Raw genomic sequence first — 226,146 nt, 5'->3', positions numbered from 1 at the left:
TCTCAAATGTCCGCTCGACTTGCATGTATTAGGCACGCCGCCAGCGTTCGTCCTGAGCCAGGATCAAACTCTCCAATAAGATTGTTTGACTAGCTCTACTTTCGCACACGAATGTGCATAAAAACTTTGTTGCTTTGTTGATTAAATCAACGTTGGCACGCTTGGTTTTGTTTAGTTTTCAAAGATCATCTTCGCCCTGAAGCGACTTTATTAATATAACATTTTCTGTTTTCACTGTCAACATCTTTTGTTATTTTTCTAAGCCGTTTAGTCGTTTACATTGCTTCACATCAGCAGCGACAAATAATAATATACCACAAAGGCTTTATAGTATACAAGCCCTTTTTTCACAAAATAATATTTAATTGTGAATTTCTATTCTAGTTTATGAAAAATACACTCCCTACCTAGTGTTACCTATAAAAAAAAGCGCAAGCCCCGTTTAGCGACGTATGGAGATAGGAAGTACATTTGCACTGTGCGTTGAGCTTAATTCCGAAACGCATACTAATTCTTAAATTTGTATAAATTCTTGCAGAACTAAAAAGACGCCTCAATAATATAATTGAAACGTCTTTCTTCTATATAAGAAATATTCTTTGATGCAGATTCTCTAATAGTTCTTTTTTTTAGTAAAGAGAAGGTATGACTCGTTAGGAATTCACTTTTACGTGTCTGTGGTTGGTTCACTTTTTCTTACGAGGTTATGCAGTTTAATAAGTTGATGATAAATTCGATTTTTGATAAGTAGTTGTTTTGCTCTTTTTATTGCTTCAATTAATAATCTTTCAGCTAAATGATAGTGCATCGCTTCACATGGCAAGGATGCATTGGAGAGTATGAAGGCACAATCAGTTCGCTTTGTACGCACTTGACTCTGCAGTCCATCAAGTTCACCTTGCTTTAGTCTTCCGAATCCAAATGACCAATTTGCTCAGTTGTTAATGATGGTTTGTTCATGTTCACTAGGGAGAACTCCCAAGCTCTTCTAATTTCAATGCTCAATCAAACCACCGTACTGTTTTGAATCAGAATGTAGTTGCTGTTTTAATAATGATTGTGGTCTTTGTTGGAGAAATTTTCTAATACCCATTTTCTCTCACCTCTTGGACAATCTAAGGAAGTATATGAAAAGAATTTCAATTAAATGAAGAATACCTATTGTCGAACTTTGTATTATCATGTATAGTAATCACTAATTAAATAATTACATTTAACCACAAGGGGAGCCATTTGGCTGAGACTGAACATAATGTTCTAACCCTCTGAACCTGTTAGTTAGTACTAGCGTAGGAATGTGGATGGACTCATACTAAACACCTTAACCAAAGCAGTGCGTGGAAACCATCTAGCATTCCCCGCATTGCTTTTTTATTTTGTCTAAAAACTTGGCTCCTTTGGTTAAATGCACAAAAAGGGGTATTTACTATGAAGAACAATCAACGACTTTTATTTTTAGTAGAAGTTAGCATGCTAGCTTCTTTGGCATTTTTGCTCGATTTAGTATCAGGGGTTGTCGGTCGTTTCTGGCCACAAGGCGGATCGATTTCACTAGCAATGATTCCTATATTTATTCTTTCTTTTCGATGGGGGTTAAAAGGTGGACTGTTGGCCGGTTTCCTATTAGGATTGCTGCAAGTTGTTCTCGGTACAGCCTTTATTGCTCATCCAGTTCAAGCCTTTATTGATTACTTCTTTGCGTTTACAGTCGTAGGGTTAAGTGGAATTCTATTTAAACAAGTACAACACGCTTTAGTAAATCGTAAAAAAGGTACCGTTATTGCTTATGTTGTTCTCGGAACATTCATCGGGAGTGCTTTGCGTTATCTCGCTCATGTAATAGCCGGCGTATACTTTTTTGCCGAATACACACCAGAAGGTACACCAATCTGGACTTACTCAATTGTTTATAACGGTTCCTATATGTTGCCTACATTTATCGTTTCAGCTATTGTGACGGCATTGATTCTGATTACTGCACCGCGTCTTGTAACTCGTAATAAAACTACTTAAGTTTTTTAAACCTGGACTCAATTGTCCAGGTTTTTTTATTTCTTACTTTGGTTATCCACAGCAACAAAAACCTCGCTAAAAATACTTATCCACATTCATAGTAAAAATCCACTGTCACTTAAAGAAACCGTGAGTAACTCTATCAATTGTGGATTAATTGTGCATAACATTAAAACTATTCACAACTTTATAAACAAAAACTAATAGAACGTGGGAAAATTGCGAGGTTATGTGTACAACTATCTTTCTATTATTAAAAATAGTAATCATAAAGATAGATCTTTTTGCATTTATTAGTAGTAATAGAACAGAAAGAATTCGGAGGAATAGGGAATGAGTCTAGCTTATGCAGTTATGTTACTAACATTCTTTCTATCATTGTTTCATTTCTCGTACGGGTACAGGGAAGCGATACGAATTAGTGATGAGGATGGTTTAGTTAACGGTTGGTCGATTATAGTCTGCTTGCCACTTGGGTTTGTTTTTGCTCATCTTGCTTCTATATTTTATCAGCAGATTTAATAGAAAGCCTCGGGATCACAGCTACCTAAGGCTCTCTCATATAGGAGTCTACTGATTATAACGTTTCAATAAGTTCGTTAAGAAAGGTTCTAAAGGTGGAAAAGAAAAACCTTCTTTTTCTGCGCGTTCAACATCAACAGTCCATGAACCGTCCATATTATAAGGAGAGACAACAGCGTTTGTAATTTTTTAACGAGCTTTTTTCCGAAAATTTGTGTCCCTCCTAATACTAGTGCACGTTTCATGTCGTTTCCTCCTTAGTTACATCCCATTCGGATCTTAAGATTGTATAAAAATCCAAATCTACATAGTTGCCCCACTTTTTCACATGTTCTCGCGCTGTACCTTCATAGGTCATGTCTACTTTCTTCATTACTCTAGAAGATGCAGGATTATGACTCATTGTAGCAGCGAATATTTTATTCAATTGCAGGTGTTGAAAACCGTAACAAATGATTCTCCTCGCTGCCTCTGTTGTGTAACCTTTCCCCCAGTATTCAACGCCCATCCAATACCCAAGTTCAGCACGGTCATGCGCTTTACTAACTCCAATATCAATCGCCTATAACCGTATTACCTTCTTTCAGAACTATTGCGAAGACATGGTGCCCTCTTTCACTTAAAGTTGGATGCGTTGCGATCCAACTTTGCGCGCCATCCTCAGGATAAGGATGAGGAATATGTAGCGTTGTTTCTGCGATTTTTTTTCTGCTGGCTAAAACATTAACGGCTTCTGAGTCATTTAGAGTAAATGGTCTTAAAATTAAATGATCTGTTTCTAAAGTTGGAATCATGTTCTTTGACCTCCTGTTATTCGTTCCTTCAATTTAGTTAAATTAGTCCATCCATAGGCAATTTCTACATGCTCACGGTTATGAATCGAAAATGTTTCTTCTCCCACCTTTTCAGGGGAATACCTTTCGTAAAATGCACGTGAAGGGTTTTCCTCAAGGACCCAAACAAGCAAGTTTGATAGTTGTTGTTGTTGAAGCTCATCTATTGCAGCTAAAACTAATTGCTTTCCAATGCCTTTGCCTTGATATTCTTCTAAAATATAAATAGCGTACAATTCACTCTTAAAGTGATAGTTTTCAGATCTCTCTTTACCAAAGCTTACAAAGCCAACAATATGTTCTTCTATTGCTTCTGCCACATATAAACGATCAAAGTTTGCTTGTGACCATTGCTCTTCCTTTTGTTTGTACGTTAGCGAGTCAAGGTAAGCCTGGACAACGATCCCTTTGTAGGTTGACTTCCAACTGTCTACATGAACTTTCGCGATTCCTTTTGCATCTTTTTTTGTTGCTTTTCTGATGGTAAACATGTTGACAGCACTCCCCAATAAAAGTTCCTAACTATTTCGACATAACTTAGCTAACTCCTACTTTATTCTTAAAAAGGAATTTTGTAGTGAGTTGTAGAAGTTAAATAAGGGGTAAACGATCTTTTTTTTAATAATTCATTTACTATATTCATATTTTATAAGGAAGATAATTTACTTTTTGCATTGGAGGACGATTTTGAAAACAACTTTAATAATCTGTTGGAACTTATTAAACTCAATCCTGATGTTCGCTATTCTTTCTACTTTGTTTGTATTTGTTTTTTTATTTGTTGATAACTCCAGTGGATTCGTTGCAGGAGCTATGTTGTTCCTAGTGGTTGGAGGTTTATTTTGCGTAAGCATTTATGGCTTGGTGCAGTGGGGTAAGAAATTTAAGTTTTTGTTTTTCAGGAGTATTAGTGGTGCCGTTATGCTTATGCTTACAAGTGTTTCACTATTTTTATCACTGACTGTCATCTTTTTTATAAACTATATGCTTCTAAACGAGTTTGGCCACAGTATGACCTTTCAAGATAAGATTGATCTTTATTCATCTCCTTTTAAAAACACTACCCATTCTCCCAAGAATTACCAATCTCTGAAGAGTGATCGAGATACTCTAGAATTATTGCAGCATGTAACGGTTTATCACTTAGATGAGGAGAAGGGAATAATACCTATTATTGAGGATGCACTTAAGGAAGCTATTTTGTTAAACAATCGAGTGTTTGGTGAAGTTGAAAATCCGCAAGTTGATCTGCTGCTGCATTCCACAAGCGCTGAATTAACTACCTATACATCAATGGTGGATACAATGGGGTACTATGACGAGTCAAGAGATATGATGGGTGTCGCAATTAATAATTATGATGGCGTGCTATCAAAAAATGAAGCAGCCTACTATTATTTTTATAACACAATTATGCACGAATACACCCACTACAGAATGCAAACATTTATTAAAGAAAATGGCCTATATCTTTACAGAGTTCCCATTTGGTTTCATGAAGGAGTCGCAGAATATATCGGCATGAACGGTGTCAGAAGTGGGTACTATCCTTTTGAAGAAGTGAACCTAACAGGGCTTTCAACACATGAACAGTGGGATTCTTATCGCTCAGAAGAATTTGATGTTTACACACAGGGCCACTTTGCAGTTTTATATCTCGTAGACACATATGGTGAGGATATCGTTTCTATGATCATCACTGAAACTGCTAAATTGAATGACTTTGAAAAAGGATTTAAAAAAGCCACTGGAATTTCCGTTAATGAATTGAATGAGGTGTATTTAATAGAGGAAAAGAAGATGTATGAGGAGATGTGATGATGAATTGGAGGTATGGATGAGCGGTCCAGGCAAAAAGTTGGGCGGTTCGCATGAAAAGTTAGGCGCTGACCTTTCAAAGTTGGGCACTCTAGCTGCTGCTGAACATCAAACGCTCAACGGGTTTTTGAGTACCTGCCCACAACAATAGGGGGCATGCACAGTTAGCTAACTTTAATTTTCTGGGAGAGCCCAAACAGATACACTTCCTCCATTTACACGGAAGGTTGTGAATCCATCTTCTTCAATTGTAATCGTTTCTTTTCTAGTTTGAGTTAAATCAACCCATGTTTCTCCGGCTCTATCTTGTCCTACAAACATTCTTTTTTCACCCTCATCTCCGTTGGAAATGATTACAGCACAGCCAGACCTCTTAATCTCCTTTGTACCAAGGCGTACCCAACCAATTGTATTAGGATGATCAAAATAATCTTCTTGATCTCCATAGGCTTTATGATATCGAGCATAAGGAGCGGATCAATGGCTTCCTTTTTGCCTTGAATTGGTTCTTCTCCTCCAATTCCAAAATAATCTCCATAAAAAACACATGGGTAACCATCTTTACGAAGTAAGATAAGGGCATAAGCACTTTGCTTAAACCAATCATAGGATTCAAGTGATTCGTTGGGCTGTGAATCATGATTATCAACGAATGTTACAGCATTAAGTGGATGCGTTTTAACGAGAGTATCATCAAAAATCTTCGATAGATCGAAGCTACTACCAGCCTTTGATGCTGAATGCAATTTATTATGTAGAGAAACATCAAATAAATCGATGTTATAATCAATATTATCCAGAAATTCCTGGCAAGCCTTGAGATCAGGATTCCAAAACTCACCTACGAAATAAAAATCTTTACCACGATGTTGCAGTACATCTTTTACAAAATGATTAATGAAATGATGATTAATATGTTTAATGGCATCTAAACGATATCCGTTACAATTTATTGTATCTGCTAGCCACTTCCCCCAATGAATCATTTCTTCTTTCACTTCAGGATGATCGTAGTCTATATTTGCAAACATTAAGTAATCGTAGTTTCCAAATTCATTATCCACGTTTTCATTCCACGATTTGTCTACCATTCTAAAGATTCCAGTTTTCTTATTTTTTTCATCATAATCGGTGCCATTAAAATGTTCATGACTCCACTTAAAAGGTGAATATTTATCATTTCGATTTGGAAATGTGAATTTTGTCCACCCTTCAATCTCAATTGGCTCGGAAATTTCTTCAGTTCTATTATGCTGATCAACTTCGATTACTTGAAATCCTTCTGTTTCGTCAGCTCCTGCTTTATGATTCATAACTATATCGACGTAGACGTTTATGCCATAATTATGACATGCAGCCATTGCGTCTAGCAGTTTTTGTTTTGTTCCATATTTTGTGCGGACGGTTCCTTTTTGGTCAAACTCACCTAAGTCATATAAATCATAAACACCATATCCGTTATCTTCTTCTGACTGTCCCTTTGTAACTGGTGGTATCCACAACGAATCTATCCAGCTCTCCTTCAGTTGCGGAGCTAGATCCTTAAGTCGATTCCAATGTGTTCCATCTGATTCTACATGCCATTCGAAAAATTGCATCATTGTATGATTTCGTTTCATTAGTGCTCTCCCCTGTCTAGGCATGCAAAATCAATTATATAAACCTAATTTTATTTAGATTGCCTAATTTTTTGAAATAGTTATTTAGTTTATAACCTAAAACATTGAGAACAAAACGTTACATTAGGCATATTTAATAAATGTTTGTAAAATAGGGATTTATTTAGAAGTAAAAAAAGCGCAAGTGCCTTGGTCAGCCCCGACAAGCATAAGGCGATTCTAATAGAAGGTGTTCTTTGCCTTCAATTTAGAATTGACTTATGACCTCGAGGCAGTTACAACCGCGACGTCCTGTCGCTGTAACTCCTGTGCGTCGGGGCTAGGCGCTGGAGCTGGATTCAAAAACGCTTACTGTGTCTTAGAATTATATAAATTCTGGTGTATAAACAAAGCCATCACCATGTACTAGATTAGGCAATGGCTTAAATTTTTATTTTTTATTTAGTGTACCTTCGTTCACTTTCGATTCAACAGTTTTTGTTTCCTTTAACTCATGAGCTAATGAATCTATGCTTTGGCGAACATTCCCTTTGCCTGAGAAGTTTTCAATTAGTTCTTTTACGTCAATTCCAGATGATGCTTTTAGTGATTCTTGGAGAGTTGACATTAGGTTTGTTGCATAGCCTGTTACTTTGTTTGCTCCACTGTTTTCACCACTACCCCCTGTATCTACAACAGTAATTTTATCGATATTTGATAGTGGAGTTGCAACTTGTTTTGCGTATTCAGGAAGCATTTTTAGGATCATGTCGAGCATTGCTGCTTGACCGTATTGCTCGAAGGCTTCAGCAATTTTTTGTTTTGCTTCTGCTTCTGCAAGACCTTTTAAGCGGATAACTTCCGCTTCTGTTTCCCCTTGTGCTTTTTGGGCATCGGCTTTTGCGAGACCATCAATACGGACTCGTTCTGCTTCCGCTTTTGCCATGGCTTCAATTCGATACTTATTTGCATCGGCCTCAGCCATTTGTTTTCTTTTATCCGCCTCGGCCGATTGTTCAACTGCGTAACGATCAGCATCCGCTTTTTTCTTTACTTCAGAGTCATATTGACGCTCACGTCGTAAAATCTCTTTTTCTTCAAGCTCAATTTGTTTTTGACGCTCAATGATTTTGACTTGCATTTCTTGTTCGGTTACTTCTTGCTTAGACCTTGCTGTTTCTAGATCATACGCTTGGTCAGCGCGTGCCTTTGCACTGTCCTGCTCTCTTCTAAATTCTGCAATTTTTAATTGATTGATTTTTTCAGCTTCTGCGACCTCTGTTGCACGTTCAATCTCTGATTTTTGCGCGTCTTTATCAGCTTGAGCGCGTTTGATACGGGTTTCTTTGTCTGCTTCAGCTGTTGCAATATCTGCATCACGTTTAACTTGAGCAATTCTTGGTTTACCTAAAGAGTCTAAGTATCCGTTTTTGTCGCGAACATCTTTAATCGTGAATGAAACAATCACAAGTCCCATTTTAGCTAAGTCCTGTGATGCAACGCGCTGTACTTCTTGAGAGAACTTTTCACGGTTTTTATAGATTTCTTCAACTGTCATCGAGCCTAATATTGAACGAAGATGACCTTCTAATACTTCACGTGCCTCTGTTTCGCGATCTGCTTTTGTTTTTCCTAAAAACTGCTCTGCAGCAGTAGCAATTTCACCGATAGATCCACCAATTTTAATGATTGCAGTTCCATCTGCCATAACGGGTACACCCTGTTCCGTGTAGACTTCAGGAGTTGAAACATCTAGTTTACTAGATAGTAAACTAAGTGGCTCTGCTTGTTGAAAAACAGGTAACACGAATGTACCGCCACCACGAACGATTTTTATCTTGTTGCCCGATTCATCAACATGCACATTTTTACTTCCAAGATAGCTACCTGTCACGATTAGAGCTTCATCAGGTCCAGCTGTACGATATTTTGCAACAAACACTCCGATAAGTGAAATTAGAATAAATGCGGTGACACCTATGACAATCCATATAATAGTAGACATGAAATTCCCCCTAATCTAAATTTTCGAACAACTCAACATATAGTACACCATTTTTTATATCTAGAACTAAAACCCTTTCATCATACCCGATCGGTTGATTTCCAAGGCTCGCTGCAGGCTTGGCGATTGCACCGCTATTGCTATCAATTAATACCTCTCCAAAACCGTCGACAGGGATTGAAGTAATGACCCGTCCAATTCTTCCAATTAAATCGCTTTCTGTGTAGGCAAGTGACTCTTCAGCTGATAATAAAGGAATCAGCACAAAAACGTTGAGCAATGTGACCAAAACCAGAGATCCAACAACAGCAATTAAGATAATTAAAAGGCTGTTAAATGAAGTAATAAATTCTAAGAGATAGGCACTTGCTGAGAAAATTGTTAAAAATGAGAGAGCGAGCGTAGGATTGACAAACTCGCTCCCTCCAAATATCCCCTCAAAAATGTCACCAAACAAAATATAGAGGAAGGTTAAGCTCCCTGAGATAATCAGGGTATATAAATAAATGGTCTCTAACGGCAGCCCGAATAGCTCCATGATATCAGAACCTTTTAACTAGATTTTTTTTTCATTATTCAGTTGATCTTTTAATCGTTGCATCTCTAAATCCAATTCACTTTCACGATTCAATTCACTTAACTCTTGATCAAGTGATTTTCCTCCTGTGAATAAATCTTCACTTGTTTCAGCTTCTGCTTCGTATTGAAGAACTTTTTCTTCCATTCGCTGAAACCCTTTACTTGCGCTGTCACTGTTTGAACTCGACATCGCAGCATTCACACTCTTCCTTGCTTTTGCCGACATCGCACGTGCTTTCAATGTGTCACGCTTCATTTCCATATTGCGGTATTCAGATTTCATTACCGTTAATTTCTCTTTAAGATCAACTACACTTTGTAGCGCTTGTGTATGAAGAACATCGAGGTGAACTAGCTCTTTTTGCAAACGAGCTTTGTCTTCTAATGCACGTTTAGCCAAATCCTCACGATCTAATTTCAAAGCTTCCATTGCTTGATTTTCTCTCTTTGAAATTAACTCCTTCAGATCCGCTACTTTTTTGCCGACCAGCTTTTCTTCAGCCATCATTTTAGCTGTCGCCTTTTCCATGTCTTGAACTTCTTTGCTCATATCTCGTAAGTATTGATCCACCAATAGCACCGGATCCTCTGCTTTATCAATCAACGCGTTCATTTCAGAGCTCACGATCGTTTTCATTCGCTTAAACATTTCAAACATTTTACTACCTCCTGATAGTCTTACGAAGGTGGTTTTTCCCTCGGTTACCTTATATACGACTAATTTCACAAAAAGTTTCAGATTTTTTGTGAATTATTGAAGTAAGTCTTTTTTCCTTAAACGAGCTGTTTGGCTTAGTTTTTTTTCAAACATAAACAGGGTGATACCGAGGACAATCACAACTCCCCCGACAATTTGAGACAGAATCATTCTTTCATTTAAAATAAAATAGGCTAGAATAATTGCACCGATTGGCTCGAATAAAATTGCGATCGAAATTGTATTCGTGCTCACCCACTTCAAAGCCCAATTAAATAAGGAATGACCAAGTAAAGTAGGAATAATCGCCAAAAGAAGAAAGTAAATCCAGTCACTGCTTGGGTAAGGCATTAGTGGGTATCTCAACAGAAGACAATACAGAAGTAGGGTTAGCGCACTAATTCCGTAAACGATAAATGTGTATAGTAGTAACGAATGACGTTTTCTGATTCCTTGCCCGACTAGCAAATACGCAGTGACCATTGCACAGGCAGCAAGGGCTAATAGATCACCAATTAACGCAAGTCCACTGATCTTAAAATCTCCCCAGCTAATAATCACACTCCCCAAAATTGCGATACTTCCGCTGAAAATGGTAATTGTAGAAACTCTTTCTTTAAAAAATAAAAACGTTCCCACAAACGCAAATAGCGGTTGAAGTGTAACTAATACAACCGAGCTCGCTACTGATGTGTAGTTCAGTGATTCGAACCACAAAATAAAATGAAGCGCTAGAAACACACCTGCTATAATTGAAAAAATCCAATCTCTTCTCGTAAGCAACTTTATCTCTGGAAGACTTTTTATTAAGAAAAATGGCAATACCAGGAGTGTTGAAAAAAACAGTCGGTAAAACGCAATTACAGGTGCAGGCGCTGATGTCAGTTTAACAAGAATCGCAGAAGTTGAAACTGCAACCACCCCAACCGCAAGCGCCAAATAGGGATACAATCTTGATGAATTCACTAAAAAATCTCCTTTTAGATGCTATGCACCAGATACGAATTTTGTTGGAAACTATTTTTTATACTATTCAAAATATATAGTATACTAGTAAGCGTTAACAATTTAGTTTCTAAGGGGGCTCCTATGGAAAATCTAAAACAAGTAACAATCGGGCAACTGCTTAAGGATGCTGTCACCAACTTCGGACATCAAGAGGCAGTTGTATACTCAAAAGAAAACATTCGCTATACATATGAGCAATTTTATAATGAAACGACAAAACTAGCAAAAGGTCTTCTCGGACTTGGTGTAAAAAAAGGTGAACATGTTGCAGTTTGGGCGACAAATGTACCAGAATGGCTCCTTCTTCAATTTGCTACAGCCAGAATCGGAGCAGTCTTAGTGACCGTAAACACAAGCTATCAAGCAAGTGAGCTTCACTATCTATTAAAACAATCAGACTCTACTACTCTTTTTCTTATCGACGGATTTAAAGGAACATCCTATCTCGACCTTATTAATTCAATCACGAACAATGAAACCTCTTCTACGATACTTCCATCATTGAAAAACATCCTCTACATGGGATCAAATACAACACCTACGAGTATGTCTAGTTGGCAACAGCTCTTACAACATGGTGCAACGATCTCAGATGAAGAATTATGTGCACGCGAAAACGAGCTCTCCCCTGATGAAGTCATCAATATGCAATACACTTCCGGCACAACTGGTTTTCCAAAGGGCGTTATGCTTACTCACAATAATATTGTCAACAATGGTCACCTTGTCGCTCAAGCGATGAAATTAACAAACGAAGATCGGTTATGTATCCCAGTTCCATTTTTCCACTGCTTTGGTTGCGTTCTCAGTACACTTGCCGCTGTATCAGTTGGTGCAACAATGCTCCCAATCGTTGAATTCGATCCTGACATTGTCCTGCAGACCGTTGAAAAGGAAAAATGCACCGCATTACACGGCGTTCCAACAATGTTTATTGCTGAATTGAACTCTCCTAGCTTTCAGTCTTATAATCTGTCAACACTACGAACTGGAATCATGGCTGGCTCCACCTGTCCGATTGAAGTCATGAAAAAAGTAATGAATGAAATGGGAATGATGGAGATCACCATTGCTTATGGTCAAACCGAAGCCTCACCTGTTATCACTCAAACCACTGTTAGCGACTCGGTTGAAAGAAAAGTCGAAACAGTCGGAAAGGCCCATCCTCACGTTGAAGTAAAAATTTTAAATCCACTTACTGGTGAAGAGGCTGCAACCAATGAGCAAGGAGAATTGTGTACTAGAGGTTATCTTGTCATGAAAGGCTATTACAACATGCCCGAGGCAACAAAAGAAGCAATTGATGAGGAAGGCTGGCTTCATACAGGCGACTTAGCAACAATGGATGAAGCAGGATATGTAAAAATTACCGGACGTTTAAAGGATATGATTATTCGCGGTGGAGAAAATATTTACCCCCGTGAAGTTGAAGAATTTTTATATAGCCATGAGAGCGTATTAGATGTTCAAGTTATCGGAATTCCAGATGAAAAATACGGTGAAAAAGTCGCTGCCTGTATTAAAGTGAAAGAAGGAACATCAATAACTGCAGAAACGATTCGAGCTCATTGCAAAGGACAATTAGCGTTTTATAAAACTCCTGAGTACATTTTCTTCGTTGATGAGTTCCCAATGACAGCATCAGGAAAAATACAAAAATATAAATTACGAGAACAAGCGCAAAATTTAGTAAGCGAGATTACTAGATAGTAACTGTTCCGTTCTGAAAAGACAACTATGATCTTTTTTTGCTAACAAGGATGTAGAGGAGGAATGAATTATGATTGCTGCACTACAGAGCATACGTGAAGAAGTATTAAATGAAATCAGCGACATTCCACAGGAGAGTATTAATGAAAGAGAAAATGAAGAAAAATGGAGCATCGGTCAGGTGCTCGACCACCTTCAGCGCACAGAAAGAGTTGTTACCCAATCTGTTAAATACATACTTACAAAGGGAAAAGAATGCGAAGTAACTGATAAACCACTAGAGATCATCGTCGATCGCTCTAGAAAGGTTACAGCTCCTGAAAACATTGCACCGACAAATGAACCTGTAGACAAGCTAAAAGCAATTACTCTTTTAGAAGAGTCGAGACGTGATTTGCTTAACTTCTTGGAGACACTGCCGGAAGATACGAACCTAAAAAACAAAGCAATGAAACACCCTTTTGTAGGCGATTTATCTACACAGCAATGGATTGAATTTATTGGCTATCACGAAAGACGTCATTTATATCAGTTAAGAGAAATTAAAGAAGCAATTTTGTAAAGAGAGGGTTCTTTCCCTCTCTTTTGCTTCATGAAATATTGCAACCAGGTGAGGAAGTGGTGACATGGAGATAAATAATGTAAACATGGGCGATATTATTTTTCAATTATTGGCTATTTATTCTTGATAGGGTTTATTGGAGCCATTGTTTGGATTATTGTTACTGTGGTTGGTAGGAAGAAGCAGTTAGATCGGCTAGAGGAAAAGATCGATAAGCTATTAGAGGCACATGTTAAAGGAAAAAATAAATTTTAAGCAATTCTCATTGATTTCACTCCAATAATGTATTGACTTAAGTGTGAGAGCGATTTATAATTTAGTTGTCCGAGAATGGGGGCTTAGCTCAGCTGGGAGAGCGTTTGGCTGGCAGCCAAAAGGTCAGGAGTTCGATCCTCCTAGTCTCCATACCTTGAAATCCTTATTTACCAAGGGTTTTGTAACGTGTTTCAATAATTAAATATCTTTAAATTTTGGATTTGTTGACGAATTGTTGACGAATTCTTTTTTTTTGCTCTAAACTGCACCTCCAACCTCTTTTAGAACATTTAACAGCAGTGGCATAATTTGAATAAGTACATATCCTAGGCCAGCATTCTGAATTGTACTCCAAGCTCTCTCAGATTTTCCAAGCATAAAGAAGAAACAACCACCTATGATTATCACAGAAGCTATAGGAAAACTTAATGCAACCATAAGATCAACAAGTGGGTCCATGGCATGTGCCAGCGTTTCGAGTGCCTTCTCACTCATCCATTCTGTTGCACCTGCCGGAATTGCTTCTGGTGCTCCTGATACAGGGATTACATTTTCATGTGCAGAAGCTAATGAAGGAAACAACGCAAAGGGCAATACAGATGTAGCAGCTGCCTTCAATAGTCTTCTATCCTTCTTCTTTTTCACCTTATACTCACCAGACATAAACTCACTGATTGACATACTTTGTACTTTCGCCATGTTGACCCCTCCTATTTGATGTCATCCCAAAGGTAAACTTGAACATTTAGATCTTCGCAAAGACTTTGCAGCCTCACCTTTCTGAAATGCGTAGTTGTGACCCAAATTAACATAAAATTAGGATTATATTCATGTAGTTGTCTATATCTTTTAATTTTTGAATCATTCTTGTGCATGGATTGCTTGTAATCCACTTCAATAAAATAGTCATGTTCCTTATCTATATTGAATATTGCATCAGCTACAATTGAAACCTTAGTTTTTGGGATCTTTATCTTAACTTCATTTTTCCAAGAAAACGGTTTTCCAAGAAAAATGTATAAATCGTTTCTCATTAAAAAATGGGTAATCATTAGTGATTTTTTTCTTACCTTGGTTGCACCAATCCTTTCACGACCTTCTTTGTTTAGATAGTAAATGTTTTTTCTTTCGTTAATAAATGAAGATACACATTCACCCATTCGTTGTAACACCTTTTGAACATTGCGAACTTGCCCCAGGTCGTGCATCTTTTTTATTTGTTCACTTGTTAGATAGTCACACTTCTTCAAACTCAAAAGTATTGCTTCCTCCCTTTTCTCCCTGTCTAGGTTCAACTTTGTCACCCTCCTCTTCTTTTCTAGGTCTAATGACAATGTGAGGTTCAATGCGCTTTTTTATCTCTTTATTGTTGATGTAAGGTGTTTGAACGACCTGACTTTTAACGTTTTTATAAATCCCTCTACCTGGTATTAATGGAAGTTCCTCTGCTCCTGTTTGACCTAATGCAGTATTGGAAGCTGTGGCATCATCTAAAACAAAGCATAAACGTGAAGGGATATTTCTCTTAGTCTGTTGTGGGATCGATTGACTAGAAGGATATTGTGTTGCGTAGATCAGGTAAAAACCAGCACCCCTTCCCCTTCTGGCTATATCTGTAACAACATCCATACATGAAGAATCTCCTGCAATGTCTGCTGCTTCATCAATAATGATGAAATGACGTTCTTTTCTTCCTGATTCTTTTATGTCCTCAAAACCTTGATCAACTATGTCTGTATAAGCCTTGTTCATATCCTTTTGAATAGCTTCCAGAATGTCTTTTGCTTCTGATGGATCTCGAGTAAAATTCTTTATTTGCTTTAAATCTTTAAATCTTTGAAAAGCAGATCCCCCCTTTAAATCAATTAAATGTAGATTAACGTTATCTAATTGTTGTAATACAAGAGAAACAACAATCAGTTTTAAAATAGCACTTTTACCATATCCTGTAGCACCAGCAATGATTAAGTGTTTATGTTCGTCAAAGTCATGCCTGACAACCCCTTGACGAGTTTGCCCAATAGAAACGGACCATGTACCTTTCTTTAAATAACTTTCATCCCAGTCATGTTGATCCTGCATACACTCGTTATAAACTTTAATTCTCAGCATCCCATCAAAATCAAGTTCGATTTCTTTTCTCTTAATCTTTTTGTTTGTAAGTATCTTTTTTATTTGTTTTAATACCGTTTTGTCAAACTTAATCTTTAGTAGGTCATAGAGATCAACCTCTAAATGCTTATGCCGAATATTTAAACCGTCCTCTAATATGTGTTTATCTGCTTCAATCTTTTTGCGGTCAAAACCTAAAGGGATCTGGTACACATATTCAACACCACCCTTAAATTTATCCTTTCTCTGAAGTCGGATTGTCTCACCGTTCCTTCCATTCCATCCTGAGTTAGCGAAAATCTTTTGTATTTTGCCTGCATCATTTGAAGGTGATCCATTCGTTTTTAAGTAAGCATAACCAGCAACACCGCTCATGATGATTGTTGATCCAATTTCAAACAACATTCACGCCACCTCATTTCTTGATATTACGTAGTAATAGTTGCACCGAAAACGAATTTTAATAATGATAGTTGAACCATTGATACTATTGGAATTGATCAGTTCGCTTTCACGTTCGTCGCACGAACTTTTAAACGCCCTGCTAAAACGCACACTTTCACGTCCTTGTCTTGGTAGCTTTCTGCGTCGATGATAATGTATATGATTACGTATATAGTTTTCTTGCCTGTCCAAGATAAATTATTTTTCTAGGACATGCAGGAAATTTGATCTGTATGATGAAAACATTCATTAGGTGATAAAAATGACAAAGGTTGGTCGAGTTATTGAAGAAGAAGGTTACCGAAAGGGTTGGGTTGCAAAAAAAGCGAAGATTGCACCCGGGACATTATCTAAGATTATTTCTGGAGAAAGTGAGCCTTCATTACGTGTGGCATTAAAGCTTTCAAGGGTATTAAACAAAACAGTTGAGGAATTGTGGGGGCATTTAATTGATGAGGACATAAAAAAACCCTCAGAATGAGGGTTTTTAACTACAATTAACCAAGTTTTTTTTTCGATTAATTTCAAATTTAAAACGATTTTTAATCATTTCGTTAATCTGTCTATTTGTATTAGTAAACTTTAAATTTTGCTTGATTTTATCAAAATCAAAATCTTCCAACAATTCAATAAGAGCAGTATTCACAAATGACGAAGTTACACCGTCAATGCCTTCAAATGAAAGAATTACAAGTTTATTTGAATTCAGATGCTTTAATAAAATCATTTTGACTATCAGGCCATCTTGATTGGAGTAACATCGTCCAACGTGATCAACAATTTTGATTACCAATCGAACTCCTCCTCATCATCATCAATATTTGGAATATTATCAGTTCTAAGAACAAATTCTATAAAAGTTCCAGGATAAAAACTATTTTTCATTGCGGATTCTGTCTTAATCCCATTGTTACCATATGTACAATTTAATATACCATAGTTCGAATGAATATGAACAGACCCTCTTATATCACCAACAACATTTTTAATCAAAGTATGCAAACCTGCACCTAAGTTTCTTGGTGATGTTCTAGAGGTGATTCCCTCTTGTATTGCTCTCTCAAGAGCCGAGTCATCTTTCAAAAACGGATCAATCTTCCTAATATTATTTGGAATACCAATTCCAAAATCAGATACTGCAATTTTCACTTCACATGACTTTGGATAGTGTTGCGCAAAAATACAACCAATATTTTCTTGGGCGTGATCTTCTGTATTATTGAAAATTTCACCAAAACACATCTTAATATCAGCAAGAGATTGTTTTGTTACATTTAACTGCCTTGACAACCAAGGTATGAAGTCTCGATCTAACCATTGATAACTATCACTGTAAGCAATTAATTCAAGGGGAATTGTTGTTTCTCTGATCTCTGCAGAGTCAGTTAATGTCCTTTTCATGTATCTCATGAAAAACATTGAATCGTCCAAGTATTTAAGAGGGTTCTTCTTATCATTACTTACCTCTCTAGGGTAGTTCAAAATAACTTTTACTCCCCTCTTCCTTAGCCATTCAAAGATATTGCTTAATATGGTAACTCCTGCGGGTTCAATAAAATTCAATCCACGAAATTTGAATTTTATCTCATTATCCTTTGGATGTAGATCTCTATCAATAACTGCCTCTAATAATAAATACATTGTTTCCCTTGTAAACACCGAAGGTATACGAACTTCCAACAAGCAACATCACTCCAAAATTAAACTACAATGATAATATATTACCATAAACAAACCATATTATATCCATTTTTTGTTTTTAAAAGGTAAAAATTAATTGTCTCTATTCGGAAAAATGATATTTTAGTCCTTCATTTGGAGTAGTTATTTATTACTCTTATAATGCTGTTTTATAACCTATTCTTACTCTTGCAGCAGACAAAATGTTAGATCGCTTAAATAACCTTGTTTGACGTCTGGTCAAACAATATCCACGAATGGTATCTTCTTGAATGCCTTTTACTATGACCTTACGATGTGAAATCTCACCTTTATTTGACATGTACATAATTTCAATTGGCATTTGTTCTTCTTTTGATGTAAGTAATAAACCGTTCATTTTATCAGCTCCTTAATATCATTATACACGAACGTATATTCTTTTTATACTGTAAAACAGAACATATTTTCGTATAATAAGGATATGATAATTAAAAAGGATGATTTATATGCTTAGAGACAGAGGAACAAAGAAGTGGACAGCGATTATGTTGCCAGAGCATGTTAAGATGCTTCGGAATGAGTTTATTGAATTTGACAAGGTAGATAAACCAACACTTGATGAGCAGCAATTAGAGGATATCAATACCACCATTCTGGAAGCGATGGAATATAACAATGAGCTTGTTTTCACTTATTTCGAGAACGGTGATATGAAGCTTTATGTTGGCCGTGTTCATTACATTGATGATCTGAAAAAGGAACTTCGACTAGTCGATCTACATGGAGATAAATTCTATATTAAATTCAATGATTTACTTAAAGTAGATATAAACGAATAAAAGTTAAAAAAATAGTTAAAATCGTATTTTAAAGCTGAAAAGTGACTGATAACCACCTTAACTATCCTAAATAACACCCTTATTAGAGCTTTTTATGAGTTAAAATTCATTTTTGTCAATTTTACCAAATTTGTTATTTGTTCTATCCTTTAGTTGAATTTAATACTGAGGAGGAGCTTAAAAATGAGAACAATTAGATGTCCTGAATGTGGTAAACGGTTTGTAGGATCCGATAACATTGTTATGAGTTTAATGAACACTTTGAATCACAAGGAATGTTCAAATTTTCACCCAAAAGTTATTCTAGACGAGGGCACTTATAAAGGAATTACTGATAAATATAGCTTTTTTAAAGACTATAGGATTGTTAACTAATAAAAAATAGCCCCTCTCGCAATGAGAAGGGCTCTAAATTTGTGAATAAAGCATACTAGAGAGTTGAATTTTAAGGTACTTTAAAACATCTTTGACCAGGTAGCTTTACCGACTAATCCATCGATATTTAGGTGCTTATCATCTTGAAGATCTCTTACAGCCTCATAGCTTCCATTACCAAATTCTCCATCAAAACCTTTTGGATCATAGCCTAGGCAATACAACATACCTTGGATAATTCGTGTGATGTTCCCTGTTGCACCTTTTCTGACTGTATGGATAGCAGATTGTGTTTTTGGCCCCCATTTACCATCCACGACTAATTTAGAGTTAAATTGTTTATTCGACTCAGTCTGCAAAGCTTTAATTGCAGCTGTCTTGGTTTTTGGACCATTAACACCATCGACAACAAGATCGGTCCTATAATTTGTATTCAACCATGTTTGAAAAGCTTTAATGTTACTGTTTCCACTTTGATTAATTGAAGATGATTGGGGTTTACTAACTGGTTTAGGAGTACTTATTTTTCCAAAAATAATCTTCTGTCCAATTTTCAATTCAGTAGGATCAACACCAGGATTAGATTTTATTAAATCGTCTACTGTTACTCCACCTGCGCCATCTTTATGAGCAATACTCCAGAACGTATCCCCTTCTTGGATGATGTATGTGTCAGGAATACTAGTTGGTTCAACTGGCCTTGTTGATCCCTTCCAATCAACTAATTTTCTATAATCATACTCACAACATGCTTTCCAACTATAACCCGGCATTTCGTTGTGAGATGTATCATATTTACCAATATTATCTTTTACAAGGGAAGCATGCAGATCAGCAATTGAAGCTATAGTTGCATCATCCATTGTGTCATATCGATAATCACCAGCTACACAAATACCTAGTGAGAATTGATTGCTGTTTCCTACGTGATACGTACGACGATCAATGTCATTAGCGTATACAATTCGTGCTCGAGGTCCTTTAGAAGTTTGGATAATGCTTTTAGGCTCGATAATAAATGTATAACCTACCCGCGGCCAACCAAGAGTATTTACATGATAATCTGCAAAACTAACAGCATTAGACCCGCCTAACTTTTTCTTGGTTAATGAATGATGCCATACACGATGGGTGACTTTTTTTGTACGCTTTGAGTAATTTCCCTTACTAGCCAATTCTCCTCGCATATCAACTAATTGAGGTAATGATTGAAAATATGCCAATTAAAACCTCTCCTTTTGGATAAAATAAAAAGCCACCTCGAATGGCAGCTATTTCTTGATTAATCCTTGAGCTTTTAATGCGTTTTTTTGTAGTTGTCCCGTCTGAGTAACATAGTTATTTCGGAACCAAGCCATTACAGCAGTGACAATTGAAAACAGAATAGAACTGACTAAGTAAATAGCATCTATCAGAGACAATATCTGTTCCTCTCCAATAGGTATTCCCGTTCTCCCCGTCATAATTAATGTTTGGTTGATTAATGCAGCTAAAAGAAGCACTGTGCGTATGACAGTGCCTCTGTCGAAGTTTTTCATTTAATTTCCTCCCCTATTTTGTAATACAGCATAAAAAATAGCGATTGCTCCTCCGATAAACCCGGTGCAAATCGCTGTTATAATTGCGCCTGTGATTGCGCGTTTTATCCATTTCGTATTATCTTCAATACTATCGAGTGTTTTGTTGATGGAATTAATCTGTTCATCATGTCGAATACTCTGAGACTTCACTTCGACCATTTCTTTTTGGAGGGTTTTGATGTCAGCCTTCATCTCCACAATTTCTTTTTCAGTTGGGTTCATAGGTAGTGCAACCTCCGCGGTGTTTGACATCGTATCCCCCCTTTTATTTTTGTCACAGCTTTGATCACCTCCTTAAAGGCAAAATAAAAAGAGAACCCATTAGGATTCCCTTAACTGTTTCGCTTGTTCTATTAAATTCGGTACAGCTTCAAAGTTCTTTTCTCTAATAGCTGCACTAACTTCTTTCATTTTTACAAAATATTCATTTTCGTCAGGATAGTATTCTTCTAATTGAACCGCGAAAACATCTACATAAGCAGAATATTTTTGATTTATTTCGCCGGATTGATAAAAAGAAACAATTTCATTCTCTAGAGCTTCTGCATCGGAAAAAAGAAAATATTGTTCCTCTTCCCTATGATCAATCATATCTATTGCACTATAAACATCCCAAGGTTTTTGATCTTCAATATTTTTAGTTCTTTCAGTAGGCGGTTCAACCACTTTTTTCTCCTTTACCTCAACATCTGCTTTGGTTTCTTCTGCTTGTTCAATAGATGCTTCCTGAACAGGATCTTCCTTCAAAACTTCAGTTTTAACTTTATCTTCGTCATTTGATTGAGTATAAAGATACGTTCCACCTAAACCTAGTACAGCCGCAACTGAGACACTCGCGATGAGTTTTTTCATATTAGTCTCCTTTTATCTAAATATTACCACACCCCTTCTACGTTCTGAAACCTATAAAGTTTCAGTTATTTGCGCTGGACCTACATACTTAATATCAATTCGAGAAAATATCTCATTTCCTATTAAAATGGTATTGATTTCATTGTTATTTATTTGATCATTTAAAATTACTGGATCGTACTCTACAACTTCAATTAATTTATCTTGTCCACTATGGGTTATGACTTGCAAGTTCATTAATGAAGTCCTCCTATTCTTGACTGGATAAAAAGCCGTGAAATGATATTTGCGTTTACTCTACCTAAACCATTTGGCTTAATTGTTACTTCATGCCATTGTCCCCTATTGATACGACCTCCGCTATCCACAGAAAGAAAAGGAATAATATCAATATCTTGACCACTTGTAGTTGTTATAGGTACTGAATTGCCATCAACAAGAATTTCTACTGATGCAGGAGTTGTTGATAGTTTGTAAATCCCATGCTTTATGTCATGAACATGATCCGGTAATGTTATATCGTGTGTGTGGTTAGGTATGTTTATGCTATGAGTATGTGCTGGAATATCAACGCTGTGCGTATGTGCTGGAATTGTAACACTATGAGAATGATTAGGGACACTTACATCATGACTATGATTAGGGATTGTAACTGAATGAGCGTGATTTAATTGATCTGTGATCTCAGTTGAATGATAGTGATTTTCAAAAGTTACATCTGTCAGTGGTAAAGGTGTTGAAGAATACACGAAAAAGTCAGGACTAGCAAAACCACTTGTGAGAGAAGTCCCCCCGCCACTGTTTGAAGTAACTGTACCTCCACCGCCTGAAGTGGAAGTTTGAGTAGAATTACCGCCACTAGAACTAGTTTGTGTGGAAGCCCCGCCGCTTGATGTGGAATCAACCACTGCACCACCACTTGATGTGGATTGGACTGTTGCTCCCCCACCCTCGGTAGCCTGACTGTATGCTCTAAATTCCTCAACTTCATACGTTAATGTCATTGTATTAACATTTACTAAATCATCGGGCAAATAAAAACGAATAACTGCAGGGTTTAATGAGTCGCAGTTATCAGAATAGTCGTGTGAATCGATATTTGTAGATCCCTGGCTATAAGTTTCATTGACCAGCTGCTTCTTTTGTAAATCAGTAATGGTTGTGTTGAGATCTTCACGAACATTACCAAGATCAAACTTAATATCACTTGGATTGCCGTATATATCAGACTTTGAGATTTTCATAATGCGTAAATCAATGTCTGTGTCGGTGTCCTCGTCTTTTACACCTACAATTTTACTGATCTCGTATTTTACTAGCTTGTATGGGTCGATTAACTCGTAATCAATGCAATCTACAGAAACAGTCACTTTTGGCTCTTTGTTTTCATCCAAAATAGCTTGTCCAGATGCTTTTAAAGAAGTAGCATCCTCGAATCGTCTGTCTACCCACACTCGTTTATGGATTCCGTATTTTGCAATAGATTCAGCATCTTCTAAATAGGGAACACCGCTGTTGACCTTTTCAATCCCTAACTGATTGATCCCTTCACCATATCCCAAAGGGTATATACGATTTACGATATTGTAAGGATCAACCTCTTTATCTATCCCTTTTAAATTCTTTCTATATCGAATATCGTCCACTTTTTCATCATCAGGAACAACTAGATTCAAGATGAAAGGGTAAACGGTATCGTCCCAATCCCACAAATACGACTCGTTAAACGGCTTTGGAACGCTTATTATCCCATTTAAAAGAGAGTCTTCATTTTCCCAAGCGTAATGAAAAAAGCGCTCAAATTCGACTATTCCAAGATTCCAATGCTTCACTTCTTGCATGTCAATGAGTGCTTGCAATACTTGCCTTGTTGTAAAGTTTGTGAATTGATGATAACGAAAAAGCACCTCACTATGTAAGGTGCCTAAAACGTGTTCACATGTATAAGTAATGCTTCTGTCATTGTCATTTTTAACTGTCTTAGTAGGCTGGATGATGAACTTTCCAATGTACTTTTCGTGATCCCACAACTCAATAAAACGTTTGACAGTAACTTCATGACGTTTGGTATCGTTTAACGGAAGTGTGAAATGACAAGTCCAAATGTTGTTATTTTCGAGTGCATACCCTATCTTATATGCTTTATCCAAGATTGCAACAAGGTTCATGTTTATGTCATACACATGTATATGTTTCAAGGTCTCACCTCACTAAAAAAGCCACCCTTTTGGTGACTTCTAGAATTAATGTTATGTCGGAATCTTCTCCGATTGTCTAATAACTATTTCATATTACACCTTTTGTTAAGGTTTTAATTACTTCAAGGTCATCTTCAAGGACCCATTGTCCGTCTTGTAGAAATCCCCAACCCGAAGTCCCTTTTGTATAGTACCGATTATTAATATTCTCTTTTCTTATTACTTTAGACGGTTGCGCAACTACTACCGAATTATCGGGAATATCTTGAAAGACAACGCAGTTTGCTCCAACCCTTACATTGTTTCCGACCGTCACATCACCAATTATTTTTGCCCCAGCTCCAATATAACAATTATTTCCTATACTAGGAGCACCCAAACCTTTGGAATCTACCAAAGTATTAGACCCAATAGTTACTTGATGAAAAATAACGCAATTTTTTCCGATTGAGGACGCCCCGGATATAAAAATGCCGTTTAATCCATGAGGTAAGATAAGTGAACCGTCTAGTTTTGCTGTATATCCAATAAAGCAACCTCTATTTTCTAAAAGAATATTATATAACTTTATTAGAAAACGGCTATTACTTTTTAAACACCTCTTTTTGAGCGTCCAAACACCACCAAACAATTTTAATAAAATGAGATCAAGCATACAATCATCCTTTCTGGATAATTATAGCTTTTATTCATAAAATTTTCTAATGTTTTATTTTGAATTATAGAGTGCCTTCTGATACCCAAACTCCTGGACTTCCAGAAGTCACACAAACCCATCCTTTAGGTTGACCTTGATATGGTTCCGAATTGATTATTCTATCACCATTTTGATAAGTTCCTGCTATTGGGACAGAATTCCTATAAAAGGTACGTTTAGTACTATTGATGCCTAACGCAGCAATATCCGCCGTCAGAAAGAAAAAAGCCGTTTCATTGACTACGTTGTGCCCACCTTGATCTTTTACTTTTGTGGTATTAGCTGTACCATAAAGGATATTTCGGTTCGTCGAGGTGTTCCCTGTAAAATCAGCAGAGACGTTTGATAAGTTTACCTCTTTTGAGTCACTCCTAATTAATTGCAAGGATGATGCTGTAACGGTCATATTTTTGGCTCTTATTTCATTTATATTTAGTATTTGATTTGGCAGCCCGTTCAAAAATACCGCGTAAGTTACATTACCACTTAGCCCATCCACTACTAATCTATTCACTTCTACTTTAGTATTACCTTTCGGAAAAATCAAATAAGAGTTAGGTGCCGCCATTATTGTATTAATGAATTTAACAGACCCTATTGATACATCTAATCCATCAGAGAATATTAACGAATCCCTTACATCATCAACGACGGTACAGTTAATAAATTCAAGGTCGTCGATATCCATCATAGGAGCAGTTTTACTACCATCTGAATATGCGGTTATTGGATAATACAAACATGACCCTTTGCAATTAATAAATTTTATCCCTCTAATAGTTGCAAGAGATCGAACCATCATAATTGCCCCGCCTGTTGCATTAATATTCCAAAACCTTATATTTCTAATATCGTGATTTCCAATACGATCCCCACTAGCTCCTTGCGCACTATCTGCTAACGTGCCAAACACATCCATGACATTACCTGCTATCGGCAAATCATCGGTAGCAATAAAATCAATATCATGTATTTTCCATCCATTTGTGTACTGTCCTAGTCGTAAAGCAGTAGTTGCAAAGCCTCCAGAAGGAATATAAATTTTAGCGTGAGATACCTCTACTCCTCTCACTTTTTCGTGATTAGTCACATTGACGGCAGATCCACTTTCTAATGTATCCCCAGAATTAATTCCGTAGTCTTTTACGCCTTTAATGGTTATGTTAGTGATTTTTATATCACTAAAAATTTCTCCGTTATAACCGTGTTTGATGATATAAGCACGATTACCAATGCCATCCCCATCTATGAGTCCAGAGATTTTTCCTGCTCTGCACATATAAGCAAATACGCCATATTGTGAGTGTCGTTCCACCATTCCATCAAACTCTATATTATTACATTGTTCGAAGTTTACTCCGTTACCATTTGAACCGTATACTATACCGTTAAATTTAGCGTTTTTAACATAACGAAACTTTACTGCTTTTTCTACACCTGTTCCACCACTATTTGTTCCAAAATCAAAATTTACTCCGTTAAATTCTGCATAGTCATTTAAAGCGTGATAATGGGTTGTAGCCATATAGTCTGTTTCAGATGTATAACTCCCTGCATCCCCTAGAATCCAAAACACTTCAAAGTTAGAACCATCTGGTAGTAATACTTTTGCATTATCACCCGATACTTTTACTGATTTACTCGTTAAAATAAAACCTGCTGTTGTAGGGAATTTAGCATCATTTACGGGTTTGTTTACTTTATAGGTATTTCTGCCTAAATTGATATGGACACGCTCAAACCCGTTACAATACTGAACCATATTGTAAAAGGCTTGAGTATCATCTGTGACACCATCGCCAACCGCATCAAATGCTTTAGGAGTTGTCGCTATCTCAGCCAATTCCGACGTAAGCTTTTGATGATCGGAACGTAATCGAGCGTCTGGACTAGGATGTGCAAATCCTGTGTCGTCTACCTTCATTTGCTCAACAGCTGGATCAATCGTGCTTGCGCCAGTTACCTGATCTAGTTGAGTTTGGGTAAAATCTGCTTTGTTATTTGCTTCGCTCGCTGTCTCAGTTGCGTTATTCGCAGTATTTATTGCAGTAAGAGAATCAACCTCAGCCTTATTGGCCTGATCAATCGCACTATTTAACTTATCAGTGCCATCTTTTAAAACATCCGTATAACTAATACGTTCCGTTGGCATTTCCTCACCACCTACATGTATTTATCTCTGAATCTGATTTCAAATGTTAGATTCAAACCGGTGCCTGAAATTGTGATATTGTTGTCGCCATTTATTAATTCGATCCAATCACCACTTAGATAGTTTTTGTTGTAATCGGAAAGACCGTTGGATCCATTTTTCAAAACAGCCCAGTTAGCTCCATCTACAACCCAGTTCACGTTGCTAAATGTACCAAGTGAAAAGGATTTCCCATTTGCTGATACAATTACATTTGTTCCAGATCCGTTAATATTAAAAATAGGTTTCAATGTATCACCGTTGACCGTTTCTGTTATCGTTTTAGGTGCTGTGATTGTATGTGTGTCACCACCAACAGTACCGAACAAATAATCAGATTCAAAAGTGATCACTTCACTACCCCAAGTAATTTCGTCATTAGCAGCAATCGAATAAGCAAACGGATCAAATGCAGTTACAGGCAAAACAAAACGCCCTCTATTAACCAACCTATCTAAAGGCATTGATCCACTATAACGGGCGTTGTAGTATTTATTAGGTTCATAATCAAACGAGAGTTTAAAGTATTTGGGATTTCCATAACCGTCCAAGATAGCTTTCTTGAACTTTCTGACAACCATCGATATATCAAGGTTAGATTGAATGTTTATGATCTTCATAGGCAAACCAAATGGTTTTGGTCCCATATCCGCACCGTAATCATAAGCGCCATGCATACCTGGAATATCGGTCGTATAATCTCTCGTACCAGGAAGGGCAGGATGATCATGAATTAATTCACATTTGAGGTTATATTCTAATATCGGAATGTCATCTAATTTTATGCTCATCCTACACCCTCCTGTTGCTTCCTATTTGTCTTTGTCCTAGGAGTTGACTCATAGTCTCAACGGTTTCTTCTGCGATGATACGTCCGTTTAAAATTGATTGAACAATGATAGATTGCGAGTTTCCGTTGTTCGGCATTTCATTAGCAATTAAGTTGGCAATTTTTTTCGCATGTGGTCCTGCAAACGGAATAATACCTTCCTCAACATCACCAAAGCCTGCATTTCCTGCGACAACAGGTCTAGTAAACACACCACCTGTTTTGTGCCAAGTGATATTAGGTACCGGGATAGAAGCACCCATAAACTCTTTGTGACTCATACCAACGCTAATTTTAGGCAATCTCGGTAAAGTAATTTCTGGTATTTTAAGTTTCATGTTGTCAAAGAATCCCTTTATTTCATCAATAAAACCGCTAATGTCATCCTTTGCCTCTTTAATAGGATTGATTATATTGTCTTTTGCAGCATTGAACTTCTCAGAAGCCGATTTCTTGAAATCTTCAAACTTTTGTATTCCGTTATTAACCATGTCGGTAATCTTAGAAACAGTTTTATCTCTTAATTCTTGAAACTTATCAACTTGCTCGTTAACAAAATCACCAATTTTCTCTTTTGCATCTTCTTTAAATTCAGTAATCTTTGCACTCATTTTAAAAAACCAAACACCAATGTCAAAAAGTGTCTTATCTCTTAATTCTTCCAGCTTTACCTTAAAAAACTCAAAAGCAATTATCCCAAGTGTGATTAACGCTGGTATTCCTCCAAAAAGTCTAGATAACCAAACTAATCCATTTATTATTGGAATCAATATTGGTGAAAGTGCAGCAAATGCACCGGCTAGAATTACAATTTCCCCTGAGAACTCTTTTAGATTCTCGTTATTTTCCAAAGCTTCAGCAAAATCCCCGCTTAATGCAGTAGCAATTTTAAGAATGTCCTCGCCTATCGGCGCAACAGCCTCAGCTAGTTCTATAAAAATATCAACTAAGTTCCCCAGTAGCTCCAAAAGTAATGGCCCATTCTCTCGGATATAATCAGTAAACTTTTGGAATTCATCTGAATCACCTAGTGTAGATGTCCAATTAGCGAACTTTTCAGTTAACCCAACAAGACCATCTTGCATGTCATTAGAAAGAGGGCTAAAGGCTTCCATCAGGTTCATGATTCCTAATGTGATGTTTCCGAATATGGTACCGAAATTTTCAATACTCGACTGTGCATCACTTGCGAGGTATTCGAAGAAGTCTTTTACACCGTCAGTTCCTAATGAACGGTTTAGAGCATCCATGACATTATTCAAGCCTTCAGCTGCTTCATGAATTACTGGTTCGGATAGTTCTAATAGGTTCTTGAGAGTCTCAAGTCCAGTCGTAAACATTTCAAGAACAGGCTCTTGAAACTTCTTTGCGTATTCATCCCAAAATGAACCGAACTCTCGATATGCTGTTAGAGCTTCCTTCTGAGAATCGGTTAATCCTTCAGTTGCTGCCTTTAGTTCTTTTAAAGCCTCTGCTCGTTCCTCTGCAGAATCTGCTTCAGCAAGCTTTTTTTCAGCTTCGATAAGATCTGTGTTTGCTTCAAAAATGTCTTTTAGAGTAGGGATTGCTACTGCTCCGAATCCAATTGCTCCTACTCCTGCTGCACCAAAGGCAGAAGAAAGAGCCAAAACCCCACCTGTCAATGCAGCAACAGCAGGAACAGCAGCAGGTGCAATTGCTATAGCAGCACCTAACTCCTGCATATTATCTAAACGTCCATTTATTCGCTTAATTGCATCATCTAGCTTATTCATATCCTTGGAAGCAATACGATCTAACTCTTTCCTGAATGACTTCAGCTTATTTTTGATAGCTTTAAGACCTTTTTCCATACCATCATCTTTAATCTTGGCGTCTATGACTACACTGCCATCAGCCATTATCAATCACCACCTTTGCGTTTGCCTTGAAGGTGTGAGCAAGCGCATCAAACGCATCATCAATACTTTGTAGCTCATCTTCTAATGCATAGGTTTGTTTCATTTTAATAATGTGATTTCTATATTCATCTGATGTATCTTTAGCCGATGGTAATTTCATAACCCTGTAACCGATAGCTTTTTTAAAGGCTGTTTTATCACTTAAATTTGTAAGAAGCTCTCTGAATTTACTCCAATGAAGCTTACCGTGTTGTTCGTATAAGTCCATATCGTATTCAGACAAAAAAGACGCATAGATTAACCCTGCATCTTTTTGGAAATCCATTATTTTTTGTTGTTCACCATCTGACTTTTCTGCAACACCAATAAAATCGTTTAAGATAAACTCGTATAATGCACATAATTCTTGAATTTCTTTATTTCCTAAATCATTGTAGTTACTGACCATCATTTCAAAGAAGATGAAAAACTTTTCTTCTTCAGAGAAATTATCATCATCAAACAGCTCAAAAACCTTTAGTACATTATCAAAAGCCATATTGAGATGAAAAGCCGTTCCATCATACTCAAAACAATCTTCAAATGCTGATGTTAAGCGAGAGGTCATTTTTTCTTCACGTAGTAGTTGCGTTTTTCCTCGCGATCTTTTTGTAATCGTTCAGAAACAACCTCTGAAATGTAAAAGACTAGATCCATCACATTCATGATTGAATGCCCAGCAGATTCATAGAGTTTTCCAAAGTTACCTTCACCTAAAAATTCCTCAATAACCTTTTTAACAATTCCTTTTATATCATCAAAATGCTTTAACTTTTGATCATCAGATAATTTAGATTCATCTACATTTTGAAGTTCAGAAATTTCTTTTTGAAATTCATTTAACTTTTTGACATATTGGTTTGTTTTTTCGTCATTAAAGTCAATACGAAAAACTTCCCCTCCTATCTCAATCTCTTCATATGACTTTTTAAATTCAAATTTACGCATCATTTAGCCTCCTAAAAGAGTCGTAACTTATAGCGACTCTTTTACAATTTTATCGATTAAGGTGTTACTACAGGTGGTGTGTACGTAGGTTTTCCGTTGAAGTGAATTTCAAACGAGATTTCACCTTTAGCACCTGCTGCACCAGATGGTCCTGAAATATTCGCTATTGTACAAGGGCCTGCAAACTTTCCACCACCGGGTTCAGTCCATTCGAAATTCGTTCTACGTGAAGCACCTAGTTCAAGCATTTTACTGAATATAAAATCTTGCGCTACATCTCCATACTTACGGTGACCTGTAAATGCAAGAACAATCTGAGCACCGATAACGTCAGTCTCACCATATCCATCCCCATCGAGATACTTATCTTGAGAAAGTTCCTCGTTCGGACTAGGTTCAACGTTTGTAATGCCTGCAGCTATAGCAGCAAGTGTGCCCGGTGTCGTTCCAGGTACTGTATTAATCTTAAAATCATGCGCGTTCATTAGCTCAAATCCTGGCATTCTATAAACCTCCTAATTCTAATTCAGCCACAAACATAGCTGTGTATGTGTGCTCGTTCTTTTCGTTTGTCTCAACCCAATTTGGTGTGGTTGTACATTCACATTTGGTAAAAGAAAAACTGCCATCAGCGCTTGTAATGGCTCCTGAAGGCAGTCCGTCTAGTTTCTTGAATATGTCGTTAATTGTATTTCTCGCCTTAATAATACTTGGGTATTTAACAAGGATCTGAAATTGAAAGTTGATTGTCTTATCAGTGTTCATGTAACGATTTGAAACGGAAGAAGGTGTCTCACGGATAGCTACTGAACTTGGATCACTTTTCAAAGTAGGTGAAGTGATCGTTGCGTTAAGGGTTACACTACTCGTGAGATAGCTTGATATTTGTGTAATAATATCCATTCATTCACCTACTTTTCTTTGAAAATCTTACTGTATGGTACTCCTGCAGTTTCAGCCCACTCTTTACCATGAAGCGCTTTTGCAGCCTCAAACCATAAACCTTGGGCATTCGGGTTCTTATCCTTTGAGAAATTGTACTGTGGATTGTAATAGAGCCTACGCGCATAGGGTGTATTCCACTCAATATGACCTTGACCAATAAGGCTATGAAAAATACCACTTTTCGCTAGATAGTTTTCACGAAAAGGAATGTAGTTATTTGAGTCTTTCAATACCTGAAAGTCCAACATTGCTTGTGCAGCCTCTTTTGCATCCTTCGCCTTTTTCAATACAGATTGCATTTTTAATTCAACTTTTACATTTATGCGAACTAAACCAATCCTTTGATAGGCCATGTAATCACCTACTTCAATCCGATCTCATGATGATGGAGTTTAAAAGCTTCAACAGGATTAACTTTCTCAACAAACATTGCCTTACCGTTAAACGTAACCTTGGATTTCTCAGTAAACACAAAAGCACCACTGGAAGATGAATTCACAACGTCATAGAAAAGCATTGCATCGTACAATAGAGATTCCGAGTTTGTATTTTTACGAATGTTAGACAGTAATTGAACACGGACATTTGAAAGTGTAACAGCTGCTTTAAATCCACTTTCGGTATTGATACCATCGCCTTCTTGCCACTCTTCATATGTGACTGTGTGAGGTAAAACTGATAAAGGGATAGGCTTAACATTCACGGACGCTCACGCCCTTGTACAACAATCCTGTTGGTCTTAAATAATTAATAACAATGGGAGATATAACTTGCTGTCCTTCTCCTGAATCTTGGTAGTTGAAATTACCAATGCTAACAGAAGAAGGAGAACCACCATGTATGGTGAGCTCTCCCCCTAGACTATCCATGTATTCAATTTGTGCAGCAGTTGCTTTCTTCACGTTATCCTGAATCAATTGAGCTAACTGTGTAAATTCAACACCATGCAGGACATATGAGGTAATCATATCTACAAGATCAGAAGCACGGACAACTAACCGATCAAATTGTTCTTGGGTAAGTGATGTACCCTTGAAAGTGTTTGTGTAATATGTGTAATCGATGTATGGCATGATTACTCACCTTTTTCTGTTACTTCTTTTAACTTCTCAATCAATACATCTTTGTTGTCATCTGACTTAAATTCAACATTTAACTCATTAAGTTTGGCTTTGATTTCATCTTTTGTTAGCTTAGAAATATCTGTTTCAATAGATGGATCTGTAGGTGGATTTTCTGGCAATTGTTCTTCCTCGATAACCTCATACCCTTTATTCTTAAACCATTCAACTAACCATGGATCTTCTGTTTTTGCTTCCCCATTCACAAATTGAAGGGAAGCGCTAACCCCAGTATATCTAGAGTTAGGGCTTTTAATTTTTGCCATCTATAGGACTCCCTTCATTATTGAACTTTAATATTACGCAATACGCCTGCTTTACGAGTTGCTTTAAGAGCAACAGCTGCAACCATTTCAACCTCACCTGTTTTAACAGCACCTGGTGCATTGAAATCAGGAAGGAACGTACGAATTACGCTATTTCCAGTAGGAGAAACTCCATGGAATCCATCCATTCCAAGTCCAACAGCAAATAAGTCTGTAAGCCCTGTTTGTGCTGTACCAACAGTACGCGATTCAATAGGAACAACAGGAACAGTTGTAGTTCCTCCACTAACAAAGTAACCAAGATCAACTAAAGGAATTCCATCGTAACCACTGACAGTACGTCCAAATCCATCTTCTGAAGATGTTAAATATCCGGCACGACGAGCAACAGATTTAATCTTTGTGATTAATTTGCTATTACCCATTAGCATTGCAGGACGACCGTCTAGTTCAGCTAGGAACGCGTCTAATTCATCAAGAAACTTGAATTTATTGCTGTCTAATCCTGCTTCATTCGATAAATCAATAACAGCAGCTGCATTAAGTTCTGTAGTAGAACCAGTAAGAGCTTTGTCTAATCCATCAAATGCATTCGTATCGACAGCAGAATCACCGTTAATTACAGTGTGATGGAAAAGGTTAGATGCACCAATAATTTTCTGTTGTAATTGGAAGTTCATTTCGTTAATTTGACCAGAGGTATCTTGGATAACTCGGTCGATCTTGAATGTTCCTCCAAAGATTTTAAGATCAACCGTTTTATTTTCGCGATCTGCTTCATTTGCTGTATATTCACTATTAATAGCACGGAATCCAGCAGTAGAAGGTGTTTTTAAACGTGTGTAACCGTAAGTTAAAGTTGATCCACCTGTACCTGGTGAAACAGCATTATCAAACGTTAACGCATCTAAAAGTAAAGAACTACGACGAAACTCATCAATAACCATCTGATCTACGTGGTCAGCCATTCCGACCTTTGCTTGTGCTAATGTAATCGGCATATAAAATCATCTCCTAATTATTGTTGTTTTGAAAATCTTTGTGCTAATGCATCTGCAAGGCTAGTTGGTGCATCACCTGTTTGCTTCTGGTGTTGGCCAGTAGTGAATTTAACATTATTTTGTTGCTGTTGTTGCTGGTCGGCATCAAACAAATAAGCATCACTTTCACGGATGTTCTTCAATTGCTCGTCTAAACCTAGTAGCTTGTCCCCATCAAGTTTGATAGCTTCTTTGTTTAATAGAGCTTCAACTGCTTTTGGGTTCTTTGCCTTCGCACCAGTTAAGGCTTCTTTAAGAGCAAAGTTAAAAGATTGTTGATCAAGCTTAGTTTGATAATCCTTCGCTGTATTTTTGTTCTGTTCAGTAAGATCATTGATTTGCTTAGTAAGCTCTTCATTACCAGTAGCTTTTGTCTTTAAATCAGTTAATTGAGTATCACGATCCTTCAGCTGCGTCTTTAATTCTTTGTTGTCGTTGTTCACAGTATCGAATTTTTCTTTTGGAAACCAATTACCGTCTGAAACAATAGCAATCTTCTTTTCTCCTGCTTTTTCAATGACTTGTTTATACAACTCTTCACCTAATAATTCTTTTAACGGCATCTATAATCGCTCCTTAATTAGTTGTTTTTAGTCATAACCCACTGACCATAGGAATACGCCTCTTTAGGGTCTAGCCTTTAAAAAGACCAAAATAAAAAGCCTTAACCGAAATAACTTTCCGACTTAGGCTTCTTCAGTTCATTGATTTCCTGTGCTAACTGGTTAACATGATAAATCATTTCATGCAGTAATTTATCCTGCTGATCGACTTTGTTCTTCAACTTTTCGATTTCCTTTTTACTATTGAACAAAAGAGCACCTCCTAATACAATTGTTCTCGTGGTCTATTACGTGTTCTTTCAGTAGCTTCAATGAACTCCCTCATCTCAGCTTGACGATCCCTAACTCTTTGCTTGGCTATTTTAAGACCAACGTCATCGCCCATAGCTTGCATCATGTGAAGCTCACGTTTAGCAGCACGAATATTTCTTTCTAGCAATCTCTGTTGTTGGCTTTCCTCGTATTCTTTACGGTTCTTTTCTTCGTCATATGGCTTGTACGTCTTTCTGGAAACACCTTCAATATAAGGGTACTTAACATGCCTGCAATTGATTCCAAACAATCCACTGGCTTGTCTATACGTTGTTGAACTAAGCGGAGGATATTTAGGATGGGTACCGCTTTTCGAATAGATACGCCCTTGATATGGTGCACAACCAGGTCTAGCACCCATATGTGAAGAAACCTCGGTTAGATCAACTCCGTAATCATCCATCCTTGCATCTTGCATTTCATTAGCAACATTATTTACAGTAGATCGCATGACCGCATTCAAATAAGCTTCAGTGGACCATCGTTTCCCTGCTTTATCGATAAGAGCAGGAACACCTTTATGAGCCCACTTCTCAACAGACTCTCTAAGTGCCTGCTGTGGTGTTTGGGTGCCAGCTAATACTTTACCTACCGTTTGATTAACAATGTCTAAATACACTTGCTGTGATTGCTGTAGCATGGTCGTATTTATCAGGTTGAATGAATCAATAGCTTGTTCTTGGAAGGCAGAAATAACTTCTTGCAATGCCTGGCTAGATTCAATGCTAGGTGGAGCAATGAGCAAACCTAAAGCAACAGCTGCTTGTAAGTCTTCCTCACCTTCTTCCACAGTGCTATATCCTGCTTGTTCAAGAGCCTTTGTGACTTCATCAACAGCCATACCAGAGTGTTTTGCAATAGCGATAATGTTCTGCTGGGTAAGTTGACCAAGCATTGAAAGTTGTTCAGTCTGCCACGAAACAATATCATCCTCTGTTAGCAATGATTTATGTTTACTTAACTGCTTCGCTATATTGATAAGCAGCTGCTCTTCGATTGATAGAAAAACCTCAACAGTTGGCATTGCTAATTGTTGTTGTTTAAGAGGATCCATCACTCATCATCTGCCTGTTTTTTCTCAGGTGGCTTTTTATTCATCCCGAACAAGTCAATGCTTTCAGTCAACGCAGTGGCTTGTTCTCCTTGAATAATCTTCAATAGTTCCTCTGCTTCTGGTTCAGTTAGTCCATGAATCTTCATGATCGCTCTAACCTTACTATTCAATCCACTCGAAACAAGTTGAATCTGCTTGGCTATCTCTGCACTCTGATCTTCTGCAATCGAATCATCAAAAGCAACAGATACTTCATATTCAGCAGGACGAGGGAATACGCTGAATGCATCTGCAATTTCAATAATCGCATCAACTAATTCTTGAATGGCTGCTTCAACATTTGTTTCATGATCCTGTTTCGTCCGGAATGTTTCACTGTTCTCTGAAACGACTTCAGTAGCAGTTTTCACACCAATACCATCGAAAGTGAAGGTCCCGGCATTGAATCCAATTTGCATAGCATAGATGTTTAGCAGTGCGTTGATAGCTGAAACATGTTCGGTAACACGTAATTCAACAGATATGTCTTTTATATCTGCATTATCCATACCGAGATTCATAGCCTCGTATACTTCATCATCAGCATCAAAGTAACGGGTTAATTGTCCAGTAGCAGGATCAACGACTGTTTTAACAGCTGAATCAGGAACAATAATTCGTTTCTTACCGAGTGCAAACTCACGTTGGAAGCTGTCAAAGGCAATATCTAGAGATTTAAGTGTATCTAAAGCATTTGCAAAGATGGAAATACCCATAGGTGAATTTGTGTCAAAGTTGTTTGCTATGTTGGGCTTGAAGTACACAAATATTGTCTTCTGGATAGCGTTGAATGTAATTTCTTCTTCCAATCCATCGAAATGTGTTTCTAGTGGCACCTTAATACCTATCTCGTTATCGTTTTGGCTTTCATACAGCTCATTTCTGACAATGTAATTGCTATCTTCCCATATATGCCATTCGAGATGTGTATAACGCTTATCGCCTTTTCTGAACGTGCTGACGAATACTCCTTCTGTGATTCTAAAATTATCCCACGCTAAAGGAATGAAACAATCTGCAGTGGTGTAGGATACTTTGATCTTTTCATCTTCGTAATATGCTTTCATGACCATACCACCAAGAGCAAAACCATATTCAAGGTATCTCCTAAACTCTCGATTAAACTTATTTTCTTTAAGAACCTCTTTAATGGTTTTTTCCAGTGTTTCATCTGAAATATTAATCTCACATTTCTCATTGAAAATTAGAGTAGCCATCTTCTGAGAAGCAACCTTTGCCATTCTCATGGAAGCTCTTTTGCGTTGTTTCTTGCCGTTAACTGTCATATATGATGTGTCATGCCAGTCCTTATAGTACCCTGCATAGATTGACTTCCACATTTCAATAAGCTCATACATCTCGTCATTAACGGGAATATCACGCTTATCTGAGAGCTTCTGAATCCCCTTAACTAATCCCATTTTGTACATCACCTGCCTTATCTTGGCGATTAGGTTTTTGAACATGTTGTCACCGCCTTAATATTTCAATCCTAATTTCCTTAAATTATCTTGGACGTAATACTGGAAAGCATCACATGTGTGGTCATCGATCTTAATAATCTTAGGATCATCAGTTTGCAATGTATCAACATCCCACTGATATTTCCTGTGTTCAGTAATGAATATCTGGTTTGCAGGAGTATCCAACACGAAAAAACGCCCCTGAGCTAATAAGTCTTGGACGTTGTCAATCATATCTATTTTCTTTTTCTTGGCTACTGGATGAAGGCGAATACCAAAATCTTTAAAGAACTGGTTTCTTATAGCTCCTTCTGCAGAGTCGATCGTTTGTTGATCAAAGAACCGGTTGTACTTTGCAGTTTGTTTGTCCATCCATTCTTTTAACTCAACAGACAATTCACTTGGTGCCTTCTTTACGACTTTGTTTTCAGGACTGTAATAATACGTATCTAATAAAATAACATTCTGTTTCTTAGTGAATGCAAGGGCTAGATAAGTTGTCGCCGATACCTGGTGCCCTGTATCAATCGCAATATCGATCAGGATAATGTCGTCATCTTTAGGTAACTCGTTGATTAGTTTAAAGTGAGCCATGTTATAAACCATATCACCTAGACCGATAACCTCACCGTTATACATCCACCGCCAATAGTCCTCGTCGTTCTCTTTGTACTTCACGATCTTCCGTATCATCTGCTCGGATAGGAAGCCCTTCTTGTCATCCAAGTACGTTGAATGATGGATAAAGTAGTCATCATCCCCTGCTTTTCCATCAAGCCACTCATTGATCCAACTATATGGATTTCGTGGAGGATTGTAAGAGAAATAGACTTTAACTTCTTTTCCCTCGATCTCTTGACGGATGAATGTATCCTCAACGATATCAATATCCTCTACACCAGCAAATTCAGCAGCTTCTTCATACCACAGAGCCATTACATATCCTTTTGCAATCTTAGCTGATTTGAGCTTCATAGGATCATCACATCCATAGAAGTAAAAAGCTGTATTAGTAGCTTTATGACGTATTAGCAAAGGCGATTTACCAAAGTAGAACTCATCTTCAACTTTAAGTAAATATATGGCCCATTTGATTTGTTCATAGATGGAAGTTGAGAGATACTTACCGACTTTCCTTAGACAAACAACATTGCCTTGCTCATCCTCTAAAAAGTCTGTAACAAGCTTTAAAGAGATAACGGACGACTTCATGGAAGAACGTCCACCTTTTGCCACAACATGAGAAGGTTCGGCCAGCCATAAAGAGTAAAAGTTAGTATTCATCAGGTCCATGACATCAACTGTTTTTGTTGTCATTTTCCATCGCCTTCCTCATTGCTTCTTTGTTATTAACGATAATGACACGACTACCAGTGTATACTTCATCTTTAATCTCAGCTTTCGTCTTATCGATATTCAAGCGCATCTGTTCAAGTTTAAGACGTCTTTCGTCCTCGTCATGTGCTAATCCATCAAACTGTTTTATCAAGCTCTGTAATGTAGAAATGGCTCGAGATTGGGCATTCATGAAAGTAGCGTGACGATCCCAAGCGAATTGGAATTCATACTCACGTTCAACAAAAGTAGGAATCGATTCGATGTTCCCATCCCTATCTTTACTGTTCTCCATTTCCGTTTTCTCTTTTTTTAGCTCTTTAATCATTTCATTCTTGTCAGTAACAAACATGATTTGCTGAGCACGGATAATAGCAGCATATTGAATCTGAATCTGATCGTAAATCAAATCAGCTGCCGATCTCTCTTGCATTGACTCCATTATTTCTAAAGTTTCAGCAGGAAGGAATTTAGAGAAGAATCCGTGAGTGCTTGCGTTTTGGTTGCCAGGAGGGGCAGAGCCGCCTTTGTTACCTATAGCGTTCTTATTGCCTGGTTGTCCACCCTTTTTTGTGTGCATACTTTTTTCATAGGGTGCACCCTTATTTCTTATCCAGCCATGACGTTGTTTCCAAGACTTTACCGTGTTAATTGAGACACCATGCTTTTCAGCAATTTCTTTATATTTCATTCCTTTAAGATAATCTTTCTCCGCTTTCTTGTGATCTGCAGTCACTACACCACCACCAACCCCCATCGAAATCGTGTTTGTTTTGGACAAGAAAAAAAGCACCTTAGAGAAGGCGCTTTTTCACTTAACCATTATACCCTTTTAGTTGCTGATACCAATATCCAGCATAGTCACTTATGTTGTACAAAGAATGTTGTAACTTATCAATATTTCCCTTTGAAACATGGTTTACTGGAAGTAAATTAGAATTATGTAACATGTCCTGTAAAGCAGGTAATACAAAGGCTCTGAATTCTTTTAATGTTTCATAACTTTTCAATCTTTTTTCTTCTTCTTTAAGGAAATCCTTTAACTGCTTGTACCCTTCTTTGACCTCAGATAATTCATGATTCGATATTCCTTTTGTAGTTCTTTCAAAAAGCTCATCTGCTTTATTCTTATATGTTGTTAATAGCTCAAGTGACATTTCTTTATAGTTAAAATTTTCTTTCAACAACATCAACTCCTTTTGCTAATATTTATTCCTTCAATTAAAAAGCACCCCGAAGGATGCCTCTTAACTTAATCAAATATTATCTCGACAGAAACTAGGTCTTTTCCTGTTTTGTGAATATCTTCAGAACCTGATGAAGATTCCACTAAATCAATAGGACCATCATTCTCTTTTATTAATTTAAGATTTTCCAAGAAATCCCCTTCTTGTATCAAAGGCATATCTCCAAAATCTTCAATAGTTGCTACTATACCATCATTGAATTTCATTGCTAATTTCATTCATATCACCTCACTTCTGCCTACTCATTTCGACAAAAGGAGAAGTATTCCTCTATATATACATCATTTGTACGACAAAAAAAGCCTTCTTCACGAAACTAAGAATAGGCTCTCATCTTTTCTTCTATGAATCTTCTTTTCTGCTCTATCTAAATAAGTCTGAACCGAGCTTTTTGTTACCCCTAACAGTTCTGCTGTGTTTTCAAATGAAAGTCCTTCTGCTCTAATTAAAGTAAACACATCTCTTTCTCTTCTGGTAAGCATACATAGTGCATCCTCAATCAATTCATTTTGATAATCAGATGTTAGATCCTCAGATGGAGCGACAACCACACGCTGTACCTCAAGCTTATCTAACATTTGGGCATCGGTTACATACACATCGACTTTATCTGCTCCACGCATTGCTCCAGGTCTTCTTCCTGTTTCGAGCCACTCAATACTAAATTCTAGGTCGCTGATCATGCTATTAATCAATGAATTATCTAGTTGATCTTGTTCTGTTTGATTATCGATCTTTTCAATATTTCTTTTCATTCTTCTGGCCAAACGTAAGGATTGTTTATATTCATAAATTAATTTTCTCACATGATCAGCTCCCTTTATCTATTTATTTCAAAGCTCCACCACGACCACGATGTAATGTTTGTCTGTTCGTACCCATCAAATAGCGCAGATCACTGTCAGACAGCTTGTCCTTTTTCTTTGTAGGTGGTTTCTTTTTCTGCTGCTGTTTCACTTCTATATGGTCCTGCTCCCATTGTTTCAATTGATCTTGTAAACTAGGATTCATGTACAACCTCTCCTTTTTGACAAATAAAAAGAGGACACCAATCAACACACAGATGTACTGTGTAAAGATCAGTGTCCTCCAGATGGCTGGTAGAACTAGAATTTATTTAAATAAACATTTAATTCTTCATAACGTTCACAAATTTTGTCATTTAAAATCTTTCTTTTGCTAAATTCCGAATGCAAAAAATTGTAGGTTTCGTCCAAGAAGTCATCTAAAATAATAGTGATTAGGGTAATACTTCCGATATCATTACTGCTAAGAAATTGTTTTTCTGATACTAGAAGTTGCTTGATATCCATTTTTACATCAATAATTTGTTTATTATATGCGTCATACTTACGTACATCTTCATAGTCTTTAAAATTATTATCAACTAAAATCATTATCTGTGTAATCAAATCTTTGCATTTATAAGTACTGCCAGTAAATAAGGATTTAGATTTTTCCTCTGATTCTTTTTGTCTTAAAAGCTCTTTTTTGTCTTGTCTTTTAATCTGATAACGTGCTATTAAAAAGGCAATTATTCCTCCAAAAAGCGCACCTATAGCTGAACTAATAGAACTTAATCCAATCTGTTGCCAATCCACTAAAAATCTTCCCCCTCATCAAACTTAACGCGTTTCACCTTGCCTTGATGTGTAATGATCTTGGTCTCCCCATGGTTAGGTAACTCTGTAATTCGAGCTTGTCCATCACAAACGACGATAGCAAAGCTTCCTTTATGTTCCATTATATCAATCTCCGGTTTCATTGTACTAGGATTTATTTTTAGTTCTTTTAGTCTCACCATGATCCCTCCCTGTGGTATTATTTTTGGAGAAATCTATATTATTATGAATCTTTTTAATAGCTTGTCCGTATATACTGTTAAGAAGTTAATATTGGAGGTATACACAGTGAATTTTACTGGTCGTTTCGTTTCTGTAGCAGTATACGTAACTTTGTTAGGTATACTTGGTGCTATAATAAGTATGCTTTTTTAAAGTCAGGGTGCCTCCTGGCTTTTTTTATTTCGTATTTTACTCGAAATCCGCATTAACTGAACGTTACTGTTTCTTGGTTAATAACCTTGTAATTTACACTATGTTTATGTTCTAGTTGCCCAATAACACAACCATCTTCAAAACGTTCTTTAGCTGATTCTATGGCTTCTTCCTTTGTATCGTAAGTATCATTTACCCATTCAATATCCAAACTCGAATACGTCCATTGTCCTTCCATCTTTCCATTCCTCCTATGTCACAATTTTCGTCGATGCCGAAACACAATGCTTATTTTGTTTGTATAGTTTGTAGGATTTTCCACTTCTTTGTCGAATTATTAAATTCATGAAGGAGGTGGAATACATGGCAGAAAACATTACAGTTTCCCCAACACCAATTCAAAGAAATGCATTTGATGTAGCAATGGAACTTTTAACAATGCATCAACAGAAATCAGTGGTTGAAGCAGAGGATATAAGTGAAATTTTTGCAAAGTATTATACTTTAGCAAATACATTACAAAAAAAATCTGCATCTGATCTAAAGGCTTTCCTTCCAGAAGAAATTAGAAGTAAGCTATAATTCTTTCTAAAAATTAATGCCAGCCTTTTAGGGGGCATTAATTTTCTTTATTTTTTTGTTTTACTGGAAACCTCCAATCTGGGAAACCTAATACAAACTGTGATTACTCCTTCCGATTCCTCCACTGGCACTCAGCTAATAAGATCGTCCCTGCTATGCTAAAAGCCCACATAACTAACAACATTGGATGGTCCATTAGCAGTCCCTCTCTTTAATACCAGTTGATCCATGACCGTTTTCTCCACGTTCGGTTTCATTCAGTTCGTTCGTTTCTTCGAATGTCGCTTGGATCACTGGAGCTATAACACCTTGAGCAATTCGATCACCTTTATTAACTTTCGGAAAATGTGTTAAAGTTGGTTTAACAACGTTAAAATCATTGTCCCCGGCAAAAATCCCTTGCATTATTCGAGGTTGAGATGAGTATCTAACGTGTTCGATGTTATCAACTGTTACACTTACTTCTCCACGGTATCCACTATCTACAGTCCCAAATTGAACACGTAATTTAGTTTCAGAAGTAATCCCTGATCTTGGCCTGATCTGCAACTCATATCCTTCTGGAATCTCAAAAGCTAGTCCAACAGGAATTTTCTTTGTTTCACCAGGTTCGATAATTACATCTTTTATGGCAACTAGATCAAAGCCTGAATCACCTTGTTTCGCATATTTAGGAATCACTGCATGTTCTGATAATCGTTTAATTTTGACGTTCATCACAGATCACCATCGTTAGTCCACAATTGAGGATTTTTCAATTTTCCGTTTTCCTCTTTCAGTTGTTTAAGTTCTTTTTCTAATTTTTGCACCTTATCGTCTTTATCTAGATATTGTGTTACGAAGAAACTTGTTAATTCTTTATCTTCCATCATTTAACCCTCCAACTCCTTAATAAAGACCTCAACTCTCGGATAATCGCTATAAAACTTGCTAACTAGCAAAGTAACAATTTGAGAATCATCGTTGTAAATGATCTTGTTCATAGCATCCAGAACACCTTTTGCATGGTTATCAAGATCGGGCTTTGTCACAGGTCTTAAAATGCCTTCTTTTGCTTCTAATTTCTTCTTGTTAGAGAAACTTTGAAGGATAGGCTTGTACACTCTTAGTTCGACAGCTAACGGACCGGTAAGAAGTTTAGATGGACGATGCTGTGAGGCAAGTAACTTCACATAGCTTTTGAAATCCTTAGACTTCTCAGGATCACGCATTTGGACTTTACCTCTTTGGACTGAAGCTCTCGGCCGTCCTTGTGCTACGGCTTCACCAGGTATTGTGAATTCAATCATTACTTAATCACCAAGACAGTCTCTTCAACGAAGGATAACTGCCCCTTAGGCGGCTCATTTTCGAGTTTCTTGACCTTTACCTCACAAACAGGACCAATACCTCTCTCAATGCTTTTCTTGCTCTTTAACGGACGATTGCAGACTGGACAGTTCATGCTGTTTCCTCCCTTGCCATCTTCACCATGTAAAGTGTGTGATCAACAGTGCCTTTGAAATCTCGTCTATACGCTTGATAGTTTGATTTTCTATAATTCCAGAGCTTCGATGACTTAGTATCTTCACTGATTGGAAACAAACAGACATAACCGCGCTTTTCCATATCTTGAATTCGTTTAACTAGCTCTATCTTATCCCAGCCTTTTAAAACAATATGGTTGCCTCTCATGCGCCTTCCTCTTTGGATAATTCTTTACCAAACTGACATTTTACATTTATATGAATCTGCTCTAATTCGCTAGGTGTCAGCTCATACAGCTGCTTTTTATCAGGTGTTTTGGTATAACCGTATTTGATAAGCTCGTTTATCAAATATTTCTTTCGATCTTCGACTCTTTTTCTGAGTTGGTTTGCTTGTGCGTTCATTTCATCACCCACTTTTAAATTTGTTTATACGTTCAGCAAGCTTTCTTTTTTCTTCCTCGAATGCTGCCAGTTCCTCAGGAGTTTGTTTATGTTGTGTATCGGTTTCCTTTAGCCACTTAGGCTCCTTTTCAGTTCGAACAGCTTTTCCGAATCTAGTTTGGGTATTACCTTTTGGCTTATTTTCAAAGTTAGTAGCATCTGTAACGGACTTAATCCCTTGCTTGCGCCAAAGATCTAGTTTGTTAAATACAAACCGCCAGGTTCTACCGTTTCCTCTTGCAGAGAATTTAATAGCTTCTAAGATTACTTGTTCTGGTTCAGTGAATCTAAAGTTTTCAAAGATGTCGTTTAGATCATCTGAAAGTTGTTTATTTAATCCACCTGGTTGAACGATTTGATTATCAATTAATGACTGGATAATATCGGATGTGTCGTCATCCTTTAATCTTTTATCTTTAATTTCTTTTACTTTACTTTCCTTTACTTTCCTTTCCTTTATAGCATTGCGTTCGCTATGCGTTTGCATTGCATTTGCATTGCTAGGTTTTGTTTTTGCATCATCATTAGTAGAACCCTTGTCTTTATTGGATTTATTCCACCTTGCTTCAGCAGCCTTTCTTGCCTTTTCTGATTTATCACTCTTCAATTCCATTCGTCTGTTAAGCGAATCAGACCAGAAAAACTCGCCATCAGAATTCAATAATTTGAACTCTTTTATGCAATCTTCTACATAGCTTTGCATTGCATCTGCGTTGCATTGCGTTTGCATTGCAAGTGCATTCCATACGTATTTTGTTATCTCTATTTTGTGGTTCTCTTGTTCTCTTAACATTTCAATAATGATCCAATACCAACCATATCCTTCAGATCCGTATACACTTCTCATAGATAAGATTTTAGGATCATGCCTTGCGTTACTATCGTGTGAAAAATAGTAAGCTTCTTTTGACATATCACCTCGCCTCCCTTTCGCATACAACAATGGTGTGGTTGTCCTTTGTCTTTATTGGCTTTAAATCAGGATAATAGATAGCTATATAACCCTTTACGTATTCAATAAATAGCTTTTCATTGCCATTGGCCAGACTTCTATAAAAACAAGGTATATCAATTTCAAATCTATCCTGGGACATATACAACCTTCCCTGTCAGTTCCATAATTTCTTTCTTAAATAGATCAGCATTACTGTTTGAATCACTAAGATGCAGGAGCCATATCTCTTGTACGTTTGATAGATCGTTCTCTTTTAGGAATTCTTTGACGTTCTCTAAGCTAAAGTGTGATTTCATTAAACGTTTTTTCATAACAGCTGGGATGGATCCACTAATGATGTTTTCATTTAAGATTTCCATTGAGTAGTTACACTCCACTAAGACGTGTGTAAGACCTTTGAATTTGTATCGAATGTAATAGGTATCTGTAGCGAATAAGAGCTTCTCTCCTGCTTCATTTGCGAGTAAGAACCCTAAAGGCTCTGATACATCATGTTGTACATCAAACGGTAATATGGTCCATGTCCCGACCTTAAACTGCTTCTTGGATTCAACTGTTTTTATTCTGTGATGCTGTATGTTAATAGCTCCTGCAGTTCCAGCGGACATATAGCAATCGATACCGGCTTTAAGTACGTCCTTGATTGATTTACAATGATCACCATGCTCATGCGTTACTAGGCAAGCAGCAACCTCAGACATTTGAAAATTTAAGCCCTTTTGAATTTCTCGGTAGTTTATACCGCATTCAAGTAGAAGGGGGGTATGACCGTCTGTAACCCGGTAGCAGTTCCCCTTACTACTTGAAGCAAGTGCGGTAATCTTAATCAAAAGTCTGGACCACTAGAGAATGCTGATTGTTTTTCTTGCTGTTTTGGTGGCTCAGGATTTTTTTGTTGAGGCTTGTTGTCAGATACTTCTTCAAATTCGACATCAATAATTTCAGAGTTGGCATTCTCTTTTACTTCTTTCCTTACTGCTTCTTCTGGTGAAGCATTGCCTACTTGCGCTGTTTCTTCTTCTGTATACAAGTTCCCTAAATTACCAGGAAAGGCTTCACGCATTGCATTAACAATTGCTGTTTTCCGAATCATATTGAGAGGCATCTGCTTCCAAGTTGCCTGATTTTTATTGAATTCTTCATAGCTGAGTCGAACAGTGATTGGAGATTTTCTATCTGATCGGTATACCTTAGCCCAACCACCGATTAAAGTATCAGTTGGGAGCTTTATAGCACCTTCAACATCTTTCATTTCTCCTGCTCGCTCTACAATAATGCCAGCTTCTAGACCATCAAACTTTTCGTTGGTTTCAGCTCTTTTCATAAAGGCTTCTTTACCAACAATGATTTGAGCTGGATTGGAACCAAATTTCACTAGGTATGCTTCATTTAGGAATGGATTCAATTTCTGATACTTACAGAGGTTTATGAACATGACTATTTCTTGCTCTGTTACTTCTGCATTTCCTCGTACAAGGTAGTTCTTCACTGTCGAACCAGATAACTTTACTGCCTCACCATTGACTTCAAACTCAACACTCTTGGTCATTAAATCATTACTCATTAAATTGCCTCCTTATGGTTTCCATACTCGACTCTGAGCTTTTTATCAGCTTCTGAAACTACTAAGCTTATGATCTGAGAGTTAACATCAATTAATTGAGTGACGGCTTCGCTATTGTCTACAAAGATTGGAGCGATAACTCCATAGTGTTCAGAAAGAGTATTGATAATATCAAGACCTACATTGATACGTGCTGCATTGTTAAGACCACTTGAGTAAGGGACTCCATCGAATGTAGTTTCACAGATCTCTTCTAAACCACCGTTGATGTTTGTTTTAAATAAATTGAAGCGTGCATAACGGAATTTTGAATTGATCTTATCTTCCAGAAGATTCACTTTAGTACGGATAAATTCTTCTGTTAAGAAAAGCTGTTGTTCTAAATCCTCAAATTGACGAGCAAGATCCTTTTCTTGATCCTGTAACTCTGTAATACGGACCTCAGCTTGCTTTACCTGAATGAATTTAGATCGATCTTGCTCTAGAGCACTAATCTCATTCTTTAACTTAGATAGCTCATCTCGTGCATTTGATAAGGATTGAATAACAGACGTTTTCAGCTCTAATATCTCTGCATTTACTATCTCTTGTTGCTTAAGTTTGGTTTTATAGACAGGATCTAGTTGGATGTCTTTAACATCTTTTTGAAGATCGTTTATTTCAGTTTCCAGAATATTTATGGATGCCTGTTTTTCAGTGATCGAGACAGAAAGTATTTGTAATTCTTGTTCTAATGCTTTATTTTGTTCTTGGTAATCCTGAATCTTTGCAGCAGTTGCTTTTCCTCTGCTTGTTATTGACTCAAGTTCATGAGCCTTTTTTAGATTGAATGAAGATAAAGCTTTATCATGTGCCGCCTGTACTTCTTCAACTGGAAGAGCTTGTCCACATGTTGGACAGTTAGAATCATGATGATCCTCGAAAACTCGACTATTAACTGAGTGCCATTCTTTTGTTAGAAGGTCCTTATCTCTCAAAAGACTAGAAACTGTATCTTGGTTGGAGAAGATATGTCTTTCTTTTCTCTTTAAGTCATGCTGCATTGAATCAAGATCCCCTTGAAGATTAAAGAGCTCTCTTCGTTTTCCATTTACTTTTTCGTGTGATGCTATTTGGTGCTCGTTTTTTAATTGAATAAGTTCTCCTTCAATTACACGAAGTTGTTTTTCTTTATTTGATATTTCACCGCCTGATTGAATCCGGCTGATTTCTTGTTCCTTTTCAACAATTGCGTTTTTCAAGTAAGTAATTTCATCATTAAGGCTTTGTTCATCTAACCCTGAAAGATCAGGTGTTGATCTTTGAACCTCATCGATTCTAATAGGGATCCGATCTAGTTCTTTATTAATCTCTGTCCGCTTTGCACCAATCACTTTTCGATGATCTTCGATGCTACGACCTTTCAATATTCCTGGTAGTTTAGACAACGCGTTATTACCATTGATAACTTCTTCGTTTGTAATGTCACCGCAAATTTCTAATAAGGTTGTTCTACGATCTTGCCACTTTAATTGATCATTAAAATAAGATGGTGAAGTTAGGAGTTTGAATATATCCTCTGATACGATCTCGGATACTTTGTCGGTAAATTCCTTTTTCTTAGCAGGAACTCCATCAATGAAGTAATCTGTTGTATGGCCACTAAATTCTGATTGAGCTGCACCACGTTTCTTAGTCCACTTTTCAGTAAATACTTTACGCAAGGTGAATTCTTTTCCGTTTATTAAAAAGATTCCTTCAACTTCATGTTCTAACCCATGAAGATTAGTTCCGACTTTATTTAGAGTCTTAATAGAAAAGTCTTTTTTGTTTTGGCTGTCTTTATCAAACAAGAGCCAAATGAAACCATCGAATAATGTAGTCTTACCAGTAGCGTTATCACCGTACACTTTTACGTTTTCACCTTGTAGATCCAAAGTGAAATTGTTAACACCTTTGAAATTCTTAAGGTTAAGCTGAAGTAGTTTAATTTGCTGCATGTTTAGGGCCTCCACTATTCAATTTGTTTTTTAAGGCAACGTACTTGTTAAATTGCTCCTTACTAGAGAATTGAAAGACTGGCATACCGCTAGCTTTAATCGTGATCTGTCCGCCAGCTAGAACTAAGCGACGTTGATCAGTTTCATTGAAAGGAATTTCAATCATGTTTTTACCTCCATTTGATTTTTTGAAGGGAATCCACTAGAATGATAGTTAAGTAATTTAATCAGTGAATTCCTAAAGCTCACCTCGCCTGGTGGGCTTTTTATTTTGTTCTAATTTCATAGCACCGGATGCTACATCTTTGAGTGACTCATCACTTTTACAAATAGGACAAACCACTTCTGCATGATCCTCAAAAGCTTGTTCAACAGCAAAAGTCAAAATACAACTCTCACACTCGTAAACATGAAACAAATGCGATTCCAAACTAACTCACCTCTTTCCGATGCTCATTCACACCATTCAGCCTTAGCAAGAAGGAAAACAGGGGAGGATCAACCCTCTCGCTAAGACTCAATGGAAAGAACAAGAGTTCTTGCCACCACTCCAATAGAGTGATAAAATGAAGTTACGCTATATTCACCTGCAGCAGTGAGCTTACGAGAGCTTACTGCTTATTTTTTTCTTCTCTTTCCACGATTTCGTAACCTAATTTGATAAGAGCCATCTCGTAACCGAATCTATAATCCTCTATTTCTTTTTCACTCTTTAACGACACAGGTGGATTTTCAAAACCTCTAACAATATTTTCTTCATGGTCCACGGATAAGTTATTTATTCCATATCGATAAGGTTTAATTCTCATTCCTTCACCCTCCTACTCGTTTCCGACTGCCAACCACACAACTCCAAGCGATAAAACTAACAGAGCAAACAAGTAAATGATTAAAATATTCATGCTCTACTCCTTTGAATAATTGCTACATCCATGCCCGTCAGTGATAACTCCCTAGCTACATTTACTAATTTGTCATGATTTACTTTACGAGATTGTAGTTTCTCTATTTCTTTGATCGTATTCAGGAAATCTACAGCTGATAGTTTTGCTTCTTTCAAATCTTCGTAATATAAGGCAGCTGCCATTCGTGTGAGTAGATCATAAGCGCAAATGTGTTCTCTCTCTGCTTGATCCAAGTCATGGATTAAGTACTTTTCTTTGTTCATACAAGCACCGTCTGTCTTTCTTCGTACCTTGGCATTGCTACTTTTGTAGAAAATGACTTCACTGTCCATGAATCAGCTAGTGATTTCAAATCGACTCCAAACTCACGATTCAATGCATATAATGTAGTTTTGTTTGCTGGAACTAAGTCATAAATTTGTTGAAAATCTTTTATCGGAACATCTGTAATAGTTCCAGGTCTTAAATTGGACATCCACCATTCGATGTTTTCTACAGCAACTCTTGCCTGGTCAATTTGCTTTCTAAGATTTATTAAAGCTCTACCTAGATTTTCATTAAGACGAGGATCAATTGGTGCTGTTGCCAATGGATGTAGACCAAATATGTAATGAACCATGTCAGCGTGCTCGTATGCTCCTAACGCTGTAAACCACCTTATTGCTAATTCCGGTGTTGGATTAACGTATCCATTTTCAATTTCACTCATCTGCTTTTGAGTACGGTTGATGATATTCCCTAGTGCTGATTGACTAAAGCCTGTTTCTATTCGAATGTCTCTCATCTCTACATTCAAGTTGTGTAACGCGTATGGTGTGTTCGCCATAATTTCTCCTCCTGATATATTCAGTTTTTAGTAGTATTATTTTATATATGAAGGAACCCGGTAAGATTTAGGAAACCTTACGCGGAATCCAACTTTCTATATAACGTAATGCGGATTGTAATTCTTTTCGTTTTACATCTTTGTAACTTGCAACACCGAATCGATCTTTTATTTCACGATAGATTTCACGGAAGTATTTTGGTCTTACATCTGGATCATTGCAGATTTCATAAACTTTGGTTGCCACACCTGTTTGAAGTCTGCGTTGTTCACCATAATCAAGAGTTATTTGTTCTTCTACCTTGTGCTCTAGTTCGAGAATTTTACGGTCATGATGACCAATCGTTTTTTGCAATTCATCTTGTCTCTCAGCAGTTTCGATTGTTAATCTCATTGCTTCAATTCGCATTTGTCTTTCATCTAGGACCTTTACTTTGTTCTGTTCGATATGGTCACGCATTTTCTTAAACTCTTGAATAAATTTCACTTTCATTCTCATTGCTTCAGGAGTTACATAAGACATAACTACAATTGCAAATGCATCTTCTGTCATGTTGTACTTCCGATATTGACGACCTCGTTCATTCGAGTAAGTTGACTCCTCAAAGTTGTGGAGTGAAAATTCTTGTTCACCAGACTGATTTAATTTATCTATTTGGTTTTCTATATCTCGTAAAACACTATCGTGACGCTTTTCGAATACTTCTGAGATTGTAAGACTGTCGGTAACAGGTTTGTTATTTTCAATAAAAACTAATTGGCTCATTAAATCGCCTCCTGGCATGTAATAGATTCTTGATCACGTATCCAAGCATCAATTGTTTCAACACTGAACAAAATGCGACGACGTACCCTGAAATGTGGAATTTCTTTTTCTCTTACCATTGTGTAGACAGTGTCAGGGTGAACTCCGAGGTATTCAGCAACACCTTGGACGGTAAGTTTTTTGTTACCCATGATGTACCTCCTTTTAGGCAGTATTCGAATTTCCGCACGTTTTGTGCGTATTGTGGTTAAAAAAAATTTCTTGCACACTTTTTTTGTAGTAATTAGCTAATTTAATCTTAATTTCATCACGAGGTATTCTTTGGCCGTTTTCATACATTTGGAGGGCGCTAATACTTATTCCGACTTTATTTGCTACCAACTCGCGTGATTTCTCAGCCCGAAGGTTTAAAAGTTTTTTACCAATTAAAACTCTATCCAAAATTCCCTCCTCCTTTCTGCACAATTCGTGTTGCTATAGTTACATATTACACCGCACATTTCGTGTTGTCAACACTAATCGTGCGAAAATATTCCAATTAGCACAAATCGTGTTATTATTGATGATAGGTGATGCAAAGTGTCCAATTATGGAGATAGATTAAGAAAACTTAGGAAAAATAAAAAAATAGAATCGCAAAAAAAGTTTGGTGAAATCTTCGGCCTTAGTGAAAGTACAATTAGTATGTATGAACGAGCAGAACGAAGACCTGATTACGAAACACTCCAAAAGTTTTCTGATTTTTTCAATGTGTCAATTGACTACATAATCACAGGAAAAGAAATAGCGAATTCCAGTGACGAGATGTGGAAAGAATTATTAGATCCCAAAGCTCAAATCTTCTTTAAAGATCTACAAGAAGCACCTGAGGAAAAAATTGAAGAGTTAATTCGCTTTTGGGAATTTATTAAGGAAAGAGATAAAGATAAATAAAGGAGATCGACAAATAACAAGGTCATGTGGCCTTTTCTTTTTAGCATTAAACAGAACATACATTCTCATTGGGGGCAATTATGAATTATCAAACAACATTGTTAGAGGATTGGATCAAAGAATTTTACAAAAATATTGGGATTTTCCATCCTCATCAACTTGATTTTATGGAGATTGCTGCACGTATAGGATTATCTGTTGAGTTTCAAGAGTTTTCTAGCCGCACATATAGAGGAGAGATAATACTTGATAAGAGGTTATCACCAGAAGATCAATGGGATGACTTTGCACATGAAATATGTCATATCCTTCGCCATTATGGAAACCAACTGAACATGCCTGAGTTATTTTTTAAACATCAAGAGGGGCAGGCGGATAATTTTTCATTACACTTTTGTATTCCAACTTTCATGCTACTAAAATACGAAGTAACTAATTTTTCAAACGTTATTGATGGCATTCCGTTTGTAGCAAAAACATTTAAAGTAACTGAACAGTTTGCTAAGAAGCGACTTATTCAATATAGAAACCAAATTCAACGGTCCAAGTCAGATCAAGAGTTCAGAATTTATATGAACGCTAAGCATCCTAAATTAAACCCCGAGAATTATTCAGATGAAACCAAATCCATTTTGGACAAGCTTCATAGACAGCTAGATAAGAAGAATACAAAAGAAGGGATGTTGGTCTAGTGCCAAGACAGCGAGTATACCACGACTATGTAAATGGAGAATTAGCACCCTACTGGTACGTTTTAACCTTTAGAAAAGGAGATATTGACTGGGGTGAAAGTAAACTATTTTTCGAAGTAATAGCACCATTTGAATTCTTTGATCGAGATCAATTTGACGACTCTATGCCTGCTATCTCGATTTACATGGAAGATTTGATAATCAATAGAGTAAATCCTACAAGACTAGGCATCAGGCTAGAAACCGTAAAAGCAAGGATATTAGAACATGGTGTTGATCCTTGGTTCATGCAGCAGTTTATTATTCAGATGCCTGACATTGAGGAAGTCTTAGGTTTACTACCCAACGAAAGAAAGAAAACATTTTTACTTATTTAGGAAAGGGTGAGATGTTTGGCAAGTATACAAAAACGTGGAGATAGTGCATTTCTTTTAGTAGTTGAAGCTGGATATAAAGCAAATGGAAAACGTGATAAACGTACAAAAACAATTCGAATCGAAGATCAGGCACTGCTGAAAACAACAAAGAAGTTGCGTGATTTTTTAGATAAAGAATTGCACACATTCAAAATAGAAGTGGAAGCCGGACAATATATTTCACCGGAAAAAATGACCCTACAAAGCTTTGTAATCGAATGGGAAAATAAGTACGCTGTAAAAGAACTTTCTGAAACAACCTTAGTAGGATATCTTTCACATTTACACAATCATATTTTACCTACCATGGGACATATGAGGATAGATCAAATTAAGCCTATTCATATTATAAATATGTTAGATCAGATCAAAAGAGTTGATGGAAGGGACAAACCTCTTACCAGCAGGACAGCTCAAAACGCGTATTTGACCATCCGTAATATATTGAAGCGAGCAGTGGAATGGAAGGTTATCAAGGAAAATCCGGTTGAAAGCGTCAAAAAACCTAAAGATAATTCCTTAAATAAAGATGAAGTGAACGTCTATGATGAAACTGAGGTAGAGTCTTTATTTGAACTGGTACAAAATGAGCCTTTTCACTGGAGAGTATATACATCTTTAGCGCTTGCAGCTGGACTAAGAAGAAGTGAAGTGTTGGGGTTGGAATGGTCCAGAGTAGACTTTGAAAAAGGGACTATTTTTATTAACCAAGTAATCGTCAAAGGAAAAAACGGACCTATTTTAAAAGGACCTAAATCAAGAAAATCTAAAAGGTTGGTCTCTTTACCTAAATACGTGCTTAAGGAACTTAAGGAATATCATCTTCATTGGAAAAAGGAAAAAATGAAAATGGGTGAAGATTGGATAGAAAATAATCACGAATGGTTATTTTGTAAAGAGGATGGAACGCACTTTTACCCTACAACACCAACAACATGGTGGGGACGTTTTACAAAACGAACCGGAGTCCGTTATATCCGACTCCACGATCTAAGACATACATCTGCCACCCTCTTAATTAATCAAGGTGTTCATGCGAAAATTATCTCCGAAAGACTCGGGCATGCGGACATACGTGTCACAATGGACACGTATGGTCATGCTCTTCAAAAGGCAGATCAAGAAGCAGCAAACAAACTCGATGACTTATTTTCAAAGAAACAACTAATAGAAAAATAATTCAGTTGTTGACGATTTGTTGACCAAATTCGTCAACAGCCTTCCAAAACTATCATACTTCTACCTATATCAAACAGATTAAAGCATTGATACAACTTGTTTTAATTCCAAACATCCGTTCCCTTCCTAGTGGGTCATTTACACTGGCAGCCAAAAGGTCAGGAGTTCGATCCTCCTAGTCTCCATAAAAAAGCAAAAGACAAAGCCTCACTTCAAATTGAAGTGAGGCTTTGTCTTTTTTAAATTTGATTCGCAGTGGTCGTTTGTTATCACATTCTACTTTCAATCTTCATATTCAAATAGGTAAACTTCAAAAAATTAGAATTCAATATAATTTTCACAGTGTATCCTACTCCAAGTTATCTACATGACGATCGTTTATACACTCTTTACACACACCGTATACATCATGTTTTTCTTCAGTGATTTCTTCCATTCTTCCACATACTTCACATATTTTCAGTACCATATTATCACCTCATTATTGTCTATTGCTTAATAGGCCCTTCTTCATTAATTACTTCATAGTGCCCACTGTCTGTAATAGCTTGCTGAAAGTCTTGAATGGAGGCAGCATCTTCGTCATAGGAAACGGTAGCTTTACCTGTGTCTAATTGAATTTCAACGTTTCGAATTCCCCAAACGTCATGTAGAATTTCGCTTATTCGTTTTGCATCTTCTTCAGTGTTCATTTTTTTCAGTAGTAAAGTTTTCTTCGTCTCCACTTAGAAGCACCCCCTAAACCGTATCAATGTTTTTGTTCATTTAATTCTTTACCCATTCCTTGTAAGAAACCCACCATAACCGATAGCGAGGAAAGAACACTCGGATCGTTCATCGATTTAAGTAGGCCCCACTTACTTACCCTTTCGGTTGATTCAGATGCCTGCTCTAATCCGCGATTGGCCGCTTTAAGTAATGTATTTAGTTTTACTGGATCTAATTCTCCAAGGAGTTGAGCCGTTTGAATCCCATTTTTTATCGTATTATGCATAGTAAGTTGGTTCATTTGTTGAACGGCAATCACACCAACTTTCTCCCTTGTTTTTAATAAGCCGTTCATGATATCCAGAACTCCCGCGTTTTGAAGTTCATTCATAATATCCAATGTGTTTTTAATTGTTTCTTTGTTTTTTGCAATCAATGAAAGGATTTCTGACAAAGACTCAGTCTGTTCTTCTTCTGGGCTCATTGTTTTCTTTTCGATGTGTCTAATTGCTTTAGCCATCAATATCCCTCCCTTTCAACGACTTCATCAACTGGAGTAAAATCTCGACGGTTCCATTTCTTTTCCACTTCAACCCCAATATGTGGTTGTCTGTTTCCGAAGCGGTAATTTTCCTTTGGAAGTGGTGATTCACCTTCAGATTTAATTATTTCCATTTTTACATGCATTTCCTTGTAGTTTGGTGTATGAGTATGTTTATCGTAATAGCTACTTGTTAACTTGTTAACCGCTGATTCATCTTCTTGCGAGTGCATTGGAAAGTAAAGCTGATTGCCTTTAACATGACCGGTCACCCAAACTCTAACTTTAGCTTCACCATATGGGGAGGTAAGCTTGACAAGAGCTCCGGTCTTTATTCCTCTTTCCTTCGCTAGTTCTGGTGAAACCTCTAACCAAGGGTTAGGCACCTTTTTCTTAATACTTTCAACTCGGTAGGTCATATTTCCCTCATGAAAGTGTTCCAATATCCGTCCGTTATTTAGATGCAAATCATACTCATCACCTACTTCAAGAGGTGGAGTCCACTCAACCTGGAACAAACGAGCTTTTCCATCCGGAAACGCAAATTCTTTTTCATATAAAAGCGGTGAATCTGTTCCATCCGCCTGAACTGGCCAGATTTGGCTTTTCCAACCATCAAGTCGCTCATAGCTTACACCTGCAAAAAGCGGGGCAAGACTTGCTGCTTCCTTCATAATATCCCCAGGGTGTTCGTACTTCCAATTCGCTCCAAGAGCATTTGCGATTTCTTGAAAAATAACCCAGTCTGGCTTGCTTTCACCTAGTGGTTCTAAGACTTGATACAACCGTTGAATACGTCTTTCCGTATTCGTGAACGTACCTTCTTTTTCAAGGCTTGGTGAAGCTGGTAAAACTACATCAGCATACCGAGCTGTTTTCGATAAAAAGATATCTTGAACGACGAAGAAGTCTAATTTTTCAAATGCCGCTTCAACATGGTTAATATTCGAATCGACAAGACCCATTTCTTCACCAAAGAGATACATCGCTTTGACTTTTCCATCATGGATTGCTTCGACAATTTGGTGGTTATTTAAACCTGGCTTTTTCGGAAGCTCAGTTCCCCAAGCTTTTTCATAGCGAGAGCGTACTTTTTCATTTTCAATTGGCTCATAACCAGGAAGCCATGCAGGCATTGTTCCAAAGTCACATGCCCCTTGCACATTGTTGTGTCCGCGCAATGGATAGGCGCCAGTACCAGGCTTACCATAGTTACCTGTTACTAAAAGGAGATTAGAAATCGCTGTGCTTGTATCAGAACCACCTAGATGCTGGGTAACACCCATTGCCCAGAGGATACATACACTTTTAGCTTCATGGATCATTGTTGCTAATTCAATAAGCTGTTTTTTACTAATTCCCGTTTTTTCTTCTGCATATTCAATTGTGTATGGCTCTAAAGATGAGACGTAATCCTCGTATCCTTTCACACGATTTTCTAAAAATTCTTTCGCTTCCCAGCCTTGATCGATAATGTATTTCGTTATTGCTGACAACCACACTAAATCTGAGCCCGGATTTGGATGGATCTTAAAATCAGCCATTTCTGCAAGCTCATGCTCGCGAATATCAGCGATAACTAGCTTTTGACCATGTAGTTTATGAGCACGCTTAATTCTTGTCGCTAAAACCGGGTGAGATTCAGCTGGGTTAGCTCCTACGACAAAGACTAAGTCTGAACTCGCAATATCCTTAATCGTACCCGAATCACCACCATAGCCAACTGTTCTCAGCAGTCCAGCAGTAGCGGGTGATTGGCAGTAGCGAGAACAGTTGTCAATGTTATTTGTTTTAAAAATAGATCGTGCTAGTTTTTGAAACAGATAGTTCTCTTCATTGGTACATTTGGATGAAGCAATAAAGCCGAGTGAATTAGGGCCATGTTCTTCCATTGTATTCGTCAGCTTCGAGGCAATTAGATTAATTGCTTCTTCCCATGTCGATTCAACAAACATGTCACCTTGACGAATAAGCGGTTTCTTTAATCTATCCTCACTGTTAACAAAGTCCCAGCCCCATTTGCCCTTCACACAAGTAGAGATTCCATTGGCAGGAGCGTGTTCCCTGGGCTGTACCTTTAAAATCTCTCTACCTTTTGTCCAAATTTCAAAGCTACATCCAACTCCACAATATGTACAAACAGTTTTCGTTTTCTTAATTCTAGCTTCTCTCATTGTTGCTTCTATGTTAGAAATTGCAAAAATTCCATTATAACCTGGCTCAACTTCCTTGGTTATATCAATCATTGGCTCAAGAACATCCTTAGGTATTCCTGTCATATATCCCGCTTTTCCGAGCATTGATTTTTCCATCAATGCGTTACAAGGACAAACTGTTACACAATGTCCACACGATACGCATGACGACTCATTAATCGGTACATCTTGATCCCAAATAACTCTAGGTTTTTCCCGTTCCCAATCAATACTTAACACTTCACTTACTTGCACATCTTGACATGCTTCCACACACAACCCGCATAAAATACATTGATCAGGTTCATAGCGGTACATCGGATGTGAATTGTCAGGTGGATATGGTTTTGCCTCAAAGCGGTATTTCTGATGTTCAATGCCTAAATGTTCTGCAGTATTATGCACTTCACAGTTTCCGTTATTATTGTCACAAACAGTACAGTAAAGCTCATGATTTTTTAAAATTCGTGACATCGCCTCTAACTGTGCTGCTTTGGTTTTATCAGACAATGTTTCAATTTTCATTCCCGGTTCAGCTTTTGTCGCACAAGCTCTTTTTAGGTCACCATTAATCTCAACCATACATGTATCACATGTTTGGATAACCCCAATTCCTACCTGTGGCTGATACGAGCAAATTCCCGGGATATAAAGATCACTATGTTCTTTTGCGACTTCAAATACAGACGCACCAGGATGAGCCTCTACCACTTGTCCATTAATATGTATTGCAAAAGATTGTTGGTTCAACAAAGATAACCTCCTAACTTGAAGTTGCTGGTGTAAGTTTGTTATTCCCTTCTGCCCGCTGCCTCTTTATACCAGTTCGCATGATGTAGGAAACAATTAATGCAGATGCAAGTAGGGCTGCAAAAATATAGAACGTCGTATTATAGCTTTGTGTTGTTTCCCGAATATAAGCAACAACCATCGGACCAACAATACCTGCTGTTGACCAGGCAGTAAGTAAATACCCATGGATTGCTCCTAGTTGTTTTGTTCCAAATAAATCGCCAATAAAAGCTGGAAGTAAGGCAAATCCACCACCATACATTGTTAAGATTGCAAAAATAATAAACTGAAATATAAATACATTTGTAATATAAGGAAGCAATAAGAAGAAAAGAAGCTGGGTTGCAAAAAAGACCAGATAAACAGTAGACCGACCCAAATAATCGGAAAGTGTAGCCCATCCAATCCTTCCCCCTCCATTGAATAGCCCCATTAGACCGACCATTGAAGCAGCTGCGATTGTTGTCATTCCTACCTTTTCCTGTGCCATAGGAGAGGCAACGGATATCAGCATAATTCCAGCAGAGATATTTACTAACATCATCCACCACAGCATCCAAAAACGTCCTGTTTTAACCGCTTCATTTGCAGTCAATTGTGAAAGATCTTGTTTTACCGATTCTTTTCCAACAACTTGATTTTCCTTTATAGATGCTGGCTTCCATCCCTCTTGAGGTCTAACAATATAAGACGCACCTAACGACATAAGAACAAGATAGCTTGCTCCTAATATAAAAAAGGTAGTTGGTATTCCAACTATGTTCATTAGTTTTGCCGCAAGTGGCCCAGCAATAAGAGCACCGGCTCCAAACCCAAAAACAGCCATCCCTGTCGCAAGTCCTCGACGATCAGGAAACCATTTAACAAGTGTGGATACTGGGGCAATGTAACCAATTCCCAAGCCAATTCCACCGATTGCTCCATAGGTTAGATAAAATCCATATAAAGACCCAAAGTTTAGAGCAACTCCAGCTCCAATCATTCCAACGCTAAAGAAAATGGCTGCAACAAAAGCTGAAATCCTAGGACCTCGCTTTTCTACAAACTTTCCAAATATCGCAGTTGATAACCCTAAGAAAAAGATCGCAATTGTAAAAGAAAAGGCTACCTCAGTACTTCCCCAGCCATACGTATCTGAAAATGGTTTTTTAAATACGCTATAAGCATAAATTGAACCAATTGATAAATGAATGGCAATTGCACTTAACGCGATTAACCAACGATTCTTTTCTTTCATAACTCCCCCTCACTTCCATTATTTGTTTTAGTTCTCTTATATATCTCCTTTTAGTAAGAGGTTTATACAGTAACTCTCTCTTTCTAACTTACTATCTTTAAAAATGGTCAGATGGTATCCTCATAGGCGAGGAGCCGCATTTATACTTTTCAATGGAAGGTATATGGTATGAAGAGTATTGATCATCAACATTAACTCTTACTTACTATATAAAAAAAACGCAAGCGCCTTGTTCAGCCTTAGGCATAGCATAAGACGATTCTAGGTTATAGAAGGCGTTCTTTGCCTTCAATTTAGAATTGACTTATGACCTCGATGGGCTAGGCGCTGGCAGTCAAAAACGCGACGTCAATCGCCATGACTGCACTAGCACGTCCTGTGCGTCGGGGCTGGATTCAGAAACGCAAACTGAATCCTAGAATTATATAAATTCTGGTATTTAGATAAAGGACGATAAAAACGAGGAAGTTTCGTGAAGAGGAAAAACTTAAAAGACATTGAACACTTTTCGTTCAATGCCTTTCTTTATAATCTTGAATTTAATGGATCCGTTTCCATCGCAGATATTCTGAGATATCGTATTGATTCTCCGTTTGCAAATTTCAGATACCTATATTGATGTCTACTTTCCTTTCTTTACCTCATGTAGCCTGTCTGGAAAATTAGTAAACATCCCTGTTACTCCCCAGTCAATCAATTTGTTCATCGTTTCCTTGTCATTTACAGTATATGGGTGTATTTCAAGCCCACTGTTGACCACCTTTTGCACATATTCCTGGTTTAAATATGTATGGTTTGGCCCAACTCCAATGGCATATTCTTTAATGGCTGAAATTTCGACATCGGTAATTGCAGCATTGGCTTTATAGGAAAGCAATTGAACAAGCTTAACCGATGGATCGAGTTCGTTCATTGTTAACAAGCTAAGCGGACTAAAAGATTGAACAAGTAGCGACTTTTTGTTAATATCGTACTCATTTACTAGACGCAAAAGTTCTTTTTCCATACCAGGATAAACCTCTGGTGATTTAGTTTCGATATAATAGCTTGCGTTCTTGCCGAATTTTTGAAAAACCTCTTCGAGAGTAGGCACTTTTAATCCTAGATAGTCAGGATTAGCGTATTGTGGGTATTTTTCATTAAACCAGTTACCTGCATCCAGCTGCTTGATTTGATCGAGTGTAAAGTCTTTAACAAGGCCTGTCCCGTTTGTCGTCCGATCTAAGGCCTCATCGTGCATAGCAATTAACGTGCCGTCCTTTGTCATCTGCAAATCTATTTCAATATAGTCACCGTGCATTTTCTTGCCCATTTGGTAGGATGAAATTGTATGTTCTGGAGCATAACCAGAAGCACCGCGATGTGAAACATTTAGGATTTCCTTATGTTTTTCCTTTGCCATTGCTGTTCCCCCGCCTGCAGCAAAACCTATTCCAATTACAAGAGCACCAAGTGCTGACATCCATTTTTTATTCAATCTACTCATCTCCCATCTCTTAATTAACCACTCTTTAAAGATAGCAGTAGATTATTAATTTCCTTTTACACAAAGGTTAAGGTTGGGAACTACTAGATTACAAGAAAGTAAAAGTGTTACAGTTAAAAGTCAGATGAAAATCATTTACTAGTCAGCACGCATATAAAAATACTTACCATTTTCTCAATAAGATAAAAAAAATCATCCCCATTATACAGGAGGATGATTATAGTTTAGTAGGCTTTGTTAGGGTATGTTATATTCTTTGCAACTAATTGCACCAAAATCTTTATCGGCAATCGCAACAACTTAAGGTTAAAATTTTGATTAACTAGAATGAACCTTTAGTAACACATCTTCGTCGTCATTTTCGTCTAGTGCTTCTTGCTCTGCCTTTAATTTAGCAACTTTAGCTTGCTTATTTTTCGCAATTAATAAAACACCTGCAACGACTAATATCTCAAATCCATATTTGACAAAGCCGTTGGCAAAATAGGCTTCTAAGAATGGCTCTCCTACTATCATCTTCGAAGCAGTCCAAGCTAAGATAGCAGCACCTATTGTAACAATTACAGGGAAACGCTCGATCCATTTTAATATTAATGTACTACCCCACATCACAATTGGTATAGAAATTAACAGACCTAGCATGACTAGTGTAAAGTTCCCATGAGAAGCTCCGGCAACTGCTAAAACATTATCTAGACCCATTAATGCATCGGCTATAATAACGGTTCGAATAGCAGCCCAAAAGTTATCTCCAGCTTTAACATTTCCATGATCATTTTCATCGACAAGCAATTTGTACGCAATAATTACTAATAAAAGACCTCCAACTAAATGTAGACCTGGGATGTTTAGTAACCAAACAACTGCGAAGGTAGCTACCATTCGAATTGCAATGGCTCCTATAGCACCCCAAAAGATGACTTTCTTCTGCTGATGTGCTGGTAAGTTCCTTGCCGCAAGCCCGATTAGGATTGCATTATCACCTGCTAGCACTAAGTCAATAACAATGATAGTTAAAAGTGCTGTTAAAAATTCCGTTTCCATTAAAGTTCCTCCCTTTCTACTACTCTTAAAGAATCGAAAACCGTTGACCAAAAACAAAAAAAAGCGAGACCTTTGCCATAAATGGCAAAGGTCTCGCTAAGCACAGTACATGCCAACAAAGCCGATGGGTAGAAACCCATGTAATGACGACTTTGTTTCAGGATAAACCTGACGCTACTCCCCTTCACAGTGGAAGATTTTAAATTAAGTTTTTGGTACGAACGATGTTATGGCTTAATTGTACCCCGGATCAGGTTTTCTGTCTACCTATAAAATTCCTAAACTTTACTTTTTATCTAATATATGAGCATTTAATGATTCGTTCAAGTGGACCCGTTAGTTTCTAGGATCTACATAATCTGGATAATCCGTTATAATAGCGTCAACTCCCATTTCTAGCAGAAAGTCAGCAGACTCTTGACTTCGCACAGTCCATGATCCAATTTTCATATCAAGTGAATGTACTTGATTGACTAATTCTTTGGTTACAATACCATAGTTCGGGTTAAAGTAATCCGCATAAGCAGAAAAGTCTTGTAAGGCTTGCTTAGTTGTGTGTGCTCTAGAAGATGTTAGAACTCCAATTGGAGTTTTAGGGAGCAGATCATTCATTTTTTTCATAGATTCAAAGTTAAATGATTGAATAATGATTTTTTCATTTTGTGGCTTCTCAAGATGTTTTTCTTTTAATTCCTGGGCTACACTTTCTTCTATCCCCGGATAAAGCTCTGGTGCCTTTAATTCAATCAAAATACCAACTTTTCCATGATATCTATTTAATACCTCTTCAAACGTTGGGATTTTTTCTCCGCTAAATTGCTCTCCCTTCCAACTTCCTGCATCTAGGTTTTCGAGCTCTTCAAACGTTAAGTCGTTTACTTTCCCTGTACCGTCGGTTGTTCGGTCGACAGTCGTATCGTGAATGATGACTAATTCTCCATCTTTACTTCTTTGAACGTCAATTTCAATGTAGTCAGCTTTCATTTCTACGGCTTTATCAAATGCAGCAATCGTGTTTTCCGGTGCATATCCAGATGCACCGCGATGAGCTACATTATCAACCTTTCTTAGCTCACCTGTAGAATCTGTAGCAAATGTCTGATGAATTGGACTAAATAGGAATGTTAAAGCAATTCCAGCGCCAACTAATGCTTTCTTTTTCATTTTCATCATCTCTTCTTCATCTCCTACCCAAAATTTAAATACAAGTTCATTTTAGATAAGATATGTGTTCACAATATGTAGGTACGATTACAATTAAGTTAGGAATGGGTAAAGGAAGTTAGGAATATTTTCTTAATTGTCTTTACAACCTGATAAGTCAAAATTAAATAATAAAAAAATCTACTATTTCCGACAAAGATCTTCGCTAGATTGATTCTTCCTACCTTCTCTTGCTTAAGTTTTGTGAAGTAATTTAAGAAAATTCACCGATTATTATTACTGGCTACAACTCCTATAACCAATTTTATAAATAGTAGTAATTATGCATTTTATATTTAGATGTAGGTCTGATCGCCCGTAAAAGTGATTTGAATTTAATGTATACTTAATCCATATTATTTAGTGTGATAAACAAAACGAATGAAAGATAGGATTATTATCCTTTAAAAAATAGTTAATATTATGAACCTTATTTATTTTATGCAATTTATAACCGTTAACTTTCCTCCTTAATTTTATAAAGCTATGATTCATCTTAAGAAGTCTAATTATTCAAAACAGGGGATTTACATTGAAAAAAGCAAAGAACTGGTCTTCATTTATTTTAGGAAGCGTTTTAGCCTTAAGCTTAACTGCTTGTGGTTCTACTCAAACGTCAGAAAATGAAAGCGGTACCAAAGAGTCAAATTCAGCTTATCCTGAAAAACCTATCAAAATAACGGCTCCTTCTGGTGCTGGCAGTGGCCTCGATACAACAGCTCGTGCTCTAACGAAAGTCCTTTTAGGAGAGGAATTAGTATCTCAAACAATAACCGTTGAAAATAAACCTGGTGGGGGTCAAGCTGTTGGGGTAGCAGAATTTGTTTCTCAGGACTCAAAAGATCCCTATCAACTTTATCTCCCGTCTGTTCCACTTATCATTAATAATTTAAAGAAAGAGGGAAATAGTCCTTATTCGTACAATGATTTAACACCTCTTGCACAGTTAACTAAGGATTATGGAGCAATTGTTGTCCCAATTGATTCGAAATATAATGATTTAAAAACTCTTTTTGATGATTTAAAAGCAAACCCTGAGGAGATTACTCTTGCAGGTGGTTCAGCTCCAGGTTCACAGGATCATCTTGTTGCCATGTTACCTGCTGTAAAAGCAGGTGTCGATCCGAGCAAAATTAAATTTGTCTCTTATGATGGTGGCGGTGAGGCAATGACTGCGATATTAGGCGGAAATGCGGATGTACTCGCAACAGATATTTCCGGTACTGGTGAGTACCTTAAGGCAGGAAAAATTAAAGTTTTAGGCGTATCTTCACCTACTAGACTTTCAGGGGATTATAAAGATATTCCAACCTATGCTGAAGAAGGAATTGACGCGGAGTTTACAATTTGGCGTGGATTATTTGGACCAAAGGATATGCCCGATTATGCCGTTAAATACTGGGAAGAAAAATTAAAAGAACTTTCAGAAAGTCCTGAATGGCAAGAAGCCTTAAAGACAAACGGCTGGGAAAATGGCTATAAAAATGGAGAAGATTTTAAAGTATTCCTTAAAGAACAGGAAATCCTTATAGGTGAAATTCTTAGCTCTTTAGGCATGGAAAAATAATCCTGATTGGGGAGGTCACTTCTTCCCCAATTTTCATAGGTAGATGTGATTCATCATAATATAAGAAATAGTCTATACCTAAAATACTTAACATATAGGAGGTTATTTACTTGGATGATCATCAAATAAAAAAGGACGTTCAAAGACAATTTTCACAAAATGCTGAAAAATATGTCGCTAGTGAGTCACATGCAAAAGGTGATGATCTGTCTCTGATGGTTGATTGGCTTGACCCAAATCCAGATTGGATGGCCATAGATATTGCAACAGGTGGCGGTCATGTTACAAAGGCATTATCATCACATGTTAGTACGATTTTTGCTACTGATTTAACAAATCAAATGTTGGCAACAGCTAAGAAACACTTAGACTCCACTTGTAATAATGTATGGTATGTCCAAGCCGACGCTGAATCACTCCCTTTTTTAGATAGCACGTTTGACCTTGCAGTATGTCGTATTGCAGCACATCATTTTCCGAATCCTGAACTGTTTGTTCAAGAGGTTCATAGAGTTTTAAAGCCTGGTGGAAAGTTTTTATTGATCGATAATGTAGCACCAGATGATAAGGGTTTGGATCAATTTGTTAATACACTCGAAAAATTAAGAGATCCAAGCCACGGCCGAAGCTACACGATTAATGAATGGAAAAAATTGTTTCGTTCTTCAAGTTTTATAGAAGTACGGTCATCCAATCGAAAGAAAACGTATTCATTCCCTGTGTGGGTCAGCCGGACTGCAACAACTGAGGAACAAGTACAAGAAGTTCAAAATCATCTTTGCCTAGCTAATGATACAGTAAAGAACTATTTTGCTATTACAATTGAAGACGGTCAAATACTGTCTTTACATGTTGACGAGTTAATGATTCTATTGGAAAAATAAAAAACCACTCTGGGTGGTTTTTTATCTTTTTGGTCGATATCTTCTTTCAGGTCTCCCCACTGTTCCATAGATGACTTCCACATCGAACTCATTAGTTGCTACTAAGTATTCCATGTATCTTCTAACAGTTGAATGACTAGCACCAATCAATTGAGCCAATTCTTCATTATTTATGCTTTCTTCTCTTCCAGCCAATAAGGCTCGGACTTTTTTTAATGTATGCTTATCTATTCCTTTTGGTAAGGACTCACCCTCTACCAAAACACTTTTTTCAGTGGACTTGTTTCCGAGTCGAAAAAATTGATCGATTTCACCTTTATCGATAAATTTAATCGTTTTTAACTTTTGTTGTGATTGCTTATATTGTCTTAAAGTATCAAATAATTTATCAATGATAATAGGCTTGATTAAATAGCTAAATGCTCCTCCTCTCATTGCTTCACTCACTGTTTCAACATCATTAGCAGCAGTAATAAGAATCACATCCACTGAATGATTCTCCTTACGAATTTCACGTAATACCTCTAATCCATTCATATCAGGTAAAAATACATCAAGAAGGATAAGATCTGGTGTAATCACTCTCAATATCTCTAAAGCTTGTTTACCTGAAGTGGTAGACGCTACTACTTGAAAGCCGTCAAGCTTTTTCGTGAACTCTTCATATAGTTTGAGTGCAACCTCATCATCCTCTATAAGCATGACTGATATTGATTGTGTCATCTTTAAAGCTCCTTTCTACTTTCATACTTTCGGAATTACAATTGTAAATTTTGCTCCACCTAGTTCACTTTTTGACATATATATATGCCCGTTTAAAACATCTATTGAATCTTTAACAATGGCTAATCCAATGCCATGATTTTCTCCACTTTTTGTCGTATAGCCATCTGTAAAAACAATCTGTTGCAACTCGATATCAATACCGTATCCAGAATCCTCTATTTCAAAAATAAGGTCTTTACCAATATCGGTAAAAGAAATCTTGACCTTCCCGTTTATTCGATCCCTATCTCTAACTGCTTCCATTGCATTATCAATAATATTCCCTAATATTGTAACAAGTGATTTTGAGATTTCGGTCGAAGGAATGTCGATTAAATTACTTTCTTCATCAATTACTAATGAAACTCTTAACTCTTTTGAACGATTGATTTTTCCTAATAAGCAAGCAGCAATAAGAGGATCTTTTACAGAGGACATTAAAAAGTTAATAATATCCTGCCGTTCTCTTACTTCCCCGGAGATCATCTCGATCGCTCGGTCATATTGTTTAAGATTTAACAATCCATAGATTGTGTTTAACTTATTTAGGTACTCATGATTTTGGGCACGCATATTCTCAGATATTGTCTTGATTTTTGAAACTTCATTATTTATTTGTTCAATTTCAGAGATTGGACGAATCGTTAACACGACACCCTTTACCTTGTCTTCTTCAATGATTGGAGATGAATCCACAATATAAAGCTGATGTCCAAGGATAATATTCTGATTCACTAGCGTCATTTTGAAGCTAATGACTTCGTCTATTATCTTCCTCATACGAGAGTTCTCTATTGTGACCTCTTTCTCTCGGTAATGATTCTTTAACAGTTCTCTCGCCCTTTTATTCATCGAAGTAATTTGATAATAACTGTCTACAGTCACAATTGCATCACGTATTGCTTCTAATGTGGCTTCTTTTTCCTTAAACATAAATGAAATTTCTTCAGGTTCTAGGTTGAATATAAGGTTTTTCACCCGCCTTGCGATAAGAAAAGCACCCGCAACGCCTAGTAACAGGATAACCAAGGTGAGCTTCAAGACTGACGCTTTATTCTTTGCCACACTCTCTTTTACATCTTTGGTTAAAAAGCCAACAGAAGAAACACCAATTACATCACCTTTGCTATTAATAATGGGTGTCTTTGCCTTTATCGCATTTCCAGATATCCCTGTTCCCTCATAAATAATAGACTTACCTTCCTTAAGAACAGGTTCATTACTGGTACCCATCGTTTTACCAATGTTAATCGGGTTGTGATGTGAATATCTGATACCATCCCTATTCCCTATAACGACATATCCCGCCCCAGCTAATTCTCTTGTCATTTCTGCTATAGGTTGAATGGTTTTTGAAGGGTTTTGATCCTCAAATGCATGAATGATCTCTTCATTTTCAGCAATCAGTTTGGCAACAGTCATTGCTTGGTTTCCTAATGATTTTTCGGTTAGATCGTCAACCATACCTGTAAATAAAACGCTAACAAAAAATACACTACTAAAGATCATAATTGTTATAAGAAGGACAATCTGACTTAACAATTTCATTTTAATCTTTCTTTTAAAAAGGTACATAGTTGTCACCTCTACTTAATCGGATTCTACTATTTAAAAGAATTATACTTTTATATCAACCTATCCATACAAAACTCCCGCCAAATAAACAACCCCCGTCACCGTCACACTACTAAACAATGTCGAAAGGATGACAGCCTGTGCAGCGTACTCTGGATGATTATTATATTCTAATGCAAAAAGAGCACTATTCCTAGACGATGGAAACGAACTAGCAATTAATAACGCCTGTGCAGTTGTACCGTCCAATTTAAGTAGAGTAATAATAGTAAATGCTAGAATAGGAGATAGAATTAAACGACCGAATAAACTGAGGGTGAGTGGTAGTGAAAATTTCGTTATTTTTATAATAGCACTTTGTGCACCAAGTGTGATGAGTGCGATTGCTAGAAAGGAGTTTGAAATTGTTTCAATGGGTGTCCAGATAAAAAAAGGAATGGGAACTTCAAAGCGGTTTAGTAACAGCCCAATAATTAGTGCGTAAAGAATCGGTATCTTTAAAAACTCCTTAACCGCTTGCCATCCATTTGTTTTCACCGCAACAGAATTTATGAGTCCGTATGTATAGGTAAGAAGATTTTGAAAAATTAGCACGATCACTTGGATGGATAAACCGAGCGGATTGTCTTGAAAAACAAGTTGGCTAACTGGTAACCCAAAATTACCAGAGTTTTTCAGTACAACACTGTTTTTAAAGGTTGCTGAAATACCAGGCTCAAATCCGAATGCTTTTGAAGTCCCTGAACAAATAATCATCAAACAAAGGTTTTGCAGGAGCAGAAAGCCAATAACTGTTAAAAGTACATCTCCACTTATACTGCTTTGATAAATGTTTACAAAGCTAACGGCAGGAAGTAATAAAAACGTGCTTAATTTTGATAAGGTGTTCAAATCAAATAAGAATCTCCGATGAAGGAATGCACCTACTCCTATGAGCGCGAACACAGGAAAAATGACATTTAATAATATGAGATATAAAACTTCCATCTGCATGCTACTCCTCTTGTTTTATTCTAGAAAATGAAGAAGACTGCTACTCTAGCAGTCATCAGTCTCCTTCTCTCCTTAAGCTTCTTCATTAATAATGACATCTTTTCCTCTCATCGTTAAAATAATCGGGATAAGCATCCATAGTAATGCCGCCACTAAGAAAATAAGGGAAATTGGGTTTTGTAAGAAGATTAAAAAGTCTCCATTCGAAGTTGTTAATGCTCTTCTCATATTGTTTTCAATCATTGGACCTAATACTAGACCTAGAACAAGTGGTGCAACAGGATAATCGTTTTTAACTAATAAATAACCGACAACACCACAACCAATTAACAACATTAAATCAAATACGGTAAATTGCACGGCGTACACTCCAAAAATTGAAATAGCCACAATGATCGGAAGTAAGTATTTCTGAGGCGTTTCAATAATCTTCGCAAAGATTTTTACTAATGGTAAGTTTAAAATTAAAAGCATCAGATTGCCGATAAACATACTTGCAATTAGACCCCAGGCTACCTTAGGATGATCTGTAAATAAAAGTGGACCTGGCTGGACATTGTACATAATTAACGCACCCATTAAGATTGCCGTTGTCCCTGATCCTGGAATTCCAAGCGTTAATAATGGAATCATTGCGCCACCTGATGCTGCATTGTTTGCTGATTCAGGTGCAGCAACACCTTCGATGGCCCCTTTACCAAACTTACTTGGGTTTTTACTTATTTTTTTCTCCATAATATAAGAGAAAAAGGATGCCAATGTTGCGCCAGCCCCTGGAAGTACTCCAATGAAAAACCCTAGTAAAGATCCCCTAACAATCGGACCTGAGCTGGCTTTTAAGTCCTTCTTTGTTGGCAGGATTCTTCCTACTTTTGCAATCGTGCCGTCTGTCTGATCTTTCTCAAGTATCGTTTTAAATACTTCACCTAGAGCAAAAAGACCAACAGCGACAGTTAAAAACTCAATTCCAGAATACAGGACAGGTATTTCATACGTAAAACGTGCAACTCCTGAAACATTGTCCATCCCGATGGTTGCAACTAATAGCCCAACAACCGTCATAATCAATGCTTTTGTTCTCGACTTCCCTGCTAATCCACTTACTGCGCAAAGACCAAGTAACATCAATGAAAAATATTCTGCTGGACCGAATGATAAGGCCAAATTTGATAAAGGTTCTGCTAGTACTGCTAATCCTATTAAGGCGACAATTCCAGCAAAAAAAGAGCCGATTGCTGCAATCGAAAGGGCTGCACCAGCTCTTCCCTGTTTAGCCATTTGATAGCCATCTAACGCAGTTACAACAGAGGAGGATTCACCAGGAGTATTTAGTAGAATGGATGTTGTCGACCCTCCGTACATAGCACCGTAATAAACCCCAGCAAGTAATATGATTGAGCTAGCTGCAGCTGATTCAGGATCAAGCCCCGAAGTTAAACTTGCGGTAACAGGAATAAGTAAAGCAACACCACTCATTGGTCCAATCCCTGGCAAAACGCCTACTGCTGTTCCAATTATTACACCAACAAAGACGAACAATATATTATGCCATTGAAGTGCTGTAGCAAATCCTTGTAATAAAAACTGTAATGTATCCATATATCCGCCCCCTCGTTAAAACCAAATAGGTAATCCTGGTAGAGATCCTTCCAAAACGACAACAAACAAATAGTAAACCCCTAATGAAAAACTAGCCGAAATGATAAGGGACTTCCACAGTCCACCCTTTTCCATCACTTGAAAGCTTACGACTAAAAAGAAAAAGGTTGTTAAGATAAATCCTACTGTTTCAATGAAAAATGCATATAAAATAGCCGATATCAAGATAATGCTAAATTTCTTGTAATCTAATACCACTTTCCCTTTCTTATGGTCCATGTATTTAAACGTTTCATAGAAAAGCCTGAGGCTTAAAAGAATTAAAATTATCCCCAACATTAATGGGAAAATATTAGGTCCTACATTGCTTCCATAGGCACTTTCAGAAATTTTTCTGCTTTCTAAAACAAAAAATAGGCCAAGTAGTAAATAAAGAATGCTAGAATAGCGGTCAAATGTCTTGCTCATCCTCTTTAGTCCACCCCCGTTAATAGAATAGGAGAAGAATAAACAACTTCTCCTACAACAAATTAATCATTACTTCGACATGTCTAGTGCAGTTAGTAAATCTTTTATCACGTTATTTTGCTCTTCAAGAAACACCTTAAAATCTTCTGAGTTTTTATAATCACTTTCCCAGCCATTTGTTTTCAATTCTTCTTGCCATACTTCGTTTTCAGACATTTCTTTTAACGTTTTTTCCCAGTAAGCTAACTCATCTTCCTTCATTTCCTTTGGACCAAAAACACCACGCCAGATTGTAAATTCAGCATCAATTCCACTTTCTTTAAACGTAGGAACCTCCGCCAACTCTCCTTCTAAACGTTCAGTAGAACTAACTGCTAGCACTCGAACTTTACCCGACTTTACATACTCTCCAATTGTAGATGCATCTGTTGCGATCAAGTCAGCATTTCCTCCGAGTAACGCCGCAATTGCTTCACCGCCACCGTCATAAGAAACATATTTAACAGCTTTAGGATCGACACCGTATTTATAAGCTGGTAAAACCGCTACTAAATGATCCATCGAACCAGGTGCAGATCCTCCTGCTACCGTTACTTTTGTAGGGTCTGCTTTTATCGCGTCTAAAGCAGCCTTTAAATCTTTAAAAGGCGAATCCGCTTTTACGACAATCGCTCCGTAGTCACGAGTTAATTGTGCAAGAGGTGTTGTGTCTTTATATCCATAAGGACTGTTTCCTTCTTTTTTCTCATGGTTAATCAAGATTGGTGGTGAGTTTATGAGTAGTTTATATGGATTGTTTTTCTCTTGAGTTGCGTATTCAGCCATATAAACGGTTCCACCGCCACCCGGTTTATTTTCAACGGTCATTGTAGCATCAACTAATTTCGTTTCAGAAAGAACTTTCGCCAACGAACGAGCTGTTAAATCCCATCCTCCACCAGCACCTGAAGGAGCTACTAGACTAATAGGTTTCTCTGGATAATCGGAAGCGCTTTCATTTTCACCTGCAGTTTCTTCGTTTCCCCCACATGCCGCTAAAACTAAAATCAATACACCTATCAACATACCCATTAGTTGCTTTTTCATTTTGGTTCCCCCTTGAGATAATTTTCTTTTCACGTTACTAACTGTCAGTAATCCCTTTGGTCAACTGACACTAAGAACCTGATTAAGTTCTACTAAACATCAGAAGTTCGCTGATGGAAGTTGAACTATAAAAAAAGACAGCCTCGTAAGCGCTGTCTTAAAGTTAACAGAATATTTTATCTCTTGGAATCTTTCAGTCATAAGTTCAATAAACGTTAAAGAATTCATTTTGTTCATTAAATTTACAGATCAGTTCGGAAATATCTTCTCTCTGGTCGACCCACATTTCCATAGACTAAATCAGCGTAGACTTTTTTTTGTGAGATTAGATATTCCAAGTAACGTCTTGCTGTTGAACGGCTTACTCCAGACTCCTTACTCAATGTTTCTGCTGTTATCCCTAATTCATTAATTGTCGCTAAGTATTTAACAATTTTATTTAGTGTTAATGGATCAATACCCTTTGGTGAAGGATCTTCACTCACACTTTCTTCAGCTTTAACATTGGACCATAAGCTTTGAATATCAACTGCTGAAAGTGTATCGTTTATCTTGAATTTTTCTAGTTTTGTTCGGTAGTTTTCTAGACTGCTTTTAAATCGCTCAAAGGTAACGGGCTTTACAATATAGTCGGAAACCCCATTTCTGAGAGATTGGCTAACAATGTCTACCTCTGAAGACGCAGTAATCATAATAATATCAATATCCGGATGATGCTGGCGAATATATTTTACAAGCTCTGTCCCCAATATATCTGGTAAATAAACGTCGAGTAACACAAGTTGAGGTTGAATAAACTCAAGGAGCTCTTTCGCTTGTTCACCTGTAGTTGCGATTGCTAGTACTTCAAATCCTTCGACTTTTTTTGTAAATCTACTGTTTATTTCAGCGATTCGCGTATCGTCCTCAATAATGATTACCTCTATTTTGCTCACAGTTTAGCACCCCTTGTTTCCTTCGGTATGGCCACGATGAATAATGCACCATTAGATTCCCCTTTTTCAATGGCAATGCTACCTTCTAGCTCGGTTACTAATTCTTTTACACGCGATAATCCTAAGCCTCGATTCCCCCCCTCTTTTGTTGAAAAACCTCTTTCAAAAATGACAGCCAGCAACCCATCTTCTATTCCATCTCCCGAATCTTCTACTTCAATGAGAACGTCATTTCCTAGGTCTGTTATAAATAATCGAACCCACTTAATAGTACTCACTTGCTTTTCCGTTGATTCAAATGCATTAGTAATTAAGTTACCTAAAATGGATACGAAATAACTACGGTCAACATGCTGTGGCAACTCTTCTAAACTACTCTCTCGATCAAAAATAAATTCTATTTTTAATTCCTTAGCACGGTTATAAAAACCTATTAAAATGCCACCTAGCCACGGATCTTTTATTTTTTTCATAATAAACTGTACAAAGTCTTGATGATTTACCGTTTCCTCATGAATTAAGCTGAGTGCCTCCTCATTGGAACCTAATTGAATTAAACCCGATATTGTATAAAGTAGATTGTTAAATTCATGGGTTTGCGCTCTAAGGGCGTCCGTATATCGTTTTACTTGTGATAGCTCTTCTGTTAACTGTTCGATATCTGATTTTAATCGAAAGCTTGAAACAACTCCAATGACCTGTTCACCGTTTTTGACTGGTAAGCGGTTTGCGATAATTCGTTTGTTTCTAAGCACCATTTGTCGATCTAATTGTTTTTCACCTGTTTGAAGAACTTCTAGCATAGTCGTGGTCGGAATGATTTCAAGAACATGCTTACCAATCACTTCTTTCTCTGCACCCAGCGTAAGAATATCGTAGGCTGCTTGGTTCGCAATCACTATTTTCCCTTGATTGTTTACGACGAGTATTCCTTCTCGAACAGATTCAATCACAGCATTTCTCTCTGTATATAAGGTGATAATCTCTTCTGGTTCAAGTCCGAAAAGAATTCTTTTAATATTTTTCGCAAGTAAAATAGAGCCAAAAGAGCCTAACAAAAAGGCAAACAATGCAATCCAGATCAAGGGTTTTGTATATTCTGCAACTCTATGGTTAATATCGTCAATCGAAAACCCAACACTCACAACGCCGATAATTTCTCCACCAGGTGCTTTAATTGGCACCTTGCCACGCATAGATGGGCCAAGCGATCCAGTTGCTTTTGAAACATATGACTCTCCATATTCGAGTGCCCTGTTATTATCCCCACCCATCATTTTCTGACCGAGTCTCTCAGGCACAGGATGAGAATAACGAATCCCTTCTATATTACCAACGACAATGTATTTTGCGTCAATTTCCTTCCGCATTTTTTCAACAATTGGCTGAATGATTAGTGAAGGTTCCTCAGCTGAAAAAGCCTCCTGAATTTCTGGGATTAAAGACACCGTTGTTGCAACATGCAATGCTCTTTTCCCTAACTGCTGTTCAACTGTATTTGATAGAGTATGGTAATAAAAGAGACTACTCAATAAAACGATAAATAAGATCAGACTCACTGTGAAAATTGCAATTCGGTCTTGCAGCCTAAGTTTTTTAAATTTCCACATTGTTTTCCCTCTTAACCTGAAGTAGTGTTTAATTCTATGAATAGATACTATTTTAACAGAAAATTTTGTTAGCCATGATGAAATTTCCAATATTTAAGTTACCAAGCTAGATTCAAGAAGTAGGAGCTACAATAGCAGCAATTGGTCAAACAAATGAGGCATAGATAGAGAGGAAATTAAAAATACGTGCTGACATGCACAAAAAAACCATCAAGTAGCGACTTAATGCTTCTTTTGATGGGATTGTGCCATTACCCCCAAAAGCAAATTAAATTAGCAGTTTGTTTGTAGATGGTTATAAATGAAGGCCTTTACATAATCAATAAAAAAATAAAAAAATTTCGCATTTTTCCCCATATTTACTCAATTGGTAAAATAAAAGTAAAAACAGTCTTCCCATTAGAACTTTGCTTTAGAAATAGATTACCATGCTGAGCTTTTGCTAAAAGCAAACTATAAGGCAGTCCTAGACCAAGACCTCTTTCAACATGTTTTTTGTTGTCGCCGCGATAAAATCGTTCAAAAATAAATGTCTGCTCTTCTACAGCTATTCCATATCCATTATCTTTTACTTCAATTGTTACAAAGCGAGTCTCTTGGGAGAGTTCAATTGTAATTTCGCCTTTCTCCTTTTCTTTCACAGCATGTAAACTATTGTTTAAAAGGTTTATGATTATTTGCTGAATTCTTACCGCATCTCCAACTGCAAAAAGATCGTTTGCCATCGTACTCACCTGCAAGTTGATGTTTGATAACTGTGATAGATGGACAATTTCCCATTGATAGACAATCTCTTTTAGCATTCTAGCAACATTTATCTGTTCATTATTTACTTTAATTGAGCCTGCACTAAAACTATTAAAATCTAGTAAATCTTCTACCATGCTTTGTAGTCTCTTTGATTCTTTCAAAGACATTAGCAGAAACTCCTTTTTCCTTTCTTCAGAAACAACATCATCTTTAACAGCCTGAATCAAGGCGCTAACCGATGTTATTGGCGTTTTTAACTCATGAGTTACACCCGCTAATAACTGAGTTCTTAATGTCTCTAACTTTTTTAATCGTTGTGTCATTTCTTTAAACGAAACAATAAGTTGGTGTAGTTCCTTCTCTTGTACATTATCATTCAATTCAACATCGTAATTTCCCTTCATAAGTTCCTGTGCTGCACTAGCTACTTGTTCGATAGGCTTTGCTAATTCTTTTGAAAGCGAGTAGATGACAAGCCACCCTAGTATAGCCAAGCTAATCAGTAACAAGGCTAACAATTGATATTCTTCTTGATTGATATTTGTCAATTCATTAATAGGCTGAAAAATAACAACAGCTCCAATAACATCTTTTTCAAACTTTATTGGTGACATAACCGCGTATGCTGTTCGAGAATTTGTTAATTCTACCTTTTTCACTGTTAATTGCTCAGTGAGATCAAGAGACTTTAACAGCTGAACTTCGTCATCTTCTATATTTGGTCCGGGTCTTCGAGGATGCGGTGTTAATATGTCTCCATTACTGTTTTTTATATAGATGTGAAGAGGCTCACGAATATTAAGAAACTTTTCCCGTTCCTCTAAAATAAACGGTAATCTTGGGCCCATCATGATCTGACCAGTTTCCCCTACCGCTCGATCAGAGAGTTCTTGTGCAAGCAATTTTGTTAAATCTAGTTTTGTCTCGATCGTGCTGTGTCGAATCCATAAAAATGACGCTACACCAATAATAATGAGTCCTATCACCAACGTTATTAAATAGCGTTTTGTCCAATGGTATAATAATGGCGTTTTTACATGTTTTCTAGTGAATGAAAAACTGGTAACCCAAGCCCAGAAACGTTTTAATCTCGCCATCTGAAGTATCCCACCCACTTAATATTTTGCGAATTCTTTTAATCGCGAGGTCAACTGCACGGTCACTTCCATCATAATCATAGCCCCATACATTCTCGATGAGCTGTTCTCTTGTAAAGGTTCGATTAGGGTGCTCTACTAAGAAAAGAAAAAGAGAGAGATCCCTTGGTGTAAAATAGATCTCAATACCATTTAAAAATACTTGAAGAGATAAGAAGTTGATTTTTAGAGAGCCAAAGAATTTCACCTTTTCATTTTCTTGCAATTGTGGAGACCGCCTTAAGACAGCATTAACTCTAGCGACAACTTCCTCTGCTACAAACGGCTTTGTAATAAAATCATCTGCGCCACCACCAAAACCTTTTAATTTATGATCCGTATCTGACAGGGCAGTTAGCATGATTACAGGGCACGAGCTTTTGTCCCGAATTTGTTGCAATACATCCCATCCATTAAGTTTTGGCATCATAATATCCAATAAAATAAGGGAGGGTCGAACCTCTTCAACTTTTCGCAACGCTTCAAGCCCATCATAGGCATATGTGACATCATGTCCCTCTTTTTGTAAATAAGCTCCTAAAACCATTGAAATCGCTAGTTCATCTTCAACAATTAATATCTGTTTCATGTGATCGCCCTTTTGTTTTCATTATTTAATTATACATAAGAAAAGCGCAAGGCGCCCGCTTATCGGCGACAAGCATAAGACGTGCCGGCTGGAAGGTTGTTCTTTAACCTTCTGGACGGATTGGCTTATGACCTCGAGCCGATGGCGCCTGGAGCTAGACACAAAAACTAAGTACAAAAAACTTATACTTTCTTATCTTTGAACAAAAGCGCAAGCGCCTGAAACAGCCCCGACAAGCATAAGGCGATTCTAAATAGAAGGCGTTCTTTGCCTTCAATTTAGAATTGACTTATGACCTCGAGGCAGTCGAGAACGCGACGTCCTGTCGCTTCGACTGCACTAGCACGTCCTGTGCGTCGGGGCTAGGCGCTGGAGCTTGATTCAGAAACGCATACTGAGTCCTAGATTTATATAAATTCTGTTGTATGAAAAAAAGGACTAACTAGTCAGCCCTCCTATCATTAATATCTTAATGCATCTAATGGACGAAGATTTGCTGCTTTATTTGCTGGGAAAATGCCAAACACAACGCCAATCAATATGGAAAAACTAACAGCAATGGCTACTACCCACCATGATATAACGATGGCCATATCTAATACGATTGATAAGGCTTCAGCACTTCCAACTCCAATTAAAACACCAACTATTCCGCCAAGACCACTTAATACAGCCGCTTCTATTAAAAATTGTGTTAAAATATCTTTCTTTTTTGCACCAATTGCTTTTCTAATTCCAATTTCTCTTGTTCTTTCTGTTACAGAAACTAACATAATATTCATTATTCCAATTCCACCAACGAGTAGTGAGATACTAGCAATACCTGCTAGAAGAAGAGTCATTGTACTTGTAACCGAGGATAAGGCTTCAGCGATACTGGACTGATTACGTACAAAATAGTTGGATTCCTCACCACTGAATGCATTGTAAAGTTCTCGCTCGATTTTAGCCATTCCCAACTCAACTGTATCTTCAGAAGTCATCTTTATATCAGCAGATGAGATAATCGTTTGTTCAAAAAAACGTTGTGCTGTAGATAATGGGATAAGGGCCATATCGTCTACAGAGCCTTGTAACTCCTCTCCCTGTTCTGCAAGTACCCCAACTACCTTAAAAGATGTTCCATCCATTTTCACTTCATTCCCAACTGGACTTGTAAATCCAAATAACTCAGTCGCTAAATTAGATCCTAGTAAAATCACTTTATTTCGATTTGCTTCATCAATTTCCAAAATAAATCGACCCGCTTCTACTGTCGTATCTTTAACGTTCTCATAAGGAGCGGTCACACCTGTTATTGAAACACTATCAGAGCTAACAGTTCCGTAGTTAAGTGAGCCACTTCCTATAACGGTTGGAGAAACAGCTTCCACTTCTTCTAAATCTTCAAATGCGATGAGATCATCATAGTCAATGATTTCCTCACTAGCCGTGTTACCTGGTAGTGAAACAGAGACCATAGTTGTCCCTAAACCGGATACTTCTTTTGACACTGATTGTGACGCTCCTTGTCCTAGTGACACTAGGGCTATCACAGCTGATACACCTATAATAATACCAAGCATCGTTAGAAGGGAACGCAGTTTGTTACTTGTAATATTTTTCAATGCAATTTTTGTTGCTTGACCTATGTTCAATGGATTACAGCCTCCTTCCGCTCCGATATTTTACCATCTTGAATGGTAATCACACGTTTTGCTTGACCTGCAATCATTTTGTCATGAGTTATTAAAATAATCGTATGTCCCTGCTTATTTAAATTTTTTATTAAGTTCATCACTTCTAATCCAGTTTTACTATCTAACGCTCCCGTAGGTTCATCTGCAAGGAGAATCGGTGGATTTCCTGCAAGCGCACGAGCAATTGCCACACGCTGTTGCTGACCACCAGATAGTTCAGTAGGTCTGTGGCTTGCTCTGTCAGCTAGACCTACTTTCTTTAATGCACTGATAACAATTTCTTTTCGCTTACTCCCATTGTAACCACGATATATTAGCGGTAATTCTACATTTTCAAAGGCAGTATGCTTTGAAAGAAGATTAAAAGACTGAAAGATAAATCCAACCTTTGTATTTCTTACATCTGCTAGTTGACTATTCTTTAAAGTAAACACATTCTTACCATCTAGAAAATAGTCTCCAGAGTCTGGTACATCAAGACAGCCAATCATGTTCATAAGAGTTGACTTTCCAGACCCCGATGGCCCAATGATTGCGATAAAGTCTCCTCTATTTACTACGAAACTAACTTCATCAAGTGCTTTTACTGTTTCTCCACCCATCGTATATGATTTGCTCAAGTTCTTTATCTCAACAATTTTTTTATCTTCAATCATTGCCCATCTTCTCCTCCATTCCCACCTTGTCTCATTCCACCTTGTCTCATGTTTTCACCACCCGGCATACCTCCACCTGGGAAGCCACTATTTTGGAACATATTTCGCATATTTTCAGCATCATCACTGGAAGGAAGAGTTGGTAGAATGACTTCTTCTCCCTCCGTTAAACCGTTTGTAACTTCTGCTACATCTTCATTTTGAAGTCCCACTTCCACCGTTTTTTGCGTCATTTGAGGTTCATCGTTCTCTTCATCTGCTTTCGTTTCATCTTCTAGAGCTGCATTCTCTTCAACCGGAACTTGTACAAAATATTGATTTCCTTCCTTTTGAACAGCTTCAATTGGAACGGTCACAATGTTTTCTTTACTCTCCGTTGTTATTGTAGCCTCAGCTGTCATCCCTACTTTAATCCCTTTAGGATTCTCAATTTTGACATTAACAGCATATTTCGAAACACTGCTTTCTGACTCTTCATTGGCTTCTTTGGCTACACCTGTTACTGTCCCAGTGAATTCCTGATCGGGAAGAGCTGTTACCTCAATCTTTGCAGCTTGTCCTACTGCCACTTTAGAGATATCAAGTTCATCCACATTGACGATCATTTCTAAATTATTATAATTTGTTACCTCTACCATCTCGGTTCCCATCGCTACTGATTTATCTTCTTCAACACTTAGGGTTGTAACTTCACCAGAAAATGGTGCTTCAATTGAATCTATATCCTCTTCAAACGTTATTAATTCATCGCCTTCTTCAACCGTATCACCCTCTTCAATCAAAACCTCTTCAACTGTTGCATTGTCATTTGAACTAATGATTTCCTTATTAATAGAAGAAATACTTCCCGTTCCATTAACTGTAATAGCAATATTTCCAATCTCCGCAACTGCTGTCTGAGTTTCAATGACAGGTGTACTTGCGACCTCTCTTTTGTTTTTAATTAAACCGAATGCTGTAGCTGTAATCCCGACTACAAATACAAAAACAATTAAACCAATCGTCCATTTTTTCATTAATTTCTTCCTCTCCTGTTATCGTTATCTTTTTAGAAGTATCATTCACAAGGACTAGATTAAACTAGGAATATGTCAGGGAAATGTCAAAGAAAAAATTCTCGAAGAAATTAATGTAGGTTGTGATGAATTGTTTGGAGGGAAGTCATACTTTATTGACATAACACTAGATAAAAAACACGCTTCGCTAAAAGAATATTTTTAGCAAAGCGTGTTTTTCCTGTTAGATATTAAGATTATTCGTTCACTTGTATATTATTATTAAAGTGTTCACATCTTACCAAGCATCTGCTTAACCTCATCCATCAACTCACAAATCAGCTGTTTAGCCGAAATATTCCCTTTTTGCAGTCGAGTCGCTTGTCCCGCCCATAGTGACATGTAGTCAGGATTATTTTGCTTTGCCGCTGCTTTGCGAATGTCAGTTGTAAGTGTATTCTGACTAGGGAAAGGGAGAGGCTCAATTCCTAAATTCTCAAATTCCGAAATGAATTTATTTTTTATTCCCCTAGCTGGTCTACCTGAGAAGCTTTTGGTTATGACCGTGCTTTCTTCATTGCTTTGTAAGAGTGCATCTTTGTAAGCAGGGTGAATTCCCGATTCTTTACATGTAAGAAATTGCGTTCCCATTTGGACACCTTGTGCGCCAAGAGCCAGGCTTGCGACTATTCCTCTTGCATCCATAATTCCTCCGGCTGCGACGACTGGGACATTCACGTGGTCTACGACTTGAGGGACTAAAGAAAACGTACCGATATTTGCACCATTCGGGAATGTATTTATATCAAATGTACTTCTATGTCCTCCAGCATCACTACCTTGGGCGACAATTACGTCAGAGCCGGCTTGTTCTGCAAGGATCGCTTCGTTTACAGTAGTCACCATTGTTATCACTTTTATTCCTCTTTCTTTTGCTAGCTGCATTTTTTCAGTCGATAGATGGCCGAATGCAGTACTAATGATTGGAATTTTCTCATCTAGTAGTACTTGGAATTGTTCATCAAATAAACTTTCTGTTTTTATATTGGAGTTGCCATAGGTTATGTTAAGGTCTTGACGAAAAGAGTTAAGAGCGCTTTGAACTTCTCTTAAATTTGTTAAGTTATCATCCATAGTTGTGCAAAATAAGTTAACAGCAAACGGTTTATTTACACGTGATTTCACTTCTTTAATCGTTTTGCGTATATCTTCCGGTTTCATATAGGCAGCACCTAATGTCGCCAAACCCCCTGCCTCTGAAACACCTACTAGTAAATCAACAGTTGTAGCACCACCAGCCATACCAGCTTGGATAATTGGGTTTTCTATCTGTAATAAATGACATAGCTTTGATTCTAATATTCTAAGCATCCTATTCCCCTCCAAATTAAAACAGTGTGTTAATACTTTTAATTATGTTTAACACGTCTATTTTCCTTTATAAAAATCCCTGAAATTATAAAAGCAGCATTTCAAAATTGAAATGCTGCTTTTTCATATGAAGTTACACTGCCAATTTAGATGATTTTTCAACTTCAAGCTCAGCTGGTGGATGGAATTCATTTTCCATCTTCGAAACAACGACTGTTGCAACACCGTTTCCTATCAGGTTCGTGATGGCACGAGCTTCTGACATAAATCGGTCAACCCCTAATAATAAAGCCATACCTTCGACAGGAATCATTGGAAATGCTGCAAGAGTGGCTGCTAATGTAATAAAGCCTGAACCTGTTACACCTGCTGCTCCTTTAGAGGTTAACATTAAGACTGCTAACAGCGTTACCAGCTGCATAATTGTTAACTCAACGCCATACGCCTGGGCGATAAAGACGGCAGCCATCGACAGGTAGATAGAAGTTCCGTCTAAGTTAAATGAATAACCTGTTGGTACAACTAATCCTACGACCGATTTTGAACACCCGTAATTCTCTAGCTTTTGCATCAGCTTTGGAAGCGCTGATTCTGAAGATGAGGTACCTAACACTAAAAGTATTTCTTCTTTAATATAAGCGATAAACTTTGTGATGCTGAATCCGTAGTATTTTGCAATTGCACCTAATACTAAGAAGATAAAAAGAAACATTGTGATATAAACGGATCCCATTAATTTCCCTAGAGAAACTAATGACCCAATTCCAAAGTTACCGATTGTATAAGCCATTGCCCCGAAAGCTGCAATTGGTGAAACCTTCATAATCATGTTAACGATTGCAAAGAAAATATCGGTTAATTTCTGAAAGAGAGAAATAACGGGTGTTGCCTTTTCCCCTAATGAGGCAGTTGCAAGACCAAATAAAACCGCAAAGAATAAGATCGGCAGTAAATCCCCGCCTGCCATTGCCGCAACAGCATTTTCAGGAACAATACTCATAACAAACTCCATTAATCCATGCTCTGAATCTGCTGCCTGTTCAGTAAATTGTGAAACAGCTCCGCCATCAGCTGCACTTGTATTAAAACCAACACCAGGTTGAATTAGGGTAACTACGAGTATTCCAATTGCTAAAGCAAAGGTGGTGACAACCTCGAAGTATAGCAATGCTTTACCACCAATACGACCGACCTTTTTCAAATCTCCCATACTACCAATCCCGATGACAACCGTAAAGAATATAATTGGTGCGATGACCATTTTTATAAGCTTAATAAAGATGTCTGCTAATACTTTAAGCTGGGCACCAAACTCTGGAAAAACAAACCCTACTGCAATACCTAATATAATCGCCAAAACAACTTGAACAGTTAAGTTTTTAAAGTTAATTTTCATTTTACCAATCCCCTCTAACAACTTTATTGATACCGCTTTCATAAATGTTGTTAAATGTATATTAACTGATAATTAAGAACCTTTATATTTATGGTGATAATGGTCTTTTTGGTCTTTTTGGTCTTTTTGGTCAGTCCTTAGTAGCTTATCTCTTCAGGTCGGCTAGGTGATACCTTTTTGTTTTGCAGCCAGGCATGTTCTGTGCTCAGATTTTGATGTCCAAACGTTTCCACAGTTTAAAAAAGTTATAATCTCCTAAAAAGCGAAAAGTGAGACAGAATTATTCTGCCTCACTTTCTTTTAAGAGATTAGTCAGATGTTTATTAAACTTTGGACTAACCCAACTTTTATATGTTTCATATGCAGGTTGGAGTTTTTTTGACCACTCCACCTTCTCTTGATCTGAAAGATAATGGATCTTAATCGTTGATTTTTCTTTAATCTCGTTAAGCTGACCTTGATTTAATTGCTCGGACTCTTTTAATATCCACTGTGTTGTTTCATTCATCGCATCTTCTAAATCGGTTTGGACGTCGCTCGGTAGCTTATTCCAAAAATCCTTGTTCATTAATACAGTATATCCTAGAAAGCCATGATTACTAACTGTCATATAGTCCTGTCGTTCATATAAACGCTTTGAATAAATATTAGAAATTGTGTTTTCTTGTCCATCGAATTTATTTTCCTCGAGTGATTTATATACTTCATTAAATGGAACAACAATAGATTCCGCATTCAGTAGTTTAAATTGCTCCTCAATAATTCCACTTGGCATAATTCTAAACCTTTGCCCTTTAAAATCCTCGGGCTTTATCAATGGTTTTTGATTGCTTGTCATCTGTTTGAACCCGTTGCTCCAAAGTGCAAGTCCTTTTATTCCAGCTTGCTCATGAAGTGCTAAAAACTCAGCCCCGATAACCCCTGTAAATACATGGTTCACATCATTATAATCTTTAAATAGAAAAGGTAAATCAAAAAGTGCCCATTCTGGAGATTTCTTTGTCATTTTAGAAAAAGATGGTGCAATCATTTGAACATCATTTCTAGCTAAAGCTTCCATTTCTTCATCATCTGAGTATAGTGCACCATTAGGCCTAACTTCTACGGTCACACGCCCATCCGTTTTTTCATTTGCTAATTCAGCAAATTTTTGTGCGGCTAAACCTTTTGGAGTATTCTCAGCTACAACATGGCTGAACCTGATGACAATTTGATCCTTTAAACCAACTTGTTCATCATCATAATCCATTTTATTATTTCCCATAAAATCTTTAGCAATGAAGAATGTAAAGAATACTATTACGGCAACAGTTATGCTTGTTATAAAGAAAATTTTCATAGGGTTCACTTCTTTTTTTAATTTTTCTATTAGCTTTAGTGTAACACGGTGAGTTTTCACATGGTAAAATAAAAGTCATAATCGCTTAGGTCATGAGAGGAAGCAACATGTTGATTCGTTTTTCGATCCAAACTAAAATTACAGGGTTAATCTTTTTTATTGTTGGATTTTCACTCTTGCTAGCAGGAATGGTAATCATCGGAAACTTTATTAAGTCTCACGAAGATGACTTGAGGCAGCAATCACTTCTAACCGCTCGTACTGTAGCAGAGCTCCCTGAAGTTCAAAACAGTATGGAAGGAACTTCACAAGATCGTAAGGCAATTAATCAATTAGTCGAACCGATTCGAGTTATTCATAAAGCGGATTATATTGTGGTTTTAGATATGCATAAAGTGCGCCTGTCTCATCCAATTCCAAGTCTAATCGGTGAAATCTCTAGTGGGATTGATGAAAGCCCTGCTTTTGCCGAACATACGTATACTACAAGGGCAAAAGGTGAAGCTGGTACAGTTATTCGGACTTTTGTTCCAATTATAAATCAGGATCATCAACAAAACGGAGTTGTAATCGCTGGTTTTTTACTTCCTACCTTTTTTGAAATTCTCTCCGAATTAGGAACAGAAATAATACTAACAGCAGGTCTTTCCTTATTTTTCGGAGGTTGGGGAGCATGGATACTTGCTTCTCATATAAAAAAGGAAATGTTTGAACTTGAACCGCATGAGATTGCGAGACTACTCGTTGAGCGAACTGAAACGTTCAACGCCATGCATGAAGGTGTCATAGCTATTGATAAGGATGAGAGAATCACGATCTTTAATCAAAAGGCGAAAGAAATGATGGGTATTTCGGGTGATGTGATTGGAAAGAAAATTACAGCCATTATTCCTGATACTAGGTTACCTGAAATTTTATACTTAAAAAGTCCTATTTATAATAAAGAGCTTAAGGTACTCAATTTAGATATTCTAAGTAATCGGATTCCAATTAAAATAAAGCAGCAAACTGTAGGTGCTGTCGCTATTTTCCAGGACCGAACAGAAGTAAAGAAGCTTGCTGAAGAATTAACTGGAGTAAGGGCATTTGTAAGTGCGCTGCGCATTCAAAACCATGAGCATATGAATAAACTCCATACAATTGCAGGTCTTATCCAGTTAGGAAACAAAGACATGGCGCTTGACTATGTTTTTCAAATTGCAGATGAGCAGGAGGAGTTAACCCGATTTCTAGGCAAGAATATAAAAAGTGATAGTCTGTCAGGGTTGTTACTCAGCAAGGTAAGTCGGGGTAAAGAATTAGGGATCACTGTATCTATTGACCGTAATAGTAATCTAACATCTTTCCCCGCTCCTCTAGACCACCATGATTTTGTTATCATTATTGGGAATTTAATTGAAAATGCATTTGATTCTCTAAAAGACCTTGATTTTTCTGAAAAAGAAGTATATATCAGTATGGAGCAAAACTCAGAAGTTCTCTCCCTCCTTGTTGAGGATAATGGGTCCGGAATTACAAGTGAGCATATTCCAGCTATTTTTGAAGTGGGATTTTCTACAAAAGCAAACGATGTTCGGGGAATTGGGTTACATCTGGTTAAACAGATTGTTGAAAAAGCGAATGGAAGTATTGACATTCAAACTGAGCCTGGCAAAGGCACAAGCTTTATCATAACCTTTGATATGGATGAAAAAAGGGAATAAGTCAGATATCGTTCAGTAAGGGGTAAATAGATGAAAAATCAAAAGGTGAACGTTTTTCTTATTGAAGATGATCCAATGGTTCAACAGATCAACAAGCAATTTATTGAAAAAATTGAAGGATTTAAAATCATTGGATGTGCTTCAAATGGGAAGGAAGGTATCGAGTTTATTAAGAAACATCAACCGGATCTTGCTTTTATTGATATTTTCATGCCAGGGCAAGATGGAATTACGACAATGCAACAAATTCGTTCATTAGAATTAACAACTGATATTATCGCCATTACTGCAGCAAGCGATATTGAAACTGTTCGAACGGTTTTACAGTTAGGTGCCGTCGATTACATCATGAAGCCCTTTAAGTTCGAGCGAATAAAACAAGCACTTGAAAATTATCAAAACTATCATTCACATCTTCATAATAAGGAATCCATTTCTCAAAAAGAATTGGATCGTCTTTTTTCTCATAAAGGTGGTGCAGACACCGAAAACATTCCAAAAGGGTTAAATGCGTTAACTCTCAAGAAAATCAAACAATTCTTACAGGAACAGGAATCTGCGATATCTGCAGAAAAAGTAGCAAAAGGAGTAGGACTTGCAAGAGTCACAGCGAGGCGTTACTTAGAATATATGGAACAAGGTGGAATCGTAACGATTCAAATTGAATATGGTGCTATAGGTAGACCCGTTAATCGATATATCATTTCATAGGACCATCACTGCAGGGAGTTTGAATGCATACTATTTTTATTATTCCCTTACACTCTTATCTAGTCTATTTTTTTAGATTAATTAAGAGTTAAAAAATTAAGCTAGGAGCCTCTTTTAAGAAAACTCCTAGCTTGTTCGGACACATTAAATTCTATTCACAAACCACAATTTCTCTCAAAAACAGACTTTTCCTAGCGACACAACGATCAACAATCGCAAATCCAGCTTCTTCAATCATCTCATCAATCGTATCGATCGTAACGACAACTAGTTTATTCGTAATACGGCGTGCATGCTTCAGAATAGAAAGTTGCTCTTCTGGAGTAGCATGAGTATACAGATTATACGGCATATCAATAATGGCTACATCATACTTTTCCGTAACATCTGATATTGGACCCGTTGTTACGTCACCTTCTAATCCAAAATGAGCAATATTTTCTCTCGATCCGTCTGTGACGAGTGGATTTATATCACGTCCGACGATGTGAATCCCCATCGAGAGTGCTTCTACAAGAACAGTGCCAATTCCACAACAAGGATCGATTGCTTGAACTCCTTCTGGATTTGGGACAGCAATGTTGGAAACGGCTCTTGCAACACGTGTGCTAAGTGCAGTCGAATATTCGCGTGGTTTTTTTAGGTGGTGCAGCCAAATTGCTTCGCTTTTGCGGTATTTTCCGAAATACCATCGTCCTCCTAAGGTAACGATGCCGAACACAATGTCTGGATGATGTACATCAGCTTCTGCTTGGACACGCCAACCAATATCTCTCTCAATCTGACGTTGCTCTTGATAACCTATTTTTTCTGATTTTTCTAAGTCATTAATTTTAACGAAAATTACTTTAAACGTGGATTCATCCATCTCTATCTGATCTACTTGCTCGATAATATCTGTCAGGTTATCTCCTTCATAAATCACTTCAATCCGCTCTTTCATAAACGGACTCCTACTAGGGTCTATCTCAATTGAACTTTTTAGAATGTTTATGTGCGAGTCTTTTCCGAAAAACGAGCGCATCTCTAAGTGGCATAACGATCGTTCCTCCTCGCTACTTGCATAAGTATATATATATGCCGGCATCCGGCTATCTTTTTCCAAATGTATTCCCACCCTTTACAGCAACAAATTATTCTTCTTTTAGTACCTTATCTGGAATAGGAGAGAAAAGCAATTGGTTAGTAAGATAAATAAAGTCTAAGGAACGAACTTTTAGAAAAAAAAGCAAAAAAACAGTGCGATCCCGTTTAAGAATTGCACTGCAACGATAGGTGATTCTAAATAGAAGGTGTTTTTTGCCTTCAATTTAGAATCACCTTATGACCTCGAGGCAGTCAGAACGCGACGTCAATCGCCATGACTGCACTAGCACGTCCTGTGCGTCGGGGCTAGGCGCAGGACGTGCGAAACGCTTACTGTGTCTTAGAATTATATAGATTCTGATAGTATTACTAAAAGGCCCATTCTTTTGAATGGGCCTTCTTACTATGAATGAAATTTATGACCCGACTTTTCGGAGTTCTTGATGTTGCTCGGTTTCATTTGCAGCTTTTGATGCTTTTAGTCTTGCTATCAAAATGACGCCAGCGACCACAATAATTTCGAAGCCATATTTAACAAAATCATTTGCAAAGTAAGGTTTTAAAAATGGTTCTCCTACAATCATTTTAGAAGCAGTCCATGCTAATACTCCTGCACCAATCGTGATAATAATTGGAAAACGTTCAATCCATTTTAAAATTAATGTACTTCCCCACATGACGATTGGAATTGATATTAATAAGCCTAACACAACGAGAACAAAGCTTCCGTGTGCTGCACCAGCAACTGCTAGTACATTATCTAAGCCCATTAACGCATCAGCAATGATAATGGTTCGTATTGCTGCCCATAGGCTTTCACTCGGTTTTAAATCATGTTCATTTTCATCGGTAAGTAGCTTGTACGCAATCCAAACCAATAATACTCCACCAACTAATAGCAATCCAGGAACATTTAATAACCATACAACTGCTAAAGTGGCAATAATTCTTATAATAATGGCTCCTAGCGTACCCCAAAGGATAACCTTTTTCTGTTGAGCCTTTGGTAAGTTTCTAGCAGCTAGTCCAATTAAAATTGCATTATCACCTGCAAGCACCAAATCAATGACAACGATTGCCATGAGGGCAGATAAAAATTCGGTAGTCAGTATTTCCAAGTTTTTTCCTCCTTCATAGATCCACTAAAAGTAGAGGAACTATATTATAGATGCAAAATTAAATCGATCGATCATAGTAAAAGTTATGCCCTTTCTATTATAATTCTTTATTTAATAATATCTAGTATTCTAGATAAATTTTTATTTCCAGTGCCCTGAATAAAAAAGCATCTACGAATATTTTTCTCCAACTCTATAATGCAAAACACTTTTAACCTATTATATAAACTTCCTACGATTCAACCAGCAAAGCAGCATCCCAAGGTGGAATACTGCTTTGCTGGTTGAAATTTAATTAAAAAAGAATACTATATTCAAATTCCAATCCTCATCGATATCTCCTCTTTACGTTTCTCTAGAATCTTCAGGTGTTCCATCTCCATACTCACTGATCCAATTGTTGTTTGAGAATCTCCGTAAAAACCGTGAAAATCAGAACCACCTGTTTGGACAAGGTTATATGTCTCTGCAATCTCTCTTGCCTGGGCCTCATCTTGTTCGCTATGCAACGGATGCTTTACTTCAATTCCTTCTAGACCGATTTCTGCCCATTCCTTAGCAGCTTCAAAATTATTGAACTGTCCTGGGTGGGCTAAAACTGGAATACCACCTGCTACTCGAATGGCTCTAATTGCATCGATTGCATTAATATACTTAATGGGAACAAAGCCTATCCCTGGTTTTTGTGTCTCATTTCCGCGGAAAAATATTTTTTTATAAAGTTCACCATAAATTCGATCTGTATAACCTTTTTCAAGAAGTGCGTGCATAATATGCTGTTTATATACCCCTGTACCACCTTCTGCAAAGCTCTGCACTTTCTTCCATGTGATGTCATAGCCAGCAGCGATTAACTTTTTTACCATTTGATAAGATGCTTCATTTCTTTTTTCGACTAGTGGCTGACAAAGAACTTCAATCGCTTCATGCCCCGGTTTTATATAGAGCCCCAAAATATGGGCACGGGTATCATGTTTAAAATCGTATGCTGAAATTTCAATTCCAGGAATAACTGTAATTCCAAGTTCGTTCCCTAATTTAATTGCAGACTCTAACCCTAGTGTTGTGTCGTGATCTGTGATCGCAAGGTGACTCACTCTATTTTTTTTGGCGAGTAAAAGAACATCTTGGATCGTGTAAGAATTATCCGAAATTTTTGTATGACAGTGTAAATCTATTTTCATGTTATCAACTCCGTCATGAAGCTAACACCATGCCTTTTAAAATCTAATGAATCATAAAAAGCATGTGCCTCTTGTCTATTTTCATTACTCGAAAGCATTAACTTATAACATTTATTGTTAATCGCTAAGTTCATTGCCTCTTTCAGCATTTTCTTGCCAATTCCCATGTCTTTATATTCTGGGTGAACAACTACATTTTCTACTATGGCGAACTTTAATCCTCCATGACCGAAGTTATCGCAAATAATAAGTGAAAACGTCCCAATGATTACTTCATCATTAGCTGCACAATAGATTTTATAAAAAGGATAGTTACTGACTTTGTTATGCATTAGTTGTGCTTCTTCTATGGACAGGACGTTATCTTTGTCTAGTTCCTGCAAAAGTTTTAGATAGGTATCTAGTTCTCCAAACTTCAATTCGCTAATTTGCACTTTATCTAACTCCCAACCTTATCCATCAATAAACCTTGTGAAAGATTGTACTGCCGATCAACAACTGTTTCCATAAAATCAAGGTCATGAAAAATGCCGATCATGCTAGTGCCATTTGATTTCAATTGAAGAATCATTTCTTTTACGGATTGCTTTGAAGCATTGTCAAGTGATGCAGTGGGTTCGTCTAGCAAAAGTAATTTTGGCTTTTTTACCATCGCTTGTGCTAAGTTTAAACGAAGTTTTTCGCCTCCGCTAAATGTGCGAGGGAAGGAATCCCATAGAGAAGCCGGTAATCTAAAGTGAGCAAGAATTTGTCTAGCCTCTACACTCGCTTCTTCCGCTTTTCCACCCATTTCAATAATTGCATCCATAACCACTTCAAGTGCGGTTACTCGGGGCATCACGTTTAAAAATTGTGAAACATAGCCAATTTCTTTTTTTCGGACCGCTAGTATTTGACGGTCTGTTGCTGTTACTAAGTCAATCGGACCAAATTGTTCAGAACGATAGATAATTTTACCGCCTGAAGGAGTATAAGTGTGATAAATACTTTTTAAAATGGTCGATTTTCCAGCTCCACTTTTACCAGTTATACCAATGAATTCACCATCATGAAGATCAAAACTAATTCCATTGCAACCAACAATCTGTTTTTCTTGATCATGGTGCATGGTAAATGTTTTCTGTAAGTCTTCAACTCTTACTAACTCTTTCATCGTTTCCCACCTCTCTTAAGCTTTAGAATGCTTCTCTATAAAATTTTCTAGATTGTTAAGGTCATGGAAGTTTTCTTCTAATTTTTTTTTGTCCCAATTCCACCATTCAATCTGTAGAAGCTTTTCAGCAATCTCCTTTGGAAATCTCGGGCGAAGTGGCGCCGCAGGTACGCCTACAGCAATCATATAAGGAGGTACGTCTTTTGTTACAACTGCACCGGCACCAATTACAGCACCTGTCCCAATTGTTACACCCGGCATCACGATAGCCCCGTGCCCGATCCAAACATCATGACCAATTTTTACCTTGTGTTCTTTCCTCCAATTTAAAAATTCACTCTCATCCGCTTCACCAAACCCGTACTGAGCACTTCGATAAGTTGCATGATGCTGGGTGACTCTCCACATTGGATGGTTTCCTGGATTAATTCGAACATGTGAAGCAATCGAGCAGAATTTCCCAATTTCAGCATAAATAATTTGTGCATCACCAGCAGTGTAGCTATAATCGCCAAAACTAGTCTCTTCCATCAATGTGTTCGCACCAAGTTCAGTCCAAGCACCTAGGGAACAATTGTTTACAATCGATCGATCACGAATGGTAGCTTCTTCACTTAATTTTTTATTTTTCATGGATCTTTCTTACCTTAATGAAGTACAGATGCTGCAACTGGTGATTGATAATTCATTTGGCAAACAATATTACCATTCATGAAAACAGTGTGCAGCACAGGACGCATTTGATCCTCACTCACGATCAATAAGTCTGCTTTTTTTCCAACTTCAATTGAACCTACCTCATGATCAATTCTTAACGCTTTTGCTGGATTTAATGACACCATATTAATTGCTTCATAGATTGAATGACCGTGATGGTAGAGTTTAAATGCTGCATGTAACATGGAAGATGGGTAATAATCAGAACAAAAAATATCAACTGCTCCATTTTCAATTGCTTCCATAGCTGAGAGATTATTACTATGGGATTTGCCTAGCAATACGTTCGGTGCACCCATAACGACATATAAGCCCATTTCCTTTGCTTTTTTTGCTACAACAAGCTCAATCGGAAATTCACTAATTGAAGCGTTCAACTCTTTGACTAGTAAAAGCTTTTCAATTGTGTCATCATCATGTGAGGCAATTGGAATGTCGTGTAATGTCGCAAGCTCAGCTAAATTTTTCAAAACACTTGGTTCTAACTTTTGTTGTTTTAAGCTTTCTTCAATAATCTCAAGCGCTTCTTCTTCTGAGTAATGGCGATGCTCAATGAGAAGTTTTTTTTGAATTTCGATATCACGGAACTGCCCTTGTCCTGGAGTGTGATCCATGAAAGACAATTGATCTATTTTATTGGTCTCGATTAATCTTCGCACTTCAGGAACCGCACTCGTATTGGTAATTTCATAGCGAAGATGTGTTTTATGACGAATTAAATGTTGATGTTGAGATAAACGCTTAATATCTTCTATGACATTAATAACCGTTTGATTTTGTCTAATCCACTTTTTTGCATTCTCTTCCATTAACGACAACGAGTGATAAATAGTCGTGATTCCTTCGCCAACAAGTTTCTTTTCTAGCTCAAAAAAGGAAACCTCAATCGGAAACTTGCTGCTCGGCCTAGGTTCTAATTCAATTTCAATTGCATCACTGTGTGAGTCAACTAGACCAGGAAGAACCCATTTTCCTTCTGCATCAATATCGTCAAGTTCTATAGAAGTTGGTAGTCCCTCTTCGATCCCTACAATACGGTCATCTTCAATAATGATCGTTCCGTTATTGATAATTCGATCAGGGGTTACAATGTTCGCGTGATAGATTTTTTTTTGAAAGTTCATAGGAAAACACCTCTCATTTTGTAATGATTTTTCATACTAGACGCTATAATAATGAATGAACGAGCAATTGTGTATAAGGATGCTGCGGATCTTCTAAAATTTGATCGGTTAAACCTTGTTCAACCACTTTCCCCTGTCTCATCACCATCGTTCGGTCTGCTAACATCCGAATGACTCCTAAATCGTGTGAAACGACAATCATTGCAACATCCAGCTCACGTTGAATTTTTCTAATTAAATCTAACACTCTTGCTTGAACTGATAAATCCAGCCCTGTTGTCACTTCATCTAGTAATAGAATCGGCGGATTATTTGCCAGTGCTTTAGAAATTTGGACACGCTGCTGCATGCCTCCGCTGAAATTCTTCGGCAATTCATCCATACGTGAAAGAGGAATTTCTACATGCTCCAAAAGCTCTGAGGCACGGTTACGAATTTTACCAACATGATAGGTTCCTGATGCAATCAGCTTTTCAGCTACATTGCCACCACTAGAAAAATTCATTTTGAGACCCATCCATGGATTCTGGTAAACCATTCCCATTAAATGATTCCGGATGTATCTTTTTTGCTGTGCTGATTCTAAAAAGATATTGTTTTCACCGTTTTGATAGGTCGATATTGTTGCTGATCCAGTCGTAATCTCATCATCAAAATATAAACTTTTGACAAGAGAACTTTTACCAGAACCGCTTTCTCCTACAATTCCAAGTATTTCACCTTTATATAAATCTAGTTCAACATCGATACATGCCCAGACACTTCCACATTGTGGACAACGATTATCTTTGCCCTCTAACATGTCAGGTGTCTCGCAGCTAGAACACCCTTTACCGTACCGTTTGTTTAGATTTCTCACTTCAAGTAGGGGAAGTTCTTCTAATAATTGATTTGTAGCACTTATCATTAAGACAACTTCCTTTCCTCTTGCTTTGATGAACAATAACCTGTGTCAGAACATTGATAGAGCTTTTCACTTGTTTGTCCATCATAAATTTCATCAAGAAATGTATCTGAGCTATTACATAAGCGACATGACAAACCATCAAAGCTTTCCACTTCGAAGGGATGATCCTCGAATTCTAATGGTTTTACATTTGTATAAGGTGGGATGGCATAAATTTTCTTTTCACGGCCGGCCCCAAAGAGGTAAAGCCCATCTGCTTGATGAAGCTTTAATAAGTCATACCTAGGTATCGGGCTTGGGTTAAAAATATACCGTCCATTTGCCAAGCTCGGATAATCGGCTCCAATTGTGATTTTTCCGTATTTTACAATGTCCTCATATAATCGTAGCCACATGCTGCTGTAATCCATTTCAGCATGTAATCGTTTTGTTTCTTTTTCTTTTGCTTCCACTCTTCGTAAAGGCTCTGGCATCGGCACTTGAAGCACTAAAATTTGATCCTCTCTAAGTGGTTTTTCCGGGACGCGATGGCGTGTTTGAATGACCGATGCAGCTTCTGTATCCTCTGTTGACGGGACATTTGAGCAGTTTTCTACAAGCTTTTTAATACTCACTGCATTAACGCTGTCATCGTGACCCTGATCGATCACCTTCAAACAATCCTCTTCTCCTATTAAAGAGAGTGTTAATTGAAGTCCACCTGTCCCCCATCCTCTTCCGATCGGTAATTCCCTGGAAGCAAAAGGGACTTGGTATCCTGGAATGGCAACAGCTTTTAGTGTTGCTCTACGAATCTCTCTTTTTGACCCTTCGTCTAAAAAAGCGTAATTATAGGTTTGCTCAATTTGCTGTATCATGAACATCAGTCCTTTCACAAAAGGTTAGAATAGTTTAGAAAGTGCTAAATGAAACTTCTCTTTCTTGTTGATCCTCTTTTTTCTTCGTCTTGGCGTTTTCCTGTGCATGACGAATGCGATCCAACATTGATTGAAATGTAATATAGTGAGGTAACTTTAAATGAGAAACAAACCCATGTGCTTCGACAGTATCAATATGCAATAACACAAATTCTTCATCCTGCGTTGGTGTGTTGCCGACTGTTTCTAAGCTTCTCTCTAAAATCGCCATTGAAATTGCTTTAACCTCGTTTTGGCCAAATGTTAAGCCGTAGCCTAACATAAACTCAACGTCACCTTTTTCATTTTGCGTAAAGGAGTTAATCGTTTCTACCTCTGTTAACAGAACTTCACCAATATAGATAGAATCCTCTTCATCATCACTGAAAGGATAAGGAATATTTACCTCTGTATAGCCTACTCTTAACTCACCAATTGTTGGATGAACAACTCCGTATCCTCTCATGCTGCTGTAAGCCATCGCCGTCATTGCCCCGGTTTCACCCCTAGTTAGCATTTGGAGCCGAGCAGATCGCGATGCGGGAAAATTGATCTTTTCACGAGTAATGTCACATGGTTCAATATCCTCAACTTGACGGTTTGCTAGCAATCCTTGGTCGCGTAGGAGATTAGCAACCTTTTGAAAAGTGTTCACGCTTTCTAGATCATCTACTTCTACGTTTAGATCCTGAATGAGTTGTTGTATCGATTCATTCTCTTCTTTACGCAAATCAAAATTTAGTAATCGGTGTGTGTAGTCGTAAGTTGGTCCTAATAGTTGTCCCCCTGGTATATCTTTAAAAGATGATGAAATTCTACGAATGACCCGCATTTCGCCGGGTTCCACTGTCATTGAATAGTAATTTCTTGGTAATGTCGAACGGTAGGCTCTTAACAAAAATGCTGCTTCAGCAGGGTCACCTTCCGATTGCTTTAGTGCCAATGCCGCATATTCTGGGGCATAAAGTCCGCCTTCTCCCATCACACGATCTATTAATAAACGCATTTGACTTAGAATTTCTTCAGTTTGTAGAACGTTTTTCGCATCTTTTAGTCGGAACATTTGAACAAGCTTTTCGGCATGTTCAATCGCTTGCTGTCCACCAGTAACTGCAACATAACCCATTATGAACACTCACTTTCTATCAAAGTTGTTCTTGGAATCGCCATCACTTCTTCTGATTCGGCAACTAATATCAAATCCACTCCAAGTGGGTATTCTTTATTTGTAAATTCTCTCTCGGCAAACCATTTAGGTGATAATCCAGCAACGTAGCATTCCTTATTTCCATCAATTCCAGGTCCAGTAAGCTTCATTTTTATGCCGCTGTTAAAACTTTTTATGTTTATAATAAGTGTCGCGCTAGAATGAGGGTCCTCTAATGTTCCGTGATTGACTTTAGTCATTAGTTCATGAATTTCCTGATCGTCTAGCTGTTCTTGAATAAATATATAGGGAGCTTGTTCAACCTTTTCAAGGTGACTGAATGTTTTCCAATGAAGATACTGACTTACTTCATCTCGTTGATTAGAGATAACATGAAAACTCGCTTCTCGATCTACTAACGTATAGGCGATAGCTAGTAACCCAGGTGAGAACCCATGAACAGGTTCAATCATATGAATAGAGTCGGAGATGCTTTGAGTTTTCCCAGGTCTTGCCATACAATCTAATAGCTTTCGATAAATTTGTTGTGTTCCATGGACCATGTCAAACGTCTTATTATCAACTTTTGTCATTGTAATCCTCCATCGTGTTAAAGTTTACCTGTGAACGAGAAACTATCGCACTCTCCTTGAGATGTCTTTCTCGTATATTTAGTTCTTCTTGTTCAAGGGTTGAAATCCATGTTTTCGTAAATGGTAGTTCTGCGTTAAATGCAGCATCCACGACTGCAATTTGGTAGGATCTTTCTGGTTCTTCTCCCATTAGGACTCCTATCCCAAATGCACGTTGAATTGAAACTGTACATTCCGTAACCAGCACTTCGCCCATATGAAAGGGTTGCATTGAAACAGAATCACGTGCTTTCATCATGACCAAGCTCGTTTTTGGTGAACGTTCCATTTGGATCGACATTGTATCTTCTACTTGAGTTGAAAGATCTTTAAGAATGGTTGGGTTACCTTCTACTAAAATTTTTGTTAAGCGAGATTTTTTCATGTCTACTCCTTCCAATTTCTTCAATTTGAATGTTTTAAAAGTAAAAACCTCTTACTTGTTTATCCTTTAATGTAACGATATCTTATCGACAAGTTGCAAAGGTTAAGCTAGTGTAAAAAAGTGATAAGATTGCATTTACAATTGAATTTTTTTATACAAAAAAACGCCGAACGTATCGACGTTTTTAGAAGAACTATATTCCAACTTTCAAGTTGGTTCTTATTTTCGATGCAGTAATTTCAAGAAGAATGGCAATGGTTAGAATAAAATAAGTGATAACCCCTACCTCACGAAGATCGAGATAAAACGCACTCGCCATAAACATATCAAATCCGATACCGCCCGCTCCGGCGGCTGCACCCATCGCGATTGCGACTCCGAAGTTAATTTCAAATCGCAAAAAAGTCCAGGATACTAAATACGAAATTGAGGAAGGTAGTACCGCTTGAGTGACAATTTGCCACCAGTTCGCACCACTTCCTTTTAATGCTTCAATCACGCCTTCGTCCAGTTCTTCAAATGACTCAGAATATGCTTTTATTAAATAACCAACAGAATGGAATGTCATTCCTATGACTGCAGCAACACTACCCAGCCCAGCCGCTACCGCAAAAATCAATACCCATAGTACAGTTGGTACAGCCCTGATAAAAGCAACAAAGCCTTTAATCGTATTCGATACTCCTCTTGAAGATAAGTTTTGAGCAGCAAACAAGCCTAATATTAATGCAATGATCGCCCCGAATAAAGTTGTTAATACAGCTAATCCAAGTGTAATCATCACCTGATAGAAAGCTTCTCCAAACGTGAAATGTGAGAAGTGTGGTTCAAAAAACATCACTTTAAGGTTAAGAAGTGTAGCACCAATTCCATCAAATAAACTAATGTCTTTATAATCAAAGGTTAGAAATCCATAGAAAGACATCAGTATAAGGACTATTAAAGTTGTTCTAATAACTAGTGAAGCCTTAGTTAACGGCTTAATCTTTATTTTTTTTGACTGATTAAGAGGCAATCCTAAGCCTAATTTACCTGATTCAGCTCCCACTATAAAATCACCCTTCTAACATAATTTGAAAGATATTCAATTGTTAAAATAGATACGATGATTGTAAGAACAACCAAGCTTGCCGCATTATAATTTAAGCTTTTATAATACAAATCAAAAGAAAATCCAATTCCAGTTCCGGTTAAAATGCCGACTAGTGTGGCACTTCGAATGTTCGTTTCAACCATAAATAAAATCCAGCTTAAAATCTGTGGAATGCAAGAAGGAATCACCGAGTGCATAACGATTGAAAAATAACTAGCACCCGTTGCTCTTAAAGCCTCCACTGAGCTGCTGCCAACTTCATCAATCGTTTCCATAAATGCCCTTGTCAAAAAACCAAAGGATACAAAAAATAAAGCAAAATATCCTGTTAAAGCACTTTGTCCAAATGAAAAGAGTAAAATCATTGCCCATGCTGCAACATCAATATTACGAAATAAGGTCGCAATGCCTCTACAAGCTACACTAAAAAAACGATTGATTTTTGTTGTTTCAGATCCGAAGATTGCAAATAGTAGAGCAAAAAAGGCAGCAATTGTCGCTGATGCAATTGATATTAGTAGTGTCTCCTGTAACTTTTCCCAAATATTAGGTAGTTTTTCTAACGATTCCACATTGGGATAAAAGTTAGTAATTCCCCACTCGAATGCTTTGGGAATTGATGCAAAGCCCTTGGCAGCATCGTACTCGGTTATCATCATTGCACCATAAGTGATACCGATAAGTATTGCCACGAGTAAGATCGAATTTCTTCTTTTCTTTGCGAAAAAATCAGACTGCATTTCTTCCACCTACATTTACAATAAGTTCTTCCATTTGAGAACCATAAATGGTGCGTATTTCATTCTCTGTAATATGCTTCGGTGATCCGTTGTAAACGATTTTACCACCACTTACACCTATGATCCGATCCGAATACTTCAAGGCAACATCTACTTGATGTAAATTAATGAGAACAGTTATGCCCATTGATGAGGATATATTCCTAAGATGATCCATAATGACCATAGATGCCTTAGGGTCCAGTGATGCAATCGGTTCATCACATAACAACAACTTAGGCTCTTGAATTAATGCTCTTGCGATACCTACACGTTGTTTTTGTCCGCCACTTAACTGATCACATCGTTTGTAAACTTGTTCATCTAATCCCAATATAGATAAGATCTTTAGAGCGTGTTTTTTTTCTTCTTCACTATAAATACCTAACATTCCTGTTAATGTAGATTTATAGCCTAAGCGACCATGTAGGACATTTTCAATGACACTTAATCTATTTACTAAATTATAATGTTGAAAAATCATCCCAATTTTTGTTCTCAATCTTCTCAAGTTCTTTTTATTTAAGCTCATTACATTCACGTCATCAAAGATGATTTCTCCGCTACTTGCATCAATCATTCTGTTGATGCAACGAAGGAGAGTCGATTTTCCCGCTCCTGATGGACCAATAACGGAAACAAACTCTCCTTCGTTAACAGAGAAGTTAACATCAGATAACGCTACTGTATCATGACCATATTGTTTTGATACATTTTTTAAATCTAATAACGTTGTCATAGTTAACTCCTTTTTAAAGATTATTATTTAGATAATTCTCTGATTGGATTAAACCAAGCATCTTCTACTTCTAAGAAACGCTCATCATCAGTCTTCTTGAATAATCCACTAACCTCAGAGTCCTCAGGAACAAACAGTTTTTCATTGTTCGCCAGTTCATCAGATGTAAAAGCTTCAACAAGCGCAGTGCGTGTTTCCTCACTAACATTGTCCATGTTTACAGCAAACGGTGCGTTTAGTACTGGTGTTACAGAAATCACTTTGAATTCTTCACCAGTAACTGTGTTAAACGGTTCAGCTGCATCTTCCTTCACCTTGTAAACCGATCCTGCTTTGTTTTCTTCACCTTCCGCTACTTCAACATAGTTGTTTACACATGTGTCACAGAATGCTGCAATATCAGCCTTATCAGTTAAAAGATTGACTGCAGACCCTTGGTGAGAACCACCGTAAAGTACTTCACTAAAGAAATTTCCACCCTCAAGTAAGTCTTCTGCAGTTAAATCTTTGTATTCATCTTTTTTGTTGAAATAAGAGACAATTCCTTCTGATGGTACTTTAAATCCTGATGTTGAGCTGTTTGAAACAAATGAAAACTTTTTATCAACTATGTTATCGATAGAGAAATTTTCACCGTCTTTGTATTCATCTTCGTTCCCATTTTTTACAGCTAACCAGCTATGGTAAACAGCATCTTCAAGTGTTCCAGATGGTCCACTTGGCACAACCAAGGGTTGAACATTTTTATTTTTTGTGTTTGCTTCAATGTAGCCTTGCGCACCCATGAATGCCAAATCAGCATTTCCATTGGCAAGAGCTTCAATTGCAATAATATAGTCTGTTGTTGTTTGGTGTTCTACTGTTTTACCTGTTGCTTCTTCGACAACTCTTCCAATTTCTTCACGTGCATCTTTCAAATCTGCCCCAGATTCATTAGGATACCAAGCAATTGTAAGTGTCCCACCTTCTTCTGTTGCACCTGTTGTTTTTGTTTCTGCATCTGCTGTGCTTTCCCCTGTTGATGAATTACTTGTAGAAGAACAAGCTGCTAAAATTGAAAAGAAAGTTAATGTTAGAATGAATAGTAGTGCTTTTTTCATGTTCGATTTCCTCCTGTAAAATTAAGTTTTTTTCTTGAACAGAACTTTCAGATTGAACATTTTCAAATGCAAAGCTTTCACTAAATTAATCTGTATTTTTACAATTTTTTGTTCAGGTACAAGATGAATCAGCAACTAAAACAACTATTTCTATTAAACAGTTTATCTAATTACTAATTCGGAACAACACCCCCTTAAAATTCTACTAAACACTTATGCATATCTCCTCTTATACGAGCAACACTATATTCAATTGGTGAACCGCTAGGATGATTCATCACACTTTCAATTTGAACAATTGGGATACTCTCGGGTATCTCTAGCAGCTCTGAGTCTCTTAACATTGGTAAACTCGCTTGGAAGGTTGATCGGAAACGAATTGGTCGAAACTGATAATGTTCAAGCAAGATACTATATAGAGATTTAAATTCATTTAAGTATGCCTCTAAGAAGGGTACCTCTTTATCAGGCATCACAGTGGTTGTAATCGAAATTGGTTTTTCATCTACATACCTTAGTATCTCTAGCCTGTACACCATTTCATCTTCAGAGAGCTCTAAATTTACTCTCTCTTCTTCTGTTGGCCGTTCCTTCTTCCAATCAAGCAATTTACTTTTATGTTTTAAACCATTATTTTCCATATTTTCTGAAAAACGTGTCTTAGATGATAGTACATATTGAATAGGCCTTGTTAAGCTATTGACGTAACAACCCTTACCTTGTAAAGGTGTTACCCATCCTAAATTTGTCATTCGAGCAATTGCTTGTCTGACAGTATGACGATTTACTTGAAATTGACGACATAGTTCATTTTCTGACGGAATTTTTTCGTTTACGCCAAATGTTCCACTTCGAATATTTTTTATTAAATACTCAGCGATTTCCAGATGTTGAAGTGATTCTTCACGTACTTTAAACATTGGACCTCCCCTTTCGTCATGTTTCAACATACTAAATTTAACTTATTAACAAGTTGCTAGGATTAATCTAGTGTAAAAAACAGTTGATTTTTCGTAAAATTTTTCAGTGAATTTGTCATATTCTTAATAAAATTTACAATACTCCCACATTCTTTAGATATAGAATCTTAAATTGAACAGTCAATTTAAAATAAGCTAAGAGCATCAAAGAAGACCCTAGCTCAAACAAGCACAATTAAATCTGTGTTTTTGATGATTATATATTCTACGTCAGCATATACTAGAAGAGTCTCTCCTGAACATTCGCTTGTTGCGGGACACTTAACCAATGTACGGACAGGAGAGACGGGTGCCTGATTTTTAGGCACCACTTTTTATTTTCACCTGCCTGTAATTTTCATTAAATAATAAGGATAGACAAAGCCACTTATAATTTGCTTTGTCTATCCTTTTTAATGTAAAAGTGTAGGTGTGCAGGAAAAACCGGTTACTTAATCGTATATAGATAAAATATACATTCATATAAACCTTGGAGGACATGAGATGAGAAAGTGGTCAACTGAAATTAATATTCAAGCTCCTATTGAAGAAGTATGGGAATTGCTTAATGGAACCTTGGAGGATATGCAGAAGATCATGCCACAAGTAATTGAGAATACACCCATAAAAGAAACAGATGATATAGTTGGTAGCATTTATCGTCAGAAATACAAGGAAGGTAAGCGCATTCAAGAATACGAAGTCGAAACATTGGAATATCATGATACACCAGATAATAAAAGACTGAAAGTAGGATTTTCACTTGCAAACATGTTCGAAATCACAGCTCTCTACGAACTCAAAAAACTTGATGAGGACAACTTACTTTTCACGTATACAGCTACAAATCGAGCTTTAAAATGGTTTGTTAAGTTATTTTTAATTTTTGCAAGTGATAAAATAGTCGTTCAATTTGCTGAGAGAGTGAAACGTGTAGCAGAATCACAGGTATGAACAAATTGATATTTTGTTGAACAAACATCCATACTATCTCTAAACATTTTTATTGGAGGTATTCATATGGAAAAAATGCCTATGACGTCAATATCCAGTGGGATGAGTATGGCTGTGTTACCAGATGTATACTGTTTTTCTGTTCAAATCGTTAATGTGATTTTTCTTGGTAATCCAAGTGTATCAAATGAATTCACCTTAATTGATGCGGGTATGCCTGATTCACATGAAATGATTATTGAGGAAGCAAAAAAGCGGTTTGGTGAGGATTGTCGATTAAAAAGCATCATATTAACTCATGGTCACTTTGATCACGTCGGTGCTCTAGAAGGCCTTACTAATAAGTGGGATGTACCCGTTTATGCACATGTTTTAGAAGAACCCTATCTTACAGGTAAATCAGATTATCCACCACCTAATCCAGAAGTAGAAGGGCTCATTGCCAAGCTTTCACCAATGTTTCCACGCCACAGCATTGACATAGGCTCAAGGCTAGAGATTCTCCCAGCCGATGGAAGCATTCCAGCTTTAGAAGGATGGCGTTATATACATACACCCGGACATACTCCAGGACATATTTCTTTATTCAGAGAACTTGACCGAGCTTTAATCGCAGGTGATGCATTTGTAACCGTTGAGCAGGAATCACTTTATAAAGTCATGACACAAAAACAAGAAATAAGCGGACCACCTGCCTACTTTACATCCGATTGGCCAGCCGCTTCGGCATCAGTAAAAACACTTGCTGCTTTAAAGCCGCAAATAGCCGTAACTGGCCATGGACTCCCGATGGTCGATGAAGAATTAGAGACAAACTTGGAAAAACTTGCTAGAGATTTTGACCAATCAGAAATACCCGAGAATCGCAAATAACATGGAGTAGAACATCGGTGTCCCACCGCTGTTCTTTTTGATGAAGTCAGTAAATTCCCGTATGGCGATGGAAATAGGTAACAAACTGGTTTCTGATGGCTTATCTTACACAAATGAAGCAAACACAGCTTTTTCAAGAATTGATCAATCAATGAATGGTGTTTCGATTAGTATAAAAGAAGTTTCCATTTCTGTTGATGAATTAAATAACCTTAGCTCACAAATTGTTGAAGCAGTAGAACATGTTAAATCAATTTCCGAAAAAAGTTCACTCTCTAGCCAAGAAGTATCAGCAGGAACACAAGAAACGGTTGCAGACATAGAAGAAATTTCTTCCTCTGCTCAATCACTCTCGTCATTGGCCGAAGAATTACAATTCGTAGTGGCGAAATTTAAAATTAAAGAGTAAAAAAAAGCTACTTGAACTTCATGTTCGGTAGCTTTTTTTAATAATGTTTCTATCTCCTTGTTTTTACCCATAAACTGTAGGAATAACCTTTAGGAGGCTCATCATGATCATCATACAAAATGGGTATAACCTTCAGTCATCTTCGTTTACTGATCAACAAAATGAAATCATTCAGTTGATGAATCGCTATCAGGAAACCTATTCTTACACAAATCGTTCACAATTTCTTTTTGAATTAAAGCTACGGATGGAGTCGATACAAGCTGCAGAAGATCTTTACAAAAGTGGTGTGAAGTTTGCTACTTTTGCTACTTCGAGGTGCAATGAAAAACTATGGACATTGACCAGTCAAGGTGGATTTGTTATTCGTCAAGGGGTAAGTCCTTCAGACGCAATCAATGACATTTTTAATAACGGACAGCTCTATGCCTTTGAGTGTGCAACCTCAATCGTTATTGTTTACTACAAGGCTGTTCTTGAGTCGATAGATCTTAATCAATTTAATCGTTTGTATCAAGGAATGATTTTATATGATTGGCATTTTGACGACGACCTCTCGATTTATACAAGAAGAGGAAATGATTATTTACCAGGTGATTGCTTGTATTTTAAGAATCCCGATTTTAATCCCAAAACCCCACAATGGAGAGGCGAAAATGCAATTTATCTAGGTAATAACTTATTCTATGGACATGGGATTGGCATTAAGGACGCTGCAGGTATTATTGAATCCTTAAGTAAAAAAAGGAGGCCAGGAGCCACTGAATCACCCTTTTTACTGTCACAAGTGACTCGTTTAGACGCAAAATTTCTTTATAACTTCAGCCCAATGGACAATTTGCGAGTTCCTGCTTTTTTACAAGAGAATACGATCGTGACTCGAATTGGATCTAAGAGAATGTGGATTTAGAAATCAATTTCGGACTGGAAATTGAAAGTGTCACCCCTTTTATTTTCCAAATGCCTTCCGCCTCTTATACCAGTCGAAGCAATTCAAGTGTTTGTTTGCTTCTAATTCCATTGCAGCGAGATCCTGCCTTAAAACGATAGGGTCTCTTTCATCCCATCGTACATATCGAATAAAATAATAGTTTTTTATCGGAGCAAATACAACTACTGAGTGAGGAAATTGATCAAAGATAAAGTCAATATTCCCTCTTTTTTTAAAGGAGTAATTTAGGATTCGCATATCATCACCAATCTCATTACAATCTATGATTCTCTTTTCTCATTTTCTACCTTATTTTACTGTATTTCAATTCTTTAAAGGTTGGAAAGTTCTCCCTACTCTTCTATTCCTATTTTCATAGATTCTTAAACTTTTCTAGTTTTCAAGTATGAACCGTTTGCAGGTAGAGGGAATCGATATTGGTTGAAGAGTAGTGAAAACAGGAGGTCTTTTTTCTAATAGTCAGCGTTTGTCAACAATGATCTTGGTTAGTAGCGTAATCGTAACAGATAACACTGTATATGTTATTACCCAGACAAAAAACGTTTCATTAAAAAATAGTAAAGAAATGAAAGAGAAAACTACAAAGATAATAGCTGGTGGGACAACTACTTTTTTGGTCAGAAGATAGCCTATAACGGTGGCGAGGAAAACAAGCAAAGGAAAAATAGTGAAAATCATTAAAAATTCCATCATACACCTCATGTTTTATTTCTCTATATTTTACCCTTTCTTAGTTCCATACACAAAAGAAGGAACTGACCAGTTACTGGAAGTTCCTTCTTTTGTGTATGTTATCTCTTTAGGGCATTCTCCACATTTAGGATGATCTCATCTACATTCTCATAGCATGCTTCAAGCTTAAGCAATTTTCTAATAATCTGCTTTGTGTCATTTGTTAACGTTAATTCTTCCTCCCAGCTGCTTTCCTTTTTAGAGGATGGAGTGAACTTGGAATATAACAAAAAGAGAATGAAATGTCCTAATGCATAAAAGTCACTTTCCACTGATAAATCGCGAAATAATTGTTTTTCGAGTGAACCGGGTTTCTCTTTTGAAGTGGGGTTCTTTTTTTCATTTAAAAACTCAGAAAGACCAAGATCAATGATAAAAAGTTGGTCTTTTTTCAGCAAAATATTAGGAAGTCTTAGATCCCGATGAATCAGTTGATGATTATGCAGATACTTGACAATTTTCAAGACTTCTAATAGAAAATGCAAACTTTCTTTTTCATCGTAAATTTGGCCTTCACCTAGAATCAGTTCTTCGAAGTTCTTTCCTTCTATTAGTTCCATCATCAGAAACATCTTATCTTCCCATTGAACAAAGTCGAGACATTTAGGGATTGACGGGTGGCTCAGTGTCGATAGCGTTTCCGCTTCTTTTATAAAATCTTGTTTACTTGTTTTGTACTTTCTTTTTCTAAGTTGTTTGACAACAATGCGTTCAGACGTTTTTTTATCGACTGCATAATACGTCATTCCATAACTACCTTTACCAAGAAAGCCTGTGATTTGATAACGGTTTTCTATAACAAATCCACTTTTTAGGGGTCGTTCAAAAAATTCACTAAGGGTTTTTAGCATCCTTATTTATCAACTGCTGCTATAAGACTTTTTGAAAAAGCCGCTTGAACTATGCTTTTTTTTGTAATGTTTATGTCCATATTTAGATGGATGTCCGTAATGCTTTGATTTTTTGTAACCACTACTTGAATTATGATGGGATTTGCTACCTATTAAGCTTTTAATCATTTTTTTAAACATGTTTATTCCCCGTTTCTTTTTTCATTTTTTTAAACAAATAGGCACCTCTACCGTTAAATGGTAAGGTGCCTCTATACATAAAGGGGGCTTTACCATCATTGGCAAAGGTCTCGCTAACAACTTGTTTGTTGCCAAATAAAGCCGAGGATCAGATCCCGTAATGACGACTTTAGTGTAAAAGCTACTCCCCTTTGGAGTTATGAAAATTAAAATACTAACTTAAGTTTATCAAATAGGGTGACATTTTTCAAATAATACGCCGTGCACTTAGTTAAACACATATACCCTAGTTTCATAAGGCCTTAAGGTTACAGCTGTTACATGCTTATGTGGCTCAATATGATAATTACTCAGTACTAGTGCATCTAAAGAAAGTGGCAATTTACTGTACTGATAGTGTGCTGCTTTGTCGCTCATATTGCTTAATACTAATGCCTTTTTATCATCGAGCGTTCTAGTGTATGCGTAAATTTGTTTATCTTCTGCAAGAAGTAAATCATAATTTCCGTAAACAAACACTTGATGTTGCTTTCGAAGTATAATCATTTTCTTGTAAAAAGAATAAATAGAGTTTGGGTCTTGCATTTGCTTTTCTACATTAATATTTTTGTAGCTGTCGTTTTCACCAAACCATGGAGTTGCCGTTGAAAAACCACCATTTTTTTCTTCATTCCATTGCATTGGTGTCCGAGAATTGTCGCGACCTTTTGTCTGAATGATTCCCATGATTTCTTCGTGTGTACGGCCTTTTGCTGTTTCAATTTGGTAGAAATTTCTCATCGCTACATCATCATAGTCTTCAATTTTGTCAAAGTGTACATTTGTCATTCCAATTTCTTGACCCTGATAGATGAATGGAGTTCCCTGCATTAAGAAGTACATCGTCGCAAGAGCTTTTGCACTTTCAACAAGGAATTCTTTGTCATTCCCCCATGTAGAAACAGACCTTGGCTGATCATGGTTCTCGAGGAATAATGCATTCCATCCCGTACCTTCTAAGCCCTTTTGCCACTTCGTTAGCGTTTCCTTTAACTTAACAAGTTTTACAGAACCTTCTTTTCCTGTTTCCCATAATCCTAGATGCTCAAATTGGAAAATCATATTAAAGATCCCGTTGTCTTCTCCAACCCAATCCTCTGCTTGTTCAAGCTTTACACCGTTCGCTTCCCCAACTGTCATGATGTCATAACGCGCAAACGTTTGCGCTTTGAGCTCTGTTAAATAGTCCATAACTCCATCAACATTCATGTGATAATCAAACGATGACACGTAATCTAAGCCTTCTGGATTTGGTAGATCAGGAAATCCTTCTTTTTTCTTAATATGAGAAATCGCATCCACACGGAAGCCATCGATTCCTTTATCAAGCCACCAATTAATCATTCCGTAAACAGCTTCTCGCATATCTTCGTTTTCCCAATTAAGGTCAGGCTGCTTTGTCGCAAAGACATGCATATAATATTGGTTGGTTTTCTCGTCGTATTCCCAAGCTGAACCACTAAAGATACTTTCCCAGTTGCTTGGCTCTTTTCCATCTTTACTATCTTTCCAAATATACCAATCACGCTTAGGGTTTTCTTTTGATGAACGAGATTCAATAAACCATGGATGCTCGTCACTTGAATGATTCACAACTAGATCTAGTATAAGCTTCATGTCTCGTTTATGTACTTCACTCAATAACTCATCAAAGTCTTCCATGGAACCAAAGTCTTCCATAATATCTTGATAATCACTTATATCATAACCATTATCTATATTTGGTGATTTAAAGACTGGACAAATCCATATGACATCGATTCCAAGATCCTTCAAATAATCTAACTTCGAAATAATTCCGCGCAAGTCACCAATGCCATCACCATTAGAATCCATGAAGCTTCTCGGATAAATTTGGTAGGCAACCGCTTCTTTCCACCATACTTTATTCACTTTTTAACACTCCTTTATATGGTTAACCATTAATTATAACTTTTAGAAAATTATTCCAAGTATTCCCTTACATTATCGCTCCTGAGTATTATACTCTAAATTTGGTAAAAATTGAACATTTTCTTTTGGTGTTTGACCTACATCTTTAAAGCTTTAAAAGAGTGGGGCAAGCACCGTTTTTTATTATAGGATAAATTTGGCCATACTAGTCGATAGAGCAAGTGCGAGTTTGGATAAGTGGGTGATGATTTGAAGTTGACTGAGGATGAAAAGAAAGCGCTGAGTGTAGCGATTGATCGAATGAATGAAGGTCTTGATTCATTTATAGAGTTTTATAACGAGTCTGAAGAGGACAAACAGTTAATAGAATTTGCGGACGAAACAACAGCAGTTATTGAAAAAGCCGTTCAAATTTATGGAAAAGAGGAAGTAACCGCAAAGATTAATACGATTATTCGAGAAGTTCTTTCTTTTTTGCCGAATAAAAAGGACTGATATATATGATGAACAAAACGAACAAGATTCTTATTCAGTGGCTAAGCTGGCCAATTCATGTTCGAATAGCCTTAATTGTCATCTTGCTTATCCTTTTTTTTGGAGAACTCATTTCAGTTATAGAACCAAAGGAGTTTCCAACAGCGTTTGACGGCATCTGGTGGGCAATCGTAACTGTTTCAACTGTAGGATTTGGTGATTCTACACCCAAAACGCATGCGGGAAAATTAGTCGGAATGGTGACGATCTTAATAGGTGCAAGCTTTGCCGCTTCCTATTTTGCTATTTTATCAGCCGCTACTTTTCAAAAACAACAAGCCTATGTTGATGGTGAAATACCTTTTAAGCGGAAAAATCATGTCGTAATTATTGGTTGGAACGAAAAAGCACATGAAATGATTCAATCACTGCGAGCGGTTAAACCTTTTAAACAAATTGTTCTCATTGATCATTCTCTCAAAGAAGCACCATTAATGGAAAATGTTCATTTTATCCGTGGCAATCCAACAAATGATTTCACTTTACTAAAAGCTAACGTTAAAGAAGCAGATGCTGCGATTATCACGGCTGATCAGCATAAAAATGAACTAGATGCTGATATGCAATCAGTATTGGTTCTTCTTGCACTTAAGGGAATTAACCCCTCTCTGTATTGTGTGATTGAAATATTAACCGAGCATCAGGCCAATAATGCAAAACGAGCAGGTGCAGATGAAATCATTAAAACCTATCAGCTTACTAGCCACTTTATTATGAGTAGCTACCTTGCAAAAAATGGACTTTCTACTATCTATTCGAAGCTCAATCCTGCAACAGGTAATTCATTTCAAGTCCTTCCTGTTCCAGAAAATTTAGTGGGTAAAACATTCAAAGAGGCTAGCATTCACCTACTTGATCAGGAATCTATTCTTTTAGGTATAAAAAGAGAAGAGGAAGCGAAAATGAATCCGCCCCTCTCCTACGAAATCCTTGCTGGAGACTACTTAATTGTGTTTTCACATTAATCATCTACCAGAATAGCTTCAAGCTCTTTTACTAATGCCTTTCCGAGTTCAATATGCTCTTCAGGAAAGGTAGCGTCCTTGTCTTGTGGTTCTTGAAATTGATCAATTGATGCTGTGAAATTTCCAATGTGCACGTTGTCATCAAGTCCTATTTGATATTTATGCGCTAATAAAAACGGACGACCAATTTGCACACTTGTATTTTGAGAATCTAATTGGCCATCAACAGCTTTAAAGGGTACACGTAAAAATTGATAGCCCACTTCATCATCTATTTTATAATCAAACGAACCATGATCATAATCCCAATTCCCACCGATTGAGTAGCCTAAAGGCTTCATCTCTTTTTCTAAAAAGTACATCTTAAAAGACTGACCTTCCAACTTTGAAGGAATCTCGATCATACTAGGGCGACCTCCTTAAAATTCTCTTTTATCGTAGGTTTTCCCACGGATCCTTAAAACATGCTACCATTTTCTTCATGAAGAATTCCCACCCTTAAAACCGCAAAAAAAGGGAGCTCGCATCATATACGAGTCTCCCTTTTCTTTATTTTAAACGCTTCTCTAACTCAGCTTTAACCTCTTCGAATCCTGGTTTTCCAAGTAAGGCAAACATATTCACTTTATAAGCTTCAACTCCAGGTTGATCAAAAGGATTCACACCTAATAAGTATCCACTCATTGCACAAGCCTTTTCAAAGAAATACACAAGGTAACCAAATGTGTATTCATTCATTTCTGGAATGTTCAAAACTAAGTTTGGTACGCCGCCATCAGTATGGGCGAGCATTGTACCTTGGAATGCTTTTGTATTAACAAAATCCACTGATTTACCCGCTAAATAATTTAATCCATCTAAATCATTCGCTTCTTCTTCGATTATAATTTCATGACGAGATTTTTCAACTTTAATAATTGTTTCAAATAAATCACGACGTCCTTCTTGCACGTATTGACCCATTGAATGTAAATCAGTTGAAAAGTTTGCCGATGATGGGAAAATTCCTTTTTGATCTTTTCCTTCGCTCTCTCCGAATAACTGCTTCCACCACTCAGAGAAATATTGAAGGCCTGGCTCATAGTTAATCAGCATTTCAATTGTTTTCCCTTTGTTGTAAAGAACGTTTCGAACTGCTGCATATTGATATGCTGGGTTTTCATCTAGCTCTGATTTTGAAAAGTCCTCACTAGCGTCAGCTGCACCTTTCATCATCGCTTCAATGTCAACGCCAGAAACAGCAATCGGAAGCAAGCCAACAGCTGTTAGAACAGAGTAACGACCACCTACGTCATCAGGAATAATGAATGACTCATAGCCTTCTTCAGTTGCCAGTGTTTTTAATGCTCCACGCTCTTTATCTGTTGTAGCGTAGATACGCTTCTTCGCTTCTTCTTGTCCATATTTTTCTTCCAAAAGTTTACGGAAGAGACGAAATGCAAGTGCAGGTTCAGTTGTTGTACCTGATTTAGAAATCACGTTAATAGAAAAATCTTTTCCATCAATTAGCTCCTTCAAGTCTTGCATGTAAGTAGAACTGATATTATTTCCGACAAAAACCACCTGAGGAGTTTTGCGTTGTTCTTTTGATAATGCATTATAGAAAGAATGAGTTAACATCTCTATTGCCGCTCTAGCTCCTAAATATGAGCCACCAATTCCAACGACTAAAAGTACATCAGAATCAGATTTAATTTTTTCAGCACTTTTTTGAATGCGTGAAAATTCTTCTTTATCATATTCAGTTGGAAGATCCACCCATCCTAAATATTCACTACCTGCACCTGTTTTTTCATGAATTGAATGATGAGCAACTTTTACGAAGTCACGTAAGTATGTAAGTTCATGTTCACTAAAAAAAGATAAAGCACTAGAGTAATCAAAACGAACATGTGTCAAATCGTTTTCCTCCATTATTTTATAAGATTTATTTCTGCCTCTTTCACTTTATCTAAACTTAGACGCTAAATCAAGCAAGCCTTATTTTGTAAGCGTTATCACTTGTATTTTTTTTTTTACCTATGAGAAAGGTGAGCTGACAATCCTATCAGCTCACCGCTCTTTTTTTTACAATGACGCCCTTAAGATCGTTAGCACATCGTTTTTATTTAGCTTTTTAAAGTTACCAAATTCACCATTCGACATTGCTTTATCTGCGATTAGCTCTAGGTTTTCATCGTCGATGTTATAGTCGCTTAAACGACTTGGTGCGCCAATACTGCTCCAGAATTCGCTAAGCTTTTCGATTCCTTCGAGAGCAACATCTCGATCTTCCTTGCCTTTTGCTTCAACATTAAAAACTCGTACAGCTAATTGCTTAAAGCGACCGATGTTTTCATCTACCGTATGCTTCATCCAATTAGGGAAAATAATTGCAAGTCCACCTGCATGTGGAATATCATAAACAGCTGATACAGCGTGCTCGATATTGTGAGAAGCCCAGTCACCACGGTAGCCCATCTGAAGGGAGCCGTTTAATGCGATGGTACCGGAATATAAAATCGTTTCACGAAGCTCGTAATTTTCTAGGTCTTCAATTAATTTTGGAGCTGCTTCCATTACCGTCGTTAACACCGATTCACAGAATCGATCCTGTAATGGAGTATTCGTTGTATGGTGAAAGTATTGTTCGAAGACATGTGTCATCATGTCAACCATGCCATAGACTGTTTGATCTTGTGGCACTGTAAAAGTGTTAACAGGATCTAATATTGAAAACTGAGGGAATGTTAAAGCACTTCCCCAGCCGTATTTTTCTTTTGTTTCCCAGTTAGTGATTACAGAGCCGGAATTCATTTCAGACCCAGTTGCAGCCAATGTTAAAACCGTTCCGAATGGAAGTGCAGTTTCAGGGAAATGTTTGCGCGTGACAATGTCCCATGCATCTCCGTCATACTTAGCACCAGCAGCAATCGCTTTCGTACAGTCAATAACACTTCCACCACCAACTGCTAATAAAAAGTCGATGCCTTCGTTCTTACAAATTTCCACACCACGGTGAACAGTCGAAAGCCTTGGATTCGGCTCAACGCCCGCAAGCTCATACACTTGTGAATTCGTTTCATCTAGTGCAGCAATTACTTGGTCATAAAGACCGCTCCTTTTAATACTTCCGCCACCATAAACAAGTAAAACCTTTTGCCCGTATTTAGGCACCTCAGTTTTTAGCTGATCAATTTGCCCTTTACCGAAAATCAATTTTGTTGGGTTTTGATATGTAAATTTATCCATTATTTATCGCCTCCATACTTAGATTATGTACATTGCCGAAATTCTTGTAAAGAAAAGCGCTCTTAGTGATTTTTTTTATTGAATGAATATAATATGGACTTTTTAAGCAATCTAATAGATGTAGTGACACATACAAGGAGGTTACAACATGAGCTCAATTCAACGTATTGCACTAGTTCTAACAATAATCGGAGCTATAAACTGGGGTTTAATTGGTTTTTTCCAATTTGATTTAGTAGCAGCCATTTTCGGTGGCCAAGATTCAGCACTCTCACGGATCATTTATGGATTAGTTGGGATTGCCGGTCTAATTAATCTTGGTTTACTATTTAAACCATCAGAAGAAGTAGCTAGGGAACCGAGACCAGAGGCTCGTTAGTCATTATATTTAAAAAGCACTTTGCTAAATCGTTCTCTTCGATAAAGCAAGGTGTTTTTTTGTGTATTTTTTTCAATAATTAATGAAAACTTACTCAATTCAGTCTAAAATTCCACGAAAGTTGGGATGACTTTCAATAAATCACTCGCTTATAATGCACTATAAACGAATTGAAGGTTTCTATAAGCCGAATCGGAGGTTCTATAGGCCAATTTAGAAGTTCTATAAGCCAATCGACTCATTAAGACGCAATTCGACAACAATTCCTTTACCTTCCTTTCTTTTAACAAAAAAAGATGAGTCACAGTTTATCTGTGCTCATCCCTTTAATCAATTATTTCTTTACTTCTTCACGCTTTGATTGCTCGATCCACTCTTCTAACTTGTCTTTCAACGTGTTAAAGCCTTGTGGTGCTTGAGTCAATTCAGCTGCTTTCACAGTTGCTTGACGTTTTTTAGGCTTTCTTGGTGCTTCTTTCTTTTCTTCAACAGGTGCTTCTTCAGTCGCACGGATTGAAAGACTAATTTTTCCAGCTTTTTCGTCAACTGAAAGTACTTTTACTTGTACTTCTTCGCCTGATTTTAAATGTTCGTTCACATCTTTAACAAAACCGTGTGTGATTTCAGAAATGTGAACTAAACCTTGAGTTTCTTCGTCTAGTGCAACAAACGCACCATATGCTTGAATTCCTGTTACTTTACCTGTATGAATACTGCCTACTTCGTATTTGGTTGTCATGAAAAACACTCCTAATTTCTTATATTATACGTTCTCTTATACGCAATATAAAATTATACCACATGTTTAGCACTTTTTCAAAAAAAGGTTTTCATTATTTATTTATTCCCTTACTTACTACATATGAATCCTCTAAGGTATTATGCCCAAAAAAACAGCGAACAAGTTCACTGTTTATTGAAGTGGAGGATAGACAACTTTTGGAATCCCATTTTCATTTTTCATTTTAAACGTGACGGTTTCACTATTTTTCTTCGTGAGTACTTGGTCAATCTCTGACCCATCCTGATTAATATAGTCTGTTCTTAGTTTTACAACTTCATTTGAAAGCTGCTGGTAATTTTGTGGGGCCTGCTTTAATACTTCGATATAGTTTTCTCTAGATGTAACTTTTGAACCTTCTCCTTTATATAGCAGGCTATAAGCAGTGTCATAATCTCCAGTTTCTACTGCATACATATAAAATCTGGTTACCATTGTTTCAATTGAGTTACCAATCGTTGTTTGATCAAGAACACTTTCACCATTTTCCTTGAATTCAACATATTGTGCTTTCATATTAACAGTTAACGGCAAAAGGTATTTATCCATGCTCCTGGAATCACTTGGTTGAAATTGAGCAGGAATATCGATTGAATAACTACTTAATTCAGCATTATACATAAAGTTATTTGCTTCAATCTCTTGATAAAAATTGCCAATAATTTTAGCTGTTTCAGTATTTTTATGGTCCTTTATTATCTTCTCAAAGTTTTCTTTCACTTCTTGTTTTAGGCTTCCATCAAGATTTGAGACTGTGCTGTTAGGAATTCCGTTTAAATAGATTTCAATCCATCTTAGGTAGCGATCTTTAAAGATGTTAATATCCTTGAAATTAGGGTTTTCTGTCATGAATTCTTCGACCCTAATAATCCGTTCTCCGAGTTCTTCATGGGAAATTGATAAAGCAGCATCCATTGCAACTCTCTTTTCACCCTGAACTTGTAGATAAAGTATCATTTCTTCACTTAGAGAAGCTGCTAATTCTTCACTAAACCTTTGGTAATCAGGTTCAATTCCGATATCACCTTCACCCTCGTTGAAGAAAGAGTAACCACTCATTTTTAGTTCAGATACTAAATTTAGATAGTCTTCATCCTCACTAACGATATTGCCTTTCGATAAATCATCGACATGTTTCACGATATCTGTAACTCCAGCTTCTCTATAAGAACCATACCATCTTTCAAAGTATTGCTCATACATCATGTCTAGCTTTTCGAGATATGCTAAAAGCTCTTCATCACTAATTTTCTCGCCATTCCTCACTTTACTTTTTAACAGCTCGTACTCAACTTCAGGCATCGATACCCTTGCATCAATAATTTCTTTTACAATGCTTGAATAGTTTTCTAGCTCGACCTTTGTTGTATAATCTTTACGATTTTCCATTGTCTTAACCGCTTGCTTTGCTTCTTGGACAAATCCGTATTGTTCAACATCTTCCATAGCAAAAAGATTGTTAAGTTCGTCTACTTTCCGCTCATAATACCCTCGTATTTCGTAGTTCTTCTTTTCTATATCTTCTGCAGTTGTAGGTAGTTCCATTTCTTCTATCTGTTCTGGATTCGTTGGTTTACTTCCCTGTTGACCAATTAATTGAGTACCCAATACCCCTGCCAGTAAGAGTACTCCTACAAATGAAGCCACATAGGGCATGATTGTTCTCTTTTTCTTTGGTTTTTCCGTTTTCTTTATTTCATTTATTATTTTTTCAGGTGATGTCTTCGTAGGAATTTCATTATATGCACCTTTTAGCTTTTGTAAACGATCTTCTAATAACTTATCCTCCATGTTTTTCACCTTCTTTCTTCTCGTACTCTTCTAATAATTTTCGTAGCATGGTTTTTCCACGAAGAATTCTTGTTTTTACATTGGATAATGTGATCGACATAATATCAGCAATTTCATCATACTTTTTATCGTGAAAATAATAGAGTACAATCGGAACACGATATTTTTCGTCTAGTTTTTGAATACATAAATGGAGCGCTCGGTCTGCTTCACTCTGTAAAACATGTGCCTCCACGTTCGGATAATCATTTTGGGGCTCTTGTTGTATCTTAAACACTTTTCGAAAATTTGATTGACGTTTCCGAGCGTAATCGCGTGTTACGTTTAGGGTTATTTTATAAAGCCAGGTTGAGAATTTCGCTTTGGAAAATTGATCAAGAAAACGATACACTCGAATAAATACCTCTTGAGTAATATCTTCAATATCTTCTTGTCGATTTCCTAATTGATAAGCGAATTTCTCTACAACTGGAAAATGTGATTCAACAAGTTGATTAAATGCAGTCATATTGCCTTGCTTCGCTTTGCTTACTAATTCATCTTCGTTCATTGTGCTACCCTCCTTATCTAAAGCGCAAGCGGCTTGTTTAGAGGTAGAAAGGATAAGATCGCGATGTCCTGTCTGTCGCAACGCCTTTCTGACCTACATCCTGTAGTCCACAGGCACGTCCTGTGCGTTTGTGCTAGCCGCTGGAGCTGGCTCTAGAAATGCAAACTTTGTACAAATTTTTATACCTTTTCCAAGTCTGATCTCCTATGAAACACAATCCGAACCAAAATTGTTTCACTTTAAACAAATAATAGTCATGAAAGTGGTATAGGTAACAGTATTTGCTTTTTGTTTACGATATTGCAAAAATCATCAAAAATTAAGTTTAATGCCATAATCAACCGGGAATACTATTACCATTAAGGCTTTCTAGTATTCCCCCCTTTTGTTTTTGGACAAAACCTAAATGGTTTTGTCTTTTTTGTGGTGAATAGAAATAAAATCCAAAAAAAAGACGCCATGATCGTTTCCGATACTAGCGTCCATTTTTTTATAGCTTTTTAACGAACCGATCGATTCTTTTCAATGCTTCTTGTAATTGCTCTAATGAAGAAGCGTATGAGCATCTTATGTACCCTTCTCCACTTTCCCCGAACACACTTCCTGGAACGACGGCCACTTTTTCCTCTAGTAGCAATCTTTCCGCAAATTGTTCAGAGCTCAGACTTGTTGACTTGATCGAAGGAAATGCATAAAAAGCTCCTCCTGGCACGTGGCAGGTTAGCCCAATCTCATTCAGGGAGCCGACAAATAAATTTCTGCGTTGTCGGTAGCTTTTACGCATGTGATCCACATCTTCTAACCCATTTTTCAACGCTTCAATTGCGGCATATTGGGCCATTGTCGGTGCACACATCATCGCGTATTGATGGATCTTTAACATTGCTTGTGAAAATTCTTTACGCGCAGCAACATAGCCTAATCTCCACCCAGTCATTGCAAAGCCTTTTGAAAAACCAGAAACTAAGATGGTACGTTCTCGCATTCCTGCTATTGAAACAAAGCTAGCATATTCTTCATCATATGTAAGTTCAGCATAAATTTCATCTGAAATCACTAATAAATCATGTTTTTCGATAATCTCAGCTATCTTTTCTAACTCTTTCTTCTCCAAAACAGTTCCAGTTGGATTGTTTGGTGAACATAAAATTATCGCTTTTGTGTGCTCTGTAATTGCTTCTTCCAAAGCCTCTGGCTGCAGTTTAAATTCTTCTTCACCTCTTGTTGAAATTAAAACAGGAGTACCTCCCGCTAGCTCGACTAGTGGTGCATAGGATACAAAGCTTGGGTCAATCACGATCACTTCATCACCAGTATTAACAATGGCTCTTAGTGCAAGATCTATCGCTTGACTTGCACCAACTGTAACAAGAATTTCTTCATTTGCATCATAATGCGTTTTTGTTATTTTTCTTAAATAGTAGCTAATTTCGTTTCTTAATTCTAACAACCCGGCGTTTGCTGTATATGACGTAAAGCCTTGCTCAAGAGATAGAATACATGCTTCTCTAACACTCCATGAAGTGACAAAGTCTGGTTCACCCACACCTAACGAAATGACACCTTCCATGCTGGCAGCCAAATCAAAAAACTTTCGGATACCAGAAGGCTTAATACTTTTGACTGTATTTGAGAGGTAATAACTAGGTTCAATCATGGTGATACAACGATCCTCTTATCTTCGTCATCCTGCTCGAAGATCTTTCCATCATGTTTGTATTTTTTTAAAATAAAATGGGTTGTTGTTGATAAAACTGAATCTAACGTTGACAACTTTTCAGATACAAAATGAGCAATTTCGGACATGGAACGTCCTTCGATGACAACGGATAAATCATAGGCACCCGACATTAAATAAACAGACTTCACTTCCTTAAATCTGTATATTCTGCTTGCTATGTCATCAAACCCCACACCACGTTTTGGTGCTACTTTAACATCAATCATTGCTTTTACTCCTTCATGTCCATCCACTCGAAGCCAATTAACTGTTGTCATATAGTCTATAATAATCCGCTCACTTTCGAGCCTTTCAATGATCTCCCTTGTTCTATCCTCAGGTAATCCAATCATTTTTGCTACTTGATTAGGAGACAACCGGCTGTTCACTTCTAATATCTCCAAAATCTCAATTTCTTGATCGTTTAATTTCATTTCATCTCCCCCTCGTAATGGTTAATATTCTGATAATTATACCATGATTTTTAAAAACAAGAACCACTTACTCGAAGATTTAAACAAAAGAAAATCGGGTACATTTTACATGAGTGCTGATTTTAAATACGGAAATACTAAGATAAATTACTTATAAATTATGGAGTGAATGCTTATGGAAAAACCTCAACATTATCATAACACCATGAACATTCTTGGAATTAATATTCATTACGAAGTGTATGAAAAGGATTCTTCTAAGCCAACTATGGTGTTAGTTCATGGGTTTTTGTCGTCAACATTTTGTTATCGAAGAATTATTCCTCTTTTAGAAAATGAATTTCGAATTATTGCCATTGATCTTCCTCCGTTTGGGAAAACTGAAAAATCGACACAGTTTGTGTATTCTTATAGAAATATGGCAAAAGTTGTAATTGAACTACTTGAGAAGTTGCAAGTGAAGGACGCTGTTTTAGTTGGACATTCTATGGGTGGACAAGTCTCCTTATATGCTGCAAAGGAAAATCCCGAATTGTTTAAAAAGTCGGTCTTACTCTGCAGTTCAGGTTATATGAAACGTTCACACCCATCTCTCATTTTTGGATCATATGTACCTTATTTCTATTTATTCATCAAGCATTGGCTATCAAGTCAGGGGGTAAGGAAAAACTTATGCAACGTTGTTCATGATTGGTCATTAATAGATCAGGAAATGATGGATGGTTATTTAGAACCCTTTTATGATGATAAAATTTTCATGGCGCTAAGTCGGATGATTCGTGATCGTGAAGGGGATTTATCTCAAGAGGATTTAAAGAAAATCGAGACACCCAGTTTATTGATTTGGGGAGATGAAGATAAAATTGTTCCGGTTCATATTGGTGAACGATTGAGTAAGGATCTACCTAATTCGAGCTTTGTATCGTTTAAGAAAACGGGTCACCTTGTTCCCGAAGAACGCCCAGAACATGTTACAGAAAGAATATTGGATTTTTGTTTAGCTTAGACTTAAAACATAGTACATGGGAAAAGAGCAACCGCATTTCATTTGCGAGTTGCTCTTTTATAGTTCACATGAAGCTTCATTTTTTATTAAAAGTAATTTAGTTGCCATTTCCTCACATTTTTTTAAAGGAATTATCTCCTCGAAGGAGAACTCATAGATGGCTTGAATTTTTCTTGAAAGAGGTTTGATTTCATCTAAAGTGTGGACCGCCTGAAGCACGTCAACAGCTTCTGTCTCATAGCTTCCTTCTCCATAGCCAAGCGGATCCCATTTTAATAGCACATCGATGACTCTAATATTTACTTGTCTTTTTTCCATACCAATCACCTTTGTAAAGTACTTTTATCCTGTCATTGTATCATATTTAAAATAGGATACTTAAAATCAAGCTCGCGTATAAATAAATAAAGGATGTGTACTCATGAATCGATTTGATGCTTTAGTTGAACGGAAAATGACGAATTCAGTAAAATGGGACTTAACAAAAGAAATTTTTGGGTATGACGAGTTACTTCCAATGTGGGTGGCTGATATGGACTTTCCCTCTCCTGATGAAGTATTGAAGGCCCTTCATGAACGTGTGAACCACGGTGTATTTGGTTATACAATACCGTCAGAGTCGACTGGAAGAGCTATACAACAGTGGGTAAACCAACGTCATAACTGGAAGACAGACCCGAAGTCGTATGTTTATAGCTCTGGGGTTGTCGCTGCACTTAGTACCTCTGTTTTAGCTTATACGGAGCCAGGTGATCAAGTCGTTGTTCAGCCACCAGTCTATTATCCTTTTTTTGATACAGTTGAAAAAAATAATCGAGTAGTTCTAGGCAATGAGCTTTTACTTGAAAACGGACGCTATGAAATAGACTTTGATGATCTTGGTAAAAAATTAGCGGAAAAGAAAACAAAGCTTTTCTTCCTATGTAATCCACAAAATCCGAGTGGGCGTGTATGGAGAAGAGAGGAGTTAGAACGAATTGCGGAACTATGCATTAAGCATGACGTGCTAATCATATCTGACGAAATTCACTCTGATCTTCTTTTATTCGGAAACAAACACATCCCAATTGCCTATTTATCTGAGGAATTAGCACAAAGGTCTATAACGTGCATTTCTCCTAGTAAAACATTTAACATCGCAGGACTTCAAGCAGCCGCTATTATCATTCCGAACGATTCTCTACGTAGAAAGTATAACGAAATTCAATCAAGTCAAGGCTTTTTCACGTTAAATACGTTAGGAATTGTTGCAATGGAAGCGGCCTATTCATATGGTGAAGGCTGGCTGAATGAACTATTATCCTACCTTGAAGAAAATGTGACATTTCTAACAGCCTATTTACAAGAAAAGCTTCCTGCTGTAAAAGTTATGGTCCCTGAGTCTACCTATTTAGTTTGGCTTGATGCTAGCGGGCTTAACTTAGAAGACAATGAACTTAAGCGACTACTACTGCAAAAAGGAAAGCTTGCTTTAGAACAAGGTTCAAAGTATGGAAAAAATGGTGCGGGCTTTTTGCGTATGAATATAGCCTGCCCGCGCTCGACATTGGAAGAAGGACTAAAGCGGTTTGTGGTTGCCTTCTCATAGAATAATACTTCAATGTGAAGATCAAGGTTTTTTCTACAAAATTGATCTTCACTATTTTTTTCATATCTCTACGTTGTTTAGTATAATTTAATAGAAAATTCTAACTATTAATGGTATAATAGTCTCAAAATGTGATAAAAGGTGACAAAATATGGCGCTGATAAAGGACTTAATTTTACAAGTGACATTCATTCTATTTCCAATTTTTATTTATCAATCGCTATGGCTGAATCAATCACTTTCTTCAGTCCCAAAAACAAACAAACTATTAATTTATTTTCTATCTTCAGTTTCAGCAATTCTTTGTTTTACATACCCTCTTAATTTTTTTATTGTGGATGATATACCATTCACTCTTTTCGGTATCCCTCTGTTCATTAGCATTGTTTACGGTGGTTATTTAACAGGAACACTTGTCATCCTAACCACATTTCTATTCCGTCTATATGGAACAGATTTCGAAGCACTAAGTACACTACTCATTATTCCTTTATATGTTATCTTTCCATTCCTTCTCGTTAAGAAATGGTCTTCGTTTAAGAAATCCCAAAAATTTTTATGGGTCATTTTATTCGGAACGATCAAAACAGTGCTCGTGATTGTTGGATTAATTGCATTAAATAGCTTACAAATGGTGGCGTTTACATTCGAGAAACACCTATGGTTAGATTTTGCAGGAGGTGGAGCCTTTTTAATCCTCATTTTACTGCTTGCGGTATATGCAACGGAATACATAAAAGAAAATGCAATGCTCCGAACGCAAATAATTAAATCTGAAAAACTGTCAATTGTCAGCGAGCTTGCGGCAAGTGTTGCACATGAAGTTCGAAATCCATTAACAGTTGTAAGAGGATTTATTCAATTAATTGGGGATGAAGATGGGTATGATCATTTGAAAAAGAAGGAATACGTTAAATTGGTCTTGACCGAGCTCGATCGAGCACAAGAAATCATTACAGATTATTTAAATTTAGCAAGACATCAGTACTTCGCAAAAAAGAAGCTTAATATTTCGATTGTCCTTCATGAAGTGGCAAATTTAATGACCTCATATGCAAACTATAAAACGGTTACCATCTCTGCAGAAATTGAAGATAATTTGCACGTATACGGGGATGCAACTCGATTAAAACAAGTGTTTATTAATCTTGTGAAAAACTCTATTGAAGCAGTTCCAGAATTAGATGGAAATGTTGTGATTAAAGCATATGCTTCGCATGAGGTTATTCGAGTGAAAATAATTGATAATGGTATCGGAATGTCACCTGAACAAATTGTTCGATTAGGAGAGCCATATTTTACATTAAAGGAAAAAGGCACAGGACTAGGATTAACGGTTACGTTTTCTATTATAGAACACCATAATGGAACGATTCGCTTTCAAAGTGAGTTAACAAAAGGCACATCTGTTACAGTCTCTTTTCCCTTCTTCCGGGAAGAGGATAGTCACCAAATTGATTAATTATTGATAGACAAAAAGGCACAGGATACATTGTGCCTTTAATTCACTCTTCTTCAGGTTGAACTTCTTTTTTGTCTTCCCGCTTTGCTTCTTTTTCAGTTATTTCTCCACAAGCAATTCTTGGACCCGAATCACCAGAAGGCTGTGTCATTCCATCATCTTTTCCTTCTGTGATGATAATGGATGTCCCATCTGGTGGTAATAAAGAGTTTTTTTGTCCTTTAAGCATTGTGAGCTGCGGGGCCACCAATTCTGCTTCTACCATTCCACCATCAGAAATAATATTAGGAAGATCGCCGGCATGAGCTCCTTCTGGGTGTAACAATCCGTGCTTTTTCGCGTCTGGGTTAAAATGATTCCCTGCTGATTTAAAATCTGGTGCCTCGCAGCTTCCCTTTTCATGAATTGCTAATCCGTGCTCTCCAGGAGGTAGACCCTCAAGCATTACCTCGAGCTTTACACCCTCTGCTTGCTCAGAAACACTTATTGTTCCTAATGAATCACCATTCACATTAAACATCTCCACATCCATCTTTGTTGGAGCCTCTTCCATGCAACCAGTTAAAATGAACGGAACGATAACTAATAAATACATTCTTTTTTTCATGATAACCTCCGATTGACCATTAACTATTGACTAGGATTTGTTAAATGGAGAGAATTATACATCATTCAATGGTTGGATAACTTTTAGGTTTTAACAATGGTACAATTCATTTATGGATTCTAATTTATTGAACAATGCATTGCACCTTTATAAATTTAATACACTGGAACTAAAAGGAGGCAATAATTATGGGTATTCCAAAACCACTCGTTCAATTAAATCAACTATTTATTATCGTTAGCATTTTACTCTCACTGATCTTTTCGAAATGGATATTATTGATTCCTCTTATTGTCGGGGTCGTCACTCTCCTGACTAAACAAAATGTTGTTATCTTAATTGGAAAGGTGTTTTTAAAGAAACCACTTGCTAACTATCAGCTAGAGGACAAAGAACAACAATTATTTAATCAATGGATCGCAACAATCTGTTTAGCTATTTCTCTGTTGTTCTTTTCATTAAACTATATAGTATTAGGCTATGCCTTTAGCATCATGGTAATTTTAGCAGCAGGAATAGCGTTGATGGGCTTTTGTATTGGTTGTTTTATTCGATATCGTTATCTGATGTGGAACCATAAACGAAAGCAGGGCTAACTTATAGGAGTTAAGTTTGAAAATAAGAACCAAAATAAACCGATCGTTTCTGCTTTCTTTTCTTTAAAAATGTGAAAAAGTCAACCATTAGATTGACTTTTTCTTTATTCCTTATTCACTTTTTCACTATTTATACGTTGTGCAAGCTTGTCAGACTCTTCTTGCTCTTTTTTAGATAGTTTTACTATGAATTTAAATGCAAAAAAAGCACCGAGTGCAAAAATAAGCATGGTAATACCAGCCGGGATGTATTCAGTCTTATCTTCAGGAAAATATAAAAACAACCCAATTACGCTTAACCATTCGTACATGGTTTCACAACCTTTCTTTCTCCCCTCATACTATAGCAAGTTTCTAATACTTTCTCTAGTTCTTGCGCTATTTCTTCACGAGATTGTCAAACCGATCGACAACACCCTCTTTTCGGCAAAAAAGTAGATTCGTGGTAAAATAGACTAAAGCGATTCCTTCACAATACTTGAAAGGGTGAATACGATGGAAGAATGGAAAATAGGTGACATTGTAACTGGTATTTATAAAACGGGTAAGTATGTAGGTGAAATTACTGATATTCGACCGATGCATTATTTAGTAAAGGTTAAGGCAGTGCTCAAACATCCACAGCAAGGAGATCTTCACAACCCTAAAGATAGTGATGTTCCACTTTTTCACGAACGAAGAGCTCTGGCTTTTAATGAACAAACGAATATCCCAAAACAAATGGTACGACCATTTTTAGATGAAATCCCTGATTATACTGAGTCCTTAAAACGGTCACTTTCACTTGTAAAAGAAGATCTTGACACAAAAGAAGACAACTGGTCAAAAAGATCGTTAGTTAACATTATTCAATTGGAGCAAGAGTACTTCAAGTTCTAAAACAAAAACCAAATCACTTTTATGGAGTGATTTGGCTTTATGTGGCATATTTGTTCAATACTTTTGATAAATCAATTCTTTCTCCGATTGTTGTGGGGCGTGGCCTTGCTAAGTAGCGTTTATCTTGTTCAACGAGCTTAAAAATATTATACGTTGTCATTGCATCATCAAGTGCACAATGATGTCTTCCAGTTCCTTTTTTTCCATATTCCTCTACAGCCTTCCATAACCCCGTTTGATTACGGTCTCCGAAAAACTTTTTATACTCCATTGATAAATCACGGAATTTCCCCGAAAAAGGAAATGCAATGTTTTGTAGTTGACAATTTTGACGCAGTACCTTCATGTCCATATTTCCCCAAGTAATAACCGTATTAGGAGCCACTTGATCATAATTATTTAATAACTCAATTAGTTCATAAAAAGTAATACCATTATCAACTTTAGCTTGAGAAATATGAAGAAAAGATTTACAGCGATCACTCAATAAGGGGAATTTTACTGGCTTTACATATGAGGAGAATTGATGTTCAATTTTTTGATTACGAACAGATACAATTCCAACTTCGATAATTTCTGGATAAAAGCCTTGTGGATTTAATTTTCCTTGTGGCATTGTAAATTCAAAGTCGACAAATAGTAGATGCTGGTGATGGGTTTCCAACTGATTATGTCCCTCCTTCCTTAAACCTTTAGTGTGAGTCGTAAAGCCTTCGTTTCCTTTTCTTTCAACCAAAAAAAGCTAAATTTACGTTTTATTAACATTATATCACCGCACCTCGAAATTTAACTTCATTTTTCGAAAAATAATGAATTACCCCCCGTCCATTTTGTTGAAATCCCTCTAAATTCTTATAGAAAAATCAATAAGTACACCAAATGTGTACTTAAAGGCTGAGAGCTAAATAATTTACATGAATTTCACTGAAAAAAGCGCAAGCGCCTTGTTCAGCCCCGACAAGCATAAGGCGATTCTAAATAGAAGGCGTTCTTTGCCTTCAATTTAGAATTGACTTATGACCTCGAGGGGCTAGGCGCTGGAGCTGGATTCAGAAACGCAGACTTAGTATCAAATTTTATACTTTCTGATACTATGAAAAAAATCAAATTATTTCACGATCCGAAATATTTACTTTATACTATTTAGTAACAGGTAAATAGTTAGGAAGGTGATTTTCATTTCCACACATAAGCGGAATTTACGTATTATGTTTTTTGCAAATTTCTTAGTTGCTGCCAGTGCTACGATGATTCTTCCCTTTTTATCCCTATATATTGAAACATTTGGTCATTTTGAAGACGGCTTTGTTCAGCGTTGGTCTGGTTATATATTTGGTGTTACTTTTTTAATTGCTTTTTTCGTTTCTCCATTTTGGGGACGTTTTGGAGATCGATTTGGATATAAGAAGATCCTTCTCCTAACAGGCTCGGGGATTGCGACAAGCATCTTTCTCATGTCGTTTGTACAGACCGTTTATGAGCTTTTCTTTCTTAGAATGTTTATGGGGTTGGTTACTGGTTTTATTCCAACTTCATTAGCGCTTATTTCCGCACAGACGGCAAAAAAACATGCGGGTAGAACACTAGGAACATTGCAAATGGGGACTGTGTCTGGTGGATTATTTGGTCCGTTATTTGGCGGGCTACTTGCGGATCAATTTGGGTTTGCTTATACATTTTATATTACAGCAGTTGTTATTTATCTGGCTGTTCTACTTGTCTTCTTAGGCATTCAAGAATCACCGTTAAGAACGAAAGTAGATGAAAAGACTTATTATTCACGTAAAGAAGTTTTGCAGCATATATTTCAGCACCGAATTTTAATTACTGTGATGTTTGTAACCTTTTTAATTCAAGTTGGAAATTTTAGCATTCAACCATTACTCTCCCTTTATGTAAACGAACTGCAAGGTCATGCTCGAAACACTGCATTTTTAGCAGGCCTTGCTTTTTCAGCAACAGGGGCGGGAAATTTACTAGCGGCAAGAAGATGGGGAAGTCTAGGAGACCGAATTGGGCATGAAAAAGTGCTAATTGTCCTATTAGCATTATCCGCGCTTTTCTTCATTCCACAAGCACTTGTTACTTCATTGTGGCAACTTGTTCTTTTTCGTTTCTTATTCGGTCTTGCACTTGGTGGCATTATCCCTTGTATTACCGCTTATATCCGTCAAACTGCTCCTGTTTCAATGCAAGGCGAGGTACTCGGCTATAATGTAAGTTTTCGATTTCTTGGAAATGTTGCAGGTCCTGTACTCGGTGGAATTATTGCAAGCCGTTTCGGAATTTCCTCGGTATTTTATGTAACAGCAAGTTTGTTCTTATTGAGTGCTTTTCTCTTGTGGAAAAATTATCAGTACGAGGAAAAATCAGTTGCGAAGGCTAGTTGAGAAGGGATTGTTTAGACACTTACTATGCTTACAACACACCAAAACAATGATACTATTAGACTAGAATTTCTAATAGGAAGAGTGGGAAAACAGTGCGTTCGTTTATTGGTTGGTTATGCGTTTCAATCATGCTTCCTATTTTTCTAGTTATTGTATTAGGAGCAGCGAAAGAAGTCAACGAGGTAAAGAGTATAGGCTCTGTTCTTGATGAGAAAATTCCAATTCAGTCAATACAATTAACTCAAAATAGCTATATTTATGATGATAAAGGTCAACTTGTTTCAGAAATTATTTCTGAGCATGAAAATAGACGCTTCGTTCCATATGAGCAGATTCCAGATACGGTTAAAAACCTTTACCTCGTATCTGAGGATCAGCAGTTTTTTTCGCACTTAGGATTTGATCCTGCTAGCATGGTGCGCGCTGTTTTTATCAATGCAAAAAATCAGTCGATAGACCAAGGTGGAAGCACGATTACCCAGCAGCTTGCTCGAAATGTTTATTTATCACATGAAAAAACCTATAACCGCAAACTTAGTGAACTTTTATATTCCTATCAATTAGAGAGAAATTTTACTAAGGAAGAGATTTTCGAATCCTATTTAAATACGATTTATTATGCGAATGGAGTATACGGGATTGGCTCTGCAGCAGATTACTATTTTAGTAAATCTCTACAAAAATTGAGCTTAGCAGAATTAGCTTTTATTAGTACAATTCCAAACAATCCAACGTTGTATGATCCTATCAAAAACTTCTCATCAACAAAAGTTCGACAGGAGTTATTATTAGCTACCTTGTTAAAACATGAGTTGTTGGAAGAAGAGAAATATAAACAAGCAATACAACAACCCATTACACTTAAAATGAAAAAGCGTGTCGATGTTTATCCCGATTATGTCACGTATGTTCATGAAGAGCTAAATAAATTAATTACTCATAATGATGGGTTAAGGGGAAACGAACTGAAGGATCATATAAATCAGGTTGTCAGTAACGGAATCATCATCCATACTGCACTAAACAGCTCAATGCAAAAAAAGGTCACAACTACAATCAATCAACAGCTTCCTTTTAAAGATGTGCAAGGTGCAGCCGTAGTTGTGAATCATCAAACGCATCGTATTGTTGCCTTAACAGGCGGAAAAAATTATCAAAAGTTCTCGTTTAACAGAGCTTATCAAGCGTATCGTCAGCCTGGTTCTGCTATTAAGCCATTACTTGATTATGCTCCATATATTGATACAACTGGAGCAACCGCCAAAAGCAAAATTAGCGCTGCTACTTTTTGCAAAGTTGACTATTGTCCACAAAATTATAGTGGACATAGCTATGGAAATGTTAGTCTTGAGACGGCATTAAAATATTCCTACAACACATCTGCTGTTAGGTTGCTTGATATAGTTGGATTAAAGAAAGCCTTTTCCTACCTTGAGCCTTTTGCTTTTGAGCACATTTCTGTACAGGATGACCTTTACCTCCCAGCTGCGATTGGGGGATTTACTTATGGAGTATCACCACTTGAACTAACAAACGCTTATTCAACCTTTGCAACCGATGGAGTCTTCCATAAAAATCGAGCGATTGTAAAAGTAACAGATTTACAAGGTAAAACATTATATGAGTGGAAGGATCAGCCTGTCTCAGCTTGGAAAAGCAGCACAAACAAAGAAATGCGCACTTTATTAACTGCGGTTGTAAAATCAGGAACCGGCAAAAAAGCACAAGTAGCTAATTCCTATGTTGGTGGAAAAACAGGAACATCTAATGATTATCGCGATCTTTGGTTTGTCGGGATGACCGATCAATATACGGCTGGTGTCTGGGTTGGAAAAGATAAAAAAGGGACTGTTCAATCAATCTACAATATTGGTCCACAAATGCTTATTTGGAAAAATATTATGGAATGATGAAAGAGGGAGAAAAGATGAAGGATGAACAGCACAAGGTATTGTTGTTTGATGGAGTCTGTAACTTCTGCAACAACACCATAAATTTTGTGATTCGACATGACAAGAAGGGACGTTTTCGCTTCGCAGCTCTTCAATCAGAAGTCGGTCAGGATCTATTGACTAAACACCAATTACCTAATACTGACTTTGATAGCTTTGTCTATCTTGATCATAGTACTGTTTATACAAAATCAACTGCCACTCTCCATGTTTTAAAAGGCATAGGAGGATTTTGGTCCCTGTTTTATGTGTTAATTGTCATTCCCAATCCACTTAGAGATCAAGTCTATCTTTGGATCGCTAAAAACAGGTATAAATGGTTCGGCAAACGTGATCAATGTATGATACCAACACCTGAAGTACGCAAACGTTTTTTATCATAGGGAAGAGCCGCTTAAATGGAAAGCGGCTTTTTTTTATGATCTATTCGAGAGTCTTGAACTCTTTGAAGACTGCGGGAGTTTGCCTAATTTCGTGCTAAGCGCCCAACTTTCGATGCGGACCGCCAAACTTCTTGCCTGAACTGCCCAACTTTCCGGGATGAGTGCCAAATTTTTATGAGAAAAGAATAACGGCCAAACTGAACTAGTCAAACAAATTCAAATTGGCAAGCTCGCCATCACACTATTATATAGACGCACAAATAGGTAAACATTCCCAAGTAAAAAGGTAAACCAAAATAAAACTTGAAAGAGGACTAACCCAATTAACGAATACGAGGTCAAAGCTGAGCTAATTTGATAGACGATAAAGACGAAATAGATAACCGATGTGACCACGAAAACTGCTGCAATTCCTACTATAAATTGAATGGACAATAAAGAAAGCGCGCCACCAATTAAGTAGAAAGAAGATCCGCCTCTGATTTTTGTTAAACTTTCTCCAGTGCTCTCTTTAGAGAAGAACAATAGAGATAGCTCTGTTACAGTATTTGCAATTAGTTTGAGTGCTGAAAACACCATGAAGTAGATTAAAGCAAACAAAATAAATAGAGCCAATTTAATTCCATTAGCTGAAAAAAATTCAAGCATACCATCATAAATTCCGAAAGTTTTCAAATAATCTATCACATGCATGACCGTTGAAATGGATAAAGATGTGCTAAAAAGTAGAATCGATATTAACGGAAAATAACTTGTAAAGTATGTATTTTTCATCGTATGAGTCCTTATCTTAAAATTCCCATCCTCATTATCAATCATGGTCACTTGTTTGACAAGAAGATATGAATTTTTAGAGGGATGAAAAAAATGTGTCTTCGATACAATCTACTAAATAGGAGGAATTGCTATGAACCCTTCTCATTCATCCTATTTCTGTTCTTGCTTCATCACTAATCGTACTTCCCCTATTGATTATCATCTTCCATAATCACAATTATCACCTGTATCTTATGAGCGCAATGGTTCATCCACTTTACATTAACTTCACTCATTTTAGTCTTCCTCTCTCTATCGTTTACCTTCTTTCGTTTACCTTCTTTACAGTTTAGATTTTTAAAGGTTTCAAAAAGAATTCGACTTGAAGTAGACAGTAACTTTCCACAAATAAAAACAGGATGCTCATCAACATCCTGCTAACGACTAACCACTCTCACATATTCACGTGGCTTAAATTTCTCGAGTACATACCTATCATCCGTTAAAAAATCTACAGGTGTTTCAGCGTTTGTTATCTCGGTAAGTGGGGTGTCGAATGTGACCTGATCCACATACTCACGTTTTACTTTCTCATTCGTATACCAGGCACTACTAAACAGCGCTGTAAATATACACCCAGCAGTGATGATCTTTTTTGTATGCATGGTGATCACCTCAATTTCAGCATTTGCTAAAATCGAAAGAATATACAAATTAGCAGAAATTTGTTATCATTTTTATGTTCATATGAACTCGAAATCAACAATTTAAGCTCTAACATCACAGCTCTACTAGGAATCTTATAATTGGAGAATACTACCTTTGAAGCTCAAAATTTTTTTTGTCCGACGTACGGTAATGTTTTTTATATAAGAGTAACTAGTTCATCCATTTCTAGGTTAGGAGGTACATTAGATCATGACATTTTTGCATTTGGCAATTCTATTTCCGCTAATTTTTGCCATACTCATCCCATTTCTTTATAAGTATGTCCAAAGAATTCATACTGGTTGGTTTGTACTTATTGTTCCCGTTGTCCTTTTCCTATATTTTCTGCGTTTTTTGGACGTAACAATGAACGGGGAGACAATTATTGCTGAAGCCGAATGGATTCCTTCGTTAGGGATCAATTTCACAGCATACGTAGATGGCCTTAGCTTACTATTTGCTTTACTTATTACCGGAATCGGTTCGCTTGTTGTCCTATACTCGATTTATTATCTGTCTAAGGTAAAAGAACAATTACATACGTTTTATGTATACTTACTGATGTTTATGACAGCGATGCTAGGTGTCGTTCTATCGGATAACTTGATTGTCCTTTATACTTTTTGGGAGTTTACGTCACTATCTTCCTTTTTGTTAATTGGCTTTTGGTACACCAGGGAAAAATCAAGATATGGTGCACAAAAATCGATGATGATTACGATTTTCGGTGGACTTGCGATGCTTGGTGGATTTGTGATGTTAAACATGATGACAGGTACGTACAGTATTCGAGAAATTATTTCTCAAGTACCTGAAATTGCTCAGCATGAGTTATTTATTCCTGCACTCATTCTCGTTCTTTTAGGAGCGTTTACAAAATCCGCACAGTTTCCCTTTTATATTTGGTTACCTGATGCGATGGAGGCACCAACACCAGTTAGTGCGTATTTACACTCAGCGACAATGGTTAAAGCGGGGATTTACTTGGTTGCAAGATTTAGCCCTGTTTTTGCAGGAACTCCTGAATGGTTCTGGTTGGTTTCGTTTTTTGGAATACTTACGATGTTTTGGGGCTCTTTTAACGCGGTAAAGCAAACCGATCTAAAAGCGATCCTTGCGTTTTCCACGGTGAGTCAGTTGGGGATGATTATGTCCTTACTTGGTGTTGGAGCAGCTGCACTTCACATTGATGCTATTGATGACAGTTATTTCACAGTCGCCACTTTAGCAGCAATTTTCCACCTTATTAATCATGCAACCTTTAAAGGAAGCTTGTTTATGGTAGCTGGGATTATCGATCATGAAACCGGCACACGAGATATTCGGAAGCTCGGTGGGTTGATGAGCTTGATGCCAATTACCTTTACGATCGCGATTATTGGTGCTTTTTCAATGGCAGGCTTGCCTCCTTTTAACGGATTCTTAAGTAAAGAAATGTTTTTTACAGCAATGCTTCGTGTACTCGAACTGAATTTTTTCCAACTAGAAACATGGGGACTGCTATTCCCAATCCTTGCGTGGGTCGGAAGTATTTTCACCTTTCTTTATAGTATGGTTTTGGTTTTCAAAACCTTCACTGGAAAGTATCAACCTGAAAAACTAAAGAAAAAACCACATGAGGCACCGATTGGAATGCTGATTTCTCCAATTATATTAGCTTCACTTGTAGTGATTTTTGGTTTCTTTCCAAATTTGCTTTCCTATTCATTAATTGAACCAGCAATGGCTTCTATTATTCCGTCATTAATAGGCCCTGATCAAAGATTCCATGTTGAAATTTCTTTTTGGCACGGTTGGTCACTTGAGCTTTATATGACAATTGGTGTTGTTTTGCTAGGAACTCTTGGGTATTTTACACTTTCAAAGTGGAGAAGTGTATATCGCATTTTACCTGAAAAGTTAACACTTAATAAATTATACGACAGAACTCTTCTTGGGTTAGACAGGTCCTCTCTAACCATCACACGATTTTATATGACAGGTTCTTTGCATAATTATTTAGCCTATATTTTCGGTTTTTTCATTATCATTCTGGGGACCTCATTAGCATTTCAAGATGCGTTTATGCTAACGTTTAATGGAACCGCAAAAATCGGAATATATGAAGTGATTCTCGCACTCGTAATGGTATTAGGAAGTATAACTACGTTGCTTTCAAGATCTCGTTTAACAGCGATTATTGCGTTAGGATCAGTTGGGTACTCTCTCTCTCTCTTCTTTGTGTTGTTCCGTGCACCTGATTTAGCTTTAACACAACTAATTGTTGAAACAGTTTCAGTTTCTCTATTCTTACTTTGCTTTTACCATCTTCCTGAGCTTAAAAAGAAGGAAAAAAAGCTTCGTTTTCGAATGACCAATGCGGTCCTTTCAATAGGTGTTGGTGTGATTGTGACATTGATTGCATTATCTGCTAATAGTCAACGTGTAAGCGAAACCATCGCTTCGTATTACATAGAAAATAGTTATACTTTAGCTGGTGCTAAAAATATGGTTAACGTGATACTCGTTGATTTTAGAGGTTTTGACACATTATTTGAAATCACCGTACTAGGAATTGCAGCTCTTGCTATCTATAGCATGATTCGAATAAAGGTACAAAAGGGGGAAGAGGGTTGAAAACAAACGTAAAAACAAATGACCTTATTCTGCAAACAACAACAAAGATTGTTACATTTATTATCGTTATTTATTCATTACACCTCTTCTTTTCAGGACATTATACTCCTGGTGGAGGCTTCATAGGCGGACTGATGACTTCAGCAGCAATTGTTTTATTATTGTTAGCTTTTGATATCAAAACAATTGAAAGAACATTGCCAGTTGATTATATAAAAATGGTCGCCACTGGACTTCTCATTGCGGTTTTAACAGGATTGGGATCACTTTTTTATGATGTTCCTTTTTTAACGCATACATTTGATTATGTACAGTTACCACTGTTAGGTGAAACCTCTTTGGCCACTGCAGTTTTATTTGATTTAGGGGTTTATCTCGTTGTGGTTGGCGTCACAATGACCATTATTCAAACGATTGGGGAGACAGAATAATGGAGATACTCATGTCGATTGTCGTTGGAATTTTATTTACCTCTGCAACTTACTTAATGTTATCACGCAGTTTATTAAGAATTATCATTGGAACGGGTTTATTAAGTCATGGTGCCCATCTTTTAATCTTAACAATGGGTGGATTAAAAGAGGGAGCAGCACCCTTGCTTGGGGAGGATGCAGCATCCTATGTTGATCCATTGCCTCAGGCTCTTATTTTAACAGCAATTGTCATCAGTTTTGGTGTTACATCCTTTTTCCTTGTACTCGCTTATCGCTCTTATCAAGAACTAGGAACAGATGATATGGATCTCTTGAGGGGAAATGATCAAAATGAATAATTTAGTTATTTTACCAATAGTTATCCCCCTCCTTACGGGGATTCTATTAATCTTTTTTAACAAAAGAACCACCGTTCAAAAGTGGATAAGTGTGCTAGCATCTGGGTTTGCAGTTGTAATTGCTTGTATCCTTGTGCAAACCGTACATATTTCAGGGATTCAAACATTAGAGATCGGAAACTGGAGACCACCATACGGAATCGTGTTAGTCGCTGACATGTATTCAAGCTTACTAGCTTTAACTACAGGCATCATTGGATTAACCGCTCTTCTATTTTCGTTTACAAGCACATCAGCTGAAAGAGAAAAGTATTTTTTCTATCCTGCTGTCCAATTTCTATTGGTAGGTGTTACTGGTGCTTTTTTAACAGGCGATATATTTAACTTATTTGTATTTTTTGAAGTCATGTTAATGTCATCTTATATGTTAATTGTGTTGGGTAACTCCAAAATTCAACTGAGAGAATCAATCAAATACTTAACAGTTAATATTTTCTCTTCTGCCCTATTTGTTATCGCTGTTGCTTACTTATATGCCGTAACTGGAACGCTAAATATGGCAGATTTAAGCGTCAAGATAGCAGAAAATGGACAGACTGGTCTAATCACTGTGATCTCCATCCTTTTCTTAGTTGTATTTGGGATGAAGGGTGCTATCTTCCCATTATTCTCTTGGTTACCTGGCTCTTACCAGGCCCCACCAATCGCTGTAACAGCATTATTCGGTGCTTTACTAACGAAAGTGGGAGTCTACTCAATTACACGTGTGTATACGCTTATTTTCTATCACGACCCTGGATTTACACATGAAATCTTAGCTTGGTTGTCGGCTTTAACGATTGTATTCGGAGTCATTGGGGCGATCGCCTATTGGGATATTAAGAAAATTGTCATCTACAACATTATTACAGCTGTCGGCGTCATCCTATTTGGAGTAGCTGCGTTCACACCCGCCTCTATTGAGGGATCCGTTTATTATTTAGTTCATGACATGTTTATAAAAGCTGCTCTGTTTTTATTAGTAGGTGCAATGATTGCGGTAACAGGTACAAGCAATCTACGGAAAATGGGCGGCCTCATTAAGCACCACCCACTTCTCGGTTGGATGTTTTTTATCGCGGCTCTATCATTAGCCGGGATTCCTCCATTAAGTGGATTCGTTGGAAAGCTAATGATCGTTAAAGGTGGATTTGAAGCTGAGCAATTTACGATCTCCTTTTTAGTTCTCATGTCCAGCTTGCTTGTTCTTTATTCTGTTATGAAGATTTTCATTAATGGTTTTTGGGGAGAACCCAAGCAAGAAAACATAGAGTATGGCTCCACACGAGGGCTACTCTATCCAATCGCTATCTTGCTCGCCATCTCAGTAGCATATGGCTTAGGTATAGAGTGGATATCTCCTTATATTAATCAAGCTGCAGAGACATTAATCGATCCATCAATCTATATTCAAGCCGTATTGAAGGAGTAGTGCATATGGCATTTCAGATTTTATTAAACTTTTTTCTGGCATTTATTTGGATGTTTTTATCGAATGATTATTCTGCATTAGCATTTTTTAAAGGCTACTTTTTTGGAATCCTTGTCATGGTTGCTTTTAGACGATTTTTTGATCAAAGGTTCTATATATTAAATATTTTTGCTGTAATTAGTCTGATCTTTCTCTTTTTCTCTGAGCTTGTAAAATCGAACATTTCGGTTATAAAGCTAGTTCTATCACCCAAGCTTACGATGCGGCCAGGTGTTTTTGCTCTTGAAACAGAGCTAAAGAAAGACTGGGAAATTACAATTCTGTCTAACTTAATTACTCTAACTCCAGGCACACTAGTGCTAGACGTCTCAGATGATAACACAATCCTTTATATTCATGCGATTGATTTAGAGGATGCAGAACAGGCAAAATGGGATATTAAAAATACATTTGAAAAAGCAATAAAGGAGGTAAGCCGCTAATGTTTGAATTGGTTTTAACAATTTCGTTGCTTTTGATTGCAGTGGCTTCCTTACTTTATCTTTATCGTCTAGTTAAAGGACCCTCTACGCCTGATCGAGTGGTCGCGCTTGATGCAATTGGCATCAACCTAATGGGTATTACGGCAATCATTTCAGTCATTTTGACATCTAGTTCATTTGTCGAGATTATTTTACTGCTAGGTATTTTAGCTTTTATAGGAACCGTCGCCTTTTCAAAGTTTTTAGAGAAGGGAGAGATTATCGAAAATGATCGTGATCGCTAAATTTCTTATCGGCTACCTTATTCTCCAAGGTGCATTTCTAAGCCTTATCGCAGCAATCGGTGTTGTAAGGTTACCAGATGTGTACACACGCAATCACGCAGCATCTAAGAGTGCTACATTAGGAATTACTAGTATTCTACTTGGAGTTTTTCTCTACTTTTTATTCATTGATCAGCAGGTCAATGCAAAAGTATTACTCGGAATTGTCTTTATTCTGATTACCTCCCCAGTTGCTGGACACTTGATCAGTAGAGCCGCTTACAATTCAGGCGTTCCACTATGGGAAAAGAGTGTGCAGGATGATTTGAAAGAAGCTCGATCGGAAAAGAAGCACTCAAAGGGATGAAAATATGAATTACGCAAAAGATCTTAGGTCGTTTATCGCTGAGCATCGAAATGAAGAAAATGCTTTTCATATGGAAAAGTATATGAGGAATCAATATACGTTCTATGGCATAAAAACACCTGAAAGAAGAGCGCTCGTGAAAGCATTTGTGAACGAGCATGGAAAGCCAAATGAACGCTTAAAAGAGGTAGTGGATGAACTCTGGTCTTTTAAGGAAAGAGAATTAAAATGTGTGGCGATTGATTTTCTTGTTGCTCAGCAGAAGCTTCTTCAAGCTGAAGATCTAAGATTTGTAAAAAAGCTGATTGTTACAGAGTCTTGGTGGGACTCTGTGGATCCGCTGGCAAGCAATGTTGTCGGTCCTTTAATTAAGCGCCACCCTGATTTAATTGAAGAACAACTCGAAGGCTGGATTTATTCGGATAATATGTGGTTAAACCGAACCGCTATTCTTTTTCAATTGAGATACAAAGACAAAACAAATGAAGATTTGCTTTATCGTTACATAAAGCTACACACTGCTTCAAAAGAATTTTTTATTCAAAAGGCAATTGGATGGGCATTAAGAGAATATTCAAAGACAAATCGTTCTTCAGTTATTAACTTTATAGGAAACAATCAACTTGCTCCTTTAAGCAAACGAGAGGGACTAAAGTATATTCTATCGCATCCTGAAAAGGAATAGTCCTTATCGAAACCAAAAACACTCAACTTACATTTGTAAGTTGAGTGTTTTTTAATTTTTCTTTTTCAAGACAGCCATGGTGCACCTTGAAAGGCAAATGAGTTCGTTGTCTTCATCGACAATTTGGATTTCCCATACCATGGTGGTTTTTCCGATGTGAGCTGGCTTTGCATGTGCTGTAACAATACCTTCTTTTTTTCCACGAATATGGTTAGCGTTTATTTCCAAGCCAACACAAATTTCCGTTTCTTTATCAACAAAATGGTAGGCACCTATACTTGCAGCGGTTTCTGCAAGTGCAACAGATGCACCGCCGTGTAAAAGACCGTATGGCTGATGTGTTCGTTTGTCAACAGGCATGGTTGCAATGACGCCTTCATCAGAAACCTTTAGAATACGGATGCCAAGTGATTCTAACAGAGTATTATTCATGCTTATATCCATTTTATTTCCCCCTTTGAGTTGTTAAATTTACCCTATATAATTGATCATCTTTTTCAGATGGATTTCCTCTCCCATCACGGTTGTTAGAGATCGTAAACAGATCATTTTGAGCGATCAGAACATCCCTCATTCTCCCAGTGTCTTCAAGTACATTTTGAATTTCTCCCGATTCAAGGTCAAAAACCTTAACTGCTGCTCCCGATAATGTTGCGATGTACAATTGTCCCGCTCGGTATGCAATCCCTGACGGTGCCCAGGTTTCTTCACCTGTATGATAAAGAGGTGTTTCCATTCCTTCTTTTTGCTCATCACCTTCAATGACAGGCCAGCCGTAATTTTTCCCCGGTTCGATTCGATTAATTTCATCATGCGCACTTTGTCCATGTTCAGTGCTATATAATCTTCCAGCTTCATCCCACGTAAGTCCTTGTGGATTTCGATGTCCATAGGAATAAACATATGAACCAGCGATTGGGTTGTCAATAGGTATCGATCCATCAAGCTCCATTCTTAAAACTTTACCGGCTAATGAGTTTGTGTCTTGTGCTAAATCAGGGTTCAGTGAATCTCCAGTTGTGATGTATAATTTCTGATCAGGGCCAATTTTTATACGTCCTCCATTATGAAACCGTGCGCCTGGAATATTGTCTAAAAGTACACTCTTTTCAATCCAACGATCCTTTTCTAACTCAATGATAATGACTCTATTTTTAATCACATTGTCTTCAAGGTAGGTATGATAGGCAAAGGCTTGTTTTGTGTTTTCAAAATTAGGTGTTAAGGTGAGCCCTAGTAATCCACCTTCCCCTTCAACATGGACCTCTTTCGTCAGTTGAATAGCTTGAGGGGTCTGTTCATTACGATCACTGTCAAACTCAACAATTTTACCGTTACGTTCGCTCATATAAAAAATTGAATCAATTTTTGTAATTGACCAAGGTACATTTAATTTTTCTAACAAACTCTCAGACACAACATTTGTATCAACTTCTTCTGAAGGCTGCTCATTCTGAGTCTCCTCTTCAATTGGAAAACATCCTGTTAATAAAAACAGTGCCATACTCGTACATAAAAACTTTTTCAAAAAATCATTCCTTTAATCACGTTTATTTCTAGTATACCGTGTATTCCGCCATAAAACATCTTTGACTACTTTCTCAAAACATACAAAACAAATAAAAAGTAACACAAAAATAAAAATAAAATTGGGGAAACAGCCATAATGTCCATTGAAACCTCCTATATCTATGAAAACGCTTACCAAAATCGTTCAAGTGATATAGGTTCCATCATAAATGACCAACATCATGCTAATATTGAGAATTTGTTTCATTTTTGTAAAGAATTTGAGATTTGGTGTTTTGTATAATTCTAGGCACATATTAGAGAGTAATTATGTAAAAAAACGAGACGAGACGAGCCGAGTCGACTCATCTCTGAATAAATGAAAATTGCACATTTAGTGTAGCTTGGATTGGAATCTCCCCAATAACAATAGGTGTTGGGCTGCTTGCAGCTATACTCAACTCCAGTTTACGGGGATAAAAACCTGACAAAACTTCGGTTACTTTAAGTGGTGTTGAGACTAATGTTACTCGGTATGTTCTCGCAATCACATCTGCTTTTTCAAACGCCTGTTTTGCTGCAATCATTAACGCTCTGTTTAACACTTCATCCTCATTCGAAAGTGAAAATGATATCGTTTCAGCGCGATTTGCACCATTTTTAAAAACTGCATCATAAATCGTTCCTAGCATATCTAAATCCTTTGTTTTGATTGAAATCATATTAATCACTTCATAGTTTTTAAAGATCTTCTCACCATTACTACTATATTGATACTGAGGCAAAACTGTATATGAAATCGTTTCAATTTGACTTTCCTGAATTCCTATCGAGATTAATGCAGTTTGAAGACGATTCATTTGGTTAGCATTTTCCTGTTGTGCAACCGTTACATCTTCATTCTCCGTTGACACTCCAACTGTTATAACGGCTGTGTCTGGTTTCGCCTGTATGACACCCACACCTTGGACATCAATTATTGGTAGCTTCCTCGGTGTGTTTGGATAAGGTTCTACACCATTTCTGTACATGTTTTCCTCCTCCTTTTCCAAGCTTTGACTTCTTTTTATCACAGTATATGCAGCTTTTTCTAGAGCTTGTCACTTTTTCACAAAACCTGAAGGCACCTTGAACAAAAACCTCGTAATGGGAATAATAACGGGGATTTTTCTCTTAAATAATCATTTTGTCACTCCAAGTTGTGATTTAACATCATTATGTAGGGAATTTCACATCTATGTTTGGGGGTTTTTTGCAGTGGAGATCGTTTATCTTCGAAAATAGGCATCTTATCTTCGGAATTTTCACTTTATCGACGTTTCGACAAAATACTACCTTTCCCGACAACTCTATTAACCTTTTTCAAAGAAAAAAACAGAAAGCGTATTTGCTTTCTGTTCTCTACTCGATAATTCCTTCAGATTTTGCGATTAACACAGCCTCTGTTCGTGTTCCAACTTGGAGCTTGTTGTAGATCGAAGTTAAACTATATTCAATTGAACGTTTACTTAAATGAAGAGAATCAGCAATTTCTTGATTTGTAAAGCCCTTCTCAACCTCTTGCAGGATAGCCTTTTCACGATCAGTTAACGTACCATTTTCGACTTGAGAGTCAATTGCTTTTGTTTTTTGATGTAGCAATAACTCTTTAAAATACTTATAACTAACGACAATTTCATCTTCGACAGCGTGGCGTATGTAAGCGAGGATTTTTTCCTTTGGCTCTGTTTTACTAATTGCACCGTGCATACCGATGAGAACCGCTTCTTCTATATAATCTTCTACTTCATAACCCGTGTAGAGAATTACTTTACAACTTGCAGTATGCTTTACAATCTCTTTTGAAAGCTCCATACCATTAATATCACCTAAATTTAAATCCATTAAAATCACATCATACGGTAAAAAATCTACATTCTTAACCGTCTCAATCGTATATGGAGGATTGAGGCAATCTACCTTTATTTCTGAATCTGTTTCTAGTATAGCTTTTGTTCCTTCTCTTACAGCCGGATGATCATCTACAACTAATATATGAATCATCACCTTCACCCTCTCGCTATCCACTATCTAATTTTAATAAAAAAACCTGGCAATTGCCAAGTCTTTTAAAACTATCTATATTTCAATAACAACTTTAAAGCCTCCACCTTTGGAGGTTTCAATTTGGATTGTTCCTTTCAGTGACTTAACACGCTCACTAATTCCGGACAACCCCATCTTCTCAGTACTTGAGTAAATATCATCTTGATCAAATCCAACACCATTGTCTTCGTAGTGTAAAACAATTTTATCCTTAATACAAACAAGCATGATTAGGACTTGTTTAGCCTCGGAATGCTTATACGCATTTGTAAGTAATTCCTGAACTATTCGATATAAGTTTAACTGCGTATCAATATCAATATTTACGTTAAAATTACCTGTATTTAAGCGTAAAGTAAATGCAACATACTCTTGATATTGGGCGACAAGCTTATTAAGAGCTTTAACTAAACCTAAGTCATATAAAAGCTGTGGTCGTAATTCTTGACATGTCTCACGCGTTGTTTTAATAATTTTTGTCATATTACTATTCATCTCATGCAATTGCTCTTTTAATTCATAAGGGGCACTGTCTAATTCTGTTAATGCTAATTCACACTGTCTTTTTAACGATACCAAATCTTGAAGTACGGAATCATGGAGATCCTTCGCTAAATTGGATCGTTGTTTCTCCTCAATTGAAAAAAGAAGCTTTGTTAACCATGCTGGATTGGTTCCTTCCCTCTCAATCTTCTGCAAATGATCCATCAACTCTTCTATTTTCAAGAAGTTTTCAACAGACACATTTGTGTAAAAAGAGAGTGTTTTCAGCCAAGACATTTCATCTCGAGTAAGCTTTGGTGTATTTAAAACAGACAAACACAACAATACATAACTTCGATCCTCAGTTTCTCCAACATTTAATAGAAAACCACGATCAACTTCAATAATTTTACCGATCTCCGCTGTAACGTTTTTAACTTCTTTTTCGTACGGACTGTGATCCGCTTCCTTCGCATGAACATCAACCGACAAAATACGTTTTTGTTTATCAACTTCAATCAAATAAGCACGGCTAACAATTAAAACATCTGTAATAACCTGTTTTAACTCTGTCACCACTTGATCAAGATTATTGAACTTACTAATACTCTGAGTGTACTTAAAAATACTATCTTGATAATTGTACTTTTCAGAGAAACGCTTGAGTCTGAAGCGGAAGTCAAAGATTTCTTTAACATAAAAGACTAGTAACATGCTGAGATAGATGAAGATTGAGAGTTTGATTGGATAAAAGGTTGGGTTACTTTCTTTTATAGCCAGCATTATTCCTACAAAAATAAAAGTTGGAATGACAGCTAATAGAGCATAATATCTAAGTCTGCCCAAAATAAACTCAATATCGTAAATTTTAGTTGCTAAAAATTGATAAACGAGTGAAAAGGGTATTAGTAATATAAAAGAAGCTAGAAAAGTTGGTGGAAAAATATATTTATTCAAAATGATATAAGGCAAAATATATAGAAAAACAAAGGGAGAAAATGAAAGTATGTTTGTTATAATAATTATTTTCACAAAATAAGCTTGTTCTGAATATTTTACTTTTCTCAAGCCTGAAAACTTTAAAACAAAAGTTAATATAATTAAAATAAAGAAGCTAATTAAGTTTGAAAGCTTATTAAAAATATATGAGAATTGAAAGATATCCTGAGTTATTTCTCCTAGAATATTAAAAAGGACAAGTATATAACCAACTTGAATAAATTTTTTACTAAACAGCTTTTTTCCAGATTCTAAAAAGTATTGATATATAAAATGCATATATAATACAGGAACCAATAAAAAAAGGGATAGATTTAGGTATCTACTAAATAAATCTCCCCTTGCCGAGCCACTTCCACTAAGGTATGCCATTGCTATTGTAAACAAAAAACAAACTAATAAAAATGCAGAAGCCAAATTAAGACGCTTATTAGATTTATATACAAAATAACTACAAAATAGACAAAGTAAAAATGACGTTAATGGAATGATTAGCATAAATAGATTTTGATGAGTAATAAGAGTATCAGAAACAAAATATTCTAGGTTTTGTCCATTTCTTTCAATAATTAGGTGCTGAACTTGTTCTAATTGTCCAAAACCTATTGAAGGATAATGCAAATATGGATCATTATCATTAATCTCTATTAATTTATCACCTTGCTCAAGACCTACTTCTGCAGCCCATGTCTTCGGTTCTATTTCATCGACAATTAAGGAATCGTCTTCAATTACTACAGTTGCGCCTACATAAGGATGTTCAATACATAGGAATGTGTAGTAAATGGACAAAACTATGCATACAATTACAATAACTGGATAAATTTTATTAAGGTTTAAAGACATAAAAACACCCTTTATTATTTCTTACCACCAATATAAGTTCGTTGTTTTACTTCCATTTAAGAATCCCTCAACCAATCCCAAAACTTCATCTAACTCAACACCCAGCAAGCTTGCTTCTCCACTTACTACTTTTTCAAGTACGTCTGGATTTTCGATTAAAAAGTTTACGATTTCTTGCATGGTTATCTCTCCTCGTTTTTGGTTTTTTCATTTATGATCAAATGAGATTTTAAAGTCTCAATCTGATATTTCTCTAATGGAAGTTCTTCTATTAATCTAGCAGCTTTTTTTATTGCGATTTGCTTAATAACGTTTAAATAGTGAATTACACCGGTTTGGACTAACTTTTCTTTAAATTCTTTTTTACTCTTAAAATAGTGATTAAAATGATGACCACTGTCAAAATAATGAGCTATCTCAATACAATGTTCATTAAAGCCTTTTTGAAGATAGAGAAAGGCAAGTGTTTTTTTCTTAGCAGATAGATCATTTTTATCAAGGTTAAAGAGATCACGATAATCATTTTCCGTTTGAGCTGCAATTCCTACTTGAAGTGAATATTGTTCTACTTCTGGATGTGCTTTATTTGCAAGTAGCATACCGCAAACAGATGCTAACGCGATTAATGATCCTGATTTTAGCTTCATCAAATTTAAGCATTCTTTTTCCGTGCTTGTCTGATTTTGAAGATCATCGTGTTGTCCTTGCATTGCTTGGAGAGAATAGTGAAGAAATTTTTCATGTATGTGTATCTTAGCAGCAGATGATAATTGGTGAACCATCTTTTGACTAATTGTAAAAATGGTTGTTGCTGCATTTAGCGCAATAGATCGGTCAATTTTCATCCAAGGCTCTTCTAGGTTGTCCAAATCTTCAAAGTCATCAAACATATCAAACGATAGAACTAGAAGTTCGACAGCAGCTGCCAAGGAAAGAATCTCACTTTCCTGACCACCAAATACCTTGTAATGGATATAGGTTAATTGTCCGAAATAGACGCCTTTTCTTTCATTTACAAAAGCAGTGATGATGTCGGACAATTCTTTATTCGCTAAATTCATAGCAATTCCATTGGTCATTTCACACTTTAAAAGGTCAGAGTTTATGAGTAATTTCTCACCTATCACAATCACCCCTTCGGAAATATATTACTATATAAAAGAAAAATATAGTAGCAGAAAATAACATATATTTAACATATATCTATTACTTTTATTACATAAATATTTCAGTTTTGTTAGTAGGAATTTCCTAGGAGGATTAATTCGTTGATATAACTGAGTTTGTTAATTTAATAATCGTTTATATAGCTAGAGAATTTCAATAAAAAAAACTTGGCGATTTGCCAAGTTTTCAAGAAACATTTAAAAAAGCGTATTTATCGTATTTATCAATGCTTTTATTTATAAGTTGGAGGGACTGTTTTGTTTTCTGAATTTCCTTTTCTAATTGCATTAAGGCTTGTGCCATTTCTTCTATTTTTCGTTGATCCATCTTTACACACTCCTTTAGTCACTTTAGCGAATGTATGGCCAACGACACATAATCATTTGCTCTTCCTTACTTCAAATTTTAGAGGAGTATGAAGACTTCTTCAACGAAAAGAATACGAAAACCCTTGTGCGTGATACCGCAACAAAAACGCAATAGTCCATTTTATACATTTTAGAAAATTAAAGATATCCTTCTATTTTCCTATGTTTAGTAGAAAAAAAGAGCTGAAATTAATCAACTCTTGCTACAGTGCTGAATTCAGATCCAACAATATTCTTTGCTTGAGTGATTGCATATTCAATCAACTCTTCTTTTTTTTCTAGAGGCCCCTGATACTCTACGGTGTAATCTTCTATTTCAGTCTTAGAAAACAAGCATTCCATCTTAACCGTGCAATTGTCTTTACGAACCGAAAAAACCGCAACCATTTTATCGTCTAGTACGAAAAACGTTGGCTGCTCTACCATAGAGAATAGACCTCCTTTATTTTGTAATCTTACTTGAATTTCGACAAAAGTTAAGAAAATCCTTTCTCTTTAAAAAAACTTTGTAATTTTATGACATATTAAATTAACAACTGATGTTTCGGAAAATGTTTCGTTCTCTTACATATAGTGTAAGGAATAGATAGGGGGTGAGTCGTATGTACCGACGCGAGTTTTGTATGTATCCTTATTTGACGTCTATGAATACGGTTGTCTTTATGCCTTGTTATGTCTTATATCCTTATTATCGCCAATATCCCGATGTTAATCCGCAAGTTTTTTCAGAATCATCTAAGCTAGTCGGAACTCTTTTTGAAGACGCACAAAAAATGACAGATAAAGTATCAACTTCTCCAGAGTTTGCGAAGAGAATTCTTTCCTTAGCACAGCAGTCTAAGAAAAAAGAAGTAGTTGATTTGTTATTAACACTCGGTATAAAAAATACACTCGAATCTGAATTTAATCCTGATGGAATAAGAATAATTTTGAAAAGTGATTGCTGTCAACTTATTGTGGTCTTGCGATGGTGATACATACTTCACCAATTAGTTAAAATCTGACTAGGATAAATTACTTTCTAGAAACTGAAACTAGCTTTGAGGTGGTTAAAATGGAACTATGGTCGATTGAATTTTTTTCAGCTCTTCTCTCGATTATCATTATCGACTTAGTTTTAGCTGGGGATAATGCAATTGTAATCGGTCTGGCTGCAAGAAACTTACCAAAAGAGAACCAAAAAAAGGTGATCATTTGGGGTACGGTTGGAGCTATTCTCATACGTGCCATTGCGACCCTTCTTGTTGTTTATTTATTAGAAATCCCTGGACTTTTACTTGTCGGTGGGATCATTCTAATTTGGATCGCCTTCAAGTTATTAACGGAAGAGAAAGAACATGATGTTAAAGCTGGAGGAAGTACCTGGGCTGCGGTCAGAACGATTATTATCGCCGATGCTGTAATGGGACTTGATAATGTCTTAGCTGTGGCTGGAGCAGCTCACGGAAGCTTTCTACTCGTCATACTAGGGCTACTGATCTCAATTCCGATCGTTGTATGGGGAAGTACAATTATCTTGAAGTTTATCGAGCGCTATCCAATTATTATCGTGATTGGATCAGCAATCTTAGCTTGGACTGCTACAAAAATGATTGTAAAAGAGCCTTTTATGGCAGATTTCTTTGCGGAAGACTGGATTAAATACGGATTCGAGTTGGCTGTGGTTGCTCTTGTTTTGTATTTTGGTTATTTTCACAAAAAAATACAAACTAGAGCAAGACGAGGACGAACTTAAAGTTCGTCCTCCTTTTAGAATGCTGCAATGCTTCCATCTGTTCGAGATTCAGTTCCGCCAAATAATACTCCTGAGTTTTGATCACGACAAATTATTTGTCCTCTTCCAAAGCTTCCTGAGTCCAATGCAACTTGTATATTGTGTCCTTTTCGATGTAAAGCTTGAGCGATTGTAGTTGGAAAACTAGGTTCAACCACCACCTGCGTCCCCTCTATCCATTGCCATCTTGGTGCATCTAGAGCTGCTTGAGGATTGAGATGAAAATCAACCATATTCATGACAACCTGCAAATGCCCTTGAGGCTGCATATACCCACCCATTACTCCAAAAGGACCGACAGCACGATCATTTTTCGTTAAGAAGCCAGGGATAATTGTATGAAACGTTTTTTTGCCACCATATAGTGCGTTTACATGATTCGGATCAAGTGAAAAATCATGACCACGATTTTGAAGGGCGATGCCTGTCCCTGGAACCACCACCCCTGAACCAAAACCCATATAATTACTCTGAATAAATGACACCATGTTGCCTTCACTATCAGCTGTCGCTAAATAAACGGTCCCCCCTTTAGAAGGTGTTCCAGGTTCAGGAAGTAAAGCTTTGTCTGTAATAAGTGAGCTTCTTTTAGCAGCATAGCTTTCTGATAGTAACTCTCCTGTTTTAATTTTCATTTTTTTAGAATCGGTAACAAACTCCTTTCCATCAGCAAATGCCAATTTCATTGCTTCAATTTGCTGATGATAGGTCTCAATTGTTGGTTCATCACGAAGCTTAAACCCCTTCAGCATATTGAGGGCCATTAAAGCCACAATCCCTTGTCCATTAGGCGGAATTTCCCATACATCATACCCTCTATAGTTTATAGAAATTGGGTCAACCCACTCTGGCTTAAAAGAAGCTAAATCTTCATATCTTAAAAAACCATTGAACTCTGTGGAAGCTGCTGAAATTCTCTCGGCAAGCTCTCCTTTATAAAAACTAGTACCGTTTGTACGACCGATTTCAGCTAAAGTGCGTCCATGATCAGGCGAACTCCACATTTCTCCAATTTGAGGTGCTCTATCGTTTGGAGCAAAAACGTTTAACCACTCTTGATACTCAGCACCCTCTAAATTTTTGTAAACATTGTAGGCGTTTGCCCAGTGCTTCCCTAAGATAGGAGAGATCGGAAACCCCTTGTTTGCATAGTGAATTGCTGGTTCTAACACTTCTTGCAAGCTTAATTTTCCAAACCTTTCAGATAATGCTGCCCAAGCTGCAGGAATGCCAGGGACGGTAACTGGAATCCAACCATGAGTAGGTATCTTTTCATATCCACGATTCTTTACACCTTCTATTGATATCCCTTGTGGAGCTGGTCCACTTGCATTTAGGCCATGAAGCTTGTCCTTTACCCAAACTAAAGCATAAGCATCCCCACCAATACCATTAGAAGTAGGCTCAACTACTGTTAAGCATGCAGCAGTGGCAATCGCTGCATCAATCGCATTTCCCCCTCGTTTTAAAATATCTAACCCTGCCTGAGCCGCTAGAGGTTGAGAAGTCGCAACCATTCCGTTCTTTGCAATCGTAGTCATTCGCTGTGAAGCATGTGGATGATGTAAATAATCCATGATTGAAAACCCCCTTTATTATTTCGGAATACGAATAGGTTTATTATATCAGAAAATTCTTATTATTAGGGTTAACAACTGCAACACCTAATAAAAACTCCACAATCATCTGTGATTGTGGAGTGTAGCAATTCTATTAAGGTACATCATGCCCCATTGAAGTTTGAAGAATATCAAACCATTGTTCGACTGTTAGTTTAATCTCTTGGGCTTTGATCGCCGCGTCGATACGACCCAGTTTTCCTGATCCGACAATTGGCATAATGTTTGCTGGATGTTGGAGTAACCAGGCATACATGACCTCATCAATTTCTTTAGCGTTTACGTCTTTTGCAATTGAGGCTAGTTTTTCGCGAAGTCTAATTGCCTTTTCATCTTGAGATGTAAAGACCTGACCACCCGCGAGTGGAGACCAAGCCATCGGGGCAATTCGCTTTTCTAAACAAAGATCTACTGTCCCATCTTGAAAGTTTTCCAAATGGTAGGTAGACAGTTCAATTTGATTCGTAACAAGTGGCATGTCTAAAAAAGATTGCAGCATGTTAAATTGTGACTGCTTAAAATTTGATACCCCGAAGTGTCTCATTTTTCCTTCTTCTTTTAACTGTGAAAATGCTTCCGCTACTTCCCTTGGGTTCATGAACGGATCAGGGCGATGGATTAGCAGGACATCAATATAATCTGTTTGAAAGTTTTTTAGCGATTGCTCAACAGATTGGAGGATGTGTTGTTTACTTGTGTCGTAACATTTGCTCGTGTGAGAAGGTCGATTTGCTGATGCAAACTTAATTCCGCATTTCGTAACAATCTCCATTTTTTCTCGAAGCTCGGGCTTTAATGCTAGGGCATCTCCAAAAAGTTCTTCACATGTATAGCTTCCATAAATATCTGCATGATCAAATGTCGTAATTCCTCTTTCAAGACACTCCTCAATTAACTGTAGCGTTTCTTCTTGTGAAAAATCCCAATCGGCTAATCGCCATAAACCATGTATGATGCGCGAAAAAGAAAGATCTTCTGCAAGCTGAATTCGTTCCATTGTCAAATCCCCTTTATAATTAATTGCTTCTCTATTGTATACGGAAAATGTTTATATAAAAAAAGATTTTACTTACTTGAATATAAAAGGGGAGAACCATTATTATGATTCCCCCTCTTAACTAGCTTGCACGGCTAGCAACTCATTTGCCCAATCTACTGCAATTCGATAGGAACTGTATAAATCTTCTTCAGATAGCTTGATTTCAGATAACACATGCTCTGATTGTTCGATTTGCATTGCCCACATAAGTACTTGATGGAAGTCATTTTCTTTACCAAGCAATGCTTCCTGAATTTCGTCTGCAAGAGGTAGGTCTTTTAAAACATCCTCTATATTTTTGTGGAGTAGTGTATCGATTAGTGAGAACATCCCGGTTAGCAAATAGGAAGATGCCTGACTTCTTCCTGTACGGAGTGCTAGTTGTTCACAAAGTTTTGCGCGAATGAGCGAAAGCTTGATCACTTCTTGTTGAATAGGCTCATTAACTTGACTGATACTTTTTACAGATAATACATAGATCCATTTTTTTATTTCATTGAGTCCTAATAAAATAATTGCTTGCTTTATCGATTCAATTTTGTTTTTCGGTCGAAAAGCTGGTGAGTTGATTAGTTTTAAGAGTTTATAGGATAGTGATAAATCTGCTTCAATGCTCATTGAGATTTTTTCGATACTTGGTTCGTTCTTTGAAAGTTCAGCTAAAATTTGATAATAGGTTTGTAAGTATACTGGAACATCATGACTGGATAACACGACGGGCTTGCTAAAAAAGTATCCCTGGAAATAGTGGTATCCGTCTCTTAATGCTGTCAAAAACTCTTCCCTAGATTCAACTTTTTCTGCTAATAACTCCACATCATATCGCGTATATTTTTCCACAAGCTGCTTTCGTTCCTGGGGGGATGTTTGTAAAAAATCAACTTTAATAATATCCGTATATTTTAAAAGAGTGGGAAGCAATTGATACGATTCTTGTATTTTGAAGTCATCTAGAGCAATCGTGTAGCCGAGCTCTTTTAGTTCTTTGCAAATATCAACTAGCTCTTCCGTTATTGGAACATCTTCAAGAATTTCAACAACAATCGAGCTTGGGTTAAAATAAGTAGGTACCCTTGTTTTCAGCAAACTCTCAGTAAAATTAACGAAGCACTTTTTTCCTTCTGATAAATCTTTCATTCCTATATTTAAAAAACTATTAATAATAACTTCTGCAGTTGCTTGATCCCCATCAACAGTTGGAAAGAAATTATCCTCTCCACTCCGATAGAGTAGTTCATAAGCAATGACTTCTTCGTTCTTGTTAAAAATAGGCTGCCTTGCCACAAACACTTTCATCCCTTTACCCCCAAAACCATTGTCTAAATTTATCTATAAACATATATTTAGTTTAAAAGATTTAGGGGAAGAAATATGTCGAATTTTGTTGTTGTTTGAAATTTTTAGCAAATATACAGGACTATTGAATGGTTTTGTGATAGTCTGGTGCTTATCCTTTTCAAGAAACAGAACCAATTTTAAACGATTAACGGCGGAAAAACTTGAAGATTTTTCGTGGTGTATCAAGGCGGAGCTACTCAGTTATTTTTTATAAATTTCATCTTGAATATAGATGTCAATTCTATCAACAGCTTTACTAGATGCGAGGACAAGTCCTATGCTTGTATCCTGATCAAAGTCAGAGATAATAGAGAAGGGATAGTCCAATTGATTTGCGATTTTCACATATTTTGATAAGCTGCTATAGTCAATAGACCCGTTTAAAAGGAGCTTGCCAGTATGCACTCTTTTTAGTTCTGTTTCCACTTCCTTGTAAATCTTTTTTTGACGAACTTGACCAACTGTTAACGCAACGACAATTCTCTCACGTATTGTGCCTAGAAATTTATTTCGTTCGTCCGGCTTTGTTTCAAGAGGACCGTATACTCCTTGATTTATGTAGCTATTGATATTTTCTTCACTCATTGCACTCACCCCTTTTTCGTATACTAGTTCATGATTATTTTACCATTAACTAATGAGTGTACTAACAATTTTCATCCATCCAAAAAAAGAAATCCACAAAGGTACACTTAAAATTGTTGCAAAAAACATCCCTTTAAAAAAGTTACCTTCTCGCATCATAATCGCTCCCTACATCCTTTTTCAGGTTATTGTTCCCATTAATTAAAACCATCAATCATGAATGCGTTTTCATTCCTGTTTTTTTATTTATTAACTAGTTTATTCACGATTAAATTCATAGATACCTTTATTATCTTTTCATCAATTTGTTACAAAATTCTCACCATTATTAGTGGGTTTCCAGTTGTTTCCACCTCCCCTTTCGGTACTTAAGCCTTTTTCATTATGGGAAATCCGAACAAGTCACCCGGGGGATTATCAATGCATATAGTGTGTCATAACGTCGCGGTAAAGGAGTGAGCATTGATGCCTGCAATTACAGGGGAACAATATTTAGACCGAATAAATTCTCTTAAGCCTAATATCTGGATCGGAGGCAAGCAAATAAAGGAGAGCATTTCATTACATCCTGCCTATAGAGGAGCGATGCAGACAAAAGCCTCCCTATACGACCTTCAACTACACCCTGATAAAATTGAAAGAATGACCTATCATTCACCCGTAACGAATAACAGAATTGGCATCTCGTTTTTAGAGCCCAAAACAAAGGAAGACCTTAAGATCCGGAGACATATGATCCAAGAATGGGCAAACAAAACTGTAGGAATGATGGGAAGAACACCAGATTACTTGAATACAGCTGTTATGACATTAGCTGCTGCAGCACCTGTTCTAAAGGATCAAGACGAAGACTTTGTGGGTAACCTACAAACGCTTTATGAGACAGCTAGGGAAAAAGATCTCTCATTTACTCATAGTTTTATCAATCCCCAAGTTAACCGCTCATCACTGTATACAGAAGCTTCATTTCAACCAATTGCCGCAAAAATCACCAAGAAAACTGCTGAAGGAATCATTATAAAAGGGGCACGTTTGTTAGCTACGCAAGGTGGAATGACAGATGAGGTACTTATTTTTCCTACAGGTGCAAAAATCACCGATGAAGAAAGCGCTTTCAGTTTTAGTATCCCCACCAACACACCAGGTTTAAAATTTATATGTCGTGAATCTTTTCACCAAGGAGATTCAGAATTCAACTATCCTCTCTCTAGCAAATTTAATGAAATGGACACAATGCTGATATTTGATAATGTCTTGGTCCCTTGGGAACGAGTCTTTTTTTATCATAGACAAGATTTAGCTCATAAACTCTTTTATAAAAGTAGCTTCACACCACATGTACTTCATCAAGTTGTTACACGCCAAGTGGTCAAAACAAAATTCCTACTAGGTTTAGCACAGCTGTTAGTGACAACATTGAGTGTGTCAGAGTATCAGCATATCCAAGAAAAAATTTCTGAAATCATTATCGGATTAGAAACGATGAACTCGCTCTTAGAAGTATCAGAATCCACAGCAATTCTGGACGAATGGGGAACAATGACACCAAATATAAGCCAACTCTATGTTGCTGCAACTACTTTCCCGAAGCTCTATCCACGTTTTATTGATATCCTCCAATTAATCGGAGCCGGAGGGATGCTAACTTTACCAACTGAAGAAGACTTCAACTCAAATCTTCAAAGTGATTTACTACATTATCTTCAAGGATCTAGCTGTGATGCCATCTCACGTGTGAAATTATTTAGACTGGCATGGGATTTAACGATGAGCGCATTTGGAACTCGACAAACACACTATGAACGCTTTTTCTTTGGTGATCCAGTCCGCATGGCTTCGAATTTATACAAAGGATATCCACGTGAGGAATCATTAACTATGGTAAAAAACTTTCTTCATCTTTAACGAAGGCTAAGCTTTATACCTTCGTTATTTTACATAATTTCCGGACCTCTGGTAAGACCTATTGGTGAAGTAAGTATTATTCCAACAACTGAAAATACACCCGTGACTGTTCAACATATGAAGATAAAAATTGATGATGAAGGAATTCCAATTACGGTGATTGTAGATGGAAGACTACAGAAAAAAATATCCAACTCTTACACTTAACCGATGAATGGGTGACGAAACAACTTGATCAACAGGGACTTACAAAGAAGGATGTCCTCTATGCCTATGTGAATGAAAAATCAAAGAAAATGAATATTAATTTACGTTCAACGACCAAGAAAGTACATAAGGAAAATAAGAAGGACTGACGCTAATGAAGCTTGCGTCAGTCCTTCTTTCTATTTATTAAAAGTTTGGGGTTGATCTATTAAGTCGATGTCGTAAAAGTTCGTAATGCTAAAAACACTTTTTTGATTTAGAAAGTCCCCTGTATTAAATGCACCTGAGCCACCTGACACCTTTTGAGTAGATTTTGGTGACAACGCAAATGTATCTCCAACACTTAAGATTCCACTAGCAGAAATTACTTCAAATTCAATTGGACCGACGAACGCAGGCATTTAATTCCCATCCTTTTTCTTATTAGCATATGAAATAATGTGTGATGGGTGCCAGCCTACCTGAGTTATAGAGCTCCTTTCAATTCCTTTTTGGACTTGTTACGTAATTTTATTAAACGGATAATATTGAGAACAACCGCTTTTAAAACTGCATAAGTTGGAACAGCTAAGATCATCCCGATGATTCCTCCAAAGCTACCCGCTCCAACTAGCAATAGGATAATCGTTAATGGATGTGTATTGAGTCGTTTACCAATGATTAGCGGCGAAAGGAAATTCCCATCAATTTGTTGAACAATTAACACAACAACTGCTGCTAAAAGTGCTTGTGTAGGTGATTCTAGTAACGCGATCACAACTGCAGGTGCTGCACCGATAAACGGCCCTACATATGGAATGATATTCGCCACTGCAACAACAATTCCTAAAATTAACGCATATTCTAAACCAATGATTGTATAGCCAATAAAACAGCCAAGTCCAACTGCAATTGATACAATAAGCTGCCCTTGAATATAAGCTGCAAGTGTCTCATAAAGATCTTGAAAGATTTTAAGGCCTTCGTGACGATAATTGGTTGGTAAAACCTTTACAGCCGTTGGAGGCAATTTGTGACCATCCTTTAGCATATAAAATAAAATAAAAGGCACAGTAATTATGACTAAAGTAATGTTCGTCACAACACCCAATACAGCCGTGATACTTGATGTAATATTTTCCGGTAGACTAGCTGCATAGTTCGTTAGGTTCGTTTGGATTTCATTGATAGACACATAATCTTGATCCATCATCCATCTAAACCATGTCGTTTCTGATAAGTTCATAATAAACAAGCTAAACTCATCTGCGTATTCAGGAAAATTTTCTATTAAATCTGTTAGCTGTTGAGAAATAATCGGCCCAATCAACGCACCCATCAGTGTGATAATACCAATAAACACAAGATACGGAATGAGAATTGCCACTGTTCGCGGTACTTTACCTTTTTCTAGTAATACGACCAAAGGATTAAAAATAAAAAACAAAATCCCAGCAATTAATAATGGGAAAAACAACGTTGATGCAAAAACGATAATCGGTTCAAAAAGAAAGGAAACCTTTGTACCAACATAGACAATTAACAAAAACAGTAATATTTGCAATGTCCAAAAATGAACTTTTGATTTTAACACTTTTTCTCCTCCTGTTTCACGATTTCTCTATGATTCTATATGTATAAATTTTTAAAAAAAAAATAAAATTGTTAGTTCTTTAACAGTATAGCCAAAATGAAATGAGAGTATTGCAACTCGTTTATATCGAAGCCTATTTTAAATGTACAGGAAATGTTAATTTTTTTCTATATGTTTCCGAGTTTGTCCTTGTAAGATTTTCTATCTTGAAGTTAGATGATAAATCTTGGGAGAGAAAGTGAGTGTAAATGAAAGGGCTATCCCAATAACGGAATAGCCCTCTTACTAATTAGTTTGCTTGTGCCTGATCTTCAATAATATGATCCTTTTCTGCTCTAATAATCTCAATTGAACGGATAAGATGTCCTTCCATTTCTTTGACGCTAAAATTGAAATCATTGTACAAAATCGTGTCACCTTGCTGAATTTCAATGTTATGAGTCAACATCCAGCCACCAAGAGTATCAATATCTGTATCATCAATATCTGTACCTAGCATATTATTAATCTCGTTAATTAACAATTTTCCATCAACTACAAAATGATCATCACTATGCTTTTGGACATCAGGTACTTCATCTTGGTCAAATTCATCACGAATATCACCAACAATTTCTTCAATAATATCTTCAACTGTAACCAGTCCTGCAGTACCACCATATTCATCAACTAACATGGCCATATGAACACGTTCTTTTTGCATTTTAATTAACAAGTCATGGATTGGAATTGATTCAATGACTTGGATAACTGGTCGAACGTATTTTTCAATCGTTGTATTATTTCGTTCTTCTTCTGTTAAATAATATAAATCTGTGAAAACCTCTTTAATATTAATCATTCCAAGTACATGGTCTTTATCCCCGTTCACGACTGGATAACGAGTATACTTTTCACGACTCATAATTTCTAAATTCTCTTGAAATGTTTTTTCAACAGATGCAGTTGCAATATCAGTACGTGGAACCATAATTTCTTTTGCGATTCGATCATCAAATTCAAAGATTTTGTTAACATAATTAAGTTCTGATTGATTAATTTCTCCACTTTTGTAGCTCTCAGATAAAATAATTCTAAGTTCTTCCTCTGTATGTGCAAGTTCGTGCTCTGATGCTGGCTTGAATCCTAATAAACGGATAAGTAAACCAGCAGAACCGTTTAATACCCAAATGAACGGATACATAAAACGGTAGAACCAGATAAGTGGTCTAGAAAGTAGCATAGTAACCGCTTCTGCTTTTTGGATAGCGACCGTCTTTGGCGCCAATTCACCAACAACCACATGTAAAAACGTAATTGAAGCAAATGCTATAGAAAACGTTATTATATGTGTAACTGAGCTATCTAAATCTAGATTCGCAAGCACAGGCTCCAATAGACGTTCAACAGTAGGTTCTCCCAACCAACCTAAACCTAAAGCTGTAATCGTAATACCCAGCTGACATGCTGATAAGTAACCATCAAGGTTCGATGTTACTTTTTTTGCTGCAATTGCAGCTTTATTACCCTCAGCTACTAATTGATCTAGACGAGAACTCCTAATTCTAATAATGGCAAATTCAGCCGCTACGAAAAACGCTGTTAATCCAATTAAAACTGCTACTAATCCTAAGTTAATTATGGCCAAAACACCCTTACCCTCCGTAAAGGATAAGGTGTCACCTCCTAGTTATTGACTACCATTTCTAAAGTTAGGTAGTTTAATTTATACGTATTTATTTAGTAGATAATCTCTTACTCTTCGTCGCTTCCCTGCAGAAAAATCATAATGAAATTGATGAGCTCAAATAATGCCATTAAAGCCGCTGCAACGTAGGTTAAAGCTGCTGCACCTAAAACTTTACTCACTCCACGTTCTTCATCATTACGAACTAAACCTTCAGAAAGCATCAACGTTTTGGCACGAGAGCTTGCATTAAACTCCACTGGCAATGTGATAAGCTGAAAAGCTACCGCAAACGAGAAGAGAATAATTCCTAAACCAATTAAGTTTAGTTGTTGTAAAAATAATCCCCCCATTAAGAGTAACGGCGCAACCCCCGATGTAAAGTTTACAACTGGGAACATTTTATGTCTTAACACGAGTGCACCATATGCCTCCTGGTGTTGTATGGCATGCCCTACCTCATGTGCTGCTACTGAAACAGAAGCAATGGAGTGCCCATGATACACAGATTCAGAAAGACGAACCACTTTTGCAATTGGATCATAATGATCAGTCAAAGTCCCGCGAACAGCTTCTACTGGTACATCGTATAGTCCTTTCCGGTCAAGGATTTGTCTTGCTACATCAGCACCTGTTTTCCCAGAAGCAGCTCCCACTTTTGACCACTTCTTAAAGTTACTCTTCACTTTATACTGTGCCCAAAGTGATAGACCAAACGCAGCTATCACTAAAATGAACATTGGTGACATGCTTCTTTTTCCTCCTCTTAGTTAATCAAGATCATAATTGATTGCATGAGCGCCATACTTTGTGGCGATATCTGGTTTGCAATCATTTTTTGAGAATCTTCATTTAACCGATCAAAAATTGGTTTAAGCTCATTAATTTCAATTTCAAGCTGCTTCATATGTTTTGCCAGAATTTCAGCTTGCTTCATAAGCATTTCCTGTTCTTTGCCCTCGGAATTCCCACTGCGCTTGAGTTCTAAACGATCTTTAATATCATTTAAGCACATATTAACGGCTTTACACGTTTCAATAAAACGGATGTCTTCAATCGATTGCACCGAATAGAGGCGATAATTAGAAGCTGAAGTTGATTCAACATGAAGCAAGCCCATTTGCGTATAGTAGTCGATCGTTCTCTTTGATACATCCGCTATTTTTGCTAGCTCACCAATTTTAAACAACTCTGTCCCAACAATATCACCCCAATCTATTTTAGTCCTTTTATCATACCTTTTCTAAACCGTACAGTCAAACGTTACGGTGTGGAAAATAAGGACAATTTGTGAAAGATAAATGGTTAATTGTTTTCATTTTCAACGGTTATAAGTAGCGACAATTTCAACCTTCATTCGGTCTGGATCTTCAAAATATGCCGCAAAGTGGTGCTCTCCTCCAGCAAATGGATGCTTTTTATTGTAAAGGATATTGACCCCTTTCTCACGTAACTTGTTCGTTAGTAATTCCACGTGCTGAGTTGATTCTGCGTGGAAAGCAAGATGATTTAAACCCGATCGACAGCGATGATAAGGAACATCCAAAAAGCGCTCCTCTGTTTGAACAAATACCAAGTATGTATCTCCTAGTTTCCAGCTTCGTCCTTGCTCCCAATTTTGAAATTCCTCGTACCCGAGTTCTTTTAAAAGCCAGTCCCAAAAACGTACAGAACGATCTAAATTTGCTACATTGATTTCAATATGATGAAGTATGCCTGTTTTCATGTTTTCCTCCTTTTTGCTTCAGCTGATATCTCTTGGTGCATACAAAATAATTGTCACTCCGATTAAACAAATAAAAGCGCCAACCCAATCGTAAACATCCGGTGTTTTCTTATCGATGAGCCATCCCCATAAAATCGATAAAATAATAAAAACTCCACCATAAGCGGCATATACTCGTCCGAATGTTGGAAATGGTTGGAGCGTTGGAATGATTCCATAGAGAATGATAACAAATGCTCCTATTACCCCGTACCATGGTGAGTAGCTCTCCCTTAACCAAAGCCAAATAAGATAGCCACCTCCAATTTCAGCCAAACCCGCTAAAATGAAAAGAAGAATTGACATTAACCCTCATCCTTTTTGTTTTGATATATCTCTACAATTGCTTTTATTTCCTCGAGTTCATCTACTCTCTGATACGTCTCATTTTCTGAACCCCAATAGTCATCTCGTTTCCAAATTGTCCTAATCCCCACATCTTTTGCTGCTTTAACATCATTGCTCTTTTTTTAGTCAATAACACTATTATGTAGGGACGCGGCATATGTCACTCATCCATGGTCAACAAACCTTCATTATACAGTTCTTTGGTCTCTGTTTTTCTTATCTAATTCGAACGATACTAAGTTTAAACATTAGTGAATATGTTTGAAAGGGTTTCACATTCAATCTAGTAAAATGAAAAGGAGTTGACTTATAATTAAAAGGCTTTTTTCACTGATGATTGTTTTAATGTGGCTCGTTACTGTAGGCGCACAAGCTGGAAAGTTTGGTAATAGTAATCCTTCTGGGATCCCTGGTCAGTGGTATATTGGAACAACTCCCTCCTATGTAGATCCTACTAAGGCACCGTTAGTTTTTGTTCATGGCTTAAATAGCGCGTCCGATACTTGGTGGGAAGGCAACAATATGTATGATACTGCTTATGCCAACGGCTACCGTACTGCTTTTATTGATTTGTATCCGACAAAAAACATGTGGGACAACGGGGCACTTTTATCACAAAAAATTCGTGAAATTTATGATTACTTTGGTAAACAAAAGCTTGTCCTAGTTACCCATAGCAAAGGTGGCATTGACGCACAGTCGGCACTCGTACACCATAATGCTCATCCCTACGTCTCCAATGTCATTACACTCTCAACGCCACATTACGGTTCACAACTAGCAGATCTTGCTTACAGTAACTGGGCCGGATGGTTGGCAGGAATCCTCGGTAGCAAAAATGATGCAACCTACTCACTTCAGACTGGCTACATGAAAAACTTCAGAACACAAACAGATACACATGCAAGTTCTAGGAAAAACCCTTTTTACACATTCGGTGGCACAAGCTGGGGTAGCTTTGGCTCCTCACTTTATTGGGGTGGTCTTTATTTGCGAGGATACGGCCAAAATGATGGAGCCGTTACTGTTACAAATTCTAGGTTACCTTACGGAAAAGAAGTAAAGGTTAGTAGTTGGAATCATACAACAATCAAAGAAGGAAGCTCAACCTTTTCTCTTTTTAAACCTTACTTAAAATCCACAGCAACAACATTGAGTAATTTTGCGATGACAAACGAAGCTCAAACCACAGCCGATGCTGCTAGTTTCTATTATCGAGGTGGAGAATATAGCGGCACTACCAGGGAAGAGTTTGTTGTAGAAGATAACGTTGATGCGATTGTTGTTGACTGGATGAGTTCGAGCCCCAATTCCAAGCTGGCTGTCCTCACACCAAACAATCAAACACTACAATCCTTTCAAACGACAGTAGACACTGGAATTTTTGCTGGTGCTTATCACCATCAGCTTCATATTAAAGATCCTAAGATTGGCACATGGAAAATTGAAGCGAAAAACTCTGTAAAAGAAGCCTATCTTCTAAATATTTCTTACGAGAGTCAAGCAAACGACGCCATCAATATAGAAAAAATCTCAAAAACAAACAAGGCACTTAAATTCAATTCTAACAACAAAAAAATAAATAAAGACAGTCTTGAAGCTACAATCAATGTTGACTATCTACCGAAAAATAAGAAAGCAGGAAAGAAACTCAAACTGAAGAAAGAGAAAAATGCGCCATCTGTTCCAGTTAACATCCAGGAAGAGGGCTCATATACAATCACAATTGATGTAAAAGGAAAAACGGTACAAGGACATAAATTCGAGAGAACAATTATTAAATCTGTTTACGTAGACAGCAACGGAGAAGTTTTTCAATAGAAACTATTTTGAGTCCACCTCTAACAGGTGGATTTTTTACACAGTTCTTCGTACCTGAATTAGATAATCGTCTATCTTTTGATCTAGTTTTTGAATATGTTGCAGCGCTACCTCTCTGTTCATTTCACGGTAATGATGCCTTCCACCGGGTTCTTCGTCCATTTCATCTGCCATTCGAACAACCTTTTGAAGTGGATTTTGGTGCAGAGTCCCTTCTGGCAAATAAGAATCCGTATGAAGAAGAATGGCCAAAGCTATTTCTTTGGCAGGCTGCCGGTCTTCCCCAAGTCTAATGAGCAGCTTATGTGCACGTTCGGCACCTTTAATCGCATGTATGTCACTTTCACGATATTGCTCGTAATCCCACTTCCCATTTTTATACCATTCATAATGCCCAATGTCGTGTAATAAACCAGCTTTCGTCGCTAAATCTGGATCTACACCATTTTGAAGGGCAAGCTCAAGCGCGTGCTCAGCAACAATAATTGCATGGGAAACACCAGATCGATGTAAATATTTTTGTGCAACCGGATGGGTAAATACATCCGCAAGCGTCACATTTCGCAAGATAACCCCTCCCTATAAAAAAATTGTATTTTGACTACTTTACCACACTTTAAAAATAGATGAAATCACTTTGTTCCATCACCTTACAACTAAAGTATCCTTGTCCTTTTCTTGGATATGAGGATTTTCCTATATTTATATGCACCTTTATTAAGATTGTGCTTGTAAAGGAAATTCTCTGCTTAATAAATGAAAAGAGCGGTAACTCCAGCCTTATAGATGTGTTGCTAGATTTTATTCAATGATTGTTCTACAGAGAAATATCACCAATAGAAATAGGACGTGAGTACGCCCTATTTCTAAACTATATAAAGATGTATCATCTATTCGGCAATTCTGTTCTTGATTGCTTCGTTTCGTTCTTTGTAGTTGACCAAGAGCTCACTTAGTAATTGTTGTACCTTAGCAGTATCCTCTTGTTTGACGGCTTTTTTAAGCTCGCGCATTTTTTCATGTTTCGTTTTTCTTTTTTCTTTCCATTCACCTTTAGACTCTTTTTTTGATCCATGCTCTTCTTTCCATTGTTTCTTTTTTCCCTTTAGCTCTTCTTTATCAACCTTTGAGAAGATTTCTTCACGTTCAGCTATCACTGTTTCCCACTCAATTAATGTATCTGGAGAGTATGTTTTTACAATCTCCAAAAGCTTTTCCTGATGCTTATGTCTTTTTTCAGTCCATGTTCCTTCATTGTTGTGCACGTTTTCTTCTGCAACAACAGTTGTTACTAGTTGACTTGGCTGACTTCCACCTTCAGCACTGGCATAAGCAAAAGTCGGAATTGAAACTGCAAGTGCTGCTCCAGCAATTAGAAGCTTTCCTTTTTTCATCATAGCCATCTCTCCTTCAATTAGTTTCATACATCTTCATCGTACAACCTAAATGTCTTAGAAAAACCAAAGCTTTGTGGGGAATTTTTTGAAAAATCACGAAGATCCCAATAGGCTTTTCTACCTAAACATTACTCTCCCCTTATCTTAAGTCTTATACTCATAAGTGAGTTAGGATTCTTACTCTAAATACGTCTCAGGTCTTAGACTCATTTAAACCCTGAGTGCATTGTAGGGTGTATGGATATTCAATAGAATAAAGGTACAATCTCATGAAAGTAGGTATTCAGTTGAAAAAAATCATCCTCATTTTTTTATCCCTTGTCATTGCGTCTCAATTATTTTTATATTTATCGAACAGTTCTTGGTTACCTTTTGGAACTCAAGGTGATCAAGCTGAAGTAACGGATTCAACAAGTATGATTGAAATTGATGTTTCAGGAGTTAGCACGACAATTATTTCTGAAAGCAGAAGCGATCTAAAAACAGATTTAGAAGGAAAAGGAAATGTGACTGTTACTAAACATGGAGACAGTATTCAGGTCGAGTACAAACGCAAATGGTATGAGTTGTTTTCAGGGTTCAATAGCCCAAAATTAACTGTATACCTACCTGTTGATTATAATCGAGATATGGAACTTGACATTGGATCTGGTAGCTTGGACTTTAGTGACTCAGGTATGAAACTAAATACGTTGTCATTAGATGTTGATTCTGGTCAGGTTCATTTAAAAGAACTTTCAGCAGGGGAATTCAATCACGAAGTATCTTCAGGGAGTGTAACCATTGAATCGTTAGCAGTTCATTCTGGTAAATTTGAAGTTAGCTCCGGGAAGGTCGATATCAAAAATTACTCTGGCAAGCTCGATGCTGATGTATCTTCTGGCAAATTCGATGTGCAGATGGATAAGCTAACTGATTCGATTGATATTAAAGTAAGCTCAGGAATGGCAAGTCTAGGCCTACCAAACGAAGCTAACTTTACATTGAACGGAAAAGTTAGCAGCGGCATCATACGAAACGACTTCCCTCTCAATGAAGCAACAGAAAACAAAAATCATGTTGGAGGGACTCACGGAACTGGCGAACATAAGGTAGATATAAGCGTATCAAGTGGGATGATTACGATTAATTGAAACAGGAAAAGTAGTCTGCTATATTGGCAGACTTTTTTTATGGACTAAATGTAACTCTAAATATTCAAAATTGAGTTTTGTAACTTGAAAATTGAAAAATAGCACAAAAGGTGATTCATTCTGAACAAATCGTTCCCAAAATAAAGGAATATGAAACGATACATAACAAAAAAATAACCAAGACGATTGAGCTAACAAAGCTTACTAACACTCTAATAGAAAATCACAAACATCCTATTATCGACATTCTCGACATTTATAGAATTCCATCTTCTGATCTAACATTAGGTATCCAATGCCCTAAATGCCTTGGGTTCAAGGTGGATAGATTATACGGAGCTTGGTACTGTTCTATCTGCAAGACGAAATCGAAACAAGCGCATGAACAAGGGATTTTGGACTACTTACTATTAAACGGGGACCTACTATGACAAATCAGCAATGTCGTCAACTTCTTCTTTTTAACAACCGTAAAACAATGAACAACTTACTTTCGAAAATGAACCTTTCTTTTTCTGATAGCGGTAGAGATAGAATCTATCACTCACCTGAAAATGGGGAGTTTAAACACTCTCTATAAGAATTTTATCTTAACTTAGTAAACTTCTTACAAACGCAAAAAAACCAGTCCCCCTAAGAGAACTGATTAATCTTATAAACTATCATTACCTAAAAATCATTTCTCTCTCTTCACCGGAATTGTCACAAAGAATGTTGTTGATTTATCTTCAGATTGAACATTAATGGCTCCACCATATTTCTCAACAACTTGCTTAACGATGCTTAAGCCTTCCCCGCGAGGGCTACCGAGTTGAGTTTCTTTTGTAGAAAATCCACTTTGAAAAATTCTGGTTACGATATCATCTGGAATTTTTCGGCCTATGTTTTCAATTTTAAATTGATAGGTTGATGCAGTTGAGATGGCTTCGTAATTAATAAATCGTTCTGTTTCTGGTAGCATTAGGGTTGCATCGAATGCATTGTCAATTAGGTTGGATAGCAATTTTATTAAATCTGTTGACTTAATTCGGCTGAAAGAGTCATCATCTACTAATAAATGCATGTCGACGTTGTCATTTTGTGCTCTAACCCATTTTGATTGCAATAAGATGAGCATAGCAGGATTTTTCACTTTTACAGGTAATTCCGTTGCTTCAACCTCTTTAGTAAGCGATGTTACATATTCGTATGCTCGATCTTGTAGGCCAATTTTTAATAAGCCTTGTATGACTTGAATATGGTTTATAAAATCGTGACGAATCGATTTTAACGTATGGAGCATTGAGGTAAATTCACCTTGATAGGTTTCTTCCGTATCTCCTACCTGTGACTTGATTTCAACCCGAACCCATCTCTGTACGAGTAAAAAAGCTGCAAATGAAATTAAAACAAATAATCCGTTAAAAATAAACATCGGTATGCTCGATTTAACGACTTCTTTCGTAATTTGATTCACTGTTTCGGCACTGATATCTACGGCTAGTGCACCAAGATATTCCTTATTGGATTCACTGTAGATAGGTACGCCTGCTGTGACGTAAGAGCCATATGTATCGTCTGGTATGATACCTGTATAAAAAAGCTTACCGTTAACTAATTTATTTATGTATTCTTCTGGTATTGTAGAAACTTTTCCGATATGGGTTTCTAAATGATTTTCAGGAAATCCTGCTACCATCACTCTAGGTATATTTTGCTCATCAGCCTTTACTGTATAAACATGTAAAGCACCTGTGTGTTCTCTTGCTTGATTCAAGTCTCTACGAAGCTTGTAAAATTCCTCGGATGCTACAGGATTTTTCAGAAATTCCTCATATGTCAATTTATCAAACGTTTTTACAATGGATTTGGCATTTTCCATCCCCTGTGTTGCAACGGCTATTTCGACTGTTTTCTTCATATTATGAAAGTTGGCATACAAGTTTAATAAAGTAAGAAAGGTAATCAGAAGAACGGTTACCGAAATGATGACTGTAAACTTCTTTTGTTTTAATCTACTAATGTCAGCCACCTCTTAACTACTGTATATACCCATATTATTGCATCTGTTCGGTTTTTTTGCGAATTTTTTTTACTAGATTAGGAGGAGCTCTAGAAGAAAAAGTGGAGCAACGATAGTTCGTTTCTCCACTAGTAGGGTTATATCAGATCTTTTATATCGTAAACTTGACCATTTTCAAACGAAGTTTCTAGGAATTTCAACAAAATGCTTGCAACTGTTTCTGGAGTTCGCAGCATTCCTTTTTCATGGTAGCCTTTAAATTGGTCCACTGAAGAAAAATCAGCACGCTCAGATCCTCGGATTGTTTGCTGCATCTCTGTGTCCATCACACCAGGTGAGAATGAGATTGCTTTTAAGGTGGAATTGCTTTCTACTTGCTCTAGTCCCAATGTTTTAGTGAACATATCTAGGCCTGCTTTTGTGCTACAGTAGGTACTCCAGCCTGAGATTGGTCGATTTGCGGCACCTGAAGAGACGTTAACAATTACTCTGTCACCTTGAAATGCTTCTGTCCGTTTTATAAACTCTGTGCATAGCAGAATCGGTGCTAATAAGTTTACTTTTACATTCGCTATTAAATCTTGATTTGTTGCTTTTCCCACAGGCTTGATCGGATCAATCGTGCCGGCATTGTTTAGCAGGGTGATTTTTTCTGCCCCTGAGAAGTTGATCTCTTCAAAAATTTCTGTGACGAGTTTCTCAACGAGATTTTCATTCGATATGTCGCCTGTTTTGTAAATCATCGGAATCTGTTTGCTTACAGCTAAAGTAACTAATTGTTTGTTTTCTGTTCGAGATATACAAATCAGCGTGTTCCCTTCTACTAAGAGCTGCTGAACAATTGCTTCACCAAGTCCTCTTGAAGTACCTGTTATGATGTAATAGTTCAATTTTAGTTTCCTCCCAATTTAGCTTGCTTTTTTCAATTCTGCTAGTTTGTAGTGATTTTCAAAATAATCATTTGTTTCACTTACGACAACTTTCCAGAGAAGAATAATCGCGATTAAGTTCGGGATCATCATAAGCGCGTTGGCCATATCTGCGAAAGCCCAAACGAGTGATAATTCTGCAACTGCACCTAATCCACACGCAGCAATATACACGATCCGATACCCAGTTATACCACGATGTCCAACTAAATACTCGAAGCATTTTTCTCCATAAACATACCAACCAACAATCGTTGAGAATCCAAAGAAGATAACCGAAAAGGCAACGATGTATTCTCCAATTATCCCTAATGTTGAGGCGAATGCAGCAGACGTAAGTGCTCCTCCATCAAGGTTTGGATTATGGGCAACCCCCGAAATTAGTCCACCAGTTGGATCCCAAAAACCAGTGATAATCAAAACAAGTCCCGTCATCGTACATACAATAATGGTAACAATAAATGTCCCTGTCATGGCAACTAATGCCTGTTTAACAGGATGATCTGTTTTTGCATTACCAGCAATTAGAGCCGCTGTACCAAGACCTGCTTCATTCGAAAAAATTCCTCTGGATACACCGCTTCGTACTGCCTCAATTACAGTAATCCCGATAAAACCACTAGCTGCTGCAACCGGATTAAATGCATAATCGAAAATCGTCATGAATGCAGGGATGATTTGAGTGAAATTTAAGGCAAGAATCAATAGTGCCCCACCAACATATAAAAGAGCCATGATCGGAACGAAGAAGCTCGCAACAGAACTGATTCGTTGGATACCTCCTACAATTATGATGGCTGTTAAACCTGCTAGAACAACTCCTGTAACAATTCCTCCTATACCAAAGCTATCATCCATCACTTGAGCGATTGTATTTGATTGCACACTATTACCAATTCCAAGCGCTGCTATCGCACCAAAGAATGCAAACGCAATCGCTAAAAACTTCCACTTTTTTCCGAGCCCTTTTTCTACATAATACATGGGTCCGCCTGAATACTCACCATTTGCATTTTTAACTCGGTATTTCATGGCGAGCAATGCCTCAGCATATTTCGTTGCCATCCCTAAAAGTCCTACAACCCACATCCAAAAAATAGCCCCCGGACCACCGAGTGTAATCGCAGTCGCCACTCCAGCAATATTTCCATTTCCAATCGTTGCAGCAAGTGCCGTCATTAACGCTTTGAAATTACTTACATCACCTTCTGCATCAGACTCTTGTTTTTCTTTTGAAAATCCCAATTGAAACGCATAAAGTAGTCTACGGAATTGTAGCCCTTTTAACACCATCGTCAAAAATAAACCAGTTCCAAAAAGAAGAATTAAACTAGGCGTTCCCCAAAGAACCCCATTAATTTTTTGTATAATCTCCATACTCATACCACCTTTGTCTGTATATATATTTATAATGATAACGCTTTCAGCTCTATTAAAATAGTAAATTTTGAACTATTTTAGTAGACTTGTTTCTTTCCACAAAGAATCTAGTACCCTTTTGTTACTTTTGACAAACTACTAGAAACATAATATCTTTGAATTAACGGGATGTCAAAATGAAATAAGAATCAGTTTAAATAAAAGTAGGGATATTATTGAATCATTCTACCTATGATCCATTTAAGTATAATTTTGAACGATTAGAGGATGTTGCCGACCGAATTAGTGAGGTTTTACAATGTCCGATTACAATTGAAGATGTGAATCATCGTCTCCTTGCCTATAGTACGCATGATGATTGCACAGATCCTGCTCGAATCTCAACGATTATCGGCAGACGTGTTCCAGAAAAAGTGATTAATAGTTTGTGGAAAGACGGTGCAATTCCACAGCTCTTAAAAACAGACGAGCCATTACGTGTCCAACATATTGATGAAGTGGGACTCGGCAATCGTGTTGCGATCTCAATATGGAAAAACAATGAAGTGTTAGGTTTTATTTGGGCTCTAGAAATTCAAAAGCAATTATCCGACGCAGATTTACTTCTATTAAAAAAAGCGGCTCAAGCAGTTAAAAACAAACTACTCAATCTTCAAGTTCGAAAAACGAAAAAAGAAGAGAGAAATCAAGAATTTTTTTGGAAGCTGTTAACTGGGCATATCACATCAGATCAGGAAATAGCAGAAGGACTTCAACAGTTAAGTTTAAATTTCCCATCACCATTTGTTGTCGTCATATTTAAGTTTAATCATGAAGTCAAAGCGGACACAGAAAAACAGTTAAATTATTTGCTGCAAACGACCCAGCAGGTCCAGGTCGTCATGGCTACGGTTGATTTTGATGAATTCATCGTCTTACTATCACCTAAAAGTGATCAACCACTACGAGATATTAAACTGTTTGCGAGCTCCACCATTCATCAATTAAACGAGCGATTTATGCTACATGAGGTACAAGCAAGCATTGGTGGAATTATACAAAGCCCACAACATATTGAGAAGAGCTATAAAGAGGCTCTTGCTGTCCTATCAATCAAAAAGCGTTTTCCTGTCGAAACGAAGGAACTATATAGTTTTTCAGAATTAGGAATCTATCAATACCTTGATCTACTTTATGACAAGCGTAAGACCGATGGACTACTAAATTATTCTCTCACTCAATTAAAACAGTATGACGCTCATCATCATACAAATCTTGTAGAAACATTAGAAGTCTTTTTAGACTCTGATAGCAACGTCCTTCTTGCTGCTAAAGCTTTAAATGTTCATGTAAATACATTGAGTTATCGACTAAAGCGGATCGCTCAGATCGCAGAGCTTGATATGAAAAATCCAAACCAAAAGATGTCTATTTATTTAGATTTAAAGCTTGATCGAATGACTTTGTGAAATTTCACAAAAGGGCTGAAACTCTTTCTCTTTTTTAACCAAAGAATTCTTGAAGATTACGAATTATACTGTATTTATAAAGAGTTTTTAAGGAGGAAGAGTTTTATGATTATTGGAGTACCTAGAGAAATAAAAAATAATGAGAATCGCGTGGCTTTAACACCAGGAGGCGTTACACAGTTCATCGGATCTGGACACCGTGTTTTAATTGAAGCTGACGCCGGAATTGGAAGCGGTTTCACCAACGAAGATTATCTTGCTGCTGGAGCTGTGATTCTTGAAGATGTAGCAAAGGTTTGGAATGACGCTGACATGGTCATGAAAGTTAAGGAACCATTAGCTTCAGAATATGTATATTTCCGTGAGGGGCTTATTTTATTCACTTATTTACATTTAGCAGCTGAGCCAGCTTTAGCACAAGCTCTAAAAGAAAAAGGCGTAACAGCGATTGCTTACGAAACAGTGACATCAGGTCGCACGCTTCCTCTATTAACACCAATGAGTGAAGTTGCTGGACGTATGGCTGCTCAAATTGGAGCTCAATTCCTTGAAAAGCCAAAAGGCGGAAAAGGAATTCTGCTTGCAGGTGTTCCAGGCGTTAGTCGTGGAAAAGTAACAATTATTGGTGGCGGAGTTGTTGGAACAAACGCTGCAAAAATGGCAATCGGCTTAGGAGCAGATGTGACAATTATTGATTTAAGCGCTGATCGCCTACGTCAATTAGATGACATCTTCGGAAATTCAATCAAAACGTTAATGTCTAACCCAATGAATATTGGAGCTGCTGTTGCTGAGGCAGATCTATTAATCTGTGCAGTACTCATCCCTGGAGCAAAAGCACCAACACTTGTTTCAGAAGAAATGGTAAAAGCAATGAACACCGGTTCAGTCATTGTTGATGTTGCAATCGACCAAGGTGGAATTGTTGAAACAATTGACCACATTACAACACATGATCACCCAACCTATGAAAAGCACGGCATCGTTCACTACGCTGTTGCAAACATGCCAGGTGCCGTTCCAAGAACATCTACACTTGCACTAACAAATGTAACCGTTCAATACGCTATGCAAATTGCCAACAAAGGCGTACACAAAGCGATCATAGAAAACGCAGCATTAAAAGCTGGTGTTAACGTAGCTAAAGGTGAAATTACTTATGAAGCAGTGGCTCGTGACCTTGGCTATACGTATACTCCTGTAGATGTGGCATTTGAGAGAGAGTTTTCGCTTAACTAAAATGATTTTATTTCGAAAAGGGGTCCTTTTGGTTTAAGTAATGACTTCATGGATGACATTTGAATTGACACTACTTTTGGTATCGCATTTCTATAAGACAACAGGTATTATCTTGATCAAAACACTTTGAATTTTAGTTGTCAATAAGTTCCAAAGTGTTCCATAATTGTTAATATAACAACAAAATGACGTGTGCCACACGTCATTTTTACTGTTTATTTTGTTATTTAGCACCAATAAACGTTACCCTTTACAATTTATTAACTAGTCTGTTATATACTTTTCCACAAAGAGAAGTTCAATTCATCGAGTGATAATCCATATCCGTCAAAATCGCATTTACCTTATCAAGACGCTTTTTTGTTTGTTCGGGATAATTAATCGCAAGAGCGCTAATTAGATAATCTGCAACAAACATGGATGACACAGCTGAATTATGAAAAGCGATACTGCTTGAGTTACATGGCAATACCAAGTCTGAATGCGAGACAAGTGGAGATGAATAACTGTCTGTAATGGAAATGATTTTTACACCATTCATTTTCGCTGTCCGGGCAAGATCAATAATTCGCCGTGCATAACGCGGAAAGCTGACGGCAATCACTAGATCATTTTCATTCATATTAACAACACTATCAACCCAATCACTTACATCCGCCACAACAAGGCTTGTATTGCCAAAGAGGCGGTTTAGTCCATGTGATAAATACTGCGCGACCGGCAATCCACTCCTAACACTCGTACAAATAATCCGGTTAGCCGACATAATCATTTTTTGCGTATGCTCAAGCGCATCCTGTGAAATCATATCCATTGTATTTTGAATGTTTTGAATCTGACTCTCTGCATAGCGACCCCAAAGATCGTCCTCATTAATTCCTTTTATGTTCGCTTCAAGTCTTGTCTGCGGAGCAGCTTGGTTCCGCAAATTTTCTTGAAGTCCTTTTTGAAATTCAGTATAACCGGAATAGCCAAGGCTAAATGTTAGCCGCATTATCGTTGTCGTACTTGTCTTTACTACACCTGCAAGTTGATCCACCGTCAAAAATGCTACATCAAGTGGATGTTTAATAATATAGTCGGCCACTCTTCGTTGTGTTTCTGTTAATTCGCCTATCTTTTGCTGTAATTTCACGATCGGATTTTCCATATCATCTCTCCAGACAGGTGGTTACTGTCGTAAATTTTCCACCTTTTTTCACTCGAGAAAATAATATCACGATTTCTCTTTCTTGTAAAAAAGAAGCTTGTCCGGATGAAAAGACCCCATTAAAATTATTGCTCCGCACGTATAAAAGATACCAGGCATCCCAACAACGGAGGATAACGATCCTAATGACAGCGGACCAACAATCTGAGTCAATTTATTAAACGTTAAACGAAGCCCTAGCCCTTCAGCCACACGCTCTTTAGGCAAAGTAATAATTGTTGCAAAGATGGATAAAGGCTGACAAATACCCGTACAAAAACCGAGAATGATAGATAAAGTGCTCAGCCATAGTACATGATCGGATAATGGATTCAACAAATACATGACACCGGAAACGAGAATCGAAATGGTAATGATTACATCCCTCTTTAAATGTTGGGCTACCCATGGTAATAAGCTTCGGATAAACATTCCCGCCCCCGCATTCAGCGCAATAATCACACCAATCGCTGAAGCAGACAAACCATTTTCTGCTGCAAGTAAAGGGAAAAAGGAAATATATGTATCTTTTGCCAACAGCCCTACAGAACTGACCAGCACCGCTTTTCGTAAATCAGGTATGCGCAGCAATTGAAATGAATTTTGCTCATTCCTTTTATCCTGCATCGACATCGCTTTTTGCCCTGAAAAAAATAAAGACAATGGGAGCATTCCCACTAACACGAAACTTAATGTTAAAAAAGTGGTACTATAACCGATCGAATCGGTTAAGAAACCTGAAAAGAGTGGTCCGGCAAAACTGCCCGCCGCAACAGCAATACTGAATACCGTAATATAATATTCACGCAGTTTGCTTTTCGGAAATTGACCTGCATAGGCCTGCATCGACAAGACAAACACGAGTTGAGCGAGACCGGCAAAGATTTGTGAAATGTACACGCCGGTTAAATTATGTAAAATACTTAGAATGACCATTGATAAAATGCCCAATACAACACTTGCAATCAGCGGTCCTTTAACACCGACACAGTCAATAATTTTTCCCGATTGAATCGATAAAAACAACGGAAAAAATGAAAATAACGCGACAATGACGCCAATTTCAGCATGACTTGCCCCAAGTCCATCGGCATACAGCGAAATAAGCGGTCTGCTTCCGGCAATACTCACCATAAACAACGCCGTACATATAAAAACAAGATTTTTATTTATTGTTCTTCCTTTTGTCACATAAACCCAACCCTTCCCTTTTATCATACATGAAAAAGGAAAAACAGACGGATCCGGTTGGATTCGTCTGCCTGCTTTATTTTAGCGAACATGTTCTAATTTTTCACTGAATTCATCTGAAGAATAGGCATCCTCTTCTTTCACTATTTCTTTAGGGTAATAACCGAGAATGAAACCGAAAATACCGGCAATCGCACTGATTATGAATGTTGGATTCGCAAACAAATCCCAAGTTTTCACAATTAAATCACCATTTTGCAACAGGACACCAGCCAGCTGACCAAGGACAAGACACGTCCCACCGATTAAAAACAACACAAGACACGTTTTAAATAAAAAGGCGATAATCTTTCTCACTTTTTCCACTCTCCTTTAGATTGGCACTGGCAAGATACCCATTGCAATTAAATAACCGATTAATAAAATAGGGACAACATAATATACAATTAGTGGGACGAATGTCTTTTCGGGACTTGCACCTGCAAGCGAGGCCGCAATAAAGATCGATCCGGAAGCCGGCGGCGACGCACCTTCTGTGGATGCAAAAACGAGAATCGCGACTACTGCAAGCAAAGGATCAACTCCCGCCGATACCATTGCCGCAAAAGCGACCATTCCAATGGCTGTTAAAGTGGCCGTTGATGACAACGGACCAGCAACAAGTGCAACAAGTAGCGAAATTAACAGCACCATTAGCCATTTAGAAATGGATATAGAGCCCATTACAGTTGTTAAATCTTCTGGAAGACCGAGATCTGTCAGCACTTGGCTGGATGCATAAGCGAAGACAAGCAATGCACCAATCGTTGAAAAGCGAGGAATCGCTTTATTTAAAAAGTCAAACCAACCCTCTGCTGATTTCGGTAGCTTTGTCCAGCCAACTATCATGCTGATCAAAATGATTAAAATCGGTATCCACGTGATAAGTGAAATGCTGTCCATTGCGTCTTCCCCGATATTCGGATTTGCCATAAAACTTTCTGCAAGCGGTCCAATCGTAACGACAATCGGAATTAATGCTCCAAAGAAAATCAATGTTGACTTCCAACCTGTTCGGAACGCCTCTTTCAGCGGCTGAATAAACTCCGGTGAAATTGTTTTAATATTGTCACGCTTAACAAAATACATGATTAAGAATACACGATAAATAACTTGATAAACACCTGAAATAAACAGGGCTACATACAAGTCTCCCTCGGATACAACTGCTGCAATCGGCGCGAATCCTAGCATGATAAACATCGACGCACTAGGTGGTAATGCCGCGCCGAGACCACCATTACCGGCTACAATGGTAGCTGCTCGTTCCCGACTGAATTTGGACTGAACCATCCACGGTGCCGTAATGGAACCTGTCGTTGCCGTATTTCCTGAGTTTGATCCTGCAAGCGTTCCCATAACTGCGGATGCGATCGTGTCAACGTATGCAGCTCCACCGGGAAGCCGGCCAAGTAAAGAGTTCAATATTTTCACGAGACTGGCAATGATTGCAGTATGATCAATGACATACGCCATAAATACAAACGCGACAGACGCGTATAAAACTTCATTTGTACCAGCAAAAACAAGACCGCTCCATATTAAATCAAAGACTTTTGTACCCCCAAACAAAGAAGTTGCTATAAAACCGGCCAGCATTGCCTCCGCTATATTACGTTTTAATACTAGGTTCCAAAAAACAATTATGCCAATAAATACGAGTAACGCCCAGATTCCAACGCCCATACATACACCTTCTTTCTAAATATTACGAGTATTAAGCGGCAACATTGTTCGCCGCTTTTATTATGTTGTTACTTTAAGTGCCTCAATTACTTGCCGCCAGTGTTCTGGCTTTTCTCCATGATACTTCTCTTTCAAATTTAATAAAGCAAGTTTTTCAATTTTGGCTTTTGCTACTTTCGACATCGATGAATCAAGATTGACTGATTCTAGCATATCAATTGTGCCGACAAGTTCAATCGAACGTCTCGTTGCATGAAGTGCCGTTCCGGTCACGAGCCGATTCATGGTTTCTTCAAATTCACGGCCGTTAATCGTTTCACTGAGTGAATCAATGACAAGCTTTTCGACATTAAAATGGTGAGCAGCTTCTAACAATTCAATATACAGCCCAACGATTCCTTTCATATAAATGCTGCGAATTAATTTTGCCGCAGTTGCTTCACCAGGCATTTCGCTAACCTTCTCGATATTCATACCGAATAAAGACATCATTTCAATAAAAACATCGGTTCCGTCACCGCTGGCGAGAATCGGCACTTTATGTTTATAAACTGGCAGCGGTCCCATCATTGCCGCATCCACAAATTTCCCGCCACATTTGTTTATGTTAGACGAAATCTGCTTTTTGACATCCGGATTGGCTGCTGAAACATCAATATAAATGCTTCCATTTTTTAGATGTGACATTAGCTGTGCGCTTACTTCTAGCGCCTTGTCTGCAGGTACTGCAACAATGACCGCTTCTACATCTATAAGCACTTCTTCTGATGATTCCACAATTGTAACGTGTGACTCTTCAGCCCGACTTCGTACAAGTTCGCTGTATTCTGGCACATTCCAGAGTGGATCATATGCCTTCATTTTTTCGATTCCTTGCTCATTTAGACCAGACGCCAATTCAAAGGCGGCCTCCCCGAATCCAATAAATCCTAAATGCATATGTGCTTCTCCTCCTTAAAATCCAAATTCTTTAATTTTATCGGCAAGCCATGCTGGGGCAATGCTGATTCCATCTGTACTTCCTCCTTTTCGTTTCTCTTCATAACTAGCAATCATCTGCAGACGTTTTTCTTCATATTTAAGTTTCGCTTCTGCTTTCGCGAGTGCATCCTCAATTTTTTCTTTAGGTACAACAATTACGCCGTCTTCATCACCGACGATTAAATCACCTGGATAAACGGCAACTCCCGCGCATGATATTGGTATATTGATCGCGCCAGGACCTTCTTTAAATGGACCATTTGGAATAAAACCTTTTGCAAAGATCGGTAGCCCTATTTCACCCAGCATTTCTTTATCACGAACAAGCCCATCAATGACTATTCCTTCTAACCCAATAGCTTTCGCAGCTCCCGCCATTAATTCGCCAAGATATGCATTTTCCGTATGTCCTTTTCCATCAGCAACGATCACATATCCTTCTCTGCCGCAATAGATACCTTGGTGCAAAAACAGATTGTCACCTGCTCTCATATCTACGGTTAAAGCAGTTCCGACCACTTTCATCCCTGATGCTACAGGTCTCACTCTGTAATCCATTGACCCCGTGCAGCCCAACGCATCAGAGATAAGTGTTGAATTTAATTTTTTAGCTTGTTCAATTATTGTTTCTGGTAAAAGTGGTGCTGTATAACTCATTCTCCTCACTTCCTTCCTAATGATAGCGGTTACATGAAAATTGAAATTAAAGTAGTAAAAATAACTACTTTTTATAATAAAGTAATATTTATTACTACTTGATAAAATGTTAACATCGATATTTCTTGTTGTAAACTGTTTTTTATTTTCCGATTGTTATAAACCATAAAATAACCCCTGTGTGAAGAAAATAGAAGAATAGCTAATAGCAATTTAGGAACCTTTTTGTTTTTTTCGTTTATGCATGATTACATCCTTAATAAATCAAAGTTTTTTGCTTCTAAAGAATCCTAACCTACAGGAAGGTTAATATTTAATATAATGAGTTCCTTTGCAGAGTTTGAAAGGTATATGAAGTATATGAACCTTTGTACCATTTCTAAATAACCCCTTCACTGTTTTAGTTTTTTCACTTGAAGCTGTATTTGTCCGTATAATCTAGCGGGGGATTGGCTAAACGATATGTAACTTCTCTAGATCCTTCCATAGAAGAAAGATATTTTTTTGTTTAAGGAAGTATTGGTACAATAAATACGAGGTGATTAGTTTGTGTGGTCGATTCTCTAATGGAATGAGAATAAACATCTTAAAACCACGATTGTAGTAACAAAACGATCAAGTTTCACAACAAAAATAGAACGTTTAGTCAGTAAGACTAAACGCTCTAAATGTATTTGTATTGATTAGTAAGATATTTCTTCAAAACTCAAGAAAAGAGAAAGATTACCTTCTCTTTTTCCCAAATATCTCCTGTTCGAGTCGTTTCCCTGTTGGAGTTGCTGCTAGACCGCCTTCTGCTGTTTCTCTTAAGGCAGAAGGCATTGATTGCCCGATTAAATACATAGCATTAATTACTTCATCACATGGGATTCTGCTTGTAATACCTGCTAATGCCATATCTGCTGCTGTCATAGCATTTGAAGCACCCATTGCATTTCTTTTCACACATGGCACTTCAACTAAACCTGCGACAGGGTCGCATACTAGGCCAAGCATATTTTTTAAGGTAATTGCCATTGCTTCAGCAGATTGAGCAGGTGTTCCACCAGCTAGCTCAACTATTGCTGCAGCTGCCATTCCACTTGCTGAACCAACTTCTGCCTGACATCCACCAGCTGCTCCTGAAATAAACGCATTGTTAGCCACTACAAATCCGAAAGCTGCAGATGTGAATAGAAATTCAATCATTTCCATACGAGTTGGATTTAACTTTTCCTTGACTGCGAACAATGTCCCAGGGACAACTCCTGCCGAACCTGCTGTTGGAGTTGCACAAATCGTTCCCATTGCCGCATTAACTTCATTTGTCGCAACAGCCTTGCTAACTGCATCTAATAAAAGATTTCCCGTTAGTGCTTTCCCGCTTTTCATATAATTTTGCAATAATACTGCATCTCCACCTGTTAATCCTGAGACAGATTGAACACCTTTAAGACCTCGTTCAATGGCCTGCTCCATCACCGTTAAGTTTCGATCCATTTGCATAAGAATTTCTTCTCTTGTTCGTCCCGTAACCTCAATTTCCTGTTGGATCATGATCTCTGCTATTTTCACTCGCTTGTTTTCGGCTAGCTCAACAAGTTCTGCTACGCTTCTAAACATGTTTCAAGCCCTCCTGTTCGTAAACCAACATTAATCAACCATTCGAATTGTCTGGATAATGTTTGGTAGTTTTCCAATCTCTTTTATTACTTTGCTATCGAATTTTTGATCAACTTCGATCACCATCATTGCCATATTTCCTTTTTCTTTGCGGGAAACCTCCATATGACCGATATTGAGTTGATAGTTTGCAAGAATGTTTGTGACACTTGAAATGACTCCATATTGGTCTTGATGCACGACCAAGATCGCTGGATATTCTCCAGAGAGTTTAAGTTGAAAGGAGTTCAATTCAATAATTTCAATTGTTCCACCACCGATTGAAATACCCACTAATTCAAGTTCGTTTATTGCATCATATAATTTAATCCTGACTGTATTCGGATGATCAGTTACGGCAGTTTCAATCGTAAACTCTATCGTTATTCCTGCTTCTTCTGCTAGTTTTAATGAGCTTGGAATTCTCTCATCAAATGTATCAAAGTCAAGTATACCGCCAACAATCGCTACGTCTGTTCCATGGCCTTTATAGGTTTTCGCAAATGACCCGTATAAAGAAATAACCGCTTTTGTTGGTGCTTTTCCAAATAAGGTTCTTGCCATTCGGCCGATTCGAGCTGCACCAGCTGTATGTGAGCTAGAAGGGCCTATCATTACTGGTCCGATTATTTCAAAAGCTGATCGATACTTCATCTTTCCATCACCCTTTTTTTTAAGCTGCTTCTTTAATTGGTTGAGTATCTTGCTTATTTAAATCAGCCAATGTCCGAATTTTATAGTTTTTAAATATGATCGACCCTAGAAATCCGCTTAGCGCCCCCACTGTCGCACAAATAAGAGCTGTAATCGTCACTTTTAAAGGATCATTAAACCCATACATAACAGCAAGACCGGCAATTGGAGTTGCAGTACCTGGTGCATTGTTGATTAAACCCGACATGGCAACGACAATCCCCGCTGCTGCTCCACCAAAAAAGTTTGTTACATAAACTGGTATTGGATTCGCTGAAATGATATTTGCTTGTGTTAGTGGTTCAATCGCAACCGAAATTGTTGTTCTTCTATTCCCAAATTTTAAACGATCAAACAATACGTAGTTCATAAAGGAAGAACCAAAAACCGCTAAAGCACCGATTGCCATTGGTAGACCTGTTAACCCGAGCATAGCTGTTAACGCCATGGAGCTTAAAGGTGCAGTTGCAACAACAGTTATGACACCACCTAAAATAATCCCCATTACGATTGGATTGCTATTCGCAGTCTCTGCAATAATTCCACCAATATTTAGAAGAGTTGCATCCACAAGAGGACTTACATTTACTGCAATTAATCGGACAAGAGGAGCTGCTACAATAATAGTGACAATTAGATCAAGACCAGCTGGCACTTTGTCCTCGATTTTTCTCACAAGAAAGGAAACAAGATAGCCGGCAATGAATCCTGGTAATAAGCCTAATCCTGCACAGGATACACCCAGCATCAACGCGTAAACAGGGGAAACTCCCAACGCAAGAGCTACCAACGCGGCAGCCGCAACGCCACCCATTCCACCAGCAGCTGTCCCGACCTCTCCAAAAAAATCAATGCCTATTAAATCTCCACCAACATACTTTTGAAAGGCTTCGACTAAGAATGCAGCAACTGCAGCACTTGCAAGAGCTCCCATTGCTTTCATCCCTTTTGGGGCTTTATAACTAAACAATGTGAAAAAAGATAAAACGAGTAATAGTAAAACAGTTCCTTTTAATATTTCCAATTGTCTCTCTCCTCTTTGATGTAATTTTTTAAAAATTGCGGTATCACCAAAAAATTGTAAACGCTTGCAAAAAACTCGCTATTAAAAGTGCTTTTTAAAAATATTCTCTAAAGCAAACTCGCTTTCAGCTCCACTATCATAACATAATTAATATAGTGATTAAATAAAATTTTATGTATCTTAAAGATTTGTAGAATTCACTTTTTTCATAATAATGTATCAATTTTATAGGATAATCTTCTATTAAAGGAATTGTGGGGCAATAATAAGAGAGGCATCATTACAGTTAGTCTGTCGTTGTCACTCAGTGAATTAATAGTACAATACTATAAAATAGACACTACCCATTTTTAGATGGGTAGTGTCTTTCAAGTTCTTTTTGACATAAATATTGAAATTAGCATGCTCAAACTTTAATTAACTGTTTTTATGCAACACTAGTGAAAATGGTACTGTTTATAAGTAATTAAAACCTTGCTGCAGACGTTCAAGTACATAGAGTGTATGTTTGTAATAGTTAAAATCATGATTTATCTTTTTTTCATCTAGTCCACTGTAAAACATTCCCCATGCACATTCTCTAACCATATGCATAAACTTCAGTTCTTGAAGAATCTCAAATTGTTCATCTTCATAGGTTTCAAAGTAAAGCTTTAACCATTCTTTCTCCTGTTCTTCCGAAAACTTGTTTGAAAAAGGAATGGTAGCTAAGTCAAAGAAAACATCTCCACTTCCTGACATTTCCCAATCAATAATATAAAGATCTGGACCAGATGAGAGCATGTTTACTGTAAAATAATCGTTGTGACAATACCTTCCATTAAATTGTTTATCATAGCTTCGTTTATGTGCGATTGCTTCCGCTTTTTTCAGAAATGGACTTAACCCATGCGGATGCTTTACGTTCAACTCATCAGCACCACAGATATAGCGTTCAATAAAATAATAGGGGGAACATTGACGTTCGTTATCTTTCATAGCATGTATCTTTTTCAGGTGACTGATGATTAATTTTTTCGTATTTTCATCATTAAGATTGTCCGGTGAAATCATTTGACCATCAATAAATTCAGTAACTACATACTTTTCCGGGTTGTTTGCGATTAGGACTTTTGGAGCAAAACCCTCTCTAGCAGCCCTTTCCATAATATCTACTTCCGATCTTCTAGTAACATTTAAATACTCGTTTTGTTTTCCATTAATTCGTACAACAAACGATTTTTGTTTTGTAATAACTTTATATGTTTGATTATTTAAACCACCATTTAGTGGCTCTAACGAAATTAATCCACTATTGAGAAGTGGATTTTCATGAATTATCTCTTCGATAACCATTGTAATATCCCACCCTTTATCACTATTTTTAAGTTGTTATAAAGTGAAACCATAATTCTCAACTATCATCTGTTTGAAAAGTGCTCACAATAAATAATAAAGCTCTAACCGCATACTGGTTAGAGCTCATCCCATACTATTACTTACTGCTCCAAATTGAATTTAGTTCAGTTATTTTAAAATCTGAGACAATAGTATTTCCTTCATTCGAAAACAAAATCAACTCTTGGCCTGCCTCACTCGGAAATATTAAACTAGTAACAGCAACTTCACCATCATTTACGAACACCTCTATTGATGATGTATCAATAAATAACTGAAGTTTCACTATATTATTTTTCAACTTCAATGGTGTCTCTTGCACTGTTGGAAAGGATGTTGAAAAGCTATTTTTTCCAGAATTGGATCGGTCAACTAGTAACTTTTCCTTTAATACATCATAAGTTATACTGGTTTTTTCAGTTTCAGAGTGTTGAACGATTAAACCAAATTGATTTGAGGTTACTTTCTCAAATTGAATAGTCATTTCGATTAATTTATTATTTAATGGAATTGATACTGGATGATTTGCTGCAATGATCTTTTCTTGATGAGAAACAGTTTCTTTTCTTATAGCATTGATTTCAGAGACAGTTTTTTGCACCAAACGAACTCCTTCAATTCCAGAAACTAATGATAATTCTCTCGGAAGTGTCATAGCACTTCGAAACGAATTTGTTGGAACTTGATTCGCATACCGCCAGTTGCTCATCCATCCAAGATAAATTCTTCTCCCATCTTTTACATCAGACCAGCTTACACCAGCATAATTATCTCTTCCATAATCTAACCAAAGTATCGTCGCATCATCATAATCATTTACAAAAGTTGTTCCATCAAACTGTCCAATAAAGTATTGGGTTCTAGAACCTTCTTTAGATTCACCGTTATCACCAATGCTAACAATCATCACCCATTTCTGATTATCTTGATTATTGTCTACTGGTAATTTAAATAAGTCAGGGCATTCCCAAACTCCGTCATGTGAACCTGCTTTATTTCCGAATTCACTTGCAAACTTCCAATCTTTTAAATTTCGAGAAGTATATATTGTTACTGATTGTCCGGTAGCTAATACCATGACCCATTTATTTGTATCATTATCCCAAAAAACTTTAGGATCACGATAATCCGTTATATTCACATCCGATAGAACCGGATTCCCCTCATATTTCACCCATGTTCTTCCATTATCTTTACTGTACGCTAAGCTTTGTCTTTGTCTTGGGCGATTAGAATCAGGATACGTGCCCGCACTTGTATAAATTGCTACCAATCCTGGTTGATCACCAAAGAATCCTGATGTATTATTCCAATCAACAACTGCACTACCTGAGAAAATTTCCCCGTGTTCATCAGGAAATAACGCAATAGGAAGATGCTCCCAATGTATTAAATCTTTACTTACCGCATGCCCCCAATGCATTGGCCCCCAGGTTGTGCCGTATGGGTGGTATTGATAAAACAAGTGATACCCATCGTTAAAAAACACCATCCCGTTAGGATCGTTCATCCATTTTTCCTCAGGTGAAAAATGAAATTGTGGCCTGTGCTGTTCTTTAAACTTTGCTGTCATTTTATTGCTCCTTTTTTTAGATATTATTAATTAAAAGGCTGTACCTCTAAAACACTGTACAGCCTCATTCTCTTTAATTATTGTTGATTTCTGTCATAACCTACTTGTTTAATTTCTAACCATTCTTGTAAACCTAATCGATCTAGCTCAGACAAATACTCAGACCACTCTTCTTCCACTTTTCCGTTTGAAATCCACTCTGCTTTCTTTCTTTCAACATAAGGTTTTAAATCGGCTTCAATAGTAGAAATTTTATCTAACTCCTCTAGTGAGAAAAACACTCTAGGATAAATATTGTCAGCTTTCATGTCAGGAACCATAACATCCTTCATTAATCCTAATCTCCAAGCTGCATCGTCTGGTTTAGTTGTCACAGTACCATAGTATTCATCAAGTATAGCTAAAGGCCCGCCAATAGATGTTTGCTCTCTTAGTTCTACTGGGGCTGTTCCCTCCAAAGAAAGGTGCTTTAACATATTAGCACTTTCATCAAATTCAAAAATATTTTGTTTTGTTTCATCCCCATACGTACCCCAATTGTTTTGAACAGATTGAACCGGGTTATAGAGCTGGTCGATCCACTTTGCTGTTAATTCCAGGTTTTTGTTTGCACTTGTAATGACCATTCTTCCTCTGTCGAAGCCCATTCCATTTGTTCTTGCTACATTTTTATGTCCATCTGGGCCTTCAAGAGCCGGCATAAGATCATACTTGTCGTTCATACCAGTAATATTCGCTTTATCCCAAGTAAAATACAAACCATAGCGATTTTCTTTCCCTTTTGCAAGGTACGCATTCCAATCATGTTCAAAAGCCTCTATATCTATTAATCCTTCATTAAATAATTCGTTGAAAAATTTGATAGCTTCTTTATAGCCTTCATCTGCTGATGTATAAAGTACTTTTCCATCATTACTTACAACCGTATGATCCCAGTTATCTCCCAGACCAAAAGATCCGAAAAGGGAAGATAAATCTTGTCCACCATCATTAATAATAAATGACATTGGGATTTCATCAGCTTCCCCGTTACCATTTGGATCTTGTGTTTTAAACGCAATTAATACTTCTTTTAATTCCTCAGTAGTCTTTGGCATTTCTAAGCCTAATTTATTTAACCATTCGACATTTATCCAAGGAAAATTATCTACAGAATGAATACTTTCTTTACCTGATCCTAGTTCCTCTATCCATGGGAAAGAATAAATATGTTCATCAGGAGCAGTCATCATCGCTTTATACTCTGGCGCATCCTCTAACACTTTTTTTAAGTTAGGCATATGCTTTTCTATTAAATCTTCAACTGGAACGATCGTTCCATCTTTTGCTAGTTTTAATAACTCATAATCTGTATAACCTGCATTTAAAATAGCATCCGGAAGTTCACCGCTAGCAATTGCTAAATTTCTTTTTTCAATAAATGAATCCGACGTATAATTCTTCCAATCAACACTGACTCCTGTCTTTTCTTCTAAACGTTGGTTAATTAGTTTTTCATTTGGATCAGAAGGGGCTAACGGAGAACTTTGTGTCATAAATTTCAATGTTACTTCTTCTTTCAGTGGAAACGATACATCTGTTAGCTCATAATCCTCTGTAGAAGCACTCTTGCTGGTTTCATTACTACAGCCTGAAGCAACTAACAGTCCAGAAATCAACAAACCCGACATTGTTTTATACATTTTTTTCATAGTAAACCCCTCACCTTTTTTAATATTTTATTTTAAAGATCCTACCATAACACCTTTTTCAAAGTATTTCTGGAAGAATGGATACATAATGATTAAAGGTAAACTAGCAATAACAATGGATGAGTATTTAATCATCTCTGAAATTCTTTGGAGCTCAGCTCTAGCAAGTTGGTCCCCAATCATGCCGGGCTGTACTTCGTTTTGGATTAAAATTGAGCGTAAAACCAATTGCAACGGATATAGTTCTCGGTCCTCAAGATAAATCATCGCATCAAAATAAGCATTCCATTGTCCAATAAACGCATATAGAGCGATAACAAAAATGATTGGTTTAGATAATGGAAATACAATCTTCAGGAATATTTGAAATTCAGATGCACCATCTATTCGTGCTGCTTCCTTCAACTCTTTTGGGATCGATTTAAAGTAAGTTCTTGCAAGAATAATAAACCAAACATTGATTGCATTAGGGATAATAATCGCCCAAATTGTGTTAAGCATTCCTAAATCCTTTACAACTAAATAGGTTGGAATCAATCCCCCATTGAAAAACATTGTAATTATAAAAAATACCATAATCGTCTTTTTACCAACTAGACCCTCAGTTGATAGCGTATAGCCTGCAAGTATGCAAACTATAACTGTCACAATGGTAAATCCAGCCGAATATAGAATAGAATTAATGAACCCTCTAACGATTGTTCCATCCGAAAAGATTCTTTTATACCCTTCAAAAGTCCAATCGGAGGGACTAAGCAAGAGTCCTTTTTTAAGTAAAGAATTAGGTTCTAAAAAGGAAGCGAGAAATACATATAAAAGAGGGGAAACAACTATTATTACAATTACACTTAATAAGACTTTATTAATTAGAAGTAGTAGTTTGTCATTTTTTGAGTTATTCACACTTTATCCTCCTCTATAAAAGACCTTCGCCTTCGTTTAGTTTTTTCACCACTTTATTGACTACTACTAGTAAAAACACATTAATTATTGCGTTAAATAATCCTACTGCAGTGGCAAATGAATAATCTCCAGCTTGTAATCCTCTTTTATATACATAGGTTGGAATGATTTCTGAAGAGGGCATATTCATTGCTGTTTGTAACAGGTAAGCCTTTTCAAAACCGATGGCCATGATTCCACCAGCGGCTAGAATAAATAGCACAGCCATTACTGGTTTCAGTGTTGGGAGGTCAATATGCCAAATTCGTTGGAGTAGTGATGCCCCGTCTACAGTCGCTGCATCATGCAACTGCGGATCAACGTTTGCAAGTGCTGCTACATATATAATGGACGCCCACCCAGCACCTTGCCATACTCCAGACCAAATGTAGATGGACCTAAATGCGTCTGGATCTGACATAAACGAAACAGGCTTATCTAAGAAAATAGATAATAGTGCATTAATAGGTCCAGTTGGTGAAAGAAAAAGGAACACCATCCCCGAAATAACTACTACTGAAATAAAATGTGGGGCATAAAGAACTAATTGAATATTCTTTTTTACGTTTGATTTTCTCAGCTGATTTAACATGAGCGCCAATATTACAGGAATAGGAAAACCTATCAATAGTTCAAACGAACTTAATTTAAGCGTATTCATAAAAATATCCATAAAATTAGGTGATGTTAAGAAACCTATAAAATGCTTAAATCCAACCCATTCGCTTCCCGTGATCCCCTTAATTGGGCTAAAATCTTTAAATGCAATAGTTGCTCCATACATTGGTATATACTTAAAAATAATCGTTAGGATAACAGCAGGGGCAATTAGTAAATAAAGAAGATAATTTTTCTTAATGTACTCAATATTGCGCTTCATTTTATATACAGCTTTGTTTGGGCTATCTGTGTTAGTTTGAGTTTTATTTCTAATTAATTCTTGCAATCTCTAAACCCCCTTATCTATATCTCATAATCTTGTAACCTCTTTTGAAAACCCTTACAAAATGATTGTATGTCAATCGGTTTCATATGTCAACCGGTTGACATATTTTTTCAAAAAAAATTTTAAACAATTCAATCAACTTTAAGTGGGGGGACTAAGTCTACTATTTCCCTCCACTATCCCATTAAGTTGTTGTTTGACTATCAATTAATGTAATAGGTAAAATTGTTTCAAGTTGGATTTCATCAGGTTGTTCTTCTATTTGTTTAATTAGGATCTCCACTGCCTTTTCTGCTATCTTCTTAATAGGCTGTTGCACTGTACTTAATTCAGGAAGTAACATTCTTGTTGTATCAGTACCATCATAACCAATTACTTTTAAGTCTGTTGGTATAAGAACTCCCCTATTTTTTGCCTCGCTAATGACCTTCGCGGCAATTGTATCATCACTGGCAAAAACACTATCTACACCTGGATTTTCATCAAATAAATTTTTTATCGTTTGTATGATCATTTCTTGTGATCCCTTATATGGGAGTTCATATGTAAGAGGAGTTAAATTATTAGCCACCATAACATCTTCATAAGCTCTTCTTCGTAAATTAGCTGGAGTTTCAAGAAAGCCCGGTCCATTAATATGGATAATTTTTTTACACCCTTTCGATAGTAAAAGCTCAGTCGCTTGCTTCCCCCCATCATAATTATCACTCGAAACTACTGGTATCGAACTTGATAAATATCGATCAATTCCTACAATCGGTAACTTAGGAATTTCATATTCCTCAATTCCCCTATTATGAGCTCCCGAAATGATCCCATCCACTTGATTCCTCTGAAGCATTTGCAAATAGTTTCTCTCTTTATCTTCTCGATTTTGACTATTACAAAGCAATACTTTATATCCAAAAGAAGCAAAAGTATTTTCTAGATGAAAAATTAGTTGACCATAAAAGGGATTACTTGTCGTTGGAAAAACAAGTCCAATCAGATAGGTTCTCTTAATAAACAATGATCTAGCAACCTCATTAGGAAAATAATTTAATTCCTCCATTGATTCTTGGACCTTTTTTCTCGTTTTATCACTTATATAGCCACGATTGTTTAAAACTCTTGAAACAGTTGTTGGTGAAACACCAGCAAGCTTTGCTACATCTTCAATTTTCGGTTTCACTTCATACTTCCTCCTAGGGTCCATGACCAATAAAAAATAAATCGCTAACTATCTAAATAAATTCATAATAATACATATTTTACGAACATAATGTTACCACACATTTTAATTTTATAGAAAAGAACAAGAACTCTACCAATTAATAATTTTTTTCTATCTATCGAGCAGTTAATCTGACAACTTTTTGCCCTAATAAAAAGGGTACCTTAAAAACTTATAAAGAAAATCTAGATATCTTATAAGTTTTTTATATGCTAACCTTCTGTTATTGTCGTTATATTCAGTTATTCTCTGTCAATTTAGGGAATAGAATTAGCTAAGAACAACGTTAGGAGAGAAAGAAGGCTGATTCTAAATGAATGTAAAATATCTTGCCTACATAGGAGCAATTTTAAACGCTACCATTGTTGGGTTGTCGTTTTTGTTTACAAAAATTGCCCTTAACTCATCTAATCCAATCGATACACTTTCGTTTCGGTTTACACTTGCTTTTTTGGCTATCACATTTGTGATGATCATCCTTCGTAGGAAGCCAATAAGTTTAAAGGGCTTATCGAAGAAAGAATTTTCCTCCCTTTTACTCCTAGCACTGTTTTACCCGACGATGTTTTTTTCCTTCCAAACATTTGGACTTGTTTATGCTTCGTCTGCAGAAGGAGGAATTATTCTAAGCTTATCTCCAATCTTTATTACGATTTTTGCGTCGGTTTTTTTGAAGGAAAAAACAACATGGCAACAAGGGATTTTTATTATGTTATCAGTTCTTGGTGTTATTTATATTTTCGTTATGAAAGGAAATGTCGTTGAAGTAGACAACTTTCTTGGATTTGGATACTTATTCATTTCATGTTTGTCCATTGCAGGCTACACGGTTTTAGCTCGTCACTTAACCGTGAATTACTCACCCTTGCAACTCAGCTTTATTATGGTATCGTTTGGATTCCTCTTTTTTAATGGCTACGCGCTTTTCTATCATCTAAATGCAGGAGATGTTGCTACCTACTTAAGTCTTTGGGGTAACGGCTCTTTTCTTATCTCAACGTTTTACTTAGGTGTTCTTGCCACTCTGCTTACTTCCTTTTTAGCCAACTATGTGTTGTCCAAAATTCCGGCTTCCCAAATGAGTGTTTTTGCTAACATCGCGACAGTGATTTCGATTGCTGCAGGAGCTACTTTTTTAAATGAAAAGATTTATTTTTATCATTGGGTGGGTGCTGCACTTATCATTATCGGGGTTATTGGCACAAATATCCTCAAAGAAAAACAAAGGAACCAGACTTCTGATTCATAAAAACAGCCAAATTGTTGCATACTAAACAGAAAAATTCGCGAGGAGGCATCATCATGCAAAAAAATGCACGTGGCTATGTTCAAGATTCATTTTCTGCATTAAACAATGCGAAGGAAAGCTTACAAAGTGCACTACAAACTGTCGAGAAAAACCAAAATCGTGAACAAATTGAGCAATCACTACAAGTGGTTGAAAATGCATTACAGCAGTGTAGCCAAACTGTAAACAGTTTAGAGCAAGGTTAATTAAACTAAAAGACCAAACGATTTCTGTTTGGTCTTTTAGTTAGTTTGCTTAAAGTAACGGACCGCTAATTCATGTGGACCTGATCACTTTTTTTTATTAATCCCAGCTCATACGCTGCTCTTTCCACGGGTCCCCCTCCATATGATATCCATTTCGCTCCCAAAATCCAGGATGATTATGCTCTGTAAATTGAATACCACGTAGCCATTTTGCACTTTTCCAAAAGTATAAATGCGGAATGACAGCCCTTAATGGAAAACCATGCTCTGGTGTTAGTGGTTTACCACCAAAGGAGTGTGCCAAAAGACTTGTTTCTTTTAAAAAATCTTCTAGGGGAAGATTTGTGGTCCATCCTTCTTCAGCGTGTAAAATGACGTATTTTGCTTTTTCTTTAATTCCTACCTCTCTGACAATTTCAGTTGTTTTTACACCTTGCCAACTTGTATCAAGCTTTGACCACCCAGTTACACAATGGATATCATCGCTTACTTCAGCCTGTGTTAGCGACATAAGGTCTTCATACGAAAAAAGTTTTGGCGTAGACACTAAACCGTACACTTGGAGATTCCATTTTGAAAGATCTTCATAATGAGGTACATTTCCAGCATGAAGCACCGGGAATTTTGTCGTAACGTTTTGGTTTGGAGGAATTCGATTAGAACCTTCTGCTTTTCTTTGTTTACCAAAATACATGTACTCCAGCTCCTATGTTAACTTGTTTTAAAATTATGTTGACATATAATCACGATTCTATTACTCTTTTTTATATACACAACATACACTAGGGGATGTTCATATGAAAAAAGGGTTTCGTACGTTAGATTTAACTTTAGTCGGTATGTTTGCAGCACTAATGGCTGTTGGTGCTAATATTACCTCTTGGGCGCCATTTTTAGAAGTAGCAGGTGTACCTTTGTCCATGCAGCCATTTTTCTGTATTTTAGCAGGTCTTTTGCTCGGAAGTCGTTTAGGTGCTTTATCTATGTTTGTTTATGCACTAGTTGGAATTGCAGGAGCCCCGGTTTTCGCTCAGTTTAGTGGGGGAATCGGTGTTATCTTTGGTAGTACAGGCGGTTTCATTATATCCTATATCGCAACTGCTTATGTAGTTGGCAAGCTTGTTGAGTTGAAAAAACAACCCAACCTCGTTACATTCTTTACTGCTTCATTCGTAGGAATTGCACTTATCTATTTAATTGGAACTACTTATATGTGGTTAGCATTAAACGTGTGGCTTGGAACTCCAATGTCTTACTCAGCAGCATGGATTGTAATGGCTTGGTTCATGGTGAAAGATGTTATCTTTACTGTTGCAGGTGCGACAATCGCTCCTCGAATTTACAGCGCCGTACAAAAAGCAACAGGCTTGGGACGACCAAAAGCAGCATAATAAAGTGAAGGCTGGCGCTCTGATTCGCCAGCCTTCTTTTCCTACACTATAAGAATTTAAAATACGGTTCTGAATCCAGCGCAAGCGCCTTTTTCTCTTCCCCTCTATATGTAATGCTCAGATTTTCCTCCTTCGATAATACGTTTTCTAAGTAAGTGGAACCTAATAAGATACCGTCCATATCCTATTTTATGGGAGTACTACTTGTTGAACAAGTAAAGGGTTTGCCGAAATCTATCAGATTAGGAATATGCGAAATACTTGTAAAAAACAACAAATTTCTCTACTTTCGAAAATATTCATAGTTTTGATGTCTAGAAGTTACTAGTTTTGGGCAATATATAAATAATAAATAAAGTAACAGGAGTTGATCTTAGTGAACAAACTTACGTTGAAAAAATATTTCTTAAACCAAGTCGAACGAGAGAAACATGAAGCACATATACTTGAAAAGAATTCATATCAAGCTGAAGTAATTCTAGAAATGGATGACAAGGAGTTACTGGAGAGATTAAAATAGAAAAAAACCTTCTAAAAGAAGGTTTTTTTCTATTTTATAAAAGAATTGCTGCAATCCACCCGAACAGGATTAGGGGAAGATTGTAATGTAAAAACGTAGGTACACATGTGTCCCAGATGTGATTATGATTTCCATCGGCATTTAAACCGGATGTTGGACCAAGTGTGCTATCAGAAGCTGGCGAACCCGCGTCTCCAAGAGCTGCTGCTGTTCCGACTACCGCAATCGTTGCCATTGGACTAAATCCTAGCTCCATACAAAGCGGCACAAAAATCGTTGTAATGATTGGAATCGTCGAGAACGATGAACCAATGCCCATCGTCACAAGCAATCCAACAACTAACATCAATAATGCTCCCACTGATTGATTTCCACCAATTAACTGTGCTGAATTTTCAACTAGCAATTCTACATGCCCAGTTTCTTTTAAAACAGCAGCAAAACCAGAAGCTGCAATCATGACAAAACCTATGAATGCCATCATTCTCATTCCAGAAGTTAATAATGCGTCTGCTTCATTCCACTTTAAGGACCCACTTAGATAGACGACAACCAGTCCCGCAAGTGCACCAAATATCATGCCTTCAACTTCAAGAATCTGTGATAAAAACAATTGTACAGATAGAGAAACAAGGATTGCCACAACCGCAAAAACCAGACTTTTTCTTGTATATGTGTTGCTGCTTAATTCTTGATCAGCTACTTCAAGTGTTTCATAGTCTCTTTTTTTACGATACGAAAAGAAAACGGCAATTAGTAAACCGACAACCATTCCAATCGCAGGAAGCAACATCGCTTTTGGAATATCTGATAGCTGAATCGTTAGCCCGCTATCAGCCATGTTACTTTGTAAAATACCATGAAAAATTCCGCCGAATCCCACTGGCAAAAACATATATGGGGTAATTAATCCGAACGTAATCACCGTTGCAATTAGACGACGATCCACCTTTAGTTCATTTAACACTTTTAATAATGGTGGAATAAGAACTGGAATGAATGCAATATGCACGGGAACAACATTTTGAGAAAAAATAGAAATGATTAAAATTATTAAAATAAGAAGAGCTTTAGAAAGTGATTTTCGACGTGATTCTCCGTCGCGTCCAACTAGTTTGATCGCTCCATCAACCATCGCATCAGGAAGACCTGTTTTTGTAAGAGCAACAGCAAATGCACCTAACAAGGCATAACTAAGAGCAACAGTAGCATTTCCTCCTAATCCACCTGTAAATGTATCAATCGTTGTTTTTACATCAAGTCCACCTGTAATACCTCCAACTAATGAACCAGCAACAAGTGCAAACACAACATTTACTCTGAGAAGACTTAACACAAGCATGACTACAACTGCAATAATTACCGCATTCATCTATATACCCTCCAAAATACTTTAGTTTGCTAATATGGTAGAGAAATAAAATAACAATAGAATTAAATTAACATATTTGTAGAATAAGTGTCAACGAAAACTTTATTGTGTTAGTGAACTAAAGGAATATTTTAAAACTAACTTTAAGTTAACCACTTTTATCATCGAGTTTTCTAAAAAAATTCCATAATTCAACAAGAACCTTACATAGAAAAACGCACGAGGAGGCCTCATGCGTTTTTCATACTCTATTTTAGTTTAGGTTACCATCATCGAAATCAGTCTTCAAAGCGCTCAACAAAAACCGCGAGCGTTCTCGCCATTACACCTGTAGCACCTGATGGTCCGAGATCGTCTCCTTTTGGAGATGTAGCGGTTCCGGCAATATCAAGGTGAACCCATGGAGTTTCCTCTGCAAATTCTCCTAAAAACGTACCGGCCATAATTGCGTGACCTTCTCGTCCAGGTGAATTATTTAAGTCTGCCATCTTACTGTTCTTAACACGTTTTTTATCTTTTTCTGTAATTGGAAGACGCCACACTGGCTCCCCACATTCATGTGATGCTTGAAGAATTTTTTCAAATAGCTCTTCATTGTTAGTCATTGCGCCAGTTGTGTCGGTTCCAAGAGCAATGATAACACCCCCAGTTAATGTTGCGACATCCACAAGATAAGAGGCTCCATGTTGCTTCGCATAGGTAATTCCGTCTGCAAGAGCTAATCGTCCTTCTGCGTCTGTATTTAAGACTTCAATCGTTTTTCCGCTCATTGAGACGATCACATCATCTGGTTTAAATGCACTTCCGCTGATCATGTTATCAGTTGCTGGGATCACTGCTACAACATTTTGCTCCGGCTTTAGTTCACCAATAATCTCCATAGCACCTATGACGGCTGCTGCACCGCCCATATCTGTTTTCATCCCAACAATACCGTCTTTTGATTTAATTGAATAGCCGCCAGTGTCAAACGTTACACCTTTCCCAACCAATCCAATTACATTGTCCCATTCTTCTTTACCTTGATATTTCAAGACAATCATCTTCGGGGGCTCTACTGAACCTTGATTAACGGCAAGGAGTGCACCCATTCCTAACTTTTCCATGTCTTCTTTTTCTAAAACTTCATGCTCAAAATCGTATTTCTCAGCAAGTTCCACAGATATTGTCGCAAGCTCGGTTGCCGTTAAGATATTTGCTGGCATGTTTACAAGAGTTCGAGCTGTATTTGTTCCTTTTCCAAATGTATAGCCGACAAATAAGCTTGAACGGATTTCGTCAACATCAGCTTCTGAAATAACTCGGATGCTTTCAATATTCTTCTCTGGTTCATTGGATCTTTGCTTATAATCGATAATTTTATATGTTGATAATGGACAAGCTTCTGCAAGAGCATGCGCAGCCTCATTTGGATCTATAGTTTCAGTCACAAATGTATCAAGCGCAATCGTTATGTTTTGGAGTTTTGCGTCTTGTATACTTTTAAAGAGTTTGCCAAATACTTCTCTTGCATCTTCAAAATTAAAGTCCTTTTCCTTTCCAAGTCCAACAAAGAAAAGGCGTTTCGCTGCAATTTGACCTAAAGTATGTATCTTTGTGATGGTTTTTCTTTTAGCTGATAGATCACCGTCTTTCAGCAAGGTAGTAATCTGACCACCAAGACTTTCATCTAATTGTCCTACAATACCTGATAGCTGGTTGTTTTGTTGAAACAATCCAATAATTAATGTTTCGTTTTCTTCGTTAAAGTGTAATTCATTATGTACATGGAACATTTTATCAACCTCCGTTATCATTTTCTTCCAAGTATAGCAAAAGGGTAGGTAATTTGGGCAGATTTGCGACCAGTTCATAGGGAACGGAGTCAAGATGATGTGGTATAATAGTGAGACATTCTTCCATAAATCCATTCACTTTTTCAAGATTTAGACCCCAATAGTGAGGACGGTAATTCTGGATGTATCTGTGACCTGCATTCATCATCAGTTTAGCACCTTTGATGTTTCCGTATTCATAATGATAAATGCTTACTGACAGTTGCAAGAGTCCTTTTAAGAAGTGATTTGCTTTATCTGTCATCCAGATTTCTTCTAATAAATCGTGACATGTGTAATAGTCGCCTTCGTTAAAGTGAATGAAAAATTGATAATATTCCATCGGGTACGTGTACATGGAAAAGACCACCCCACTTATATAAGAAGATTGTAACAAAGTAACTAAAATTTTTATACTTTATAAACTACTTGTTTAATTTTGAACATAGAAATATGTAAACGTATTTATAGAACATACATAGAAAGGTTGTCTCGATTTCATGGAACTATTCCTAAACTTTCCACTTCTAGCTTCATTAGCAGCCATTTTCTTCGCACAATTTGTAAAGGTACCGATTCAATTTATTGCATCAAGACAATTGGATTGGACATTGATTACAAGTACAGGTGGAATGCCGAGCTCACATTCTGCAGCTGTCACAGCTTTATCTACTGGTATTGCCCTTGAACATGGAATGGATTCTTCAATTTTTGCTATATCAGCGGTTTTTGCGATTATTACAATGTTTGACGCAACAGGGGTGCGACGCCATGCTGGGGAACAAGCAACCGTGATTAATAAACTTGTTTTAGATTTTAATAAATTCGTAGAGGAAGCAAAAGTTTGGCCACAAACTGGAGAAAAAGAAAAGCAGAAAAAACTAAAAGAATTGTTAGGTCATCAGCCAATTGAAGTATTATTCGGTGGGTTAACAGGAATTATTTTATCTCTTCTTCTTTATTATGTATTTATTTTATAGAAACAGTGTGACCAAAAATACCGTTATAGGAGGTTTTTAAAATGAGACTGATCTCCATCTGTCCAAGTAATACTGAACTCGCTGTTTATCTTGGGCTACAGGATCACTTAATTGCACTTGATGATTTTTCGGATTGGCCAGAAGAGCTTTCACATTTGCCACGCTTAGGACCCGATTTGTCAATTGATATCGACAAATTGGAAAGTTTAAATCCTGAACTTGTTCTCGCATCCTTGAGTGTCCCTGGGATGGAAAAAAATATAACCGAATTAGAAAAAAGAAAAATACCACATGTTGTTTTTAACCCACAATCTTTACAAGATATTAGTCAAGATCTACAAACTTTAGGCACATTAACTGATAAAATAGAGGATGCTGAAATCATAGTTTCTAAATACAATGAATTCATTCGTACATATAAAAGCTTGTCAGCATCCATTACAACTCCAGCAACAGTTTACTTTGAGTGGTGGCCAAACCCGATTTTCACACCAGGTAAAGTGAACTGGCTTACAGAAATTAGTCAGCTGGCTGGTGCTGAAAATGTATTCAAAGATGTTGACCTAGCGAGTGTTCAAACCGATTGGAATGATGTAAAAAATCGAAATCCTGAACACATTTGCTTATCATGGGTTGGAGTAAAGCAACATCGAATGAAACGTGAACATGTCTTAAAAAGAGAGCAAGCAGACTTGGTCCAAGCTGTTCAGCAAGGCAACATTCACTTGCTTGAAGAATCACTTTACTGCAGACCTTCACCACGTTTACTCCTTGGATTAAAAAGGCTTGCAGCATTACTGCATCCTACTGTGTTTCCACAAGATGGTTTAGATCAAGATCCATTACTATAAGAAAAGCTAGGGAGTTTATCCCTAGCTTTTTGTTTTAGATTTTATGTATTGTTGTCTGAAAACTTGCATTGATTTATCTTCGTTCAATACATTTATTTGTTCTTCTGTTAACTTACCGTCACCCATTTTAATTATATAGACATCTAATTTTCTCTTGCCCCACTTATTATATACATCATTGACGGTTTCATAATATAAATCTAACTCATTTCCTTTAATGGCTCCACCTTTGTCAGCTACAACACCGTACCCGTAATCCGGGATAAACAGAATTGTACCAAGAGGAAATACGCTTAGATCAGCAGCAACCGTTGAAAATAAGTCACGTTTTACTTTCACACCTGAGTAGGTTATCCCATACTCTGGGTGTCCTGGGTGTTTACCCGTTGATTCAACGCCTGCCGTATAGCCTGTAGCTGTAACTGATTTTTTTTGATACTTTGTCCAATCAAAAGCCTCTTCTAAGGAAATGTTTTCATTAACCGTTTCACCACTTGAAGATATCTCTGTTTTTACAAGTGGTTGTTGGTTTAGATATTTAAAGGTTAATCCTAAGACCTTAAAGGAATCTTTGTCTTTTGTGACACTTGAATTATCGGTTTCAGATGTGCTCTTATTTTGATAAAACCAATTGGTTAAATCCTTAGCTTGTACACCTGAAATCGCCTCGAATGTTGTAAACAAGGCACCAAAAAATAGTACCGTCATGATTAATCGTCTTGCAATCGTCTTTATACTGTTCATTTTTTACCTATTCACTCCTCTCACCTCTATTTGTTACCACAACAGAGAAAAAATATTCAACAAAAGGAGAAATACATATTTTAACAGTTTCGTTGAAAAGGTGAAAAGAATAAAGAAGAGTTGTTTTTTCCTCATAAGTTTGTTCCTAAAGTAAAAAAAGAACCGACCCATTTTAGAGTCGACCCTTTCCTTAGTAATGCATATTTATTTATGGATACATAGTTACTATTTTTAAAACATTTGATACCCTTTAGAACGAAGCAATTTAATTACGATTCCTGACGTAATAGCCCCTACTAACCCGCTAATTAAAATAAGAATATCAGCCACAGCTAGTGCTGTTATTTTTTCTCCTAGAGCCATAAACGAAACTACAGGAGCTTGGAAGTACTCAACAAATTTCACATTATCTATAATAAAAATACATACAATCGGATAAATTATTGCCATGATCCATGACATCCGTAACAACATGTTCAACAAAAATCCTATTCCAAAGAACAAAACAAAAAATAATAGCATCGATATTAAAAGAACAGGTAAAAACATGCCTACCACCTCCAGTATACTTGTTTAGTTTACTGAACTAGTGATAGACAGTCAATGCCAAGACCGTGAACGTTTTATGACTTCTTGCCAGTTCCATTGCAACATTCACACGTTTCGGATCCACCAAGAATTAATTGAAAGTATCCCTTTCCAGAACAATATGGACACTCTTTAGTTTCAACCTTAGTCATTTTATTCATTTAGAGATCTCTCCTTTAAGTTAATTTCTAGTAACTATAACAGGGAAGCTGTCAATCATAAAGGGAGAAAATCTCTCGTATTTTTTTATGTAAGCGAGTACATCAAGTCTAATCTCGGTTTTCCTCTTGTTTTCTTACTATTTAGAAAATTATAAAAATAATGTATATGACCTATATCCAAATTGATCTCCTGGATTAAATAGATCGTGCTTATTTAGGATTGTAGTGACCGACTTTTCTGCAAAATTAGCAAGCAACAATGAGGAATGTGGGTCTTCCTTCAGCTTGGATGGGTGAATAAAGTCCGCCTCAAAAAGCTCTTTTATTTGAATGGTAATGCTACTTGATGTAGCTTGAAGCTTGAAAATTAACATATTATCACTGATGACATCTTTAATCACACCAGACCGTATCCCGATAATCCCTTCAACTGTCGCGTCGATCCCTGTTTCTTCTTTAATTTCACGTAATACCGCCTCATCGACAGTTTCCCCTTCTTCTACGAAGCCTGCCGGAAACGACCACATTCCCTTTAATCCACCATACTTCTTTTTGACAACAAGCCATTCTCCTCGTTCATTTTCAACAAGGCCTGAAACCGCAAGCCAAACATTGCCTCGTTTTTTCGTCTCCATTTATTCCCCTCCCATTCCATTTTAATTTAAAAAGGGACAAAGGCATTTGCCCTCGTCCCTTTAGATTACATCTTATAGAATGTTGAATTTACCTTTTTTAATAACAAGTGGAGCTCCACCAACCATGTATAATGCACGGTTATCAATCATTTTCTTCATGAATGAAGCTTTTGAACCTACTAGCTTTTTACCGAACACAACACCTACAGCATCATGTTCACCTAAAGATGCAACTGCACCTTTAATCTCAGGTTTAAATCCTGACATTTCACCTTGCTCACGAATTGATACAGACAAGTTTTTCGCACAAGTTTCTCCTTGTTGCATGGCAATTTGTGCTGTTGGTGGATAGGGACGATTGATTTCTTCGTTGATTACTAAAGAACAATCTCCGATAATGTAAACATCGTCATGTCCTGGAGCACGTAAGAATTCATCAACTTTAACACGTCCACGCATGTTTTCAAAGCCAGCTTCTTCCACGACGTTGTTTCCACGAACACCTGCAGCCCAAACTACTGTGTCTGCTTTGATTTCTTCCATTTGATCATCTTTTGCAACGATGATTCCTTTTTCTGTACATTCTTTAATTGCTGTGCCGATCATAAAGTCTACACCTTTACGTTGTAGGTGGTTAACAGCGTAATCCACTAGCTCTGGGTCAAAACCTGGAAGTGCTGTCGGAGCTGCCTCTACACAAACGATGCGAACTTTTTTGTTGTCAATATCATACTCTTTACATAGTTGTGGAACACGGTTCGCTAATTCACCTAAAAATTCAATCCCTGTAAATCCTGCTCCACCTACCACGATTGTCAAACGCTCATCACGTTTCACTTCTTCTGTATTGTAGGTAGCAAATTGATACTCAATATGCTCACGTAGTTGACGCGAAGAATTAATATTTGTAATTCCAAACGCATATTCCTTTAATCCTTTGATACCGAATGTTTCAGGTTGTGAGCCAAGTGCGACAACTAAATAGTCATAATGTAGCTCACTATTTTCGAGTACAATCTTCTTTTCATCTTTATTTATCGCAACAACTGTATTTTTTACAAAATTAACACGACTATTGTCAATAACATCTTTGATTTGATAACGCGCTTTATCATGATGTAACGTACCAGCTGACGCCTCATGCAACCATGTTGTTTCATAATGATAGTCATTTTTATTAACCAATGTAATATCTGCTTCGTTTACCCCAACTAACTTTTGTAAACGTGAAACTGTAATTAAACCACCATAACCTCCACCTAATACAACAACTCTTGGCTTTCTCACCGAAATACATCCACCTTTTTTATTTATATTTGTTGTCAAAAATCGAATTCTGCTATTTCTTAGCATCCACATCTTTACAACATTTTATTTTGACTTTGCACGAATAAGTTTGTGAAAACCTTCACTTATCATCGTACAATTAAACACAAAATCCCTTATAAAAATCTAATAAATTAATTTTAATCCTATAGTACATAATATCGATTTGAAATTAATTTTTCAAGCATATTTTTTTTATTAAAACGTTGCGAATATTGAAAATATATTTTATAATGGCTTTTACTTCTTCTAATCAGAGCGATGAAGTGTGAAACATTTCTCAATTTTTAGTATTTATATGCTTGAAGTGCACTTCACCAGTTTTTTGAACAAAGAAATACAAATGATTTATGGTATCATAGTAATTAATTATAAATTGCAGGTTGGAGGTTTTTAGGTGAAAGAAAATACAGAAGTATATGACATTACAATTATAGGTGGCGGCCCTGTCGGCTTATTCACAGCTTTTTATGGTGGTATGAGACAAGCAAGTGTAAAGATCATAGAAAGTCTTCCGCACCTCGGTGGACAGCTATCCGCATTATATCCTGAAAAGTATATATATGATGTTGCAGGATTTCCAAAGATTCGCGCTCAAGAATTGGTTGATAATCTTAAGGAACAAATGGCAAAATTCGAACCAACATTAGCATTAGAGCAGGCTGTAGAAGATGTTGAAAAACAAGCTGATGGTGTCTTTAAAATCACCACAAATAGCGAAATTCATTATACTAAAACAATTATTATTACAGCTGGAAATGGTGCATTTCAACCTCGTAAATTAGAGCTTGAAGAAGCTGTTAAGTTTGAAAAGAAAAATTTACATTACTTTGTTGATGACTTAAACAAATTTGCTGGGCAGGAAGTTGTTCTATGTGGTGGAGGAGATTCTGCGGTTGACTGGGCTTTAATGCTTGAACCAATTGCCGAAAAAGTAACACTCGTTCATCGTCGTGATAAATTCCGTGCTCATGAACATAGTGTTGAGCTATTAATGAATTCCAAAGTTGAAATTTTAACACCATTTATTCCATCGGAAGTAGTTGGCGAGGAAAATATAAACCAAATTATTTTAGATGAAGTTAAGAGTGATCGTAAAGTAGTCATTGACCTTGACGCTCTAATCGTTAACTTTGGTTTTGTCTCTTCTCTTGGTCCAATCAAAAACTGGGGACTTGAAATCGAGAAAAACTCACTTGTCGTTAATTCAAAAATGGAAACAAACATCGAAGGCATTTATGCTGCAGGTGATATCTGCACTTATGAAGGAAAAGTAAAGTTAATTGCAAGTGGATTTGGAGAGGCACCAACTGCTGTAAATAATGCAAAAGCATTCATGGACCCTAAAGCGCGTGTACAACCTCTTCATAGTACGAGTTTATTTAGCTAAGTTTTCCGAAACCAAAAAAGATGAAAACAACGTTGAAGTGTAGATCACTCTGGCGTTGTCTTCATCTTTTTTTATTCTAAATTATAAAAGCCTGTTAATCATGTTTAACACTCTTCAGGCTTACCTTTATTAGTCGCTGTAACAAACGATGACCCACATCCACATGAAGCAATCGCATTCGGATTATCAATAGTAAATCCGCCACCCATTTATTCCGTTCAGTTAACGCTAGGTTAAACCGGTAACAGAGCGCTTTTAACCGATGTAAAGACGATTGTTTTCGTTCAATACGGTTGTTAATAACGTCCGCTCAAAGCGTTGTTTATCGTTATCTGCATATTACCCAATGTCTTCCGATTGTACAAGCGTTATTTCTAATTTATTGGTAATATTTTCGACTGAAAGTGTATCCGTCACCAGGCTCATCAATATGATTAATATTTTATTCTATAGCCTTGCGATGTCCTTCACCTGGTAAAGTGCCTTTGTAAGCTACACGCCCTGCATCCAAGACCGTACAGCATCCCTCTGACAATTTCTCCTGTTTTCTTTCTAAAGTTTCCCTAGACATACTAGTAGGTTCATCTAAAACAACGAAAAATTCATTATTTTGATCCATTTGATTTCCCCCTTTTTATTATGAAATCATTATAGTATTTGTTGACATGAAAAAAATATTCCATACCACAACTTTAACAATAATCTGAATGTTCACAATAACATAAATAATTTTCGACCCAAAAACGGTTCTGAAATGGGACAAAAAAAGATAAAAATAGCACCATTTTATATAGTATTTGTTTTCTCACGGACATACTCCCGTAAGCACTACTTCATGTAATTAATGTAATTACGGAAGACTTCGGTGTTTAAATCGTCGATATACTTAATCTCGGAATTACCGCTAAGCCAGTCGGTAAAGTACCCCCACATCTTAGCGTAGTCCTTTAACGTTCGATCACGACATCCTTCCGATCGTTTGCCGGCAATAACTAAATCTAACGCCTGATTGAGCGTAAGTTGCGGATATTCTCGTTTACTATTTGCTATTCGTGTAACCCTCCTACGCCTATTTAAAGACAAAACAAAAACGACCTCCCCAACGATGTAATTAAACATTCGCTAGAAAGGTCGTTATTAACAACCGTATATTGAACGGAAAAGGATTGTTTTTATACCGGAGGATACTTGTTTACACGCGGTCTAACCGGTGCAATCCGTAATCCATCGTCTCAGTTATCGGTTAGGTTATCGGTTAACAGAACGGAGGTCAATCGCTTAACACTCTTCAGGCTTACCTTTATTAGTCGCTGTAACAAACGATGACCCACATCCACATGATGCAATCGCATTCGGATTATCAATGGTAAATCCGCCACCCATTAGCGATTGTTTAAAATCGATGGTTGTGCCATTTAAGATATCAGCATCCGCTTTACTTACAAGAAACTTTATACCGTGCTGTTCTAAAACAGCATCACTATCTTTTACTTCGTGATCAAAACCCATTCCGTAGGACAAACCACTGCATCCTCCACCGTTTACACCAACTCGAAGATAGGCATTTTCTTCCTCATGCTCTTTCATCATATCTTTTATCTGAAAAGCAGCTGCTTCCGTAATTATTACTACTTCACTCATGAGTAACTCCTCCTTTGTTTCATAAATGGAGACTTTGTTTAAGTATAACTCCTATTAAGCTAACTCTCAAATGTTCAGGCTTAATAGTAATAATTCCCTTCACAAATAACCTCTGCTGGACCTGTCATTAACACACTTCCGGTAGGTGTCCAATTAATGTACAAATCCCCACCTGCTAAATGAACGACAGTTTCTTCACCACCTGTTGTCTGTCCATTTAACACAGAAGCTACAACCGCAGCACACGCTCCAGTACCACAGGCTTGAGTGACACCTGAGCCTCGTTCCCACACTCTAAAATGCAATTCAGTTTTAGAAACTATTTCCACGAATTCCACATTTACACCTTCTGGAAACCGTCGATCTTTTTCAACAATTGGACCCAGCGTCAAAACCGGTGCTGCTTCAATATTATCTACATAAAAAATAAGATGGGGATTTCCCATTGAAACGGCTGTTACTTCATATGGTAGTCCATTAAAGATCATAGTTTCAGAAATGCATTTTTCAGTTTCTACTCCATGCATGGGTATTTCAGCCTTGGTTAGCCTCGGATCTCCCATATTAATTGTAGCACTTTTCACCAAGTTATTTTCCACTTGTACTGTCGCTTTTACAAGGCCAGAAAGGGTTTCAATTTGAAAATCTGTCCCATTAACTAATTTATGTTCATACGCATATTTTGCAACACAGCGTAAGCCGTTTCCACAATTTTTCCCTTCTGAGCCATCGTTATTGAAAATTCTCATTTTAACAGGTGCTACTTCAGAAGGACAGATTAGGATGAGACCATCAGAACCAATGCCAGTATGAATGTTTGATACCTCTACTGCAATCTCAGACAGTTCTTTCTCCTCTAGTACTTCTTCAAACATATTCACATAGATATAATTGTTGCCAAGTCCGTGCATTTTCGTAAATTGAAAAGATTTCATACGTTCCTCCAAAATAACAGTTTTTATAAGTATAAATTGTTAGAAATCAGTTCACAATAAAAATATCCCCCGTTTTATAATAATAAAAGCTCCTTGTGATTGTTCACAAGGAGCTTTTATTGTGAAAACTATTAAAAAAAGCGCAAGCGCCTTGGTCAGCCTTAGGCATAGCATAAGGCGATTCTAAATAGAAAGCGTTCTTTGCCTTCAATTTAGAATTGACTTATGACCTCGAGGCAGTTACAACCGCGACGTCCTGTCGCTGTAACTGCACTAGCACGTCCTGTGCGTCGGGGCTGGGCGCTGAAGCTGGACTTACGAAACGCAGACTTAGTATCAAATTTTATGCTTTCTAATATATTAAAAAATGAACATCCCTGCAATTGCTGCACTTAAAAGGTTTGCAAGTGTACCTGCAACAATAGCACGAACCCCTAGTCTTGCAATATCTTGTCTGCGATTAGGAGCCATCCCGCCAAGGCCACCTAAAAGAATTGCAACTGATGACAAGTTTGCAAATCCACATAATGCGAAGCTGATGATGGCAACTGTTTTATCAGACAAATCCTCTATCTGAGGTGCGAAGTTTGAAAAGGCAACAAACTCGTTCAGAACTAACTTTTGACCAATGAAGCTTCCTGCCTTAATTGCTTCCTCCCACGGAACTCCGATGATAAATGCAAGTGGTGCAAATACGAATCCAAGAATGAAGTCTAAAGAGAAGTTTTCAAAGCCGAATAGTCCACCAATTCCACCTAGAATTCCGTTAATAACGGCAATAATTGCGATAAACGCCAATAACATTGCTCCGACATTCAATGCAAGGTGAAGTCCTGTTGCGGCGCCCTTGGCTGCTGCATCAATAACGTTCGCAGCATCTTCATCATTTTCCATGCTAATTTCCTTAGATGTTTCAGATACCTCAGTTTCAGGAATGAGCATTTTCGCCATAATCAAACCTGCTGGAGCAGCCATAAAGCTTGCAGCTAATAAATATTCAAGTGGAACTCCTAGAGCTGCATAACCAAATAATACAGAGCCTGCAACAGAAGCAAGACCACCCGTCATGACAGCGAAAAGCTCTGACTTAGTCATTTTTGCAATATAGGGCTTAATGACAAGAGGTGCTTCTGTTTGCCCCACAAAGATATTGGCAGCTGCAGAAAGGGATTCTGCTTTACTTGTACCTAGCAATTTTGATAATCCACCGCCTAAAAAGCGAATAATAAGTTGCATAACTCCTATGTAATAAAGCACAGAAATTAAAGAAGAGAAGAAAATAATTACCGTTAACACATTAAAAGCGAAAATAAAGCCTTGTGCTTGCGAAGGATCTCCAAGGCTTCCAAATAAGAAAAGAATACCTTCATTTGCAAAGCCAACAAGTTCTTGAACTCGTAAAGTAAGCCACTCAAACCCTGCTCTTCCTTGGTCCCATTTCAAAACTAGAAAAGCAAACAAAAGTTGAATCGCTAGACCACCTAGAATGGTACGGAGGTTAATCTTACTTTTGCCCTCGGAAAGTAAAAAAGCTATTGCAAAAATAGTAGCAACACCAAGTAACCCCCATAAAATATTAATCAAATTTTCCACCTCAATATGTATTATTTAAACCCACAAAGAACCTTTTCAATCTGTTGAAAAAAACAGACTTTTATAAAATACCAATATTTAAAGAACATGTCCAATGAAAATCGACATCATTCTGCTCAAAACGACAATACCTATTCTATTCGTATGTTTATTAGAATGAAACATTTCTTACCTATCTATTCACCTTTTAAAAACTTCTTTAAACATAAATCAAATCGTTCTTTCTTCCTCTTTTTTCTGATATACTTTATTTAATAGGAACTTACACACTTGCGAAACATGTATAAGGGGGATCTTATATGAAAAATGAACTAGATTACTTATACGACAAACAAATCGATTGTCCCGTGTGTAACAAGAAATATGCAACAAAAAAAGTGCTTTCTAAATACGTAAGAGCACATACACACGATTCCGATTTTTGTTCATACTACACTTCAGAAAAAAAACAATCCACTACTTTATTATGTAAGTGTGTGTCCATCATGCGGATACTCTTCGTCTGATGAATTTTCCCGTGAGTTTGCACCTAGAACACTCAATTCGATCAAAGAGAAGATTTGCAACAATTGGGGCGATTTAAATTACTGTGAGGAACGATCCGTCGACCAGGCCATCAATACATACAAACTAGGAATTTATAGCGCCTTATTAAAAAAGGAAAAACATATTGCAATAGCTGGACTCTATCTTAGACTTGCTTGGATTTATAGAACACATAGTAAAGAAAAAGAAGAACATAGATTCTTAAATCTAGCACTAGAGGAGTATCTTTCATCTTACATGGAAGATGATTTTTCGAGTACACACTTATCGGAAATTAAGCTATTTTACTTAATTGGAGAGCTTAGTCGCAGAACCGAAAATGATGCACAAGCGATTAGGTATTTTTCCATGGTTATAGAAAAGCAAAAAGATACAACAGAAAAAGGAATTGTCGAAATGGCCAAGGAACAATGGGCTGAAATGAGGAAACAACGTAAGCTTGGTTAAGATTGTGCTTTACACTCAGTTTTCTTCATACTGAAAAGACGTATTGTAGGTACACAATACGTCTTTTTTTGGAGTTTTCACACCATATATGTTTTAAAACATTGGGTTTTCTTCCAAGTATTCATAGATGTTATTTACAAGTTCTTGAGGATCATTCGCAGTGACTACTTCCCCATTAACAAGTGCATATAGTGATTGAAAACACTTTCCACAATAGCCTAAACACCCGTATTCAATTATATCTAAGTTTGGGTCTTTTTCTAATTTCTCTAAAGCGGTTTGTGCACCACTGGCTAAATTACTGATACAAAATTCGATAATTGGTTTCATCATTTCACCTCTTCACTGCTATACTTAATGCTACTCTTTTTTACCTACATCGTCAATAATTCCTCTTTACTAGAGTAATAAATGATGCTTACTTAAGTAAATAGGTTTTACTATTACCACTATATCGTGAATATTTGAATGATTTTTCGGGAATATGTTGTGATTTTGTGTCAAATTCGATATACTTTTGTTTGGTATTTTGAAAAGGTTTTCTCATATCTTAAGTATATATTTTTCTTAGTTTATATCTTGCATTGTTTTTACTATCCGAGGAAAAAAAAGGGGAATCGGCTATGAAGAACTTAGTAATTCTAGGCGGTGGTTACGGTGGGATGCGTGTCCTTCTTCGTCTTCTTCCGAACCAACTACCAGACGACGTTCAAATTACGCTCATCGACAAAAATCCATATCATTGTCTTAAAACTGAATATTACGCACTAGCTGCGGGAACGATTTCAGATCATCACATTCGTGTATCATTTCCTGAGCATCCACGTCTACATGTTCAATATGGGGAAGTAACCTCTGTAGAGATGGAGTCAAAACAAATTCTCTTATCTAATCACGATCCAATTGCCTTTGATGACTTGATCATTGGGTTAGGGTGTGAAGATAAGTATCACAATGTCCCTGGAGCAGATCAATTTACGTTCAGTATCCAAACGATTGACCAGTCTCGCGATACGTATCAAAAATTGAATAACTTGAGCGCTGGCGCAACCGTTGCCATTGTAGGCGCAGGGTTGAGTGGCGTTGAGCTAGCTAGTGAGTTAAGAGAAAGCCGCAAAGATCTTAACATAAAAATCTTTGACCGTGGAAAACATATCCTCTCAAGCTTTCCAGTACGCTTAAGCAACTACGTTGAAAATTGGTTTGAAGAGCATGGTGTTACGATTATAAATGGTGCCAATATTACAAAGGTTGAACCAAATGTAGTTTACAACCATGACGAGCCGATCGAATGTGATGCCATTGTTTGGACAGCGGGTATCCAACCTAACAAAATTGTTCGTAATCTACCTGTAGAAAAAGATCCACAAGGACGAGTCATCTTAACGATGCATCATCATCTACCTGAGCATGAAGATGTCTATGTTGTGGGAGATTGCGCAAGCTTGCCACACGCACCAAGTGCCCAGCTAGCCGAAGCACAAGCAGAACAAATCGTTCAAGTTTTGCAAAAAAAGTGGAACAATGAACCATACCCAGAATCTTTTCCTCCTTTTAAATTAAAAGGAGTACTTGGCTCACTTGGGAAAAAAGAAGGCTTTGGGCTTGTGGCTGATCGTACATTAACAGGACGAGTTCCACGCCTTTTAAAATCAGGTGTTTTGTGGATGTACAAGTACCATAATGGGTGATTTATTTAGTCTACTTTTTTATAGAGAAAGCTCACTATTTTTAAATAGCGAGCTTCTTTTTATATTGTGAATAATTTCATAACGCTGTTACACTTACATAGCCATGCTTCTCCATTTCAGCATAAATCGTTTTCAAACGTGGATTTCCTTCACCGACTACATTTCCTTCAATTACAACGAGTGGATAAAAATATTCATCATTCATAACTTGCTCGGCAATCGTTTTTTTCTGGTCGTCTTCTGGTGGTTGTTGGATATCAATATATGTGATGGTAAAAGGCTGATCTCGGTACTTTCTAAGTAGTGCAGCTTCAAGCCATTCATAGGTTTCTTTTGATGATGGTAAATTCACACAGCTAGGACAGAGAATTTCTGCACCAAACACACAAACCTCTACTTGTTTCATACTATTTCCCCCATATTCCCTTTTTCTTTATTGTAGACGATTTTCTGGCTTCTTTCCATGGTGAGTGATTTTTAGAACAATTCACTTTCCTTCTTCTCACAATATGTTAAAATATAATTGTTACACAAACTAAGGATTAGATTTTTCATTGAAATTCACATATAATATAGATACAAAGGAAGGAGTCGATTTACATGACTGAAGTAGAAATGACAGAGCAAGTTCAGGAAGTACTAGATAAACTCCGCCCATTCTTATTACGTGATGGCGGGGACTGCGAATTAGTTGATATCGAAGACGGCATTGTAAAACTTCGCCTACTTGGTGCTTGTGGCAGCTGCCCAAGCTCAACAATTACACTAAAAGCGGGTATTGAACGTGCATTACTTGAAGAAGTACCTGGTGTTGTTGAAGTAGAGCAAGTATTTTAAGAAAAAAAGCGCAAGCGCCTTGTTCAGACCCGACATGCATAAGACGATTATAAATAGAAGGCGTTCCTTTGCCTTCAATTTATAATTGACTTATGACCTCGAGGGCCTAGGCGCTGGAGCTGGATTCAGAAATGCTAACTTAGTATTAGAATTATATAAATTCTAATTATATTAGTAGGGGGCTGACCTTTGTCAGCCCCTTTTACGTTGCTTAAACATGTTTTACAAACCATTCGGCAATCGCATCTAAACGTTTTATCCGTTGTTTTGGATTTCCATTACGAGATAAATCATGATCCGCTTTCGGGTAGCGAATGAATGCTACCTCTTTCTTTAAGCGTTTTAAAGCCGTATACAACTGTTCAGCTTGCTCAATCGGACAGCGGTAGTCTTTTTCTCCATGTAAAATCAGTAGAGGTGTCTCGACATTTTTTACGTACTTAAGTGGTGAATGATGCCAGAGCTTTTCTGGATCTGACATAAGGTCTCCACCAACTTCCCACTCCGTAAAATAATATTCAATATCGCTCACACCGTAAAAGCTGACCCAATTACTAATTGACCTCTGTGTAACTGCTGCTTTAAAACGGTTTGTATGTCCGACAATCCAATTCGTCATAAAGCCACCGTAGCTTCCACCAGTGACACCAATTCTTTCTACGTCGATGAAAGAGTAATTTTCACAAATATAATCCACTGCGCTCATCACATCATCAAAATCACCTTCACCATAATGCCCACGAACAAGATCAACAAACTGTTGACCATATCCATGACTACCACGAGGATTTATGTACAAAACAGCAAATCCCTTTTCAGCAAGTGTTTGAAATTCATGGACGTACGTGTTGGCATACATCATATGTGGACCACCATGAATCTCTAAGATTAGCGGAACCTTTTCTCCATCTTTATAGCCGACAGGTTTCATTAACCAGCCTTGTAACTCTCGTCCATCTTTTGCTTGAAATGAAAGGATTTCAGGTTCAGATAATTGAACACGGTTTAGTAATTCTTCATGAACTGCCGTAAGAAGATGACTTTCTCCTGTTTTAAAATCATGGTAATAGAGCTCATTAGGTTTTGTAGGAGTAGTTATTCCCAGCACTCCAGTGTGGTTTTTCGCATCAATCGTTAGTCCATAAATATGTTCATTTTCAGATCGGACTGGAAAAAGCTCTCCATGAATGGAACCATAATAGATGACTGTACTACCTTGGTCACTGGCAATTGTGTAATATCCTTAGCTATCTTCTGTCCAAAGAATTTCTGGATTTGGTGAATTGAAGACTGAATCGGTTACAGCCACGTCTTGAAAGTGTACATCCAGTCCATTTGTTAAACATTGTAAAAAATTGTCTTTCAAGTGATAAAGCCAGATCTTTGACTGCGTTGCACTGTCAAATTCTTTTTCATGACCTTTAAAAGCGAGATATTGTCCGTCAGGAGACCAGCTTATGCTTCCGAACATTCCATTCGAATTTGTGAGTTTCTTTGATTGGCGGTCAGATAGTGACATGATGAATACATCTGACGATAGTTTTTCATCACGGTCATCTCCCATACCGGCTGAAAAGGCAATGGAAGACCCATCCGGTGACCAAATTGCATTCAGGTAATCCGATTTGTCTGATGTTAACTGCTCGACCACACCCGTATTAATATCAATAAAAGCAAGTTGCTTTCTTTTATCTTTAAAGAATCCGACTCCATTCAATTTATATCTTAAACCTTCCACAACGATTGGCTCTAGCTCATCATCCTTTTCATTCGAAACTTGCTTATTTACGATTAGTTCACCTGGCTTCAAGGAAACCGAAAACAAAATTCTTTTACTAAAAGGGCACCACTCAATGGAAGAGATTCCAGACTTACATTTTGTTAATTGTCGCGGCTCACCCCCATTTGTTGAAATAAGGTAGGCTTGAGTTTCTTTATCTCTATTTGATAAAAATGCGATTGACTTTCCATCTGGTGACCACCTTGGTGAATGGTTCCGCCCCTCCCCATAGGTCCATTGCGAATGTTTTTTTTGCTCAAAATCATATATGTATAAATGCGAATCATACTTATCTGTTTCGTTGTTAATCGATGTTTGTACGTAAATCACTTTCGTTCCATCGGGTGATATTTGAGGATCTGTCACAGATTTTAATGCGTACAAATCAGCTGACGTCATTCCTCGTTTTTGAGTTGTTGTTTCCAAGTGGTATTATCTCCCCTTTATAATAATATCGATACTCGAATATTTCGACATTCAAAATATTTTCCCTTTTAATTATTAGGGATTTTTGAAAACTTTAGTTGATTTTGATAACTTTAATATCGTGGAATGTGGCTTTTTTTAAAAAACTACCTAAATTATCCTATAGGTCAGGGTTAATTAGCAGTTCTGCGACTAATTTTCAGCTGTTTTTCTTAGAATAAGCTTTATTAGACAGTGAAGGAACTACTGTACCAAGTTCTATCAACCTAATTATTGATTCTATCAACCAAAGTAACAGTTCTATCACCCGGTTCATCATTTCTATCAACCAATTTAGTCATCCTGCTCAATATTTACATATTTTCCTATCATCTTTAATCTGACTACTTCATCCAAAAAAAATAGAATAGACCACAATCGTCTATTCTACAAAATCTGCCTATTTTTAGTTTTCAGTTTTTCCACTACGCACCCTCCGAAGTCAATCGCAACACTCTCAACTTCGCTATCAGGAAACTCATTCCTTAACTGTTTTTCAAGCAAACGTCCCTTCCCATTTCCAGTGAAACAAATGAGGGTTGGACCCGCTCCGCTTAAGGCACTGCCCCAGGCACCAAATTCAGTTGCTTTTTGCTGTACATCCTTGATTTCGGGAATTAATTCTTCACGGTATGGTTGATGAAGCAAATCACTCTTCATCATCTTTCCAGCAAGCGTCCAATTTTTTGTTAATAACGCAGCAACGAGCATATTGCTTACTGCACTGGCTTCAACTGCAACTTTATAGTCCAAAGTATGGGGCAAAACAGCTCGTGCATCACTTGTTAACACCTCATATGGGGGAATCACAATGACTATGTCAAAATCCAATTCATTAATTAATACAAGTTCCGTTCCATTCTTTTGATGCAGACCAATAACTAATCCACCGTAGACAGAGGCACCCACATTGTCTGGATGTCCTTCTAGTAAGCTAGCAATTCTCAATTTTTCATTGTTCTCAAGCTCTAAACTACATAAGTGGTTGGCTAGTTCAATACCTGCAACGATTGCGGATGCACTACTTCCGATTCCTCTTGCCATCGGTATCTCACTCCACACCTTTATTTGACAAGGTGGCAGGTTAGTACCATAGTCCTTTGCAACTTGAATTGCAACCTGTGCAATCAAATTATCTGCACCACTAGGAACATCTTTCATATGCTCATCCATCGGAAAAAATTCCAATTCCTCTGCGAGCGTAACCTCTAGTGTTAAGTATTTTCCGAGCGCTAACCCAATTGAATCAAAACCAGGTCCTAAGTTTGCTGTACTGCCCGGAACCTTGATTCTTAACATGTCCCCTTCATTCATAAAGCAGCGACCCCTTTTAGTTGCTCTAAAACTGCTTTTTCATCATTTGGTAGAACAAGAGGTTTGATCTCTGAAACATCAATGGCAATATTCGGATCCTTTAAACCGTTTCCTGTTAGTACGGCAACTACTGTTGCTCCTTCTTTGATCAAGCCTAGTTTACGGTGTTTAATAATGCCTGCTATTGAAGCGCAGGATGCAGGTTCAGCAAACACCCCTTCTTCCCTTGCAATTAATTGGTAAGCGGCTAAGATTTCTTGATCCGTCACTTCATCTATCTTTCCATTCGACTGTTCCTTGGCTGCAACTGCTTTTTCCCAGCTTGCAGGATTTCCGATTCGAATCGCTGTTGCCACTGTTTCAGGGTTTTCAATCGGAACACCTCTTACGATTGCTGCCGATCCTTCTGCTTGATATCCGAACATTCGTAGCAAGCCTGTTCCATGATGGTCATTGTACTCTTGAAATCCTTTCCAATAGGCAGTGATGTTACCTGCGTTTCCTACGGGAATGGCAAGAATATCAGGCGCTTTACCAAGCTGCTCACACACCTCAAAAGCAGCTGTTTTTTGTCCCTCGATACGGTAAGGATTTACCGAGTTGACAAGAGTAATCGGTAATTTCTCGCTAATGCTTCGCACCATGGTTAGCGCTTGATCAAAGTTCCCTTGAATCGCATAAATATCAGCACCATACATGACTGCTTGTGCTAGCTTTCCAAACGCAATCTTCCCGTCAGGTATAATGATGATACATTTCATGTTAGCTCTTGCAGCATAAGCTGCAGCTGCAGCTGACGTGTTTCCAGTAGATGCGCAAATGACAGTGTCACTGCCTGCTTCCTTTGCTTTTGCAACCGCCATAACCATCCCACGGTCTTTAAAGGAACCCGTAGGATTTGTACCCTCTGTTTTTACATACAATTCAATCTGCAGCTTTTCAGAAAGCTTTGATAGGTAAATGAGAGGTGTATTCCCTTCATGAAGAGACAGCATAGGCGTTTTATCAGAGATTGGTAAACAGTCTTTATATTGATGTAAAAGTCCTTTCCAAATCATTGGGCTCCGTTCCCTTCTACGCGATATGTGCTTTTTAGTTCACTAACAACTTCTAAATCATGAAGTTTTTGTAAAATTTCTTCAAAGTCATGATTTGATGCTTTGTGTGTAACGATAACAATTTCAGCTAGGTTACTATTTTTTAAAGGCAGCTGAAGGATTTTTTCGAAGCTCACTCCTTTGTCTGAAAACAAAGAGGTAATTTTTGCAAATGCACCAACCTGGTCTTGTACATGAATTCTCAGGAAATGTTGGGCATAAATGTCCTGCGCGCTTTTTAGTTGCTTTTCATATTGAGGAGCAAATGCGCTTCTGCCGTTTACCTCGAGTCTCATATTTTTCATAACAGCTACTAAATCTGAAACTACTGCTGTTGCAGTAGGCAAGCTCCCTGCTCCTGGGCCGTAAAACATTGTTTCACCGACAGCTTCACCGTAGACATACACTGCATTATATTCATTATTTACAGACGCTAATGGATGGTAATCAGGTAACAATGTTGGCTCTACAGAAACCTCTACTTTCCCGTGTTCACTCTGAGCGATACCGATCAATTTCATTGTGTACCCCAGACGCTTGCTGTAGCTGATATCATCATCAGTAACCTGAGATATCCCCTTAACATTGACGTCTTCTAAATCTACATTCATTGAAAATCCTAATCTAGCCAGAATCGCCATTTTTCTTGCCGCATCTAAGCCTTCTACATCTGCTGTTGGATCTGCTTCTGCATACCCTAAATCTTGTGCCTCTTTAAGCACTTCTTTATATGCACTACCATATTTACTCATCTTTGTTAAAATAAAATTCGTTGTTCCATTCACGATCCCCATCATTTTCGTGATTCGGTCTGAAGCCAAGCCGTCTACTAAACTGCGTAAAATTGGAATGCCTCCCGCAACACTTGCTTCATAAAAAAGATCGCAGCCATTTTCCGTTGCCACTGAGAGGAGCTCTGAGCCATATACAGCCATTAGATCTTTGTTGGCAGTCACAATATGCTTCTTCGCTTTAAGAGCATTTAAGAGGTGAATACGAGTCTCTTCCACACCACCCATTACCTCGATTACTACATCAATCTCTGGATCTTGGATGACTTCGTTAACATCAGTCGTTAAAAGCGCTTTATCCACATAAATTTGTCTATGCTTTTCCGTATCTTGGACAAGAATCTTTTTGACTTTAATTGGACATCCAACCTGATGCATAAGATTATCTTGATGATCTTCTATAATTTTTATAACGCCGCTTCCGACCGTACCTAGTCCTAGTAACCCAACGTGAATTGCTCTCATTCGATTCCACTCCTTTATGTCCTCTACAAAAATACATGTGTTTTTATGTAATAGACATTTTCTATATCTGTCATTATAAGGTGATAGAAAATGATTTACAAGGGTGAATTTTCAGTATTTCATTATGTAATCGCTTACTACACTGGTATTCCTACACTTACTTTTTTAAAATTCCGCGAACTTAATACTTATAACTCAAAAATAAAAAAGAGAACAGCACAGAAGTGTCATTCCCTTAATACGTATTTTCCATTTTTTAAGCTTTATTAACTGTTGTTTTCGGTTCTTTATTTTTTGTAAAGCTACACTATTTTTGCTACAAAGTCTTTGAATTGCTTGCCTTGTTTGTTGCATAGAACAGGACAGTTGGCTACCACCAATAAGTTTTCAGCTAAATCAAGGAGCTCGCGGTCACCAACAAAAGGTGCAACAAATTAAAGTCGCACCTTTTCCTCAAGATCCCAACCAATGCACCGTCGGCAAATAGGCTTTTTTCGTTCGCATCGACAGCATACTGGAATACCCTGTTAAAAAAGATTCATACTTTCCTGTGTCGTGTAGCATATTTCTTAGCTTCACTTCATAAATTGGTTTTTCGGTTTCAGCTGAAAGATAGTAATCTTCAATGCATTCAAAGTAATGAATAGGGAACAACAAACGGCTGTAAATTAGCCGCCATGAAAATGGTGACAGTGGTGTTGTGCGATCATAGTCTTCAAGAAACAAAAATCCTTGATTACGCAATTCTGTTTGATTTTCAAAATACAGATGCCTTAAATACTCTGCAATGTCTCTACTTGCATGATCGAACACCCAGTCTGTTGGTAGCTTAATACAAATATCCGAACGCCATGTATTTAAGTTGTAACGTTGATGACAGATCGTCCCTGCATCAATAGGCTGGGGATCGTCATCTAATTCCGTGTCCACTAAGTATTGAATCCCGTTCTCTGCCAGTCCTAAGTAATACGGAAAAGATTCGATGAACATTTTTTCAAAAGGATCCAGGGGATGAGCATACACTTTTCCTCGCCAAAACCCCTCAAGTTGATCTAGTCGCTTTTCCCATAAATACCTCCATTGCCCAATACGCTTTGTTTTTGAAACTTGATATGGAAAACTTCGTGCTTTTTGATGAAATCTTGCAAGTTCTTTTCCAGGCTGTGTGTTTCTGTACGTATCATATTGAGAACATTTAAATAGAATGTATTTCATATTATCTTCTTCACAAAAGAGTCCATTTTTTTAGTTAATACCACGCTAGCTAAATAAGGCTCTCCTCTTTCAAGCAAAAACTGACTCATTTGATAAAATTCATAAAGCTCTTCTTCTTCAAAATGAGAAACTGGTACAATGAGGAAAAGAGTTTGATGAACACGAAACGCATTATATGCTCCAACTTGAAAAAAGTCATGTGCCTTTACACCATACTCTTCATTCAATAATTTCTTCATCGTTTATCCCCCAATTAAAATGCTGTTATTCTATCCTAAGCAATATTTCACGATTTATGAATGAAATGGTGCAGGGAGTTAAACACTTTTTGTAGAAGATAATAGGTATAAGAGTTATTTCATGTCATTTACACATTCTTTTATTGGTTAGCGTATATTTTAGTAAAAAGAGATTGGGTGATTAGATGAAGGAAAATACAAAAATGGACATCGTAGAAAAAACGGCTAGACAATGGATGGTGGATCGTGGAGTTACACTACATGATATCGCTGATCTTGTTTACTTTTTACAGGAAAAATATCATCCTAATTTACAAATGGAAGACTGTTTAGAAAATGTAGACAGAGTTCTTACAAAACGAGAAGTACAAAATGCCATTTTAACTGGCATTCAATTTGACATCATGGCTGAGAAAAAACAGTTAGAGGAGCCACTTCAGTCCATTATCGAAACAGATGAGAGCTTATATGGAGTGGATGAAATTCTTGCCTTTTCCATCGTAAACATTTACGGATCAATCGGGTTCACGAATTACGGATACATTGATAAATTAAAACCAGGCATTTTAAAATACCTTAATGATAAATCTTCAGGAAAGTGTCATACGTTTTTAGATGATATTGTCGGGGCAATTGCAGCTGCTGCGTCTAGTAGACTTGCGCATCGGGCTAGAAATGTTGAGTAAATGCAAGTCTTTTTAAAGAAGATGAAAACAGACGCTCCTGGCAAATTGTCAGCAGCGTCGTTTTATTAAATATATTCATACCAATCAGCTAAAGAGTTCACCGCAAAAGAAGGTTGCTCAGTATACCTTATCAAGTGCTCTTTTAACGTAACACCTGTATGAACTAGCAATGTATCCAAACCTGCGTTCAATCCTGCTTTGATGTCTGTATCATAATTATCTCCCACCATTAAGGTCTCTTCGCGATTTGTGCCTAACATTTTTAGAGCTTGATCCATAATAATACTTTCAGGCTTTCCAATAAAAATTGGTTGAACGGTTGTGGAAACTGTGATCACGGAGGTTAAAGAACCATTTCCCGGTAAAAGTCCACGTTCTGTAGGGATCGCAATGTCTCCATTTGTTGAGATCAATGTCGCTCCATTTCGAACGGCGATGCAAGCCTTTGCTAGCTTTTCATAGGTGATTTCACGATCAATCCCAATAACCACGAATTCTGGATTTTCATCGATTACTTGATGACCTTTTTCTTTTATTGCTTGTTGAATCCCTTCCTCGCCTATTACATAAACCGCGGAGATTGAATTACGTTCATAAATGAAGTTAGCTGTAGCTTGGCTTGTTGTGAAGACTTGGTCTTCAGTTGCAGTTATATCAAACTTCACTAATTTTTCCGCTACTTGCTTAGGAGTTCGTGAAGAGTTATTTGTGACAAACAGATAAGGGATGTTTTTATTATTTAAAATAGAAACAAACTTGCTTGCCTCTTCAATTCTTTCTTTCCCTCTATACATCGTTCCATCTAGGTCAATTAAGTATCCTTTATACTTTTTCAAAGAATTCACTCTTTTTATTCACAATTTAGCTAACACAGCTATCAAGGCTTAAATGCAGAAACAGGCCCGAGCTCATTGTTTAAATACTCACGAATGTTTCCTGAGAATGCCTGAAGAGAAGGTAGATGATCTTGATAGGTTTTTTCAAGCTCACGATGATTGATTGTTAAGTATTCTTGAACAAGCGATTTTCTAAGTGAGATCAAGTTTTTGAATCCGTCTGCATCAGCTTGATGGATGACTTTTTCATCCAGTAAAATATCAATTATATCTTCGTAGCTACCAGGGTCTCTCATAATAAACCCGTCAATCATTGCGTTTCCAACATCAAGAATGCCCTCAATGATTAGATGAGAAATTCGCTCGAGCGCTTTACGTTCTAGGTCAGCTTCCCAGCTCATTTGACTTTCAAAAATGCGAATCTGCTCATCGATATAAACAAGTGTAGCCTCAATTTTTTTACGATCTACGAAATACATGTCTTTCACTCCTCTTTAAAACGCGACACGTTCTTTTTCAAGCGTTCCAGGTCTTGCATAGTAATAACCTTGTGCAAGGTCAACTTGATTTCGCGAGAGTACCTCTGCTTCCGCTTCTTTCTCAATGCCCTCAGCCACAACAAGAGACCCGGTTTCTTTCGCGATTAAAATTAATCCTTTTAACATCGATTCTTTTACACTATTTGTATCAATATCCTGAATAACGGATCGATCAATTTTTATAATATCTGGCATTATTTCACTAATGGTATGAAGACTAGCGTAGCCCGCGCCTGTGTCATCCACGGCAATTCTGAATCCTTTTCTTCGTAGTTCTTTTATATTTTCATGAAAAAATCTGAGTCCTTCTATTGAATCACGCTCAGTTACTTCTAAGATTAACTTTTTAGGATCAATCTCCTCATAGCGTTTTAAAAGCTTCTCTAATGCAGGAATAAACCTTTTATTTCCAAGGGTGATCGGTGTAAAATTAATGAAGATTTCCTCACAACACCCTACCTTCATAATTAACTGAAACGCTTTCTCTAGTACAAGCAGCTCCAAGTCATAAATTAAATTAGCTTGACGCGCTACTGAAAAGAGCTGTAGTGGACTTTCTAATGATGTGTTTTTTGGACCTCTCGTTAAGACTTCCCATGCCTTTATTTGTTTAGTCGCTAAATCAATGATCGGCTGTGCCAAAAGTGAGATATCGCGCTTTTGAATGATATCTCTTATCTCTAAAAGCATTTCTATGTATCGTGATTGTATTCGCTTTTCAGCCATCGCTACTGCTTGTTGTTGTGCATTGTATATCGCTTCTTGGGTTGTATAATGTTCTTTCTCAATGAACATATACCCTATTTCAAATGAAAGGTCGAAATGTGGATATTTCAGCAACATCCACTTTTCAAGCTTGTGCATAAAAATTCTAAGTAGGTTTTCAATATGAACAACACTTTGTTTATCATCATTTATTTTAACAAACAATGTCAATCCATCACTGTAATAGTCATGCACCACTAATAAGTCTTTACTGTATGTAGTTTGCTCAAAAACTTTTTTGAACCCTTTTTTTAGTTCTCGCTTATATTCTTCCAATTGGTTTCGTTCTAGTTGCAATGATAGCTCACGAAGGTTAGACACATTCACCACAATGACTGCCACTTGCAGACCACTCGACACAGCCGCGTAGACTCCTTCTAACACCGGATCACGTAGGACAAATTTAGGTGGGTAGTATCGCAAATTTTGCTGTGGTAAAAAAAGCTTACTCCACTTTTTTATTCTTTTACAATATTTTTCCAGTAATCCACTGTTCATGTTCTCAACCCTTCTAGCTACCTACTTGTATGCTTACTCATTTTATCATAATTAGTGGTTTTTCGACTTTTTTCTTGGAAAATTATCAAAGTCTTTACAATTACATAAATGCGCAAACTACTTGATCTAAATATGAGACAGAATAAGTGGATGATTTCTTTCTCTAAGCCCGAAGATTTCAATTCTTCTTTTTAAGAAGGACTGCGTTTGATATGATGGACTTACTAAGAATTGAAGGAGAGAGACGGATGACAGAACAATTTTTTTTATACGATGACATGGTTGATACAAAGGCTCGATTCGTTAGCTTCATGGGTGAAAACCAGCGCTTCGATTTAGCAATTATGCAAACCGATCGATACTTCGGAAAACAGATTGTACTTGATATTCAGAGCAGTCGCTTTGCAATTATTGGTGAGGATGATTTAAAAGAGCCTGGGTATCTTGAATATGCGTTTAAATTAAATGAGGAAGATGCAGAAGAATTACGTGACTTTTTATACCAGCTTGTTTAATGAATACATCTCCTGCTAAAACAAAACAATAAACTTAAAAAAAGCAGGTGGTTCAAGATGGACGATAAAGAAAAAGAAACGTACACAGATTTTTCAAATGTTGAAGCAATGAGAAATTTCCTTGCACCAGAAATCACACCTGAAGGACCTTACGGTGCACCCGGTGGAGAAACCGAACCAGTCCAAAACAAAGGGACGCCTTGGAAGGAAGGCCAACGCTATTACAGCGCCTTCAATTACGAATTTAAATCGTTGCATCAAAACCTTCCAAGACAGGATCCAGGTGCACACCCAACCCATGACGATCCTAATAAAAATGAAGAACCACCTTATACGAGTAAATAATCGATCCAAAGCAACAAAAAACGGCAATGGAAACCCACCCATGCCGTTTATTTACTATTTTTTAATTTTCTTCAAAACAAAGTATGCGCAACCAAAATTGCAATATTCATAAATATATTCATCCAACGTACTGATTTTTGTATCGTAGGTTGCTTTTTGGTTTTGATCGTCAAAAAAACCACGTAACCGTAGTTGGTTATATCCCCAATCTCCTACAATAAAATCATATTTATTAAGAATATCAGTATATCTTGCTTTAAATGCCTCTTCGTTAAAGCCTTCTTTTTCCTCTTTTATTACTTCAAAACATTGATTTTGAATGCATATCACGATGAATCACCTCATCTAATTCTTAAACTATATATACTATCATAATCGATTGTGCCTTCTCCATCAATTACTAAGAAAGTTTCAAGCGTATTTGGCAACCCTAAAGTGTGAGGGGGTGCTTCTACTTGAAAAAGGTTACACTTGCAGCTAGCGTTCTTGGTTTATCACTACTAACCGCCTGTCAACAAGGGGCTACTGGTGAAAAGGACATGTTAGAAGAAAGCGGAAATACGATTAATGTACAGGATCGAACAGATTTATACAATGATGATGGCTTAAGTAATGGTAATGATAAACAAACAGCTAACTTTGGGTATGTGAGACACCAAAAAAGCGGGGTCGCTCGTGATGTTGCCTTTACACGTACACCGGCAATTGACCGCGAACAAGCTGCAAACATGATTAGCAGCTTATGTGTACAACTACCAAATGTTAATGATATAGCGACGTTAGTAACAGATGAAGAAGTTTTGGTTGCTTATGAAACAGATGCAGAAAATAAAGATGCAATGGCAGATATGGTTAAGAAAACGGCTATCTCTGTTATCCCTAGATATTACCACGTTTATGTAAGTGATGATCAGACAATGATTTCACAAATCGAATCTTATAGCCGTTTGGATTCAAACAGTCGAGACATTGATGAAATCATTAACACAACAATCAAAGACATGCTTAAGTCTCCACAAGGTAGAAAATTAAATACAGGGGAAAATGCAAACGGTGAAGGGTATGGTGAAATGAATGAAGAGCTAGACCAAGATATGAAAGATCAATATGAAAAAACACGTTACAACAAGGAAGATAAAAAGTAAAATTTTCACCATAAAAACAAGAGAAGGCATCAAACCTTCTCTTGTTGTATTAAGCTTGTGCTTGACGTTGTTTAGCTGCAGCATTAACTTGTTCATCAGCATGATAAGATGAACGTACTAATGGGCCAGCTTCACAGTGATTAAAGCCTTTAGACATTGCAATTTCTCGTAACTCTGCAAATTCATCTGGATGGTAATATTTCTGAACCTTTAAATGTTTTTTAGACGGTTGTAAATACTGTCCAATTGTCATAATGTCTACATTGTTTGCACGTAGATCGTCCATCGTTTCAACAATTTCTTCTTTTGTCTCACCCAAGCCGATCATAAGACTTGATTTTGTTGGAATCTCTGGCTGCATTTCTTTTGCACGACGAAGGAACTCTAGAGAACGCTCGTATGTTGCACGCGCACGAACTCTTGGTGTTAAGCGGCGAGTTGTCTCAATGTTGTGATTAAGTATATCTGGTTTAGCATCCATTAATGTTTTTAGGTTTTCCTCTATACCGCCCATATCGGATGGTAACACTTCTATGGATGTAAACGGGCTTTTACGACGAATTGCACGAACGGTTTCAGCGAATATTGCCGCTCCGCCATCCTTCTGATCATCCCTTGCAACCGCTGTAATGACAGCATGCTTTAAATTCATTAACGCAACGGAATCAGCAACTCTCTCTGGTTCTTGCAAGTCAAGCTCTGTAGGTAGACCAGTTTTAACAGCACAAAATCTACACGCACGCGTACAAGTGTCACCAAGAATCATGAATGTTGCCGTTCTACGTACTGCCCAACACTCGTGAATATTCGGACATTTAGCTTCTTCGCAAACAGTATGAAGATTCTTTTCACGCATTAATTTTTTTAAGCCAGTGTAATTTTCATTTGTATTCAGTTTTATTTTTAGCCAATCAGGCTTGCGTAAATGTTCTTCTTTTTTTGCCATTTGATTCAACTCCAGTAATAATCTTAAGGTTCATTAGATTTATCGAAATCCAAAGCTTCCTATAAAAAAGCTTCGACATAGTATTTATATCATTTTTCACTTTAACATACGAGAAGATGTCGGACAAGGAAAAGGATTTTATCAATTTCTAAGATTTGCTATTAATGAAATGCTGAGCTTACACCAAACTATAAATATGAACATGGTTGAAAGGAGCTCATTAACGTGCGAAAAGTATTTATCATTATGATCTTTTCCCTGATATTGAATACGGCGGCTCAGGATACATTTGGAGCTGAGCTGGACAAAAATGAAGAATATCAACAGCGGATGAGCTTGTACAAAAAGGTCGAAACTGTTACAAATATTCCTTGGTATGTTTTAGCAGCTGTTGATCAATATGAGAGAAATGTACGTCATTCAAGAAAAGATATACCAAAAGCAGATGGGTTAATTGAAATTTATGTAAAGCCTGAAGTGTGGGCAGGTCCATTGAATCCAAATCTTAATGATAACAATCCTCTGAGTATCGGTTTGTTTGGAGGTATTGGAGTAGATGGTAATGGCGATGGTCTCGCAAACCAAAAAGATGACGAGGATATCTTATTTACGTTTGCTAACTACCTGATGTCTTACGGAGCTGATGTTGACAATATAAAAATTGGTTTGTGGGACTTTTATCAACGAGATAAAACGGTCGGGATCATTATGGGTCATATGAAGTTATATAAAAACTATGACCGATTAAATTTAGATGACCATGCCTTCCCAGTACCACTTAGATCAAATTTCAGTTATAAAAACACATGGGGTGACGCTCGAGGCTGGGGTGGGCGTAGAATTCATGAAGGTACTGATATTTTTGCTAGTTATGGTGTGCCAGTTCGCTCGACTTGCTATGGTGTTATAGAGATGAAGGGCTGGAATCGATTCGGAGGCTGGAGAGTTGGCATACGAGATCTCGACAACATGTATCACTACTTCGCCCATCTTAATGGTTTTGCAGATGGCCTGCAAGCAGGACAGATTGTTGAACCTGGACAAATCATCGGCTCTGTCGGAAGCTCAGGATATGGTCCTCCTGGAACTGCAGGGAAGTTCCCACCACATTTGCATTATGGACTCTATAAAGACAACGGACGAACAGAATGGTCCTTTGATTCATATCCACACTTGAAATCATGGGAACGTGCAGATCGACAGAAGAACAGAAAAAAATAACCGGCGAATAAATTCGCCGGCCTTCTTTATTTATTTGCTTTTGCCTTAACTACTGCATTTGCAATGCTAGCAGCTAAGCCTCCCCAGATGATAACAATACCAACAATCATCATTGTAATTGCTCCACCACTCATTATGAGACCCCCTTGCCAGTAGAAGTTGAGGATACTACGTCAGTTTTCGAACGCTTCATCGAGAATAGGATTCCAACGAAAAGTGCACCGAATGCAATGGTCCAACCCCAATTGAATAGGAATTCTCTTGGATACTCACCATACTCACTAGTTAAGTTTGTTCTTAAGTTATCAAACATCATGTAGCCTAGTACGACCGGTGTAATAACACCTAAACAAATTCTCCACCACGCACCTAGTTGAATATCTGATAATCCGTTAGCATGAGCTTGAAGGTTCTTCAGTTCCTTTGCAAACCATGCAACAGCTAGAACTGATACAAAACCAGCTAACGTAACACCAAATGTGTTGATAAAATAGTCTACTGAGTCAAGGAAATATAGTCCACCTTGTGTAGCAAAGATTAAAGATAAAATTGCTGAAAGTCCGCCACCAAAAATAATTGATTTTGTTCTTGAAATGCCGAATTTCTCTTGAACTCCAGCAACAAATGTTTCAACTATTGAAATAAGTGAAGTTAAGCCTGCTAAGATAAGTGATCCAAAGAATAAGAAGCCGAATAATTCATTAAATGCAGGGAATTCGTTAATGATTTGCGGGAAAACAACAAATGCTAATCCTACACCTGCAGATACTACTTCTTCGACCGGAACACCTTGCTGCTTAGCCATGAATCCTAGAACACTAAATACACCAATACCTGCTAAAACTTCAAAGGCAGAGTTACCAAAACCTGTAATAAAGGCATTGTTTGTAATATCTGATTTTTTTGGTAGATAACTAGAATAAGTAACCATAATAACAAAAGCAATTGATAAACTAAAAAAGATTTGTCCGTAAGCTGCTACCCATACAGAGCCATCAAGGATCTTACTCCAATCCGGTTTAAAGAATGCCTCTAATCCTAATAAAGCGCCATCTAAGGTAAGTGCTCTAATACAAATAATCGTGAAAATAACAACTAATGTTGGAATAAAAATTTTGTTGGCGATTTCAATTCCCTTTTTAACTCCTGCAAATAAGACTCCTAAAGTCACAACCCATACAATGATTAACGGAATTAATACACCTGGTACTAAACTTCCGAAATCTCCTGGGGTTTCAGCTAGCTTTAAATGTTCCCCATACAAGAAACCTTCTGGGTCATCACCCCATGCTAGACTAAATGAAAAGACTGAGTAAGACATTGCCCAAGCGATAATGACTGCATAATAAGTAGAAATAACAAATGCAATGGTTACTTGCCACCAACCAATCCATGATTTTCCTTGACCTAGTCGGCCGTATGATGTAGGTGCTGATCCACGATACTTATGACCTATCGTAAATTCCATGATTAGAAGAGGAATACCAGCAGTCAATAAAGCAAATAAATACGGTAAGAAAAATGCTCCTCCTCCATTTTCATATGCTGTTGCTGGGAACCTCCAAATATTACCTAAACCTACTGCGGAGCCAACAGCCGCTAAAATAAAGCCTGCCCTTGTACCCCACTGCGGACGATTTTCCATATCTTTCTACCCCTTTCTTATTCTCTCTTTTTAAAAATGAGAACAATTGGAAATTAGCTAATCTTCTGACTATTCAAATCTATACATAGTATATACGGACATAATGCCTATGTCAAAATAAAATTAAAAATAATACTATATTAAAATGTTATTTAAAGAACAAAAAAATGACACCATAGTTGGTATCACGCTGGTAAAATAAGGTTTTACATATAATCTCACACACTTTAAAACGTTAACATGGTAATGAAGGATAATATTATAGAGACGTTTTTCAACATCTTTTCTCTTTCCTCACTCCTCTTATATCGATTATTGTACCTAGTTTTTTAAATAGAGAGTGAATAAATTGTAACTATTTATTTTAAAAAAAAAGAAAAAAACAAAGGCAGCATTGCCTCTGTTTCTTAGTTCCTGATCAATTTATTGTTTCTGCTTACATAAAAAAATACAAATGCCCCTAAAATTAGAATCACGGCAATAAACCCTAAAATTGCACTCCCAGTTAACCCTAAAATCAAGTATCCAATTGCACCAATTCCACCACCGACTAACGCATAAGGCAGCTGTGTCATCACGTGGTCAATATGATGACTT

The 226,146-nt window shown here is 37.2% G+C and carries 258 protein-coding genes, 1 tRNA gene, 1 rRNA gene, 3 pseudogenes and 1 riboswitch (1 of these 264 cut by a window edge); of the genes and pseudogenes, 67 read left to right on the top strand and 196 right to left on the bottom strand.

What is annotated here, in order from left to right:
• A 16S ribosomal RNA gene (locus tag ACFFIX_RS06860) occupies positions 1 to 79 on the bottom strand; the annotation flags it as partial.
• A 588-nt stretch (positions 80 to 667) separates the two neighbouring features.
• Positions 668 to 871 (bottom strand): hypothetical protein, encoded by a 204-nt coding sequence (locus tag ACFFIX_RS06855; protein WP_378931913.1) that lies wholly within the window; start codon positions 869 to 871, stop codon positions 668 to 670.
• A gap of 341 nt (positions 872 to 1,212) precedes the next feature.
• Positions 1,213 to 1,313: riboswitch (TPP riboswitch) on the top strand.
• Between the two features lie 115 nt (positions 1,314 to 1,428).
• Here ACFFIX_RS06855 and thiT point away from each other — a divergent pair.
• Together thiT and ACFFIX_RS06845 are read left to right on the top strand one after the other, a co-directional pair.
• Positions 1,429 to 2,013, top strand: a complete 585-nt coding sequence (gene thiT / locus ACFFIX_RS06850) for an energy-coupled thiamine transporter ThiT (protein ID WP_378931911.1) — start codon at positions 1,429 to 1,431, stop codon at positions 2,011 to 2,013.
• Positions 2,014 to 2,346: 333 nt separating this feature from the next.
• Complete coding sequence (locus tag ACFFIX_RS06845; RefSeq protein WP_378931909.1) at positions 2,347 to 2,535, top strand: hypothetical protein; 189 nt, start codon at positions 2,347 to 2,349, stop codon at positions 2,533 to 2,535.
• Positions 2,536 to 2,624: 89 nt separating this feature from the next.
• Here ACFFIX_RS06845 and ACFFIX_RS06840 read toward each other — a convergent pair whose 3' ends face one another.
• From ACFFIX_RS06840 to ACFFIX_RS06825, 4 genes are read right to left on the bottom strand one after another with little or no spacing between them, the layout of a single operon-like run.
• Positions 2,625 to 2,780 (bottom strand): hypothetical protein, encoded by a 156-nt coding sequence (locus ACFFIX_RS06840; RefSeq protein ID WP_378931907.1) that lies wholly within the window; start codon positions 2,778 to 2,780, stop codon positions 2,625 to 2,627.
• Positions 2,777 to 3,043 carry a GNAT family N-acetyltransferase gene (locus ACFFIX_RS06835; protein ID WP_378931905.1) on the bottom strand — a complete coding sequence of 89 codons (267 nt, stop codon included), beginning with the start codon at positions 3,041 to 3,043 and terminating at the stop codon, positions 2,777 to 2,779. The genes ACFFIX_RS06840 and ACFFIX_RS06835 overlap by 4 nt, the downstream gene beginning before the upstream one ends.
• A 46-nt stretch (positions 3,044 to 3,089) precedes the next feature.
• Positions 3,090 to 3,329, bottom strand: a complete 240-nt coding sequence (locus tag ACFFIX_RS06830; RefSeq protein WP_378931903.1) for a GNAT family N-acetyltransferase — start codon at positions 3,327 to 3,329, stop codon at positions 3,090 to 3,092.
• Positions 3,326 to 3,859, bottom strand: coding sequence for a GNAT family N-acetyltransferase (locus ACFFIX_RS06825; RefSeq protein WP_378931901.1), 534 nt, complete (start codon positions 3,857 to 3,859; stop codon positions 3,326 to 3,328). Before ACFFIX_RS06825 ends, ACFFIX_RS06830 begins: the two co-directional genes overlap by 4 nt.
• Before the next feature lie 196 nt (positions 3,860 to 4,055).
• Here ACFFIX_RS06825 and ACFFIX_RS06820 point away from each other — a divergent pair, with 196 nt between their 5' ends.
• Positions 4,056 to 5,186 carry a hypothetical protein gene (locus ACFFIX_RS06820; RefSeq protein WP_378931899.1) on the top strand — a complete coding sequence of 377 codons (1,131 nt, stop codon included), beginning with the start codon at positions 4,056 to 4,058 and terminating at the stop codon, positions 5,184 to 5,186.
• A complete protein-coding gene (locus tag ACFFIX_RS06815; RefSeq protein ID WP_378931897.1) occupies positions 5,173 to 5,337 on the top strand; it encodes a hypothetical protein in 165 nt (54 codons plus the stop codon). The genes ACFFIX_RS06820 and ACFFIX_RS06815 overlap by 14 nt, the downstream gene beginning before the upstream one ends.
• Before the next feature lie 23 nt (positions 5,338 to 5,360).
• Here ACFFIX_RS06815 and ACFFIX_RS06810 read toward each other — a convergent pair.
• From ACFFIX_RS06810 to ACFFIX_RS06790, 5 genes and pseudogenes are all read right to left on the bottom strand, one after another.
• A pseudogene (locus tag ACFFIX_RS06810) lies at positions 5,361 to 6,805 on the bottom strand (alpha-amylase).
• A gap of 430 nt (positions 6,806 to 7,235) precedes the next feature.
• Positions 7,236 to 8,789, bottom strand: coding sequence for a flotillin lipid rafts scaffold protein FloT (gene floT, locus ACFFIX_RS06805; protein WP_378931895.1), 1,554 nt, complete (start codon positions 8,787 to 8,789; stop codon positions 7,236 to 7,238).
• 10 nt (positions 8,790 to 8,799) lie between these two features.
• Positions 8,800 to 9,327: an NfeD family protein gene (locus ACFFIX_RS06800; RefSeq protein ID WP_378931893.1), complete on the bottom strand. Its 528-nt coding sequence runs from the start codon at positions 9,325 to 9,327 to the stop codon at positions 8,800 to 8,802.
• Positions 9,328 to 9,345: 18 nt separating this feature from the next.
• Complete coding sequence (locus tag ACFFIX_RS06795) at positions 9,346 to 10,026, bottom strand: PspA/IM30 family protein (protein ID WP_378931891.1); 681 nt, start codon at positions 10,024 to 10,026, stop codon at positions 9,346 to 9,348.
• 93 nt (positions 10,027 to 10,119) lie between these two features.
• Positions 10,120 to 11,031, bottom strand: a complete 912-nt coding sequence (locus ACFFIX_RS06790) for a DMT family transporter (RefSeq protein ID WP_378931890.1) — start codon at positions 11,029 to 11,031, stop codon at positions 10,120 to 10,122.
• 18 nt (positions 11,032 to 11,049) lie between these two features.
• Between ACFFIX_RS06790 and ACFFIX_RS06785 the strand changes: the two genes are divergently transcribed.
• From ACFFIX_RS06785 to ACFFIX_RS06775, 3 genes are all read left to right on the top strand, one after another.
• A complete protein-coding gene (locus ACFFIX_RS06785) occupies positions 11,050 to 12,783 on the top strand; it encodes an AMP-binding protein (protein WP_378931888.1) in 1,734 nt (577 codons plus the stop codon).
• 70 nt (positions 12,784 to 12,853) lie between these two features.
• A complete protein-coding gene (locus ACFFIX_RS06780; protein ID WP_378931886.1) occupies positions 12,854 to 13,345 on the top strand; it encodes a DinB family protein in 492 nt (163 codons plus the stop codon).
• A 332-nt stretch (positions 13,346 to 13,677) separates the two neighbouring features.
• Positions 13,678 to 13,750 (top strand) — tRNA-Ala (locus ACFFIX_RS06775).
• A gap of 108 nt (positions 13,751 to 13,858) precedes the next feature.
• On the opposite strand, the gene ACFFIX_RS06770 is transcribed toward ACFFIX_RS06775, so the two are convergent.
• Genes ACFFIX_RS06770 through ACFFIX_RS06760 form a run of 3 tightly spaced genes read right to left on the bottom strand, consistent with a single transcriptional unit; the run spans position 13,859 to position 16,114 of the window.
• Complete coding sequence (locus ACFFIX_RS06770) at positions 13,859 to 14,299, bottom strand: hypothetical protein (RefSeq protein ID WP_378931884.1); 441 nt, start codon at positions 14,297 to 14,299, stop codon at positions 13,859 to 13,861.
• Positions 14,300 to 14,310: 11 nt separating this feature from the next.
• On the bottom strand, positions 14,311 to 14,808 hold the full coding sequence (locus ACFFIX_RS06765; RefSeq protein WP_378931941.1) for a replication-relaxation family protein: 498 nt from the start codon (positions 14,806 to 14,808) through the stop codon (positions 14,311 to 14,313).
• A 28-nt stretch (positions 14,809 to 14,836) separates the two neighbouring features.
• Positions 14,837 to 16,114, bottom strand: a complete 1,278-nt coding sequence (locus ACFFIX_RS06760) for an FtsK/SpoIIIE domain-containing protein (RefSeq protein ID WP_378931882.1) — start codon at positions 16,112 to 16,114, stop codon at positions 14,837 to 14,839.
• A gap of 304 nt (positions 16,115 to 16,418) precedes the next feature.
• Between ACFFIX_RS06760 and ACFFIX_RS06755 the strand changes: the two genes are divergently transcribed.
• A complete protein-coding gene (locus ACFFIX_RS06755; protein ID WP_378931880.1) occupies positions 16,419 to 16,637 on the top strand; it encodes a helix-turn-helix transcriptional regulator in 219 nt (72 codons plus the stop codon).
• A 6-nt stretch (positions 16,638 to 16,643) separates the two neighbouring features.
• Here the strand turns inward: ACFFIX_RS06755 and ACFFIX_RS06750 are convergent, their stop codons facing one another.
• The 3 genes from ACFFIX_RS06750 to ACFFIX_RS06740 form a co-directional block, all read right to left on the bottom strand.
• Positions 16,644 to 16,949: an STAS-like domain-containing protein gene (locus ACFFIX_RS06750; RefSeq protein WP_378931878.1), complete on the bottom strand. Its 306-nt coding sequence runs from the start codon at positions 16,947 to 16,949 to the stop codon at positions 16,644 to 16,646.
• The gene (locus ACFFIX_RS06745; RefSeq protein WP_378931876.1) at positions 16,943 to 17,839 is read right to left on the bottom strand and encodes an ATP-binding protein; all 897 of its coding nucleotides are present in this window, start codon (positions 17,837 to 17,839) and stop codon (positions 16,943 to 16,945) included. Before ACFFIX_RS06745 ends, ACFFIX_RS06750 begins: the two co-directional genes overlap by 7 nt.
• 154 nt (positions 17,840 to 17,993) lie before the next feature.
• Positions 17,994 to 18,215: a hypothetical protein gene (locus tag ACFFIX_RS06740; protein WP_378931874.1), complete on the bottom strand. Its 222-nt coding sequence runs from the start codon at positions 18,213 to 18,215 to the stop codon at positions 17,994 to 17,996.
• A gap of 109 nt (positions 18,216 to 18,324) precedes the next feature.
• Between ACFFIX_RS06740 and ACFFIX_RS06735 the strand changes: the two genes are divergently transcribed.
• Together ACFFIX_RS06735 and ACFFIX_RS06730 are read left to right on the top strand one after the other, a co-directional pair.
• Entirely contained in the window at positions 18,325 to 18,657 is a 333-nt protein-coding gene (locus ACFFIX_RS06735) for a YolD-like family protein (protein WP_378931872.1), read from the top strand.
• Between the two features lie 183 nt (positions 18,658 to 18,840).
• Positions 18,841 to 19,032, top strand: a complete 192-nt coding sequence (locus ACFFIX_RS06730; protein ID WP_378931870.1) for a hypothetical protein — start codon at positions 18,841 to 18,843, stop codon at positions 19,030 to 19,032.
• 80 nt (positions 19,033 to 19,112) lie between these two features.
• Here ACFFIX_RS06730 and ACFFIX_RS06725 read toward each other — a convergent pair whose 3' ends face one another.
• The 32 genes from ACFFIX_RS06725 to ACFFIX_RS06570 all read right to left on the bottom strand — a co-directional run bounded on the left by ACFFIX_RS06725 (position 19,113) and on the right by ACFFIX_RS06570 (position 41,866).
• Positions 19,113 to 20,255 (bottom strand): peptidoglycan-binding protein, encoded by a 1,143-nt coding sequence (locus ACFFIX_RS06725; RefSeq protein ID WP_378931867.1) that lies wholly within the window; start codon positions 20,253 to 20,255, stop codon positions 19,113 to 19,115.
• Positions 20,256 to 20,303: 48 nt separating this feature from the next.
• Positions 20,304 to 20,570: a phage holin gene (locus tag ACFFIX_RS06720; protein WP_378931864.1), complete on the bottom strand. Its 267-nt coding sequence runs from the start codon at positions 20,568 to 20,570 to the stop codon at positions 20,304 to 20,306.
• Positions 20,571 to 20,864 carry a hemolysin XhlA family protein gene (locus ACFFIX_RS06715; RefSeq protein ID WP_378931861.1) on the bottom strand — a complete coding sequence of 98 codons (294 nt, stop codon included), beginning with the start codon at positions 20,862 to 20,864 and terminating at the stop codon, positions 20,571 to 20,573.
• A gap of 69 nt (positions 20,865 to 20,933) precedes the next feature.
• The gene (locus ACFFIX_RS06710; protein ID WP_378931858.1) at positions 20,934 to 21,464 is read right to left on the bottom strand and encodes a hypothetical protein; all 531 of its coding nucleotides are present in this window, start codon (positions 21,462 to 21,464) and stop codon (positions 20,934 to 20,936) included.
• A 51-nt stretch (positions 21,465 to 21,515) separates the two neighbouring features.
• Positions 21,516 to 21,701 (bottom strand): hypothetical protein, encoded by a 186-nt coding sequence (locus tag ACFFIX_RS06705; protein WP_378931856.1) that lies wholly within the window; start codon positions 21,699 to 21,701, stop codon positions 21,516 to 21,518.
• Complete coding sequence (locus ACFFIX_RS06700) at positions 21,701 to 23,662, bottom strand: phage tail spike protein (protein ID WP_378931854.1); 1,962 nt, start codon at positions 23,660 to 23,662, stop codon at positions 21,701 to 21,703. Before ACFFIX_RS06700 ends, ACFFIX_RS06705 begins: the two co-directional genes overlap by 1 nt.
• Positions 23,663 to 23,750: 88 nt before the next feature.
• Positions 23,751 to 24,317 carry a serine acetyltransferase gene (locus ACFFIX_RS06695; protein WP_378931852.1) on the bottom strand — a complete coding sequence of 189 codons (567 nt, stop codon included), beginning with the start codon at positions 24,315 to 24,317 and terminating at the stop codon, positions 23,751 to 23,753.
• Between the two features lie 64 nt (positions 24,318 to 24,381).
• Positions 24,382 to 26,511: a hypothetical protein gene (locus ACFFIX_RS06690; protein ID WP_378931850.1), complete on the bottom strand. Its 2,130-nt coding sequence runs from the start codon at positions 26,509 to 26,511 to the stop codon at positions 24,382 to 24,384.
• A gap of 11 nt (positions 26,512 to 26,522) precedes the next feature.
• The gene (locus ACFFIX_RS06685; protein WP_378931847.1) at positions 26,523 to 27,341 is read right to left on the bottom strand and encodes a phage tail domain-containing protein; all 819 of its coding nucleotides are present in this window, start codon (positions 27,339 to 27,341) and stop codon (positions 26,523 to 26,525) included.
• Position 27,342: 1 nt separating this feature from the next.
• On the bottom strand, positions 27,343 to 29,259 hold the full coding sequence (locus tag ACFFIX_RS06680; RefSeq protein WP_378931845.1) for a hypothetical protein: 1,917 nt from the start codon (positions 29,257 to 29,259) through the stop codon (positions 27,343 to 27,345).
• Complete coding sequence (locus ACFFIX_RS06675; protein ID WP_378931842.1) at positions 29,252 to 29,866, bottom strand: Gp15 family bacteriophage protein; 615 nt, start codon at positions 29,864 to 29,866, stop codon at positions 29,252 to 29,254. The genes ACFFIX_RS06680 and ACFFIX_RS06675 overlap by 8 nt, the downstream gene beginning before the upstream one ends.
• Entirely contained in the window at positions 29,863 to 30,246 is a 384-nt protein-coding gene (locus ACFFIX_RS06670; protein WP_378931840.1) for a hypothetical protein, read from the bottom strand. The genes ACFFIX_RS06675 and ACFFIX_RS06670 overlap by 4 nt, the downstream gene beginning before the upstream one ends.
• 56 nt (positions 30,247 to 30,302) lie before the next feature.
• Positions 30,303 to 30,749, bottom strand: coding sequence for a phage tail tube protein (locus tag ACFFIX_RS06665; protein ID WP_378931838.1), 447 nt, complete (start codon positions 30,747 to 30,749; stop codon positions 30,303 to 30,305).
• 1 nt (position 30,750) lies between these two features.
• Positions 30,751 to 31,149, bottom strand: coding sequence for a minor capsid protein (locus ACFFIX_RS06660; protein WP_378931835.1), 399 nt, complete (start codon positions 31,147 to 31,149; stop codon positions 30,751 to 30,753).
• 8 nt (positions 31,150 to 31,157) lie between these two features.
• Positions 31,158 to 31,544, bottom strand: coding sequence for a minor capsid protein (locus ACFFIX_RS06655; protein WP_378931833.1), 387 nt, complete (start codon positions 31,542 to 31,544; stop codon positions 31,158 to 31,160).
• Between the two features lie 8 nt (positions 31,545 to 31,552).
• Entirely contained in the window at positions 31,553 to 31,894 is a 342-nt protein-coding gene (locus tag ACFFIX_RS06650; protein WP_378931831.1) for a putative minor capsid protein, read from the bottom strand.
• Positions 31,884 to 32,264: a head-tail connector protein gene (locus tag ACFFIX_RS06645; RefSeq protein ID WP_378931829.1), complete on the bottom strand. Its 381-nt coding sequence runs from the start codon at positions 32,262 to 32,264 to the stop codon at positions 31,884 to 31,886. Before ACFFIX_RS06645 ends, ACFFIX_RS06650 begins: the two co-directional genes overlap by 11 nt.
• A 2-nt stretch (positions 32,265 to 32,266) precedes the next feature.
• Positions 32,267 to 32,578, bottom strand: coding sequence for a hypothetical protein (locus ACFFIX_RS06640; protein ID WP_378931827.1), 312 nt, complete (start codon positions 32,576 to 32,578; stop codon positions 32,267 to 32,269).
• Between the two features lie 17 nt (positions 32,579 to 32,595).
• Positions 32,596 to 33,579, bottom strand: a complete 984-nt coding sequence (locus ACFFIX_RS06635) for a major capsid protein (RefSeq protein ID WP_378931825.1) — start codon at positions 33,577 to 33,579, stop codon at positions 32,596 to 32,598.
• Positions 33,580 to 33,596: 17 nt separating this feature from the next.
• Positions 33,597 to 34,181, bottom strand: a complete 585-nt coding sequence (locus ACFFIX_RS06630) for a phage scaffolding protein (protein ID WP_378931823.1) — start codon at positions 34,179 to 34,181, stop codon at positions 33,597 to 33,599.
• 101 nt (positions 34,182 to 34,282) lie between these two features.
• Complete coding sequence (locus ACFFIX_RS06625; protein ID WP_378931821.1) at positions 34,283 to 34,432, bottom strand: hypothetical protein; 150 nt, start codon at positions 34,430 to 34,432, stop codon at positions 34,283 to 34,285.
• Positions 34,433 to 34,443: 11 nt separating this feature from the next.
• A complete protein-coding gene (locus ACFFIX_RS06620; RefSeq protein WP_378931819.1) occupies positions 34,444 to 35,547 on the bottom strand; it encodes a phage minor capsid protein in 1,104 nt (367 codons plus the stop codon).
• The gene (locus tag ACFFIX_RS06615; protein WP_378931817.1) at positions 35,547 to 37,052 is read right to left on the bottom strand and encodes a phage portal protein; all 1,506 of its coding nucleotides are present in this window, start codon (positions 37,050 to 37,052) and stop codon (positions 35,547 to 35,549) included. Before ACFFIX_RS06615 ends, ACFFIX_RS06620 begins: the two co-directional genes overlap by 1 nt.
• A gap of 12 nt (positions 37,053 to 37,064) precedes the next feature.
• Positions 37,065 to 38,366, bottom strand: a complete 1,302-nt coding sequence (locus ACFFIX_RS06610) for a PBSX family phage terminase large subunit (protein ID WP_378931814.1) — start codon at positions 38,364 to 38,366, stop codon at positions 37,065 to 37,067.
• Positions 38,347 to 39,120 carry a phage terminase small subunit gene (gene terS / locus ACFFIX_RS06605; RefSeq protein WP_378931940.1) on the bottom strand — a complete coding sequence of 258 codons (774 nt, stop codon included), beginning with the start codon at positions 39,118 to 39,120 and terminating at the stop codon, positions 38,347 to 38,349. Before terS ends, ACFFIX_RS06610 begins: the two co-directional genes overlap by 20 nt.
• A gap of 79 nt (positions 39,121 to 39,199) precedes the next feature.
• Entirely contained in the window at positions 39,200 to 39,568 is a 369-nt protein-coding gene (locus ACFFIX_RS06600; protein ID WP_378931812.1) for a hypothetical protein, read from the bottom strand.
• A 68-nt stretch (positions 39,569 to 39,636) separates the two neighbouring features.
• The gene (locus tag ACFFIX_RS06595; protein ID WP_378931809.1) at positions 39,637 to 39,849 is read right to left on the bottom strand and encodes a hypothetical protein; all 213 of its coding nucleotides are present in this window, start codon (positions 39,847 to 39,849) and stop codon (positions 39,637 to 39,639) included.
• 90 nt (positions 39,850 to 39,939) lie between these two features.
• Positions 39,940 to 40,437, bottom strand: a complete 498-nt coding sequence (locus tag ACFFIX_RS06590) for a sigma-70 family RNA polymerase sigma factor (RefSeq protein ID WP_378931806.1) — start codon at positions 40,435 to 40,437, stop codon at positions 39,940 to 39,942.
• A gap of 22 nt (positions 40,438 to 40,459) precedes the next feature.
• Positions 40,460 to 40,642, bottom strand: a complete 183-nt coding sequence (locus tag ACFFIX_RS06585) for a hypothetical protein (protein ID WP_378931803.1) — start codon at positions 40,640 to 40,642, stop codon at positions 40,460 to 40,462.
• A gap of 95 nt (positions 40,643 to 40,737) precedes the next feature.
• Positions 40,738 to 41,232 (bottom strand): hypothetical protein, encoded by a 495-nt coding sequence (locus ACFFIX_RS06580; RefSeq protein ID WP_378931801.1) that lies wholly within the window; start codon positions 41,230 to 41,232, stop codon positions 40,738 to 40,740.
• Positions 41,232 to 41,432: an XtrA/YqaO family protein gene (locus tag ACFFIX_RS06575; protein WP_378931799.1), complete on the bottom strand. Its 201-nt coding sequence runs from the start codon at positions 41,430 to 41,432 to the stop codon at positions 41,232 to 41,234. Before ACFFIX_RS06575 ends, ACFFIX_RS06580 begins: the two co-directional genes overlap by 1 nt.
• A gap of 248 nt (positions 41,433 to 41,680) precedes the next feature.
• On the bottom strand, positions 41,681 to 41,866 hold the full coding sequence (locus ACFFIX_RS06570; RefSeq protein WP_378931797.1) for a hypothetical protein: 186 nt from the start codon (positions 41,864 to 41,866) through the stop codon (positions 41,681 to 41,683).
• A gap of 125 nt (positions 41,867 to 41,991) precedes the next feature.
• On the opposite strand from ACFFIX_RS06570, the gene ACFFIX_RS06565 reads away from it, so the two are divergent.
• The gene (locus tag ACFFIX_RS06565; protein ID WP_378931795.1) at positions 41,992 to 42,210 is read left to right on the top strand and encodes a hypothetical protein; all 219 of its coding nucleotides are present in this window, start codon (positions 41,992 to 41,994) and stop codon (positions 42,208 to 42,210) included.
• Between the two features lie 195 nt (positions 42,211 to 42,405).
• Here ACFFIX_RS06565 and ACFFIX_RS06560 read toward each other — a convergent pair whose 3' ends face one another.
• The 18 genes from ACFFIX_RS06560 to ACFFIX_RS06475 form a co-directional block, all read right to left on the bottom strand.
• The gene (locus ACFFIX_RS06560; protein WP_378931792.1) at positions 42,406 to 42,927 is read right to left on the bottom strand and encodes a dUTP diphosphatase; all 522 of its coding nucleotides are present in this window, start codon (positions 42,925 to 42,927) and stop codon (positions 42,406 to 42,408) included.
• Positions 42,927 to 43,079 carry a hypothetical protein gene (locus ACFFIX_RS06555; RefSeq protein WP_378931790.1) on the bottom strand — a complete coding sequence of 51 codons (153 nt, stop codon included), beginning with the start codon at positions 43,077 to 43,079 and terminating at the stop codon, positions 42,927 to 42,929. The genes ACFFIX_RS06560 and ACFFIX_RS06555 overlap by 1 nt, the downstream gene beginning before the upstream one ends.
• Positions 43,080 to 43,082: 3 nt before the next feature.
• Positions 43,083 to 43,499: a RusA family crossover junction endodeoxyribonuclease gene (locus tag ACFFIX_RS06550; protein WP_378931788.1), complete on the bottom strand. Its 417-nt coding sequence runs from the start codon at positions 43,497 to 43,499 to the stop codon at positions 43,083 to 43,085.
• Positions 43,499 to 43,654 carry a DUF6011 domain-containing protein gene (locus tag ACFFIX_RS06545; protein ID WP_378931786.1) on the bottom strand — a complete coding sequence of 52 codons (156 nt, stop codon included), beginning with the start codon at positions 43,652 to 43,654 and terminating at the stop codon, positions 43,499 to 43,501. The genes ACFFIX_RS06550 and ACFFIX_RS06545 overlap by 1 nt, the downstream gene beginning before the upstream one ends.
• Positions 43,651 to 43,884 carry a hypothetical protein gene (locus tag ACFFIX_RS06540; protein ID WP_378931784.1) on the bottom strand — a complete coding sequence of 78 codons (234 nt, stop codon included), beginning with the start codon at positions 43,882 to 43,884 and terminating at the stop codon, positions 43,651 to 43,653. The genes ACFFIX_RS06545 and ACFFIX_RS06540 overlap by 4 nt, the downstream gene beginning before the upstream one ends.
• Positions 43,881 to 44,081: a Fur-regulated basic protein FbpA gene (gene fbpA / locus ACFFIX_RS06535; RefSeq protein ID WP_378931782.1), complete on the bottom strand. Its 201-nt coding sequence runs from the start codon at positions 44,079 to 44,081 to the stop codon at positions 43,881 to 43,883. Before fbpA ends, ACFFIX_RS06540 begins: the two co-directional genes overlap by 4 nt.
• A gap of 4 nt (positions 44,082 to 44,085) precedes the next feature.
• Complete coding sequence (locus tag ACFFIX_RS06530) at positions 44,086 to 45,033, bottom strand: Lin1244/Lin1753 domain-containing protein (protein ID WP_378931779.1); 948 nt, start codon at positions 45,031 to 45,033, stop codon at positions 44,086 to 44,088.
• 167 nt (positions 45,034 to 45,200) lie between these two features.
• Positions 45,201 to 45,905 carry an MBL fold metallo-hydrolase gene (locus tag ACFFIX_RS06525; protein WP_378931777.1) on the bottom strand — a complete coding sequence of 235 codons (705 nt, stop codon included), beginning with the start codon at positions 45,903 to 45,905 and terminating at the stop codon, positions 45,201 to 45,203.
• A complete protein-coding gene (gene bet / locus ACFFIX_RS06520; protein ID WP_378931774.1) occupies positions 45,902 to 46,639 on the bottom strand; it encodes a phage recombination protein Bet in 738 nt (245 codons plus the stop codon). The genes ACFFIX_RS06525 and bet overlap by 4 nt, the downstream gene beginning before the upstream one ends.
• Positions 46,639 to 48,618 carry an AAA family ATPase gene (locus ACFFIX_RS06515; RefSeq protein WP_378931772.1) on the bottom strand — a complete coding sequence of 660 codons (1,980 nt, stop codon included), beginning with the start codon at positions 48,616 to 48,618 and terminating at the stop codon, positions 46,639 to 46,641. Before ACFFIX_RS06515 ends, bet begins: the two co-directional genes overlap by 1 nt.
• Positions 48,605 to 48,784 (bottom strand): YjzJ family protein, encoded by a 180-nt coding sequence (locus tag ACFFIX_RS06510; RefSeq protein WP_378931770.1) that lies wholly within the window; start codon positions 48,782 to 48,784, stop codon positions 48,605 to 48,607. Before ACFFIX_RS06510 ends, ACFFIX_RS06515 begins: the two co-directional genes overlap by 14 nt.
• Positions 48,785 to 48,856: 72 nt before the next feature.
• Positions 48,857 to 49,048, bottom strand: coding sequence for an FmdB family zinc ribbon protein (locus tag ACFFIX_RS06505; RefSeq protein WP_378931768.1), 192 nt, complete (start codon positions 49,046 to 49,048; stop codon positions 48,857 to 48,859).
• A 181-nt stretch (positions 49,049 to 49,229) separates the two neighbouring features.
• Complete coding sequence (locus ACFFIX_RS06500; protein ID WP_378931766.1) at positions 49,230 to 49,427, bottom strand: hypothetical protein; 198 nt, start codon at positions 49,425 to 49,427, stop codon at positions 49,230 to 49,232.
• A gap of 89 nt (positions 49,428 to 49,516) precedes the next feature.
• A complete protein-coding gene (locus ACFFIX_RS06495; protein WP_378931764.1) occupies positions 49,517 to 49,786 on the bottom strand; it encodes a hypothetical protein in 270 nt (89 codons plus the stop codon).
• Complete coding sequence (locus tag ACFFIX_RS06490) at positions 49,783 to 50,349, bottom strand: helix-turn-helix domain-containing protein (protein ID WP_378931762.1); 567 nt, start codon at positions 50,347 to 50,349, stop codon at positions 49,783 to 49,785. The genes ACFFIX_RS06495 and ACFFIX_RS06490 overlap by 4 nt, the downstream gene beginning before the upstream one ends.
• A gap of 67 nt (positions 50,350 to 50,416) precedes the next feature.
• A complete protein-coding gene (locus ACFFIX_RS06485; protein WP_378931760.1) occupies positions 50,417 to 51,115 on the bottom strand; it encodes a Rha family transcriptional regulator in 699 nt (232 codons plus the stop codon).
• Positions 51,115 to 51,306, bottom strand: a complete 192-nt coding sequence (locus ACFFIX_RS06480; protein WP_378931758.1) for a helix-turn-helix domain-containing protein — start codon at positions 51,304 to 51,306, stop codon at positions 51,115 to 51,117. Before ACFFIX_RS06480 ends, ACFFIX_RS06485 begins: the two co-directional genes overlap by 1 nt.
• Before the next feature lie 13 nt (positions 51,307 to 51,319).
• On the bottom strand, positions 51,320 to 51,556 hold the full coding sequence (locus tag ACFFIX_RS06475) for a helix-turn-helix transcriptional regulator (RefSeq protein WP_378931756.1): 237 nt from the start codon (positions 51,554 to 51,556) through the stop codon (positions 51,320 to 51,322).
• 138 nt (positions 51,557 to 51,694) lie between these two features.
• Here ACFFIX_RS06475 and ACFFIX_RS06470 point away from each other — a divergent pair, with 138 nt between their 5' ends.
• The 4 genes from ACFFIX_RS06470 to ACFFIX_RS06455 all read left to right on the top strand — a co-directional run bounded on the left by ACFFIX_RS06470 (position 51,695) and on the right by ACFFIX_RS06455 (position 54,335).
• Positions 51,695 to 52,048: a helix-turn-helix domain-containing protein gene (locus tag ACFFIX_RS06470; RefSeq protein ID WP_378931752.1), complete on the top strand. Its 354-nt coding sequence runs from the start codon at positions 51,695 to 51,697 to the stop codon at positions 52,046 to 52,048.
• A gap of 80 nt (positions 52,049 to 52,128) precedes the next feature.
• Positions 52,129 to 52,740 carry an ImmA/IrrE family metallo-endopeptidase gene (locus ACFFIX_RS06465; protein ID WP_378931750.1) on the top strand — a complete coding sequence of 204 codons (612 nt, stop codon included), beginning with the start codon at positions 52,129 to 52,131 and terminating at the stop codon, positions 52,738 to 52,740.
• On the top strand, positions 52,740 to 53,117 hold the full coding sequence (locus tag ACFFIX_RS06460; RefSeq protein ID WP_378931748.1) for a hypothetical protein: 378 nt from the start codon (positions 52,740 to 52,742) through the stop codon (positions 53,115 to 53,117). Before ACFFIX_RS06465 ends, ACFFIX_RS06460 begins: the two co-directional genes overlap by 1 nt.
• Positions 53,118 to 53,132: 15 nt before the next feature.
• Entirely contained in the window at positions 53,133 to 54,335 is a 1,203-nt protein-coding gene (locus ACFFIX_RS06455; protein WP_378931746.1) for a tyrosine-type recombinase/integrase, read from the top strand.
• 488 nt (positions 54,336 to 54,823) lie between these two features.
• Here ACFFIX_RS06455 and ACFFIX_RS06450 read toward each other — a convergent pair whose 3' ends face one another.
• The 7 genes from ACFFIX_RS06450 to ACFFIX_RS06420 all read right to left on the bottom strand — a co-directional run bounded on the left by ACFFIX_RS06450 (position 54,824) and on the right by ACFFIX_RS06420 (position 63,502).
• On the bottom strand, positions 54,824 to 55,060 hold the full coding sequence (locus ACFFIX_RS06450) for a heavy-metal-associated domain-containing protein (RefSeq protein WP_378931744.1): 237 nt from the start codon (positions 55,058 to 55,060) through the stop codon (positions 54,824 to 54,826).
• A 23-nt stretch (positions 55,061 to 55,083) separates the two neighbouring features.
• Positions 55,084 to 55,563 (bottom strand): helical membrane plugin domain-containing protein, encoded by a 480-nt coding sequence (locus ACFFIX_RS06445; RefSeq protein WP_378931741.1) that lies wholly within the window; start codon positions 55,561 to 55,563, stop codon positions 55,084 to 55,086.
• Positions 55,563 to 58,529: a formate dehydrogenase subunit alpha gene (gene fdhF, locus ACFFIX_RS06440; protein ID WP_378931739.1), complete on the bottom strand. Its 2,967-nt coding sequence runs from the start codon at positions 58,527 to 58,529 to the stop codon at positions 55,563 to 55,565. Before fdhF ends, ACFFIX_RS06445 begins: the two co-directional genes overlap by 1 nt.
• Positions 58,530 to 58,542: 13 nt before the next feature.
• Positions 58,543 to 59,808 (bottom strand): L-lactate MFS transporter, encoded by a 1,266-nt coding sequence (locus tag ACFFIX_RS06435; protein WP_378931737.1) that lies wholly within the window; start codon positions 59,806 to 59,808, stop codon positions 58,543 to 58,545.
• A gap of 622 nt (positions 59,809 to 60,430) precedes the next feature.
• Positions 60,431 to 61,294 (bottom strand): glycerophosphodiester phosphodiesterase, encoded by an 864-nt coding sequence (locus ACFFIX_RS06430; RefSeq protein ID WP_378931735.1) that lies wholly within the window; start codon positions 61,292 to 61,294, stop codon positions 60,431 to 60,433.
• Positions 61,295 to 61,612: 318 nt separating this feature from the next.
• The gene (locus ACFFIX_RS06425) at positions 61,613 to 62,338 is read right to left on the bottom strand and encodes a TerC family protein (RefSeq protein ID WP_378931733.1); all 726 of its coding nucleotides are present in this window, start codon (positions 62,336 to 62,338) and stop codon (positions 61,613 to 61,615) included.
• 336 nt (positions 62,339 to 62,674) lie between these two features.
• Complete coding sequence (locus ACFFIX_RS06420) at positions 62,675 to 63,502, bottom strand: glycerophosphodiester phosphodiesterase (protein ID WP_378931939.1); 828 nt, start codon at positions 63,500 to 63,502, stop codon at positions 62,675 to 62,677.
• A 571-nt stretch (positions 63,503 to 64,073) separates the two neighbouring features.
• On the opposite strand from ACFFIX_RS06420, the gene ACFFIX_RS06415 reads away from it, so the two are divergent.
• Both ACFFIX_RS06415 and ACFFIX_RS06410 read left to right on the top strand, forming a co-directional pair.
• Positions 64,074 to 65,108 (top strand): Bug family tripartite tricarboxylate transporter substrate binding protein, encoded by a 1,035-nt coding sequence (locus ACFFIX_RS06415; protein ID WP_378931731.1) that lies wholly within the window; start codon positions 64,074 to 64,076, stop codon positions 65,106 to 65,108.
• Positions 65,109 to 65,218: 110 nt separating this feature from the next.
• A complete protein-coding gene (locus ACFFIX_RS06410; RefSeq protein WP_378931729.1) occupies positions 65,219 to 65,992 on the top strand; it encodes a class I SAM-dependent methyltransferase in 774 nt (257 codons plus the stop codon).
• Between the two features lie 21 nt (positions 65,993 to 66,013).
• Here ACFFIX_RS06410 and ACFFIX_RS06405 read toward each other — a convergent pair whose 3' ends face one another.
• From ACFFIX_RS06405 to ACFFIX_RS06330, 16 genes are all read right to left on the bottom strand, one after another.
• The gene (locus ACFFIX_RS06405; RefSeq protein ID WP_378931727.1) at positions 66,014 to 66,715 is read right to left on the bottom strand and encodes a response regulator; all 702 of its coding nucleotides are present in this window, start codon (positions 66,713 to 66,715) and stop codon (positions 66,014 to 66,016) included.
• A 21-nt stretch (positions 66,716 to 66,736) separates the two neighbouring features.
• On the bottom strand, positions 66,737 to 68,305 hold the full coding sequence (locus ACFFIX_RS06400; RefSeq protein ID WP_378931725.1) for an ATP-binding protein: 1,569 nt from the start codon (positions 68,303 to 68,305) through the stop codon (positions 66,737 to 66,739).
• 87 nt (positions 68,306 to 68,392) lie between these two features.
• Positions 68,393 to 69,319, bottom strand: coding sequence for an AEC family transporter (locus ACFFIX_RS06395; protein ID WP_378931723.1), 927 nt, complete (start codon positions 69,317 to 69,319; stop codon positions 68,393 to 68,395).
• Between the two features lie 78 nt (positions 69,320 to 69,397).
• A complete protein-coding gene (locus ACFFIX_RS06390; protein WP_378931721.1) occupies positions 69,398 to 70,924 on the bottom strand; it encodes a tripartite tricarboxylate transporter permease in 1,527 nt (508 codons plus the stop codon).
• A gap of 15 nt (positions 70,925 to 70,939) precedes the next feature.
• Positions 70,940 to 71,392, bottom strand: a complete 453-nt coding sequence (locus ACFFIX_RS06385) for a tripartite tricarboxylate transporter TctB family protein (RefSeq protein ID WP_378931719.1) — start codon at positions 71,390 to 71,392, stop codon at positions 70,940 to 70,942.
• Positions 71,393 to 71,461: 69 nt separating this feature from the next.
• Positions 71,462 to 72,478, bottom strand: coding sequence for a tripartite tricarboxylate transporter substrate binding protein (locus ACFFIX_RS06380; RefSeq protein WP_378931717.1), 1,017 nt, complete (start codon positions 72,476 to 72,478; stop codon positions 71,462 to 71,464).
• Between the two features lie 242 nt (positions 72,479 to 72,720).
• On the bottom strand, positions 72,721 to 73,413 hold the full coding sequence (locus ACFFIX_RS06375) for a response regulator (RefSeq protein WP_378931715.1): 693 nt from the start codon (positions 73,411 to 73,413) through the stop codon (positions 72,721 to 72,723).
• Positions 73,410 to 75,023, bottom strand: a complete 1,614-nt coding sequence (locus ACFFIX_RS06370; protein ID WP_378931713.1) for an ATP-binding protein — start codon at positions 75,021 to 75,023, stop codon at positions 73,410 to 73,412. The genes ACFFIX_RS06375 and ACFFIX_RS06370 overlap by 4 nt, the downstream gene beginning before the upstream one ends.
• A gap of 359 nt (positions 75,024 to 75,382) precedes the next feature.
• The gene (locus ACFFIX_RS06365; protein WP_378931711.1) at positions 75,383 to 76,870 is read right to left on the bottom strand and encodes a HAMP domain-containing sensor histidine kinase; all 1,488 of its coding nucleotides are present in this window, start codon (positions 76,868 to 76,870) and stop codon (positions 75,383 to 75,385) included.
• Complete coding sequence (locus ACFFIX_RS06360; protein WP_378931709.1) at positions 76,818 to 77,498, bottom strand: response regulator transcription factor; 681 nt, start codon at positions 77,496 to 77,498, stop codon at positions 76,818 to 76,820. Before ACFFIX_RS06360 ends, ACFFIX_RS06365 begins: the two co-directional genes overlap by 53 nt.
• 461 nt (positions 77,499 to 77,959) lie before the next feature.
• Positions 77,960 to 79,135: an ABC transporter permease gene (locus tag ACFFIX_RS06355; protein WP_378931707.1), complete on the bottom strand. Its 1,176-nt coding sequence runs from the start codon at positions 79,133 to 79,135 to the stop codon at positions 77,960 to 77,962.
• Positions 79,132 to 79,833 carry an ABC transporter ATP-binding protein gene (locus tag ACFFIX_RS06350; RefSeq protein ID WP_378931705.1) on the bottom strand — a complete coding sequence of 234 codons (702 nt, stop codon included), beginning with the start codon at positions 79,831 to 79,833 and terminating at the stop codon, positions 79,132 to 79,134. Before ACFFIX_RS06350 ends, ACFFIX_RS06355 begins: the two co-directional genes overlap by 4 nt.
• Complete coding sequence (locus ACFFIX_RS06345; RefSeq protein ID WP_378931703.1) at positions 79,830 to 80,849, bottom strand: efflux RND transporter periplasmic adaptor subunit; 1,020 nt, start codon at positions 80,847 to 80,849, stop codon at positions 79,830 to 79,832. Before ACFFIX_RS06345 ends, ACFFIX_RS06350 begins: the two co-directional genes overlap by 4 nt.
• Before the next feature lie 270 nt (positions 80,850 to 81,119).
• Positions 81,120 to 82,199 carry an NAD(P)H-dependent flavin oxidoreductase gene (locus ACFFIX_RS06340; RefSeq protein ID WP_378931701.1) on the bottom strand — a complete coding sequence of 360 codons (1,080 nt, stop codon included), beginning with the start codon at positions 82,197 to 82,199 and terminating at the stop codon, positions 81,120 to 81,122.
• Between the two features lie 133 nt (positions 82,200 to 82,332).
• The gene (locus ACFFIX_RS06335; RefSeq protein WP_378931699.1) at positions 82,333 to 83,595 is read right to left on the bottom strand and encodes a dicarboxylate/amino acid:cation symporter; all 1,263 of its coding nucleotides are present in this window, start codon (positions 83,593 to 83,595) and stop codon (positions 82,333 to 82,335) included.
• Positions 83,596 to 83,875: 280 nt separating this feature from the next.
• The gene (locus ACFFIX_RS06330; protein ID WP_378931697.1) at positions 83,876 to 84,934 is read right to left on the bottom strand and encodes a DctP family TRAP transporter solute-binding subunit; all 1,059 of its coding nucleotides are present in this window, start codon (positions 84,932 to 84,934) and stop codon (positions 83,876 to 83,878) included.
• A gap of 110 nt (positions 84,935 to 85,044) precedes the next feature.
• On the opposite strand from ACFFIX_RS06330, the gene ACFFIX_RS06325 reads away from it, so the two are divergent.
• Both ACFFIX_RS06325 and ACFFIX_RS06320 read left to right on the top strand, forming a co-directional pair.
• Positions 85,045 to 86,637: an ATP-binding protein gene (locus ACFFIX_RS06325; protein ID WP_378931938.1), complete on the top strand. Its 1,593-nt coding sequence runs from the start codon at positions 85,045 to 85,047 to the stop codon at positions 86,635 to 86,637.
• 30 nt (positions 86,638 to 86,667) lie between these two features.
• Entirely contained in the window at positions 86,668 to 87,348 is a 681-nt protein-coding gene (locus ACFFIX_RS06320; protein ID WP_378931695.1) for a response regulator, read from the top strand.
• A gap of 151 nt (positions 87,349 to 87,499) precedes the next feature.
• Here the strand turns inward: ACFFIX_RS06320 and ACFFIX_RS06315 are convergent, their stop codons facing one another.
• From ACFFIX_RS06315 to ACFFIX_RS06235, 17 genes are all read right to left on the bottom strand, one after another.
• Positions 87,500 to 88,435: a TRM11 family SAM-dependent methyltransferase gene (locus ACFFIX_RS06315; protein WP_378931937.1), complete on the bottom strand. Its 936-nt coding sequence runs from the start codon at positions 88,433 to 88,435 to the stop codon at positions 87,500 to 87,502.
• A 415-nt stretch (positions 88,436 to 88,850) separates the two neighbouring features.
• Entirely contained in the window at positions 88,851 to 89,552 is a 702-nt protein-coding gene (locus tag ACFFIX_RS06310) for a TerC family protein (RefSeq protein WP_512700165.1), read from the bottom strand.
• 314 nt (positions 89,553 to 89,866) lie between these two features.
• On the bottom strand, positions 89,867 to 90,736 hold the full coding sequence (locus ACFFIX_RS06305; RefSeq protein ID WP_378931693.1) for a PHP domain-containing protein: 870 nt from the start codon (positions 90,734 to 90,736) through the stop codon (positions 89,867 to 89,869).
• Positions 90,733 to 91,170 carry a GNAT family N-acetyltransferase gene (locus tag ACFFIX_RS06300; protein WP_378931691.1) on the bottom strand — a complete coding sequence of 146 codons (438 nt, stop codon included), beginning with the start codon at positions 91,168 to 91,170 and terminating at the stop codon, positions 90,733 to 90,735. The genes ACFFIX_RS06305 and ACFFIX_RS06300 overlap by 4 nt, the downstream gene beginning before the upstream one ends.
• Before the next feature lie 5 nt (positions 91,171 to 91,175).
• Complete coding sequence (gene phnL / locus ACFFIX_RS06295) at positions 91,176 to 91,889, bottom strand: phosphonate C-P lyase system protein PhnL (protein ID WP_378931689.1); 714 nt, start codon at positions 91,887 to 91,889, stop codon at positions 91,176 to 91,178.
• Positions 91,890 to 91,904: 15 nt separating this feature from the next.
• Positions 91,905 to 92,522 carry a DapH/DapD/GlmU-related protein gene (locus ACFFIX_RS06290; protein ID WP_378931687.1) on the bottom strand — a complete coding sequence of 206 codons (618 nt, stop codon included), beginning with the start codon at positions 92,520 to 92,522 and terminating at the stop codon, positions 91,905 to 91,907.
• Between the two features lie 14 nt (positions 92,523 to 92,536).
• A complete protein-coding gene (locus ACFFIX_RS06285) occupies positions 92,537 to 93,730 on the bottom strand; it encodes an alpha-D-ribose 1-methylphosphonate 5-triphosphate diphosphatase (protein ID WP_378931685.1) in 1,194 nt (397 codons plus the stop codon).
• Between the two features lie 43 nt (positions 93,731 to 93,773).
• Entirely contained in the window at positions 93,774 to 94,637 is an 864-nt protein-coding gene (locus ACFFIX_RS06280; protein WP_378931683.1) for an ATP-binding cassette domain-containing protein, read from the bottom strand.
• Positions 94,637 to 95,494 (bottom strand): alpha-D-ribose 1-methylphosphonate 5-phosphate C-P-lyase PhnJ, encoded by an 858-nt coding sequence (locus ACFFIX_RS06275; RefSeq protein ID WP_378931681.1) that lies wholly within the window; start codon positions 95,492 to 95,494, stop codon positions 94,637 to 94,639. The genes ACFFIX_RS06280 and ACFFIX_RS06275 overlap by 1 nt, the downstream gene beginning before the upstream one ends.
• 34 nt (positions 95,495 to 95,528) lie before the next feature.
• Positions 95,529 to 96,659: a carbon-phosphorus lyase complex subunit PhnI gene (locus tag ACFFIX_RS06270; protein WP_378931935.1), complete on the bottom strand. Its 1,131-nt coding sequence runs from the start codon at positions 96,657 to 96,659 to the stop codon at positions 95,529 to 95,531.
• Positions 96,659 to 97,273 carry a phosphonate C-P lyase system protein PhnH gene (gene phnH / locus ACFFIX_RS06265; RefSeq protein WP_378931679.1) on the bottom strand — a complete coding sequence of 205 codons (615 nt, stop codon included), beginning with the start codon at positions 97,271 to 97,273 and terminating at the stop codon, positions 96,659 to 96,661. Before phnH ends, ACFFIX_RS06270 begins: the two co-directional genes overlap by 1 nt.
• Positions 97,260 to 97,697, bottom strand: coding sequence for a phosphonate C-P lyase system protein PhnG (gene phnG, locus ACFFIX_RS06260; RefSeq protein WP_378931677.1), 438 nt, complete (start codon positions 97,695 to 97,697; stop codon positions 97,260 to 97,262). Before phnG ends, phnH begins: the two co-directional genes overlap by 14 nt.
• Positions 97,698 to 97,890: 193 nt before the next feature.
• Positions 97,891 to 98,745 (bottom strand): PhnE/PtxC family ABC transporter permease, encoded by an 855-nt coding sequence (locus ACFFIX_RS06255; RefSeq protein ID WP_378931674.1) that lies wholly within the window; start codon positions 98,743 to 98,745, stop codon positions 97,891 to 97,893.
• Positions 98,745 to 99,530 carry a phosphate/phosphonate ABC transporter permease gene (locus ACFFIX_RS06250; protein ID WP_378931673.1) on the bottom strand — a complete coding sequence of 262 codons (786 nt, stop codon included), beginning with the start codon at positions 99,528 to 99,530 and terminating at the stop codon, positions 98,745 to 98,747. The genes ACFFIX_RS06255 and ACFFIX_RS06250 overlap by 1 nt, the downstream gene beginning before the upstream one ends.
• Positions 99,520 to 100,308 carry a phosphonate ABC transporter ATP-binding protein gene (gene phnC / locus ACFFIX_RS06245; protein ID WP_378931672.1) on the bottom strand — a complete coding sequence of 263 codons (789 nt, stop codon included), beginning with the start codon at positions 100,306 to 100,308 and terminating at the stop codon, positions 99,520 to 99,522. Before phnC ends, ACFFIX_RS06250 begins: the two co-directional genes overlap by 11 nt.
• A 23-nt stretch (positions 100,309 to 100,331) precedes the next feature.
• Positions 100,332 to 101,408 (bottom strand): PhnD/SsuA/transferrin family substrate-binding protein, encoded by a 1,077-nt coding sequence (locus tag ACFFIX_RS06240; RefSeq protein WP_378931671.1) that lies wholly within the window; start codon positions 101,406 to 101,408, stop codon positions 100,332 to 100,334.
• Between the two features lie 194 nt (positions 101,409 to 101,602).
• Positions 101,603 to 102,328, bottom strand: a complete 726-nt coding sequence (locus ACFFIX_RS06235) for a GntR family transcriptional regulator (protein ID WP_378931670.1) — start codon at positions 102,326 to 102,328, stop codon at positions 101,603 to 101,605.
• 543 nt (positions 102,329 to 102,871) lie between these two features.
• Between ACFFIX_RS06235 and ACFFIX_RS06230 the strand changes: the two genes are divergently transcribed.
• The 4 genes from ACFFIX_RS06230 (at position 102,872) to ACFFIX_RS06215 (ending at position 105,513) form a co-directional block, all read left to right on the top strand.
• The gene (locus ACFFIX_RS06230; protein WP_378931669.1) at positions 102,872 to 103,321 is read left to right on the top strand and encodes an SRPBCC family protein; all 450 of its coding nucleotides are present in this window, start codon (positions 102,872 to 102,874) and stop codon (positions 103,319 to 103,321) included.
• A gap of 66 nt (positions 103,322 to 103,387) precedes the next feature.
• Positions 103,388 to 104,194, top strand: a complete 807-nt coding sequence (locus tag ACFFIX_RS06225; RefSeq protein WP_378931667.1) for an MBL fold metallo-hydrolase — start codon at positions 103,388 to 103,390, stop codon at positions 104,192 to 104,194.
• Positions 104,195 to 104,234: 40 nt separating this feature from the next.
• The gene (locus ACFFIX_RS06220; RefSeq protein WP_378931665.1) at positions 104,235 to 104,603 is read left to right on the top strand and encodes a hypothetical protein; all 369 of its coding nucleotides are present in this window, start codon (positions 104,235 to 104,237) and stop codon (positions 104,601 to 104,603) included.
• Positions 104,604 to 104,706: 103 nt separating this feature from the next.
• Positions 104,707 to 105,513, top strand: coding sequence for a protein-glutamine gamma-glutamyltransferase (locus ACFFIX_RS06215; protein WP_378931663.1), 807 nt, complete (start codon positions 104,707 to 104,709; stop codon positions 105,511 to 105,513).
• 39 nt (positions 105,514 to 105,552) lie between these two features.
• Here ACFFIX_RS06215 and ACFFIX_RS06210 read toward each other — a convergent pair whose 3' ends face one another.
• The 4 genes from ACFFIX_RS06210 to ACFFIX_RS06195 form a co-directional block, all read right to left on the bottom strand.
• Complete coding sequence (locus ACFFIX_RS06210) at positions 105,553 to 105,792, bottom strand: protein YuzH (RefSeq protein WP_378931661.1); 240 nt, start codon at positions 105,790 to 105,792, stop codon at positions 105,553 to 105,555.
• Between the two features lie 222 nt (positions 105,793 to 106,014).
• Complete coding sequence (locus tag ACFFIX_RS06205; RefSeq protein WP_378931934.1) at positions 106,015 to 106,233, bottom strand: DUF2651 family protein; 219 nt, start codon at positions 106,231 to 106,233, stop codon at positions 106,015 to 106,017.
• A gap of 113 nt (positions 106,234 to 106,346) precedes the next feature.
• On the bottom strand, positions 106,347 to 107,138 hold the full coding sequence (locus ACFFIX_RS06200; RefSeq protein ID WP_378931659.1) for a protein kinase domain-containing protein: 792 nt from the start codon (positions 107,136 to 107,138) through the stop codon (positions 106,347 to 106,349).
• A 447-nt stretch (positions 107,139 to 107,585) separates the two neighbouring features.
• Positions 107,586 to 109,250, bottom strand: coding sequence for a glycoside hydrolase family 13 protein (locus ACFFIX_RS06195; RefSeq protein ID WP_378931656.1), 1,665 nt, complete (start codon positions 109,248 to 109,250; stop codon positions 107,586 to 107,588).
• A gap of 249 nt (positions 109,251 to 109,499) precedes the next feature.
• Between ACFFIX_RS06195 and ACFFIX_RS06190 the strand changes: the two genes are divergently transcribed.
• Together ACFFIX_RS06190 and ACFFIX_RS06185 are read left to right on the top strand one after the other, a co-directional pair.
• Positions 109,500 to 109,745, top strand: coding sequence for an atypical membrane-integrating protein (Mistic protein) (locus tag ACFFIX_RS06190; RefSeq protein ID WP_378931654.1), 246 nt, complete (start codon positions 109,500 to 109,502; stop codon positions 109,743 to 109,745).
• An 8-nt stretch (positions 109,746 to 109,753) separates the two neighbouring features.
• On the top strand, positions 109,754 to 110,749 hold the full coding sequence (locus tag ACFFIX_RS06185; protein WP_378931652.1) for a potassium channel family protein: 996 nt from the start codon (positions 109,754 to 109,756) through the stop codon (positions 110,747 to 110,749).
• On the opposite strand, the gene ACFFIX_RS06180 is transcribed toward ACFFIX_RS06185, so the two are convergent.
• From ACFFIX_RS06180 to ACFFIX_RS06170, 3 genes are all read right to left on the bottom strand, one after another.
• Complete coding sequence (locus ACFFIX_RS06180) at positions 110,746 to 111,153, bottom strand: YugN-like family protein (RefSeq protein WP_378931650.1); 408 nt, start codon at positions 111,151 to 111,153, stop codon at positions 110,746 to 110,748. The genes ACFFIX_RS06185 and ACFFIX_RS06180 overlap by 4 nt on opposite strands.
• Before the next feature lie 145 nt (positions 111,154 to 111,298).
• Complete coding sequence (locus ACFFIX_RS06175; protein WP_378931933.1) at positions 111,299 to 112,648, bottom strand: glucose-6-phosphate isomerase; 1,350 nt, start codon at positions 112,646 to 112,648, stop codon at positions 111,299 to 111,301.
• Positions 112,649 to 112,816: 168 nt separating this feature from the next.
• A complete protein-coding gene (locus ACFFIX_RS06170; protein WP_378931648.1) occupies positions 112,817 to 113,980 on the bottom strand; it encodes an iron-containing alcohol dehydrogenase in 1,164 nt (387 codons plus the stop codon).
• A 148-nt stretch (positions 113,981 to 114,128) separates the two neighbouring features.
• On the opposite strand from ACFFIX_RS06170, the gene ACFFIX_RS06165 reads away from it, so the two are divergent.
• Positions 114,129 to 114,359: a DUF378 domain-containing protein gene (locus tag ACFFIX_RS06165; protein ID WP_378931646.1), complete on the top strand. Its 231-nt coding sequence runs from the start codon at positions 114,129 to 114,131 to the stop codon at positions 114,357 to 114,359.
• Positions 114,360 to 114,693: 334 nt separating this feature from the next.
• On the opposite strand, the gene yugI is transcribed toward ACFFIX_RS06165, so the two are convergent.
• The 5 genes from yugI to ACFFIX_RS06140 all read right to left on the bottom strand — a co-directional run bounded on the left by yugI (position 114,694) and on the right by ACFFIX_RS06140 (position 119,635).
• Positions 114,694 to 115,098 carry a S1 domain-containing post-transcriptional regulator GSP13 gene (gene yugI, locus ACFFIX_RS06160; protein WP_378931643.1) on the bottom strand — a complete coding sequence of 135 codons (405 nt, stop codon included), beginning with the start codon at positions 115,096 to 115,098 and terminating at the stop codon, positions 114,694 to 114,696.
• Between the two features lie 174 nt (positions 115,099 to 115,272).
• Complete coding sequence (locus ACFFIX_RS06155) at positions 115,273 to 116,931, bottom strand: hypothetical protein (protein ID WP_378931641.1); 1,659 nt, start codon at positions 116,929 to 116,931, stop codon at positions 115,273 to 115,275.
• Positions 116,921 to 117,481, bottom strand: a complete 561-nt coding sequence (locus ACFFIX_RS06150; protein WP_378931639.1) for an RNA polymerase sigma factor — start codon at positions 117,479 to 117,481, stop codon at positions 116,921 to 116,923. Before ACFFIX_RS06150 ends, ACFFIX_RS06155 begins: the two co-directional genes overlap by 11 nt.
• A 490-nt stretch (positions 117,482 to 117,971) precedes the next feature.
• Positions 117,972 to 119,138 (bottom strand): aminotransferase, encoded by a 1,167-nt coding sequence (locus ACFFIX_RS06145; protein ID WP_378931637.1) that lies wholly within the window; start codon positions 119,136 to 119,138, stop codon positions 117,972 to 117,974.
• Positions 119,135 to 119,635, bottom strand: coding sequence for an Lrp/AsnC family transcriptional regulator (locus ACFFIX_RS06140; protein ID WP_378931635.1), 501 nt, complete (start codon positions 119,633 to 119,635; stop codon positions 119,135 to 119,137). Before ACFFIX_RS06140 ends, ACFFIX_RS06145 begins: the two co-directional genes overlap by 4 nt.
• A 169-nt stretch (positions 119,636 to 119,804) precedes the next feature.
• Between ACFFIX_RS06140 and ACFFIX_RS06135 the strand changes: the two genes are divergently transcribed.
• Positions 119,805 to 120,641 carry an alpha/beta fold hydrolase gene (locus ACFFIX_RS06135; protein ID WP_378931634.1) on the top strand — a complete coding sequence of 279 codons (837 nt, stop codon included), beginning with the start codon at positions 119,805 to 119,807 and terminating at the stop codon, positions 120,639 to 120,641.
• A gap of 57 nt (positions 120,642 to 120,698) precedes the next feature.
• Here ACFFIX_RS06135 and ACFFIX_RS06130 read toward each other — a convergent pair whose 3' ends face one another.
• Positions 120,699 to 120,959, bottom strand: coding sequence for a DUF1871 family protein (locus ACFFIX_RS06130; RefSeq protein WP_378931633.1), 261 nt, complete (start codon positions 120,957 to 120,959; stop codon positions 120,699 to 120,701).
• 103 nt (positions 120,960 to 121,062) lie between these two features.
• On the opposite strand from ACFFIX_RS06130, the gene ACFFIX_RS06125 reads away from it, so the two are divergent.
• Both ACFFIX_RS06125 and ACFFIX_RS06120 read left to right on the top strand, forming a co-directional pair.
• Positions 121,063 to 122,229 carry a MalY/PatB family protein gene (locus ACFFIX_RS06125; protein WP_378931631.1) on the top strand — a complete coding sequence of 389 codons (1,167 nt, stop codon included), beginning with the start codon at positions 121,063 to 121,065 and terminating at the stop codon, positions 122,227 to 122,229.
• Between the two features lie 151 nt (positions 122,230 to 122,380).
• Entirely contained in the window at positions 122,381 to 123,691 is a 1,311-nt protein-coding gene (locus tag ACFFIX_RS06120; protein WP_378931629.1) for an ATP-binding protein, read from the top strand.
• Between the two features lie 43 nt (positions 123,692 to 123,734).
• Here the strand turns inward: ACFFIX_RS06120 and ACFFIX_RS06115 are convergent, their stop codons facing one another.
• Positions 123,735 to 124,298 (bottom strand): superoxide dismutase family protein, encoded by a 564-nt coding sequence (locus ACFFIX_RS06115; protein ID WP_378931627.1) that lies wholly within the window; start codon positions 124,296 to 124,298, stop codon positions 123,735 to 123,737.
• A 188-nt stretch (positions 124,299 to 124,486) separates the two neighbouring features.
• Here ACFFIX_RS06115 and ACFFIX_RS06110 point away from each other — a divergent pair, with 188 nt between their 5' ends.
• Positions 124,487 to 124,894, top strand: a complete 408-nt coding sequence (locus tag ACFFIX_RS06110) for a DUF4395 domain-containing protein (protein WP_378931625.1) — start codon at positions 124,487 to 124,489, stop codon at positions 124,892 to 124,894.
• Positions 124,895 to 124,998: 104 nt separating this feature from the next.
• Here ACFFIX_RS06110 and ACFFIX_RS06105 read toward each other — a convergent pair whose 3' ends face one another.
• Positions 124,999 to 125,205, bottom strand: coding sequence for a hypothetical protein (locus tag ACFFIX_RS06105; protein WP_378931623.1), 207 nt, complete (start codon positions 125,203 to 125,205; stop codon positions 124,999 to 125,001).
• Between the two features lie 184 nt (positions 125,206 to 125,389).
• Here ACFFIX_RS06105 and kapB point away from each other — a divergent pair, with 184 nt between their 5' ends.
• The gene (kapB, locus tag ACFFIX_RS06100; protein ID WP_378931621.1) at positions 125,390 to 125,773 is read left to right on the top strand and encodes a kinase-associated lipoprotein KapB; all 384 of its coding nucleotides are present in this window, start codon (positions 125,390 to 125,392) and stop codon (positions 125,771 to 125,773) included.
• 37 nt (positions 125,774 to 125,810) lie between these two features.
• On the opposite strand, the gene kapD is transcribed toward kapB, so the two are convergent.
• Complete coding sequence (kapD, locus tag ACFFIX_RS06095) at positions 125,811 to 126,437, bottom strand: 3'-5' exonuclease KapD (protein ID WP_378931619.1); 627 nt, start codon at positions 126,435 to 126,437, stop codon at positions 125,811 to 125,813.
• 544 nt (positions 126,438 to 126,981) lie between these two features.
• On the opposite strand from kapD, the gene ACFFIX_RS06090 reads away from it, so the two are divergent.
• From ACFFIX_RS06090 to ACFFIX_RS06080, 3 genes are all read left to right on the top strand, one after another.
• On the top strand, positions 126,982 to 128,163 hold the full coding sequence (locus ACFFIX_RS06090; RefSeq protein ID WP_378931617.1) for an MFS transporter: 1,182 nt from the start codon (positions 126,982 to 126,984) through the stop codon (positions 128,161 to 128,163).
• 128 nt (positions 128,164 to 128,291) lie between these two features.
• Positions 128,292 to 130,073, top strand: a complete 1,782-nt coding sequence (locus tag ACFFIX_RS06085) for a transglycosylase domain-containing protein (protein ID WP_378931932.1) — start codon at positions 128,292 to 128,294, stop codon at positions 130,071 to 130,073.
• Between the two features lie 17 nt (positions 130,074 to 130,090).
• Positions 130,091 to 130,498 carry a thiol-disulfide oxidoreductase DCC family protein gene (locus tag ACFFIX_RS06080; RefSeq protein WP_378931615.1) on the top strand — a complete coding sequence of 136 codons (408 nt, stop codon included), beginning with the start codon at positions 130,091 to 130,093 and terminating at the stop codon, positions 130,496 to 130,498.
• A 216-nt stretch (positions 130,499 to 130,714) separates the two neighbouring features.
• On the opposite strand, the gene ACFFIX_RS06075 is transcribed toward ACFFIX_RS06080, so the two are convergent.
• The gene (locus ACFFIX_RS06075) at positions 130,715 to 131,272 is read right to left on the bottom strand and encodes a DUF5366 family protein (protein ID WP_378931613.1); all 558 of its coding nucleotides are present in this window, start codon (positions 131,270 to 131,272) and stop codon (positions 130,715 to 130,717) included.
• Positions 131,273 to 131,691: 419 nt separating this feature from the next.
• Complete coding sequence (locus tag ACFFIX_RS06070; RefSeq protein ID WP_378931611.1) at positions 131,692 to 131,919, bottom strand: hypothetical protein; 228 nt, start codon at positions 131,917 to 131,919, stop codon at positions 131,692 to 131,694.
• Positions 131,920 to 132,172: 253 nt separating this feature from the next.
• Between ACFFIX_RS06070 and ACFFIX_RS06065 the strand changes: the two genes are divergently transcribed.
• From ACFFIX_RS06065 to ACFFIX_RS06030, 8 genes are read left to right on the top strand one after another with little or no spacing between them, the layout of a single operon-like run.
• On the top strand, positions 132,173 to 134,578 hold the full coding sequence (locus ACFFIX_RS06065; protein ID WP_378931609.1) for a Na+/H+ antiporter subunit A: 2,406 nt from the start codon (positions 132,173 to 132,175) through the stop codon (positions 134,576 to 134,578).
• Positions 134,575 to 135,009: a Na(+)/H(+) antiporter subunit B gene (locus tag ACFFIX_RS06060; RefSeq protein ID WP_378931606.1), complete on the top strand. Its 435-nt coding sequence runs from the start codon at positions 134,575 to 134,577 to the stop codon at positions 135,007 to 135,009. The genes ACFFIX_RS06065 and ACFFIX_RS06060 overlap by 4 nt, the downstream gene beginning before the upstream one ends.
• Positions 135,009 to 135,350, top strand: coding sequence for a Na(+)/H(+) antiporter subunit C (locus tag ACFFIX_RS06055; protein WP_378931604.1), 342 nt, complete (start codon positions 135,009 to 135,011; stop codon positions 135,348 to 135,350). The genes ACFFIX_RS06060 and ACFFIX_RS06055 overlap by 1 nt, the downstream gene beginning before the upstream one ends.
• Positions 135,343 to 136,821 (top strand): Na+/H+ antiporter subunit D, encoded by a 1,479-nt coding sequence (locus ACFFIX_RS06050; RefSeq protein WP_378931602.1) that lies wholly within the window; start codon positions 135,343 to 135,345, stop codon positions 136,819 to 136,821. The genes ACFFIX_RS06055 and ACFFIX_RS06050 overlap by 8 nt, the downstream gene beginning before the upstream one ends.
• Positions 136,822 to 136,826: 5 nt before the next feature.
• The gene (locus ACFFIX_RS06045; protein ID WP_378931600.1) at positions 136,827 to 137,303 is read left to right on the top strand and encodes a Na+/H+ antiporter subunit E; all 477 of its coding nucleotides are present in this window, start codon (positions 136,827 to 136,829) and stop codon (positions 137,301 to 137,303) included.
• A complete protein-coding gene (locus tag ACFFIX_RS06040) occupies positions 137,303 to 137,587 on the top strand; it encodes a Na(+)/H(+) antiporter subunit F1 (RefSeq protein ID WP_378931598.1) in 285 nt (94 codons plus the stop codon). The genes ACFFIX_RS06045 and ACFFIX_RS06040 overlap by 1 nt, the downstream gene beginning before the upstream one ends.
• Complete coding sequence (gene mnhG, locus ACFFIX_RS06035; protein WP_378931596.1) at positions 137,571 to 137,933, top strand: monovalent cation/H(+) antiporter subunit G; 363 nt, start codon at positions 137,571 to 137,573, stop codon at positions 137,931 to 137,933. Before ACFFIX_RS06040 ends, mnhG begins: the two co-directional genes overlap by 17 nt.
• A 4-nt stretch (positions 137,934 to 137,937) precedes the next feature.
• A complete protein-coding gene (locus ACFFIX_RS06030; protein WP_378931594.1) occupies positions 137,938 to 138,618 on the top strand; it encodes a DNA alkylation repair protein in 681 nt (226 codons plus the stop codon).
• A gap of 51 nt (positions 138,619 to 138,669) precedes the next feature.
• Here the strand turns inward: ACFFIX_RS06030 and ACFFIX_RS06025 are convergent, their stop codons facing one another.
• The 9 genes from ACFFIX_RS06025 to ACFFIX_RS05985 form a co-directional block, all read right to left on the bottom strand.
• On the bottom strand, positions 138,670 to 139,050 hold the full coding sequence (locus tag ACFFIX_RS06025; RefSeq protein ID WP_378931931.1) for a hotdog fold thioesterase: 381 nt from the start codon (positions 139,048 to 139,050) through the stop codon (positions 138,670 to 138,672).
• Between the two features lie 13 nt (positions 139,051 to 139,063).
• Entirely contained in the window at positions 139,064 to 140,146 is a 1,083-nt protein-coding gene (locus ACFFIX_RS06020; protein ID WP_378931592.1) for a PQQ-dependent sugar dehydrogenase, read from the bottom strand.
• 346 nt (positions 140,147 to 140,492) lie between these two features.
• Positions 140,493 to 141,158, bottom strand: a complete 666-nt coding sequence (locus tag ACFFIX_RS06015; protein WP_378931590.1) for an SIMPL domain-containing protein — start codon at positions 141,156 to 141,158, stop codon at positions 140,493 to 140,495.
• 370 nt (positions 141,159 to 141,528) lie between these two features.
• The gene (locus tag ACFFIX_RS06010) at positions 141,529 to 142,170 is read right to left on the bottom strand and encodes a response regulator transcription factor (protein WP_378931588.1); all 642 of its coding nucleotides are present in this window, start codon (positions 142,168 to 142,170) and stop codon (positions 141,529 to 141,531) included.
• A gap of 75 nt (positions 142,171 to 142,245) precedes the next feature.
• Complete coding sequence (locus ACFFIX_RS06005) at positions 142,246 to 144,540, bottom strand: histidine kinase (RefSeq protein WP_378931586.1); 2,295 nt, start codon at positions 144,538 to 144,540, stop codon at positions 142,246 to 142,248.
• Positions 144,541 to 144,561: 21 nt separating this feature from the next.
• Entirely contained in the window at positions 144,562 to 144,720 is a 159-nt protein-coding gene (gene comX / locus ACFFIX_RS06000) for a competence pheromone ComX (protein WP_378931584.1), read from the bottom strand.
• A 2-nt stretch (positions 144,721 to 144,722) separates the two neighbouring features.
• Entirely contained in the window at positions 144,723 to 145,601 is an 879-nt protein-coding gene (locus tag ACFFIX_RS05995; protein WP_378931582.1) for a polyprenyl synthetase family protein, read from the bottom strand.
• A gap of 292 nt (positions 145,602 to 145,893) precedes the next feature.
• Positions 145,894 to 146,034 (bottom strand): DegQ family regulator, encoded by a 141-nt coding sequence (locus ACFFIX_RS05990; protein WP_378931579.1) that lies wholly within the window; start codon positions 146,032 to 146,034, stop codon positions 145,894 to 145,896.
• A gap of 230 nt (positions 146,035 to 146,264) precedes the next feature.
• Positions 146,265 to 146,501 (bottom strand): hypothetical protein, encoded by a 237-nt coding sequence (locus tag ACFFIX_RS05985; protein WP_378931577.1) that lies wholly within the window; start codon positions 146,499 to 146,501, stop codon positions 146,265 to 146,267.
• A 176-nt stretch (positions 146,502 to 146,677) separates the two neighbouring features.
• On the opposite strand from ACFFIX_RS05985, the gene ACFFIX_RS05980 reads away from it, so the two are divergent.
• The gene (locus tag ACFFIX_RS05980; RefSeq protein WP_378931575.1) at positions 146,678 to 147,049 is read left to right on the top strand and encodes a YuzC family spore coat inner layer protein; all 372 of its coding nucleotides are present in this window, start codon (positions 146,678 to 146,680) and stop codon (positions 147,047 to 147,049) included.
• 80 nt (positions 147,050 to 147,129) lie between these two features.
• Positions 147,130 to 147,810, top strand: coding sequence for a TerC family protein (locus tag ACFFIX_RS05975; protein WP_378931573.1), 681 nt, complete (start codon positions 147,130 to 147,132; stop codon positions 147,808 to 147,810).
• A gap of 14 nt (positions 147,811 to 147,824) precedes the next feature.
• Here ACFFIX_RS05975 and ACFFIX_RS05970 read toward each other — a convergent pair whose 3' ends face one another.
• From ACFFIX_RS05970 to ACFFIX_RS05955, 4 genes are all read right to left on the bottom strand, one after another.
• Positions 147,825 to 149,426 carry a gamma-glutamyltransferase family protein gene (locus ACFFIX_RS05970; protein ID WP_378931571.1) on the bottom strand — a complete coding sequence of 534 codons (1,602 nt, stop codon included), beginning with the start codon at positions 149,424 to 149,426 and terminating at the stop codon, positions 147,825 to 147,827.
• Between the two features lie 136 nt (positions 149,427 to 149,562).
• Positions 149,563 to 150,465, bottom strand: coding sequence for an aldo/keto reductase (locus ACFFIX_RS05965; RefSeq protein WP_378931568.1), 903 nt, complete (start codon positions 150,463 to 150,465; stop codon positions 149,563 to 149,565).
• Between the two features lie 117 nt (positions 150,466 to 150,582).
• Entirely contained in the window at positions 150,583 to 151,803 is a 1,221-nt protein-coding gene (locus ACFFIX_RS05960) for an EAL and HDOD domain-containing protein (protein WP_378931566.1), read from the bottom strand.
• Positions 151,804 to 152,046: 243 nt separating this feature from the next.
• Entirely contained in the window at positions 152,047 to 152,430 is a 384-nt protein-coding gene (locus tag ACFFIX_RS05955) for a YueI family protein (protein ID WP_378931564.1), read from the bottom strand.
• Positions 152,431 to 152,895: 465 nt separating this feature from the next.
• Between ACFFIX_RS05955 and hpaB the strand changes: the two genes are divergently transcribed.
• Together hpaB and ACFFIX_RS05945 are read left to right on the top strand one after the other, a co-directional pair.
• Positions 152,896 to 154,335, top strand: coding sequence for a 4-hydroxyphenylacetate 3-monooxygenase, oxygenase component (hpaB, locus tag ACFFIX_RS05950; RefSeq protein ID WP_378931562.1), 1,440 nt, complete (start codon positions 152,896 to 152,898; stop codon positions 154,333 to 154,335).
• A gap of 218 nt (positions 154,336 to 154,553) precedes the next feature.
• Positions 154,554 to 154,691, top strand: coding sequence for a hypothetical protein (locus ACFFIX_RS05945; RefSeq protein ID WP_378931559.1), 138 nt, complete (start codon positions 154,554 to 154,556; stop codon positions 154,689 to 154,691).
• A gap of 30 nt (positions 154,692 to 154,721) precedes the next feature.
• Here the strand turns inward: ACFFIX_RS05945 and ACFFIX_RS05940 are convergent, their stop codons facing one another.
• From ACFFIX_RS05940 to ACFFIX_RS05905, 8 genes are all read right to left on the bottom strand, one after another.
• A complete protein-coding gene (locus tag ACFFIX_RS05940) occupies positions 154,722 to 154,943 on the bottom strand; it encodes a spore germination protein (protein ID WP_378931557.1) in 222 nt (73 codons plus the stop codon).
• A 65-nt stretch (positions 154,944 to 155,008) separates the two neighbouring features.
• On the bottom strand, positions 155,009 to 156,115 hold the full coding sequence (locus ACFFIX_RS05935) for an AI-2E family transporter (RefSeq protein WP_378931555.1): 1,107 nt from the start codon (positions 156,113 to 156,115) through the stop codon (positions 155,009 to 155,011).
• Between the two features lie 289 nt (positions 156,116 to 156,404).
• Positions 156,405 to 157,742 carry a hemolysin family protein gene (locus tag ACFFIX_RS05930; RefSeq protein ID WP_378931552.1) on the bottom strand — a complete coding sequence of 446 codons (1,338 nt, stop codon included), beginning with the start codon at positions 157,740 to 157,742 and terminating at the stop codon, positions 156,405 to 156,407.
• Between the two features lie 107 nt (positions 157,743 to 157,849).
• Positions 157,850 to 158,521: a zinc metallopeptidase gene (locus ACFFIX_RS05925; RefSeq protein ID WP_378931929.1), complete on the bottom strand. Its 672-nt coding sequence runs from the start codon at positions 158,519 to 158,521 to the stop codon at positions 157,850 to 157,852.
• A 26-nt stretch (positions 158,522 to 158,547) separates the two neighbouring features.
• On the bottom strand, positions 158,548 to 158,970 hold the full coding sequence (locus ACFFIX_RS05920; protein ID WP_378931550.1) for a MerR family transcriptional regulator: 423 nt from the start codon (positions 158,968 to 158,970) through the stop codon (positions 158,548 to 158,550).
• A 132-nt stretch (positions 158,971 to 159,102) separates the two neighbouring features.
• The gene (locus ACFFIX_RS05915) at positions 159,103 to 159,507 is read right to left on the bottom strand and encodes a VOC family protein (RefSeq protein ID WP_378931548.1); all 405 of its coding nucleotides are present in this window, start codon (positions 159,505 to 159,507) and stop codon (positions 159,103 to 159,105) included.
• 18 nt (positions 159,508 to 159,525) lie between these two features.
• Positions 159,526 to 159,852, bottom strand: a complete 327-nt coding sequence (locus ACFFIX_RS05910; RefSeq protein ID WP_378931546.1) for a YnfA family protein — start codon at positions 159,850 to 159,852, stop codon at positions 159,526 to 159,528.
• Positions 159,852 to 159,983 (bottom strand): hypothetical protein, encoded by a 132-nt coding sequence (locus ACFFIX_RS05905; RefSeq protein WP_378931544.1) that lies wholly within the window; start codon positions 159,981 to 159,983, stop codon positions 159,852 to 159,854. The genes ACFFIX_RS05910 and ACFFIX_RS05905 overlap by 1 nt, the downstream gene beginning before the upstream one ends.
• A gap of 244 nt (positions 159,984 to 160,227) precedes the next feature.
• Between ACFFIX_RS05905 and ACFFIX_RS05900 the strand changes: the two genes are divergently transcribed.
• On the top strand, positions 160,228 to 161,715 hold the full coding sequence (locus ACFFIX_RS05900; protein WP_378931543.1) for an esterase/lipase family protein: 1,488 nt from the start codon (positions 160,228 to 160,230) through the stop codon (positions 161,713 to 161,715).
• A gap of 36 nt (positions 161,716 to 161,751) precedes the next feature.
• Here the strand turns inward: ACFFIX_RS05900 and ACFFIX_RS05895 are convergent, their stop codons facing one another.
• Positions 161,752 to 162,282 carry an HD domain-containing protein gene (locus tag ACFFIX_RS05895; protein ID WP_378931542.1) on the bottom strand — a complete coding sequence of 177 codons (531 nt, stop codon included), beginning with the start codon at positions 162,280 to 162,282 and terminating at the stop codon, positions 161,752 to 161,754.
• A gap of 323 nt (positions 162,283 to 162,605) precedes the next feature.
• Positions 162,606 to 163,112, bottom strand: coding sequence for a hypothetical protein (locus tag ACFFIX_RS05890; RefSeq protein WP_378931540.1), 507 nt, complete (start codon positions 163,110 to 163,112; stop codon positions 162,606 to 162,608).
• Positions 163,113 to 163,381: 269 nt separating this feature from the next.
• Between ACFFIX_RS05890 and liaG the strand changes: the two genes are divergently transcribed.
• Positions 163,382 to 164,245: a LiaG family protein gene (liaG, locus tag ACFFIX_RS05885; RefSeq protein WP_378931538.1), complete on the top strand. Its 864-nt coding sequence runs from the start codon at positions 163,382 to 163,384 to the stop codon at positions 164,243 to 164,245.
• 427 nt (positions 164,246 to 164,672) lie between these two features.
• Positions 164,673 to 164,825: a hypothetical protein gene (locus ACFFIX_RS05880; protein WP_378931536.1), complete on the top strand. Its 153-nt coding sequence runs from the start codon at positions 164,673 to 164,675 to the stop codon at positions 164,823 to 164,825.
• Between the two features lie 96 nt (positions 164,826 to 164,921).
• Here the strand turns inward: ACFFIX_RS05880 and ACFFIX_RS05875 are convergent, their stop codons facing one another.
• From ACFFIX_RS05875 to ACFFIX_RS05865, 3 genes are all read right to left on the bottom strand, one after another.
• Positions 164,922 to 166,256 (bottom strand): sensor histidine kinase, encoded by a 1,335-nt coding sequence (locus tag ACFFIX_RS05875; RefSeq protein WP_378931534.1) that lies wholly within the window; start codon positions 166,254 to 166,256, stop codon positions 164,922 to 164,924.
• A 128-nt stretch (positions 166,257 to 166,384) separates the two neighbouring features.
• Complete coding sequence (locus ACFFIX_RS05870; RefSeq protein ID WP_378931532.1) at positions 166,385 to 167,137, bottom strand: (S)-benzoin forming benzil reductase; 753 nt, start codon at positions 167,135 to 167,137, stop codon at positions 166,385 to 166,387.
• An 18-nt stretch (positions 167,138 to 167,155) separates the two neighbouring features.
• Positions 167,156 to 168,553 (bottom strand): alanine/glycine:cation symporter family protein, encoded by a 1,398-nt coding sequence (locus ACFFIX_RS05865; RefSeq protein WP_378931530.1) that lies wholly within the window; start codon positions 168,551 to 168,553, stop codon positions 167,156 to 167,158.
• Between the two features lie 218 nt (positions 168,554 to 168,771).
• On the opposite strand from ACFFIX_RS05865, the gene adeR reads away from it, so the two are divergent.
• A complete protein-coding gene (adeR, locus tag ACFFIX_RS05860) occupies positions 168,772 to 170,004 on the top strand; it encodes a sporulation transcriptional activator AdeR (protein ID WP_378931528.1) in 1,233 nt (410 codons plus the stop codon).
• 105 nt (positions 170,005 to 170,109) lie between these two features.
• Positions 170,110 to 171,243 (top strand): alanine dehydrogenase, encoded by a 1,134-nt coding sequence (gene ald, locus ACFFIX_RS05855; protein ID WP_378931526.1) that lies wholly within the window; start codon positions 170,110 to 170,112, stop codon positions 171,241 to 171,243.
• Positions 171,244 to 171,541: 298 nt separating this feature from the next.
• Here the strand turns inward: ald and ACFFIX_RS05850 are convergent, their stop codons facing one another.
• From ACFFIX_RS05850 to ACFFIX_RS05780, 15 genes are all read right to left on the bottom strand, one after another.
• Positions 171,542 to 172,393, bottom strand: coding sequence for a MurR/RpiR family transcriptional regulator (locus ACFFIX_RS05850; protein ID WP_378931524.1), 852 nt, complete (start codon positions 172,391 to 172,393; stop codon positions 171,542 to 171,544).
• 66 nt (positions 172,394 to 172,459) lie between these two features.
• On the bottom strand, positions 172,460 to 173,650 hold the full coding sequence (locus ACFFIX_RS05845; RefSeq protein ID WP_378931522.1) for an MFS transporter: 1,191 nt from the start codon (positions 173,648 to 173,650) through the stop codon (positions 172,460 to 172,462).
• 54 nt (positions 173,651 to 173,704) lie between these two features.
• Positions 173,705 to 173,980: a hypothetical protein gene (locus tag ACFFIX_RS05840; protein WP_378931520.1), complete on the bottom strand. Its 276-nt coding sequence runs from the start codon at positions 173,978 to 173,980 to the stop codon at positions 173,705 to 173,707.
• A gap of 15 nt (positions 173,981 to 173,995) precedes the next feature.
• Positions 173,996 to 175,348: a TRAP transporter large permease subunit gene (locus ACFFIX_RS05835; protein WP_378931518.1), complete on the bottom strand. Its 1,353-nt coding sequence runs from the start codon at positions 175,346 to 175,348 to the stop codon at positions 173,996 to 173,998.
• A 60-nt stretch (positions 175,349 to 175,408) separates the two neighbouring features.
• Positions 175,409 to 176,287 (bottom strand): NAD(P)-binding domain-containing protein, encoded by an 879-nt coding sequence (locus ACFFIX_RS05830; protein WP_378931515.1) that lies wholly within the window; start codon positions 176,285 to 176,287, stop codon positions 175,409 to 175,411.
• Between the two features lie 15 nt (positions 176,288 to 176,302).
• A complete protein-coding gene (locus tag ACFFIX_RS05825; protein ID WP_378931513.1) occupies positions 176,303 to 176,986 on the bottom strand; it encodes an RraA family protein in 684 nt (227 codons plus the stop codon).
• A 723-nt stretch (positions 176,987 to 177,709) separates the two neighbouring features.
• Complete coding sequence (sdaAA, locus tag ACFFIX_RS05820) at positions 177,710 to 178,588, bottom strand: L-serine ammonia-lyase, iron-sulfur-dependent, subunit alpha (protein ID WP_378931511.1); 879 nt, start codon at positions 178,586 to 178,588, stop codon at positions 177,710 to 177,712.
• Positions 178,589 to 178,618: 30 nt separating this feature from the next.
• Positions 178,619 to 179,281, bottom strand: coding sequence for an L-serine ammonia-lyase, iron-sulfur-dependent subunit beta (sdaAB, locus tag ACFFIX_RS05815; RefSeq protein ID WP_378931509.1), 663 nt, complete (start codon positions 179,279 to 179,281; stop codon positions 178,619 to 178,621).
• A 19-nt stretch (positions 179,282 to 179,300) separates the two neighbouring features.
• A complete protein-coding gene (locus ACFFIX_RS05810; RefSeq protein WP_378931506.1) occupies positions 179,301 to 180,344 on the bottom strand; it encodes a PTS sugar transporter subunit IIC in 1,044 nt (347 codons plus the stop codon).
• Between the two features lie 456 nt (positions 180,345 to 180,800).
• Complete coding sequence (locus ACFFIX_RS05805; protein WP_378931504.1) at positions 180,801 to 181,679, bottom strand: phosphotransferase; 879 nt, start codon at positions 181,677 to 181,679, stop codon at positions 180,801 to 180,803.
• A 139-nt stretch (positions 181,680 to 181,818) separates the two neighbouring features.
• Positions 181,819 to 183,294 carry a glycoside hydrolase family 32 protein gene (locus tag ACFFIX_RS05800; protein WP_378931502.1) on the bottom strand — a complete coding sequence of 492 codons (1,476 nt, stop codon included), beginning with the start codon at positions 183,292 to 183,294 and terminating at the stop codon, positions 181,819 to 181,821.
• A 77-nt stretch (positions 183,295 to 183,371) separates the two neighbouring features.
• Positions 183,372 to 184,985, bottom strand: coding sequence for an ABC transporter substrate-binding protein (locus tag ACFFIX_RS05795; protein WP_378931499.1), 1,614 nt, complete (start codon positions 184,983 to 184,985; stop codon positions 183,372 to 183,374).
• Positions 184,986 to 185,012: 27 nt separating this feature from the next.
• Positions 185,013 to 185,888, bottom strand: a complete 876-nt coding sequence (locus tag ACFFIX_RS05790) for a carbohydrate ABC transporter permease (RefSeq protein WP_378931497.1) — start codon at positions 185,886 to 185,888, stop codon at positions 185,013 to 185,015.
• Positions 185,889 to 185,901: 13 nt separating this feature from the next.
• Positions 185,902 to 186,807, bottom strand: a complete 906-nt coding sequence (locus ACFFIX_RS05785; protein ID WP_378931928.1) for an ABC transporter permease — start codon at positions 186,805 to 186,807, stop codon at positions 185,902 to 185,904.
• Between the two features lie 250 nt (positions 186,808 to 187,057).
• Entirely contained in the window at positions 187,058 to 188,044 is a 987-nt protein-coding gene (locus ACFFIX_RS05780) for a LacI family DNA-binding transcriptional regulator (protein ID WP_378931494.1), read from the bottom strand.
• Between the two features lie 355 nt (positions 188,045 to 188,399).
• Between ACFFIX_RS05780 and ACFFIX_RS05775 the strand changes: the two genes are divergently transcribed.
• On the top strand, positions 188,400 to 189,335 hold the full coding sequence (locus ACFFIX_RS05775; RefSeq protein ID WP_378931492.1) for a DMT family transporter: 936 nt from the start codon (positions 188,400 to 188,402) through the stop codon (positions 189,333 to 189,335).
• 53 nt (positions 189,336 to 189,388) lie between these two features.
• Complete coding sequence (locus ACFFIX_RS05770; protein WP_378931490.1) at positions 189,389 to 189,580, top strand: hypothetical protein; 192 nt, start codon at positions 189,389 to 189,391, stop codon at positions 189,578 to 189,580.
• A 97-nt stretch (positions 189,581 to 189,677) separates the two neighbouring features.
• Here the strand turns inward: ACFFIX_RS05770 and ACFFIX_RS05765 are convergent, their stop codons facing one another.
• On the bottom strand, positions 189,678 to 190,274 hold the full coding sequence (locus ACFFIX_RS05765; RefSeq protein WP_378931488.1) for a sulfite oxidase-like oxidoreductase: 597 nt from the start codon (positions 190,272 to 190,274) through the stop codon (positions 189,678 to 189,680).
• Between the two features lie 103 nt (positions 190,275 to 190,377).
• On the opposite strand from ACFFIX_RS05765, the gene ACFFIX_RS05760 reads away from it, so the two are divergent.
• Positions 190,378 to 190,971, top strand: a complete 594-nt coding sequence (locus tag ACFFIX_RS05760) for a biotin transporter BioY (protein ID WP_378931485.1) — start codon at positions 190,378 to 190,380, stop codon at positions 190,969 to 190,971.
• 376 nt (positions 190,972 to 191,347) lie between these two features.
• Entirely contained in the window at positions 191,348 to 191,491 is a 144-nt protein-coding gene (locus tag ACFFIX_RS05755; protein ID WP_378931483.1) for a hypothetical protein, read from the top strand.
• Positions 191,492 to 191,525: 34 nt separating this feature from the next.
• Here ACFFIX_RS05755 and ACFFIX_RS05750 read toward each other — a convergent pair whose 3' ends face one another.
• The 3 genes from ACFFIX_RS05750 to ACFFIX_RS05740 all read right to left on the bottom strand — a co-directional run bounded on the left by ACFFIX_RS05750 (position 191,526) and on the right by ACFFIX_RS05740 (position 195,035).
• The gene (locus ACFFIX_RS05750) at positions 191,526 to 192,863 is read right to left on the bottom strand and encodes a Na+/H+ antiporter family protein (protein ID WP_378931481.1); all 1,338 of its coding nucleotides are present in this window, start codon (positions 192,861 to 192,863) and stop codon (positions 191,526 to 191,528) included.
• A gap of 278 nt (positions 192,864 to 193,141) precedes the next feature.
• Entirely contained in the window at positions 193,142 to 194,638 is a 1,497-nt protein-coding gene (locus ACFFIX_RS05745; RefSeq protein WP_378931479.1) for a leucyl aminopeptidase, read from the bottom strand.
• A gap of 4 nt (positions 194,639 to 194,642) precedes the next feature.
• Positions 194,643 to 195,035, bottom strand: coding sequence for a DUF309 domain-containing protein (locus ACFFIX_RS05740; RefSeq protein WP_378931476.1), 393 nt, complete (start codon positions 195,033 to 195,035; stop codon positions 194,643 to 194,645).
• 142 nt (positions 195,036 to 195,177) lie between these two features.
• Here ACFFIX_RS05740 and ACFFIX_RS05735 point away from each other — a divergent pair, with 142 nt between their 5' ends.
• Together ACFFIX_RS05735 and ACFFIX_RS05730 are read left to right on the top strand one after the other, a co-directional pair.
• On the top strand, positions 195,178 to 195,657 hold the full coding sequence (locus tag ACFFIX_RS05735) for a divergent PAP2 family protein (RefSeq protein ID WP_378931473.1): 480 nt from the start codon (positions 195,178 to 195,180) through the stop codon (positions 195,655 to 195,657).
• A gap of 41 nt (positions 195,658 to 195,698) precedes the next feature.
• The gene (locus tag ACFFIX_RS05730) at positions 195,699 to 196,508 is read left to right on the top strand and encodes a cobalamin-binding protein (protein ID WP_378931471.1); all 810 of its coding nucleotides are present in this window, start codon (positions 195,699 to 195,701) and stop codon (positions 196,506 to 196,508) included.
• 21 nt (positions 196,509 to 196,529) lie between these two features.
• Here ACFFIX_RS05730 and spsC read toward each other — a convergent pair whose 3' ends face one another.
• From spsC to ACFFIX_RS05705, 5 genes are all read right to left on the bottom strand, one after another.
• Positions 196,530 to 197,252: a stationary phase survival protein SpsC gene (gene spsC / locus ACFFIX_RS05725; RefSeq protein WP_378931469.1), complete on the bottom strand. Its 723-nt coding sequence runs from the start codon at positions 197,250 to 197,252 to the stop codon at positions 196,530 to 196,532.
• A gap of 231 nt (positions 197,253 to 197,483) precedes the next feature.
• Positions 197,484 to 197,801 carry a YuiB family protein gene (locus tag ACFFIX_RS05720; RefSeq protein ID WP_378931467.1) on the bottom strand — a complete coding sequence of 106 codons (318 nt, stop codon included), beginning with the start codon at positions 197,799 to 197,801 and terminating at the stop codon, positions 197,484 to 197,486.
• A gap of 74 nt (positions 197,802 to 197,875) precedes the next feature.
• Positions 197,876 to 198,001, bottom strand: a complete 126-nt coding sequence (locus ACFFIX_RS05715; RefSeq protein ID WP_378931465.1) for a YuiA family protein — start codon at positions 197,999 to 198,001, stop codon at positions 197,876 to 197,878.
• A gap of 149 nt (positions 198,002 to 198,150) precedes the next feature.
• Positions 198,151 to 198,636 carry an NUDIX domain-containing protein gene (locus tag ACFFIX_RS05710; RefSeq protein WP_378931463.1) on the bottom strand — a complete coding sequence of 162 codons (486 nt, stop codon included), beginning with the start codon at positions 198,634 to 198,636 and terminating at the stop codon, positions 198,151 to 198,153.
• A gap of 72 nt (positions 198,637 to 198,708) precedes the next feature.
• On the bottom strand, positions 198,709 to 199,989 hold the full coding sequence (locus tag ACFFIX_RS05705; protein WP_378931461.1) for an NAD(P)/FAD-dependent oxidoreductase: 1,281 nt from the start codon (positions 199,987 to 199,989) through the stop codon (positions 198,709 to 198,711).
• A gap of 370 nt (positions 199,990 to 200,359) precedes the next feature.
• Between ACFFIX_RS05705 and yumC the strand changes: the two genes are divergently transcribed.
• Entirely contained in the window at positions 200,360 to 201,352 is a 993-nt protein-coding gene (gene yumC, locus ACFFIX_RS05700; RefSeq protein ID WP_378931459.1) for a ferredoxin--NADP reductase 2, read from the top strand.
• A gap of 104 nt (positions 201,353 to 201,456) precedes the next feature.
• Here the strand turns inward: yumC and ACFFIX_RS05695 are convergent.
• The 5 genes and pseudogenes from ACFFIX_RS05695 to ACFFIX_RS05675 form a co-directional block, all read right to left on the bottom strand.
• Positions 201,457 to 201,561, bottom strand: a pseudogene (locus tag ACFFIX_RS05695) (iron-sulfur cluster assembly accessory protein); the annotation flags it as partial.
• A 233-nt stretch (positions 201,562 to 201,794) separates the two neighbouring features.
• Positions 201,795 to 201,971, bottom strand: coding sequence for a hypothetical protein (locus ACFFIX_RS05690; RefSeq protein WP_378931457.1), 177 nt, complete (start codon positions 201,969 to 201,971; stop codon positions 201,795 to 201,797).
• A 659-nt stretch (positions 201,972 to 202,630) separates the two neighbouring features.
• Positions 202,631 to 202,993, bottom strand: a complete 363-nt coding sequence (locus ACFFIX_RS05685) for a HesB/IscA family protein (RefSeq protein ID WP_378931455.1) — start codon at positions 202,991 to 202,993, stop codon at positions 202,631 to 202,633.
• 80 nt (positions 202,994 to 203,073) lie between these two features.
• On the bottom strand, positions 203,074 to 203,928 hold the full coding sequence (gene dapF, locus ACFFIX_RS05680) for a diaminopimelate epimerase (protein WP_378931453.1): 855 nt from the start codon (positions 203,926 to 203,928) through the stop codon (positions 203,074 to 203,076).
• A 360-nt stretch (positions 203,929 to 204,288) separates the two neighbouring features.
• Positions 204,289 to 205,509 (bottom strand): NupC/NupG family nucleoside CNT transporter, encoded by a 1,221-nt coding sequence (locus ACFFIX_RS05675; RefSeq protein WP_378931927.1) that lies wholly within the window; start codon positions 205,507 to 205,509, stop codon positions 204,289 to 204,291.
• A 311-nt stretch (positions 205,510 to 205,820) separates the two neighbouring features.
• Here ACFFIX_RS05675 and ACFFIX_RS05670 point away from each other — a divergent pair, with 311 nt between their 5' ends.
• Both ACFFIX_RS05670 and ACFFIX_RS05665 read left to right on the top strand, forming a co-directional pair.
• Positions 205,821 to 206,027, top strand: coding sequence for a DUF2225 domain-containing protein (locus ACFFIX_RS05670; protein ID WP_378931451.1), 207 nt, complete (start codon positions 205,821 to 205,823; stop codon positions 206,025 to 206,027).
• Positions 205,996 to 206,514: a DUF2225 domain-containing protein gene (locus ACFFIX_RS05665; protein WP_378931449.1), complete on the top strand. Its 519-nt coding sequence runs from the start codon at positions 205,996 to 205,998 to the stop codon at positions 206,512 to 206,514. Before ACFFIX_RS05670 ends, ACFFIX_RS05665 begins: the two co-directional genes overlap by 32 nt.
• Before the next feature lie 93 nt (positions 206,515 to 206,607).
• Here ACFFIX_RS05665 and ACFFIX_RS05660 read toward each other — a convergent pair whose 3' ends face one another.
• On the bottom strand, positions 206,608 to 206,847 hold the full coding sequence (locus ACFFIX_RS05660) for a YuzB family protein (protein ID WP_378931447.1): 240 nt from the start codon (positions 206,845 to 206,847) through the stop codon (positions 206,608 to 206,610).
• Between the two features lie 290 nt (positions 206,848 to 207,137).
• On the opposite strand from ACFFIX_RS05660, the gene ACFFIX_RS05655 reads away from it, so the two are divergent.
• Positions 207,138 to 208,205: an NAD(P)/FAD-dependent oxidoreductase gene (locus ACFFIX_RS05655; protein WP_378931445.1), complete on the top strand. Its 1,068-nt coding sequence runs from the start codon at positions 207,138 to 207,140 to the stop codon at positions 208,203 to 208,205.
• A 76-nt stretch (positions 208,206 to 208,281) separates the two neighbouring features.
• Here ACFFIX_RS05655 and ACFFIX_RS05650 read toward each other — a convergent pair whose 3' ends face one another.
• Positions 208,282 to 208,611, bottom strand: coding sequence for a YuzD family protein (locus ACFFIX_RS05650; RefSeq protein ID WP_378931443.1), 330 nt, complete (start codon positions 208,609 to 208,611; stop codon positions 208,282 to 208,284).
• Between the two features lie 194 nt (positions 208,612 to 208,805).
• Between ACFFIX_RS05650 and ACFFIX_RS05645 the strand changes: the two genes are divergently transcribed.
• Positions 208,806 to 209,042: a NifU family protein gene (locus ACFFIX_RS05645; RefSeq protein WP_378931441.1), complete on the top strand. Its 237-nt coding sequence runs from the start codon at positions 208,806 to 208,808 to the stop codon at positions 209,040 to 209,042.
• Positions 209,043 to 209,253: 211 nt separating this feature from the next.
• Here ACFFIX_RS05645 and ACFFIX_RS27965 read toward each other — a convergent pair whose 3' ends face one another.
• The 6 genes and pseudogenes from ACFFIX_RS27965 to yutH all read right to left on the bottom strand — a co-directional run bounded on the left by ACFFIX_RS27965 (position 209,254) and on the right by yutH (position 216,408).
• Entirely contained in the window at positions 209,254 to 210,150 is an 897-nt protein-coding gene (locus tag ACFFIX_RS27965) for an alpha/beta hydrolase family protein (RefSeq protein ID WP_446686112.1), read from the bottom strand.
• 135 nt (positions 210,151 to 210,285) lie between these two features.
• Entirely contained in the window at positions 210,286 to 211,248 is a 963-nt protein-coding gene (locus ACFFIX_RS27960) for a TolB family protein (RefSeq protein ID WP_446686111.1), read from the bottom strand.
• 426 nt (positions 211,249 to 211,674) lie between these two features.
• A complete protein-coding gene (gene thrB, locus ACFFIX_RS05635; protein WP_378931439.1) occupies positions 211,675 to 212,601 on the bottom strand; it encodes a homoserine kinase in 927 nt (308 codons plus the stop codon).
• Positions 212,598 to 213,656, bottom strand: a complete 1,059-nt coding sequence (gene thrC, locus ACFFIX_RS05630) for a threonine synthase (RefSeq protein WP_378931925.1) — start codon at positions 213,654 to 213,656, stop codon at positions 212,598 to 212,600. The genes thrB and thrC overlap by 4 nt, the downstream gene beginning before the upstream one ends.
• Positions 213,656 to 214,954, bottom strand: a complete 1,299-nt coding sequence (locus tag ACFFIX_RS05625; RefSeq protein ID WP_378931437.1) for a homoserine dehydrogenase — start codon at positions 214,952 to 214,954, stop codon at positions 213,656 to 213,658. The genes thrC and ACFFIX_RS05625 overlap by 1 nt, the downstream gene beginning before the upstream one ends.
• Positions 214,955 to 215,407: 453 nt before the next feature.
• Positions 215,408 to 216,408 (bottom strand): annotated as a pseudogene (gene yutH / locus ACFFIX_RS05620) (spore coat putative kinase YutH).
• Between the two features lie 185 nt (positions 216,409 to 216,593).
• Here yutH and ACFFIX_RS05615 point away from each other — a divergent pair.
• Positions 216,594 to 217,094: a phosphatidylglycerophosphatase A family protein gene (locus ACFFIX_RS05615; RefSeq protein ID WP_378931435.1), complete on the top strand. Its 501-nt coding sequence runs from the start codon at positions 216,594 to 216,596 to the stop codon at positions 217,092 to 217,094.
• 65 nt (positions 217,095 to 217,159) lie between these two features.
• Here ACFFIX_RS05615 and nucF read toward each other — a convergent pair whose 3' ends face one another.
• From nucF to ACFFIX_RS05600, 3 genes are read right to left on the bottom strand one after another with little or no spacing between them, the layout of a single operon-like run.
• Positions 217,160 to 217,930, bottom strand: coding sequence for a 5' nucleotidase NucF (gene nucF / locus ACFFIX_RS05610; RefSeq protein ID WP_378931433.1), 771 nt, complete (start codon positions 217,928 to 217,930; stop codon positions 217,160 to 217,162).
• 41 nt (positions 217,931 to 217,971) lie between these two features.
• On the bottom strand, positions 217,972 to 218,409 hold the full coding sequence (locus ACFFIX_RS05605) for a DUF86 domain-containing protein (RefSeq protein ID WP_378931431.1): 438 nt from the start codon (positions 218,407 to 218,409) through the stop codon (positions 217,972 to 217,974).
• Between the two features lie 15 nt (positions 218,410 to 218,424).
• Positions 218,425 to 219,732, bottom strand: a complete 1,308-nt coding sequence (locus ACFFIX_RS05600) for an EAL domain-containing protein (protein ID WP_378931429.1) — start codon at positions 219,730 to 219,732, stop codon at positions 218,425 to 218,427.
• 248 nt (positions 219,733 to 219,980) lie between these two features.
• On the opposite strand from ACFFIX_RS05600, the gene ACFFIX_RS05595 reads away from it, so the two are divergent.
• Positions 219,981 to 220,247 carry a DUF3055 domain-containing protein gene (locus tag ACFFIX_RS05595; protein WP_378931427.1) on the top strand — a complete coding sequence of 89 codons (267 nt, stop codon included), beginning with the start codon at positions 219,981 to 219,983 and terminating at the stop codon, positions 220,245 to 220,247.
• Positions 220,248 to 220,304: 57 nt separating this feature from the next.
• Positions 220,305 to 220,592 carry a cytosolic protein gene (locus tag ACFFIX_RS05590; protein ID WP_378931425.1) on the top strand — a complete coding sequence of 96 codons (288 nt, stop codon included), beginning with the start codon at positions 220,305 to 220,307 and terminating at the stop codon, positions 220,590 to 220,592.
• 54 nt (positions 220,593 to 220,646) lie between these two features.
• On the opposite strand, the gene ACFFIX_RS05585 is transcribed toward ACFFIX_RS05590, so the two are convergent.
• Complete coding sequence (locus ACFFIX_RS05585) at positions 220,647 to 220,922, bottom strand: YutD family protein (protein ID WP_378931423.1); 276 nt, start codon at positions 220,920 to 220,922, stop codon at positions 220,647 to 220,649.
• Between the two features lie 125 nt (positions 220,923 to 221,047).
• Here ACFFIX_RS05585 and ACFFIX_RS05580 point away from each other — a divergent pair, with 125 nt between their 5' ends.
• Positions 221,048 to 221,737: a YhcN/YlaJ family sporulation lipoprotein gene (locus ACFFIX_RS05580; RefSeq protein WP_378931421.1), complete on the top strand. Its 690-nt coding sequence runs from the start codon at positions 221,048 to 221,050 to the stop codon at positions 221,735 to 221,737.
• A 49-nt stretch (positions 221,738 to 221,786) separates the two neighbouring features.
• Here ACFFIX_RS05580 and lipA read toward each other — a convergent pair whose 3' ends face one another.
• Positions 221,787 to 222,683 carry a lipoyl synthase gene (lipA, locus tag ACFFIX_RS05575; RefSeq protein WP_378931419.1) on the bottom strand — a complete coding sequence of 299 codons (897 nt, stop codon included), beginning with the start codon at positions 222,681 to 222,683 and terminating at the stop codon, positions 221,787 to 221,789.
• A 246-nt stretch (positions 222,684 to 222,929) separates the two neighbouring features.
• Here lipA and ACFFIX_RS05570 point away from each other — a divergent pair, with 246 nt between their 5' ends.
• The gene (locus ACFFIX_RS05570) at positions 222,930 to 223,904 is read left to right on the top strand and encodes a M23 family metallopeptidase (protein ID WP_378931923.1); all 975 of its coding nucleotides are present in this window, start codon (positions 222,930 to 222,932) and stop codon (positions 223,902 to 223,904) included.
• A gap of 26 nt (positions 223,905 to 223,930) precedes the next feature.
• Here ACFFIX_RS05570 and ACFFIX_RS05565 read toward each other — a convergent pair whose 3' ends face one another.
• The 3 genes from ACFFIX_RS05565 to ACFFIX_RS05555 form a co-directional block, all read right to left on the bottom strand.
• Positions 223,931 to 224,038 carry a methionine/alanine import family NSS transporter small subunit gene (locus ACFFIX_RS05565; RefSeq protein ID WP_378931417.1) on the bottom strand — a complete coding sequence of 36 codons (108 nt, stop codon included), beginning with the start codon at positions 224,036 to 224,038 and terminating at the stop codon, positions 223,931 to 223,933.
• Positions 224,038 to 225,549, bottom strand: a complete 1,512-nt coding sequence (locus tag ACFFIX_RS05560; RefSeq protein WP_378931415.1) for a sodium-dependent transporter — start codon at positions 225,547 to 225,549, stop codon at positions 224,038 to 224,040. The genes ACFFIX_RS05565 and ACFFIX_RS05560 overlap by 1 nt, the downstream gene beginning before the upstream one ends.
• A gap of 407 nt (positions 225,550 to 225,956) precedes the next feature.
• On the bottom strand, positions 225,957 to 226,146 hold the final stretch of the coding sequence (locus ACFFIX_RS05555) for a Na+/H+ antiporter NhaC family protein (protein WP_378931413.1). The gene runs 1,370 nt beyond the window's last position; 190 of the gene's 1,560 nt are visible here — the last part of the coding sequence; its start codon lies beyond the right edge, outside the window; its stop codon occupies positions 225,957 to 225,959.

This window comes from Metabacillus herbersteinensis (assembly GCF_042433335.1).
GTDB lineage: Bacteria > Bacillota > Bacilli > Bacillales > Bacillaceae > Metabacillus > Metabacillus herbersteinensis.
The sequence above is the reverse complement of the archived record's forward strand: the minus strand, read 5'-3'. Positions and strand labels throughout refer to the sequence as shown.

What these genes read in the sequence shown, in the direction of transcription:
- ACFFIX_RS06665 (WP_378931838.1), bottom strand. Translation starts at nt 30,749, where the DNA reads ATGCCAGGATTTGAGCTAATGAACGCGCATGATTTTAAGATTAATACA.
- ACFFIX_RS06690 (WP_378931850.1), bottom strand. Translation starts at nt 26,511, where the DNA reads ATGCCAACGGAACGTATTAGTTATACGGATGTTTTAAAAGATGGCACT.
- ACFFIX_RS05705 (WP_378931461.1), bottom strand. Translation starts at nt 199,989, where the DNA reads ATGCTAAGAAATAGCAGAATTCGATTTTTGACAACAAATATAAATAAA.
- ACFFIX_RS06405 (WP_378931727.1), bottom strand. Translation starts at nt 66,715, where the DNA reads ATGACACAATCAATATCAGTCATGCTTATAGAGGATGATGAGGTTGCA.
- ACFFIX_RS05660 (WP_378931447.1), bottom strand. Translation starts at nt 206,847, where the DNA reads ATGATGAAACCAATTATCGAATTTTGTATCAGTAATTTAGCCAGTGGT.
- ACFFIX_RS06040 (WP_378931598.1), top strand. Translation starts at nt 137,303, where the DNA reads ATGTTTGAATTGGTTTTAACAATTTCGTTGCTTTTGATTGCAGTGGCT.
- ACFFIX_RS05900 (WP_378931543.1), top strand. Translation starts at nt 160,228, where the DNA reads ATGATTGTTTTAATGTGGCTCGTTACTGTAGGCGCACAAGCTGGAAAG.
- ACFFIX_RS05770 (WP_378931490.1), top strand. Translation starts at nt 189,389, where the DNA reads ATGCAAAAAAATGCACGTGGCTATGTTCAAGATTCATTTTCTGCATTA.
- ACFFIX_RS06645 (WP_378931829.1), bottom strand. Translation starts at nt 32,264, where the DNA reads ATGCCATACATCGATTACACATATTACACAAACACTTTCAAGGGTACA.
- ACFFIX_RS05915 (WP_378931548.1), bottom strand. Translation starts at nt 159,507, where the DNA reads ATGAAAACAGGCATACTTCATCATATTGAAATCAATGTAGCAAATTTA.
- ACFFIX_RS05850 (WP_378931524.1), bottom strand. Translation starts at nt 172,393, where the DNA reads ATGGAAAATCCGATCGTGAAATTACAGCAAAAGATAGGCGAATTAACA.
- ACFFIX_RS06240 (WP_378931671.1), bottom strand. Translation starts at nt 101,408, where the DNA reads ATGAAAAAAGCACTACTATTCATTCTAACATTAACTTTCTTTTCAATT.
- bet (WP_378931774.1), bottom strand. Translation starts at nt 46,639, where the DNA reads ATGAGTAATGATTTAATGACCAAGAGTGTTGAGTTTGAAGTCAATGGT.
- ACFFIX_RS05985 (WP_378931577.1), bottom strand. Translation starts at nt 146,501, where the DNA reads ATGGTAGAGCAGCCAACGTTTTTCGTACTAGACGATAAAATGGTTGCG.
- ACFFIX_RS06045 (WP_378931600.1), top strand. Translation starts at nt 136,827, where the DNA reads ATGGCATTTCAGATTTTATTAAACTTTTTTCTGGCATTTATTTGGATG.
- ACFFIX_RS05670 (WP_378931451.1), top strand. Translation starts at nt 205,821, where the DNA reads ATGAAAAATGAACTAGATTACTTATACGACAAACAAATCGATTGTCCC.
- ACFFIX_RS06165 (WP_378931646.1), top strand. Translation starts at nt 114,129, where the DNA reads ATGAGCTCAATTCAACGTATTGCACTAGTTCTAACAATAATCGGAGCT.
- ACFFIX_RS06640 (WP_378931827.1), bottom strand. Translation starts at nt 32,578, where the DNA reads ATGGCAAAAATTAAAAGCCCTAACTCTAGATATACTGGGGTTAGCGCT.
- ACFFIX_RS05975 (WP_378931573.1), top strand. Translation starts at nt 147,130, where the DNA reads ATGGAACTATGGTCGATTGAATTTTTTTCAGCTCTTCTCTCGATTATC.
- ACFFIX_RS06340 (WP_378931701.1), bottom strand. Translation starts at nt 82,199, where the DNA reads ATGCTTAGAATATTAGAATCAAAGCTATGTCATTTATTACAGATAGAA.
- ACFFIX_RS06430 (WP_378931735.1), bottom strand. Translation starts at nt 61,294, where the DNA reads ATGAGTAGATTGAATAAAAAATGGATGTCAGCACTTGGTGCTCTTGTA.
- ACFFIX_RS05560 (WP_378931415.1), bottom strand. Translation starts at nt 225,549, where the DNA reads ATGGAAAATCGTCCGCAGTGGGGTACAAGGGCAGGCTTTATTTTAGCG.
- ACFFIX_RS06135 (WP_378931634.1), top strand. Translation starts at nt 119,805, where the DNA reads ATGCTTATGGAAAAACCTCAACATTATCATAACACCATGAACATTCTT.
- ACFFIX_RS06205 (WP_378931934.1), bottom strand. Translation starts at nt 106,233, where the DNA reads ATGATTTTCACTATTTTTCCTTTGCTTGTTTTCCTCGCCACCGTTATA.
- ACFFIX_RS06330 (WP_378931697.1), bottom strand. Translation starts at nt 84,934, where the DNA reads ATGAAAATTTTCTTTATAACAAGCATAACTGTTGCCGTAATAGTATTC.
- kapB (WP_378931621.1), top strand. Translation starts at nt 125,390, where the DNA reads ATGGAAGAATGGAAAATAGGTGACATTGTAACTGGTATTTATAAAACG.
- ACFFIX_RS06385 (WP_378931719.1), bottom strand. Translation starts at nt 71,392, where the DNA reads ATGAGCAAGACATTTGACCGCTATTCTAGCATTCTTTATTTACTACTT.
- sdaAA (WP_378931511.1), bottom strand. Translation starts at nt 178,588, where the DNA reads ATGTTTAGAAGCGTAGCAGAACTTGTTGAGCTAGCCGAAAACAAGCGA.
- ACFFIX_RS06770 (WP_378931884.1), bottom strand. Translation starts at nt 14,299, where the DNA reads ATGGCGAAAGTACAAAGTATGTCAATCAGTGAGTTTATGTCTGGTGAG.
- spsC (WP_378931469.1), bottom strand. Translation starts at nt 197,252, where the DNA reads ATGAACAGTATAAAGACGATTGCAAGACGATTAATCATGACGGTACTA.
- ACFFIX_RS06465 (WP_378931750.1), top strand. Translation starts at nt 52,129, where the DNA reads ATGAATTATCAAACAACATTGTTAGAGGATTGGATCAAAGAATTTTAC.
- ACFFIX_RS05740 (WP_378931476.1), bottom strand. Translation starts at nt 195,035, where the DNA reads ATGTACACGTACCCGATGGAATATTATCAATTTTTCATTCACTTTAAC.
- ACFFIX_RS05805 (WP_378931504.1), bottom strand. Translation starts at nt 181,679, where the DNA reads ATGGTTATCGAAGAGATAATTCATGAAAATCCACTTCTCAATAGTGGA.
- ACFFIX_RS06675 (WP_378931842.1), bottom strand. Translation starts at nt 29,866, where the DNA reads ATGACCTCTCGCTTAACATCAGCATTTGAAGATTGTTTTGAGTATGAT.
- ACFFIX_RS06170 (WP_378931648.1), bottom strand. Translation starts at nt 113,980, where the DNA reads ATGGATAAATTTACATATCAAAACCCAACAAAATTGATTTTCGGTAAA.
- ACFFIX_RS05745 (WP_378931479.1), bottom strand. Translation starts at nt 194,638, where the DNA reads ATGTTCCATGTACATAATGAATTACACTTTAACGAAGAAAACGAAACA.
- ACFFIX_RS06705 (WP_378931856.1), bottom strand. Translation starts at nt 21,701, where the DNA reads ATGAACTTGCAAGTCATAACCCATAGTGGACAAGATAAATTAATTGAA.
- ACFFIX_RS05655 (WP_378931445.1), top strand. Translation starts at nt 207,138, where the DNA reads ATGAAGAACTTAGTAATTCTAGGCGGTGGTTACGGTGGGATGCGTGTC.
- thiT (WP_378931911.1), top strand. Translation starts at nt 1,429, where the DNA reads ATGAAGAACAATCAACGACTTTTATTTTTAGTAGAAGTTAGCATGCTA.
- ACFFIX_RS06285 (WP_378931685.1), bottom strand. Translation starts at nt 93,730, where the DNA reads ATGAACTTTCAAAAAAAAATCTATCACGCGAACATTGTAACCCCTGAT.
- ACFFIX_RS06735 (WP_378931872.1), top strand. Translation starts at nt 18,325, where the DNA reads ATGCTTAGAGACAGAGGAACAAAGAAGTGGACAGCGATTATGTTGCCA.
- ACFFIX_RS05940 (WP_378931557.1), bottom strand. Translation starts at nt 154,943, where the DNA reads ATGCCTGCGTTCGTCGGTCCAATTGAATTTGAAGTAATTTCTGCTAGT.
- ACFFIX_RS06660 (WP_378931835.1), bottom strand. Translation starts at nt 31,149, where the DNA reads ATGGATATTATTACACAAATATCAAGCTATCTCACGAGTAGTGTAACC.
- ACFFIX_RS06830 (WP_378931903.1), bottom strand. Translation starts at nt 3,329, where the DNA reads ATGATTCCAACTTTAGAAACAGATCATTTAATTTTAAGACCATTTACT.
- ACFFIX_RS06395 (WP_378931723.1), bottom strand. Translation starts at nt 69,319, where the DNA reads ATGGAAGTTTTATATCTCATATTATTAAATGTCATTTTTCCTGTGTTC.
- ACFFIX_RS06380 (WP_378931717.1), bottom strand. Translation starts at nt 72,478, where the DNA reads ATGAAAAAGCAACTAATGGGTATGTTGATAGGTGTATTGATTTTAGTT.
- ACFFIX_RS06635 (WP_378931825.1), bottom strand. Translation starts at nt 33,579, where the DNA reads ATGCCGATTACATTAGCACAAGCAAAGGTCGGAATGGCTGACCACGTA.
- ACFFIX_RS06400 (WP_378931725.1), bottom strand. Translation starts at nt 68,305, where the DNA reads ATGAAATTGTTAAGTCAGATTGTCCTTCTTATAACAATTATGATCTTT.
- floT (WP_378931895.1), bottom strand. Translation starts at nt 8,789, where the DNA reads ATGTCTACTATTATATGGATTGTCATAGGTGTCACCGCATTTATTCTA.
- ACFFIX_RS06420 (WP_378931939.1), bottom strand. Translation starts at nt 63,502, where the DNA reads ATGAAAAAGAAAGCATTAGTTGGCGCTGGAATTGCTTTAACATTCCTA.
- ACFFIX_RS06630 (WP_378931823.1), bottom strand. Translation starts at nt 34,181, where the DNA reads ATGCCGTTAAAAGAATTATTAGGTGAAGAGTTGTATAAACAAGTCATT.
- liaG (WP_378931538.1), top strand. Translation starts at nt 163,382, where the DNA reads ATGAAAGTAGGTATTCAGTTGAAAAAAATCATCCTCATTTTTTTATCC.
- ACFFIX_RS06180 (WP_378931650.1), bottom strand. Translation starts at nt 111,153, where the DNA reads ATGATCGAGATTCCTTCAAAGTTGGAAGGTCAGTCTTTTAAGATGTAC.
- ACFFIX_RS05720 (WP_378931467.1), bottom strand. Translation starts at nt 197,801, where the DNA reads ATGTTTTTACCTGTTCTTTTAATATCGATGCTATTATTTTTTGTTTTG.
- ACFFIX_RS06090 (WP_378931617.1), top strand. Translation starts at nt 126,982, where the DNA reads ATGTTTTTTGCAAATTTCTTAGTTGCTGCCAGTGCTACGATGATTCTT.
- ACFFIX_RS06220 (WP_378931665.1), top strand. Translation starts at nt 104,235, where the DNA reads ATGAAGTCAGTAAATTCCCGTATGGCGATGGAAATAGGTAACAAACTG.
- ACFFIX_RS06025 (WP_378931931.1), bottom strand. Translation starts at nt 139,050, where the DNA reads ATGAATAATACTCTGTTAGAATCACTTGGCATCCGTATTCTAAAGGTT.
- ACFFIX_RS06670 (WP_378931840.1), bottom strand. Translation starts at nt 30,246, where the DNA reads ATGCGTAAATTTGAATTTAAAAAGTCATATGAAGAGATTGAGATAGGA.
- ACFFIX_RS06825 (WP_378931901.1), bottom strand. Translation starts at nt 3,859, where the DNA reads ATGTTTACCATCAGAAAAGCAACAAAAAAAGATGCAAAAGGAATCGCG.
- ACFFIX_RS05970 (WP_378931571.1), bottom strand. Translation starts at nt 149,426, where the DNA reads ATGGATTATTTACATCATCCACATGCTTCACAGCGAATGACTACGATT.
- ACFFIX_RS06345 (WP_378931703.1), bottom strand. Translation starts at nt 80,849, where the DNA reads ATGAAAAAATGGACGATTGGTTTAATTGTTTTTGTATTTGTAGTCGGG.
- ACFFIX_RS05685 (WP_378931455.1), bottom strand. Translation starts at nt 202,993, where the DNA reads ATGAGTGAAGTAGTAATAATTACGGAAGCAGCTGCTTTTCAGATAAAA.
- ACFFIX_RS06565 (WP_378931795.1), top strand. Translation starts at nt 41,992, where the DNA reads ATGGCAGAAAACATTACAGTTTCCCCAACACCAATTCAAAGAAATGCA.
- ACFFIX_RS06530 (WP_378931779.1), bottom strand. Translation starts at nt 45,033, where the DNA reads ATGTCAAAAGAAGCTTACTATTTTTCACACGATAGTAACGCAAGGCAT.
- ACFFIX_RS06835 (WP_378931905.1), bottom strand. Translation starts at nt 3,043, where the DNA reads ATGGGCGTTGAATACTGGGGGAAAGGTTACACAACAGAGGCAGCGAGG.
- ACFFIX_RS05980 (WP_378931575.1), top strand. Translation starts at nt 146,678, where the DNA reads ATGTACCGACGCGAGTTTTGTATGTATCCTTATTTGACGTCTATGAAT.
- ACFFIX_RS05710 (WP_378931463.1), bottom strand. Translation starts at nt 198,636, where the DNA reads ATGGAGACGAAAAAACGAGGCAATGTTTGGCTTGCGGTTTCAGGCCTT.
- ACFFIX_RS05600 (WP_378931429.1), bottom strand. Translation starts at nt 219,732, where the DNA reads ATGAACAGTGGATTACTGGAAAAATATTGTAAAAGAATAAAAAAGTGG.
- ACFFIX_RS05910 (WP_378931546.1), bottom strand. Translation starts at nt 159,852, where the DNA reads ATGTCAATTCTTCTTTTCATTTTAGCGGGTTTGGCTGAAATTGGAGGT.
- ACFFIX_RS05960 (WP_378931566.1), bottom strand. Translation starts at nt 151,803, where the DNA reads ATGAAAGTGTTTGTGGCAAGGCAGCCTATTTTTAACAAGAACGAAGAA.
- thrB (WP_378931439.1), bottom strand. Translation starts at nt 212,601, where the DNA reads ATGAATGAAGGGGACATGTTAAGAATCAAGGTTCCGGGCAGTACAGCA.
- ACFFIX_RS06550 (WP_378931788.1), bottom strand. Translation starts at nt 43,499, where the DNA reads ATGATTGAATTCACAATACCTGGTGAAGCCGTAGCACAAGGACGGCCG.
- ACFFIX_RS06495 (WP_378931764.1), bottom strand. Translation starts at nt 49,786, where the DNA reads ATGAACAAAGAAAAGTACTTAATCCATGACTTGGATCAAGCAGAGAGA.
- ACFFIX_RS06445 (WP_378931741.1), bottom strand. Translation starts at nt 55,563, where the DNA reads ATGGCTAAAGCAATTAGACACATCGAAAAGAAAACAATGAGCCCAGAA.
- ACFFIX_RS06780 (WP_378931886.1), top strand. Translation starts at nt 12,854, where the DNA reads ATGATTGCTGCACTACAGAGCATACGTGAAGAAGTATTAAATGAAATC.
- ACFFIX_RS06585 (WP_378931803.1), bottom strand. Translation starts at nt 40,642, where the DNA reads ATGAATCCTAGTTTACAAGATCAATTGAAACAATGGGAGCAGGACCAT.
- ACFFIX_RS05565 (WP_378931417.1), bottom strand. Translation starts at nt 224,038, where the DNA reads ATGAGTGGTGGAGCAATTACAATGATGATTGTTGGTATTGTTATCATC.
- ACFFIX_RS06845 (WP_378931909.1), top strand. Translation starts at nt 2,347, where the DNA reads ATGAGTCTAGCTTATGCAGTTATGTTACTAACATTCTTTCTATCATTG.
- ACFFIX_RS06545 (WP_378931786.1), bottom strand. Translation starts at nt 43,654, where the DNA reads ATGAACTGTCCAGTCTGCAATCGTCCGTTAAAGAGCAAGAAAAGCATT.
- ACFFIX_RS05955 (WP_378931564.1), bottom strand. Translation starts at nt 152,430, where the DNA reads ATGAGTGAAGAAAATATCAATAGCTACATAAATCAAGGAGTATACGGT.
- ACFFIX_RS06620 (WP_378931819.1), bottom strand. Translation starts at nt 35,547, where the DNA reads ATGGATCCTCTTAAACAACAACAATTAGCAATGCCAACTGTTGAGGTT.
- ACFFIX_RS06615 (WP_378931817.1), bottom strand. Translation starts at nt 37,052, where the DNA reads ATGTTCAAAAACCTAATCGCCAAGATAAGGCAGGTGATGTACAAAATG.
- ACFFIX_RS06785 (WP_378931888.1), top strand. Translation starts at nt 11,050, where the DNA reads ATGCTATGCACCAGATACGAATTTTGTTGGAAACTATTTTTTATACTA.
- ACFFIX_RS06275 (WP_378931681.1), bottom strand. Translation starts at nt 95,494, where the DNA reads ATGATACAGCAAATTGAGCAAACCTATAATTACGCTTTTTTAGACGAA.
- ACFFIX_RS06215 (WP_378931663.1), top strand. Translation starts at nt 104,707, where the DNA reads ATGATCATCATACAAAATGGGTATAACCTTCAGTCATCTTCGTTTACT.
- comX (WP_378931584.1), bottom strand. Translation starts at nt 144,720, where the DNA reads ATGCAAGAAATCGTAAACTTTTTAATCGAAAATCCAGACGTACTTGAA.
- ACFFIX_RS05760 (WP_378931485.1), top strand. Translation starts at nt 190,378, where the DNA reads ATGAAAAAAGGGTTTCGTACGTTAGATTTAACTTTAGTCGGTATGTTT.
- ACFFIX_RS06115 (WP_378931627.1), bottom strand. Translation starts at nt 124,298, where the DNA reads ATGAAAAAAAGAATGTATTTATTAGTTATCGTTCCGTTCATTTTAACT.
- ACFFIX_RS05865 (WP_378931530.1), bottom strand. Translation starts at nt 168,553, where the DNA reads ATGGAGATTATACAAAAAATTAATGGGGTTCTTTGGGGAACGCCTAGT.
- phnL (WP_378931689.1), bottom strand. Translation starts at nt 91,889, where the DNA reads ATGAAAGAGTTAGTAAGAGTTGAAGACTTACAGAAAACATTTACCATG.
- ACFFIX_RS06105 (WP_378931623.1), bottom strand. Translation starts at nt 125,205, where the DNA reads ATGTACGAATGGTTAAGCGTAATTGGGTTGTTTTTATATTTTCCTGAA.
- ACFFIX_RS05765 (WP_378931488.1), bottom strand. Translation starts at nt 190,274, where the DNA reads ATGTATTTTGGTAAACAAAGAAAAGCAGAAGGTTCTAATCGAATTCCT.
- ACFFIX_RS06560 (WP_378931792.1), bottom strand. Translation starts at nt 42,927, where the DNA reads ATGAACGTCAAAATTAAACGATTATCAGAACATGCAGTGATTCCTAAA.
- phnC (WP_378931672.1), bottom strand. Translation starts at nt 100,308, where the DNA reads ATGACAACGTTATTAGATTTAAAAAATGTATCAAAACAATATGGTCAT.
- ACFFIX_RS06185 (WP_378931652.1), top strand. Translation starts at nt 109,754, where the DNA reads ATGAACAAAACGAACAAGATTCTTATTCAGTGGCTAAGCTGGCCAATT.
- ACFFIX_RS06030 (WP_378931594.1), top strand. Translation starts at nt 137,938, where the DNA reads ATGAATTACGCAAAAGATCTTAGGTCGTTTATCGCTGAGCATCGAAAT.
- ACFFIX_RS06485 (WP_378931760.1), bottom strand. Translation starts at nt 51,115, where the DNA reads ATGAGCCAATTAGTTTTTATTGAAAATAACAAACCTGTTACCGACAGT.
- ACFFIX_RS06425 (WP_378931733.1), bottom strand. Translation starts at nt 62,338, where the DNA reads ATGGAAACGGAATTTTTAACAGCACTTTTAACTATCATTGTTATTGAC.
- ACFFIX_RS06120 (WP_378931629.1), top strand. Translation starts at nt 122,381, where the DNA reads ATGGCGCTGATAAAGGACTTAATTTTACAAGTGACATTCATTCTATTT.
- ACFFIX_RS06150 (WP_378931639.1), bottom strand. Translation starts at nt 117,481, where the DNA reads ATGAACGAAGATGAATTAGTAAGCAAAGCGAAGCAAGGCAATATGACT.
- ACFFIX_RS06065 (WP_378931609.1), top strand. Translation starts at nt 132,173, where the DNA reads ATGACATTTTTGCATTTGGCAATTCTATTTCCGCTAATTTTTGCCATA.
- ACFFIX_RS06500 (WP_378931766.1), bottom strand. Translation starts at nt 49,427, where the DNA reads ATGAGAATTAAACCTTATCGATATGGAATAAATAACTTATCCGTGGAC.
- ACFFIX_RS06290 (WP_378931687.1), bottom strand. Translation starts at nt 92,522, where the DNA reads ATGAAAAATAAAAAATTAAGTGAAGAAGCTACCATTCGTGATCGATCG.
- ACFFIX_RS06695 (WP_378931852.1), bottom strand. Translation starts at nt 24,317, where the DNA reads ATGCTTGATCTCATTTTATTAAAATTGTTTGGTGGTGTTTGGACGCTC.
- phnH (WP_378931679.1), bottom strand. Translation starts at nt 97,273, where the DNA reads ATGACAAAAGTTGATAATAAGACGTTTGACATGGTCCATGGAACACAA.
- ACFFIX_RS06755 (WP_378931880.1), top strand. Translation starts at nt 16,419, where the DNA reads ATGACAAAGGTTGGTCGAGTTATTGAAGAAGAAGGTTACCGAAAGGGT.
- ACFFIX_RS05690 (WP_378931457.1), bottom strand. Translation starts at nt 201,971, where the DNA reads ATGGATCAAAATAATGAATTTTTCGTTGTTTTAGATGAACCTACTAGT.
- ACFFIX_RS05990 (WP_378931579.1), bottom strand. Translation starts at nt 146,034, where the DNA reads ATGGATCAACGAAAAATAGAAGAAATGGCACAAGCCTTAATGCAATTA.
- ACFFIX_RS05715 (WP_378931465.1), bottom strand. Translation starts at nt 198,001, where the DNA reads ATGAATAAAATGACTAAGGTTGAAACTAAAGAGTGTCCATATTGTTCT.
- ACFFIX_RS06145 (WP_378931637.1), bottom strand. Translation starts at nt 119,138, where the DNA reads ATGATTGAACCTAGTTATTACCTCTCAAATACAGTCAAAAGTATTAAG.
- ACFFIX_RS06085 (WP_378931932.1), top strand. Translation starts at nt 128,292, where the DNA reads ATGCTTCCTATTTTTCTAGTTATTGTATTAGGAGCAGCGAAAGAAGTC.
- fbpA (WP_378931782.1), bottom strand. Translation starts at nt 44,081, where the DNA reads ATGAACGCACAAGCAAACCAACTCAGAAAAAGAGTCGAAGATCGAAAG.
- ACFFIX_RS06140 (WP_378931635.1), bottom strand. Translation starts at nt 119,635, where the DNA reads ATGAAATTAAACGATCAAGAAATTGAGATTTTGGAGATATTAGAAGTG.
- ACFFIX_RS05880 (WP_378931536.1), top strand. Translation starts at nt 164,673, where the DNA reads ATGACAAATCAGCAATGTCGTCAACTTCTTCTTTTTAACAACCGTAAA.
- ACFFIX_RS06015 (WP_378931590.1), bottom strand. Translation starts at nt 141,158, where the DNA reads ATGTACAGAAATGGTGTAGAACCTTATCCAAACACACCGAGGAAGCTA.
- ACFFIX_RS06795 (WP_378931891.1), bottom strand. Translation starts at nt 10,026, where the DNA reads ATGTTTGAAATGTTTAAGCGAATGAAAACGATCGTGAGCTCTGAAATG.
- ACFFIX_RS05995 (WP_378931582.1), bottom strand. Translation starts at nt 145,601, where the DNA reads ATGAATTTAGCGAATAAAGAATTGTCCGACATCATCACTGCTTTTGTA.
- ACFFIX_RS05775 (WP_378931492.1), top strand. Translation starts at nt 188,400, where the DNA reads ATGAATGTAAAATATCTTGCCTACATAGGAGCAATTTTAAACGCTACC.
- ACFFIX_RS06840 (WP_378931907.1), bottom strand. Translation starts at nt 2,780, where the DNA reads ATGAAACGTGCACTAGTATTAGGAGGGACACAAATTTTCGGAAAAAAG.
- ACFFIX_RS06540 (WP_378931784.1), bottom strand. Translation starts at nt 43,884, where the DNA reads ATGAGAGGCAACCATATTGTTTTAAAAGGCTGGGATAAGATAGAGCTA.
- ACFFIX_RS06075 (WP_378931613.1), bottom strand. Translation starts at nt 131,272, where the DNA reads ATGAAAAATACATACTTTACAAGTTATTTTCCGTTAATATCGATTCTA.
- ACFFIX_RS05645 (WP_378931441.1), top strand. Translation starts at nt 208,806, where the DNA reads ATGACTGAAGTAGAAATGACAGAGCAAGTTCAGGAAGTACTAGATAAA.
- ACFFIX_RS06055 (WP_378931604.1), top strand. Translation starts at nt 135,009, where the DNA reads ATGGAGATACTCATGTCGATTGTCGTTGGAATTTTATTTACCTCTGCA.
- phnG (WP_378931677.1), bottom strand. Translation starts at nt 97,697, where the DNA reads ATGAAAAAATCTCGCTTAACAAAAATTTTAGTAGAAGGTAACCCAACC.
- ACFFIX_RS06210 (WP_378931661.1), bottom strand. Translation starts at nt 105,792, where the DNA reads ATGCGAATCCTAAATTACTCCTTTAAAAAAAGAGGGAATATTGACTTT.
- ACFFIX_RS05835 (WP_378931518.1), bottom strand. Translation starts at nt 175,348, where the DNA reads ATGGGCGTTGGAATCTGGGCGTTACTCGTATTTATTGGCATAATTGTT.
- ACFFIX_RS06555 (WP_378931790.1), bottom strand. Translation starts at nt 43,079, where the DNA reads ATGGAAGATAAAGAATTAACAAGTTTCTTCGTAACACAATATCTAGAT.
- hpaB (WP_378931562.1), top strand. Translation starts at nt 152,896, where the DNA reads ATGCCTGCAATTACAGGGGAACAATATTTAGACCGAATAAATTCTCTT.
- ACFFIX_RS06595 (WP_378931809.1), bottom strand. Translation starts at nt 39,849, where the DNA reads ATGAAATTAGCAATGAAATTCAATGATGGTATAGTAGCAACTATTGAA.
- ACFFIX_RS06110 (WP_378931625.1), top strand. Translation starts at nt 124,487, where the DNA reads ATGGGTATTCCAAAACCACTCGTTCAATTAAATCAACTATTTATTATC.
- ACFFIX_RS05795 (WP_378931499.1), bottom strand. Translation starts at nt 184,985, where the DNA reads ATGAAAAAAATGTATAAAACAATGTCGGGTTTGTTGATTTCTGGACTG.
- ACFFIX_RS06335 (WP_378931699.1), bottom strand. Translation starts at nt 83,595, where the DNA reads ATGAAAATTAACTTTAAAAACTTAACTGTTCAAGTTGTTTTGGCGATT.
- ACFFIX_RS06740 (WP_378931874.1), bottom strand. Translation starts at nt 18,215, where the DNA reads ATGAACGGTTTATTACTTACATCAAAAGAAGAACAAATGCCAATTGAA.
- ACFFIX_RS06435 (WP_378931737.1), bottom strand. Translation starts at nt 59,808, where the DNA reads ATGAAAGAAAAGAATCGTTGGTTAATCGCGTTAAGTGCAATTGCCATT.
- ACFFIX_RS06730 (WP_378931870.1), top strand. Translation starts at nt 18,841, where the DNA reads ATGAGAACAATTAGATGTCCTGAATGTGGTAAACGGTTTGTAGGATCC.
- ACFFIX_RS06610 (WP_378931814.1), bottom strand. Translation starts at nt 38,366, where the DNA reads ATGACAACAAAAACAGTTGATGTCATGGACCTGATGAATACTAACTTT.
- ACFFIX_RS06510 (WP_378931770.1), bottom strand. Translation starts at nt 48,784, where the DNA reads ATGATTGAAATTCCTTTCAATGAAACTGATCAACGTCGCTTAGTTCTA.
- ACFFIX_RS06200 (WP_378931659.1), bottom strand. Translation starts at nt 107,138, where the DNA reads ATGCTAAAAACCCTTAGTGAATTTTTTGAACGACCCCTAAAAAGTGGA.
- ACFFIX_RS05590 (WP_378931425.1), top strand. Translation starts at nt 220,305, where the DNA reads ATGGACGATAAAGAAAAAGAAACGTACACAGATTTTTCAAATGTTGAA.
- ACFFIX_RS05730 (WP_378931471.1), top strand. Translation starts at nt 195,699, where the DNA reads ATGAGACTGATCTCCATCTGTCCAAGTAATACTGAACTCGCTGTTTAT.
- ACFFIX_RS06710 (WP_378931858.1), bottom strand. Translation starts at nt 21,464, where the DNA reads ATGAAAAAACTCATCGCGAGTGTCTCAGTTGCGGCTGTACTAGGTTTA.
- ACFFIX_RS06305 (WP_378931693.1), bottom strand. Translation starts at nt 90,736, where the DNA reads ATGAAAATAGATTTACACTGTCATACAAAAATTTCGGATAATTCTTAC.
- ACFFIX_RS06280 (WP_378931683.1), bottom strand. Translation starts at nt 94,637, where the DNA reads ATGATAAGTGCTACAAATCAATTATTAGAAGAACTTCCCCTACTTGAA.
- ACFFIX_RS06235 (WP_378931670.1), bottom strand. Translation starts at nt 102,328, where the DNA reads ATGTTTAAAGTACGTGAAGAATCACTTCAACATCTGGAAATCGCTGAG.
- ACFFIX_RS06715 (WP_378931861.1), bottom strand. Translation starts at nt 20,864, where the DNA reads ATGTCAAACACCGCGGAGGTTGCACTACCTATGAACCCAACTGAAAAA.
- ACFFIX_RS06010 (WP_378931588.1), bottom strand. Translation starts at nt 142,170, where the DNA reads ATGATTCATATATTAGTTGTAGATGATCATCCGGCTGTAAGAGAAGGA.
- mnhG (WP_378931596.1), top strand. Translation starts at nt 137,571, where the DNA reads ATGATCGTGATCGCTAAATTTCTTATCGGCTACCTTATTCTCCAAGGT.
- lipA (WP_378931419.1), bottom strand. Translation starts at nt 222,683, where the DNA reads ATGGCAAAAAAAGAAGAACATTTACGCAAGCCTGATTGGCTAAAAATA.
- sdaAB (WP_378931509.1), bottom strand. Translation starts at nt 179,281, where the DNA reads ATGAAGTATCGATCAGCTTTTGAAATAATCGGACCAGTAATGATAGGC.
- ACFFIX_RS05650 (WP_378931443.1), bottom strand. Translation starts at nt 208,611, where the DNA reads ATGAAACAAGTAGAGGTTTGTGTGTTTGGTGCAGAAATTCTCTGTCCT.
- ACFFIX_RS05625 (WP_378931437.1), bottom strand. Translation starts at nt 214,954, where the DNA reads ATGAGAGCAATTCACGTTGGGTTACTAGGACTAGGTACGGTCGGAAGC.
- ACFFIX_RS06080 (WP_378931615.1), top strand. Translation starts at nt 130,091, where the DNA reads ATGAAGGATGAACAGCACAAGGTATTGTTGTTTGATGGAGTCTGTAAC.
- ACFFIX_RS06070 (WP_378931611.1), bottom strand. Translation starts at nt 131,919, where the DNA reads ATGCATACAAAAAAGATCATCACTGCTGGGTGTATATTTACAGCGCTG.
- ACFFIX_RS05785 (WP_378931928.1), bottom strand. Translation starts at nt 186,807, where the DNA reads ATGAAGCGCAATATTGAGTACATTAAGAAAAATTATCTTCTTTATTTA.
- ACFFIX_RS06350 (WP_378931705.1), bottom strand. Translation starts at nt 79,833, where the DNA reads ATGATTGAAGATAAAAAAATTGTTGAGATAAAGAACTTGAGCAAATCA.
- ACFFIX_RS06570 (WP_378931797.1), bottom strand. Translation starts at nt 41,866, where the DNA reads ATGGAAGGACAATGGACGTATTCGAGTTTGGATATTGAATGGGTAAAT.
- ACFFIX_RS06050 (WP_378931602.1), top strand. Translation starts at nt 135,343, where the DNA reads ATGAATAATTTAGTTATTTTACCAATAGTTATCCCCCTCCTTACGGGG.
- ACFFIX_RS05605 (WP_378931431.1), bottom strand. Translation starts at nt 218,409, where the DNA reads ATGTATTTCGTAGATCGTAAAAAAATTGAGGCTACACTTGTTTATATC.
- ACFFIX_RS05750 (WP_378931481.1), bottom strand. Translation starts at nt 192,863, where the DNA reads ATGAATGCGGTAATTATTGCAGTTGTAGTCATGCTTGTGTTAAGTCTT.
- ACFFIX_RS05830 (WP_378931515.1), bottom strand. Translation starts at nt 176,287, where the DNA reads ATGCATTTAGGATTTATTGGATTCGGGGAGGCCGCCTTTGAATTGGCG.
- ACFFIX_RS05735 (WP_378931473.1), top strand. Translation starts at nt 195,178, where the DNA reads ATGGAACTATTCCTAAACTTTCCACTTCTAGCTTCATTAGCAGCCATT.
- ACFFIX_RS06480 (WP_378931758.1), bottom strand. Translation starts at nt 51,306, where the DNA reads ATGGGTAACAAAAAACTTACCGTCCAAGGTGTTGCTGAATACCTCGGA.
- ACFFIX_RS05890 (WP_378931540.1), bottom strand. Translation starts at nt 163,112, where the DNA reads ATGATGAAAAAAGGAAAGCTTCTAATTGCTGGAGCAGCACTTGCAGTT.
- yugI (WP_378931643.1), bottom strand. Translation starts at nt 115,098, where the DNA reads ATGACAACCAAATACGAAGTAGGCAGTATTCATACAGGTAAAGTAACA.
- ACFFIX_RS06125 (WP_378931631.1), top strand. Translation starts at nt 121,063, where the DNA reads ATGAATCGATTTGATGCTTTAGTTGAACGGAAAATGACGAATTCAGTA.
- ACFFIX_RS05800 (WP_378931502.1), bottom strand. Translation starts at nt 183,294, where the DNA reads ATGACAGCAAAGTTTAAAGAACAGCACAGGCCACAATTTCATTTTTCA.
- ACFFIX_RS05570 (WP_378931923.1), top strand. Translation starts at nt 222,930, where the DNA reads ATGATCTTTTCCCTGATATTGAATACGGCGGCTCAGGATACATTTGGA.
- ACFFIX_RS06250 (WP_378931673.1), bottom strand. Translation starts at nt 99,530, where the DNA reads ATGCAGTCTGATTTTTTCGCAAAGAAAAGAAGAAATTCGATCTTACTC.
- ACFFIX_RS06815 (WP_378931897.1), top strand. Translation starts at nt 5,173, where the DNA reads ATGAGGAGATGTGATGATGAATTGGAGGTATGGATGAGCGGTCCAGGC.
- ACFFIX_RS05825 (WP_378931513.1), bottom strand. Translation starts at nt 176,986, where the DNA reads ATGAGTTATACAGCACCACTTTTACCAGAAACAATAATTGAACAAGCT.
- ald (WP_378931526.1), top strand. Translation starts at nt 170,110, where the DNA reads ATGATTATTGGAGTACCTAGAGAAATAAAAAATAATGAGAATCGCGTG.
- ACFFIX_RS06800 (WP_378931893.1), bottom strand. Translation starts at nt 9,327, where the DNA reads ATGGAGCTATTCGGGCTGCCGTTAGAGACCATTTATTTATATACCCTG.
- ACFFIX_RS05845 (WP_378931522.1), bottom strand. Translation starts at nt 173,650, where the DNA reads ATGATAAAAGGGAAGGGTTGGGTTTATGTGACAAAAGGAAGAACAATA.
- ACFFIX_RS06225 (WP_378931667.1), top strand. Translation starts at nt 103,388, where the DNA reads ATGGAAAAAATGCCTATGACGTCAATATCCAGTGGGATGAGTATGGCT.
- ACFFIX_RS06365 (WP_378931711.1), bottom strand. Translation starts at nt 76,870, where the DNA reads ATGGCGAGATTAAAACGTTTCTGGGCTTGGGTTACCAGTTTTTCATTC.
- ACFFIX_RS06230 (WP_378931669.1), top strand. Translation starts at nt 102,872, where the DNA reads ATGAGAAAGTGGTCAACTGAAATTAATATTCAAGCTCCTATTGAAGAA.
- ACFFIX_RS06720 (WP_378931864.1), bottom strand. Translation starts at nt 20,570, where the DNA reads ATGAAAAACTTCGACAGAGGCACTGTCATACGCACAGTGCTTCTTTTA.
- ACFFIX_RS05595 (WP_378931427.1), top strand. Translation starts at nt 219,981, where the DNA reads ATGACAGAACAATTTTTTTTATACGATGACATGGTTGATACAAAGGCT.
- ACFFIX_RS06685 (WP_378931847.1), bottom strand. Translation starts at nt 27,341, where the DNA reads ATGAGCATAAAATTAGATGACATTCCGATATTAGAATATAACCTCAAA.
- ACFFIX_RS05615 (WP_378931435.1), top strand. Translation starts at nt 216,594, where the DNA reads ATGAAGGAAAATACAAAAATGGACATCGTAGAAAAAACGGCTAGACAA.
- ACFFIX_RS05925 (WP_378931929.1), bottom strand. Translation starts at nt 158,521, where the DNA reads ATGTTCATTTTAGTGATAGCTGCGTTTGGTCTATCACTTTGGGCACAG.
- ACFFIX_RS06360 (WP_378931709.1), bottom strand. Translation starts at nt 77,498, where the DNA reads ATGAAACAGATATTAATTGTTGAAGATGAACTAGCGATTTCAATGGTT.
- ACFFIX_RS06315 (WP_378931937.1), bottom strand. Translation starts at nt 88,435, where the DNA reads ATGCCGGCATATATATATACTTATGCAAGTAGCGAGGAGGAACGATCG.
- ACFFIX_RS06515 (WP_378931772.1), bottom strand. Translation starts at nt 48,618, where the DNA reads ATGCAGCAAATTAAACTACTTCAGCTTAACCTTAAGAATTTCAAAGGT.
- dapF (WP_378931453.1), bottom strand. Translation starts at nt 203,928, where the DNA reads ATGAAATCTTTTCAATTTACGAAAATGCACGGACTTGGCAACAATTAT.
- ACFFIX_RS06270 (WP_378931935.1), bottom strand. Translation starts at nt 96,659, where the DNA reads ATGGGTTATGTTGCAGTTACTGGTGGACAGCAAGCGATTGAACATGCC.
- ACFFIX_RS06490 (WP_378931762.1), bottom strand. Translation starts at nt 50,349, where the DNA reads ATGGCGAACACACCATACGCGTTACACAACTTGAATGTAGAGATGAGA.
- ACFFIX_RS06655 (WP_378931833.1), bottom strand. Translation starts at nt 31,544, where the DNA reads ATGGCCTATCAAAGGATTGGTTTAGTTCGCATAAATGTAAAAGTTGAA.
- ACFFIX_RS06390 (WP_378931721.1), bottom strand. Translation starts at nt 70,924, where the DNA reads ATGGATACATTACAGTTTTTATTACAAGGATTTGCTACAGCACTTCAA.
- ACFFIX_RS06370 (WP_378931713.1), bottom strand. Translation starts at nt 75,023, where the DNA reads ATGTGGAAATTTAAAAAACTTAGGCTGCAAGACCGAATTGCAATTTTC.
- ACFFIX_RS06155 (WP_378931641.1), bottom strand. Translation starts at nt 116,931, where the DNA reads ATGGAGGATAAGTTATTAGAAGATCGTTTACAAAAGCTAAAAGGTGCA.
- ACFFIX_RS05965 (WP_378931568.1), bottom strand. Translation starts at nt 150,465, where the DNA reads ATGGAACGAATTCAGCTTGCAGAAGATCTTTCTTTTTCGCGCATCATA.
- ACFFIX_RS06320 (WP_378931695.1), top strand. Translation starts at nt 86,668, where the DNA reads ATGAAAAATCAAAAGGTGAACGTTTTTCTTATTGAAGATGATCCAATG.
- ACFFIX_RS06130 (WP_378931633.1), bottom strand. Translation starts at nt 120,959, where the DNA reads ATGGAAAAAAGACAAGTAAATATTAGAGTCATCGATGTGCTATTAAAA.
- ACFFIX_RS06680 (WP_378931845.1), bottom strand. Translation starts at nt 29,259, where the DNA reads ATGGCTGATGGCAGTGTAGTCATAGACGCCAAGATTAAAGATGATGGT.
- ACFFIX_RS06005 (WP_378931586.1), bottom strand. Translation starts at nt 144,540, where the DNA reads ATGTCTTTAAACCTTAATAAAATTTATCCAGTTATTGTAATTGTATGC.
- ACFFIX_RS06765 (WP_378931941.1), bottom strand. Translation starts at nt 14,808, where the DNA reads ATGCACGACCTGGGGCAAGTTCGCAATGTTCAAAAGGTGTTACAACGA.